The organism is Sphingorhabdus rigui (assembly GCF_014196595.1).
In the GTDB taxonomy this organism is placed as follows: Bacteria; Pseudomonadota; Alphaproteobacteria; order Sphingomonadales; family Sphingomonadaceae; genus Sphingorhabdus_B; species Sphingorhabdus_B rigui.
Window position 1 is genome coordinate 154,085 of record NZ_JACIEA010000001.1, and the last position, 220,663, is coordinate 374,747.

Annotated in this window: 214 protein-coding genes, 5 tRNA genes, 2 rRNA genes and 2 pseudogenes (1 of these 223 only partly in view); 95 read left to right on the forward strand and 128 right to left on the reverse strand. The window is 57.2% G+C overall.

What is annotated here, in order from left to right; translation table 11 throughout:
• The 5 genes from GGR91_RS00755 to GGR91_RS00775 all read left to right on the forward strand — a co-directional run.
• A 23S ribosomal RNA gene (locus GGR91_RS00755) occupies positions 1–1,005 on the forward strand; it begins 1,787 nt to the left of the window's first position.
• A gap of 171 nt (positions 1,006–1,176) precedes the next feature.
• Positions 1,177–1,291: ribosomal RNA gene (rrf, locus tag GGR91_RS00760) — 5S ribosomal RNA — on the forward strand.
• 136 nt (positions 1,292–1,427) lie between these two features.
• Positions 1,428–1,504 (forward strand) — tRNA-Met (locus GGR91_RS00765).
• 280 nt (positions 1,505–1,784) lie between these two features.
• A complete protein-coding gene (locus GGR91_RS00770) occupies positions 1,785–3,521 on the forward strand; it encodes an amidohydrolase (RefSeq protein ID WP_183939117.1) in 1,737 nt (578 codons plus the stop codon).
• Positions 3,522–3,633: 112 nt separating this feature from the next.
• Positions 3,634–4,119, forward strand: coding sequence for a GNAT family N-acetyltransferase (locus GGR91_RS00775; RefSeq protein ID WP_183939119.1), 486 nt, complete (start codon positions 3,634–3,636; stop codon positions 4,117–4,119).
• Positions 4,120–4,157: 38 nt separating this feature from the next.
• Here GGR91_RS00775 and GGR91_RS00780 read toward each other — a convergent pair whose 3' ends face one another.
• On the reverse strand, positions 4,158–4,634 hold the full coding sequence (locus GGR91_RS00780; protein ID WP_183939121.1) for a YybH family protein: 477 nt from the start codon (positions 4,632–4,634) through the stop codon (positions 4,158–4,160).
• Between the two features lie 552 nt (positions 4,635–5,186).
• On the opposite strand from GGR91_RS00780, the gene GGR91_RS00785 reads away from it, so the two are divergent.
• The 5 genes from GGR91_RS00785 to GGR91_RS00805 all read left to right on the forward strand — a co-directional run bounded on the left by GGR91_RS00785 (position 5,187) and on the right by GGR91_RS00805 (position 15,445).
• On the forward strand, positions 5,187–6,077 hold the full coding sequence (locus GGR91_RS00785) for an OmpA family protein (protein ID WP_183939123.1): 891 nt from the start codon (positions 5,187–5,189) through the stop codon (positions 6,075–6,077).
• 303 nt (positions 6,078–6,380) lie between these two features.
• The gene (locus GGR91_RS00790; protein WP_183939125.1) at positions 6,381–9,638 is read left to right on the forward strand and encodes an amidohydrolase family protein; all 3,258 of its coding nucleotides are present in this window, start codon (positions 6,381–6,383) and stop codon (positions 9,636–9,638) included.
• Positions 9,639–9,817: 179 nt separating this feature from the next.
• Positions 9,818–10,618, forward strand: coding sequence for an ImuA family protein (locus GGR91_RS00795; RefSeq protein WP_221204190.1), 801 nt, complete (start codon positions 9,818–9,820; stop codon positions 10,616–10,618).
• Positions 10,521–12,053 (forward strand): Y-family DNA polymerase, encoded by a 1,533-nt coding sequence (locus GGR91_RS00800; protein ID WP_183939129.1) that lies wholly within the window; start codon positions 10,521–10,523, stop codon positions 12,051–12,053. Before GGR91_RS00795 ends, GGR91_RS00800 begins: the two co-directional genes overlap by 98 nt.
• A complete protein-coding gene (locus tag GGR91_RS00805) occupies positions 12,050–15,445 on the forward strand; it encodes an error-prone DNA polymerase (RefSeq protein WP_183939132.1) in 3,396 nt (1,131 codons plus the stop codon). The genes GGR91_RS00800 and GGR91_RS00805 overlap by 4 nt, the downstream gene beginning before the upstream one ends.
• A 3-nt stretch (positions 15,446–15,448) precedes the next feature.
• Here GGR91_RS00805 and gloB read toward each other — a convergent pair whose 3' ends face one another.
• The 19 genes from gloB to GGR91_RS00900 all read right to left on the reverse strand — a co-directional run bounded on the left by gloB (position 15,449) and on the right by GGR91_RS00900 (position 29,336).
• Positions 15,449–16,174: a hydroxyacylglutathione hydrolase gene (gloB, locus tag GGR91_RS00810; RefSeq protein WP_183939134.1), complete on the reverse strand. Its 726-nt coding sequence runs from the start codon at positions 16,172–16,174 to the stop codon at positions 15,449–15,451.
• On the reverse strand, positions 16,174–16,614 hold the full coding sequence (locus tag GGR91_RS00815) for a VOC family protein (protein WP_183939136.1): 441 nt from the start codon (positions 16,612–16,614) through the stop codon (positions 16,174–16,176). The genes gloB and GGR91_RS00815 overlap by 1 nt, the downstream gene beginning before the upstream one ends.
• A 100-nt stretch (positions 16,615–16,714) precedes the next feature.
• Positions 16,715–17,497, reverse strand: a complete 783-nt coding sequence (locus GGR91_RS00820; RefSeq protein ID WP_183939138.1) for a tetratricopeptide repeat protein — start codon at positions 17,495–17,497, stop codon at positions 16,715–16,717.
• A gap of 19 nt (positions 17,498–17,516) precedes the next feature.
• Entirely contained in the window at positions 17,517–18,227 is a 711-nt protein-coding gene (locus tag GGR91_RS00825) for an alpha/beta hydrolase (RefSeq protein WP_183939140.1), read from the reverse strand.
• Positions 18,228–18,271: 44 nt separating this feature from the next.
• On the reverse strand, positions 18,272–18,526 hold the full coding sequence (locus GGR91_RS00830; protein ID WP_183939142.1) for a DUF6356 family protein: 255 nt from the start codon (positions 18,524–18,526) through the stop codon (positions 18,272–18,274).
• Between the two features lie 97 nt (positions 18,527–18,623).
• Positions 18,624–19,712 (reverse strand): M48 family metallopeptidase, encoded by a 1,089-nt coding sequence (locus GGR91_RS00835; RefSeq protein ID WP_183939144.1) that lies wholly within the window; start codon positions 19,710–19,712, stop codon positions 18,624–18,626.
• Positions 19,713–19,715: 3 nt separating this feature from the next.
• Positions 19,716–20,804, reverse strand: a complete 1,089-nt coding sequence (locus tag GGR91_RS00840) for a YjgN family protein (RefSeq protein ID WP_183939146.1) — start codon at positions 20,802–20,804, stop codon at positions 19,716–19,718.
• A gap of 215 nt (positions 20,805–21,019) precedes the next feature.
• On the reverse strand, positions 21,020–21,535 hold the full coding sequence (gene pal, locus GGR91_RS00845) for a peptidoglycan-associated lipoprotein Pal (RefSeq protein WP_183941481.1): 516 nt from the start codon (positions 21,533–21,535) through the stop codon (positions 21,020–21,022).
• An 83-nt stretch (positions 21,536–21,618) separates the two neighbouring features.
• A complete protein-coding gene (tolB, locus tag GGR91_RS00850; protein ID WP_183939148.1) occupies positions 21,619–22,980 on the reverse strand; it encodes a Tol-Pal system beta propeller repeat protein TolB in 1,362 nt (453 codons plus the stop codon).
• Positions 22,981–22,993: 13 nt separating this feature from the next.
• Positions 22,994–23,830 carry a hypothetical protein gene (locus GGR91_RS00855; RefSeq protein WP_183939150.1) on the reverse strand — a complete coding sequence of 279 codons (837 nt, stop codon included), beginning with the start codon at positions 23,828–23,830 and terminating at the stop codon, positions 22,994–22,996.
• A 4-nt stretch (positions 23,831–23,834) separates the two neighbouring features.
• Positions 23,835–24,296, reverse strand: a complete 462-nt coding sequence (gene tolR / locus GGR91_RS00860) for a protein TolR (RefSeq protein WP_183939152.1) — start codon at positions 24,294–24,296, stop codon at positions 23,835–23,837.
• Between the two features lie 2 nt (positions 24,297–24,298).
• The gene (tolQ, locus tag GGR91_RS00865; RefSeq protein WP_183939154.1) at positions 24,299–24,991 is read right to left on the reverse strand and encodes a protein TolQ; all 693 of its coding nucleotides are present in this window, start codon (positions 24,989–24,991) and stop codon (positions 24,299–24,301) included.
• A 7-nt stretch (positions 24,992–24,998) separates the two neighbouring features.
• On the reverse strand, positions 24,999–25,451 hold the full coding sequence (locus GGR91_RS00870; protein WP_183939155.1) for a YbgC/FadM family acyl-CoA thioesterase: 453 nt from the start codon (positions 25,449–25,451) through the stop codon (positions 24,999–25,001).
• A gap of 90 nt (positions 25,452–25,541) precedes the next feature.
• Positions 25,542–26,567 (reverse strand): Holliday junction branch migration DNA helicase RuvB, encoded by a 1,026-nt coding sequence (ruvB, locus tag GGR91_RS00875; protein ID WP_183939157.1) that lies wholly within the window; start codon positions 26,565–26,567, stop codon positions 25,542–25,544.
• 27 nt (positions 26,568–26,594) lie between these two features.
• Positions 26,595–27,203 (reverse strand): Holliday junction branch migration protein RuvA, encoded by a 609-nt coding sequence (gene ruvA, locus GGR91_RS00880; protein WP_183939159.1) that lies wholly within the window; start codon positions 27,201–27,203, stop codon positions 26,595–26,597.
• A gap of 149 nt (positions 27,204–27,352) precedes the next feature.
• Positions 27,353–27,823: a crossover junction endodeoxyribonuclease RuvC gene (gene ruvC / locus GGR91_RS00885; RefSeq protein ID WP_183939161.1), complete on the reverse strand. Its 471-nt coding sequence runs from the start codon at positions 27,821–27,823 to the stop codon at positions 27,353–27,355.
• Positions 27,820–28,563 (reverse strand): YebC/PmpR family DNA-binding transcriptional regulator, encoded by a 744-nt coding sequence (locus GGR91_RS00890; protein WP_183939165.1) that lies wholly within the window; start codon positions 28,561–28,563, stop codon positions 27,820–27,822. Before GGR91_RS00890 ends, ruvC begins: the two co-directional genes overlap by 4 nt.
• A gap of 169 nt (positions 28,564–28,732) precedes the next feature.
• On the reverse strand, positions 28,733–28,975 hold the full coding sequence (locus GGR91_RS00895; RefSeq protein WP_125229489.1) for a DUF2312 domain-containing protein: 243 nt from the start codon (positions 28,973–28,975) through the stop codon (positions 28,733–28,735).
• Positions 28,976–29,033: 58 nt separating this feature from the next.
• Positions 29,034–29,336, reverse strand: a complete 303-nt coding sequence (locus GGR91_RS00900; protein ID WP_183939167.1) for a DUF1244 domain-containing protein — start codon at positions 29,334–29,336, stop codon at positions 29,034–29,036.
• A gap of 80 nt (positions 29,337–29,416) precedes the next feature.
• On the opposite strand from GGR91_RS00900, the gene pyk reads away from it, so the two are divergent.
• On the forward strand, positions 29,417–30,865 hold the full coding sequence (gene pyk, locus GGR91_RS00905) for a pyruvate kinase (RefSeq protein ID WP_183939169.1): 1,449 nt from the start codon (positions 29,417–29,419) through the stop codon (positions 30,863–30,865).
• A 15-nt stretch (positions 30,866–30,880) separates the two neighbouring features.
• On the opposite strand, the gene queA is transcribed toward pyk, so the two are convergent.
• Positions 30,881–31,909: a tRNA preQ1(34) S-adenosylmethionine ribosyltransferase-isomerase QueA gene (gene queA, locus GGR91_RS00910; protein ID WP_183939171.1), complete on the reverse strand. Its 1,029-nt coding sequence runs from the start codon at positions 31,907–31,909 to the stop codon at positions 30,881–30,883.
• A 16-nt stretch (positions 31,910–31,925) separates the two neighbouring features.
• On the reverse strand, positions 31,926–32,567 hold the full coding sequence (locus tag GGR91_RS00915) for a peptidylprolyl isomerase (protein ID WP_183941482.1): 642 nt from the start codon (positions 32,565–32,567) through the stop codon (positions 31,926–31,928).
• 314 nt (positions 32,568–32,881) lie between these two features.
• Between GGR91_RS00915 and GGR91_RS00920 the strand changes: the two genes are divergently transcribed.
• Positions 32,882–36,082, forward strand: a complete 3,201-nt coding sequence (locus GGR91_RS00920; protein WP_183939173.1) for a TonB-dependent receptor domain-containing protein — start codon at positions 32,882–32,884, stop codon at positions 36,080–36,082.
• 156 nt (positions 36,083–36,238) lie between these two features.
• On the opposite strand, the gene GGR91_RS00925 is transcribed toward GGR91_RS00920, so the two are convergent.
• Positions 36,239–37,294 (reverse strand): hypothetical protein, encoded by a 1,056-nt coding sequence (locus tag GGR91_RS00925; RefSeq protein WP_246336994.1) that lies wholly within the window; start codon positions 37,292–37,294, stop codon positions 36,239–36,241.
• Positions 37,295–37,305: 11 nt separating this feature from the next.
• On the opposite strand from GGR91_RS00925, the gene GGR91_RS00930 reads away from it, so the two are divergent.
• Together GGR91_RS00930 and GGR91_RS00935 are read left to right on the forward strand one after the other, a co-directional pair.
• The gene (locus GGR91_RS00930; protein ID WP_183939175.1) at positions 37,306–38,490 is read left to right on the forward strand and encodes an aspartyl/asparaginyl beta-hydroxylase domain-containing protein; all 1,185 of its coding nucleotides are present in this window, start codon (positions 37,306–37,308) and stop codon (positions 38,488–38,490) included.
• 82 nt (positions 38,491–38,572) lie between these two features.
• On the forward strand, positions 38,573–38,890 hold the full coding sequence (locus tag GGR91_RS00935; RefSeq protein WP_183939177.1) for a hypothetical protein: 318 nt from the start codon (positions 38,573–38,575) through the stop codon (positions 38,888–38,890).
• A gap of 129 nt (positions 38,891–39,019) precedes the next feature.
• Here the strand turns inward: GGR91_RS00935 and clpB are convergent, their stop codons facing one another.
• Entirely contained in the window at positions 39,020–41,596 is a 2,577-nt protein-coding gene (clpB, locus tag GGR91_RS00940; protein WP_183939179.1) for an ATP-dependent chaperone ClpB, read from the reverse strand.
• 217 nt (positions 41,597–41,813) lie between these two features.
• Here clpB and GGR91_RS00945 point away from each other — a divergent pair, with 217 nt between their 5' ends.
• The 6 genes from GGR91_RS00945 to GGR91_RS00970 all read left to right on the forward strand — a co-directional run bounded on the left by GGR91_RS00945 (position 41,814) and on the right by GGR91_RS00970 (position 48,814).
• Positions 41,814–43,925 (forward strand): penicillin acylase family protein, encoded by a 2,112-nt coding sequence (locus GGR91_RS00945; protein WP_246336995.1) that lies wholly within the window; start codon positions 41,814–41,816, stop codon positions 43,923–43,925.
• Between the two features lie 94 nt (positions 43,926–44,019).
• Positions 44,020–46,836: a M16 family metallopeptidase gene (locus tag GGR91_RS00950; protein ID WP_246336996.1), complete on the forward strand. Its 2,817-nt coding sequence runs from the start codon at positions 44,020–44,022 to the stop codon at positions 46,834–46,836.
• An 11-nt stretch (positions 46,837–46,847) separates the two neighbouring features.
• A complete protein-coding gene (locus GGR91_RS00955; protein ID WP_183939181.1) occupies positions 46,848–47,147 on the forward strand; it encodes a hypothetical protein in 300 nt (99 codons plus the stop codon).
• 149 nt (positions 47,148–47,296) lie between these two features.
• The gene (locus GGR91_RS00960) at positions 47,297–47,857 is read left to right on the forward strand and encodes a TspO/MBR family protein (protein WP_183939183.1); all 561 of its coding nucleotides are present in this window, start codon (positions 47,297–47,299) and stop codon (positions 47,855–47,857) included.
• A gap of 27 nt (positions 47,858–47,884) precedes the next feature.
• Positions 47,885–48,172 (forward strand): accessory factor UbiK family protein, encoded by a 288-nt coding sequence (locus GGR91_RS00965; protein ID WP_183939185.1) that lies wholly within the window; start codon positions 47,885–47,887, stop codon positions 48,170–48,172.
• Positions 48,173–48,301: 129 nt separating this feature from the next.
• A complete protein-coding gene (locus GGR91_RS00970; protein WP_183939187.1) occupies positions 48,302–48,814 on the forward strand; it encodes a type III secretion system chaperone family protein in 513 nt (170 codons plus the stop codon).
• Positions 48,815–48,816: 2 nt separating this feature from the next.
• On the opposite strand, the gene GGR91_RS00975 is transcribed toward GGR91_RS00970, so the two are convergent.
• Genes GGR91_RS00975 through argH form a run of 8 tightly spaced genes read right to left on the reverse strand, consistent with a single transcriptional unit; the run spans position 48,817 to position 54,590 of the window.
• Entirely contained in the window at positions 48,817–49,233 is a 417-nt protein-coding gene (locus GGR91_RS00975) for a PaaI family thioesterase (RefSeq protein ID WP_183939189.1), read from the reverse strand.
• Positions 49,230–49,703, reverse strand: coding sequence for a PaaI family thioesterase (locus GGR91_RS00980; RefSeq protein WP_183939191.1), 474 nt, complete (start codon positions 49,701–49,703; stop codon positions 49,230–49,232). The genes GGR91_RS00975 and GGR91_RS00980 overlap by 4 nt, the downstream gene beginning before the upstream one ends.
• Positions 49,704–50,009, reverse strand: a complete 306-nt coding sequence (locus GGR91_RS00985; RefSeq protein ID WP_322788788.1) for a hypothetical protein — start codon at positions 50,007–50,009, stop codon at positions 49,704–49,706.
• On the reverse strand, positions 50,006–50,815 hold the full coding sequence (proC, locus tag GGR91_RS00990) for a pyrroline-5-carboxylate reductase (protein ID WP_322788751.1): 810 nt from the start codon (positions 50,813–50,815) through the stop codon (positions 50,006–50,008). The genes GGR91_RS00985 and proC overlap by 4 nt, the downstream gene beginning before the upstream one ends.
• Before the next feature lie 38 nt (positions 50,816–50,853).
• The gene (locus GGR91_RS00995) at positions 50,854–51,633 is read right to left on the reverse strand and encodes a precorrin-2 dehydrogenase/sirohydrochlorin ferrochelatase family protein (RefSeq protein WP_183939195.1); all 780 of its coding nucleotides are present in this window, start codon (positions 51,631–51,633) and stop codon (positions 50,854–50,856) included.
• A gap of 10 nt (positions 51,634–51,643) precedes the next feature.
• The gene (gene lysA, locus GGR91_RS01000; RefSeq protein ID WP_183939197.1) at positions 51,644–52,906 is read right to left on the reverse strand and encodes a diaminopimelate decarboxylase; all 1,263 of its coding nucleotides are present in this window, start codon (positions 52,904–52,906) and stop codon (positions 51,644–51,646) included.
• Positions 52,907–52,917: 11 nt separating this feature from the next.
• Entirely contained in the window at positions 52,918–53,223 is a 306-nt protein-coding gene (locus tag GGR91_RS01005) for a hypothetical protein (protein ID WP_183939199.1), read from the reverse strand.
• Positions 53,220–54,590 carry an argininosuccinate lyase gene (argH, locus tag GGR91_RS01010; protein ID WP_183939201.1) on the reverse strand — a complete coding sequence of 457 codons (1,371 nt, stop codon included), beginning with the start codon at positions 54,588–54,590 and terminating at the stop codon, positions 53,220–53,222. Before argH ends, GGR91_RS01005 begins: the two co-directional genes overlap by 4 nt.
• Before the next feature lie 16 nt (positions 54,591–54,606).
• On the opposite strand from argH, the gene GGR91_RS01015 reads away from it, so the two are divergent.
• Positions 54,607–55,200, forward strand: a complete 594-nt coding sequence (locus GGR91_RS01015) for a TlpA family protein disulfide reductase (protein ID WP_246336998.1) — start codon at positions 54,607–54,609, stop codon at positions 55,198–55,200.
• A gap of 12 nt (positions 55,201–55,212) precedes the next feature.
• Here the strand turns inward: GGR91_RS01015 and GGR91_RS01020 are convergent, their stop codons facing one another.
• The 8 genes from GGR91_RS01020 to GGR91_RS01055 all read right to left on the reverse strand — a co-directional run bounded on the left by GGR91_RS01020 (position 55,213) and on the right by GGR91_RS01055 (position 63,141).
• Positions 55,213–55,482, reverse strand: a complete 270-nt coding sequence (locus GGR91_RS01020) for a hypothetical protein (RefSeq protein WP_183939206.1) — start codon at positions 55,480–55,482, stop codon at positions 55,213–55,215.
• 197 nt (positions 55,483–55,679) lie between these two features.
• On the reverse strand, positions 55,680–56,822 hold the full coding sequence (locus tag GGR91_RS01025) for a cobalamin-independent methionine synthase II family protein (protein ID WP_183939208.1): 1,143 nt from the start codon (positions 56,820–56,822) through the stop codon (positions 55,680–55,682).
• A 1-nt stretch (position 56,823) separates the two neighbouring features.
• Positions 56,824–57,654: an alpha/beta fold hydrolase gene (locus GGR91_RS01030; RefSeq protein WP_183939210.1), complete on the reverse strand. Its 831-nt coding sequence runs from the start codon at positions 57,652–57,654 to the stop codon at positions 56,824–56,826.
• A gap of 6 nt (positions 57,655–57,660) precedes the next feature.
• Complete coding sequence (locus tag GGR91_RS01035; protein WP_183939212.1) at positions 57,661–58,206, reverse strand: VOC family protein; 546 nt, start codon at positions 58,204–58,206, stop codon at positions 57,661–57,663.
• Positions 58,207–58,249: 43 nt separating this feature from the next.
• Entirely contained in the window at positions 58,250–58,852 is a 603-nt protein-coding gene (wrbA, locus tag GGR91_RS01040) for an NAD(P)H:quinone oxidoreductase (RefSeq protein ID WP_183939214.1), read from the reverse strand.
• A 9-nt stretch (positions 58,853–58,861) separates the two neighbouring features.
• Positions 58,862–61,075 carry a TonB-dependent receptor gene (locus GGR91_RS01045; protein WP_183939216.1) on the reverse strand — a complete coding sequence of 738 codons (2,214 nt, stop codon included), beginning with the start codon at positions 61,073–61,075 and terminating at the stop codon, positions 58,862–58,864.
• Between the two features lie 102 nt (positions 61,076–61,177).
• Positions 61,178–61,990, reverse strand: coding sequence for an IclR family transcriptional regulator domain-containing protein (locus GGR91_RS01050; protein WP_183939218.1), 813 nt, complete (start codon positions 61,988–61,990; stop codon positions 61,178–61,180).
• The gene (locus tag GGR91_RS01055) at positions 61,990–63,141 is read right to left on the reverse strand and encodes a CaiB/BaiF CoA transferase family protein (protein ID WP_183939220.1); all 1,152 of its coding nucleotides are present in this window, start codon (positions 63,139–63,141) and stop codon (positions 61,990–61,992) included. Before GGR91_RS01055 ends, GGR91_RS01050 begins: the two co-directional genes overlap by 1 nt.
• 79 nt (positions 63,142–63,220) lie before the next feature.
• Here GGR91_RS01055 and GGR91_RS01060 point away from each other — a divergent pair, with 79 nt between their 5' ends.
• Positions 63,221–64,003 carry a citryl-CoA lyase gene (locus GGR91_RS01060; RefSeq protein ID WP_183939222.1) on the forward strand — a complete coding sequence of 261 codons (783 nt, stop codon included), beginning with the start codon at positions 63,221–63,223 and terminating at the stop codon, positions 64,001–64,003.
• A 217-nt stretch (positions 64,004–64,220) separates the two neighbouring features.
• Here GGR91_RS01060 and mhpA read toward each other — a convergent pair whose 3' ends face one another.
• Genes mhpA through GGR91_RS11720 form a run of 4 tightly spaced genes read right to left on the reverse strand, consistent with a single transcriptional unit; the run spans position 64,221 to position 68,599 of the window.
• The gene (mhpA, locus tag GGR91_RS01065) at positions 64,221–65,672 is read right to left on the reverse strand and encodes a bifunctional 3-(3-hydroxy-phenyl)propionate/3-hydroxycinnamic acid hydroxylase MhpA (protein ID WP_183939224.1); all 1,452 of its coding nucleotides are present in this window, start codon (positions 65,670–65,672) and stop codon (positions 64,221–64,223) included.
• 34 nt (positions 65,673–65,706) lie between these two features.
• Entirely contained in the window at positions 65,707–66,738 is a 1,032-nt protein-coding gene (locus GGR91_RS01070; RefSeq protein WP_183939226.1) for an MBL fold metallo-hydrolase, read from the reverse strand.
• A 5-nt stretch (positions 66,739–66,743) separates the two neighbouring features.
• Positions 66,744–67,583, reverse strand: a complete 840-nt coding sequence (locus tag GGR91_RS01075) for a fumarylacetoacetate hydrolase family protein (protein WP_183939228.1) — start codon at positions 67,581–67,583, stop codon at positions 66,744–66,746.
• Positions 67,580–68,599 carry a VOC family protein gene (locus GGR91_RS11720; protein WP_183939230.1) on the reverse strand — a complete coding sequence of 340 codons (1,020 nt, stop codon included), beginning with the start codon at positions 68,597–68,599 and terminating at the stop codon, positions 67,580–67,582. Before GGR91_RS11720 ends, GGR91_RS01075 begins: the two co-directional genes overlap by 4 nt.
• Positions 68,600–68,676: 77 nt before the next feature.
• On the opposite strand from GGR91_RS11720, the gene GGR91_RS01085 reads away from it, so the two are divergent.
• On the forward strand, positions 68,677–69,312 hold the full coding sequence (locus GGR91_RS01085; RefSeq protein ID WP_183939232.1) for a TetR/AcrR family transcriptional regulator: 636 nt from the start codon (positions 68,677–68,679) through the stop codon (positions 69,310–69,312).
• A 201-nt stretch (positions 69,313–69,513) separates the two neighbouring features.
• Here the strand turns inward: GGR91_RS01085 and GGR91_RS01090 are convergent.
• Positions 69,514–69,589: transfer RNA gene (locus GGR91_RS01090), tRNA-Val, on the reverse strand.
• A gap of 51 nt (positions 69,590–69,640) precedes the next feature.
• A complete protein-coding gene (locus GGR91_RS01095) occupies positions 69,641–70,573 on the reverse strand; it encodes a helix-turn-helix domain-containing protein (protein ID WP_183939234.1) in 933 nt (310 codons plus the stop codon).
• Positions 70,574–70,830: 257 nt separating this feature from the next.
• Here GGR91_RS01095 and GGR91_RS01100 point away from each other — a divergent pair, with 257 nt between their 5' ends.
• The 5 genes from GGR91_RS01100 (at position 70,831) to GGR91_RS01120 (ending at position 74,751) form a co-directional block, all read left to right on the forward strand.
• Positions 70,831–72,909: a M3 family metallopeptidase gene (locus tag GGR91_RS01100; protein WP_246336999.1), complete on the forward strand. Its 2,079-nt coding sequence runs from the start codon at positions 70,831–70,833 to the stop codon at positions 72,907–72,909.
• Between the two features lie 231 nt (positions 72,910–73,140).
• Positions 73,141–73,923, forward strand: a complete 783-nt coding sequence (locus GGR91_RS01105) for an SPFH domain-containing protein (RefSeq protein WP_407698397.1) — start codon at positions 73,141–73,143, stop codon at positions 73,921–73,923.
• Between the two features lie 9 nt (positions 73,924–73,932).
• Positions 73,933–74,133 carry a toxin-antitoxin system HicB family antitoxin gene (locus GGR91_RS01110; RefSeq protein WP_183939235.1) on the forward strand — a complete coding sequence of 67 codons (201 nt, stop codon included), beginning with the start codon at positions 73,933–73,935 and terminating at the stop codon, positions 74,131–74,133.
• 1 nt (position 74,134) lies between these two features.
• Complete coding sequence (locus GGR91_RS01115; RefSeq protein WP_183939237.1) at positions 74,135–74,473, forward strand: hypothetical protein; 339 nt, start codon at positions 74,135–74,137, stop codon at positions 74,471–74,473.
• Positions 74,474–74,490: 17 nt separating this feature from the next.
• The gene (locus GGR91_RS01120; protein WP_183939240.1) at positions 74,491–74,751 is read left to right on the forward strand and encodes a hypothetical protein; all 261 of its coding nucleotides are present in this window, start codon (positions 74,491–74,493) and stop codon (positions 74,749–74,751) included.
• A 3-nt stretch (positions 74,752–74,754) separates the two neighbouring features.
• Here the strand turns inward: GGR91_RS01120 and GGR91_RS01125 are convergent, their stop codons facing one another.
• Positions 74,755–75,591 (reverse strand): S1/P1 nuclease, encoded by an 837-nt coding sequence (locus tag GGR91_RS01125; RefSeq protein WP_183939242.1) that lies wholly within the window; start codon positions 75,589–75,591, stop codon positions 74,755–74,757.
• 105 nt (positions 75,592–75,696) lie between these two features.
• Between GGR91_RS01125 and ispG the strand changes: the two genes are divergently transcribed.
• The 3 genes from ispG to GGR91_RS01140 are packed head-to-tail and all read left to right on the forward strand — an operon-like array spanning position 75,697 to position 78,223.
• The gene (ispG, locus tag GGR91_RS01130; RefSeq protein WP_183939244.1) at positions 75,697–76,836 is read left to right on the forward strand and encodes a flavodoxin-dependent (E)-4-hydroxy-3-methylbut-2-enyl-diphosphate synthase; all 1,140 of its coding nucleotides are present in this window, start codon (positions 75,697–75,699) and stop codon (positions 76,834–76,836) included.
• Positions 76,833–77,318 carry a GNAT family N-acetyltransferase gene (locus GGR91_RS01135; protein WP_183939246.1) on the forward strand — a complete coding sequence of 162 codons (486 nt, stop codon included), beginning with the start codon at positions 76,833–76,835 and terminating at the stop codon, positions 77,316–77,318. The genes ispG and GGR91_RS01135 overlap by 4 nt, the downstream gene beginning before the upstream one ends.
• A 2-nt stretch (positions 77,319–77,320) precedes the next feature.
• Entirely contained in the window at positions 77,321–78,223 is a 903-nt protein-coding gene (locus tag GGR91_RS01140; protein WP_183939248.1) for a DMT family transporter, read from the forward strand.
• Between the two features lie 157 nt (positions 78,224–78,380).
• On the opposite strand, the gene GGR91_RS01145 is transcribed toward GGR91_RS01140, so the two are convergent.
• From GGR91_RS01145 to GGR91_RS01175, 7 genes are read right to left on the reverse strand one after another with little or no spacing between them, the layout of a single operon-like run.
• Entirely contained in the window at positions 78,381–79,571 is a 1,191-nt protein-coding gene (locus tag GGR91_RS01145; protein ID WP_183939250.1) for a serine hydrolase domain-containing protein, read from the reverse strand.
• Entirely contained in the window at positions 79,568–80,365 is a 798-nt protein-coding gene (locus tag GGR91_RS01150) for an SDR family NAD(P)-dependent oxidoreductase (protein WP_183939252.1), read from the reverse strand. Before GGR91_RS01150 ends, GGR91_RS01145 begins: the two co-directional genes overlap by 4 nt.
• On the reverse strand, positions 80,362–81,123 hold the full coding sequence (locus GGR91_RS01155) for an SDR family NAD(P)-dependent oxidoreductase (RefSeq protein ID WP_183939254.1): 762 nt from the start codon (positions 81,121–81,123) through the stop codon (positions 80,362–80,364). The genes GGR91_RS01150 and GGR91_RS01155 overlap by 4 nt, the downstream gene beginning before the upstream one ends.
• A gap of 44 nt (positions 81,124–81,167) precedes the next feature.
• Positions 81,168–82,250, reverse strand: coding sequence for a phosphotransferase family protein (locus GGR91_RS01160; protein ID WP_183939256.1), 1,083 nt, complete (start codon positions 82,248–82,250; stop codon positions 81,168–81,170).
• A complete protein-coding gene (locus GGR91_RS01165; protein WP_183939258.1) occupies positions 82,247–83,335 on the reverse strand; it encodes a Zn-dependent alcohol dehydrogenase in 1,089 nt (362 codons plus the stop codon). Before GGR91_RS01165 ends, GGR91_RS01160 begins: the two co-directional genes overlap by 4 nt.
• Complete coding sequence (locus GGR91_RS01170; protein WP_183939260.1) at positions 83,332–84,615, reverse strand: acyl-CoA dehydrogenase family protein; 1,284 nt, start codon at positions 84,613–84,615, stop codon at positions 83,332–83,334. Before GGR91_RS01170 ends, GGR91_RS01165 begins: the two co-directional genes overlap by 4 nt.
• 45 nt (positions 84,616–84,660) lie before the next feature.
• Positions 84,661–86,064, reverse strand: coding sequence for an MFS transporter (locus tag GGR91_RS01175; protein WP_183939262.1), 1,404 nt, complete (start codon positions 86,062–86,064; stop codon positions 84,661–84,663).
• A 212-nt stretch (positions 86,065–86,276) separates the two neighbouring features.
• Here GGR91_RS01175 and GGR91_RS01180 point away from each other — a divergent pair, with 212 nt between their 5' ends.
• The 4 genes from GGR91_RS01180 (at position 86,277) to purL (ending at position 92,309) form a co-directional block, all read left to right on the forward strand.
• Positions 86,277–87,437 carry an acyl-CoA dehydrogenase family protein gene (locus GGR91_RS01180; RefSeq protein ID WP_183941489.1) on the forward strand — a complete coding sequence of 387 codons (1,161 nt, stop codon included), beginning with the start codon at positions 86,277–86,279 and terminating at the stop codon, positions 87,435–87,437.
• Between the two features lie 4 nt (positions 87,438–87,441).
• Positions 87,442–88,578, forward strand: coding sequence for an acyl-CoA dehydrogenase family protein (locus GGR91_RS01185; RefSeq protein WP_183939265.1), 1,137 nt, complete (start codon positions 87,442–87,444; stop codon positions 88,576–88,578).
• A 13-nt stretch (positions 88,579–88,591) separates the two neighbouring features.
• Complete coding sequence (locus GGR91_RS01190) at positions 88,592–89,386, forward strand: SDR family NAD(P)-dependent oxidoreductase (protein ID WP_183939267.1); 795 nt, start codon at positions 88,592–88,594, stop codon at positions 89,384–89,386.
• 724 nt (positions 89,387–90,110) lie between these two features.
• Positions 90,111–92,309: a phosphoribosylformylglycinamidine synthase subunit PurL gene (gene purL, locus GGR91_RS01195; protein ID WP_183939269.1), complete on the forward strand. Its 2,199-nt coding sequence runs from the start codon at positions 90,111–90,113 to the stop codon at positions 92,307–92,309.
• Between the two features lie 38 nt (positions 92,310–92,347).
• Here purL and GGR91_RS01200 read toward each other — a convergent pair whose 3' ends face one another.
• Positions 92,348–93,124, reverse strand: a complete 777-nt coding sequence (locus GGR91_RS01200; RefSeq protein WP_183939271.1) for a Coq4 family protein — start codon at positions 93,122–93,124, stop codon at positions 92,348–92,350.
• 125 nt (positions 93,125–93,249) lie between these two features.
• Here GGR91_RS01200 and GGR91_RS01205 point away from each other — a divergent pair, with 125 nt between their 5' ends.
• Complete coding sequence (locus GGR91_RS01205) at positions 93,250–94,479, forward strand: DUF418 domain-containing protein (RefSeq protein ID WP_183939273.1); 1,230 nt, start codon at positions 93,250–93,252, stop codon at positions 94,477–94,479.
• 10 nt (positions 94,480–94,489) lie between these two features.
• Here the strand turns inward: GGR91_RS01205 and GGR91_RS01210 are convergent, their stop codons facing one another.
• The 5 genes from GGR91_RS01210 to panB form a co-directional block, all read right to left on the reverse strand.
• A complete protein-coding gene (locus tag GGR91_RS01210; RefSeq protein WP_246337000.1) occupies positions 94,490–94,921 on the reverse strand; it encodes an Hpt domain-containing protein in 432 nt (143 codons plus the stop codon).
• Between the two features lie 106 nt (positions 94,922–95,027).
• On the reverse strand, positions 95,028–96,425 hold the full coding sequence (gene der / locus GGR91_RS01215; protein WP_183939275.1) for a ribosome biogenesis GTPase Der: 1,398 nt from the start codon (positions 96,423–96,425) through the stop codon (positions 95,028–95,030).
• Between the two features lie 23 nt (positions 96,426–96,448).
• On the reverse strand, positions 96,449–97,798 hold the full coding sequence (locus tag GGR91_RS01220; protein WP_183939277.1) for an outer membrane protein assembly factor BamB family protein: 1,350 nt from the start codon (positions 97,796–97,798) through the stop codon (positions 96,449–96,451).
• Positions 97,795–98,559 carry a tetratricopeptide repeat protein gene (locus GGR91_RS01225; protein ID WP_246337001.1) on the reverse strand — a complete coding sequence of 255 codons (765 nt, stop codon included), beginning with the start codon at positions 98,557–98,559 and terminating at the stop codon, positions 97,795–97,797. Before GGR91_RS01225 ends, GGR91_RS01220 begins: the two co-directional genes overlap by 4 nt.
• Positions 98,560–98,636: 77 nt before the next feature.
• Entirely contained in the window at positions 98,637–99,503 is an 867-nt protein-coding gene (gene panB / locus GGR91_RS01230) for a 3-methyl-2-oxobutanoate hydroxymethyltransferase (RefSeq protein ID WP_183939281.1), read from the reverse strand.
• A gap of 125 nt (positions 99,504–99,628) precedes the next feature.
• On the opposite strand from panB, the gene GGR91_RS01235 reads away from it, so the two are divergent.
• Positions 99,629–100,051 (forward strand): hypothetical protein, encoded by a 423-nt coding sequence (locus tag GGR91_RS01235; RefSeq protein WP_183939283.1) that lies wholly within the window; start codon positions 99,629–99,631, stop codon positions 100,049–100,051.
• On the forward strand, positions 100,041–100,271 hold the full coding sequence (locus GGR91_RS01240; protein WP_407698382.1) for a helix-turn-helix transcriptional regulator: 231 nt from the start codon (positions 100,041–100,043) through the stop codon (positions 100,269–100,271). The genes GGR91_RS01235 and GGR91_RS01240 overlap by 11 nt, the downstream gene beginning before the upstream one ends.
• 30 nt (positions 100,272–100,301) lie before the next feature.
• Here GGR91_RS01240 and GGR91_RS01245 read toward each other — a convergent pair whose 3' ends face one another.
• The 8 genes from GGR91_RS01245 to guaA form a co-directional block, all read right to left on the reverse strand.
• Positions 100,302–101,354 (reverse strand): glycerophosphodiester phosphodiesterase, encoded by a 1,053-nt coding sequence (locus tag GGR91_RS01245; RefSeq protein ID WP_407698398.1) that lies wholly within the window; start codon positions 101,352–101,354, stop codon positions 100,302–100,304.
• 25 nt (positions 101,355–101,379) lie between these two features.
• Positions 101,380–101,736, reverse strand: a complete 357-nt coding sequence (locus tag GGR91_RS01250) for an arsenate reductase (protein WP_183939287.1) — start codon at positions 101,734–101,736, stop codon at positions 101,380–101,382.
• A gap of 44 nt (positions 101,737–101,780) precedes the next feature.
• Entirely contained in the window at positions 101,781–102,596 is an 816-nt protein-coding gene (locus GGR91_RS01255) for a sterol desaturase family protein (RefSeq protein ID WP_183939289.1), read from the reverse strand.
• A 306-nt stretch (positions 102,597–102,902) separates the two neighbouring features.
• The gene (locus GGR91_RS01260) at positions 102,903–104,084 is read right to left on the reverse strand and encodes an MFS transporter (RefSeq protein WP_183939291.1); all 1,182 of its coding nucleotides are present in this window, start codon (positions 104,082–104,084) and stop codon (positions 102,903–102,905) included.
• Positions 104,084–105,598, reverse strand: coding sequence for a choline-sulfatase (gene betC, locus GGR91_RS01265; protein WP_183939293.1), 1,515 nt, complete (start codon positions 105,596–105,598; stop codon positions 104,084–104,086). Before betC ends, GGR91_RS01260 begins: the two co-directional genes overlap by 1 nt.
• Positions 105,599–105,798: 200 nt before the next feature.
• Positions 105,799–106,008 carry a DUF2805 domain-containing protein gene (locus GGR91_RS01270; RefSeq protein WP_183939295.1) on the reverse strand — a complete coding sequence of 70 codons (210 nt, stop codon included), beginning with the start codon at positions 106,006–106,008 and terminating at the stop codon, positions 105,799–105,801.
• A gap of 4 nt (positions 106,009–106,012) precedes the next feature.
• Entirely contained in the window at positions 106,013–106,285 is a 273-nt protein-coding gene (locus GGR91_RS01275; RefSeq protein ID WP_183939297.1) for a GNAT family N-acetyltransferase, read from the reverse strand.
• Between the two features lie 13 nt (positions 106,286–106,298).
• Positions 106,299–107,873 (reverse strand): glutamine-hydrolyzing GMP synthase, encoded by a 1,575-nt coding sequence (gene guaA, locus GGR91_RS01280; protein WP_183939299.1) that lies wholly within the window; start codon positions 107,871–107,873, stop codon positions 106,299–106,301.
• Positions 107,874–107,973: 100 nt separating this feature from the next.
• Here guaA and GGR91_RS01285 point away from each other — a divergent pair, with 100 nt between their 5' ends.
• Positions 107,974–108,498 carry a TetR/AcrR family transcriptional regulator gene (locus GGR91_RS01285; protein WP_183939301.1) on the forward strand — a complete coding sequence of 175 codons (525 nt, stop codon included), beginning with the start codon at positions 107,974–107,976 and terminating at the stop codon, positions 108,496–108,498.
• Here GGR91_RS01285 and GGR91_RS01290 read toward each other — a convergent pair.
• From GGR91_RS01290 to tgt, 8 genes are all read right to left on the reverse strand, one after another.
• Positions 108,495–108,845: a hypothetical protein gene (locus tag GGR91_RS01290; protein ID WP_183939303.1), complete on the reverse strand. Its 351-nt coding sequence runs from the start codon at positions 108,843–108,845 to the stop codon at positions 108,495–108,497. The two genes, GGR91_RS01285 and GGR91_RS01290, sit on opposite strands and share 4 nt — an antisense overlap.
• Positions 108,842–109,255 (reverse strand): hypothetical protein, encoded by a 414-nt coding sequence (locus GGR91_RS01295; RefSeq protein WP_183939305.1) that lies wholly within the window; start codon positions 109,253–109,255, stop codon positions 108,842–108,844. The genes GGR91_RS01290 and GGR91_RS01295 overlap by 4 nt, the downstream gene beginning before the upstream one ends.
• 63 nt (positions 109,256–109,318) lie before the next feature.
• A complete protein-coding gene (gene xth, locus GGR91_RS01300; protein WP_183939307.1) occupies positions 109,319–110,092 on the reverse strand; it encodes an exodeoxyribonuclease III in 774 nt (257 codons plus the stop codon).
• Between the two features lie 32 nt (positions 110,093–110,124).
• Positions 110,125–110,460, reverse strand: a complete 336-nt coding sequence (locus GGR91_RS01305; RefSeq protein ID WP_183939309.1) for a HesB/IscA family protein — start codon at positions 110,458–110,460, stop codon at positions 110,125–110,127.
• Between the two features lie 109 nt (positions 110,461–110,569).
• On the reverse strand, positions 110,570–111,301 hold the full coding sequence (locus GGR91_RS01310) for a M23 family metallopeptidase (RefSeq protein ID WP_183939311.1): 732 nt from the start codon (positions 111,299–111,301) through the stop codon (positions 110,570–110,572).
• A 521-nt stretch (positions 111,302–111,822) separates the two neighbouring features.
• Positions 111,823–112,284 (reverse strand): peroxiredoxin, encoded by a 462-nt coding sequence (locus tag GGR91_RS01315; RefSeq protein WP_183939313.1) that lies wholly within the window; start codon positions 112,282–112,284, stop codon positions 111,823–111,825.
• A 13-nt stretch (positions 112,285–112,297) separates the two neighbouring features.
• Entirely contained in the window at positions 112,298–114,982 is a 2,685-nt protein-coding gene (locus GGR91_RS01320; RefSeq protein ID WP_183939315.1) for a bifunctional [glutamine synthetase] adenylyltransferase/[glutamine synthetase]-adenylyl-L-tyrosine phosphorylase, read from the reverse strand.
• A gap of 4 nt (positions 114,983–114,986) precedes the next feature.
• The gene (gene tgt / locus GGR91_RS01325; RefSeq protein WP_183939317.1) at positions 114,987–116,126 is read right to left on the reverse strand and encodes a tRNA guanosine(34) transglycosylase Tgt; all 1,140 of its coding nucleotides are present in this window, start codon (positions 116,124–116,126) and stop codon (positions 114,987–114,989) included.
• 111 nt (positions 116,127–116,237) lie between these two features.
• Here tgt and tldD point away from each other — a divergent pair, with 111 nt between their 5' ends.
• The 4 genes from tldD (at position 116,238) to GGR91_RS01345 (ending at position 120,334) form a co-directional block, all read left to right on the forward strand.
• Positions 116,238–117,665: a metalloprotease TldD gene (gene tldD, locus GGR91_RS01330; RefSeq protein WP_183939319.1), complete on the forward strand. Its 1,428-nt coding sequence runs from the start codon at positions 116,238–116,240 to the stop codon at positions 117,663–117,665.
• A 57-nt stretch (positions 117,666–117,722) separates the two neighbouring features.
• On the forward strand, positions 117,723–118,427 hold the full coding sequence (locus GGR91_RS01335) for an endonuclease/exonuclease/phosphatase family protein (protein WP_183939321.1): 705 nt from the start codon (positions 117,723–117,725) through the stop codon (positions 118,425–118,427).
• Positions 118,428–118,599: 172 nt separating this feature from the next.
• A complete protein-coding gene (locus GGR91_RS01340; RefSeq protein WP_183939324.1) occupies positions 118,600–118,938 on the forward strand; it encodes a P-II family nitrogen regulator in 339 nt (112 codons plus the stop codon).
• A 31-nt stretch (positions 118,939–118,969) separates the two neighbouring features.
• Entirely contained in the window at positions 118,970–120,334 is a 1,365-nt protein-coding gene (locus GGR91_RS01345; RefSeq protein WP_183939326.1) for an ammonium transporter, read from the forward strand.
• A 635-nt stretch (positions 120,335–120,969) separates the two neighbouring features.
• Here GGR91_RS01345 and GGR91_RS01350 read toward each other — a convergent pair.
• On the reverse strand, positions 120,970–121,386 hold the full coding sequence (locus GGR91_RS01350; protein WP_322788752.1) for a bactofilin family protein: 417 nt from the start codon (positions 121,384–121,386) through the stop codon (positions 120,970–120,972).
• A 4-nt stretch (positions 121,387–121,390) separates the two neighbouring features.
• Positions 121,391–122,569, reverse strand: a complete 1,179-nt coding sequence (locus GGR91_RS01355) for a M23 family metallopeptidase (protein WP_322788753.1) — start codon at positions 122,567–122,569, stop codon at positions 121,391–121,393.
• A gap of 289 nt (positions 122,570–122,858) precedes the next feature.
• Here GGR91_RS01355 and GGR91_RS01360 point away from each other — a divergent pair, with 289 nt between their 5' ends.
• The 9 genes from GGR91_RS01360 (at position 122,859) to GGR91_RS01400 (ending at position 129,909) form a co-directional block, all read left to right on the forward strand.
• Positions 122,859–124,112: a glutamate-5-semialdehyde dehydrogenase gene (locus tag GGR91_RS01360; protein WP_183939330.1), complete on the forward strand. Its 1,254-nt coding sequence runs from the start codon at positions 122,859–122,861 to the stop codon at positions 124,110–124,112.
• Positions 124,109–124,738, forward strand: coding sequence for a nicotinate-nucleotide adenylyltransferase (locus tag GGR91_RS01365; RefSeq protein ID WP_183939332.1), 630 nt, complete (start codon positions 124,109–124,111; stop codon positions 124,736–124,738). Before GGR91_RS01360 ends, GGR91_RS01365 begins: the two co-directional genes overlap by 4 nt.
• Before the next feature lie 45 nt (positions 124,739–124,783).
• Entirely contained in the window at positions 124,784–125,155 is a 372-nt protein-coding gene (gene rsfS / locus GGR91_RS01370) for a ribosome silencing factor (protein ID WP_183941493.1), read from the forward strand.
• Between the two features lie 24 nt (positions 125,156–125,179).
• Positions 125,180–125,602 (forward strand): 23S rRNA (pseudouridine(1915)-N(3))-methyltransferase RlmH, encoded by a 423-nt coding sequence (locus tag GGR91_RS01375; protein WP_183941494.1) that lies wholly within the window; start codon positions 125,180–125,182, stop codon positions 125,600–125,602.
• A gap of 4 nt (positions 125,603–125,606) precedes the next feature.
• Positions 125,607–126,767, forward strand: a complete 1,161-nt coding sequence (locus GGR91_RS01380; protein WP_183939334.1) for a murein hydrolase activator EnvC family protein — start codon at positions 125,607–125,609, stop codon at positions 126,765–126,767.
• 107 nt (positions 126,768–126,874) lie between these two features.
• On the forward strand, positions 126,875–128,242 hold the full coding sequence (locus GGR91_RS01385; protein WP_183939336.1) for a S41 family peptidase: 1,368 nt from the start codon (positions 126,875–126,877) through the stop codon (positions 128,240–128,242).
• Positions 128,243–128,255: 13 nt separating this feature from the next.
• A complete protein-coding gene (locus tag GGR91_RS01390) occupies positions 128,256–128,735 on the forward strand; it encodes a disulfide bond formation protein B (protein ID WP_183939338.1) in 480 nt (159 codons plus the stop codon).
• Positions 128,714–129,262: a demethoxyubiquinone hydroxylase family protein gene (locus GGR91_RS01395; RefSeq protein ID WP_246337002.1), complete on the forward strand. Its 549-nt coding sequence runs from the start codon at positions 128,714–128,716 to the stop codon at positions 129,260–129,262. Before GGR91_RS01390 ends, GGR91_RS01395 begins: the two co-directional genes overlap by 22 nt.
• A 71-nt stretch (positions 129,263–129,333) precedes the next feature.
• Complete coding sequence (locus GGR91_RS01400; protein ID WP_183941496.1) at positions 129,334–129,909, forward strand: hypothetical protein; 576 nt, start codon at positions 129,334–129,336, stop codon at positions 129,907–129,909.
• Between the two features lie 6 nt (positions 129,910–129,915).
• Here GGR91_RS01400 and GGR91_RS01405 read toward each other — a convergent pair whose 3' ends face one another.
• From GGR91_RS01405 to GGR91_RS01425, 5 genes are all read right to left on the reverse strand, one after another.
• Positions 129,916–131,667 carry a DUF885 domain-containing protein gene (locus tag GGR91_RS01405; protein ID WP_183939340.1) on the reverse strand — a complete coding sequence of 584 codons (1,752 nt, stop codon included), beginning with the start codon at positions 131,665–131,667 and terminating at the stop codon, positions 129,916–129,918.
• Between the two features lie 156 nt (positions 131,668–131,823).
• The gene (gene gltB, locus GGR91_RS01410; RefSeq protein ID WP_183939341.1) at positions 131,824–136,350 is read right to left on the reverse strand and encodes a glutamate synthase large subunit; all 4,527 of its coding nucleotides are present in this window, start codon (positions 136,348–136,350) and stop codon (positions 131,824–131,826) included.
• Positions 136,347–137,789, reverse strand: coding sequence for an NAD(P)-dependent oxidoreductase (locus tag GGR91_RS01415; RefSeq protein ID WP_183939343.1), 1,443 nt, complete (start codon positions 137,787–137,789; stop codon positions 136,347–136,349). Before GGR91_RS01415 ends, gltB begins: the two co-directional genes overlap by 4 nt.
• A 163-nt stretch (positions 137,790–137,952) precedes the next feature.
• A complete protein-coding gene (locus GGR91_RS01420; protein ID WP_183939345.1) occupies positions 137,953–138,753 on the reverse strand; it encodes an undecaprenyl-diphosphate phosphatase in 801 nt (266 codons plus the stop codon).
• Positions 138,750–139,667: a complex I NDUFA9 subunit family protein gene (locus GGR91_RS01425; protein WP_183939347.1), complete on the reverse strand. Its 918-nt coding sequence runs from the start codon at positions 139,665–139,667 to the stop codon at positions 138,750–138,752. Before GGR91_RS01425 ends, GGR91_RS01420 begins: the two co-directional genes overlap by 4 nt.
• 206 nt (positions 139,668–139,873) lie before the next feature.
• Between GGR91_RS01425 and GGR91_RS01430 the strand changes: the two genes are divergently transcribed.
• From GGR91_RS01430 to GGR91_RS01445, 4 genes are read left to right on the forward strand one after another with little or no spacing between them, the layout of a single operon-like run.
• Entirely contained in the window at positions 139,874–142,114 is a 2,241-nt protein-coding gene (locus GGR91_RS01430) for a BamA/TamA family outer membrane protein (RefSeq protein ID WP_183939350.1), read from the forward strand.
• On the forward strand, positions 142,114–146,274 hold the full coding sequence (locus GGR91_RS01435; RefSeq protein WP_183939352.1) for a translocation/assembly module TamB domain-containing protein: 4,161 nt from the start codon (positions 142,114–142,116) through the stop codon (positions 146,272–146,274). Before GGR91_RS01430 ends, GGR91_RS01435 begins: the two co-directional genes overlap by 1 nt.
• Entirely contained in the window at positions 146,274–146,444 is a 171-nt protein-coding gene (locus GGR91_RS01440) for a hypothetical protein (protein ID WP_183939354.1), read from the forward strand. The genes GGR91_RS01435 and GGR91_RS01440 overlap by 1 nt, the downstream gene beginning before the upstream one ends.
• A gap of 60 nt (positions 146,445–146,504) precedes the next feature.
• Complete coding sequence (locus GGR91_RS01445) at positions 146,505–147,176, forward strand: glutathione S-transferase family protein (protein ID WP_183939356.1); 672 nt, start codon at positions 146,505–146,507, stop codon at positions 147,174–147,176.
• Between the two features lie 32 nt (positions 147,177–147,208).
• Here GGR91_RS01445 and GGR91_RS01450 read toward each other — a convergent pair whose 3' ends face one another.
• The 3 genes from GGR91_RS01450 to GGR91_RS01460 all read right to left on the reverse strand — a co-directional run bounded on the left by GGR91_RS01450 (position 147,209) and on the right by GGR91_RS01460 (position 148,226).
• Positions 147,209–147,592: a DUF1428 domain-containing protein gene (locus GGR91_RS01450; RefSeq protein ID WP_183939358.1), complete on the reverse strand. Its 384-nt coding sequence runs from the start codon at positions 147,590–147,592 to the stop codon at positions 147,209–147,211.
• Between the two features lie 110 nt (positions 147,593–147,702).
• On the reverse strand, positions 147,703–147,846 hold the full coding sequence (locus GGR91_RS11525) for a hypothetical protein (RefSeq protein ID WP_221204193.1): 144 nt from the start codon (positions 147,844–147,846) through the stop codon (positions 147,703–147,705).
• Complete coding sequence (locus tag GGR91_RS01460; RefSeq protein ID WP_183939360.1) at positions 147,801–148,226, reverse strand: LCP family protein; 426 nt, start codon at positions 148,224–148,226, stop codon at positions 147,801–147,803. Before GGR91_RS01460 ends, GGR91_RS11525 begins: the two co-directional genes overlap by 46 nt.
• 312 nt (positions 148,227–148,538) lie before the next feature.
• Here GGR91_RS01460 and GGR91_RS01465 point away from each other — a divergent pair, with 312 nt between their 5' ends.
• Positions 148,539–150,047: a YifB family Mg chelatase-like AAA ATPase gene (locus GGR91_RS01465; RefSeq protein ID WP_183941497.1), complete on the forward strand. Its 1,509-nt coding sequence runs from the start codon at positions 148,539–148,541 to the stop codon at positions 150,045–150,047.
• 59 nt (positions 150,048–150,106) lie between these two features.
• Here GGR91_RS01465 and GGR91_RS01470 read toward each other — a convergent pair.
• From GGR91_RS01470 to aroA, 6 genes are all read right to left on the reverse strand, one after another.
• Positions 150,107–150,192 (reverse strand) — tRNA-Leu (locus tag GGR91_RS01470).
• A gap of 57 nt (positions 150,193–150,249) precedes the next feature.
• Positions 150,250–150,528, reverse strand: coding sequence for an integration host factor subunit beta (locus tag GGR91_RS01475; protein ID WP_183939362.1), 279 nt, complete (start codon positions 150,526–150,528; stop codon positions 150,250–150,252).
• Between the two features lie 203 nt (positions 150,529–150,731).
• Positions 150,732–152,438, reverse strand: coding sequence for a 30S ribosomal protein S1 (gene rpsA / locus GGR91_RS01480; RefSeq protein ID WP_183939364.1), 1,707 nt, complete (start codon positions 152,436–152,438; stop codon positions 150,732–150,734).
• A 249-nt stretch (positions 152,439–152,687) separates the two neighbouring features.
• A complete protein-coding gene (locus GGR91_RS01485) occupies positions 152,688–153,314 on the reverse strand; it encodes a (d)CMP kinase (protein ID WP_183939366.1) in 627 nt (208 codons plus the stop codon).
• Entirely contained in the window at positions 153,311–153,589 is a 279-nt protein-coding gene (locus GGR91_RS01490) for a CBU_0592 family membrane protein (protein WP_221204194.1), read from the reverse strand. Before GGR91_RS01490 ends, GGR91_RS01485 begins: the two co-directional genes overlap by 4 nt.
• Complete coding sequence (aroA, locus tag GGR91_RS01495; RefSeq protein WP_183939368.1) at positions 153,586–154,920, reverse strand: 3-phosphoshikimate 1-carboxyvinyltransferase; 1,335 nt, start codon at positions 154,918–154,920, stop codon at positions 153,586–153,588. Before aroA ends, GGR91_RS01490 begins: the two co-directional genes overlap by 4 nt.
• A 156-nt stretch (positions 154,921–155,076) precedes the next feature.
• Here aroA and GGR91_RS01500 point away from each other — a divergent pair, with 156 nt between their 5' ends.
• The 8 genes from GGR91_RS01500 to GGR91_RS01535 all read left to right on the forward strand — a co-directional run bounded on the left by GGR91_RS01500 (position 155,077) and on the right by GGR91_RS01535 (position 161,034).
• Complete coding sequence (locus GGR91_RS01500; RefSeq protein ID WP_183939370.1) at positions 155,077–155,394, forward strand: FYDLN acid domain-containing protein; 318 nt, start codon at positions 155,077–155,079, stop codon at positions 155,392–155,394.
• Positions 155,395–155,468: 74 nt separating this feature from the next.
• Positions 155,469–155,544: transfer RNA gene (locus GGR91_RS01505), tRNA-Ala, on the forward strand.
• A gap of 186 nt (positions 155,545–155,730) precedes the next feature.
• Positions 155,731–156,783, forward strand: coding sequence for a GTPase ObgE (gene obgE, locus GGR91_RS01510; RefSeq protein ID WP_183939372.1), 1,053 nt, complete (start codon positions 155,731–155,733; stop codon positions 156,781–156,783).
• Positions 156,768–157,898, forward strand: a complete 1,131-nt coding sequence (gene proB, locus GGR91_RS01515) for a glutamate 5-kinase (RefSeq protein ID WP_183939374.1) — start codon at positions 156,768–156,770, stop codon at positions 157,896–157,898. The genes obgE and proB overlap by 16 nt, the downstream gene beginning before the upstream one ends.
• Complete coding sequence (locus GGR91_RS01520) at positions 157,895–158,803, forward strand: NAD-dependent epimerase/dehydratase family protein (protein WP_183939376.1); 909 nt, start codon at positions 157,895–157,897, stop codon at positions 158,801–158,803. The genes proB and GGR91_RS01520 overlap by 4 nt, the downstream gene beginning before the upstream one ends.
• 90 nt (positions 158,804–158,893) lie before the next feature.
• Entirely contained in the window at positions 158,894–159,139 is a 246-nt protein-coding gene (locus tag GGR91_RS01525) for an acyl carrier protein (RefSeq protein ID WP_183939378.1), read from the forward strand.
• 35 nt (positions 159,140–159,174) lie between these two features.
• Positions 159,175–160,374 (forward strand): serine palmitoyltransferase, encoded by a 1,200-nt coding sequence (gene spt, locus GGR91_RS01530; protein WP_183939380.1) that lies wholly within the window; start codon positions 159,175–159,177, stop codon positions 160,372–160,374.
• Positions 160,375–160,383: 9 nt separating this feature from the next.
• Positions 160,384–161,034: a YoaK family protein gene (locus tag GGR91_RS01535; protein WP_183939382.1), complete on the forward strand. Its 651-nt coding sequence runs from the start codon at positions 160,384–160,386 to the stop codon at positions 161,032–161,034.
• Here GGR91_RS01535 and GGR91_RS01540 read toward each other — a convergent pair.
• From GGR91_RS01540 to GGR91_RS01550, 3 genes are read right to left on the reverse strand one after another with little or no spacing between them, the layout of a single operon-like run.
• Complete coding sequence (locus GGR91_RS01540) at positions 161,031–161,954, reverse strand: hypothetical protein (protein ID WP_183939384.1); 924 nt, start codon at positions 161,952–161,954, stop codon at positions 161,031–161,033. The genes GGR91_RS01535 and GGR91_RS01540 overlap by 4 nt on opposite strands.
• Positions 161,955–161,986: 32 nt before the next feature.
• Positions 161,987–162,958: a diacylglycerol/lipid kinase family protein gene (locus GGR91_RS01545; RefSeq protein ID WP_183939386.1), complete on the reverse strand. Its 972-nt coding sequence runs from the start codon at positions 162,956–162,958 to the stop codon at positions 161,987–161,989.
• Between the two features lie 10 nt (positions 162,959–162,968).
• Positions 162,969–163,445 (reverse strand): DUF2141 domain-containing protein, encoded by a 477-nt coding sequence (locus GGR91_RS01550; RefSeq protein WP_183939388.1) that lies wholly within the window; start codon positions 163,443–163,445, stop codon positions 162,969–162,971.
• A gap of 127 nt (positions 163,446–163,572) precedes the next feature.
• Between GGR91_RS01550 and lptF the strand changes: the two genes are divergently transcribed.
• From lptF to GGR91_RS01565, 3 genes are read left to right on the forward strand one after another with little or no spacing between them, the layout of a single operon-like run.
• The gene (gene lptF / locus GGR91_RS01555; protein WP_183939390.1) at positions 163,573–164,811 is read left to right on the forward strand and encodes an LPS export ABC transporter permease LptF; all 1,239 of its coding nucleotides are present in this window, start codon (positions 163,573–163,575) and stop codon (positions 164,809–164,811) included.
• A 3-nt stretch (positions 164,812–164,814) separates the two neighbouring features.
• Positions 164,815–165,903: an LPS export ABC transporter permease LptG gene (lptG, locus tag GGR91_RS01560; protein WP_183939392.1), complete on the forward strand. Its 1,089-nt coding sequence runs from the start codon at positions 164,815–164,817 to the stop codon at positions 165,901–165,903.
• A 53-nt stretch (positions 165,904–165,956) separates the two neighbouring features.
• Positions 165,957–167,108: an N-acetyltransferase gene (locus GGR91_RS01565; RefSeq protein WP_183939394.1), complete on the forward strand. Its 1,152-nt coding sequence runs from the start codon at positions 165,957–165,959 to the stop codon at positions 167,106–167,108.
• 214 nt (positions 167,109–167,322) lie between these two features.
• Here GGR91_RS01565 and GGR91_RS01570 read toward each other — a convergent pair whose 3' ends face one another.
• On the reverse strand, positions 167,323–167,637 hold the full coding sequence (locus tag GGR91_RS01570) for a DUF952 domain-containing protein (protein ID WP_183939396.1): 315 nt from the start codon (positions 167,635–167,637) through the stop codon (positions 167,323–167,325).
• Between the two features lie 261 nt (positions 167,638–167,898).
• Between GGR91_RS01570 and GGR91_RS01575 the strand changes: the two genes are divergently transcribed.
• Positions 167,899–168,888: a hypothetical protein gene (locus GGR91_RS01575; RefSeq protein WP_183939398.1), complete on the forward strand. Its 990-nt coding sequence runs from the start codon at positions 167,899–167,901 to the stop codon at positions 168,886–168,888.
• A 1-nt stretch (position 168,889) separates the two neighbouring features.
• On the opposite strand, the gene GGR91_RS01580 is transcribed toward GGR91_RS01575, so the two are convergent.
• The 5 genes from GGR91_RS01580 to GGR91_RS01600 all read right to left on the reverse strand — a co-directional run bounded on the left by GGR91_RS01580 (position 168,890) and on the right by GGR91_RS01600 (position 175,152).
• Positions 168,890–169,189 carry a DUF1294 domain-containing protein gene (locus tag GGR91_RS01580; RefSeq protein WP_183939400.1) on the reverse strand — a complete coding sequence of 100 codons (300 nt, stop codon included), beginning with the start codon at positions 169,187–169,189 and terminating at the stop codon, positions 168,890–168,892.
• A 142-nt stretch (positions 169,190–169,331) separates the two neighbouring features.
• The gene (locus GGR91_RS01585) at positions 169,332–170,219 is read right to left on the reverse strand and encodes an AlbA family DNA-binding domain-containing protein (protein WP_183939402.1); all 888 of its coding nucleotides are present in this window, start codon (positions 170,217–170,219) and stop codon (positions 169,332–169,334) included.
• A gap of 195 nt (positions 170,220–170,414) precedes the next feature.
• A complete protein-coding gene (locus tag GGR91_RS01590; protein WP_183939404.1) occupies positions 170,415–171,836 on the reverse strand; it encodes an SEFIR domain-containing protein in 1,422 nt (473 codons plus the stop codon).
• A gap of 297 nt (positions 171,837–172,133) precedes the next feature.
• Positions 172,134–173,186 (reverse strand): ribonucleotide-diphosphate reductase subunit beta, encoded by a 1,053-nt coding sequence (locus GGR91_RS01595; RefSeq protein ID WP_183939406.1) that lies wholly within the window; start codon positions 173,184–173,186, stop codon positions 172,134–172,136.
• Positions 173,187–173,241: 55 nt separating this feature from the next.
• On the reverse strand, positions 173,242–175,152 hold the full coding sequence (locus GGR91_RS01600; RefSeq protein WP_407698383.1) for a ribonucleoside-diphosphate reductase subunit alpha: 1,911 nt from the start codon (positions 175,150–175,152) through the stop codon (positions 173,242–173,244).
• A 677-nt stretch (positions 175,153–175,829) separates the two neighbouring features.
• Between GGR91_RS01600 and GGR91_RS01605 the strand changes: the two genes are divergently transcribed.
• Both GGR91_RS01605 and GGR91_RS01610 read left to right on the forward strand, forming a co-directional pair.
• On the forward strand, positions 175,830–177,356 hold the full coding sequence (locus tag GGR91_RS01605) for a fumarate hydratase (RefSeq protein ID WP_183939410.1): 1,527 nt from the start codon (positions 175,830–175,832) through the stop codon (positions 177,354–177,356).
• Between the two features lie 77 nt (positions 177,357–177,433).
• Positions 177,434–178,696 carry an NRAMP family divalent metal transporter gene (locus GGR91_RS01610; protein ID WP_183939412.1) on the forward strand — a complete coding sequence of 421 codons (1,263 nt, stop codon included), beginning with the start codon at positions 177,434–177,436 and terminating at the stop codon, positions 178,694–178,696.
• 22 nt (positions 178,697–178,718) lie between these two features.
• Here GGR91_RS01610 and GGR91_RS01615 read toward each other — a convergent pair whose 3' ends face one another.
• The 3 genes from GGR91_RS01615 to rpsU form a co-directional block, all read right to left on the reverse strand.
• On the reverse strand, positions 178,719–179,612 hold the full coding sequence (locus tag GGR91_RS01615; RefSeq protein ID WP_183939413.1) for an MlaA family lipoprotein: 894 nt from the start codon (positions 179,610–179,612) through the stop codon (positions 178,719–178,721).
• A 241-nt stretch (positions 179,613–179,853) separates the two neighbouring features.
• Positions 179,854–180,477 carry an FKBP-type peptidyl-prolyl cis-trans isomerase gene (locus GGR91_RS01620; RefSeq protein ID WP_183939416.1) on the reverse strand — a complete coding sequence of 208 codons (624 nt, stop codon included), beginning with the start codon at positions 180,475–180,477 and terminating at the stop codon, positions 179,854–179,856.
• A 110-nt stretch (positions 180,478–180,587) separates the two neighbouring features.
• Positions 180,588–180,794, reverse strand: a complete 207-nt coding sequence (gene rpsU, locus GGR91_RS01625; RefSeq protein ID WP_125231027.1) for a 30S ribosomal protein S21 — start codon at positions 180,792–180,794, stop codon at positions 180,588–180,590.
• A gap of 257 nt (positions 180,795–181,051) precedes the next feature.
• Here rpsU and GGR91_RS01630 point away from each other — a divergent pair, with 257 nt between their 5' ends.
• A complete protein-coding gene (locus GGR91_RS01630) occupies positions 181,052–181,816 on the forward strand; it encodes a class II aldolase/adducin family protein (protein ID WP_183939418.1) in 765 nt (254 codons plus the stop codon).
• Between the two features lie 99 nt (positions 181,817–181,915).
• Positions 181,916–182,455, forward strand: coding sequence for a (2Fe-2S)-binding protein (locus GGR91_RS01635; protein WP_183939420.1), 540 nt, complete (start codon positions 181,916–181,918; stop codon positions 182,453–182,455).
• 2 nt (positions 182,456–182,457) lie between these two features.
• On the opposite strand, the gene GGR91_RS01640 is transcribed toward GGR91_RS01635, so the two are convergent.
• Positions 182,458–183,042, reverse strand: coding sequence for an HNH endonuclease (locus GGR91_RS01640; protein WP_183939422.1), 585 nt, complete (start codon positions 183,040–183,042; stop codon positions 182,458–182,460).
• A 205-nt stretch (positions 183,043–183,247) separates the two neighbouring features.
• Here GGR91_RS01640 and gluQRS point away from each other — a divergent pair, with 205 nt between their 5' ends.
• The 3 genes from gluQRS to GGR91_RS01655 are packed head-to-tail and all read left to right on the forward strand — an operon-like array spanning position 183,248 to position 184,959.
• The gene (gene gluQRS, locus GGR91_RS01645) at positions 183,248–184,090 is read left to right on the forward strand and encodes a tRNA glutamyl-Q(34) synthetase GluQRS (RefSeq protein ID WP_183941499.1); all 843 of its coding nucleotides are present in this window, start codon (positions 183,248–183,250) and stop codon (positions 184,088–184,090) included.
• A 43-nt stretch (positions 184,091–184,133) separates the two neighbouring features.
• Complete coding sequence (locus GGR91_RS01650) at positions 184,134–184,361, forward strand: HIG1 domain-containing protein (RefSeq protein ID WP_183939423.1); 228 nt, start codon at positions 184,134–184,136, stop codon at positions 184,359–184,361.
• Between the two features lie 16 nt (positions 184,362–184,377).
• Positions 184,378–184,959 carry a cob(I)yrinic acid a,c-diamide adenosyltransferase gene (locus GGR91_RS01655; protein ID WP_183939426.1) on the forward strand — a complete coding sequence of 194 codons (582 nt, stop codon included), beginning with the start codon at positions 184,378–184,380 and terminating at the stop codon, positions 184,957–184,959.
• A gap of 31 nt (positions 184,960–184,990) precedes the next feature.
• Here GGR91_RS01655 and GGR91_RS01660 read toward each other — a convergent pair whose 3' ends face one another.
• A complete protein-coding gene (locus GGR91_RS01660) occupies positions 184,991–185,845 on the reverse strand; it encodes a hypothetical protein (RefSeq protein WP_183939428.1) in 855 nt (284 codons plus the stop codon).
• Positions 185,846–186,099: 254 nt separating this feature from the next.
• Here GGR91_RS01660 and GGR91_RS01665 point away from each other — a divergent pair, with 254 nt between their 5' ends.
• The 4 genes from GGR91_RS01665 (at position 186,100) to GGR91_RS01680 (ending at position 188,697) form a co-directional block, all read left to right on the forward strand.
• Positions 186,100–186,747 carry an energy transducer TonB gene (locus GGR91_RS01665; protein WP_183939430.1) on the forward strand — a complete coding sequence of 216 codons (648 nt, stop codon included), beginning with the start codon at positions 186,100–186,102 and terminating at the stop codon, positions 186,745–186,747.
• Positions 186,748–186,826: 79 nt separating this feature from the next.
• Positions 186,827–187,585 (forward strand): MotA/TolQ/ExbB proton channel family protein, encoded by a 759-nt coding sequence (locus GGR91_RS01670; RefSeq protein WP_183939432.1) that lies wholly within the window; start codon positions 186,827–186,829, stop codon positions 187,583–187,585.
• Positions 187,586–187,677: 92 nt separating this feature from the next.
• On the forward strand, positions 187,678–188,220 hold the full coding sequence (locus GGR91_RS01675; protein WP_183939434.1) for an ExbD/TolR family protein: 543 nt from the start codon (positions 187,678–187,680) through the stop codon (positions 188,218–188,220).
• A gap of 21 nt (positions 188,221–188,241) precedes the next feature.
• Positions 188,242–188,697 carry an ExbD/TolR family protein gene (locus GGR91_RS01680; RefSeq protein ID WP_183939437.1) on the forward strand — a complete coding sequence of 152 codons (456 nt, stop codon included), beginning with the start codon at positions 188,242–188,244 and terminating at the stop codon, positions 188,695–188,697.
• A gap of 175 nt (positions 188,698–188,872) precedes the next feature.
• Here GGR91_RS01680 and GGR91_RS01685 read toward each other — a convergent pair whose 3' ends face one another.
• On the reverse strand, positions 188,873–190,189 hold the full coding sequence (locus tag GGR91_RS01685) for a M20/M25/M40 family metallo-hydrolase (RefSeq protein WP_183939439.1): 1,317 nt from the start codon (positions 190,187–190,189) through the stop codon (positions 188,873–188,875).
• A 215-nt stretch (positions 190,190–190,404) separates the two neighbouring features.
• On the opposite strand from GGR91_RS01685, the gene GGR91_RS01690 reads away from it, so the two are divergent.
• Entirely contained in the window at positions 190,405–190,566 is a 162-nt protein-coding gene (locus GGR91_RS01690) for a hypothetical protein (protein WP_183939441.1), read from the forward strand.
• Positions 190,567–190,632: 66 nt separating this feature from the next.
• Here GGR91_RS01690 and GGR91_RS11590 read toward each other — a convergent pair whose 3' ends face one another.
• The gene (locus tag GGR91_RS11590; protein WP_246337004.1) at positions 190,633–191,097 is read right to left on the reverse strand and encodes a hypothetical protein; all 465 of its coding nucleotides are present in this window, start codon (positions 191,095–191,097) and stop codon (positions 190,633–190,635) included.
• Positions 191,098–191,276: 179 nt separating this feature from the next.
• Here GGR91_RS11590 and GGR91_RS01700 point away from each other — a divergent pair, with 179 nt between their 5' ends.
• Positions 191,277–191,546, forward strand: a complete 270-nt coding sequence (locus GGR91_RS01700; protein ID WP_183939443.1) for a GlsB/YeaQ/YmgE family stress response membrane protein — start codon at positions 191,277–191,279, stop codon at positions 191,544–191,546.
• A 22-nt stretch (positions 191,547–191,568) separates the two neighbouring features.
• Positions 191,569–191,856: a hypothetical protein gene (locus tag GGR91_RS01705; protein ID WP_183939445.1), complete on the forward strand. Its 288-nt coding sequence runs from the start codon at positions 191,569–191,571 to the stop codon at positions 191,854–191,856.
• A gap of 151 nt (positions 191,857–192,007) precedes the next feature.
• On the opposite strand, the gene GGR91_RS01710 is transcribed toward GGR91_RS01705, so the two are convergent.
• Positions 192,008–192,628: a sigma-70 family RNA polymerase sigma factor gene (locus GGR91_RS01710; protein ID WP_322788754.1), complete on the reverse strand. Its 621-nt coding sequence runs from the start codon at positions 192,626–192,628 to the stop codon at positions 192,008–192,010.
• Positions 192,625–192,843 (reverse strand): NepR family anti-sigma factor, encoded by a 219-nt coding sequence (locus tag GGR91_RS11530; protein ID WP_221204196.1) that lies wholly within the window; start codon positions 192,841–192,843, stop codon positions 192,625–192,627. Before GGR91_RS11530 ends, GGR91_RS01710 begins: the two co-directional genes overlap by 4 nt.
• A 183-nt stretch (positions 192,844–193,026) precedes the next feature.
• On the opposite strand from GGR91_RS11530, the pseudogene GGR91_RS01720 reads away from it, so the two are divergent.
• A pseudogene (locus GGR91_RS01720) lies at positions 193,027–193,809 on the forward strand (response regulator).
• A 348-nt stretch (positions 193,810–194,157) separates the two neighbouring features.
• Here the strand turns inward: GGR91_RS01720 and GGR91_RS01725 are convergent.
• The 3 genes from GGR91_RS01725 to xseA form a co-directional block, all read right to left on the reverse strand.
• Positions 194,158–194,901: a M23 family metallopeptidase gene (locus GGR91_RS01725; RefSeq protein WP_246337005.1), complete on the reverse strand. Its 744-nt coding sequence runs from the start codon at positions 194,899–194,901 to the stop codon at positions 194,158–194,160.
• Positions 194,902–195,025: 124 nt separating this feature from the next.
• Positions 195,026–195,229: a DUF2093 domain-containing protein gene (locus tag GGR91_RS01730; RefSeq protein WP_183941503.1), complete on the reverse strand. Its 204-nt coding sequence runs from the start codon at positions 195,227–195,229 to the stop codon at positions 195,026–195,028.
• A 44-nt stretch (positions 195,230–195,273) separates the two neighbouring features.
• Positions 195,274–196,683 (reverse strand): exodeoxyribonuclease VII large subunit, encoded by a 1,410-nt coding sequence (gene xseA / locus GGR91_RS01735; RefSeq protein WP_183939449.1) that lies wholly within the window; start codon positions 196,681–196,683, stop codon positions 195,274–195,276.
• Here xseA and purD point away from each other — a divergent pair.
• Positions 196,682–197,953, forward strand: a complete 1,272-nt coding sequence (gene purD, locus GGR91_RS01740) for a phosphoribosylamine--glycine ligase (RefSeq protein ID WP_183939451.1) — start codon at positions 196,682–196,684, stop codon at positions 197,951–197,953. The genes xseA and purD overlap by 2 nt on opposite strands.
• A 101-nt stretch (positions 197,954–198,054) precedes the next feature.
• Entirely contained in the window at positions 198,055–198,852 is a 798-nt protein-coding gene (locus GGR91_RS01745) for a hypothetical protein (protein WP_183939453.1), read from the forward strand.
• A 5-nt stretch (positions 198,853–198,857) separates the two neighbouring features.
• Here the strand turns inward: GGR91_RS01745 and GGR91_RS01750 are convergent, their stop codons facing one another.
• From GGR91_RS01750 to GGR91_RS01765, 4 genes are read right to left on the reverse strand one after another with little or no spacing between them, the layout of a single operon-like run.
• On the reverse strand, positions 198,858–199,040 hold the full coding sequence (locus GGR91_RS01750; protein WP_183939455.1) for a DUF1272 domain-containing protein: 183 nt from the start codon (positions 199,038–199,040) through the stop codon (positions 198,858–198,860).
• Between the two features lie 10 nt (positions 199,041–199,050).
• A complete protein-coding gene (locus tag GGR91_RS01755) occupies positions 199,051–199,785 on the reverse strand; it encodes a M48 family metallopeptidase (protein WP_183939457.1) in 735 nt (244 codons plus the stop codon).
• A complete protein-coding gene (locus tag GGR91_RS01760; protein ID WP_246337006.1) occupies positions 199,742–200,176 on the reverse strand; it encodes a YcgN family cysteine cluster protein in 435 nt (144 codons plus the stop codon). Before GGR91_RS01760 ends, GGR91_RS01755 begins: the two co-directional genes overlap by 44 nt.
• A 1-nt stretch (position 200,177) precedes the next feature.
• Entirely contained in the window at positions 200,178–200,798 is a 621-nt protein-coding gene (locus tag GGR91_RS01765) for an SCO family protein (RefSeq protein WP_246337007.1), read from the reverse strand.
• A 56-nt stretch (positions 200,799–200,854) separates the two neighbouring features.
• Here GGR91_RS01765 and GGR91_RS01770 point away from each other — a divergent pair, with 56 nt between their 5' ends.
• On the forward strand, positions 200,855–201,508 hold the full coding sequence (locus GGR91_RS01770; RefSeq protein ID WP_183939463.1) for an ankyrin repeat domain-containing protein: 654 nt from the start codon (positions 200,855–200,857) through the stop codon (positions 201,506–201,508).
• Positions 201,509–201,538: 30 nt separating this feature from the next.
• On the opposite strand, the gene msrB is transcribed toward GGR91_RS01770, so the two are convergent.
• The 4 genes from msrB to GGR91_RS01790 form a co-directional block, all read right to left on the reverse strand.
• Positions 201,539–202,021: a peptide-methionine (R)-S-oxide reductase MsrB gene (msrB, locus tag GGR91_RS01775; protein WP_183939465.1), complete on the reverse strand. Its 483-nt coding sequence runs from the start codon at positions 202,019–202,021 to the stop codon at positions 201,539–201,541.
• A 60-nt stretch (positions 202,022–202,081) separates the two neighbouring features.
• The gene (locus tag GGR91_RS01780) at positions 202,082–203,362 is read right to left on the reverse strand and encodes a cytochrome P450 (RefSeq protein ID WP_183939467.1); all 1,281 of its coding nucleotides are present in this window, start codon (positions 203,360–203,362) and stop codon (positions 202,082–202,084) included.
• A gap of 92 nt (positions 203,363–203,454) precedes the next feature.
• Positions 203,455–204,681, reverse strand: a complete 1,227-nt coding sequence (locus GGR91_RS01785; RefSeq protein WP_183939469.1) for an ABC transporter permease — start codon at positions 204,679–204,681, stop codon at positions 203,455–203,457.
• On the reverse strand, positions 204,678–205,610 hold the full coding sequence (locus GGR91_RS01790; protein WP_183939472.1) for an ABC transporter ATP-binding protein: 933 nt from the start codon (positions 205,608–205,610) through the stop codon (positions 204,678–204,680). Before GGR91_RS01790 ends, GGR91_RS01785 begins: the two co-directional genes overlap by 4 nt.
• Before the next feature lie 46 nt (positions 205,611–205,656).
• Between GGR91_RS01790 and queG the strand changes: the two genes are divergently transcribed.
• Positions 205,657–206,781 carry a tRNA epoxyqueuosine(34) reductase QueG gene (gene queG, locus GGR91_RS01795; RefSeq protein WP_183939474.1) on the forward strand — a complete coding sequence of 375 codons (1,125 nt, stop codon included), beginning with the start codon at positions 205,657–205,659 and terminating at the stop codon, positions 206,779–206,781.
• A 13-nt stretch (positions 206,782–206,794) separates the two neighbouring features.
• Here queG and GGR91_RS01800 read toward each other — a convergent pair whose 3' ends face one another.
• Positions 206,795–207,187, reverse strand: coding sequence for a hypothetical protein (locus GGR91_RS01800; RefSeq protein ID WP_246337008.1), 393 nt, complete (start codon positions 207,185–207,187; stop codon positions 206,795–206,797).
• On the reverse strand, positions 207,184–207,849 hold the full coding sequence (locus GGR91_RS01805) for an EI24 domain-containing protein (protein ID WP_183939476.1): 666 nt from the start codon (positions 207,847–207,849) through the stop codon (positions 207,184–207,186). Before GGR91_RS01805 ends, GGR91_RS01800 begins: the two co-directional genes overlap by 4 nt.
• A 74-nt stretch (positions 207,850–207,923) precedes the next feature.
• On the opposite strand from GGR91_RS01805, the gene GGR91_RS01810 reads away from it, so the two are divergent.
• Complete coding sequence (locus GGR91_RS01810; RefSeq protein ID WP_183939478.1) at positions 207,924–208,919, forward strand: adenosine kinase; 996 nt, start codon at positions 207,924–207,926, stop codon at positions 208,917–208,919.
• On the opposite strand, the gene GGR91_RS01815 is transcribed toward GGR91_RS01810, so the two are convergent.
• Genes GGR91_RS01815 through tsaD form a run of 3 tightly spaced genes read right to left on the reverse strand, consistent with a single transcriptional unit; the run spans position 208,916 to position 212,480 of the window.
• Complete coding sequence (locus GGR91_RS01815) at positions 208,916–210,412, reverse strand: lipopolysaccharide biosynthesis protein (RefSeq protein ID WP_183939480.1); 1,497 nt, start codon at positions 210,410–210,412, stop codon at positions 208,916–208,918. The two genes, GGR91_RS01810 and GGR91_RS01815, sit on opposite strands and share 4 nt — an antisense overlap.
• A gap of 41 nt (positions 210,413–210,453) precedes the next feature.
• On the reverse strand, positions 210,454–211,449 hold the full coding sequence (locus tag GGR91_RS01820; RefSeq protein WP_183939482.1) for an NAD(P)H-dependent glycerol-3-phosphate dehydrogenase: 996 nt from the start codon (positions 211,447–211,449) through the stop codon (positions 210,454–210,456).
• Positions 211,446–212,480 (reverse strand): tRNA (adenosine(37)-N6)-threonylcarbamoyltransferase complex transferase subunit TsaD, encoded by a 1,035-nt coding sequence (tsaD, locus tag GGR91_RS01825; RefSeq protein ID WP_183939484.1) that lies wholly within the window; start codon positions 212,478–212,480, stop codon positions 211,446–211,448. Before tsaD ends, GGR91_RS01820 begins: the two co-directional genes overlap by 4 nt.
• 42 nt (positions 212,481–212,522) lie before the next feature.
• Here tsaD and hemC point away from each other — a divergent pair, with 42 nt between their 5' ends.
• The 3 genes from hemC to GGR91_RS01840 are packed head-to-tail and all read left to right on the forward strand — an operon-like array spanning position 212,523 to position 215,013.
• The gene (gene hemC / locus GGR91_RS01830) at positions 212,523–213,458 is read left to right on the forward strand and encodes a hydroxymethylbilane synthase (protein ID WP_407698384.1); all 936 of its coding nucleotides are present in this window, start codon (positions 212,523–212,525) and stop codon (positions 213,456–213,458) included.
• On the forward strand, positions 213,455–214,180 hold the full coding sequence (locus GGR91_RS01835; RefSeq protein ID WP_183939486.1) for a uroporphyrinogen-III synthase: 726 nt from the start codon (positions 213,455–213,457) through the stop codon (positions 214,178–214,180). The genes hemC and GGR91_RS01835 overlap by 4 nt, the downstream gene beginning before the upstream one ends.
• Positions 214,177–215,013: an MICOS complex subunit MIC60 gene (locus GGR91_RS01840; RefSeq protein ID WP_183939488.1), complete on the forward strand. Its 837-nt coding sequence runs from the start codon at positions 214,177–214,179 to the stop codon at positions 215,011–215,013. Before GGR91_RS01835 ends, GGR91_RS01840 begins: the two co-directional genes overlap by 4 nt.
• Before the next feature lie 57 nt (positions 215,014–215,070).
• Here the strand turns inward: GGR91_RS01840 and GGR91_RS01845 are convergent, their stop codons facing one another.
• Complete coding sequence (locus GGR91_RS01845) at positions 215,071–215,991, reverse strand: peptidylprolyl isomerase (RefSeq protein ID WP_183939490.1); 921 nt, start codon at positions 215,989–215,991, stop codon at positions 215,071–215,073.
• Positions 215,992–216,070: 79 nt separating this feature from the next.
• Between GGR91_RS01845 and GGR91_RS01850 the strand changes: the two genes are divergently transcribed.
• Positions 216,071–216,160, forward strand: a tRNA-Ser gene (locus tag GGR91_RS01850).
• Between the two features lie 160 nt (positions 216,161–216,320).
• On the opposite strand, the gene GGR91_RS01855 is transcribed toward GGR91_RS01850, so the two are convergent.
• Positions 216,321–216,965 (reverse strand): TetR/AcrR family transcriptional regulator, encoded by a 645-nt coding sequence (locus GGR91_RS01855; RefSeq protein ID WP_183939492.1) that lies wholly within the window; start codon positions 216,963–216,965, stop codon positions 216,321–216,323.
• 283 nt (positions 216,966–217,248) lie between these two features.
• On the opposite strand from GGR91_RS01855, the pseudogene GGR91_RS11760 reads away from it, so the two are divergent.
• Both GGR91_RS11760 and GGR91_RS01860 read left to right on the forward strand, forming a co-directional pair.
• Positions 217,249–217,536: pseudogene (locus GGR91_RS11760) on the forward strand (IPT/TIG domain-containing protein); the annotation flags it as partial.
• A gap of 234 nt (positions 217,537–217,770) precedes the next feature.
• A partial coding sequence (locus GGR91_RS01860; RefSeq protein WP_322788755.1) for a beta strand repeat-containing protein occupies positions 217,771–220,663 on the forward strand: 2,893 nt, incomplete at its 3' end.

The following is a 220,663-nucleotide window of genomic DNA, read 5'->3' on the forward strand; positions in this document are numbered from 1 at the left end:
TCCGAATTGAAGCCCCAGTAAACGGCGGCCGTAACTATAACGGTCCTAAGGTAGCGAAATTCCTTGTCGGGTAAGTTCCGACCTGCACGAATGGCGTAACGACTTCCCCACTGTCTCCAGGATATGCTCAGCGAAATTGAATTCTCCGTGAAGATGCGGAGTACCCGCGGTTAGACGGAAAGACCCCGTGCACCTTTACTGCAGCTTCAGAGTGGCATTAGGAAAGAACTGTGTAGAATAGGTGGGAGGCTTTGAAACTTGGGCGCCAGTCCGAGTGGAGCCGAAATGTGAAATACCACCCTGTTGTTTTCTGATGTCTAACCTCGCACCGTTATCCGGTGCAGGGACCCTCTGTGGCGGGTAGTTTGACTGGGGCGGTCGCCTCCTAAAGAGTAACGGAGGCGCGCGATGGTAGGCTCAGGACGGTTGGAAACCGTCTGTTAGAGTGCAATGGCATAAGCCTGCCTGACTGCGAGACTGACGAGTCGAGCAGAGACGAAAGTCGGTCATAGTGATCCGGTGGTCCCTCGTGGAAGGGCCATCGCTCAACGGATAAAAGGTACGCCGGGGATAACAGGCTGATGATTCCCAAGAGCTCATATCGACGGAATCGTTTGGCACCTCGATGTCGGCTCATCACATCCTGGGGCTGGAGCAGGTCCCAAGGGTTTGGCTGTTCGCCAATTAAAGTGGTACGTGAGCTGGGTTCAGAACGTCGCGAGACAGTTTGGTCCCTATCTGCCGTGGGCGTCGAAATTTGAGAGGAGTTGACCCTAGTACGAGAGGACCGGGTTGAACATACCTCTGGTGTACCTGTCGTGGCGCCAGCCGCGCAGCAGGGTAGCTATGTATGGACGGGATAACCGCTGAAAGCATCTAAGCGGGAAGCCTCCCTCGAGATTAGATTTCATCGAGTCGTAGTAGACCACTACGTTGATAGGTTGGGTGTGGAAGCGCAGTAATGCGTGAAGCTAACCAATCCTAATTACTCTTTTCGCGCTTGAAGTCCCATCATCAATGACAGTGCTGGCTTGTTCAGCAACGTCGATGGCGGATAATTAAGTCGCAACCGGATAAAATATTCCCTGCACGGGCATCGATTATAACCCAACTGACACTTATAAGGGTCGTATTGTCTTCGGATATTGCGACCTGTTATGAGCGCCTGCTTCATTGCTTGGTGACCATAGCGTTTGTGACCCACCCGATCCCATCCCGAACTCGGCCGTGAAACCAAACTGCGCCGATGGTACTACCGCTTAAGCGTTGGAAGAGTAGGGCGTCGCCAGGCATTGCAGCCGGCGCTCATTATATAAGTGCATTGGAAGAACCCATTCATAATTCAAAAGGCGGACCGCTGTCGTTTATTCGACGGATGTCCGCCTTTTTTCGTTTTTGCCCCGTTGAAATACAGGGCATTTTGGTGGCGCGGGATGGAGCAGCCCGGTAGCTCGTCAGGCTCATAACCTGAAGGTCGTAGGTTCAAATCCTACTCCCGCAACCAGTAAAACACCCCGCCTTGCGCGGGGTTTTTTATTGGCTGTGGCGAGGGGTGGGTCTTCCAACTATAGTTTTACTAAATGCCCCACACCCCAACCCGGACCATGCTCACCAACCAAGCTGAACGTCGCGGACGTCATGCTTGGTGCTGTTCACAACAGCCCGAGCCAATGGACGCAGGCCAAGCTGGGGTCAGGCCGACTGAGCTGTCTGATCCGCATGAAAGATTAGCACTTGGCTATTTGCCACCAGTATAGCATCGTAATGCGAACTGGAGGGCTAAAATGAAATTTGACAGACGCGGCATGCTTGCTGGAATTGGCGCGCTGCCTCTGGCGTCGGTCGCTGCCAAAGCGTTTGCGCGCGATCCGGTGACTGTTTTCGAGGCCAATTTTGTTACTATGGAACCATCGCTCCCCGAAGCGCGTTTCGTGGCAGTGTCGGGTGGCATAATTCTGGGCCTTGCGGATAGCGTAGCCGCGTTGACACCGTGGACTGCGAACCGTGAGGCGAAGCTTGATCGTAGTTTTGCCGGGAAAACAGTGTTTCCTGGGCTGATCGATCCGCATATTCATCCGATGCAATCGGCCGTGATGCTCAACGTGCCATTTATCGCGCCCGATGACTGGGTGTTGCCGCGCGTTAATTCCGCAGGGGTGCGAACGGCCGCGGGATACCGAGAACGACTGCGCGCTTTGCTGGCCAGTGATGCATCGCACCCTCTAATCACTTGGGGCTACCACGAGTTGTTCCACGGGGCACTCGACCGAAGCATGCTTGATGAATTGGCGCCTGATCGTCCGCTGGTCGTCTGGCAGCGCAGTTTTCACGAGGTTATCGTCAACAGTTCTATGCTCCGCGAATGGGGACTTGCCGATGAAGCCGCGTTCAACGCCGCGCTCGCTGCGACCAAGGCAGATCCGGCCCATTTCAGCTTTAGGCAAGGATTGTTTAGCGAAACGGCGCTTCCGCTGGCACTCGCCAAGATGCGTCCGGTGATCCTTGCCGCAGACAAGCTGAAGGCCGGCATGGCCGACCTGCGCACCTTGATGCTGCGCCACGGCGTCACTACGACCGCGGACATGGCAACTGGCATATTTGCCGGCTTTGATGTCGAGGCAGGGTTGATCCGCAGCGCCTTCGAAGCGTCCGACTGTGCCGCACGGATTGACCTTGTGCCGATGGCTAATGAACTTGATAAGGTCACAGATATTGACGCTTGGTACAAAACCGCGCGCGACCGACTGGAGGGCAATCATCTCCGCGTACCGCGCAGGGTAAAGCTGTTGGCAGACGGGGCGTATTTCGGGCAGAACATGCGCATGAACCCCCCTGGCTATACGGACGGGCACCTTGGTAAATGGATAACCGAACCCGCCGACTTCGCCCGACAGGTGCGGCGCTATTGGGAAGCAGGGTTGAGTCTGCATATTCACGTCAACGGTGATGAAGGCCTTGATGTCGTCCTGAACACGCTTGAGCCGGTCATCACCGGCCTACGCAGCGCGCGACAAACCGTTACCCTTGAACATCTCGGCTATTCGACCGAGGCGCAGAACCGCCGCATCTCCCGCCTGGGATTGTTTGTATCAGGTCAACCCAATTATGTACGTGTGCTAGGTGACGCCTATGCCGCGCACGGTCTTGGCCCCGACCGCGCCGCGACAATGGACCGCTTTGGTTCACTTGAACGTCTTGGGGTTCCACTGGGGCTCCACTCGGACTTCAATATGGCGCCAATCGATCCATTCTACCTTGCATGGATCGCAGCGAGCCGGATCACGCTGGATGGCAACACCCTCGCACCGCAAGAGCGATTGAGCGTTGGCAAGGCGCTCCGCGCAATCACCATTGAGGCAGCGCAAGTCATTGGACGTGACCATGAAATCGGCTCCATTGCAGCAGGCAAACGGGCTGACTTCGCAGTTCTTGACCGAGATCCCCGCAAAATAGGTGCGGCAATGCTACGTCAGACAAAAGTCGAAGCCACTGTGTACGAAGGACGTATCTTTAATGTCTGAGGGTAAACCGTGAGACCGGCGTCCCATTAGGCATTCGGTCGATCCGCGTTCAAGGTCGTCACATTATGCACAATATCGACGAGAGCATTTGTAGAGTAATTAACGCGGTCCGATGAACACCATGCCCCACCCCCTCACTTGGGCCACCCCCACCGACACCGCCGAACTCGCGGACGTTATGTTTGACGCTGTCCGCAACGGGCCGAGTAAATATACCGACGCGCAACGTGCCGCTTGGGTTCCGGAGCGCAGGCGCGGGGTGGAGTGGGAAGCGCGGTTGGCGGCCAAGGATATTGCCATTGGCCGCGATGGGGATCGCATCATCGGGTTTATGAGCATCGAAGGCGGGGGTTATATCGACTTTGCCTTTATCCGGCCCGAGGCACAGGGCAGCGGCCTGTTCCGGCGGTTGTTTGAGTTGGTTGAGGCGCGCGCCCGCGCCGCGAACGAAGCACGGCTTTGGGTGCATGCCAGCCTAATGGCGCAGCCTGCCTTTGCCGCGGTCGGCTTTTCGGTGGTCGAACATCAGATCGTCCAGATCGGTGATCAACAATTTCAACGCGCGATGATGGAAAAGCCGCTCGTTACCGCTGTTTAAGGTCGCCCCTCTGCGATCTCTGCGCCTCTGCGTGCCCGTTATGATGCGGGTTTGTCCGAGCTCCATCCGTCAATGGCCACGCGCCATTTGCCGTCGGTACCGCGCCGGAAAACGTTGATCCCTTTGCCAATGTCGGTTGTGACCGCGCCGGTTTTCTTGTCGGTGTCGGTGGCTTTGTAGGTGTAACGCTCAACGGCCAAATCGCCGGTGACGGTAAAGCCAAGCGACGTCTTTTCCCACTTCGTCTCATAAGCGCCGAAATATCCCCCGACCCATTCGCGCACCGCGGCCTTGCCGATGATTTCTGGCGCGCCGGGTGCCTGAAGAACGACATCGTCGGTCAGGCCCTCCATCAACGTGTCGACATTGTTGCTGTTAATCGCCGCAACATAGCCGCCATGCGCTGCCGCCTCGATCGCCTTGATATCTACGGGTGCAGCGGGCGTTTCACCGCCGGAACAACCGGAAACGAGAAGCAACAGGGCCGGGATCGTGTACAAAGCTTTCATCTTCATTCTCCTCCTTTGGCCGTCGACAGCGCCCATATTCCTGAAGGCGAAGATGTCGCGGCGTACTCCCATATGCGCAATTGTTACGGCACTTTGGCCGCGCACATGCGTCATAAAAACGATATTTATCAGTCGTCTAAATCGCTTATTCGGTAAAGTGAACAATTGTAACGATGGCCCCGAAGGCGCGCGTTGGCTCCGCGGTCGGCTTTTCGGTTGTCGAACATCAGATCGGTGATCAGAAATTCCAGCGCGCGTTGATGGAAAAGCAGCGGGCAGGCTGAAACGCCGACGCCAAAACCGGGCTTCGCAACCGTTTGTCTTGGAATTGGCTCGCGCCAGCGGCAACGGGGGCCTCAGCCTGTCGCCGTTCATCCGGCGGAAAGCTATTTCCGGTCATCTTCATCATATGTAGCGTTACGGCGTGGCTTGTGGGCTGCGCAACAGAATGGAGATTATTTGGGGGCGTCCGACCAACCAACATGCACATCTTTGGGGATGATCCAGACGGACCATATAGATGCGCGCGTTGGCTGATATTTGAAGATGGAGTGCCACATGCGTTTTATTACCCGTTATCCGAAAACCACGCTCGCACTGCTGGGGCTACTTGCAGCGCCAGCATATAGCGGCCTGTCCGCGCAGCAGATGGAAACACAGCAAGAGCCGGCGGAGGCAGGCACGGTCGTCACCGGATCGCCGCCGGCGGACATCACTGGCCTGGCCGCTGGTCCCGACATTAAGGGCATGATTTCCGCCCGCAAGGACGACCGGATTCTGGTCACCGGCCCAGACGGGGCCAAAACCCCTTTGTTCATTACTGAAGCAACCGAGGTGCGCTCAAGCTCGGGCCTTTTTGGCCTTGGCCAAAGCAAGCTGGCTTCTGAATCGCTGTTGAATGGCTTACCTGTGACCGCGAAGACGGTGCAATGGGGCGGCGGCCTGATCGCGACGCAGATCAAGGTGCAGAACAAGGACCTGAAAACCGCGAGCATGATCCGTACCGGCACCGAACAGGGCTTTTCCGAGCAGACCGCCGCGACCGAAGCCTTGCGCAGCCGCGTGGCCGACATTGACCAATATAATGTGAAGGGCACGACCAACGTCTATTTCGACACCGGCAAATGGAACCTGACACCCGCCGCGCAGGCCGATCTGTGTGCTGCCGCGGCGCAGGCGAATGCGACGGAAAACGCATTGATGCTCGTTGTCGGCTATACGGATTCGGTGGGCGATTATGATTATAATCAGGCACTGAGCGAGAAGCGTGCGGCCAAGGTGGTGAACCATTTGCAGCAAGCCTGTGGCTGGAAACCCTATCGCATGTTGACCCCAACCGGCATGGCGGAGGCTGATCCGACGGCGGACAACAACACCGAAGCAGGCAAGGCGCAGAACCGCCGCGTTGCGATCAACATCCTCGTCAGCAAGAGCGTCGACGGATTTTAACGCGCGCAAGCGGTGGGTGCGCGCCTCCCTGCCGCCGCCCCGCCGCGCGCATTGGCTTGCAATGTAGGATTTGGCCTGTCATTTTTGGCGTTCGTCAGCCGCAATCCCATGTGCGCTATGGCGACAAAGGAGACAGGCGTTTCGGCGTCTGTGGTATCTTTTGTCGCGTTAACGGCATGGTACGGCGGAAATCACCCCGTCGTTCGTAGAAAATAACCCGTTCCCCATCGAAGCTGCGGCTTCCCACTTGCCCTTGCCCGCTAGGCATGACAGCAAGGACAAAATGGCAGGGGAGCCCCGAAAATGACACATTATCTGAAGACCATCTTGCTGCTGGGTGCAGCGACCATTCCGGCATCGGCATTTGCGCAAGCTGCTGTTCCGGCCGCCGCTCCGGCCGCTGCGCCTGCTGCCGCGGAAGAAAAGGCACCCAAATGGGATGTCGCAGCGCCCCCCGGCCTGACCGTCCGCCAGATCGCGATTGATACCGACGAGGGTTCGTGGATGAACCTCGACGTCAGCCCCGATGGCCGGACCATTGCGTTCGATCTGCTGGGTGACATCTACACCATGCCCGTCACCGGCGGCACGCCGACCCGCATTGCCGAAGGCTTGCCCTTCGAAACCCAGCCGCGCTTTTCCCCCGATGGAACGCGCATCGCCTTTACCTCCGACCGGGGCGGCGGCGACAATATCTGGATCATGAACCGCGACGGTTCCGACAAACGGCAGATGAGCAAAGAGGATTTCCGCTTGCTCAATCAACCCAGCTGGAGCCCCGATGGCCGCTTCATCGCCGCCAAGAAGCATTTCACCACGGGTCGTTCGCTGGGCACCGGCGAAGTCTGGCTCTACCATGTGTCGGGCGGCGCAGGGGTTCAGCTGGTGAAGAAGCCCAATGAGCAGCATCAGAAGGAATTGGGCGAGCCCATCTTTGCCCCCGATGGCAAGCATATTTATTACACGCGCAACATCACGCCGGGACCCATTTTCCAATATGCGCAGGATTCCAACGGCCAGCTTTTCGACATTGAAAGCTATGAGATTGAGACCGGCAAAACCGAAACCGCCGTGTCCGGTGTCGGTGGTTCGGTGCGCCCAACGCCTTCACCTGATGGCAAGAAAATCGCCTTCGTCCGCCGCGAACGGACCAAGTCAAAACTCTATGTGAAAGATTTGGACACCGGCGAAGAGCGCAAGATTTATGATGCGCTCGACCAAGATGTGCAGGAAACATGGGCCGTCACCGGCGTCTATCCGAATATGGATTGGTCACCCGACAGCAAGACCATTTATTTCTGGGCGGGTGGTAAGATGCGCAAGGTCGATTGGCCGAGCGGTGCATCGAGCGAAATCCCGTTCCGCATTTCCGACACCCGCGATGTCATCGACCCGCCACGTCCGCCGATTGAAGTGGCGCCGGCTTCGTTCCAGACGCATATGCCGCGCGGCGTGGTTACCTCCCCCGATGGCCGGACCGTTTTGTTTGAAACCATGGGTAAGTTGTGGGTCAAGCCTGCGGCAGGCGGGGCGGCAAAGCGTTTAACCACGTCTGACACGGCGATGGAAGCATATCCCACATGGTCGCGCGACGGGAAGACCATCGCCTTTGTGAACTGGACCGATAAGGGTCTTGGCCATATTCAGGTCGTGGGCGCAACGGGCGGCAGGGCGAAAAACGTGACGGCGCAATCTGGCCATTATGCGCGTCCGCGCTTCTCACCAGACGGCAAGACGATCGTGTTTGAAAAGCAGGAAGGCGGCGGCCTAACCTCGCCCACACGTTCGGATCAGCCGGGCATTTACCGCATAGCCACGACAGGCGGCAATGCTGTCCGCGTTACCGAAAGCGGAACCACGCCGCATTTCGCCGCCAGCAATGACCGGATTTTCTATACCGAATCCGGTGCCAACAAACGCCTGCTCGTCAGCGTCGACCTGAATGGTGAAGCCAAGCGCAATCATGCCAGCGGCGAGCTGACGACCATTTATGAAGTATCGCCAGACGGGAACAATTTTGCCTTCCGTCAAAACTACGAAGCATTTGTGATGCCGCTGATGCCGGGCACGCAGGAAGTAACTGCGTCGTCGTCGGGCAGCGCGCTTCCCGTGGTGAAGGTCAGCAATGGCGGTGCCGATTATATGCATTGGAGCCGCAATGGCGATGCATTGCATTGGGCACTTGGGCCGACGCTGTACACCGCTCAAACCAGCACATTCTACCCCAATGGTCCGCTTGCGAAAGACGCCAAGTCCGTCAAGTTTGTGTCACCAAAAGACGGCATCTCGCTTTCGATGACGGTGAAGTCGGACCGTCCAACTGGCCTCGTCGCCTTCACCGGCGCACGGGTCGTGACCATGTCGGACAAGGATGGCGGGATCATCGACAATGCCGTCATCTTGGTGGAAAATGACCGGATCAAAGCCGTCGGCAAGGCGGGAGACTTCCCGATCCCTGTGGGCACAAAGACTGTGGATGTGACCGGAAAGACCATCATTCCGGGTCTTGTCGATGCCCACGCCCATGGTCCGCATGGTGTCGATGAAATGACACCGCAGCAAAACTGGGTAAATATGCTCAACCTCGCAATGGGTATCACCACGCGGCATGATCCATCCAGCAGTGCCGCGACGGTTTTCCCGGCGCTGGAAATGCAGCGCGCTGGCCTCATTGTTGGGCCGCGTTCCTTCTCTACGGGCGAGATTGTGTACGGCGCAAAATCCGCTGATGTGTATGCCGAAATCAATGGCCTTGATGATGCCCTCGCGCATGTCCGGCGGTTGAAGGCGCAAGGTGCGCACAGCGTCAAAAACTATAACCAGCCGCGCCGTGAACAGCGTCAGCAAGTGGTTGCCGCTGCGCTTCAGGAAAATATGCGTTCGGTGGCGGAAGGCGGTTCGCTGTTCGGCATGGACATGAACCTGATTGCCGATGGCAACACCACCGTTGAGCACAATGTGCCGCTCGATATTTTCTACGGCGACGTGCTTCAGTTCTTCTCCAAATCGAAGGTGGGGTACACCCCGACCCTTGTCGTGACCTATGGCGGCCCAGCCGGTGATCCTTATTGGCGCGCACATACCGATGTGTTCCGCCATCCGTTGATGGCCAAGCATTATCCGCCGACCGAGCTTGCGGCGAACAATGCACGCCGCGAGATCGCGCCTGAGGAAGACTATGTCGACGATAACAGCGCGCGTGAGGCACATAAGCTTGCCAAGCTTGGCGTGCCTGTCTCCATCGGTGCGCATGGTCAGGAAGCGGGTATCGCGGCGCATTGGGAACTCTGGTCATTCGTGCGCGGTGGCATGTCGCCAATCGAGGCATTGGCCGCAGGCACAATCGAGTCCGCCCGCTCGCTGGGCTATGACAAGGATGTTGGCTCCATCGCCGCAGGCAAGCTTGCCGACCTCGTCGTTCTCGACGCCGACCCAAGCGCGGATATCCGCAATTCGGACAAGGTCGCCAAGGTTATGATCGGTGGCCGTTTATATGATGCGGCCACGCTGAACGAAGAAGTCACCGGCACACGCAAACGCATGCCTTATTATTGGGAATGAGTTCAGCCGGGTGAACGCAATTTTCTGGCCCGGGCAAATAGTCCCGGGCTGGAAAATGGCTCAAACATCTTGTCCGCGCTTTCGGGATCCAGCGCGGCTGCCGACCTATATTATTCCAAATCACTTCAGGACAAAAAAGCTGACTCCACATCCATGAAAAATGGAGTATGGAACAAAGCATGAACAAAAAGCCGAATCACATACAGCCGACTCTATCGGCTGGTGCGTTTCCATCTGTGCAAGGAATGTGGAAGCAATACCAGTCGGATGCTGCGCAATCATTGCTGCCCATAGGTGCACCTTATGTCGACGAACGGTTGCGCGGTGGCATAGCGCAGGCAGGGCTGCATGAATTTTTTGGTGGCGCAAAAGCCGACTCACATGCCGCCGCTGCCTTTGCGCTTTTGCTGGCATGGCGGCTGCCGGAAAGTGATGCTGGTATCTTCTGGATATCAGGGGACAAGGAACGCCAGACATCGGGTCGTCTCTACCCTTATGGATTGTCGGCAATGGGCGGCGACCCCGCGCGCATGCTGCTGGTCCAGACAGCCGATTTGCGCGATGCCTTGCGGGCTGCAGCGGATGCCATCCGGTCGAAAGCCGCCAGCGCGGTCATATTGGAAACGCACGGCAATGCCCGGTTGGTGGATTTGACCTCGACCCGGCGGCTTGCCTTGGCTGCGGCGGAGACTGGGGTGCTCGCCCTGCTGGTGCGCGGCGATGCGGTGCCGATGCCCAGCGCGGCGCGTACACGCTGGCGGATATGTTCTGCGCCCTCTGCGCCATTGCCGGGAAATGCCCCGGGCCTTCCGACTTTTGACATCAGCCTGCTGCGCCATCGCGGCGGCACGGCTCCTTTTGCGGCAAGAGTGACTTGGGATCATGCAACACGAAGCTTTTTTGACGCGCCGCTATCTGGCGGTCTTTCTGCCATTGTTACCGACACAAAGACTGGTCCGGCATCGCGGCAGCGCGCCTGATGCGCCTTTTGCCATGGTCGAAAAACAACGCGGGGCCATGCGGTTGGCGGCATGTGATCCGGCGGCGCATGCGCTTGGCCTGACCGCAGGAATGGCGCTGGCCGATGCCCGCGCCCGCGTGCCTGATCTGGCGGTCTTTGACCATGACCCTGCGGCGGACCTCAACTTGCTCGGCTGGCTCGCCGATGGGTGTGAGCGTTATACGCCTGCTTGCATGTTAGACCCGCCGCAAGGGTTGTTGCTCGATATTACGGGGTGCGAACATGTGTTTGGGGATGCGGCGCGGCTGGCGAAGGATCTGCACGCGCGGTTCAGCCGTCATGGCCTCAGTTGCCGGATTGCCTTGGGCGGCACCCCCGACAGCGCGCAGGCCAAGGCGAGATATGCGGCGCGCGCCATTTCCGGCGTGCCCGTGGAGGCGCTGGATGGCGGTGACAAGGTGCATAAGGCGCTTCGCCGGGCTGGCTTAAGAAGCATTGGCGATCTGGCTGTCCGCCCGCGTAAGCCGCTGGCGGCGCGTTTTGGCAAGGCGGTTGTGGTGCGGCTGGCCCGCCTGTTGGAAGAGGAAGACCCGCGCATCACCCCGCGCCGTAGCCTGCCCATCATCCATGTTGCGCAGAATTTTGCCGAACCGATTTCGCGCACCAATGATGTGTTGGCGACCATCGAAATGTTGGCAGGCGGCGCGGCGGTTCAGTTGCAAGAACGTGGGCAGGGCGGGCGACGGTTCGAGATATGTCTATTCCGCAGCGATGGCCATGTCGCGCGGCTGGCGGTGGATACTGGCACACCAACGCGCGACGCTGCCCTGCTCATGCGCTTGATACGGGAGCGTATCGACGCGCTGTCCGACCCGCTTGACCCCGGCTTTGGCTACGACCTCATCCGGTTGGAAGTCTCGCTTGCTGAGGTGCTGGCCAATGTTCAAGTTGGGCTGGAGACAAAGATCGACACAGATGCGGCTGCGGCCGCGCTCATCGACCGGCTCAGCGTTCGGTTGGGGGCAGAACGCATACGGCAATTCCACGCGCGGCAAAGCCACATCCCCGAACGCGCAGCGCTTGAGCGTGTCGCGCAATCTGGCGCTTCAAAAGCGGACTGGCCAAAGCCTGTGCCGGGCGAACCGGCGATGCGGCCTTTTCGATTGTTTGAAACGCCGCAGCCGATTGAGGTCACCGCCGGATTTCCAGAAGGCGAACCGCGCAGCTTTCGCTGGCGGCGGCACGTGCACCGCGTCACGCGGGTGGAGGGCCCTGAACGCATCAGCCCGGAATGGTGGCGACATGCGCGCGGCTACGCGCCGGGCAATGGCAGTCTGACGCGCGATTATTACCGTGTTGAGGACAATGAGGGGCGTCGTTTTTGGCTGTTCCGGCGCGGGCTCTATGATGAAATTGAACGACCACTTTGGTATCTCCACGGCATTTTTGCATGAGCTATGCCGAGCTTGCCTGCACCAGCAGCTATTCTTTCTTGCGCGGCGCATCGCCGCCATCGGATTATGTGGCGGAGGGTATCCGGCGCGGGCTGACCGCCATCGGCATTGCTGATCGCAACACCGTCTCTGGCGTCGTGCGCGCGTGGAAGGCTTTGGGCGATGCGCCCGATGAAGCGCGTAGTGCATTGCTGGCGGCCAAGCGCGATGCTGGCGAGCCGGAACAACTGACCGAAGCCGAAAAGGCCGCCTGTGAACCGAATATCCGCTTTTTGGCGGGATCACGGCTGGTGTTTTCGGACGGTACGCCGGACATCATTGCCTATCCCGCCACGCGGCAGGGGTGGGGTAATCTCACCCGGTTGCTGACCGTCGGGAATATGCGCGCGACCAAAGGCAGCTGCATATTGAAGTTCGACGATTTGCGCGACCATCTGGGTGATTTGCTGCTCATCGTCATGCCATATGCGACCGCGGACGCGGAGGAGGCACATAAGAACCCGCCTTTATATGCGTTCAAGGAAAGCGCGAAGCCCATAGCAGCGCCATCGCATCTCAAGCTGGTGTCGACCGCGCCGCAGGATTGGGAAAGCGTGCTGCGCCGCCTTGCGCCTGTGCATGCGGGCAAGCTTTGGCTTGGCGTATCAACGCATCACCGGGGAAAGGATAAACGGCAGCTGGCACGTTATCGGAAGGTGGCGAGTGCTTTTGACGTGCCTTTGCTCGCGACGAACGATCCGCTTTACGCGACCCGCGATCAGCGGCCGCTCCACGATATTGTCACGTGCATCCGCATGGGGACGACCATCCAGAAAGCAGGCTTTGCACTGGAGGCAAATGCCGAGCGGTACATCAAGTCCGCGGACGATATGGCGCAGTTATTCCATGCCTGCCCCGAAGCTGTGGCCGAAACCGAACGCTTTGCTGCACATATTCATTTCGACCTTGAACAGTTGAAATATGAATATCCGCACGAGCCGGTGCCGGGCGGCTGGACCCCCGACGATTGGCTGGCGCATCTGGTGTGGACGGCGGCGCACGAACGCTATGGGGCGGAGCTTCCGGAGAAAATCCGTAAGTCGATTGAAACCGAGCTTGCGTTTATCCGCACCGAAAAATTCGCATATTATTTCCTCACGGTCCATGATCTGGTCAAATTTGCGCGTGATCAAAAGCCGCCGATTTTATGCCAAGGGCGCGGCTCGGCGGCGAACTCTACGGTGTGTTTCCTGCTTGGCGTGACCTCGGTCGATCCGCTTACAAATACGCTTTTATTCTCACGCTTCATTTCGTCCGACCGAAAAGAACCGCCCGATATCGACGTTGATTTCGAACATGAGCGGCGTGAAGAAGTCATTCAATATGTCTATCGGCGCTATGGCCGCCACCGGGCAGCGATTGCAGCGACAATCATCCATTACCGCCCGCGCAGCGCGGTACGCGAAGTGGGGAAGGCTTTGGGCCTGACCGAGGATATCACAACGCGCATGGTCAGCACCGTCTGGGGCAGTTTTGGCAGTGGCCCAGATGAACGGCGGCTGGTTGAGGCAGGGTTTGATCCGGACAATCCCGAAATCGCGCGGCTGAAGGCGTTGTCAGAACAGTTGATAAAATTTCCGCGCCATTTGTCGCAGCATGTCGGCGGGTTTATCCTGACCGAAAACAGGCTCGATGAAACCGTGCCCATCCACAATGGCGCGATGAAAGACCGCAATTTCATTGAGTGGGACAAAGACGATATCGACGCATTGGGGCTGATGAAGGTCGATGTGCTGGCGCTGGGCATGCTGACCTGCATACGCAAGGCCTATGACATGATGCGCGAGCAGGGGATTGGCGATTATGATTTGAAGGTCGACATCGATTCCGATGATCCCAATGTCTATGACATGTTGTGCAGAGGTGAGAGCCTGGGCGTGTTTCAGGTCGAAAGCCGGGCACAAATGAACATGCTGCCGCGCATGAAACCGCGCAGCCTATATGACCTCACGATTCAAGTCGCGATTGTCCGCCCCGGGCCGATCCAAGGCGATATGGTGCATCCTTATTTGCGGCGACGTAATGGGGAGGAAAAGGTTGAATATCCCTCTCCTGCCCCGCCATATCCGCCAGACGAGCTGAAACATGTGCTTGGCAAAACATTAGGTGTGCCATTGTTTCAGGAGCAGGCGATGAACCTGGCCATCACCGCTGCCGAATTCAGCGAGGCCGACGCCAACCGCTTACGCAAGGCGATGGCGACGTTTCGCAATGTCGGCGGGATGGAGCATTTCGAAACGATGATGGTCGAAGGCATGGTGCGGCGCGGCTATGAACGTGACTTTGCCCAGCGCTGTTTCGGCCAAATTAAGGGCTTCGGATCATATGGCTTCCCCGAAAGCCATGCGCTGTCTTTTGCGCGGCTGGTCTATGTGTCGTCGTGGATCAAACATTATCATCCGGCCATTTTTGCCGCCGCCTTACTCAATTCGCAGCCCATGGGCTTTTACGCACCGGCGCAGATTGTCCGCGATGCGCAGGAAAATGGGGTGGAGGTCAGGCCGATAGACGTCAATGCGAGCCATTGGGATAATGCAATCGAGCAAGGCGCGCTGCGATTGGGGATGCGGCAGATCGACGGATTTCGGGCGGTGTGGGCGCACGCCATTGCCCGGTATCGGCCATTTGCATCTATCGAAGATTTGGCGCGCCGTGCCGCGCTGCCACCGGCTGCTATGCACTTGCTTGCCGATGCCGATGCCGTGCGATCATTGGGTTTTGACCGGCGCGAGGGCGCGTGGGAAGCGCGGCGGACGCCTTCGGACGAACTGCCATTGTTCGCTGCGGCCAATGTGCGCGAGCTTGGCGCGGAGGCCGATGCCATGTTGCCAGCGATGCCGGCCAGCGAACATGTCGCGGCGGATTATCAGATGACCCGGCTGTCGCTAAAGGGACACCCGATGCAGTTCCTGCGCGGGATGTTCGCAAGCGAGGGCGTGCTGAGCTGCGCTGAGGCGAATGTCGTCAAGAACGGTAAGCGCGTGCGCGTGGCCGGCGTCGTGCTGGTCCGGCAGCGCCCCGGCAAGGGCAATGCGATTTTCATCACGATTGAGGATGAAAGTGGCGTGACCAACATCTTATTATGGGCGCGGTTGTTCGACCGGCAACGCCGCGCCGTCATGGCGTCACGGTTGATTATTGCCGAGGGCGAAATTCAGCGCAGCAAAGAAGGTGTGGTGCACCTGATGGCGACCAATATTATCGACCGGACCGACGATCTGGCGCGATTGTCCGAGACGCATCAGGCCAATGTCGGGAAACCCAAAATCGACGAATTTGCGCGGCCACATCCCCCGCGCGGCAGCCATCCGCGTGATGTGCGGATCTTGCCCAAGTCCCGCGACTTCCACTGATTGTCAGGCGGCGTCCTTCGCCGCCCGGCGTGCCGCCAGTTCCTCAACGGAGCTTGCGCGCATGAACGGGTTGGTTGCGCGCTCCAGTGCAATCGTCGTCGGCACCGTTGCCTCGCCGCGTTCGCGCGCGGCGACAACATCAGACACGCGCTGCTGAAGCGCGGGATTGTCGGGCTCCACGGTCACGGCAAAGCGCGCGTTGCTCAACGTATATTCGTGCGCGCAATAGATGGCCGTATCATCGCCCAACGCTTCAAGCGTACGCATATTGTCGAACATCTGCGCTGCGGTCCCTTCGAACAAGCGGCCACAGCCCATTGCGAACAAGGTGTCGCCGACAAAAGCGACCTGCTCGGTTTCGAAATGATACGCGATGTGCCCGGCTGTATGCGCGGGAACGTCGAGGACCATCGCCCGTACGTCACCCAGTTGCACGACGTCGCCACCGCGGACCTGCACATCCAGCGTCGAAATCCGCTCCGCCTCTGCCGCGGGGCCCGTGATGATACAGCCCGTAGCCGCCTTAATCTGCGCATTGCCGCCGACATGGTCGGGGTGCCAATGGGTGTTCCAGATGTGCGTAATCTTCCATCCGCGCGCCTCGGCAGCAGCGAGCACCGGTTCTGCCACGGCAGGGTCAATCACCAGGGTCTCGCCGCTTGTTGCTTCATGGACGAGCCAAACATAATTGTCGGACAGGACCGGAACGCGGACAATTTCAATCGGCATTACCAGGTGCCCACATTTGGCATGCTGATCCACGGTTCTGCCGGTGGAAGATTGCCCTCTTGCAACAGTTCAATCGAAATGCCGTCGGGGGTACGCACAAACGCCATATGGCCATCACGCGGCGGCCGGTTGATCGTGACGCCTGCGTCCATCAGCGTTTGGCACGTCGCGTAAATATCATCGACCCGGTACGCCAAATGACCAAAGTTGCGCCCGCCATCATAAGCTTCGGGTGCGCTGCCATCGGCGGGCGGCCAATTATGCGTCAATTCCACTTCCGCCACACCATCTTGTCCGGGCGCCGCGAGGAAAATGAGCGTGAAGCGGCCAGCCTCGCTGTCAAACCGGCGGACTTCTTCCAGCCCGATCAATTTGAAGAACGCGACCGTTGCGTCAGGGTCAGTCACGCGGATCATCGTGTGGAGATATTTCGTCGGCATATTCGCTCCGTTCATGGCGCTGTCTGTATTCGCCCCCAGTGGGTTCGCATAGACAATGGACCGTGACAGCTACAGGCGCAAGGGGCGTGCAGGCGGAATATTATCGCGATTGCGGTTCGGCAGACGGCGGTGCGCTGGCGGCCAATGCGGCCAGCTGCGCCTTTGCGGTCGCCGCCTGACGGCTGTTGGGCGCGATTGCGATGCTTTGTTCCCATTGCGTGCGCGCAGTCACTTCATCACCGGCGGCGATGGCAATATTGCCCGCCTCCAATGCGACGGCGGCATCACGCGGCAGAAGCGCGGCTGTTGTCTGGATATAGCTTAGCGCGTCGGGCAGCTTGTTCATCCGCCGCGCCAATGTCGCCGACAACAACCATGCCGTGCCATTTTCGGGCGACAGCGTCCGCGCGGTCGTCAACGCCGCTTCGGCATCGGCCGGTCTGCGCAACGCAACCAAAGCGCGCGCGCGATCGATTTCGCTATCGGCGCGTTCGGCGCGTTCTAGGGTTTGGGCGGCAAGCGCTTTGTCTAATGCCGCCAATGCCGCATCGGGCGTATCGGCCGCAAGCGCAGCATTGCCCGCCTGTGCCCAGAAACGCGCCGCGCGGGCATCTCCCTTTTCCTCGGCCAATTTAGCCGCCTCGGTCAGTATCGGTATCGCGAGGTCGAATTTAAAATCGGTCGCAAGCGCATAGCCATGGCACGCGCGCGCAAGATAACCGCCGCCTTTCTGCGTCCATGCGCTTGCCTCTGTGACCGCAGATGCAGGGTCAGTGCCTGCGAGTTTAATGCACTCAGCGAACTGGACTTCGTTCAGCGTGGACAAGGGTTGCGCGGAAGCGGGCGCCGCGATGAACAGCAAACTTGATAACAGCTTTAGCACGGGCGCTCCGTCAATAAGGTCAGACCAGCTTCGCCACGCTGTCGATCAACACCGCAATATCTTCCTCGCGCGAAAGCCGGTGGTCGCCGTCCTTTACCAAGATGGTCTGCACGTCGGATGAACGAAGCCGGGCAGCTAGGCTTAATGATGTTTGCCAAGGCACGTCAGGGTCGCACTGCCCGTGGATTAGCCGCACCGGGCAGTCGATGCCGATTTCGCCAGTCAGCCGCAGATTATCTTGCCCGGATTGCCAAAAGGCGCGGGTGATGACCATGGGGTCATAGCCATAATCGCTTGGGCGCGCGATGCGTCCGGCGGCGGCCATCGTCGCGCGGTCGGCGTCGTTGAAATCCCAGTCGGTGAAATCGGGGGCTGCGGCGATGCCCACCATCGCCATGACCTGCGCGCCAAGCGCTTCGGCCACAAGGAGCATGAGCCATCCACCCATGGACGAGCCAACCAAGATTAAGGGCCCGACTTGCGCGTCGGCAATGACCGCGAGAACGTCATCACGCCAGATATCCAGCGTGCCGTCTTCAAATGCACCTTCGCTCTCGCCGCAACCCGAATAATCGAGCCGCAACATGCCGATGCCTTGCGCCTCTGCCCAAGCACACAGCGCGGTTGCCTTGCCACCTTGCATATCGGACATATAGCCCGGCAGGAAAACAAGCGTTGGCCCGCGGCCTTCGGTCAGACGATAGGCGAGCTTGACGCCATCATGGCGCATAGCAAAATGTGGGGCTGTTTCTGTCAAAACGGGGTCTGGCAGGGTCAAATCACCCAATCGACGGTCAGCATTTGGGCCACATCCTGACCCTTGGCGCGGCGCTGCTCGACCATGATGTGGTTCAACCGCTTCACGGTATCGCTGCCGGATGTAATGCACAGACCGGGAACGAACGCATGCACCAGCGCCTTCATACCACCCCAGATCATCGCAAAACCAAATCGGCTGGCGACGCCAAAATGTTCGGCATAATTTTCATCGACGCTTTTGGGATGTTCGACAAAGAGGCGGTTGAACATGGGAGCCTTTCCTTCAAAATATACCGAGGTGCCTAGCCAGCAAGCGCCCTTCGACAGGCTCAGGGCTACGGTTGATTAAGGGAGCTTAACCAATCGCTCAGTTAAAATCAAAGCCGAAGCCCGATTTTGCGTTGCGATCCTGTGTGCACATTGTTTTTAACTCGGTCCACTCGGCAGGCGTTAATGCGGGCTTGTAGTTTTTGCCTTTAACGATGCTCTTCTCAAACGCGTCTTTGCGGGACCGCGACAGCGGGTGGCTCGACATATATCCGGCTATGCCGTTTTCGGATGTGCTGGAACTTGCGCTGCCGTCCATTTTGGACAGCCGGTCAAAAAATGACGCGGTGCCGATGGGTGAGATATTGGCACCGCCAAGCGCTTTCATCGAATGGGCATCGGCTTCGGCTTCGGACTCGCGGCTGTAGCTCATGGACAGCAGGTTATTGACCAGCGCACCACTATTGCCATCAATACCACCCAGAACGACCGCAAGGCCCATTTGCCGAAGCAAAGCCTGCATGACGTGCTTTTCGCGGACATGGCCGATTTCATGCGCCAATACACCAGCAACCTCATCGGGCGAGCGCGCCTGTTTGACGAGGCCATCGAACAAAATGACCTTACCGCCGGGCAGCGCCACGGCATTTACCATGTCAATTTTGGCGACCTCGACCTGCAAATCGCTGGGATTGGCATCCAGCGACGCGACCAGCTTTTTCAACGCTGCGTCTCCGGCAGGCGTGCTGCAGAACCGACCGCCAAAATCGCCCACAAGCGCATCGCCCAGCTTTTCGTCGACGCTGGAGGGTATGAGCGGTGCCAGCCATTGCGGGCTCAAAAGAACGACGGCGACCGCCGCCGCGCTGGCCAAGGTGAAGGCGACCGCCGCTTTCCCAAAGCCAAGCCTGTCAACCCAGCCACCATAATTGCGCCGCGCGGGCAGCATGGCCGATAGGTCGGATGGCACCGGACCGGAAAGCATTAACCGCCATCCGTCCGCCTCCTTTAATCCATAGACGTCGGCATCATCCTTGTGCGTGACATATTCGATATCGGAAAATGCGAACGGGCCATGTCGCCGTTCGGTTTCCAACAAAAAGAATTGCCGACCAATGATCTGCACCTCGACCTTGCGGCGGACGGCGCTTTTGCCGTCATAATGCCCCGCGTCGAAAAAGGCAGACATGGGCTAAATCGCCCCAACATCAAAGGCGTCGAGCAAGCCTTCGCCATGCTTGGCAACCACGGTTTCCGACTGGGTCAGATCGTCGATGTTAATCTCGCCATAGGCTTCCATATGGTCGATGAAGAATTTCCAGTTGCGGTACGGCATGAAGATATAACCAATGCCCAAGGTGCAGATGACAATCGCCATGTTGGAGAGGAAGAACAGGATCCAGTCCGGTGCCCGTGCGCGGAAGTCAAATTCCAGATTGTGTAAACGCAGGCCACCCACCGCAAGGCGGAAATATTTGCTGTAATAGGCAAGCGCCGCGAGCGGGAGGAAGAGGTAAAACGACAGCACGCCGACGATCGCAAATATCGCACCAATCGCAATGCCCGTGCTTCCAAGAGTGCCGGGTGTGCCGCCCGATGCGGCCATGCTGATGCCAAACACCACCGCGCCGATGAACAGCAGAAACGGCACGAGGTAGAATAACAAATAACGCTTCATCAGCGGCTTCCACTCGGCTGTTGCTGAAAAGCGATGCGGGCCGAAGCTCATGGCGTTCCAGCGGTCATTCCAAAGCGAAATCATCGACCATGGCACGCCCAAGAAAATGGGGAGCCAACCGACGACGCTTTTCCACATATAGGCGAGGCCATATTGAAAACCAGGGTCGTCGCTGCCCCCTCTGATACCGCGCCAATAGGTCCGGCTCAGCCGATACCGCAGCGCACGGAAATATGCGACGCCCGTCAGGTAAAACAGCAGCAGGAACATCATCAGGGTCATGACGACCGCAAGGATTGACTCGCCCCGGAAAATCAGCCCCTGCGATATCAATTGAATGACGATAAGGGGTAAGCCGATCAGAAGGAAAGCCATGACGAAGCCGACAAAAAGCTCGATGCCCTTGCCGGTCCATTCCAGACGTTCATCAATGAACTCCGTCTTGCTCCACAGATATTCGCGTTCGCGGGTGGTTGCCCAAAACCGATATATGCCAAGCGTGACAATGGTCAGCAAAAGGTTAGGAAAGGCGATGCGGGCAAATTCCAGCCAACTGCCATGGAAACGGAATGCGCTATGCCGATGCGATAGATCGTCGTTCATGAAATTGCGGCCCCCCAAATTTCACACAAGATGTGCGAAAGTGAAAAGCCTTGTCAAGAAACGCGATGAAAAAAGGCTATGCGTTTCGATGAAAGCGACCCGTCAGTCAGACGTCACCCTGAACTCGTTTCAGGGTCTTACTTTCAGAGACCTGAAGTAAGATGCTGAAACAAGTTCAGCATGACGACGGCTGACTGGCATGTACGCTCTACATTTTACTGAACGGTAACCGTCACTGCACGGCGGTTTTGCGCCCAGGCTTGTTCATCCGAACCCAAAGCCGATGGGCGTTCTTTGCCATAGCTGACGGTTTCGATGCGGCTTGCGTCGACACCGATTGAGGTCAGATAATTTTTTGCAGAATTGGCGCGGCGTTCGCCAAGCGCGAGGTTGTAGTCGCGTGTTCCGCGTTCGTCGGCATGACCTTCCACGATGATGCGGGTATTGGGATAGCGCGCAAGCCATTGCGCCTGACGCTGCAACGTCGCCTGATCTTCGGCATCCACATTGAAGCGATCGGTTTCAAACAAGATGCGGTCGCCAAATTGGCCCACTTGCTGAAGGAAATCTTCCTGACTGCCCGGAACGATCTGACCCGCACCGGCATTCGGGTCTGTCTGGGTCTGGCCATAATCGGTGCCTTCGGCCGCAGGTGGCAGTTGCTCGACCTTTTTCTTGCCGCAGCCTGCAACGAGCGCGGTCGATGCCAGCAATATGGCGGCCATCTTGATAGTGTTGGTCTTCATGGTCTTCTCCTTCGGCTTGCCCCGCTTGTGTAAGCGGAAATTATATCAGAAATATGATCGAAACGCACTCACGGCAATACCGGTCCCCATGCGGGGTCCGATCCGTCAACCGGCGTCGGCAATTGGCGCTCGTTCGATCCTGTAAGATCGACTTGCCAGATACTGGTTTTGCCGCTGCCCTTCGCCGTGCGGAAAAACTGGATGACGCGGCCATTTGGCGCCCATGTCGGGGCCTCGTCCTGCCAGCTGTCGGTCAGCAGCCGCTCGCCCGAACCATCGGGGCGCATGGTGCCAACGCGGAAGTCGCCCGCAATGCGGGTATAAGCAATAAGGTCCGCGCGCGGGCTCCATTCGGGGGTCGCGTACCGCCCCGAACCAAAGCTGATCCGCCGTTGGTTGGATCCATCTGCGTTCATGACATAGATTTGCTGGCTGCCCGATCGGTCGCTTTCAAATACAATCTGGCGACCATCGGGGGAGAAGCTTCCGCCGACGTCGATGCTGGGCGATGTTGTCAGCTTGACGGGCGTGCCGTTGCCGTTTGCCGAAATCTTGTAGATGTCGGTGTTCCCCGCAACCGCCATCGAATATAATATGGTCTGCCCATCGGGCGACCAGCGCGGCGCAAAGGTCGGGTTGCGCGATTGCGTAATCAACCGCTGCCGACCGGCATCAATATCATAGACATAGATGCGTGGATTGCCGTCGACATAAGACAGATACAGGATCGATTTATAGTTGGGCGAGAAACGGGGTGTCAGCGCGGTGGACTGGCCATTGGTAATGAAGCGGTGGTTTGCGCCATCTGAATCCATGATCGCCAGGCGTTTGACGCGTTTGCCCTTGGGACCGGTTTCGGCAATATAGGCAATGCGGCTGTCAAAGAACGGCAGTTCGCCAGTCAGCTTCGCATAGATCGCATCGGCACATTTGTGCGCGGCCCTGCGCCATTCGCGCGGCGGTACGTTGAAGCCAAGGCGCGTGGTTTCATTGCCAAAGCCGACGTCATATAAATAACAGCCCACGGTCAGATTGCCGTCGCCGCCCACGCGGACGAAACCCTGCACCAATTGTTCGACCGTGCGGCCTTTCCAATAATCAAATTGCGGTGCCGTTACCTCGGGCAACGCGATCGCACGCAGGCCATTGGGGCCTTGCGTTTCAAACACCCCCGATGCGCGCAAGTCGGATGAAATGACTTCAGCGATTTGACGGCCAAGTGCGGCGCTGTTCCCGGCGGGCGTATCGGCAGGGGCTGGGGCCACCAATGCGGGTACGGCAATGGAGCGTGTCTTCGATGTGTCGAACTCGACCAGCTCGGGCTCATCTGTATCAGGCGCAGGCGGCGGGGTTTGCGCCATGACGCTGTGACTGCCGACAATTAGAAGCAGGAAAGACGCGAGCTTCCGGTAAAATGAGAAGGAGGTCATATAGTTCATTCCTTTATCCCGTGGCGCGCAAACGAAGTGCGTGGGTTTTCCAGACGTCATGATATTCGGGGTCAAGCCCGTCATAGGGGGATGCTGCGCGTACCGCTTGCAAGATGCAGTCTTTTAATGGCCCAGCCTGCGGTTGGTTGCTGTCGGTCACGCCGACCTGCTTGTCGAAGCGCACCGAGGTAAGCTTTCCCGATGGTTCAAGGCTGAGCGTGACGAATGTCTCGATTTTGTTGATGTCGATACCCGACGGCGCGCATGCCCGAACGCGGCTGCGAATTTGGCCAGCGATGCTGATGCCGACTGATCGGCGCACTTCGGTCGCGGTCTTTGCTGCAGGCGTGCCCACCGCTTTGCCAGCGCCAGGGGCCTTGCCGATATTGTTGATGCTGTCTTCGAAATTGCGGCTGAGCCCGCCGGGTTTGGCTGGCGTTGACCCTTTGCCGCTTGGTGCGGCTGCTTTCACCGTTTTCGGCGGCGTGGCAGCGGTCTTCACCGGCTCTTTCTTGGCAGCAACCTTCGCAAGGGGCGGCGCAGTGTCGGGCTTTGCAGGCTTTTGCACCGGCTTGGCCACCGGCTTTTCGATTTTCATCACCGGGGTTGGGGCAGGTGGCGGTTCGCTCGGCGCGGTGTCACCAGCGGCTGGCGGTGCGGATTCTTCCTGAATGGCGTCGGGCGCAGTCGAGACATCGGCAATTTCACCCACCAGCGAAACCGAAATCGATTCCTGCTTTTTGATGGTGTCTGCGGATGCCAAAAGACCCAGGCCAAATGCGCCCAGTAATATGACATGGCCGCCAATCGCAGCGCCAAGTCCGACTTTCTCGACCCGATCCATTGCCATATCGTTAGTTTTCGCCAGATGAACCTGTGGTGACCAAGCTCACGCTATTCAGGCCTGCACGGTTCAGTTCGCCCATCACGCGCATCATTTGGCCATAGCTGATCGACGTATCCCCGCGCAGCATGATCTGGCGTGGCTTTGCTGCGTCTTGCGCGCCGGCAATTTCTTCAAGCCGCGGGGGCAGCTCGCTCGGTGCCACCAGTGTGCCATCGATAAAGGTTGTGCCGGATTGATCGATGGTGATTTCGATGGGCTCCTGCGGCTGCTCAAGCGCGTTGGCGCGGCTTTCGGGAAGCTCAACCGGAACGCCCGTGACGAGCAAGGGCGCGGTGACCATGAAGATGATCAACAGAACGAGCATGACATCGACAAAGGGCGTGACGTTGATGTCCGCCATGGGCGCACGCTGGCCGCCGCGACGTCTACCGCGGCCACCGCTTCGACCTGAAGACGTGTTCATGGCCATCGTTAAACCTCATGCTCCAACTCACGCGACAGCGTGCCGTGGAAACCGTCGGCAAAGCGGCCCATGCGCGCTTCATATTGGTTCAACCGGTGCGAAAAGCGGTTATAGGCGATGACAGCCGGAATGGCCGCGAACAGGCCAATGGCGGTCGCGAAAAGCGCCTCGGCAATGCCAGGCGCGACGACGGCGAGGCTTGAATTCTGTTCGGCGGCAATCGCGGCAAAGCTGCGCATAATGCCCCAAACGGTTCCGAACAGGCCGACGAAGGGTGCGACCGATCCTGTGGTCGCTAGAAAGTTCAAACGGTTGGCCAAACGGTCGGTCTCTGCCGCAATCATTGCGTCCATCGCGGTCGACAGCCGCTCGCGCGTTCCGGCACGGTCAATTGTTTTGCCGTTGGTCGAACGCCGCCATTCCGTCATGCCTGCGGCAAATACCTTAGCGACGGGCAACGTGCTTTGGCCATGTGTTTTGGCGAAAGCCGCGATATCGTTGCTTTCCCAAAATTCGGTTTCAAATTTCTCGCTCTGGCGGCGGATGCCCGACATTTTGATCGTGAAGCTGACGATGATTGTCCACGCCCAAATGCTGGACAGCGCGAGGCCGATGATGACGGCTTTGACCACAAGGTCAGCGTCGAGAAACAGTTTAATCGGTGAGAAACCCACATTTTGGGTCGCGATGAGCAGGTCCATTATCTTCCTATTCTGCGTGTCGGTTTATGATGGGCTGAAACGCCGCAACCCAATGCGCGGGTTGTCGGCGGGGCTTGCCGTCGGGTGAAACAAAGGCGGCGGTCACCCGCGCCTCGGTCAATATCTCGTCACCGCGCATGACTGTTTGATGAATATCACAACTTGCCGCGCGCACCGCCTCAACGGTGCTGATAACAACCAAGGCATCGTCAAAATGGGCAGGGCGTCGATATTTGATGTTCATTTCGGTGACTGCATAGGCGCCTTGGCCGTCCGCATGCACACTTCGCTGGTCAATACCGACACAGGCCAGCATGTCCGAACGTGCACGCTCCATGAAATGCAGATAGCGCGCATGATAGACCACACCCGAAAAATCGGTGTCCTCAAAATAGACCCGCACTGCAAACAGGTGCTGTGGGCCGTCGAAATGGCCTTGATAGGGGGTGGGCATGGGCATTGAGAAATTTGTTAACCGCTTTGGAGTCCGGCGGGAAGGCTTTTTAAAGGACGTATCCGCAATTGGCCGCCTTAGGGACTCGGCATATCGCTATGTATCAAACAATCCGTCCTGTGATCCTGCTGGTGGGTTGAGGCCCAGATGCTTCCAACCCGGCCCATTGAGGCAACGGCCACGCGCTGTGCGCGCGATGAGGCCGAGTTGCAGCAAATAAGGTTCAACGACATCCTCGATCGTGTCGCGCGGTTCGGACAGGCCAGCGGCCAGTGCTTCGACGCCGACGGGGCCGCCGCGATAAATGTCGGCGATCATGTGCAAATAGCGCCGGTCCATCGCATCCAGACCAAGTGCGTCGACCTCCAACCGGTTGAGCGCGCTATCGGCGATTTTTGCGGTGACGACGGGTTCGCCTGCGACATTGGCGAAGTCACGGACGCGGCGCAGCAAGCGACCTGCGATCCGCGGCGTGCCGCGTGCGCGTTTGGCAATCTCGTTCGCGCCATCGGGCGCAATGCCAAGGTCCAGCAAGCGCGCGGCGCGGGTTACCACCAGCTCAAGCTCGCTATGCGTGTAGAAATTGAGCCGCACCGGTATGCCAAAGCGGTCACGCAAGGGCGTGGTCAGCAAACCCTGCCGCGTGGTTGCACCGACCAGCGTGAACGCCGGCAAATCAATCCGCACGGACCGCGCCGATGGCCCTTCGCCAATCATGATATCCAGCGCACGGTCTTCCATCGCGGGGTAGAGGATTTCCTCAACCACGGGGCTGAGCCGGTGAATTTCGTCAATGAACAGGACGTCGCCATCCTCCAAATTGGTGAGCAACGCTGCCAGATCGCCCGATTTGGCGATGACCGGACCCGATGTGGCACGGAAACCGACGCCCATTTCCTTGGCCACAATTTGCGCCAGCGTTGTTTTGCCAAGCCCCGGCGGGCCAAAGAACAACACATGGTCCAACGGCTGCCCGCGACCCTTCGCCGCCTCAATAAACACGCGCAAATTGTCGCGCGCGGCCGCTTGCCCGATGAACTCTGCGAGCGTTTTGGGCCGCAGCGCGGCGTCAATATCTTCCGGTCGTTTGTCCGGCGTGGTGAGGCGGTCGTCGTCAGTCATAATGTTTGATACCGTCGCCCTTGATGATCACCGCGATGCCCGCTTCAGCGCCAGCCGGACCAGTGCATCGAGCGTCGCATCGGGGCCGAGTTCTTCGAGCGCCTGCGCCACGGCATTTCCGGCCTCTCCGGGCTTGAAGCCCAGATTGGCAAGTGCGGACATCGCGTCTTGAGCATGGTTGCCGGCCGCTGCGCCCGTGGCCATCAGTTTCGCTCCGCCGCCGATGCCGGCGAGCGCGCCGACCTTGTCTTTCAATTCATTGACGATGCGGCTCGCCAACTTTGGTCCGACGCCGTTTGCCCGCGCCACCATAGCCGCGTCGCCGCTGCCAATGGCGAGCGCGAGGTCGGCGGGTTCGATGGCCGAGAGGATGGCCAAGCCAACCTTGCCGCCAACGCCTTGCACGCCCGTCAGCAACCGGAACCAGTCGCGTTCTTCGCGCGTGGCAAAGCCGATGAGGCGCATGTCGTTTTCCGACACCTGCATTTCTGTGAATACGGTGGCGAAATCATCCGTCTTGCCCAAAGCCGATAGCGTCCGCGCGCTTGCCTGCACCAGATAGCCGACGCCGTTGACGTCGATCACCAGATGGTCGACGCCCGTTTCATCAATGCGGCCATATAGCTTTGCGATCATTATCGCGGGTTAGCTGTTCGTTACAAAATCGGCAAGCAAAAGAGAACATCGCGGGAACAGAAAGTTTGTTTCACGCAAGTGTGCAGAGGACGCAGAGGTCGTGGCGCAAAATTATTTCTCGGCGATCTCTGCACCTCTGCGGTAACCTATTAACCCCTAAAGTGATGCGCGTGGGTGATCGCAACCGCGAGCGCATCAGCTGCATCTGGTCCGGCGAGCTTTAAGCCTGGCAACAGGATGCGGAGCATCGCTTGTACTTGCTCTTTTTCGGCTTTGCCGGTGCCCACAACGGATTTTTTTACGAGCCGCGTGGCATATTCAGTCACGGGCGTACGGTTGCGCGCCGCACCCAGCAGCACGACGCCGCGTGCTTGCCCAAGCTTCAGCGTCGATTGCGGGTTTTTGTTAACGAACACTTCTTCGACCGCCGCATAATCGGGCCGGAAGTGATCGAGTACGGCGCTCAGTTTCTCGTCCAAAATTACGAGACGGTTCGCCAAGGGCAGCTTGGCATCGGTTGTGATTTCGCCATTGTCGATATGCGAAAGGCGGTTGCCTTCCTTCCGGATGACGCCCCAGCCGGTCGTGCCCAAGCCGGGGTCGAGACCGAGAATGATCATCCCAGTTTCGCCATCACCTCGTCGGAAACGTCATAATTGCCCCAGACGGTCTGCACGTCGTCATCATCTTCCAAGGCATCGATCATCTTGAGCAAGGTCGCTGCATTGGCTTCGTCGACTTCGACCAAAACCTGTGGCTTCCACGCGAGCTTTGCACTTTCCGCTTCACCAAGTGTCGCCTCGAGCGCCTTGGCGACTTCATGCAGGCTGTCCATTGCGGTCCAGATGCTGTGTTCGTCTTCGCTCGACTCCACATCTTCTGCGCCTGCTTCCAATGCCGCTTCAAAGACGCTGTCAGCGTCTCCTGCGCTGATGGGGTAAGTGATCAGGCCCATACGGTCGAACCCGTGGCTCACCGCGCCGGATGCGCCAAGGTTGCCGCCATTTTTGCTGAATGCCGTGCGCACATTGGTCGCGGTGCGGTTGCGGTTGTCGGTCAATGCCTCAACGATGATCGCAACGCCGCCGGGGCCATAGCCTTCATAGCGCATTTCATCATAGCTTTCCGCGTCGCCGCCGGCTGCCTTGTCGATTGCGCGCTGGATATTATCCTTGGGCATCGATTGCGCCTTGGCCGCGTTCACCGCAAGGCGAAGGCGCGGGTTCATGTCGGGATCGGGCATGCCCATTTTCGCCGCCACGGTAATTTCGCGCGACAGCTTCGAAAATTGCGCCGAACGCTTCTTGTCCTGCGCGCCCTTACGATGTTGGATATTCTTGAATTTGCTATGGCCTGCCATGGCTCTGCTCTTCTCTGGCTAAAGGATATGAAGCCGCGCCCTTACATCAGGCACGCGCCATTGGGCAAGACATCTGCTTCAGCTCAACTGAACCGCTGTCCTTGACACAATGTCATCCTGAAACATGTTCAGGATGACGGGTCTGTTCGGCAATGAAGCCAAGCGGAAATTATGCGAGGCCAAGCGCCGATTTGTACGTATCCAAAATGGCTTCCATTTCTTGGCGATCGTCCTGGCTCATTTTGCGCAAGCGTACGATCTGACGCATGATTTTTGCGTCATAGCCTTGGCTCTTGGCTTCGCTGTAAACGTCGCGAATGTCGTCGGCGATGCCCTTTTTCTCTTCTTCCAGACGCTCAATACGTTCAATGAAAAGACGCAGTTGATCGGCGGCGATATTGCCTTCGGCCATGATATTCTCCCTGTGGTGTTGGTCGGTGCCTGCGCACCCGAATCAAGATGACAGCGCCTTAATGCGAAGGGGCGTTCTTCGCCACGCTTTCCTGCATGCGTTGCAATTGTTCGGGCGTGGCTTCGGTCTGATGCTTCGCTTTCCACTCCGCCGCGGGCATGCCGTGGATGAGCGTGCGTGCCTCATCTTTGGTCAGCGCGCCATCCGCCTCCATCACCCAATCGGCGAGGCAATTGCGGCAAAAGCCGGCAAGGCCCATCAGGTCGATATTCTGCGCATCGTGCCGGTGCTGCAAATGGGTGACAAGGCGGCGAAATGCGGCTGCGGCCGCCGCGTCTGATATTTGGATGTCCTGTTGCATAGCTATGCGCCCTTTCCGTTGGTGATATGCCGCGTTATGGGGGGTGCGAACGTCAAAATCCATATCGCGGAGCCATTTCTATGCAATATCACAAGCCACGTATGCGTAAGGTCCGCATATTGGCGACATTGGGTCCCGCCAGCGACACGCCCGAAATGATCGAAAAGCTGTTCCGCGCTGGTGCCGATGCCTTCCGCGTGAACATGAGCCATGGCGAGCAAGCCGACAAGGCGCAGCTGATCGCCAATATCCGCGCGCTCGAAAAAGCCTATAACCGGCCAACGACAATCTTGGTCGATTTGCAAGGGCCCAAGCTGCGCGTCGGCACCTTTGCCGAGGGCAAGGTTGAATTGCACACGGGCGATACTTTCCGGCTGGATACCGACCACACACCGGGGGACGCGCATCGCGTCTATTTGCCGCATCCCGAAATCTTTGCCGCATTGGAAGTCGGCGCGCGGCTGTTGCTCGACGATGGTAAGCTTGTTCTGCGGGTCACCGAAATCGGGCTGGAATATATCAATACAATGGTGGAAGTTGGCGGCGCATTGTCGAACCGCAAGGGGCTGAATGTCCCTGACGTCGTCATTCCCATCGCCGCGCTGACCGAAAAGGACCGTTCGGACCTTGCCTTTGCGCTGGAGCAAGGTGTGGACTGGATCGCGATGTCCTTTGTCCAGCGGCCAGAGGATGTTGCCGAGGGCAAGAAGCTGATCGGTAATAAGGCAGCGTTGCTGGCGAAAATTGAAAAGCCTGCCGCCATCGGACGGTTGGAAGAAATTCTGGAACTTGCCGACGGCGTGATGGTCGCGCGCGGTGATTTGGGTGTTGAAATGCTGCCCGAACAAGTGCCGCCTTTGCAGAAGAAGATTGTGTCGACTGCACGGCGCATGGGCAAGCCCGTCGTCGTTGCGACGCAAATGCTGGAATCGATGATCGTATCGCCGTCGCCCACCCGCGCCGAGGTGTCGGACGTTGCAACTGCGATTTATGATGGTGCCGACGCGGTCATGCTGTCTGCCGAAACGGCGGCGGGCGCCTGGCCGATTGAAGCGGTGTCGATCATGGACCGCATTGCGCAACAGGTCGAAAGTGATCCCGATTTCTACAAGCGCATCCACTTTACCGAGACCCCGGCTGATTCCACCACGGCCGATGCGCTGGCCGAGGCGAGCGGACGGATTGTCGACACCATAGAGACCAGCGCCATTGTCTGCTTCACATCATCGGGCTCGACCGCGCGGCGAATTTCGCGCGAGCGGCCATCCGTGCCGCTCTTGGTGCTGACCGCCAGCCAATCGACCGCGCGCCGCCTTGGGCTCCTTTGGGGCGCATTTGCTGTGCGGACCAAGGATATTGGATCGTTCGAGGAAATGGTCGCCAAGGGCAAGCGCATGGCGCTGCGCTATCATTTGGGTCAGGCTGGTGGGCGCATTGTCATCATGGCTGGCGTGCCATTTGGCACACCGGGTTCAACAAATGTGCTGCACATCGTCCGGCTGACCGGCGACGAGCTGAAGGGCCATTAACGGCAGGTTGCGCGATTAGGGCAGCAAAAGACTGCTGTCGCCATAGCTGTAAAACCGGTACTCTTTGGCGATTGCATGGGCATAGGCCGCTTGCATTGCCTCGCGGCCCATCAACGCGCTCACCAGCATGAACAGTGTCGATTTTGGCAAATGGAAGTTGGTCATGAGGCCGTTGATGGCCTTAAACCGATAGCCCGGTGTGATGAAGATATCGGTGTCGCCTTCAAACGGGTGCACCAAACCATTTTGGTCGGCGGCACTCTCGACAAGGCGCAGCGAGGTGGTGCCGACCGCGATCAAGCGACCGCCGTTTTCGCGAATGCTGTTGAGCCGATTTGCTGTCTCGGCATCAATGCTGCCCCACTCGCTGTGCATGCGGTGGCTTGTCGTGTCGTCGACCTTTACTGGAAGGAACGTGCCCGCACCCACGTGCAGGGTCAGCGTCGCGGTTTCTATGCCGGCATCGCGCACCGCCTGCATCAATCCGGGGGTGAAATGCAGTGACGCGGTGGGCGCGGCGACGGCGCCATCCTTTTGCGCGAACATCGTCTGATAATCTTTGGCATCGCGCGCATCGGTTGGCCGCTTGCCGGCGATATAGGGCGGCAATGGCATCGTGCCCGCGCGATGTAGCAAGACTTCGACCGGTTCATCGCCTTCAAAGAACAATGTAAAGCTGCCGTCGTCATGGCGTTCTTCGGCCTTGGCCAAGACGCCTTGGCCAAAATCAATGCAGTCACCAATATGCAGGCGCTTTGCATTGCGGATAAAGGCCTGCCAGCGGCGCAGATCGATGCGTTTATGCAATGTCGCGCCAATCGTCGCGTCGCCTCTGCGGCCCGTAAGCTGCGCAGGTATGACGCGGGTGTCGTTGAAGATCAGGCAATCGCCCTTGCGCAGCTTTTGCGGGAGGTCGCTGACTGAAGCATCGACCATGTTGCCTTCGCCACCGACGCATAGCATCCGCGCCGAATCCCGCGGGCTAACAGGCCGTAGCGCGATCCGCTCGGGCGGAAGCTCGAAGTCAAACAGGTCTACGCGCATGATGATGCCGAAGCGGTCAGCTACCGCTTGGTTGGTCTAGGGCAATGGGTTTTTCAGCAACGGGCTGCGCGGGAAATGCGGGCGGCGGGACATTGTCTGCCGCAATCGATGCCTGAAGCACTTTGCTTGGGGTCGCTGGTGGCTCGCCGCGTTCAATGGCGTCGACAAACTGCATGCCGGATGTCACGCGGCCAAACACCGTATATTTGTTGTCGAGGTTGAAGCGCGGTTGAAAGCAGATGAAGAACTGGCTGTTGGCCGTGTCTGGCTCATTCGTGCGTGCCATCGACACTGTCCCGCGCAAATGCGGCATTTTGTTAAATTCGGCTTTCAGATCGGGAAGCTCCGACCCACCTTGGCCAGTGCCCGTGGGGTCCCCAGTTTGCGCCATGAAGCCTTCAATCACGCGATGGAAAACAACGCCATTGTAAAAGCCCTGACGCGTGAGCGTTTTGATCCGCTCAACATGAGATGGAGCAACAGCAGGCAGCATCTGAATGGTAACGCGGCCGCCCGTCGATAAATCGAGCACCAGCATATTTTCTAGGTCAGGCGCAACGGGCGCAGGCGGCGTTTGCGCGAGTGCGGGAGCGCCCGCAAGGAACAGCCCGCCTAAAATGAGTGCAGTCAGCTTCGACAAAAATATGCGTGATAACATCAAAAACGACCGCCTTTATAACTGAAGTGCCGCTCTCTTAACGAACGACGCTGTCGCTGTCATGAACGATTTTCTGCCTGCGCAGGATTCGCCCCGCAGAGGCGAAGTCTGTGGATAAGTCACTGTTGCATAAAGGTGACAGCCCCGAAATATTATTGTCATACAGCCCCAATTTGTTGCGCAAACCTAGGAAATCCGTCACAGCGCCCATAACCCGGGGAGTGTTCATTACATCTCGTGCGTGCATTGCATGTGCGATTTGAGTGAAAAAGCCGGGGAGTTTAACAGCCACCAGGACGCGGTAATCCGTTGGAATGGGGCGCTATTATAGGGGCTATATCGTGAAAAACACACGTATCAGCAATTTGAAATATGCAGCGGCACCGCTCGCACTGGGTCTGGCGTTGATCTCAACGCCGTCATTCGCTCAGGATGCGGCAGCCGAAGAAGAAACCGTCGAAGCAATCGTCGTAACAGGTTCGCTCATTACCAATCCGAACCTTGAGCGTTCGGCTCCGGTGAACGTAACTTCTGCCGAGGAAATGGAACTGCTTCAGTCCAACCTGGCCGAAGAAGTTCTTCGTGAAATCCCAGGCGTTGTCGCTTCGATCGGTTCTGCGGTCAATAACGGTAACGGTGGTGCATCGTACGTTAACTTGCGCGGCATTGGTTCAAACCGTAACGTCGTATTGCTTGACGGTGATCGTATCGTACCTGCCGGTTTTGGTGGTCAGGTCGATTTGAACAACATTCCGCTCGCTTTGGTTGAGCGCGTTGACGTTCTTACCGGTGGTGCTTCGACCACTTACGGCGCTGACGCCGTTGGTGGTGTTGTTAACTTCATTCTGAAGAATGATTTCTCCGGCATGGAAGCCCAAGCTTCGCAGCAGCTCACCGAAAAAGGTGACGGAAACGTTTTCCGCGCTGACGTCACAATCGGTGCAAACTTCGACGATGGTCGCGGTAACGCAGTATTCGGCGTTGGTTACCAGCAAGCTGACCCAGTATACCAAGGTGCGCGCGATGTTTCGCTAACCACACTTGAAACCTACAGCGGTACGGCGCTTGGTTCAGGCACAGCATACCCGTCGCGCTTCTCGGGCAGTCGTCTGGTTAGCGGTACGGCAAATGGCGGTACAAACCAGATCAACGACGCGGGTCAACTCGTTCCGACCTTCTCGACATTTAACTTTAACCCATATAACGTCTTCCAGACACCGTTCGAACGTTTCAACATGTTCGGTCAAGCGCGTTACGAAGTCAGCGATGCGGTAGAAGTATACTCGCGTGGTCTGTTCTCCAAGAACACTGTAAACACGATCATCGCACCATCGGGCGCGTTCAGCATCGGCGTGAACATTCCATTGAACAACCCGTTCTTGCCTGCCGCTGCGCGTAACCAGTTCTGCGCATTCGACGTTAACCCAAGCGCGACGGTTTATACCCCACGCTTTACACAAGCTCAGTGCGATGCCGCGGCTAACCCAAGCTTGCGTCCTGGACAGGCTGGTTATCTTGAAATCGGTACAGGTGGCGCGTCTGCAACTGCTACGACGTCGGGCAACGGTCTTGCTGTATTGCAAGCATGGCAGCCATTTGACGTTAACGGCAATGGCGTGGTCGAAGCTGGTGAAGGTTACAACCCTAACCCGCAGTCGCTCTTTGCCCGTCGCGCAATCGAAGCTGGTCCACGTATTTCGGAATATGTCACGACCGTATTCGATTACCGTTTGGGTGCCCGCGGTTCGATCACCGACTCAATCGACTGGGATATCTCCGGTGCCTATGGCCAAAGCGAGAACATTCAGACGATTAAGGGTTATACCTTGAACTCGCGTTTCCGTCAGTCGCTTCGTGCAGGCGGAACTGCTGCAGCACCAGTTTGCTTCGACACATCAAATGGATGCGTTGCCGCAAATGTGTTCGGAACCATTCAGCCATCAGCAATTCCATTCTTGGTTCAGGAAAGCACCAGCTTTACGAAAACCTCGCTTGCACAAGTCAAGGGAACCATCAACGGTGATGCAGGCATTACCAGCCCATTTGCTGAAGATTCTGTGGCATTCGCAGTCGGCGGTGAGTATCGTAAATATACTGCCCGTCAGGGCGCTGACGCGCTTGCCAAAGGCGGCGATCTTGGTGGTGCCGGCGGTGCAACGCCAGATATTTCTGGTGGATTCGACGTGTATGAAGGCTTTGGCGAACTTGTTGTGCCACTGGTTAGCGACAAGCCATTCGTTAACAGCCTGACTGTTGAAGGCGGCCTTCGCTATTCGTCGTACACAGTCGACGCACCAGGTAACCCATCGTACAACACCACAACCTTTAAGGCTGGTGGTACTTGGGAGCCAACCGAAGGTCTCGCTATTCGTGGTAACTTTGCCCGTGCCGTTCGCGCACCGAACATTGGCGAACTGTTCTCGCCAGTGAACACTGGATTGACCAACCTTGGTACCGATCCATGTGCGACGTTGACGACGGCTGGCGCTGTGTTGCCAGGACGTCCGTCAACTGGTCCAACCGGCGAGCTTCGTGCCGTCTGTTTGGCGCAGGGTGCCAACTTGGGCAACATCAACTCGATTCCCCAGCCTAACGCAGGTCAGGTGAACTCGACTGGTGGTGGTAACGTCAACATTAAGCCTGAAAAGTCGGACAGCTTCACCATTGGTGCGATCTTCCAGCCAGCGGCTATCCCGGGCTTCACTGCATCGATCGATTATTACAACATCAAGGTAACGGGCGCGATTTCGGCTCCAACCCCTGGTGACGTAATTGCGGCTTGCTTTGGAACGAGCGTATTCACCCCGCCAGCAGGCGCATCGACATCTGCTGCTTGTACCAGCATTCGTCGTAGCCCGGCCGATGGTAGTTTGAGCGGCGATCCGAGCACTTTCACTGGTCTGCCTTCGGTTCTGTCGAACGCGGGTGCCATTGAAACTGACGGCATCGACTTGATCATGAACTACAAGACTGATCTGACCGACAAAATCGCTTTGGCTTTGTCGTTCAACGGTAACTACACGTTCAAATCGGCGTTCAATGCGTTCGTGCTCAACCCTGAATCGGTCAATCGTGATTGCACCGGCTACTTCAGCTCGAACTGTGGTTCACTGCAGCCAGACTTCTCATGGTCGCAGCGTACAACATTGTCGTACGACAAGATCGATGTGTCGTTGTTGTGGCGTCACCTGTCGGCGATGGAGCAAGAGCCACTTGACGTGATTGACGGTGGTGCGTTCTTCAACGGAACGATCGGTTCGTCGGTCTTGGGCGTTGGTGGCCAGACTGTTAACATGGGCAAGATCAAGGCATATGATTACTTTGATCTGTCGACGCGTCTTAATGCCAGCGAAAATCTGACTATCACCGTTTCGGTGCAGAACTTGCTGGACAAGGATCCGCCACTGACCGGCAACAATGCTGGTTCGACAACGTACAACAGCGGTAACACCTTCCCGTCGACATATGACGCGCTGGGTCGTCGCTATGCTGTAACGGCAAAGCTGCGCTTCTAATTTGAAGAGCATATAATGAAACAAGGGGGCGGGCAGCAATGTCCGCCCCTTTTGTATTGTGAGGGCACGCCAGGCCATGCGGCCGGACCATGACCTGCAAGACTGCGTTATGTTGGTTTGGGTAATGTCCGACCCTAATAGGTTAGGCCGATCGCTTTAATAGCGAAGCGCATGCTCCAACGTCAGCGGGATGTTGGCAGATTGGGCAACGGCTTCGGCCCAAATCAGGACCTTTTCAATTTCGTCGCCATGCGCCGTTTGCGCCAATGCATATTCCGCGCGCCGGTCCTCCGTCCGGAAGCTGCCACCGAACTTGCTATGCGTGCCGAACGCAGGATGCGCATCATTCGCAGCGGCATGTTCGCCCAGCCCAAGGTAGGACGTTCCAGCGAAAAGGGCCTTGCCGGGATTGGCAGTCAGGCGTTCACTGTCCAGTGTTGCGATGCGTTCAGGTCCGAACTTTTGCGTCATGTCATGAAACAGCTTTTGCTGTGCCAGCCAACCCACCGCGGCGACTTGTAAATCCGTCTGCCTGAAAAAATCACCCGGCTCAAAACCAAGATTAACGATGCCGTCGGCAATTTGCCCTTCCAATAATTCGCGGCACCACAGTCGGCACCAAAGCCCCTTGCGGGCCACCGACAAAAGGAACACCGAAAGTGGCGCATACAGAATGATGGCTTTGCTTGTCGGCCGCATGGCAAGCGATGCCGGGGCAAGGGCATTAAACACATTGGACGGCTTCACAACAACCGCCAAATCGTCGCCAAATGGACGTGCGAGCATATCCAGTGCATCGCGCAACCGTTCGCCGACCGCAGTGGGTGGCGCGCCGCGACGGCGAAAGCCTACAATGTCGTTCAACAAAACGGGTTCCTTCAGACCCATAGATAGGCCCGGAAGATCAAACCCGTTGGCGAACATGGTCGATGCACAAAAGGCGGAATGCAAAATAAAATGCAGGCTGGCGTCGTCCGTGCGGCCCGTTGTGGCTTCGCTGCGCGATAGGACCATTGGGCATGGTTCCACGCCAAGATATTCGTCGGTAAGGAAAGTGGCGGCATTGTGCGCTGAACGGCTGACATGCCGCATATGAAATGCGTCGGCAGACGCATCATACCGGTGCGCAAGCCATGCGCCGTCGTTCCATATTTCGCTATTATTATGCGTCATAACCTCATCGACCTTGCCGTTTCTAACGGTAAATGGCAAGCATTCGCCATATGAACGAGACCGCACCACCGGCCGAAGCGGCCAGACTGAACAGCGAAGGCATGCTTGCACTGCGGGCCGGAAGCTATGCTGAGGCCGAGCGCCTGTTCGTGGCTGCAACGACGCATGACACGATGTCGAGCGCGCTGTGGCGAAATGTTGCCACTGCACGGCGCGCGCAGGGCGATGACCAAGGGGAAATGCAGGCGCTGGATGCGGCAATCAGCATCGACCGCCGGGACTTCATGGGTTGGCTCCGCAAGGCCGAATTGCATGAACGTACGGGTGAAAAGGCCGAAGCGCTGGTCGCTTGGAGCGGCGTGCTCCAAATGGCGGCGCATGCATCAGACCTATCTCCGGATATTGCCGCCGCACTGCACAGGGGCCAGGCGTTTGTTTCGCAAGCGACACTCCAGATCGCGGACGCGGTCAGCACGGAACTGGCGCCATTATCTGCTGCCATGGATGAAACAGAGCTGCGCCGTAGCAAGGCATTCGTCGATGTGGCGCTGGGCCGCCGACGGACTTATGTGAACACATGCGACGGCCTATATTATCCATTCCTTCCGGCGGACGAATTTTTCGACAGACATCATTTTCCATGGATGCCTGCCATTGAAGCGGCGACAGACGAAATACGGCGGGAATTGGAGGCGCTGCTTGCCGATCCCGGCGACGCGTTGCGGCCTTATGTCCGGATGGATTCGGGCGTTCCTGAAAATAAATGGTCAGCGCTTGACCAGTCGCTTGCTTGGGGCGCATGCTTTTTGTGGGAATATGGGCAGCCCAACAAGGCCGTTTTAGACCGCTGCCCGCGCACAGCCGCCGCCTTGGCCAGCTTACCGACCACAACGCTTCCCGATCGTGCACCCAGTGCATTTTTCTCAATATTAAAGCCACATACCCGAATTCCGCCACATACTGGGGTGACCAATACCCGTGCGATTGTGCATTTGCCGCTGATCGTGCCAGAGAAATGCGGCTTCCGCGTTGGGGGCGAATCCCGTGAATGGAAAGTGGGAACGGCTTTTGCTTTTGATGATACCATCGAACATGAAGCGTGGAACGACAGCGATCAAAATCGTGCGGTTCTTATCTTTGACGTATGGAATCCCCATTTAACCGTTGCTGAACAAAATGTTATCGCCCGTTATTATGCTGCGGCTGACGCAACAGGCTTTAAAATCACGCATTAAGTTAATTGATTCTTTCCTCTTTACTTGCACTGAAAAGCGACTGTGTTACTTGCACCGCGCCTCTCAACGGAGAAACATTCACATGCGACCAATTCTATTCACAGCCTTAACCATTGGCATCATGACCTCTGCTTTGGCGGAGGCGCCGGTGTCTGCGCCTGTAGCGGCTCCAGCATCTGCATCGACACCGCAAGGCAGCACTTCGACTGTGGCATCCGACGCAACCTCAGCCAAATCCGATAACGCCATGCGGTGCCGCACAGTTCGTGTGACCGGTTCGCTGGTGAAAAAAGGGAAGGTATGCAAAACGCTTGCGCAGTGGCGCCAGATGACCGAGTCTGGCAATGAACTCGCCCGCCGCTTGGTGGAGGATGGAACCTCACGCCCAAGCGGTCAGTGATCCTGCTTTGCAGATGAAACGGCCGATTTGAATCGGGGAAGCTCAACAGCTATCGCGCGACTATATTATAACATTCTGGTTGTGGGCGCATGCCCCGGCAACCAGAATGTTCTCGCGACAACGTGACTCCTATACCGCCAACTTCAACGCCCCATCCCCTTCTTCGACCTTGACCGTCGCGCCGTCGGGGACTTCGCCGCGCAGCAGCAAATCCGCCAGTGGATCCTGCAAATATCGCTGGATAGCGCGCTTGAGCGGACGTGCGCCATATACGGGGTCGTACCCCACGCGGCCAAGCCACGCCTTTGCCTCTTCGGATAAAGCGAGCGTGATCTTGCGATCCTTCAACAGCTTTTGCACGCGTTGCACCTGAATATCGACAATCGGTGCCATGTGATTGGCGCCAAGGCGGTGGAACAGGATGACCTCATCGAGGCGGTTCAAGAATTCGGGCCGGAAATGGCCCCGCACGATTTCCATCACTTGCGGTTCGACCTCTTTCACATCCTGACCATCTTCCAGCGCGGCGAGATGCTGGCTGCCCAGATTGGAGGTGAGGATGATGAGCGTGTTCGAAAAATCCACCGTGCGGCCCTGACCATCGGTCAGGCGGCCATCATCGAGTACCTGCAGCAGGATGTTGAAGACGTCGGAATGCGCTTTTTCGACTTCGTCGAACAACACCACTTGATAGGGCCGACGCCGAACAGCCTCGGTCAGGACACCGCCTTCTTCATATCCGACATATCCCGGAGGCGCACCGACCAGCCGCGATACGCTGTGCTTTTCCATAAATTCGGACATGTCGATGCGGACCATCGCATTGTCGTCGTCGAACAGAAATGAAGCGAGCGCCTTGGTCAGTTCGGTTTTACCAACGCCCGTGGGGCCGAGGAACAGGAAGGATCCAAGCGGCCTGTTGGGGTCCTGAAGCCCTGCGCGGCTGCGACGCACGGCCTTGGATACAGCGGCCACGGCATCTTGCTGCCCGATCACGCGCGCGCCAATCAGTTGCTCCATATTGAGCAACTTGTCGCGCTCGCCCTCAAGCATCTTGTCGACAGGAATGCCTGTCCAGCGGCTGACGACGCTGGCGATATCCTGCGCGGTCACTTCTTCACGCAGCATGGCGTTACCTGCCGCGGATTCTGCTTCGGACAATTGCCGCTCAAGGCCCGGGATTGTGCCATATTGCAGTTCGCCCGCCTTGGCGAGATCGCCCGAACGTTGCGCCTGCTCAAGCTCGATACGCGCGGTGTCGAGCTGCTCCTTGATCTTCGCCTCTGCCGAAATCTTGTCTTTTTCCGCCTGCCAGCGCTGGGTCAGTTCGGATGATTGCTGCTCCAGATTGGCAAGTTCATTCTCCAGCGTGGCCAGCCGGTCTTTCGACGCGGCATCGCTTTCCTTACCAAGCGCCTCACGCTCGATTTTCAGCTGAATGATACGCCGGTCAAGCGTCTCGATTTCTTCGGGCTTGGATTCGACTTCCATGCGGAGCCGCGACGCGGCTTCGTCCATCAGGTCGATGGCTTTATCGGGCAGGAACCGGTCGGCAATATAGCGGTGCGATAATGTCGCCGCGCTCACCAACGCGCCATCGGTAATCCGCACGCCATGGTGCAGTTCATATTTCTCTTTCAACCCGCGCAGGATTGAAATCGTATCTTCGACCGTTGGCTCACCGACGAAAACGGGCTGAAACCGGCGTTGCAGTGCGGGGTCTTTTTCGACATGCTTTTGATATTCATCGAGCGTCGTCGCGCCGATGCAATGCAATTCACCGCGCGACAAAGCCGGTTTGATGAGGTTCGCCGCATCCATCGCGCCTTCGCCTTTGCCCGCGCCAACGAGCGTGTGCATTTCGTCAATGAACAGGATGATGTCACCTTCGGCTTGCTTCACCTCATCAAGCACACCCTTCAGCCGCTCTTCAAACTCGCCGCGATATTTCGCGCCGGCAATCAAGGCGCCCATGTCGAGCGACAAGAGCTTCCGGTCCTTCAGGCTGTCTGGCACGTCACCATTGGCAATGCGCAGCGCCAGTCCTTCGGCAATGGCCGTTTTGCCGACGCCGGGTTCACCGATCAGGACAGGGTTGTTCTTCGTGCGTCGCGCAAGGATTTGGATGGTGCGGCGGATTTCTTCATCACGGCCGATGACGGGATCAAGCTTGCCGGCGCGGGCCACTTCCGTCAGGTCACGCGCGAATTTCTTCAGCGCATCATAACGGTCCTCCGCGCCAGCGGTGTCTGCGGTTCGTCCGCCCCGCAGTGCATTAATCGCGGCGTTCAACCCCTCGGCGGTGACAGCGGCGGTGGCCAAGGCTTTGCCTGCGGTAGTCGTTGAGGCCAGCGCAAGCGCGAGCAACAGCCGTTCAACGGTCACATAGCTGTCGCCAGCCTTTTGCGCGACCTGTTCGGCGGAATCGAGAACACGCACGGCGTCATTATCAAGCCCGGGCGTCTGCTGCGCACCGCCGCCGGACACGGCAGGAACCTTCGCGAGCGCTGCGTCGGTTTCGCGCAAGGCGGTCGCGGCGTCGCCACCAGCCGCCTTGATCAGGCCAGACGCCATGCCTTGCTCGTCTTCCAGCAAGGCTTTGAGGAGATGCTCGGGCCCGATCCGCTGATGGCTCATACGAATGGCCACGGTCTGCGCGCTTTGCAGAAAACCCTTGGCCCGGTCGGTGAATTTCTCGAGGTTCATGCGCTATTTCCTAGATTGTCGTTGCTGCCCCGGTGCGAGGCAAACGCAACTTATAATAGGAATGTAGTGCGGCACTTTCTCAACACAAGACGCGCTGATGCTGGGGCCGCATGTTCCTTGCTGCGCATGGAAGGACTTTCCTTTCGCAAAGACTTGGTTATGCCCTTCTTCTGAAGGAACGGGCCGAAATGACAGGGTCTCGTCGTTGGGGGAGAGAATGATGCGTAAATTTTTGTGGGCGTCTTTGGCGCTTGCCGGCGTGGTAGCTGGCGCAGGTGCGTTGTGGGAACCACTGGCAGCGACTGAATATGAAACCGCCAAGCGGACCTATGATGCCGAGATTGTGCGCGACGAATATGGTGTGCCGCATATCAATGGCGCGACGGATGCGGACACGGCTTATGGCCTTGCCTACGCGCATGCCGAAGATGATTTTTCGACGATAGAAGATGTCATCGCAATGACCCGCGGCCGCTACGGCGCGTTGGCTGGCTCTGACGGGGCGAAGGTCGATTATGTCATGCACTTATTGGGCGTGCGGGAAACGGCCGAAAAGCATTATATGGAATTGTCGCCTGAGGTACGCGCGGTGTGCGAGGCTTATGCCGCCGGACTCAATTATTATGCGTCGAAACATCCCGGTGAAGTCAGGCTGTCGAAGCTGTTTCCGGTAACCGGACAGGACATCGTCACTGGCTTTGTGCTGCGTGCGCCCTTCTTTTACGGGCTCGACAGCACCATAGCCGCGCTGACCGAAGGCAAGCCTTTGCCTAAGGACAGTGCTGCGCCAATGACCCCCATTGGCCGGGATCCTGAAATGAATGGCTCCAACGCCTTTGCAGTTTCACCCAAGCGTATGGCGGATGGCAAGACATGGCTGATCTCCAATTCGCACCAGCCCTATGAAGGGCAAGTCGCTTGGTATGAGGCCGTGACCCATTCGGGTGAGGGGCTGGATATGGCTGGCGCCTTGTTCCCGGGGTCGCCCTTCGTGCTGCTTGGGCACAATCGCAATTTGGGCTGGACCAACACCGTCAACCGTCCCGATCTGACCGATGTCTATAAATTGGTGATGAACGATGCGGGTGACAAATATCGTTATGACGGCAAATGGCTGCCACTGACGGCGACGCGCGTGTGGCTGCCTGTAAAAATGGGGCCGTTCAACTTGCCTGTGCCGCAGACGATCTATCGCTCGATCCACGGACCAGTGATCAAGAATGATAAGGGCTATTTCGCTATCCGTTATGCGGGCATCGACAGCGTGAAGGCCGTTGAGCAATATTATCGGAACACCAAAGCAACCAATTGGGCCGAGTGGACCAAGTCCATGTCGATTGGCGGGATTCCTGCCACCAACTTCATCTATGCCGACAAAACCGGCCGTGTTGCTTATATCTACAATGCGCGCTTTCCCGACCGTAAGCCTGGTTATGATTACACCAAGCAGCTTCCGGGCGACACGTCCGCTGCGATGTGGGCTGGCCCTGTTGGCTTTGATCGCTATCCCAAGATCGTCGATCCAGCATCGGGCTTTGTGCAGAACGCGAATAATACGCCGTTTCTGGCGGCTGGTCCGGGGTCGGAAATGAACCCGGCGGATTATTCGCCATATTTGGGTATCGAGCTTGGCATGACCAACCGGGGCCTGCGCGCCACCGAGCTGTTGGCGGCGGATAGGTCGATCACGCCGGAAGAGCTGCTCGCGATCAAGATGGACATGACCTACAGCAAACAGAGCTGGGTCGGGTCATGGATGGCGTCCTTTGCCGCGTTGGACCTGAAAGACGCGCCGGAGCTCGCCAAGGCCCAAAAGCTGTTGGCCAGTTGGGATTGGTCAAGTGATGGCAAGGGCGATGCCGACGCATTGGCTGAAAGGATCATTCGTTTTGGTGCGCGCCGGAACTGGCGCGGTGACGCAATGCCCGATCCCCGTAAAACGCTGCAGGAAGCGGTTGATGAATTTAAGACGCGCTTTGGCAGAATTGACCCGCAGCTTGGCGATATCCAGCGGCTGCGGCGCGGCAATGTTGACTTGCCAATGTTCGGCGGAAGCGATGCCCTGCGCGCGACGACGATGTGGGATGCCGACCAAGCCGATGGCAAGGTTCGCGTTCGGCATGGTGACAGCTACATCATGCTCGTGCGTTGGGACAAGGCTGGAAATGTGTTGTCCGAATCTATTCAGCCATATGGTGCGGCAACGACACGGCCCGACTCGCCGCATTACACCGACCAGATGAAGCTGTTTGTCGCGGGCAAATATAAGCCCGTCCATTTCGAATGGGCCGACGCGGTAAAGCACGCAAAGCGCCGTTATCGGCCCTGAACGGCGTTTGTCGAAAATGTGCAGCCGCCAGATTGTGTTTGTCCGTTTCGGCACTATTTCTGGCGGCAGTAAACATTAGCTTTGGGAGCATATCATGATGCGTAAATTGACCCTCGCGCTGCTCGGCGCAACGATGCTGGTCTCGCCAGCGCTTGCAGCTGACCCCGCGCCAGTTCCGGCATCGGCACTGGTTAAGGAAATCAACATTCCGCATGCGCAATTTACGCTGAAAAACGGATTGCGTGTGATTGTCCATACAGACCGTAAGGCGCCGGTCGTTGCCGTGTCGATCTGGTATGACATCGGCTCAAAGCATGAACCCAAAGGCAAAACAGGCTTTGCGCATCTGTTTGAGCATCTGATGTTCAACGGTTCGGAAAATGCACCGGGCGATTTCTTCCAGCCACTGCAGAATATGGGTGCGACCGATTATAACGGCACCACATGGTTCGACCGCACCAATTATTTCCAGACGGTGCCGACAAGCGCGCTTGACCGCATGTTGTACCTTGAGGCGGACCGGATGGGCTATTTGCTCGGCGCGGTGACGCAAGAAAATCTGACCAACCAGATCGGCGTGGTCCAGAACGAAAAGCGACAGGGCGATACGCAACCATATGGTCTGGTCGAATATGCCCAGATCAAGGGCATGCTTCCTGAAGATCATCCCTATGGCCACTCGACAATCGGATCGATGGCCGATCTCGATAGCGCGAGCATGGAAGATGTCCGCGCCTGGTTCCGTCAGCATTATGGCCCGAACAACGCGGTGCTGGTGCTGGCAGGCGATATCGATGTGCCGACCGCAAAGCAGCTGGTCGAGAAAAATTTTGGCGCAATCAAGCCCGGTCCAAAGCAAAAGCCGCTGAAGATTGAAGTGCCAACACTGGCCGCAGCCAAGTCCGAAGTGATGAAGGACAAGGTCGCGACCACACGAATTTACCGCAATTGGACTGTGCCCGGTATCGACAGTGCAGACTCGGTGCCGCTTGAGGTTGGTGCAGCCGTTTTGGGCGGCCTTGCCAGTTCGCGGCTGGATAATATTCTGGTGCGCCAAGAAAAGCTCGCGGTCAATGTGTCTGCTGGATATCAGGGCTTTGCGCAGCTGGGCGGCATTGAAATTACCGCGGATGTGAAGCCTGGCGTTGATCCGGCAACCGTTGCCAAGCGGCTCGACGAAATCATTGCGGACTTTGTCAAAACCGGCCCGACGGCTGATGAGGTGCAGCGCGTCCAAATGCGCACGGTTTCGAGCCGTCTTGCCGGGTTGGAACAGGTTGGCGGTTTTGGTGGCAAGGCAGTCGCTTTGGCCGAAGGCGCACTGTACCGGGGCGACAGCAATTTCTATAAGACGCAGCTTAATGAACTCGCGACGGTAACACCCGCGCGCGTAACATCCGCCATGGGCCGTTGGTTGAACCGTCCTGTCTATGCGCTAACGGTCGAACCCGGCGAGCGCGCAGCGTATGAAGAAGCCAAAGCACCTGCGGCGCCAAAAGTCGCTGCGCCGATTGCAACGGTAAAGCGTTCGCCAGCGCCAGAACTCGGCACGATATCCGATCTCGCCTTTCCAAAGGTGGAGCGGACCAAGCTGTCGAACGGTATCGAGATTGTCTACGCACAGCGCAACGCGGTGCCGATGACGCAGGTTGCGCTGAGCTTCAATGCGGGCAACACTGCCGATCCGCGCGACAAATCGGGGACCCAATCCCTGATGCTCGCATTGCTTGATGAAGGTGCAGCGGGGATGAACTCCACGCAAATCGCCGAAGCGCAAGAGCGGCTTGGTGCAAGCATTGGCACCGGTGCAAGCATGGACCGGACAAATGTCAGTGTCACATCGCTGTCCGCCAATCTGGCGCCTTCATTGAAGCTGTTTTCCGACATTGTACTGCGGCCTGATTTCGCACCGGCTGAAGTCGAGCGGCTGCGCGGCCAGCAACTGGCGCGTATCCAGTCCGAACTCAACAACCCGCAAGGCATCGCCTTCCGCACGTTGCCGCCCATCTTGTTCGGCAAGGATCATCCATATGGCATTTCCTTCACCGGAACCGGCGATGTTGCAACCGTCAGCACAGTATCGCGCGGCGAGATTGTCGATTTCCACCACAAATGGTTCCGTCCGGAAAAGGCGACTTTCTTTGTCGTCAGCGACAAGCCACTCGCGGAAATTAAGGGCGCACTGGAAGGCAGCTTCGGCAGTTGGACCGCAACTGGCCCCGCCGGCGTTAAGGACATGTCCGCCGCGCCTGCTGCTGCCAATCCGCGGATCATCTTGATCAACCGTCCCGGTTCGCCGCAATCGCTCATTCTGGGCGGACAGGTGCTGGCGACCAAGGGCACTGCCGATCTCGAAACCGCGATTACCGCCAATGAAGCGTTGGGTGCCGGCTTCCTGTCACGCATCAACATGGATCTGCGGGAAACCAAGGGTTGGTCCTATGGCGTACGCGGCAGCATCAACCGTGTCGAAGGCGATGTTCCCTACATCATCTCCGCCCCCGTTCAGGCGGACAAGACGGGGGAATCGATCGCTGCGTTGATGAGCAACTATAAGGCGTTTCTAAGCGACAAGGGCATCACCACCGAAGAACGTGACCGGATTATCGGCGGCAATATCCGCGAGCTTCCCGGCAGCTTCGAAACTTCGGGTGACGTACTTGGCGCTATGCAACGCAATGCCTTGTTTAAGCGGCCTGATGATTATTACGCTACCGTGGCCACCGCATATCGCGGCATGACTCAGGAAAAGCTCGACGCTTCCGTGCGTGCGTTGGTCAATCCGGACAAGTTTACCTGGGTCGTCGTGGGCGATGCCGCCAAGGTGAAGCCACAGCTTGATGCACTTGGATTGCCAATTGAAATGGTAACCGAAGCTGCTAACACCACTGCAAGTAAAACAACCAAGTAAGGAGCAAGAATATGGCAGCAGTTGATGGTCAATGGGATGTAACAATCAAAAGCCCAATGGGTGACCAAAAAGCCGTTTTGACCGTCAACAGCGACGGTGGCAGCTTTTCGGGCAACATGTCGGGTGGCCTTGGTGCAATGGACATTGCCAATGGCACCGTCGATGGCGACACGTTGAGCTGGGGCATGGACATCACTGTTCCAATGCCGATGCATCTTGATGCAACCGCAACCGTTTCGGGCGATGCTATCACCGGTGAAGTAAAGGCCGGTGCCTTTGGTTCGATGGGCCTGTCGGGTACACGTAAGTAAATTACAATCGGGGCCGGCCTCCGCGCCCTGCATTGAGACACAAGGCCGTCTGCCCTTTGGGGTGGGCGGCCTTGTTCTATTATGGCTGAGTGCTACTGTGTTGATTGATGGCGTTTCTTCCGACTCGCTGAACAGGCAGGAGCCTTGGCATGAACCAGATCGCATCCGCATCGCAGCGTCGTACGTCGTTATTGCGCTGGGCGTTATTGGTTATTCCGCTCACCATGTTTCTTGGTTTTCTCTCTGGCACCATGTCCGGGTCAACCGCCGACAACGCGTGGTATCAAGCCTTGATTAAGCCCGCCATTCAGCCACCGGGCTGGGTGTTCGGTGTGGTTTGGCCGACATTATATGTGATGATGGGGCTCGCCTTCGCGATGGTGCTCGCCGCGCGCGGCGCGCGGGTCCGCAATGTGGCGATTGGCCTGTTCCTGTTGCAATTTGTGATTAACCTCAGTTGGTCGCCCCTGTTTTTTGGACAGCATGAAGTGACGGCTGCGTTTTTCGTCATCCTTGTGATGCTGGGTGTCGCTATTGCTACAACCTTCGCATTTGCGCGCGTTCGCAAGGCTGCGGCATGGTTGATGGTGCCCTATTTGGTGTGGATTAGCTTTGCAGCGATACTGAATTTTCAGATCGATCAGTTGAATCCTGATGCAGAAAGCCTTTACGTTCCGGCTGCGAGTTCCCAGATAGGCAAAAGCGGTTAATCTCCCGACCGCAATGGAGTGAATGACATGCAAAGCGAAAAGCGCATTTTTGATGATTTGGCCAAGGTACTGAATGGCGTTGCCGGAACAGTTGCTGGCATGGGCCGCGAAGCCGAAGCGAGCATGCGTGAACGCGCCCGCGAATGGGCTGGCGGTCTGGACCTCGTGTCGCGTGAAGAATTTGATGCGGTGAAAACACTCGCGGCAAATGCCCGCGCCGAAGCCGATGCGCTTGGCAAAAGGGTGGCTGCGTTGGAAACCGCGCTTCAAGCAAAAGGCGGCGTTGCGCCTGCAAAGGCCAAGCCTTCCAAATAAGCCCCTAATACGTCCGGTTTGAACTTTTCCACAGTCGGCCCACAAGCTTGTGTTGCGCAGCGTCGCAAGTCCCTTGCGCGCGAGTCAGTCAAGGGGCAGACTCGCCGGTATCATAGCAGGCGCAATTTTATGCACGACGCAGACGAACAATATGAGCAATTTGAACGGGACGAATCCGCGCCCGTAGACATGCTCGCCGCTTTGTTCGAAGCGCGCGGCTGGTCGTTCGAGCTTGAGGGCGAGGACGAGATTACCGCCGAGTATAAGGGCAGTTGGGCAAGCTATCAGATCCGCGCGATCTGGCGTGAAGATGACAATGCGCTGCAGCTTATCATCCTGCCGGATATCACCGTGCCCGTGGACAAGCGCGCGAGCGTGTACACGGCGCTTGGCCTCATCAACGAACAATTGTGGCTTGGCCATTTCGACATGTGGTCCGCGAACGGCATATTGTTGTTCCGCCATGGCAGTTTGATGGCACCCAATGGGTTGTTGGGTGTGGATCAGGCACAGACCATCATCGACGTCGCAATTGACGAATGCGAACGTTTCTACCCGGTGTTCCAGTTCATCATCTGGGGCGACAAATCACCCGAAGAAGCCATCGCCAGCGCGCTCATAGAAACGCACGGCGAAGCATAATATCAGGCCGCGTCTTCGCGTTTGGCTTTAATCAGATAGTGCATATGGCCCATGGCAATGGGCTTATCCCGATCATCCTGCCACGCGCGGGCTTCCACATTGGCCATCGTGCGGCCAAGCCGCGTCACTTCGCCCACGGCATAGGTCATCTGGCTGAGCCCGCCGCGCATGAAATCGACCGTGACATTGACTTGTTTGATGGCAGAATCGCTCCCCTTGGCCTGTAAGGCGCGGTGCACGGCGGCAATGGCCGCGATTTCGAGCAAGCCGGATATCGCGCCACCATGCAGATACCCTGGGCGACCCTGTACGCGGTCGGTAAAGGGCATGCCGATCACAGGCACGCCGTCGATTTCGTCAACGATCGTCATGTCCAACGCTTGGGCATAAGGCGGAAGAGAATATGGGGTATCGGTCATGATACGCGGTCTCCGATACGGATGAATGTGCCGCTTGCATGCGCCAAAGGCTCGTCCGGATTGCCATTATGGGCAAAGCCGCGAACAAAGCCGATGCTGTTGGTCAAATGATAACATATGCCCCGGCCATATACCCGTTCGCCCGAAGGCGAGGGGCGCAGATAGTCGATCCGCAGGTCCATCGTCACTTGCGGCCGGAACTCACCCAGCTTCGTCCAAATCGACATGCTGGTGGCATTGTCCATCAGGCTGATGATCACGGCCGACGCGAGGATACCGGTATCGGGGTCGGCAACAAGGTCTTCACGCCAATCGATGGCGAGTTCCACCCAGTCAGCGCCATGGCCAACATATTCCATGTCGAGAAATCCGCCATGGCCAAATTTGCCCATCATCTTGTTGACGAGGGCGGGGTCAAATTCAGTGCCTTTTGGCACGATGCTGCCCAAGTCGGGTTTGCCAAACGCCATTTACTTACTTTCTAAGGTTGGCCGCAATTGCGGCGTCACACGTGCTTTTGAAAGCTGCTCATAGGCGTATCCCGCCTTTAATACAGCATGGTCATGCCATTTTGGCCCGATGAAGCTTAGTCCGACGGGTAAGCCAGCAGACAGACCCATGGGCACGGTCAAATGCGACAGGTCGAAACTTTCAATAGGGCCAGCCTTGGCAAGATTGGCGGCGGCCCGTTCGGTCGATGGCGGCGTTGGGGCCATTGCGGACACCGACGACGCAAAAGCGACGCAGCTTAAGATGAGGGCAATTTTAACCTTCACGTTGCGTCTCCCTTGGCCAGTTCCGCACCCCGGTCACGTGCGGCGCGCAATGTATCGGTCATCAATATGTTCAACGCCGCATCCGCATCTAGCACCGCGAGCCCTGCGGCGGTGGTGCCACCCGGACTGGTCACGCGCCGCGCCAGATCCGTTGGCGTTTCCGATGCGGTCGCGGCCAATATCGCAGCGCCCTCGGTCATCGCCAGCGCCAGTTGTGCGGCAATAGTACGCGGCAATCCGGCGGCTTCACCACCTTGGGTCAATGCATCAATGAAACGATAGACGAACGCTGGCCCGGACCCGGCAAGCGCCGTGACGGCGTCCATATGCGCTTCTTCGTCGATCCAGATAACCGCACCCAGCGGCGCCAATAAGGATGCCATCTCTGCCCGTTGCTGCGCATCGTCATGTGGCGCAAAAACACCCAGCGGGGACTTACCAATCGCGGCAGCCAAATTGGGCATCAGCCGGATGACGCGCGCATCGGGAAAGTACGCAGAAAGCGTATTGGTCGTGGTTCCGGCGAGTATCGATATCAATGTCGCGCCGGGGGCGAGAGTCCGCCCTATTTCGGGTGCAAGTTCAGCCAAAAGCTGCGGCTTGATCCCCAATATGACGATATCAAAGCGCGCGTCCAATGCCGCAGACGACCGATGGACATGGACGCCCTCTGGCAGGTTGTCCGCAACCGGATCGATGATGTGGAAGGTGGCGGGCGGGACATCGGCAGCAAGCCAACCGCGCAGCATGGCACCCCCCATATTACCACAGCCGTAAAAGCAAATTTTAGAGGGGAAAGCGGACACAATGAAGACCTTGCGACTATTTACGCTGTCGTCATGCCCTATCCTTGCGCCGACGGCAACCGCAGGAACAGTGACAGGCCTTCGGGCGGTGGTGCCGGTGGTGCACTTGCGTGCCGAACGGCATCGGCACGCGCGCGATTGAGAATGGCCGCTGGCACGCCGGGATCATGAAACACATTGTCCGCTTCACCAAGTAGCCGCGCGGTGAGCAACGTAAGGTCGTCGGGATTGGCGGAGAGCAACGCAATTTCGATCAACCGGTCGCCCTTGGGATTTTCGGCCTGCATGATCCAATTGTCGACCGTCGCGTCGTCATGCGTGCCGAACGGATCAAGCATACCACCGGCGGCGAAACCCTGATCCAATGCACGTCGGCGCTCCGCCCCTTCGGACCAACGCGCGCGGATTTTGCTGCGGCCGCGGGAAATAGCCTCGGCCAGCGGACCCAATGTTTCCGGCAGCAATGTTTCGATACGCTGGCGAATGGCCTTGGCCATGCCCGCCGACGCGCCGCCGGTACCGACTGCAATCAACACAGGGGTCCGGTCGACAATTGCGGGTGTCGTAAAATCGCAAATTTCGGGGCGATCGACGACGTTCACCAGCAAGCCACGGGCTTTCAATTCGTCCGCAGCGGTGCGGGCGTCTTCTTCTTCGGCAATTGCGACAAAGGCAATCCGTGCCGCGCGATCGGCAGCATCGACGCAGATGCCGCCTGCGCGTTCAATCAGCCGCCGTTTCGCATCCGCCATTTCGCCTTCACCGACCAAAATGACATTTCGGCCCCTCAGATTTACGAAAATGGGGAGCTGGTCCAAATCTGTATCCTTATTTCAGCCAGTCGGGCACATGCTCGGCCGCAAGAATGGTCTCGGGCGAAATACGTTCCGCCACCACCGCAAATTTATCGCCGTCGACGAGCACTTCTGGAACGAGACCGCGGCTGTTATAAGTGCTTGCCATCGTCGCGCCATAAGCGCCAGCGGTGCGGAATATCGCGAGGTCATTGGCCTCTACGACATCGATTTCGCGGCCCATGGCAAAGGTATCACCAGTTTCACAGACGGGGCCGACAATGTTGGCGGTCATTTTGCGGCCATTTGGTTCGACTGCGTCAAAATCATGCCATGCGTCGTACAGCGCGGGCCGCGCCAAGTCATTCATCGCGGCATCGACAATGGCAAAGGGGGCATTGCCCGATCCGGGCTTCACGCGAATGACGCGTGTCAGCAGAACGCCCGCGTTTCCGGCGATGACACGGCCGGGTTCGAACATCAAACGCACGCCCCAGTCCTTGGTCACGCGCGCAACCATCGCGCCATATTCGGCAGGCTCAGGCGGATTGTCACCGTCGCGATAACGCACGCCAAGGCCGCCGCCCAAGTCAACATGGGTGACTTTATGGCCCTGATCGCGCAAATCCTGCACCAGCGCACCGACCTTGGTAAACGCGGTCTCCAGCGGCTCGAGGCTGGTCAACTGGCTGCCGATATGCACCGCAACGCCGCGCATATTCAGTCCAGGCAACGCATTTAAGCGGCCATAAATTTCCGGGGCGCGGTGAATGCCCACGCCAAATTTATTGTCGGCTTTCCCCGTTGAAATCTTGCCATGTGTTCCAGCGTCGACATCCGGATTGATGCGCAGCACGGCGTTCGCTTGATAGTTCAACGCGTCCGCAAGCGTCGCAAGCTCGCGGCCTTCTTCTTCGGACTCGATATTGAATTGCCCGATACCTGCCTTCAATGCGCGGACGATTTCTTCGGCTGTCTTACCAACGCCCGAAAACACGATGTCGTGTGCCGCGATGCCCGCAGCAAGGGCGCGGTCCATTTCGCCGCCGGACACAACATCTGCGCCATAGCCTTGACGCGCGAGCACCTTGAGAACGGCCAAATTCGGGTTGGATTTTACGGCAAAGGCCAAATGCGGGTTATCAAGGCTCGACAATGCGTCGCGGAACACCTGGGCGTGCCGCTCCAGCGTTGCGCGTGAGTAGATATAGACAGGTGTGCCAACCGCCGCCGCAATATCGGGCAGGGCCACATCTTCGGCGTGCAACACGCCATTTATGAGGTCAAAATGGTTCATAGGATGGGTACTTATTTGGGAGGCGTTTTTTCGGACGAATCGGTCTGTTCGGGATCAAACGGTTTGGGTTCTTGCCCCGGCGGAATGTCGAACGGATCATCTTCGCGCCGTTCGGACCGTTTCAGCAGCTCGTCGGTGCGGCCGGGCCGCGCCTGAACCGATGGGGTCGTGAGAATCTTCGCCGTTTGGTCGGTGGTCTGGCCATAAGCTTGCGGTGGCATGCTATTGCCTGTGCGGGGTTCCAGATCGCCCACTTTGCCGCAGCCCGCAACGCACATGGCGACGCCAATGATGAAGCTAATGCGCGCCGGTTTCATGCCTCAAGTTCCTTTTTGGCGGTCCTGATGGCTTCTTTTACACGCATAGGTGCCGTGCCGCCAGCACTTGTCCGGCTGTTTACCGATCCTTCGATCGACAGATCGGGCAAATTGCAGCCAGCGAGCGCAGGATTAATGGCAGAAAGATCGTCGACGGTGATGTCAGACAGGCTTATGCCACGCGCCTCGCAGGATTTGACGACGCTGCCGGTGACATGATGTGCCTCGCGGAAGGGCATGCCACATTCGCGCACCAGCCAGTCGGCCAGATCGGTAGCGGTGGAAAAACCGCTGCCCGCCACCTCGCGCATGCGCGGCGTATTAAACGTCACATTGGCCACCATGCCCGTCATCGCGGCGATGGACAAAGCCAGCAGGTCATACGCCTCAAACACCGGCGGTTTATCGTCCTGCATGTCCTTGGAATATGCGAGCGGCAGACCCTTCATCGTGATCATCAGGCTGTTCATGCAGCCAATGATCCGCCCGGCATGGCCGCGCACCAGTTCAGCCGCGTCGGGATTGCGCTTTTGCGGCATGATGGAGCTGCCCGTCGACCATGCGTCGGGCAGGCTGATGAAACCATAAGGCTGCGACGCCCATATGATCATTTCCTCCGCCAACCGCGACAGATGCAGCGCCGTTTGCGCGGCGGCGGTAAGGAACTCAAGCGCGAAGTCGCGGTCGGACACAGAGTCCAGGCTGTTCGCCATGGGGCCGTCAAAACCAAGCGCCAATGCCGTCGCGGTGCGGTCAATGGGGAAGGATGTTCCCGCAAGTGCGGCCGCACCCAACGGCGACTGGTTCAACCGGCTGCGGCAATCGGCAAAGCGGCTGCGGTCGCGCTTGGTCATTTCATAATAAGCCATCAGATGATGGCCAAGCGTAACGGGCTGGGCGACTTGCAAATGCGTAAATCCGGGCATGATGCTGTCGGCATGTTCTTCGGCACGTGTTACCAGCGCCGACTGGAATGCGCGCAGGCCCGCATCGATTTCATGGGTCGCATTGCGCACCCAAAGGCGGAAGTCGGTGGCGACTTGGTCATTGCGCGACCGTGCGGTGTGCAAGCGTGCCGCAGGCTCACCCACCAACGCACGTAACCGCGTTTCGGTGACCATATGAATGTCTTCAAGCGTGAGGTCTTCGGGCACGCCGTTGGCTGCATATTCGGCGTAAATGCTATCGAGTCCGCTTTGGATCGCGGCATTGTCTGACGCCGTTATAATCCCGTTTACGGCCAGCATATCGGCATGCGCTTTGCTGCCTGCAATGTCTTCCTGCCAAAGACGCTTGTCGAATGGGATTGAGGCATTTATCTCGCGCATGATAACGCCAGGGCCTTCGCCAAACCGGCCGCCCCACATGCTATTGGAATCAGAGATGCGCTTTGTAATTGCCTTAATCCTTTTAGTGCTGGCTGGGTGCGATAAAGAAAGCGAACCCAAGGGGCAAGCGCAACCCGCATCCACGGCCAAGGCAGGCGCATCTGACAAGGCCGAAATCACGCTTGAAAGCGCCAATGGCATGCGCGCCTCGCTAAGCTACACATTTGCAGGCCAAAAAGCGCCATCGGCACCTTTTGCCGATGCGCAGGGTCAGGATGTCAGCCTTGCCGATTTTGAAGGCAAGCCGTTGTTGCTCAACATCTGGGCAACATGGTGCGCACCCTGCAAAGCGGAAATGCCGACGCTGGATGCGCTGGCAAAGCTGGAGAAAGGCCGGATGCACGTGATCGCCGTGTCGCAAGACCTTGAAGGACGCGCACCTGTTGCCGCGTTTTTCACGGAAACAGAGGTCAAAAATTTGGAGCCCTATACCGATACGGACAATGCACTGCTGACGGCTTTTAACAACGCGATCGCGCTGCCCACCACCATATTATATGACAGTGATGGCAAAGAAGTGTGGCGCGTCGCCGGCGGTGTGGAATGGGATGATGCCGAAATGGCAAAGCTGCTGCGCGCAGCGGACTAGTAGGTCCTGACCCTACATCAATATGCGGCGGACGCGCTGCTTTTCGGTTTTTCGCACAGGCAGTGATTCGGTCAGTGGCCGCACGACCACATGCCTGTGCCGGGGATCATTGCAATTGGTGATTTCCGATTGCTCGGTTTCCCGGGCAGCGGCTGCGTCAGGCGCATATCCTGCCGACAATATGACGATGCCTGTGCCCAAAGTTGCAAAAAGTCCCCGCATTTTGGCAAAATGCCAGCAGAGACCTTTCTGAAAGATGAATGACACAGGGGCTTTCTGCATTTTTGGCGCCTCTATCGGCCGTCATCCAAAAGCGGGCCAAGTGTTCAAGCAACAACGCCACGTCCACTTGCATTGAATATAATATTTGATGCTATAATCCGGCCCTCATGACGCCCAAACTCTGTTAACAAAAAACGCGGAGCCACTACGCACGCGGAACGATGCGGCGGATGTGTAGCTCCACATTAGTGGGTTAATTATGGCCAGAACTGTGCCGAAGCGATTTTTGCGCCTTCGGCCAAAGCCGCCATCTTCGCCCAAACAACACTGCGGTCGACGCTGCCTGAACCGACATGGATGCTGAAGCCGCAATCTGCGCCGGCCATGACATTGTCGCGACCGACCAAATGGGCGTAGCGGGCGATGCGCTGGGCGATCAGTTCGGGATGTTCGATATAGTTTGACTGGCATTCAATAACGCCCGGGATCAGCACTTTGCCCTCGGGCAGTTTGATCTCTTCAAACATCGTAAATTCATGGGCGTGGCGCGGGTTTGCGGCTTCAAACTGGATGGCATGCGGACGGGCCCGCCACACAAGATCAATGATGTCGCGGAACGGTACGTCACAATGATGTGGCCCTGGATAGTTGCCCCAGCACATATGCATACGCAGCTGCTCTGGCGGGATATTCGCAGTCGCGCGGTTCAGCGCTTCGATATTAAGCGCCATCTTGTCGCGGAAGCCGCTGAGATCGAGTTCGCGGAACTGCGTGTGACGACCCATCGCTAAGTCCGGGCAGTCAACTTGCAGGATGATGCCTTGTGCGGCAATGGCCTCATATTCGTGGCGCAGACCTTCGGCGAGCGCGAAAACATAGTCTTCATCGCTGTCATAATAATCATTGCGGAAGAAAAGTGCAGTCACGCCGGGTGATGCCGCGCTCATAAAGGCTTGCTTGCCTGTGTGCTTCGCCAGCGCAGCATTCAGCGACGCCGCGTCGCGATCCACGGCCGTCATGTCTTTGACCGTTATGGGGGCGTTACATGCGGGCGTTTTACGATGCTTGCGGCCGGGATCGGAGAAGACACGGTCCTTGGTCGACGGATAATCTTCGATATCCTGAAACGCAAAGCTGTTGCCCGTGCCGCCAAAGCCGTCGAGCCGGTCCTTGATATAGGTCGCATAGCTTGGCTTTGACTGTTCGCCATCATTGATGATGTCGAGCCCGGCTTCTGCCTGGCGGTCGACCACGAATTGAACGGCCTCTGCGATGCGTGCGTCGACAGCGGCCAGATCCAGAGGCAAGCCGTCTTCTTTCGCGAACATGATTTCAATCAGGTCGTCTTCGCGCGGCAAGCTGCCGACATGCGTGGTCAAAAAACGTCCGGCATTGGCCATTTCAAAGTTCCTTCAAATGATATGTGTTCAAAAAACCCTGGAGCAAGCCATTAACGGCAGCGGCAGCGTCGACATTTGCCAGATGTCCAGCATTTGGAATGATTTCGCAATGACCATCTGGCGCGTTCGTACCAACATAGGCCGCAACCTGTCGCCGCCACATGCTATCCTGCGCACCCGCGATCGCCAAAATGGGCACCGCGAGCGCGGCAATGTCTTGGGCGGCAAAGTGCAGCGGTTCTTGGCCCACACGTTGATCACGGCCGTCATAGGCATTGAGTATGTCATCAACCATTATTTGCGCGTCGGGTGTGACCTGCGTGAGCGGATGATGCCGCCACAGTGCCATCATATCGTCCAAGCGTCCATTGCGCACCAGGGCTGCATATGCCGACCGGTCAATCTCTGGCGTCTCGCCCGGTTCAGGAACCACGGCATGCAGTGGTGCACCGATGAGGCTCATAGCGGTTAGTCGGTCTGGTCCGGTACGCGCGTAATCCAGCGCGACCGCCGCGCCTTGGGACAGGCCAATCAGCGCGAAGTGTCGTTCGCCAAAAAAATTGGCAATGCGGTCAATATCGTCGCGCTCGGCCGACAACATCGGCGGGGCAGTTGATCGCCCGAAGCCGCGGCGGTCTGGCATTACCAGACGGACATTCGAAAGCGCCAGCTGGGGCAACCAAATGCGCCAGTCCAGCGTCCAGCCATGCAGCAAAATGACAAGCGGCCCATTGCCAGCCGCACGGACATGCAGCTGCCCGCCGTCGACGTCTACCCAGTGCGATTCAGCGATTTCGCCGCCTGACCCTTCGTGTTGACGACTGGCCAGCACAGCAAATTAGGCGTGCATCGCGCGGAACGGGTTGTTGTTGCTGTGGTTGCCCGCAAGCCAGCGGCTCAGTTCCGAACGCGCTTCTGCACGGCGCTGTTCATCAAGTGGCGCGGCTTCCGGCGCGTCATAAGTGAACTCAAGCGTCATGTTGTTCGGGTCTTTGACATATACCGAACGGCAATAGCCATGCTCAAGCGTATATGTCTGCGGCTCGGTTATACCCGCAGCTGCGATACGCTGCTCAAGTTCTGCCTGACCGTCTTTCTCCACTTGCAAAGCGATGTGAATGAATGGCGATTCCGGCATTTCAGGGCCAAATTCGGCTTGATCCTCTGGGTCCGCAAATTGGAAAAAGGCGAGCGCGCTGCCGTCGGCCAGTTCAAAGAAGCAATGGCAATAGGTACGTTCTTTGCCGAAAAGCTCGTCTTTCTCGCAATATGTTGCCATCAACGGGAAACCCAGCACGTCTTCGTAAAAGGCGCGCGTCGCCTCGAGATCCTTCGTTACATAGGCTGTGTGATGCAGTCTTTTTGCAAGAATTTTCGTGCTCATGCTGTGTGTCCTCGTCCGCTTATTAAATGAATATAATCGCGCATTAGGCGATCAGTTTGCCCGCGATCTGTGCGACATGGTTGCCCTGGAAACGGGCCCCTGCCAATTCGTTTTCGCTTGGCATCCGGCTGCCATCATTTCCGGCAAGCGTCGTTGCGCCATAAGGCGTCCCGCCGCTGATTTCGCCCATCTCGCTGTTGCCCTTAAAGGTATAAGGCAGACCAACAATGACCATGCCATGATGCAGCAAGGTTGTGTGGAATGATGTAATCGTTGTTTCCTGTCCGCCATGCTGACTGGCCGTTGAGCAGAACACGCTCCCGACCTTGCCCACCAATGCATTTGCGAACCACAAACCGCCGGTTTGATCGAGGAAGTTGCGCATTTGCGCCGCCATATTTCCGAAACGTGTAGGCGTTCCGAAAATGATGGCGTCGTAATTTGCAAGCTCATCAGGCGTTGCGATGGGCGCAGCCTGATCAACCTTGATATGCGCAGCAGCCGCAACTTCGTCGGGCACCAGTTCAGGGACCCGCTTAACGTCGACGATCGTACCCTCGACCGACCGTGCGCCTTCTGCAACGGCCTCTGCCATGGCCTCAATGTGGCCGTAGCTGGAATAATATAGGACGAGGACTTTGGTCATAAACGCTCCTTAGAATTTGTAGCTGGCTTCCAAACCGTAAATACGCGGACGTGCCTTGAAAACAAAGCCGCCGGGTGAGAATTCAGCGTTATATTTTTCGTTGAACAGGTTGCTGGCAAAAGCAGCCATGGTCCAGCTGTCGCTGCTGACACCAAGGCGCGCATCCACCAAATCGACTGGCGCACGAACCGTGGTGTTGAATGGCTCCCACCATGTCTTGCCCGTGCGGCGATAATCCACGCGGAAAAGACCATCAAGCGTGTCGGTCAACTGTGGCGTATATTGTGCGCCAAGGTTGAACGTGTAACGCGAAATCAACGGCGCTTCGTTGCCAATCGCTGAAGCGTCGGGGAATTCCTTGATTTCGCTGAATGTGTAACCTGCCGCAGCATTCAACTGAAGGTCCGATGTTGGACGGAAATTGGCTTCAACCTCAAACCCTTGGATGCGGGTCTTTGGCACGTTGCCAAGGTTCTGCGTCGAGTTGGCGGCAAGGAAGACGAAGAAGTAGCTGTTCTTCGACATTGTCGAATACACCGCTGCGTTCAAAGTCAGCTTGCGATCCAGCAAACGGGTTTTCACCCCTGCTTCAAACGTTGTTGCCGTTTCGTCTTTAAAGATATCCGAAACACCAACAATGCCGTTGCTGCTGGCAACGCCGCCAACGCCGGTCTGGTTAAAGCCGCCCGAACGGAACCCGCGGCTGTATCCGCCGTACAAAGTTACGTCATCGGTTGGCTGATAGGTCAACGTTACCTTCGGCTGAAGATCGTCAAATGTCACACGACGCTTTTCGCCCGTTGCACCCTGCGGGAAACCGGGAACGTTCGGCAAAAATCCACTTGGCGTGAGCGTTGTGTTTACGCGCTTGTCACGGTCATAGCGCAGTGATGCATCAACGCGGAACTGGTCGGAGAATTCGTAACCCAAATTCCCGAATACCGCCCATGCGAAGTTATTCTGGCTATCGGCAAGAAACGTCTGCTGCGGGCTTGCAGGGTTGGTTGAAGGCGTGCGGTAAACCGGGAACACACCTTGGCCAAAATCGACGAGATTTCCGGTCGAAATGAAACGTTGTGTATCGATGAAATAGCCGCCGAACATCCAGAACAATTTGTCGTTCTTTGGCGATTCAATACGGATTTCTTGGCTCACGGCCTTGACGTTAAGATATTGGCTCTGCGCGATATCGATACCGTAGCCGAGACCAAAGCCGAAAGGTGAATTGGCTGGACGGAACAAGAAGGATTCATTGACTGGCCGGAAGTCAAAGGCATCGCCAGTCAGGATTTCTTTGACGGTGTCGTACGAGGTAATCGACGTTGCTGTGAAGCCGTCACCCTCATAAGCGAATTTCGCCGCAACGTTCAGAATATCGCGGTTATTGATGCCGCGGTTGTTAACGCGGATCGGCAGGCTGACATCATTCACGTCATTGACGATGTTGAAATAGAGCGCCTGTGTTTCCAGCTTCGCATAAGATGCACGCAAGTCTGCGGTCCAGCCATTGCCTGGTTCGAACAGCAGGTTGCCGCGCAAGGACAGGTCCTTAACAGGGTCGGCATCTTCATTCAGGAATGTGTTGGGCAGATAGCCCTTTGTATCGCGGTAGGAACCCGACACGCGATACTTTACGGTATCGGACAGTGGGCCGCTGATGCCGGCACGGACGTTCCAGCCAAAGCCATTGTCGATGCCAGCCTTGATGCTGCCGGAGAATTCGTCGGTTGGTTTCTGGCTGGTGATGATGATTGCGCCGCCGATTGCGTTGCGACCATAAAGACCACCCTGCGGCCCCTTGAGGACTTCGATTTGCGCAATATCAACCAGCTCTTGGTTGAATGCAGCAGGGTTAACCTGCTGAACGCCGTCGATCACGACTGCAACCGATGGTTCGCTGTTACGTGCCTGCGTGATGCCGCGGATAATGATGAACGCGTTGCCGGAATTCTGTGTTTCCACCAGGTTGACGTTTGACGTCAGGTTGATGAAGTCGAGCGGCTTTTCAATGCCTGCGTTCTCGATGGCTTCTGCGTTGAAGGCGGTGACCGCCGCTGGCACGTCCTGCAAATTTTGGTCGCGACGAAGTGCGCTGACCACGATTTCCTTTGGCGCCTCTTCAGCAGCCGTATCTTGTGCGTATGCGATGCTTGGTACCGTCGCAGTCGACGCCATCAAAGTTACTAAGGCCGCTGAAGCCCATTTTGCAGACTGAAATGCCATTGTTCATCCTCCCCGGATTATGTCGAACGCCTTCTATCACCGAAGCGTATCACATAGTTCTAATTCGTTCGAAAATCGAAGTCAAGTTCGATATGCGAATATTTATGTCGTCGAATCCGCCTGTAAAGCGGTGGCCAACGACGGAAATCTGCGAAGCGAGGATTCAATTTCTGCCGCGGCTTCGCGAAGCAGCGGGAGCCGAGACGCAATCAGTTCTTCTTGGGATATGCGAGTCGTTGACGTCGAACAGTTCACCGCGGCAATCGCGCGTCGCGATGAATCAAACACCGGCACAGCCACCGACACGATACCAAAATCCAGCTCGTCAAACGCAGAGTCATATCCGCGTTGCCGGATGAGCTGCAGCCGGTCGCGCATGGCATCCGCTGTCGTCACCGTATGCTCTGTAAATTTGTCAAATGGTGCGGCCTCTAAGAATGCCGCAATCTCGCTGTCCGACAAGAACGCCAATATGGCCTTGCCCATCGACGTGGCATGCGCCGGAAAGCGCGTGCCGACATTTACCCCCAACCGGATACGCCGGTTGGTCGATACGTGCGCGAGGTATAAAATGTCCTTGCCCGCCAGCGAGACTATCGACGCGCTGTCGCCCGTATTATCGCGCAGCGATTGCAAGGCGGGAACAACAACCTGTTCCAGATGCATCGACGAATGAAAGGCGGAACCGAATGCCAGAACTTCAGGCTTCAGCAGGAAGCTGCGATCATGCTGGGCCACATATCCCAAGGCAACAAGGGTATTGAGACAGCGCCGGGCGACGGCGGGGCTAAGGCCGGTCACCGCAGCGACCTCACTTAACCGCATTTCGGGATGTTGGTCGTCAAAAGCCCGCAAAACGGAAAGACCACGTTCGAGCGTCGAGAGATACTCGGGGTCTTTCTCGATTTTAGCCATTAATCCGACCTTTCCAATGTCTTTCGCAGCGGCGCCACCAGCTCTTCATCATGCGCACCAAGCACTGGCGGAGCGGTCACTTCAAGAGCACGTTCACCGTCAAAAGTCACGGGCGATCTAATCGTCCGGAACACACCATGCGGACCGTTAGGATCCTCCACGCAAAGCTGCAGCGCTTTGGCCTGTTCAGATTCAATTGCTTCTTGTGACGTGTTGACGGGCGCGTGCGGCACTTCCAATTCACGCAGCATATTGCACCATGTCTGGCGATCTCGTGTCTTGAAGATCGGCGCCAAGAAGCCAATCACATTTTCGTAATTGGCGATGCGTGCCTCGCGGCTTTCAAACATGGGAAGCGACAGCATGTCGGGCTGCCCAACCGCCGTCGCAAGGTTTTCCCAGAATTTGGGCGGCGACGACATGTGCAACGCGATCCAGGCCCCGTCCGCACATTCAAACACATAAGACTGCGACACGTTGGGACGGCTATATGGTCCCATGATTTGGTTGTCAGAAAAATAATGCGTGAAGTCATCAAGATTGAAGTGCGCCATCGATTCAAACATCGACGTTTCCACCAGACGTCCCTTGCCCGTCCGCTCACGTTCGTACAACGCTGCCAGCACACCATAAGCGGCGTAGAAACCGGTCAGCGAGTCCGCAAGCGCCGGGCCTACGACACGGCGATGCACGGGGTTTACGAGCAACCGCAAAAACCCGCTAACCGCTTGCGCCACGGTGTCGAAAGCGGGTCGATCACGGTCGGGACCTTCATTGCCGAAACCCGAAATAGACGCATAGATCAACCGCGGGTTTAGCGTCTGTAATCGCGATGGCGAAACACCAATTTTGTCGGCAACGCCGGGACGAAAATTCTGAATGAAGACATCTGCGTCCGCCAACAACGCATCGAAAACCGCCAGGTCTTCGGGCAGCCGTGTATCCAGCGTGATGCTCTTCTTATTCCGGTTGTACGTTTGGAAATGCGGACTGTATAATGCGCCGCGAAAGGCACGGAACGGGTCGCCGACCTTGGGCTGCTCAATCTTGATAACAGTCGCGCCCAAGTCAGCCAGCAACATTCCGGCCGCAGGCCCAGTGATAAATGTTCCCATTTCGAGAACAGTGATATTGTTCAGCGGCTTCGCCATTTTGTGTCTCCAGACTTGACTTCATCGTAGAAAATTCGAATAACGAAATCAACTTCGAAATTCGAAATATGGAGCAGCTATGCGTATCGGCAAACAAGACGCACCTTTCACCTCTATCTGCACATCGGATGCGCACAGCATCAACGTGCGCGGCATGGATTTGTGCGAAGAGGTAATCGGCAAAGTCGATTTCACCAGCTACTTCTGGATGCTGGTAACAGGCACGCTGCCCACACCGACTCAGCTGTTCTTTTGCAATGCGGTGCTCGCTGCGATTGCGGAGCATGGCCTGGTGCCAAGCGTCGTTGCGTCGCGGATGACCTATGCCGCAGCGCCAGAAGCATTTCATGGTGCAGTAGCCGCAGGCCTGCTGGGTTGTGGCAGCGTCGTCTTGGGCAGCGCAGAAGTCGCCGGACGTTTTTATGCGGAATGCGTTGAGGCGACGGAAGCCACGGGCGCCAACGCATCAGACATTGCCAAAGAAAAAATCATCGCGCTGCGCGCTGAGAAAAAGGCAATCCCCGGATTTGGGCATCCACAGCATTCGGATGGCGACCCGCGCGCCAACCTTCTGCTTCGCCTTGCCGAAGAACATGGGATTGTCGGCAAACATATCGGGATGCTCTACGCCATCCGCGATGTTTTACCGGATGCGATTGGCCGCGCACTGCCCATCAATGTCAATGGCGCGATCCCTGCGGTCATGCTTGATGTGGGCTTCCCGCTGGCGGCGCTGAAAGGCATTTCGCTGCTCGCCCGCACGGCCAGCATTATCGCCCATCTGCAGGAAGAAACCGAACGGCCAATCGGCTTCATCATGTCCGGCGCGGCTGCGGGCCAGATTGAATTCGTTCCAAGTTAAGTCGCTTGTGTGTCTGCCTGCCATATGGTGGGGAGCGTTGGCATACCTTGTGCCCGCGCACAGGTCGTAGGAGCACCGCGCTGGTGCTGCCGCCGGGTCGCGTCCAGGTCGCCTCCATGGGCGGCTGGAAGATAACCTACGGCTCGCAGCGAGAGCGTCCGATACATCGGGCCACCGCGCCATCGATAGGGCCCAGACGCGGCTGCGCGGGCTTTGGTCAGGTTGACCGCAGTCCTGTTGCAACGTGCCAAGCGTCACGTAGCTGGTCAACATCTCCAGTGCCGAAGACGTAGCGGTCAGGACGGATCAGTACCGCCTCTGCGGCATGGCGATCCAACCATGCACGCAGAGGCTCGGCAAAGGGTGCAAGCTCAGCATTGGCCATATCATCACGAGAGACAATGCAGTGGTCACTGCCGATTTGATCGTCCATGCGGCGTCCGTCGTCTGCAACGACCTGTGGGAAATAGCGGCCCGCCCCTGCGCTCCCAGCGAGGATCACGCCTGTTGACAGCGTGGGATATTCAGGCGGGCCATCGGGTAATTTGCCCAATGCCCGTGCCAGCTTGAATTTTATGTCACGTAGGAACGCGCCCCATTTGCTGGTGGTGCAGACCATTTTGCCCATCATGATCGCCATGTCGATCGTCGCGCGCAGATGCGGTGCGCGCTCGGGTTGATAGCTGTCGAGTAAAGCATCGTTGGTTTCGCCGTTAACAACAGCTGCCAGTTTCCAAGCAAGGTTGGCCGAGTCTCTTAACCCCGAACACATGCCCTGACCGGCAAAAGGCGGGGTCTGGTGCGCCGCATCGCCAGCGAGAAGTACCCGTCCCTTGCGCCATTGGCTCGCGATCCGCGCGCGGAAGGTGTATACTGCCTTCCTCTCCATGCGCACGGCGCCTTTCACATTCCACGGCTCGAGCAGTTTTTCGATGAATACATCGTCGCTGACCTGCTCAGCCGTTTCGCCGGGTTTGATCATGAATTCCCAGCGATGTCGCCCTTCGCCCATCAGCACGCAGGTGGTGGGGCGCTCAGGATCGCAGATCTGAAGATTCTCGCTCGGCAATCGCGCGTAATCGTCGACCAATACATCCACCACCAACCAAGGCTCTTCGAAATTGAGGTCCTCGAACGCAATCCCAGAAGCCTCGCGTACCGGCGAGCGAGCGCCATCTGCGCCGACTAGGTAGCGTGCACGGATCGTCCGTTTGCCTTCTGGGGTGTCAATTTGGGCAGCTACGCCGTCACCTTCATCCACAAAGGATAGCAGTTCGCACCGACTCTGCAGTTTGGCATTGGCACAGGCCGCAAGCGAGCGGCGTAGTGCGGCCTCAACCGAAGGCTGGTGGATCATGTTCGCCGCCGGCCAGCCGCCTGCCGCGATCTGCTCCGCGCCTTCGAAGCGCAACAGGACTTCGCCTTTGGCATTTCGAAAGTCATAGCGTGATGCCCGCCGACTGCCAGCCATCACTTCATCGGCAGCGCCGGCTTCCTGCAGGATGCGCATGCATTCATGGTCGATATGCGCCGCGCGGGGCAGTGGATAGATGTCCGCTTCTTTCTCGGCGACGATAACCTTCACGCCGCGTCGCGCGAGCAGCACAGCGAGCGTCACCCCCGTCGGCCCACCGCCCGCGATTAGGACATCGCAATCAAAGTCTTCCATCCCACACTCCCCCGGATTTGGCGGTGCTATTGTTTCAAAGCACCAATATCATCCCATCCTGCGCAACCGTCAGCTTGCCATTATAGTGTTGCGCCATCCCCTCGGTGTACATCTGCCGAATGACGAAGCTGTCCGGATAGGGAATGAGGTGGGTGAGCAGCAGGTGCTTCACCCCAGCCTGCTGCGCTTGTTTTGCGAGCGCAATATTGTCGGCATGATAGGGGATGGTTCGCTCGGCCACTTCGGCTTCGAAATCCATGCCCAGTTTTTTCATCTGTGGGATCGCACGCCGCACCATATGCGCGGCGTAGGATTCGTGAACTGCCAGATCGGCATTGCGCATCGCGTCCATGTTCACCGGGCTTACCTCGGTGTCGCCGCTGATAAAAACCTTCTTATTTTTATATTTAAGTACATAGCCCAGCGCGGGCTTAACGGGATCATGCGCGACGAGCGTAGCGTCGATCGTTACCCCGTCCTTGTCATACACCCGCACCGCACGCTGCCCTGCGGCAAAGGCAATCTCCATCGGAACGCCAAAGGCGACGGCGCGGCTTTTGGCCAGATGCGGCATATTGGCGCTTCGATAACCCTCATCAAGCGCATAGGCTTGGGCGAAACCGTCGAGCACCTGCTTAATCCCGACCGGCCCTTGCACCTCCAAAGGCGCCTTGCGGCCCCAAATCCACCCAGCATTGATCAATGTTGCGAGATCGTTGAAATGGTCTGAATGGAAATGGGTGATAAACACCCGCTCGAGCTGGTTCACAGGAATTTTGGAATATGCGAGTGAGCGTACTGCGCCATCGCCAACGTCGAAGAGAAACATCTTGCCGCCCGCTGAAACCAATGTGCACGCTTGCGCTTTGGCCGAGCTGACCTCTGGCGAACCGGTGCCGCAGACCAGCACGCGCACATGCTCCGCGTCCTCGATAAAGCTATGGTCCAGTGTTTGCTGCAACCTGCCTTGAATGGCTCGATCAACCAAGGCATCCCTATTCAACCACGCCAGCACGAGTATGCCGACGAGCAGGATCAGGATTGCGCAAATGATTTTGCGAACCATCTACCTCAGCCTTCCGCGACCATAGTGCCTTCAATATGGCCCAGTCCGTCGATTTCGCAGCGGACGATATCGCCGATCTGTAGGAATTGGCGGGGATCCATTGCCGCACCGACGCCCCCCGGTGTGCCGGTGAACAGGCAATCGCCGGGTTCCAGCGTCATACCGATCGAAAGATGCTCAATCTGGCTCCAGATGTTGAAAACAAGATGTTCGGTATTCGACTTCTGACGTTGCTGGCCATTGACGTAACAACGAAGACCAAGACTATGGGGATCCCCGACCTCGTCTGCTGTAACGATCCATGGCCCCATGGGCGCATGGGTATCAAAGCTTTTGCCCAGCGACCATTGGGGGCCACCATGCTGCCACATCCGCTCGGTTACATCGTTGCCGACGCAGTAACCAAAAATTGCTCCCGCGGCATCGTCCGCGCTGACATGTTTGCCGCCTTTTCCGATGATGGCTACCAGTTCGACCTCATAGTCATTGGTCATGGTTCCTTTGGCGATTTGTATATCGTCATAAGGTCCGTTGACGCTGGTTTGTGCCTTGGTAAACCAGACCTGTCGCTGCGGCGTTTCCATCTTGGATTCAGCGATATGGTCTGCATAGTTGAGCCCGATCGCGAAAATTTTGCCGGGACGTTGCACCGGTGCTTCGAGCCGAACCGACGTCAGCGGGACACCTCCGCCTGCCGCAGCTCTCTTTTCAAGATCGGGTTTGAGTTGATCCCAATCCCGGATGAGGTCGATCATCGTTCCCGCGACACCGCTGTCGATAATTTCGTCGCCAACGACGATGCCGGTGCTGGTCCGGCCATGCAGGGTATAAGTTGCGAGCTTCATGCGGTGGTTCCTTTGGGGTTGCGGTTGAAAAGCCGTTTAATTCTGAGTTGTAGTGCGATCACGAACGAAACGAGGCTTGCAGGGGGCGGCATACGGCCTGCGAACATCGGATGGGGACTGCCCCATTGCACCGCGAGCAGTGCGCTCATTGGCTGCTTTTGGGGCGGATCGGCTGCGGTAAAGAGGTCGCCGTCGGTCCAGTGCTCCAATTCGTTGCCGAACGGGTCTTTCCAATAATCGAAAATCTGGCTGCCCATGATGTGTCGGCCAACGCCCCATGCCTGATCGCGCTTTTTCGCTTTGAGATGTTGATGGCCAAGCATGAGATCATCAAGATCCACCACTTCGAATGCCGCGTGCAGTAGGCCCAATGGGCCGGGCAACTGCGCGAGGAACAGGGTGTGATGGTCAGCTGGCTTGTCCCCCCGGTCGCAGCGCATGAACGCACCAAGCGGCAGGCCTTCCGCTGCCTCAACCTCGTCCGAGGTCAGGAACCCGAAGCGCGCTTTGTACCAGTCTTCGGAGCGCAGAAAATCGCGCACTTTGAGCACCGCGTGGCCGATGCGCCGGACCCGCGCAGGCGCTGGTTCCAGACGTACGGTTGTGCCAAGGCGGCGTTTTGTCATGGCAGTATTTGTTTGCAGATCAGCGGGTAACGATGCCGCCGGCAAACTGGCTTGCCCCGCCACCACTTCGATACGGTAACCATCGGGATCGACGAGACGGACCACCTTGCCGCCACCAGGCTCGTCGAAGTCCTCGACCAAAACGCCCTCGTGCGCCGCCAGCAGAGCAAGATCTTCCACCGTCTCAGCGCGCAAACCCAAGGCCAGGAATTTTGCTTCTCCGGGTTCAGTCACATGCACAAAGGGGCGCCCGTCGCTGCCCTTGCCATAAAGGCGGCCACCTTGCTCGAAAGGGTTCAGCCCAAAATCTTCAAGAAAAGCGCGCATGGTGGCGAGATCGGGCGCTGCGAAGCGCACATGCGCGATGTCCTCAACCTTGATAACCGGCACAGTCGATTCTCCCGATTCTTACTTGACTATTTGGTCAAATAAATTGCATTTGACTATATAGTCAAGTAAAACGCGTTATGGCATCTCACCCGGAACTCTCCCCCCGCGCAGCACGCACCCGAGCAGCTTTGATTTCGGCTGGCTTCGATCTGCTCTCCGCCAAACCCATCGATGGCATCCCGATTGACGAGGTTGTAGCGCGCGCCGGCGTCGCAAAGGGAAGCTTCTTCAATCACTTCACGGACAAGCAGGCCTTTGCCGAAGCCATTGCCGCAGAAGTGCGGCTGCAGGTCGAGGAGCAGGTCACGCGCGCCAATGCTGGGGTTATCGATCCGATTGAACGCATTGCCACAGGTATGCGCGTCTGCGCGGCCTTTGCGCTGAGTGATCCTAAACGTACCTTAGTATTGCTGCGGAGCCATGGCAGCTTTACCGCGCGCACGCACCCCCTCAACAAGGGCCTCGTTGAGGACATTAATGCTGCTTGCGCCGCCGGCCTCTTGCGCTCCGAAGCGCGGGACGGCGGCGTGCTCTTCTGGCTTGGCTTGTGCCAGATCCTTATGCTCAACCTCGTCGAGCGGAGGCCAGACCCGGAGAGTGCCCAGCGCCGTATCGGTGACATGATCGTGCTTGGCATCACGGGTTTGGGGATCGATGCAGCGCGTGCCGCTGCTCTGGCGGCCCCTAAACCGCCCGCCCGTGTTCCCGGCTAACGGCGACGCAAAGGACCCCACTCGACCGCAAGCGCTTTATAACGAGACGTACGCGTTCTTGGTCGCGTGCCGCACTCCCGAGATCAAATAGGGTTGGTCTAATGCGCAACCCAGCGTTGCCCGGTGATTGCTATGTGGTTGCTGGAAATCAAAAGATACCGCGCTTTGCACGAGCAACGGCATGTAAGCCATTGAAAACCATGGTGGGCGCTAACGGGCTCGAACCGCTGACCCTCTCGGTGTAAACGAGATGCTCTACCAACTGAGCTAAGCGCCCCACTACGGGAAGCGCGCCTTTGCCAAAGCGTTTTGCGTTTTGCAAGCCTAATCAGATGATCGGAGCGGAACGGATGCCGATTGCGACGAAATAATCATCAAGCTTGGCGGATGTTTCGTCCGACAGTGCAATGAAAACCCGCCGCGCATCGGCAGGATCCTGACGCCGGACGAGCATACCGCTTTCGGTCATTGCTGTGGTCCACCGCAAGGCAGTCGTCGGCGGAACCGCAGCGGCGATACACAGGCTAGAAACCGACACATGCTGGCCTTCTTGCCCGGCAGCCTTTAGGTCTAGCAAGATATCCCAGGCCGGGTCAGCAAAAAGATCAGGTGGAAAAAAACGGTCCCGCATACGGCGCAGTTTGATGATCTCGCGCAGGGTTTGAGCGTCTATCGCGTCCGCGCGTTCGGGATCGGTGGATGGAAACTCCTGAAACCCACCCAATGGCGCCTGCCGAAAGGGAATAGGTTTGTCGGACACCCCGTCTTTGCGTTCCGAATCGGCCATGCGGGCAAGGGTTCGGGCAAATTCTGCCAGCTCGTCGCTGATTCGGTGCAGCGATTCGAATGAGACGTCACGGTTCCTGTCATGCAGTCGGTCCATATCGCCCCGTCCAAACGCCCCCGCTAAAATCGGCATCGCCTCGATGTCGTCGGCGTCGACTAGGAAATGGCACTGGCCTTGCGGAAGCGCTGCATAAGCGTCCTCGAGCCCTCCCATTTTGGTCCACACCAACGCAGTGCTCCGATGAGTCTGGAGATACTGGGATATGCGTAACAGGAAATCCGTGGGTATGTCCGTTTCGGAGGAAAAGTCGACCAAAAGGAAATCCGCGCGTTGTGCATCATCCATGGCAAGCGCGGTGTAGCCGGTTACGGACAATAGTCGATTGAGATCAGCGATGCGCTGAGCCGTGCCGCCTACAATCATGGCCGTGCGGCCATTGATGCTGGAACCAAAAGGGGACGGGCATTCTTTCATATTCATTCTCCCTGCACCCAGAATAGGCGTTTCATGTGGCGAACACACGATAATTACGGCCCCTGCGATGTAAAATTTCTCTCCGTTTCGGAGGAATCAGTTTTGGCCTACTGGTTGTTTGCAAGGCGTGCCCGATGCGCTAGTCCCCTGTTCATGGAGCCTGGGCATACGGGCCACAAAATGCAGAGGAGCATATTTAGGTGAAAACGCGAAAGATCATGGTGAGCGCAGCGGCGCTTTTAATGTCAGGAGTTGCGATGACGGCGGTTGCAGAAGCGAAAGAAATGAAGTCCAGCCACATGGCCAGCGAACCCGCGTTGCTTCAAGAATGGACCGGGCCATATGAAGGCGTGCCGCCATGGGACAAGGTTAAAGTCGCGGAATTCCCGGCCGCGTTTCAAGCCGCGATGCAGGCATCAAAAGCTGAATTTGAAGCGATGCTCGCAAAGCCCGAAGCCATCACGTTCGACAACACCATTACCGCCAGCGAACTGTCCGGCGAAAAAATCGGCCGGTTGTTTTCGATCTGGGGTGTGCATTCATCGAACCTGTCGAACCCTGAAGTCCGCAAAATTCAGGCGGAATGGGAACCAAAGGTTAGCGCGTTCTTCTCCGAACTCGCGCTTGATGCCCGTTATTTTCAGCGCGTCAAATATCTGTACGATCAGCGCGCGAATCTTGGCCTAGATGCCAAACAGACGCGGTTGTTGGAACGGACCTATGATGGCCTTGTCCGCAATGGCGCGATGCTTGACGCGGGCAAGAAGGCGCAGGTCATCAGCATAGAGACCGATCTTTCCAAGAAATTCTCGGCTTTCTCTGAAAAGGTTCTGGCGGATGAAGAAACCTTCATCCTCATAACCGACGCGGCGGACCTTGCCGGATTGCCCGAAAGCTATGTCGCGGCGATTCAGGCTGCGGCCAAGGCAAAGGGCCAAACTGGCTGGGCCGTCGTGAACACCCGTTCTGCCGTTCAACCGTTCCTTGAAAATTCAACGCGGCGCGATTTGCGTGAAAAGGTCTGGCGCGCGTTCACGATGCGCGGTGATAACCAGAATGCGAACGACACCAACGCGACCATCGCGGAAATATTGAAACTGCGTCAGCAGCGTGCCGAAATCCTGGGCTTCCCGACCCATGCCCATTACCGCATGGCCGACACGATGGCGAAGGATCCGAACAAGGCGATGGACCTGATGATGAAGGTCTGGCCCGCTGCAGTTGCCCGCGTCAAAGAAGAAGTGGCCGACATGCAGGCCATCGCCAATGCCGACAACATCATAATCGAACCATGGGATTATCGCTTCTACGCCGAAAAGGTGCGCAAGGCGAAATGTGACCTCGATCAAGAAGCCATTAAACCCTATTTCCAGTTGGATAATATGGTCGCCGCCATGTTCGATGCTGCGGGCAAGTTATATGGTCTGACGTTCACCGAAAACACGGGCACAGTCCCTGTGTTCGAACCCAAGGTGCGGACATTTGAGGTTAAGCGCGATGGCAAGGTCGTTGGGCTGTTCTACCTCGACAACTTCGCGCGCGCCGGCAAGCGTTCGGGCGCGTGGATGACCACCTATCGCAGCCAGCATAAATTGGGCGGCAAGAATGACATCGTGCTTGCGTCGAACAATAACAACTTCGTGCCCGGCGCCGATGGCGTGCCAACGCTGATCAGCATCGATGACGCGTCGACATTGTTCCACGAATTCGGTCACGCCATTCATTATCTGAACTACGACATCACATGGCCGGGCCTTGGCGGCACGCCGCGCGACTTTGTGGAATATCCAAGCCAAGTGAACGAAAACTGGTTGCTCACGCCTTATGTGCTCAACACCTATGCCAAGCATTATAAAACAGGTGAGCCGATCCCGGCAGCCTTGGTCGAAAAGATCCGCGCGAGTGATACGTTCAACCAAGGCTTTTCGACCGTAGAATATCTGTCGAGCGCCATTTTGGATATGAAACTGCATAACCGCAGCGAACCCGTAACCGACCCGCGCGCATTTGAACGCGATACGCTGGCCGAAATCGGCATGCCCAAGGAAATGGCGATGCGCCATCGCCTGCCGCAGTTTAACCACCTGTTTGCCGATGATGGCTATTCGGCGGGTTATTACAGCTATCTTTGGTCCGAAACGATGGACGCCGACACATGGGCGGCCTTCACGGAAAAAGGCGATGTGTGGGACAAGGAAACCGCGGAGCGGTTCCGGTCGATGTTGCTGGCAACGGGCAATGAAACCGACCGGATCGAAGCCTATCGCGCATTTCGTGGTCGCGATCCTGATGTGAAATATATCATGAAAAAGCGCGGTTTCCCGACCGGCGAATAACGCTTTTTATCAAACCAAAACGGGGCTGCGCAGGCGAAAATCTGCGCAGCCCTTTTTTGTTGTAGTTTTCCAAAAACGATATAAATATGATATCATGATTCTGAGGAGATTATGATGACCAATGATTCTGCAAACAATCTGACTGCGAGCCGCGAAGTCGGCGCACGCAGCTTCAATGGCTATGTGATGCTGCTTGTTCTTCTAGGGAGCGTGCTTTGGTTTGGTTGGGCGATGTCGAGTGTGATACCCGGCGCGCCGGATGCGGATTTCCTTGGCATGGGGCTAAGCATCGCCGTTTTCCTTTTCGTGTCTAGCGGCTTTTACATGCTTCAGCCCAATCAGGGTGTCGCGTTGACATTGTTCGGCGCGTATAAGGGCACGGACCGGAGCGAAGGCTTGCGCTGGACTTGGCCTTGGATAGGCAAGGCCAAGATATCGCTGCGTGCGAACAACCTGATTTCGGAAAAGATTAAAGTAAACGACTTGCGCGGTAACCCCATTGAGATGGCGGCGCAGGTTGTGTGGCGCGTGACGGACACTGCGCAAGCGTTGTTCGATGTGGATGATTATAAGGCGTTCGTGCTCGCCCAGATTGAGGCAGCGGTCCGCACCATTGGCGCACGCTACCCATATGATGACTTCACGCATCAGGAAGTGACGCTGCGCGGTAATCATGATCAAGTCGGCGGCGAATTGCGTCTGGAGTTGATGGAGCGCTTGCGCGTTGCAGGCATCACCGTTGACGAATGTGGCTTCACCCATTTGGCCTATGCACAGGAAATCGCTGGCGCCATGCTGCGTCGTCAACAAGCCGAGGCAGTGGTCGCCGCGCGCAAGACCTTGGTTGAGGGCGCGGTCGGCATGGTCGAAATGGCGCTTGAGATGCTATCGGCGAAAAATGTCGTTGAGTTGGACGACGAACGCCGCGCCGCCATGGTGTCAAACCTCATGGTCGTTCTATGTGGTGAGCGCGATACGCAACCTGTGGTCAACACCGGCACATTGTACAGCTAGGCCAGCTGCGTGTCCGCTCCGTCCAAAAAGGCTTTCCCGCTCCGTCTCGATCCAGCACTTTTTGTTGCGGTCGAGCGGTGCGCAGCCGCGGATTTCCGGAGCGCGAATGCCGAAATTGAGGTATTGCTGCGTGAGGCACTGGCCAAGCGTGGGGTGAAGGTTGGCGTGAGCGAAACGCCAAAACGCGGACGACCGCCAAAGGAGATTTGAAATGCGTGATGAAGAAAAACCCTTTGTATATTATAAGTCGGGATCAGGCGTTAAAATATCTCCGCGTAACGCTGCGGGCTGGCGGGCCTTTGCCGTTTGGATGCTCGCATTATTCTGCGCGACGGGCGTTTTTGTCTGGGCGACGATAGTTGCGGATGAAGCGGGATGGGACGACCGCAGCATTCTGCTGTTTCTGACATTGCCGTTTCTGCTTGTAACTGGCGTCTGGGCGCTGGCTATGTTTCGCTACATGAGAGCACGTAGCGAGATTGTCGACGTAGATAGTCTATTGCAAATAAAGCGTGATATTGACCGCTCCGATAAGCGGAAGCGGCGTTGAATACGGAGGAGCGTAATATGCTACATCTGTTTCTGGAAAAGGGCCCTTGGTTCCGTGCGAAACGTTTCGGTTATGGCGCTGGCCTGCCGTTCAAGTGGCAGGGATGGGCCGTGCTCGGCTTTTATATTTTGGCGATGACTGGCTTGGGGCTGCTCGCGGACAATGATCAAGCGATACCCACATTTGTCACGGTCGCGCTCATGTTGATCATTACCGGCATTTTCACCATCATCGTCCGCAACCACACCGAAGGCGGCTGGAAATGGCGCGGGCTTTAACGCTTAACGCAAGGCTTGGTCCAACAAGCGCGCGAGCCTGATCCCGCCGCGTTCGACCTGTTGGCGTAATGCGGCGCGTGACGCAGCGATGTCGGCTTCATCAATCACCACAGGCGCGGTTGGCTTTGCGCCACATGGATCGCCATCGACCGCGCGGGGATAGGCAATCTCTTTCGATATTGCCCAATTTTCTTCGCTCCACAGGCGCGCATTGCCCTGTTTGACAGCGGCTTTCTCCGCGGGCGAAAACGCGCGCACAATCGCCGGTGCGGCAGAAAGCGCGCGGTCGGCGAGCAAGCCATCCCACACCATATGCAAATTATATCCCCGCATATTGCCATATATGACCTTTAGGTCATTGCCGCCGCGGTCCGCACGGTCACCGGCGTGCAATGGCTGGTGAATGTCACCCACAAAATGCACGAGAAAAGCCAGCGCCTGCAAACGGAGATGCGCAGGCAGCGCCTTGTTCGACAGTAACGCAAAGTTACGGTCGATTTGCGCAGACACGCAGTTTCCGTCGGCGCACGCGCTGTTCAGATCGAACGGCTTGCAAATATCGACATTCTGATAATGCCAGCTGTTGGTGTAGCCCCAGCGCGCACGATCGCCCTTGATGCAATCGGCCCAGACGCTGACATCGCCGATATTGCGCATTGTGCATTTGGGCGTGCCGAGCATCGGCGCTGCACGCAACAGACGTTGCATATTGGCGCGCGCATTGGATGACATATTGGCCTGCGCAATGTGCGCCACGGTCTCATGTCCATATTCCCAATAGGCCTGAACAGGGGCAAGCGGTGCGAAAAGGACGAGAAGAGAGATAAGCAAGCGTTTCATGCGCGCGCCATAGTTTGTAACGGCGTGTAAATCAAAGCGGCAATCGCGTGTCGTACGCATAGGATGATGATTGCGGGAATATTCCAAGCCGCCTATATCCCCCAAATGTCTTCCATTCGCCCTTGGCGCGATATCGCGCGTCGTCAGTCCCGCCAAATCATGGTGGGTAATGTCCCTGTTGGTGGAAATGCCCCGATTGCGGTGCAAACGATGACCAACACGCTGACCAGCGATGCCGCCGCGACCATCGCCCAAATCCGCCGCTGCGAAGATGCAGGGGTCGATATCATTCGCGTGTCCTGCCCTGATGTCGAAAGCACCGCAGCGCTGAAACAGATCGTGCGCGCCGCCAATGTGCCCATCGTGGCCGACATTCATTTCCATTATAAACGCGCGCTTGAGGCGGCGGACGCTGGTGCCGCTTGCCTGCGCATTAACCCGGGCAATATCGGCTCGTCCGAGCGCGTGAAAGAGGTCGTCAACGCCGCCAAGGCCAATGGCTGCGCCATCCGTATTGGTGTGAACGCTGGGTCTCTGGAAAAAGACTTGCTCGAAAAATATGGCGAGCCTTGCCCGGAAGCGCTGATCGAAAGCGCGCTGGACCATATCAAGCTGCTGCAGGACCATGATTTCCACGAATATAAGGTCGCGGTCAAAGCGTCCGACGTGTTCCTTGCGGTTGCGGCCTATATGGGACTGGCCGAGGCGGTTGATTGCCCGCTGCATCTGGGGATTACCGAAGCGGGCGGGTTGATTGGCGGCACCGTCAAATCATCCATCGGCATGGGCAATATGCTCTGGGCCGGAATTGGCGATACCATCCGCGTCAGCCTGTCTGCGGAACCCGAAGAGGAAGTTCGTGTCGGCTATGAAATCCTCAAAGCATTGGGCCTGCGCACCCGCGGTGTCCGCGTGGTCAGCTGCCCCAGCTGTGCCCGCCAAGGTTTCGACGTTATCCGCACCGTACAAAAGCTGGAAGACGCGCTGAGCCATATCAAGACGCCCATGTCACTCTCCGTGCTTGGCTGCGTCGTCAACGGCCCCGGCGAAGCGCGCGAAACCGATATTGGCATCACCGGCGGCGGCAATGGCAAGCATATGGTCTATCTGTCGGGCGTGACCGATCACCATGTCGAAAATGACGACATGGTCAGCCACATCGTCAAATTGGTCGAAGCCAAAGCCGCCGAAATCGACGCCGGCACCAGCGTCAGCATGGATACGCTGCACGGGAAAGCGGCTTGAGCCTCTCCATCCGTCCCGCCACCCCCGCCGACATTTCACTGATCGGCCAGTTCATCCGCGACCTCGCGGAATATGAAAAGCTTGCCCATGAAGTGCGTTTTGATGAAGCGGTGATGGCGCAAAAGCTGTTTGGGCCGCGCCCTTATGCCGAGGTGTTGATTGGCGAGATTGACGGAACGCCGCAGGGTTTTGCCTTGTTCTTCCACAATTTTTCTACCTTTGAAGGGCGTCCGGGGATTTATCTGGAGGATCTGTTCGTCCGGCCCGACGCGCGTGGGTCTGGCCTTGGCAAGGCATTGCTGGGTAAGCTTGCGGCGCTGGCGGTGGAGCGCGATTGTGCGCGGCTCGAATGGTCCGTGCTCGATTGGAATACGCCCGCGATTGATTTTTACAAGGCGCTTGGCGCACGTCCGATGGACGAATGGACGGTGTACCGGGTCGATGGCGATGCCCTGACTGGCCTTGCGGCGCATAGCATTTAGCCATGTCTGAATTGCACCCGCGCCCCTTTATCCCATTCATGGTGGCCGCGGCTGGTGTCGGTACATTTTCGCTGATGGACGCGGCGATGAAGGATCTGGCGCTCTCCATCGGCGCGTATAATGCGGTGATGTGGCGCAACTGCGTTGGCGCATTGTTGATGGGCGTTTTGTTCGTTGGCACGCGGCAGAAATGGCCGCCGCTACATCTGCTGAAAATCCATTTGTGGCGCAGCATCGTTGTCGCGGTGATGGCGGTCAGCTTTTTCTGGTCGCTCACGAAATTGCCCTTGGCCGAAGCCATTGGCCTGAGCTTCATCGCGCCCGTCATTGCGCTGTATCTTGCCGCCGTGATGTTGAAAGAAACCATTGGTAAAGAGGCGATTTGGGCGTCGCTGGCGGGCTTGGGCGGCGTTGCCATCATCATGGCGGGCCGGTTGAGCGGACAGTATACGATGGACCATATCTGGGGCGCTGCTGCGGTTTTGTTTTCGGCGGTGGTGTTTGCCTATAACCTCATCCTCGCGCGGCAGCAGGCGCAGGTCGCTGGCCCAATCGAAATCGCCTTTTTCCAGAATCTGTTTGTGGCGTTAACGCTTGGCCTTGCTGCGCCATGGTTTTTGCAGCCCATCGGCATGTTTGATGCCCCAATGGTCGGCGCATCTGCTGCGCTGGCGGTTATCTCGCTGCTCCTATTAAGCTGGGCTTATGCACGTGCGGAGGCGCAGATTTTGATTCCGGTCGAATATACCGCCTTTGTCTGGGCAGCGTTTTTCGGCTGGCTGTTTTTCGCCGAACCCGTCACTTTGCCTGTGCTTTTGGGCACGGCCTTGATCGTGGGCGGAAGCCTGATTGCGGCGCGGGCCAAACCCGTTCCGGTTAATCAGGTGGAGGTTGCGACGGTTTAGGGGGTCGGTTCGCTCCGAACGTTTCTTTTGCCCACCCACAACGTCGTCACCCTGAACTTGTTTCAGGGTCTATTTGGCCTCTAGACCCTTCGGCCCGCGTGGCACGATGGATGCTGAACCAAGTTCAGCATGACGTGGATTTGACGAACGGCGCTGCTTACGCCGTCAGCGCCGAATAGATCATCGTTTTGATTTCGCGGCGCACCGGATAGGTGGTCGATGGCAGCAATTGCGTCATGAAAATCATGATGATGTCTTCCACCGGATCGATGAAAAAGGCGGTGGAATACATGCCGCCCCAATAAAAATCGCCGTTGGAACATGGCGCAAGTGTCGCGGCGCTGTCGATGGTCGTGGCAAAGCCAAGGCCAAAGCCAATGCCAGCCATATCGGCCTCGCTAAACAAAGACTTCGACATTTGCGTCAGGTCTTGGCCGCCCGGAATATGGTTGGCGGTCATCAATTCTATCGTTTTGGGGCTCAAGATTTGTGCCCCATCAAGCGCGCCGCCATTCAGCAGCATCCGGCAAAAACGGTGATAGTCGGATATGCTCGACGCAAGGCCGCCGCCGCCGGAATTGAAAGTCCAACCCTTGGCCCAGGCACTTTCGGATCCCGCCTTGTCGAGCAGCTTCATTTTGGTGTCGGGGTCAAAGCCAAAGCCGTCGGGGATGCGCGATGCCTTATCAGCGGGCACTTGGAAAAATGTATCGGCCATGCCCAGCGGCGCAAAGATATGCGTCTGGAAATATTCCGGCAGTGATAACCCGCTGATCCGTTCGACCAATATGCCGACAATGTCGGTGGCGACGGAATAATTCCACTGCGTACCGGGGTCGAATTCCAGCGGGATTTGCGCGAGCGTGTCGATCATGCTTTGCGATGTATTTTTGGTCCAGCTTTCCACATCGGTCTTGCGATAGGCCGCGTCGACATTGCCCTGTTCCTGAAAGCTATAGGTAAAACCAGCCGTGTGGCGCAGCAGATCGACGATGCGCATCTGGGTCGTTGGCGGGCGCGTCATAAACGGCACGTTGCCGCCGCCGCCCATAAATACGCCCAATTTCGCAAATTCCGGAATATATTTGGAAACCGGATCGGTCAGCGCAACCTTGCCCTGTTCGACCAGCTGCATGAACGCGACCGAGGTGATGGGCTTGGTCATCGATGCAATGCGGAAGATCGCGTCGTCGGCAACGCCTGAATTCCACTGAAGCGCAATATCATCACCGCGTCCGACCAGCAGCGCCGCAAACGGCAATTTGCCGCTGTCGAGATATTCGGTCTGAATGAATGCAGGTATCCGGGCAAGCCGGTCTGGACGGAAACCTAATTCTTCGGCGTTCATACGGCTGTTTGTCCTGTTAATTGGCGGGTTACGGGGTGCGAGCTGGAAAGGCCGCCGTCGACGGCAATCGCTTGACCATTGACGTAGCTGGCCTGATCACTCGCAAGGAACAAGGCGACATTGGCGAGCTCCTCTGGCTGCGCGCCGCGGCGCAGCGGGTTGAGGCGGCCGATCTTGTCGGTCACGCCCTTTTCCTTTGCATAATCGAATGTCGGCTTGGTCATGCCGGTTTCGGTCAGGCCGGGGCAAATGGCGTTGCAGCGGACATTGGTGCCCGACAATTGTTGCGCGCTGACTTGCGCCAGATTGATGACGCCGGCTTTTGACGCCGAATAAGGCGGGCCGCCCGCACCCGAACGAATGCCCGCGACACTTGCGGTCAGGATGATCGAACCGCCATTGCCTGCATCGGCCATGACCTTGCCCGCATGCTTGACCATCAGCCAAGGGCCGATGAGGTTGACGCGCAGGACGCTGGTGAAATTTTCGACTGTGTTGTCGAAGATACCTTCCATGCCGCCGGAAATGCCCGCATTGGCAAACGCGATATCCAGATGCCCGTGCAGTTCGATCGCCTTTGCGACAATCGCGGCGACATCCGCCTCATCGCCTGCGTCCATCTGGACGGCGGTGGCGGCGTCGCCAATCATCGCTGCAGTGTCATGCACCGATGCGGCCATATCGCCCAAAACGACCTTTGCACCTTCGGCGGCAAAGCGAATGGCCGATGCGCGGCCAATGCCGGAACCTGCGCCCGTGATGATGGCTACTTTGCCTGCTAATGCGCCGGTCATACCACTACACCCCCATCAACAACGATTGTCTGCCCAGTCATAAAGGTTGAGGCATCGGAGGCGAGATAAACGGCGGCGCCTGCAATCTCACGCGGCTCGCCAATCCGGCCCAATGCTGCGCCAGAGGTTGACGCCTTCAAATTTTCGGGATTTTCCCACAATGCCTTGGCAAAGTCGGTCTTCACCAGACCCGGAGCGATGGAGTTAATGCGCACATTATGTGGGCCAAACTCGCGGGCGAGATTTTTGGTCATCTGGATATCCGCCGCCTTGGTAATCGCATAAGCGCCCAATATCGGCGATCCGCGCAGGCCGCCGATCGACGACACAATGACGATGGACCCGGCCTTGCGTTCGATCATTTCGGGCGCAACCATTTGGATCAACCAATGCTGCGACACGATATTGTGGTCGAGTGTCTTGCGCAGCTGTTCATCGGTGATCGTGGCCATTGGGCCGTAATGCGGGTTCGATGCCGCGTTGCAGACCAGAACGTCGACTTTGCCAAATGCCTTGCGGGTTTCATCGACAAGGTTTTGCAACGACTCTTTGGACGAAAGGCTTGAGGCCACGGCAATCGCGGCGCCCGGATGCTTGGCATTGATGCCCGCGGCGACCGCTTCGCAATCATCGATATTCCGGCTGGAAATCGCCACTTTTGCGCCGTGATCGGCCATTTCCTCGGCAATCGCCTGACCAATGCCACGCGATGAACCTGTGATGATTGCGACCTTACCGGTCATATCAAATAGTGACATTGATCTCTCTCCTGTTCCTCCCGCTCATGGGGAGGATCTTATTTTTACGCCCCGGCTTGTTCCGCAAATTTCCATGCGGATTGCGCGAGCGGGTACACACGTTCGGCCATCGCTTGTGCATGGGACGAACTTGCGGTGCCATCGATAACGCGTTTTTTGATGCCCTGAATAATCCCCGCCAAGCGGAAGAAGTTATAGGCAAAATACCAGTTCATATCGGGCACGCCGTCGCGGTTGGTTGCCGCGCAATAACGTTCGACCATCGCGTCCAATTCAGGGATGCCGAGTGCCGCGCGGTCCAAATCCATGACGCCGGAGCGCCCTTCATTATGCGTGACCCATGCCATTGCGACATACGTGAAATCCGCCAACGGATCGCCAAGCGTCGACAGTTCCCAGTCGAGCACGGCGACAACATGTGGATCCTTGGCATCGAAAATCATGTTGTCGATGCGGTAGTCACCATGAACGACGCTGGTGCGTGTTTGTTCGGGCAGCGTTTTGGGCAGCCATTCGATCAACCGCTCCATTTCGGGCATGACTTCGGTTTCTGCCAGTCGATATTGCTTTGTCCAGCGGTCGACCTGACGTCCGAAATAATTGCCGGGTTTGCCAAAATCGGACAGTCCGGCTGCGTCGACGTCAACATTGTGCAACGCGGCCAGCGTGTCGATCATCGCTTCATAGGTTGCTGTGCGCTCGGCCGGGTTAGACCCCGGCATCGCGCCGTCCCAAATGGTGCGGCCCTCGACCATGTCCATGATGTAGAACCAGCTGCCGATGACGCTGTCGTCGGTGCACAGGCCATAGGGCTTGGCGACGGGAAAGCCTGTGGGATGAAGCCCGGCGATGACTTTATATTCGCGGTCCACGGCATGCGCGCTGGGCAACAATATACCCAATGGCTTGCGGCGAAGCACATATGAGCCACTTTTGGCGTTAAGCCGGTATGTCGGGTTGGATTGCCCGCCGGCGAACTTCAGCGCCTGCACGGGGCCTTCAAAACCGGCGACATTGGCGGTCATCCATTCGGCGAGCTTGGCTTCGTCCAATATGTCCGTGCCGGTTGGTGCAACGGTACCGGTAAAGGCCGTCTGTGCATCAATGGGTGTCGGCGCTGCGGTCATTGGTCAAATACGATAACCGAACGGGCCGCATCACCGCGCTTCATTTGGTCAAAGCCTTCATTGATACGTTCCAGCGGAATGGTTTCCGAAACGATGCTGTCGAGATCGAGCATGCCGCGCATGTAGAAATCGACGAGGCGCGGAATATCAACAGGGAAGCGGTTGCCGCCCATGATCGCACCTTGCAGTTTTTTGCCCGACAGCAAATCCATTGCCGACAGACCGACCGAATGCTGCAGCGGCATCATGCCCAGTATCGTTGCAGTCCCGCCGCGCTTGAGCGATTTGACGGCAAGTTCACCCGACGCGGGGCGACCAACAGCTTCAATCGCATGATCGACGCCGCCCTTGGTCAATTCCTGAATTTGCTTGGCTGCATCAGCATCCATTGGGTCAATGACATCGGTTGCACCCAGCTTCATCGCCAGTGCCCGCTTTTCGGGCATAGGGTCAGCCGCAATGATGCGGCCCGCACCGGCAATTTTCGCCGCGTTAATCGTCGCAAGACCAACGCCGCCACAGCCGATAACTGCAATGGTTTCACCGGGCGTCACTTTGCATGCGTTGAAAATGGTGCCTGCGCCTGTGGTGACAGCGCAGCCAATGACCGATGCCTTATCAAGCGGCATTTCGGGGTTAATCGCAACGCACGCATGTTCATGCACCAGCATCATTTCGGCATAAGCCGACAGGTTCAGCATCTGGTTGACGATGCTGCCGTCGGGGCGTGTCAGGCGTGGGGCTTCGCCGGGCTTGCGCCGCGTGTCGCCGCCAAGGCACAAGGACATCCGGCCAGAGACGCAATATTCGCAATGGCCGCAGAATGCGCTCAGGCAGGTGACAACGGCGTCGCCCACCTTAACGGTGCGCACTTCGCTGCCCACGGCCTCAACAATACCCGCCGCCTCATGACCCGGAATCGCGGGCAGGGGGTGCGGATATGTGCCTTCAATGAAATGCAGATCGCTATGGCAAAGCCCGCAGGCCGCAGTGCGGATAAGCACCTCATGCGGCCCGGGGTTCGAAATATTGATCTGTTCAATCTGAAGCGGTTTGCCCGCTTCGATCAGGACGGCAGCCTTCACCGTGCTGCTCCCATGTCACCGCTCGACATGCCTTCTTTGCCGCGGCCGCCATGCTTGCCCAATTCCATACGGGCAATCGCACGTGCGTGCACTTCGTCCGGACCATCGGCGAGGCGCAAGGTGCGCTGATGCGCCCATGCAGACGCCAGACCGAAATCGTCGGACACGCCGCCGCCGCCATGGGCTTGAATGGCGTTGTCGATGATGCTGAGCGCCATGTTCGGTGCCTGCACCTTGATCATCGCGATTTCCGCCGCCGCTGCCTTGTTGCCGACCTTGTCCATCATGTCCGCAGCCTTGAGGCAAAGCAGACGCGTCATTTCAATGTCGATACGCGCACGGGCGATGCGTTCTTCCCACACGCTATGTTCGGCAACGGTCTTGCCGAAAGCAACGCGCGACTGAAGCCGCTTGCACATTTTCTCCAGCGCTTCTTCAGCGGTGCCGATGGTGCGCATGCAGTGGTGAATACGGCCAGGCCCAAGGCGCCCTTGCGCGATCTCGAAGCCGCGGCCTTCGCCCAGCAGCATGTTCGATGCCGGAATGCGGACATCCTTGAGTTCGATTTCCATATGGCCATGCGGCGCATCGTCATATCCGAACACGGGAAGGTGACGCAGGATTTTAACGCCCGGCGCGTCGAGTTCCATCAGCACCATTGATTGCTGCGCATGACGCTTCGCTTCGAAATCGGTCTTGCCCATGACAATCGCGATTTTGCAGCGCGGATCGCCTGCACCTGATGACCACCATTTGACGCCATTCAGGACATATTCGTCGCCTTCACGGCGAATCGATGTTTCGATGTTGGTCGCATCTGACGACGCCACGGCTGGCTCGGTCATCAAAAAGGCCGAACGGATTTCGCCGTTCATCAGCGGGATCATCCACTTTTCTTTTTGCTCTGCCGTGCTGTACCGCAGGAACACTTCCATATTGCCGGTGTCCGGCGCGGAACAGTTGTACACTTCGGATGCAAAACCGATGCGGCCCATTTCTTCGGCGCATAGGGCATATTCCATGTTGGTCAGGCCGGGGCCGTCGAAATGGACGCTGTCATCGACATGCACGCGGCCCGACGTTGGCGGCATGAACAGGTTCCAAAGACCAGCGGCTTTCGCCCGTGCCTTTTCCTCTTCAACGACCTGAAGCACTTTCCAACGGTCACCCACGGCCTGTTCAGCATAATAATCGGCAACGCGCGGACGCAGGAAGCGTTCGTTATGGTCGCGAATGCGGTCCCGCCAGTAAGTTTGTTTGTCGGTGAGATCGAAATTCATGACTCAATTCCTCTTCCATATGTAATTGCATATTTAACTGGCAGACTATGCCGATGTGTTCAAGGCGCGCAAACGTTCATTATGACTTTCGCGTGAAATTGGGAAATGCCGCAGGATAAGAACGCCTATAATTCCAAGGACGGCCACTACGCCCATATAATATAGAGCAAGCCCATCAAGGACAGCGGGGCCAACATTGCCCGGCACGGCGTTTTGGGGAAAATCGGCAAAGCTCAATATCATGCCAGCGGCAAAGGTGCCGATACCAACGGCGCATTTCTGCATAAAGAAATAGCCTGCAAAAAACAGACCTTCGGATCGGCGTCCCGTTTCTTCCTGCGATGCCTCCACAACATCGGCCATCATCGACGATGTCAGCATCATCATGCCGATAGCCGTGCTGTTGGAAAATATAAGGAAGGAAAACATGAATGCGACCGACGGGTCCGATGGCCCACCGGGCACAAGGTCAAGCAGCCAACTGGCGTACAAAGCGGTGTTGAAGCTGAGCGATAGCAGCGCCAGCAGGATAGCGGCGTTTTTCTTGCCAAGGCGCGCAGAAAGTGGCGGAACAATGAAAAATGCGACGATGACCGTGCCGAACAGCAGAAGTGCGTAATAGAGCATTTCCATCTGCTGCAACTGCCACAGAAAGGCGAGCTGATAGTTGCTGAGCGCAAAGGTGAGGCCCTGATTGATAAGGGCAAACAAAGCGGCCGACACCAGCCAGAGGAAGGCTTTGTTGGACAGGGTTGCCTTAACTTCGGCAAGCGCATGGCCAAGGCCTGCGCCGCGCGGGGCAGGCGGGGATTGCTTCGCCACATGGCGGTGCTGGCCCAATGCTGAAATCAGCACCGCGCCGGTCATCATCAACGCGCCCCATAAGGACAGCGAGTCATAGCCATCGGGGTCGCTCACACCCTTTTCGCCGGTGAAAAATATGCCATAGGCGAAAATCAGCATCAGCAAGCCGCCCGCCCAACCGAACAGAAAACGGTAGCGCATCAATCGCGTGCGTTCGTCATAATCGCCGGTCAGTTCCGGCACCAAAGCGATCGACGGCACTTCGCACATCGCAACCAATGTGCGCGCCAATACCGCGGTGCAGAACAGCCAGATGATCGTTCCGGTCTGCCCCATTTCGGGCGGGTGCCACAGCAGCATCCAGATAATGCCGAGCGGAATCGCCGCGCTGTATAACCATGGAAGGCGGCGGCCCCATTTGCTTTGCGTGCGGTCGGACAGCTCGCCAATGATCGGGTCGGCAAAGGCATCGAAAATCAGCGCCGCCATAATGACAGTGCCGACCAGCCCTGCGTCAATGCCCAGCACCTGATTATAAAAAATCAGCAGAAAAACCGAAAAGCCATTGTCCTTCACGCCATAGGCTACCGAGCCTAGACCATGGATGACCTTCAACGATCGGGGAAGTGGGACTGCTTGGGCCATGGAAAGTTAAATGACGCTGCGCGAAAGGGTAGTGTTTCCGTCGAATCGCACGTTGTTTCTCTCCTGTTTCCTGCCTTCATGCTAGGCTTGCTTCTTGGCCTGTCAATCGCGATGCAAATGACGTTACGGCATGCTTCGCTCACCGATAAGCGCTTGCGTTTCTGCGCGTGACCGCCCAAAAATTCATCACGCAATTAAAACAGGAGAGCATGATGTCCGAGCTTGAAACTTTCCGCGCCGAAGCGCGCGCCTGGCTGGAGGAAAACTGCCCAGCTGAAATGCGCACGCCTGCAAAGGGTGACGAAGATGTCTGCTGGGGCGGCCGCAATTTTGTGTTCCAATCCGACGCGCAAAAGCTTTGGCTCGAACGCTGCGTGGCGAAGGGGTACACCGTGCCCGATTGGCCCAAAGCTTATGGTGGTGCAGGCCTTAGCCCGCAGGAAACCAAAGTCTTGCGTCAGGAAATGGCAAAGCTTGGCTGCCGATCGCCGCTGAACAGCTTTGGCATATGGATGCTTGGCCCCGCACTGTTAAAGTTCGGCACCGAAGAGCAAAAAGTGCATTATATGGGCCAGATCGCGCGCGGCGAAATCCGCTGGTGTCAGGGCTATTCCGAACCCGGCTCGGGCAGCGACCTTGTATCCATGCAGACCTTTGGCGAAGACAAGGGCGATCATTGGGTCGTCAATGGCCAGAAAATCTGGACGTCCTATGCGGACAAGGCGGACTGGATTTTCTGCCTCGTGCGCACCGACAAGACCAACAAATATCAGGGCATCAGCTTCCTGTTGTTCGACATGCAAACGCCCGGCGTTACCACCAAGCCCATCAAGTTGATTTCGGGCAATTCGCCTTTCTGCGAAACCTTCTTCGACAATGTCGTGGTCCCCAAGCATCAGATCGTTGGCGAATTGAACCGCGGATGGGATGTTGCGAAATATCTGCTCGGGCATGAGCGCGAGATGATTTCGGGCATGGGCGGCGATGGCGGCGTGACCTCCATCGGTGCGGCGATGAAGGCTGTATTGTCCGAAGAACCCGTGCTGCGCGCGCAAATGGCATTGTTTGACGTCGAAAATCTGACATTCCGTGCGCATGGCGAACGGTTCATGGACGAATGGAAAACCGGCAAGGCGCATCCCGCTTATTCCAACCTGATGAAATATGTCGGGACCGAGCTGAATAAAAAGCGCAACGAACTGGTGATGTCGATTGGCGGAACGCAGGCGCTGGAATGGGAAAGCGAACGTTCCAACGGCGGGTCAAAGGCACGCAATTGGTTGCGGACCAAGGCGAACTCGATTGAAGGCGGCACCAGCGAAGTCATGCTGAACGTCGTATCCAAACGTATCCTCGAAATGCCGGGAGCTTAAGAATATGGCGATGACATTGAACGACGACCAGAATATGCTGCGCGAAAGCGCGCGCGATTTCATGGCGAGTGAAGCCCCCGTCACCCATTTCCGCAAATTTCGCGACATGGGGTGCAAGGATGGTTTCAGCCATGGCCTGTGGAAGCAGTTTGCCGAAATGGGTTTCACCGGCATCCTCATTCCCGAGGCGGAAGGCGGCATGGGCATGGGCCAGATTGAGGCTGGTATCGTGCTGGAAGAAATTGGCCGCAACCTGTCACCTTCGCCATTTCTGACGACATCGGTTGCCGCTGTCGAGGCGTTGAAGCTAGCCGACAAGGCGATGCGTGACCGCTGGTTCCCCGGAATTTTGGCGGGCGAAACGGTTATCGGCATTGCGATTGAAGAAGGCGTAAAGCACCGGCCCGAAAAAATTGCTTGCGTCGCCGAACGCAGTGGCAATGGCTTCAAACTGACCGGGCACAAGCAATTTGTTGTGCAAGGCACGTCGTCGGATATGCTGATCGTCGCCGCACGGACCGCAGGCGCGGTGGGAGAGACCGATGGCCTGACATTGTTCGCGGTCGACAAGGATGCGGCGGGCCTGTCGATGGAGGCGGCACGTTTGGTCGATTCCGCCATGGCGGCGCATGTGAAACTGGAGGGCGTTCAGGTGAATGCCGACGCTGTCATTGGTGACGTTGACGGCGGCTGGGCGGTGCTTTCCAAGATGCTGGACGCGGGCCGCGTTGGGGCGGCCGCCGAAATGGTCGGCGTTGGCACCGGCGCCATGGACATGACGTTCGATTATCTGAAAACGCGCAAGCAGTTCGACCGCGTCATCGGCGAGTTCCAAGCGCTTCAGCACCGCGCCGCGCATCTTTATGGTGAAATGGAAGGCGCGCGTTCGATTGTGCTGAAGGCGCAATCGTTAATGGACGAAGGCCATGCCAAGGCAGAGCTATATGTTGCGGCGGCCAAGGCGAAAGCAGGCCTCGCATGCAATCTTGCGGTACGCGAAGGCGTGCAGATGCATGGCGGCATTGGCATGACCGATGAATATGACATCGGCCTTTATATGAAGCGCGACCGCGGGCTGAATGAATTTTTCGGCGATGCATATTATCACGCAGACCGCGTGGCGACGATGAACGGTTATTAAAAGGACACCGAAAATGGACATTCAAACTTTATTCAACCTCAATGGCCGCGTTGCCCTGGTCACCGGCGGATCGCGCGGAATCGGCAAGATGATTGTCGAGGGCTATTTGAAAGCAGGCGCGGCACGCGTGTACATAAGCGCGCGCAAGGTCGACCAAATTGAAGAAACCGTTGCCGAGTTTGGCAATCAGGTCATTGGCCTGCCTTGCGATCTGTCGACCGTTGACGGTTGCCTTTCGCTGGCTGCACAAATTGCCGAGCGTGAGGAAAAGGTCGACATTTTGGTGAACAATGCAGGTGCGGCATGGGGTGCCGACTTTGGTCAATTCCCCGAAGCCGGCTGGGACCGCGTGATGGACCTGAACGTCAAATCCTTGTTCTTCCTGACGCAAGCTTTGCATCCGCAGTTGAAAGCGGCCGCGACATTTGATCGGCCCGGCAAGGTCATCAACATCGCGTCGATTGACGGCCTGCGCATCAACCCATGGCAAACCTACAGCTATCAGGCATCAAAGGCTGCGGTCATTCACCTGACCCGCCGTTTGGCCGCCGAGCTGGTCAAGGACAACATCCTCGTGTCGGGTATTGCGCCCGGTGCGTTCCAGTCGGACATGAACAAAGCGGCGCGTGACCATGCCGATGCGGTCGGCAAAAATATCCCGTTCCCGCGCATCGGAACACCCGAAGATATGGCGGGACTCGCGATTTTCTTGGCGGCGCGCGCTGGCGATTATATCGTTGGGGAGACAATTGCGTGCGACGGTGGCATCGTCAACGCATCGCTTCCCGGTAATGGAATTGCGCCTTAACGGCTTTTTTGCCCGTAAATACGAATGCATTTGACGCATTTCTGCGCAAAATAGGGTGAGTTGCAAAACGTGCAACTCACCCTATTCTTTTCGCAATTGCAGCATAAACACTCGGCCCCTATTTGGGCGTCAACGGCAAGCGATTGCCGAAACACAGATTGACCGGGCGGCACCCTCCTCCTCTCTCCCTCGCCCCCGGACAATATTACGGCCTCCATGCACAGCGTGGAGGCCGTTTCTGTTTTGCCCAAAAAGTTGTTCTCCATATTGTCCACCGCGAAGTGGCCCGCCTGTGGATAACTCCGCGTTTACAGCTTTGTGCGACTCGAAAAGCATGAGACCTTCAAGTCATCAGGCAGACAGGCTGAGACGCAAAGTGGAACCGGAAACGGGAAAGCAGAGCGGACCGGAGTGGATGCAGGATCACCAAATCAGCAGGCAATCGGTCGCAAGACCGGGAATGTGGCAGAGGCGGTGGGTACGAAGAAAACGAATATCATGTGCGGCTGATCGCAAGAAAAGCAACGCCAGATAGGATACCCAAGGTACCAAGGTGAACTGAAATGACTTTCGGGTCAGATTGGGGAACCGGACGTCAGAAAGCGGAAAGAATGGCCCTGGTGGCCAAGGACTTCCAAAATCAGACGCAGTGGGCGCTGGTAGCAATACCAGCGCCCATTTATTTTATGTGGCACAAAAATCGCCGCATCGCTAAGGCCGTTTCATGTCTGAAATCACGCCCCAAATCGTCGCCGACCATGGTCTCAATGAAGAAGAATATGCGCGCATTTTGCACGCCATGGGCCGTGTGCCCAACATGGTTGAACTCGGCATATTTTCGGTGATGTGGTCGGAACATTGTTCCTACAAATCCTCACGCATCCATTTGAAGAAACTGCCGACCGAGGCGCCTTGGGTCATTTGCGGCCCCGGCGAGAATGCCGGCGTTATCGACATTGGCGAAGGCCCGAACGGCAGCAAGCTTGCTGCGATCTTCAAAATGGAATCGCACAACCACCCATCGTATATCGAACCCTATCAGGGTGCAGCGACCGGCGTTGGCGGTATCTTGCGCGACGTGTTCACAATGGGCGCGCGCCCTGTGGCGAATATGAACGCCCTGCGCTTCGGACGTCCCGACCATCCCAAGATGAAGCATCTTGTGCAGGGCGTGGTTGCGGGCATTGGCGGCTATGGCAATTGCGTTGGCGTTCCCACCGTGGGCGGCGAAACCAATTTTCATCCGGCTTATGATGGCAATATCCTTGTCAACGCAATGACCGTTGGCGTCGCGGATCAGGACAAGATTTTCTATTCGGCGGCAACCGGCGTTGGTAACCCGATTGTCTATGTTGGGTCCAAGACAGGCCGCGACGGTATTCATGGCGCGACCATGGCATCGGCGGATTTTGGCGCAGACATTGAAGAAAAGCGCCCGACGGTTCAGGTCGGCGATCCATTCACCGAAAAGCTGCTGATTGAGGCATGCCTTGAACTCATGGCGTCGGATGCGATTGTCGCGATTCAGGATATGGGCGCGGCTGGCCTGACCAGCTCAAGCGTCGAAATGGCGACCAATGGCAAGGCGGGCATCATCCTCGACATGGACAAGGTGCCATGCCGCGAAGAGGGCATGACCCCCTATGAAATGATGCTGTCGGAAAGCCAGGAGCGCATGCTCATGGTGCTCAAGCCCGGTCGTGAGGAATTTGCGAAGGCCATTTTCGACAAATGGGAACTGGATTTCGCGGTCATCGGCGAAGTCACCGACACGGGCCATATGGTGCTGACGTGGAAGGGCGAGGTCGTCTGCGACATTCCGCTTGGACCATTGGCCGAAGACGCACCTTTGTATGACCGCCCCGCGGCGTCGAAGGAAGAATATACGGCTTGGGCCAATGTCAAACCGCTTGGTGATGTTCCCGCCAGCAAAGACCTAGGCGCGGATTTGCTCACGCTGATGGCAAGCCCCGATATCGCTTCGCGTGCGTGGATTTGGCAGCAATATGATAGTCAGGTCGGCGGCGACACGGCGCAGCTTTCGGGCGGTGATGCAGCCGTCGTGCGTATCCACGGCACCAACCGCGCGCTCGCGATGAGCACCGATTGCACCCCGCGTTATTGCTATGCTGACCCGTATGAAGGCGGCAAGCAAGCGGTTGCCGAAACCTATCGCAACATCAGCGCGGTCGGCGCAACGCCGCTTGCGATCACCAACTGCCTGAACTTCGCCAACCCGCAGCGGCCAGAAATCATGGCGCAGATTGTCGGCTGCCTCGAAGGGATGGGCGATGCGTGCCGCGCGCTCGATTACCCAATCGTGTCGGGCAATGTGTCGCTCTACAATGAAAGTAAGGCCACCGGCGGCGGCAGCGCGATTTTGCCGACCCCAGCCATTGGCGGCGTGGGTGTGCTTGAAGACGTCGGCAAGATGGCGACGATTGGGTTTAAAACCGACGGCGACGGCATTTTCGTCATTGGCCACAATAATGGGCATCTGGGCCAGTCATTATGGCTGCGCGAACTGCATGGCCGTGAAGACGGCGCCGCGCCATCGGTCGACCTCGGCCAAGAACGCGCGCACGCAGAATTTGTCCGCCAGCTCATTCAAGATGGCAAGGTCAATGCGGTGCATGACGTTGCCGACGGTGGATTGTTGGTGGCCTTGACCGAAATGGCGTTGGCCAGCGGCAAGGGATGTGCGCTCGAAGAAATCGGCGACGCCTTCACCGCATTTGGTGAAGATCAGGCGCGCTATGTTGTGACCAGCGCCGCTGCCGACCAAATACAGGCCGCAGGCATTCCTATGACGCGGATTGGGACGGTTGGCGGAACGTCAGTCGCAGGGCCGGGCTTTGACGTGCCCATTGCAACATTGCGCAATGCCCATGACAGCTTCTTCAAAAACTGGATGGAAAGCTAAGGCTTCCCGCTATCCTTCGGCTTCTGTCGAAGCAGGCGTTAAACGGCAGGCGCCAGCAGATTATACGGATCAATACCGCCGGAACGCATCGCGGCATGCGCGGCTTTATAGGTCACTGGCTCTGCGATGCCCAAACGCTTGCGTGCGTCGGCCAAAGGCTCGCGTAACAAGGCTGCGATATCTTCCTGAACGATGTTCTTCGCTGCTTTGCCGATGCGATAGCCTTCGTGGACGGCTTTCATAATCGGCGCGGATTTTGCGACGCGATATTTCAGTTCCAGTCCGCCGGCATAAGCAATGAAGCCAACGCCCAGATTGTGATTTTGCGCATAGGTAAAGCCAAGCACGCATTGTTCACCCAGCGCGTCACGGCCATATCCGGTGAGGATGTGCAGCATGTCATGGGTATCGCGCAAGCGGTCGCCATAACGTTCAACCACATCGCCAAAAACGGGATAGGATGACTGGAATTGGGCGTATTCCGCCTCAAGCCCCGCCGCGCTCAAGCCTTCGCGCTCCATGAATTCGACATAGGCACGGCCAACGGTACCCGCTGGCAGCTTCTTGATGCTGTCATGGTCATCGAGCATGTCGATGAGGCGTTCATTGCTTTCAAGCAATGCCTTACCCTTGGGTGTTTCCCAAAACTTCCGCGCCATTTCGCCGAACTTGCGGCCGCTGAGCGCCGCGATGATGTGAAACACCTGCTCGGTGTCTTCTTTGTTGGCAATCAGCTTGCGAAAATGACGCCACGCTTTCAGCGGCTGAATCTTCGCAGGTGGGCGATCAGGATGGGAAAAATACAGTTCGGTCATGGCGAATCCAAAGCTAATAATGCGATAGGGATATTTACTACCTACATTCGTGTCAATAACAAAAGCTTAACGCGCTGGACGGGTTTCGCGGACTTCTGTATTAATCGAATAACACAGGGGACGTTATGCAGACATCGGAAAGCAGATACATCACGCTGGACGCCATGCGCGGCTTTGCGGTGATGGGCATATTGGCGATGAACATCATCGGCTTTGCGATGCCCGAATGGGCTTACATTACCCCTGCGGCCTATGGCGGTGAAACCTTTGCCGATCGGATGGCGTGGCTGTTTTCCTTTGTGTTCATCGATGGCAAAATGCGCGGGCTGTTCTCGCTTTTGTTCGGCGCGAGCCTGATTTTGATAACGGAGCGTGCGTCGTCCAACGGCGAAAGCGCGGCGCATGTGCACTATCGCCGCATGGCGTGGCTCGCTGTCTTCGGCCTCGTGCACTATTTCTTCATTTGGTACGGTGACATATTGTTCCTGTACGCCATGGCCGGGATGGTCGCCTTTCAGTTCCGCGACTGGGCGCCCGCGCGCTTGGTCAAATGGGCGTTGATTATCTTCGGCCTGGGGCTTGTCTTTTGGGGGCTGCAATTTGGCGGACTGCAAATCCTGCAATATATGGCGACCCAGCCCGACGCGTCGGCGGATTTGGTGCGGCAGTATAATGACGTGAAGGCGAGCCCTGGGTTCAACTTTGATATCCCGGCGCAGGTCGATCTGCACCGCGGGCCATATGCACAGACTGTCGCGGACAAGCTGACCGATTGGCCAGCTTTGTTTGGTTTGACCGTCATGTCGATTGCCGAAACGCTGCCGCTGATGATGGTCGGCATGGCGATGAACAAAAGCGGGTTTATTTTGGGCCTTTGGTCGCCCGCGGATTACCGCCGCTGGGCATGGCGGTTGGTGCCGGCGGGGCTGATCGCGACTGGCCTGCTCGCGCTGTGGATGATCGTCAGCCAATATGACGCGATTACGGCGCTCGCGATTTTCTTCTTTTGGGGGGCGATACCGCGTCTCATGCTGACCATCGGATATGCGGCGGTGCTGATTTTACTCACCGCGCGTTTTGGCGGCAGTCCGCTGATGTCGCGTGTCGCCGCCGCCGGACGCGCGGCTTTTACCAATTATCTTGGTACCAGCATCATCATGACGACCCTTTTCTATGGCTATGGCTTTGGCCTGTTCGGCGAAATCAGTCGTCTTGGGCTGTGGGCATATGTGCTGATGATGTGGGGGGTCATGCTCTCATGGTCGCAACCATGGCTGCAACACTATCGTTACGGCCCGTTGGAGTGGCTGTGGCGCAGTCTGGCCCGCGGGCAGATGCAGCCGATGCGCCGCTGAACCGAAGGCTTCAGCCGTAACGCATGCCGCCAAGGACATTGCGTTGGACCGCCGCCACCGGACGGCGCTCGACCAAGGGACTGGTTTCGGATTCCAGCGCCAACAATGTCGCTTCGAACAACGGACGCAGGCGAACGACCTTTTCAACAAGTTCAGACGGGTCGATCCGGATTTCCACATAATGCCGCGCGGCGACTTCAATTTCTTCGGCCAACAATGCCAAACGATGCCCGCCAAATTGCCACGCCTCGCCTTTTAACGTGTGCGCAGGGATCACCAGCTTCGCCGAATCTTTCAGGCGGATGGCTTCTTCGATTGCGGCCACGGATTTCGTGCCGTCTTCACGGAAATAGCCCAAAACGCGCATGAAGCCTGTACCCAATAGGGTGCGGGTTTCGCCAAAGGCTGCCCAGTCAATCAGTCCATCCGTTTCGTTCGTCAACTATTCGCTCCCGGGACGCGGAAATACGGTCCAGCACGATAGTACACCGACAGAGGTAAACAGAGCGTTGACGTGGCCCGCCCGGCAGACCGGGCTGCGTGCGTGCTTAATCCGCGAACGGGTTCTTTGATGAACGGAAATTGATGCGCACGGGTACGGCACCGAAATCCAAATCGCGGCGAATACCGTTGAGCAAATAGCGCGCATAGCTGGCGGGCAATTCGTCGGTCCGGTTGCCGAAAATGACAAACGTCGGCGGGCGGTTGCGCGCCTGCGTCATATAACGCAATTTGATCCGCTTGCCGCCGGGGGCAGGTGGCGGGTTTGCAGAAATCGCGGCTTCGAACCAGCGGTTGAGTATGCCGGTGGGCACGCGCTTGTTCCACGCCTCGCGCGCGTCAAACGCGGCAGAAATCATCTGGTCCAGCCCCTTGCCGGTCAGCGCAGACACGGCGATCATCGGAACGCCCTTCAACTGCGACAGGCCTTCTTCCAGCGCGGCACGAATGCCCTTGAACAGGCCGCTACCGTCGACCGCAACGTCCCATTTGTTGATCGCGATAATCAGCGCGCGGCCTTCTTGAATGACATGGTCGGCAATTTTCAGATCTTGGACTTCCAACCCTTTGGTCGCGTCCAAAAGCAGCACGACGACTTCCGCAAAGTCGATGGCGTGGCGGGCGTCGGCCACCGACAGCTTTTCAAGCTTGTCCTGCACTTTGGCGCGCTTGCGCATCCCCGCCGTATCGATCAGGCGCACGCGCCGTTCGGTTAGCATCGGGGGGATATTACCTTCTTCATCGGGCTCGCGCTCTTTCGGGCTTGGGTCGTTCCAGATCCAGTCCACCGAAATACTGTCGCGGGTAATCCCGGCCTCAGGGCCGGTAATCAAGCGGTTCTCGCCCAAAATCTTGTTAATGAGCGTTGATTTGCCTGCGTTCGGGCGGCCAACAATGGCCAGTTTCAATATCGCGTCAGGGGCTTCGGGGTCGGGCACTTCAAATGCACCGCCGTCAATATGCGGCAACAGCGATTGGAACAGGTCGGCCATGCCCTCGCCATGTTCACCGCTGATCGCAATCGGGTCGCCAAAGCCAAGCGCGTAGCTTTCCAATATGCCGTTATCGCCCTGCTTGCCTTCGGCCTTGTTCACGGCAAGAACAACCGGGGTTGCACTGCTGCGCAGCCAACGGGCGATTTCTTCATCGAGCGGGGTGACGCCAACACGGCCATCGATCAGGAACAATGCAACCTGCGCGCCTGCAATTGCGGCCTCGGTTTGCATGCGCATCCGGCCGGGCAGGGTATCGGGATCTTCATCCTCATAGCCTGCGGTATCGACAATGGTGAATTCAAGATCGAACAAGCGACCTTGGCCCTCACGCCGGTCGCGCGTGACGCCGGGTGTATCGTCGACAAGCGCCAGCTTCTTGCCAACCAGACGGTTGAACAAAGTTGACTTGCCGACATTGGGCCGACCGATAATGGCTACCGTCGGCAACATGCCGGCATTACTCCTTTAAAGACTTAACCCCGGAACGCGGAAATGCGGCCGGAGTCGTCCAAGATATACAATGTGTTGTTCGCCACGATCGGGGCGAGCGACACGTCACTCTTTACATCGAATACTTCGGTGGCGGCGCCTTCGTCGGGGGAAATCGACCAGACAGCTCCATGCGAATTGGCAACGATCAGACGCCCACCGGCGAGGATTGGACCATACCAGCTGATCGGGCCCTTTTTCTTCTTTTCATTTTTGAAACGCTGAAGCTTTGAAATCCACCGGACCTTGCCGGTCGACCGCGCAACGCACAGAAGCTTTGCCTCATCCGTCATGACGAATACCCATTCGCCAACCGCAACAGGTGTCGAAATGCCGGCAATGTTGATTTCCCAAATGCGCTGGCCGCTGACCAGTTCATAGGACGCCATGCGGCCGCCCTTGCCAAGCGCAAAGACGCGGCCACGGTCAATGACAGGGTCGGCGTCAATATCGGTCAATGTCGATACCGATGTCGACATCGCCGTGCGCGACAATGTGTCGCTCCACAGGCTGCGGCCATTTTCATAACGATAGGCCGCAAGCTCGCCGCTGGAATAGCCAGCGATGACCGTGCCTTGCGCCGCCGCAGGTGCGCCAACGCCAAAGATACCCGATGCGGCCACCGGGCCAGCTTCGTTCCATTGGGGTTCACCGTCGCTTTGACGCAAAGCGTAAATCTGATTGTCCTGGGTCATGACATATAAATTGCCATTGGACAGTGTCGGCGCACCGCGCAGCGGCCCTGCAGGACGCTTTTTCCATACAAGCGCGCCGGTATCGGCGGCGAGCGAAGCAACATCGCCAACGCCGTTGGTCGCAAATACGTTGGTGGCGGTTGCGCTTACGCCGCCGCCATAGCGTGATGACTTGCCGTCATCTTTGACTTCAAGCGCATTGGTCCAGATTTGCGCGCCGCTATTGGCGTCAAAGGCTGTGACCCGCGCCGTGGTGTCGACAACATATAACCGGCCGTCGCTCATCACCGGGCTCGCGGCGAGGCGCGCACGCGGGTTGGCGCCAGCGACGCGTGCGGTCCAAATGCGGGACAGACCTTGACCCAGTTCAACATGGCCAGGTGATTTTGATGCGTTGCCGCCGGGCTGCGCCCATGCTTCGTTGATGGTTGCTGGTGGCAAGGTCACCGCAACACTGGCCAGCGCGGCGTCAATGTCGGTATCGCGCTCGGTGCCCAATATGGCGACGCGACTGCCGACGGTCGGGGTGTTGTTTTTCTTTCCGGCATCGCCGCGCACGCCGTCCAAAACGGCACAGCCGCCAAGGGTCGTGGATGCAGCGAGGACCAATAAAAGCTTAGTGACAGTCTTCAATTTCACTCTCCCTTGGAGGCGGTTTCATCCGCCTTCGATGCCGCATTGCGCTTTGCGTCAACCTGAACAGTATCTACGCCAAGCGCGCCAGCCATTTGTTGCGAACGGCTGCGCAGCGACTCCGGCAGGTCCTCCTGCTTGGCAATTTGGGCAAAAATCGGGCCAGCCAAATTGTCCTTACCCATCTTCAGATAGGCCAATGCCGTCAGTTCACCCGCGCTGCCGAACCATGCATTGCCGGGGGTCGCAAGTGGCTTCAACCGGTCAATAACCTGTTGCGGCGGGATCGAATCAAATTCAGCGCTGACTTGGCGAATGAGCGCGAGATCGCGGAATGTCTGCGGCAGGCTGCTGTCTGCCGCGACCTTTGCATATAATGCGACGGCTTTCTTAGTCTCGCCGTCTTCGCCGAGCAAATTGGCTTCGACCAGCTGCGCCATCGCGCGATATCCGGGCTGGTCCGCCTTGGCGAGTGTTGCCAGCTGCGCGCGGGCTTCTTTTTCCTGACCGGCGCGCAATTTGTCCATCGCGTCCACGAACAGTTCGCTTTGCAAATCAGCCGCCGCCTGCTTTTGATTGTGATAGACAATCCAGCCGCCAAAGGCGAGCAAGCCCGCGGCAATTGCGGCCAATAACCAGCGTCCGTAACGTGTCCAGAAATGGGTCAGATCGCTTGCGCGGACGGCATCATCCACTTCGCGCAAAAACGCTTCGTCGCTTCCGCTCCGGTCTTTTTCAGGGCGCTGTTCTGTCGGTGTCAAAGCCAAGAGGGCCTCCGATTGTAAATAGTCTTGATCAGTTGGAGCCGTCCTTAGCCCGACTTGGCCGGATAGGCCAGCCTGCTTTACGCAGGTTGATACAGCTGTTCGGGTCCGGGGAAGCTGCGGTCACGCACGCCCGCGGCATATTCGCGCACAGCATCTTCAACGCTGACGCCCATATTGCCGAATTTTTTGACGAACTTTGGCACGCGGTCGAACAGGCCCAGCATGTCTTCGGCGACCAACACTTGCCCGTCACATTGCGCGGACGCACCAATGCCAATTGTCGGGCAGGCAACTTTCTGCGTAATTTCAATGGCGATAGGTTCCAGCACGCCTTCGATCACCATCGCAAAGGCACCGGCATCGGACATGGCGATGGCGTCTTCGACAATCGATTTGGCTTCTTCGGGGCTCTTGCCGCGCACGCCATAGCCGCCAAGGATGTTCACGGCTTGCGGGGTCAGGCCGACATGCGCCATCACCGGAATGCCGCGTGACGTCAGGAATTCGACCGTAGGGGCCAAAACCTTGCCGCCTTCCAATTTGACCGCAGCCGCGCCGGTTTCCTTCAACAGCCGCGATGCGTTCACAAATGCCTGCTCGGCCGAGGCTTCGTAAGACCCAAAGGGCATGTCGACGATGACGGCGGCGTGATAGCTGCCGCGTACGACCGCTGCGCCATGCGCGGCCATCATTTCCATCGTCACCGCCACCGTGTGCGGCAGGCCGTAAATCACCTGACCCAGCGAGTCGCCGACGAGCAGCATGTCGCAATGCGGATCCATCAATTGCGCCATGCGCACGGTGTACGCGGTCAGCATGACGAGCGGTTCCTTGCCCTTTTGCTGACGGATGCGCGGCACGGTCAGCCGCTTCATCGGCGACGGCGTCGGGTTCGCACGGCTGGTTGATGTGTCGAACGTGAGCGTTTTTGAATTTGTAGACATGGGCCGAGGACTTAGCCGCTAAACGCACCGCACGAAAGGAAGAACGGGCGGTGTGTATGTTATATTTGACTCTATGTTAAAAATAACTAACATTAAGTGCGAATCACCTAACATGGAGTGCGGATATGTCGTTTCGTGAGAAGATTTTGTGGGCCACTTTGATATCGGGCACCGCGCCGTATTTGTGGTATTTCGGATCTGCGGGTCTCGCTTTAGCCGCAGGGAACGGCGACACATCGCTGTCGATAGGCGGGTTGGTGAACGCGCTCTTCGTTGGCCTGATCGTCATGATTGTTGCGGTCGTTGTGGTTGCGGTCGCCAACCGAGGGCGTGGAAGCATGATTCCTGACGAGCGCGAACATCGCATCGAAAGCCGCGGTATTTCAATCTCCTACCATATGCTCTGTACTGGCGTTGTTTTAACAATCGGCGCGGCGTGGATGGGCTGGAGCATTGTCATCATTGTTCATATGATTACCTTCACGTTCATTTTGGCCGAACTGACACGCCTGATTGTCGAAATTTATGGCCTTCGCCGTGGCTACTGACCCGATGGCGCAAACACCCTTCACCAACGACATCAGGACGCTGCGCTTCCTCGCTGGCGAAATGACGCAGGGCGATTTGGGCGACAAGGTGGGCGTCACGCGCCAGACCATCGCCGCCATTGAGCAGGGCAAATATTCACCCTCGCTTGAGGTCGCGTTTCGCATCGCGCATGTCTTTGGAAAGCCGCTGGAGGCGGTTTTCCAGTGGCAGCAGGACTGACGCGGCTGGCCTTCGTTATTGGCCTGATCGTTACTGGCCCCGTGCCGAAACGGCCTCTGCAACATTATCGCTGAAAATGCCGTCAATGCCGGTGGCCAAAAACGCCTTCATCTCGGCCTCTACGTCGCCAATGCCGCGCGGGTCGATGCCGGATTTTTGCGCCAGCGGCAGGAAGTAATTTTCGCGGCGGAATGTCCATGGGTGGACGGCAAGGCCGACCTTATGCGCATCTGCCACAAGCGTCGTGGGCGTGCCCAGATTGCCGATCATCGTGCGCGGGATGACCATCGCCTTGTTCGGGCCAACGCCATCGGCATAGGTCGCGACAATTTTCAGGCCCTCGGCAGTCGCCATTTGCGAATAGGTTAAATCGCTGCGGTCGGCGGGGCTGCCGGTGTCATCCATCAGCTGGATCAGCCGCAATTTCGTCTTGGGCCGCAATGCTTTTAGATTTTCGACCTCGAACGATTGGATGAAAATCGGCGCGTCTTTTGTGACATGGCCAAAACGGGTCAGCAGCGCCAGCAACGGCGCCTCATGCGGCAAGCCAATCGACGCGAAATAGCTTGGGTGCTTGGTTTCGGGATAGACACCGACATTGTGCGCCTTGGCGAGCGTCAGTATCTCTTCAAAGGTCGGGATTTCAAACTGCCGGTCAAACGCCATATTGTCCTTGCGCAATTGCGGTAGGCGTTCCTTGGCACGTAGGGTCTTGAGTTCGTCCAGCGTGAAATCTTCGGTGAACCATCCGGTCATTTTCTCACCATCGATGGTCTTGCTTGTCTTGCGGTCGGCAAATTCGCGTTTCTCGGCAATATTGGTGGTTTCCGAAATCTCATTCTCATGCCGCGCGACCAGCACGCCGTCTTTCGTCAGCACCAGATCGGGTTCGATATAATCCGCGCCCTGTTCAATCGCGAGCGTGTAGCTCGCGATGGTATGTTCGGGCCGCTCACCCGATGCGCCGCGGTGGGCGATGATGATGGCTTGGCCGTTTAAGGGTTTTTCCATGGCGTGACTCTCCGGTGTCGTGCAGGCGGGCAATAAGAATAAGGCGATCAAGAGGGCGCGCAGGTTTTCCATGCCGCCGTCATGGCCGCGCAGCATTTCATTTCGGCGACAAGACCGCTTCCCATTCGGATTCCTTGAAACCCACCAGCAAAGCCGTGCCGCCTTCGACGACGGGCCGTTTGATCATCGACGGGTTGGCGACCATCAAGGCAATGGCTTTGGCCTCATCAATGTCGGCCTTGTCGGCATCGGGCAATTTCTTGAACGTCGTGCCCGCCTTGTTCAGCAGCTTTTCCCAGCCAACTTGGCCAGCCCAGCGCGCCAGATGTGCTTCGGTCACGCCTGCCTTTTTATAATCATGAAAGACAAAGCTAACGCCGCGCGCATCAAGATAATTCCGCGCCTTTTTGACGGTGTCGCAATTGGGAATGCCGTAGAGGGTGATGTGTGACATGGTTTTCTTTCTGGTGCGCCTTCGTTGGGCTGGTGACGCGCCCTTTAGTTTTTCTGTGGGGCTTTCGCCTCGGGAAACAATGGCCACGCCAATTGTTGGCCCAAAGTCGCGTCTGGCAGATTTTCCACCCCATAGCTTTGCGGATAGGTGCGGGTGATTTTCGCGGTGCCGAACAGGATGTCCCAAAAGAACAGCAGATTTCCGAAATTGCCTTTATAGTTCACGGCAGGGTCGCTGTAATGACGCCCATGATGGGCATGGTGGGTAGCAGGCGTTGATATCGTGCGTTCAACCACCCACATGATGGGCGAAAGCCATTTGATTTTGAGCAGCTTCGCATCCCAGGCCACATCGCTATGCGCCCCGATGATCACAAGTTGTTTGACCACAACATAGCCAGCATACACCCAGCCCAAGCCCATGTAGACCAACACGGCCGAGAACCAGATGCTTGGCATCAGCGCATAATAAAAAATGTTGTTCCGGTAGACCAACCGGATGCTCATATAGCGGGCGTTGTGGTGCGCACGGTGCATATTGTAGAGCCACGCGAAGCTATGCGATGCGCGGTGCTGCCAATATTGCATCATGTCATCCAGGATCAGGAACAACCCGATCGCCAGGAATATATTGATACCCGACAACATCCCACGCCATTCGGGACGCACCGCGCCGAGCGCATAGTCGACAAATATCAAAATGGCGGGCTGGGTGAAAACCAACAACAAAATTGTGCTGACAATTTCGACAATGCCGTCGTCGCGGGTTTGCTCATTTTTCGAAAAAAGGCGGGTGCGAAATAATTCAAGCAGGCCAAAGCCTATATAAATGGCCAGAATGGCGTAGGTTGAAGTTGGCATCTTAGTCGTGCTTTCTTGGAATGATTACGGTCTAGGCCCAGTACCCATGCACGGACGCCGAAGGCAATAACAACAGCGATGCGAATGACGAACAAAAAGGCATCATACGAGCTAACATAGGTTTTGGACCACCCACAAGGGTGCAGATCAATTTGGTCGCCGCAAGACGAGAAGCTAGCGGTCGTGATGTCCGCACTGCCTGAGAATTACTTATGATGCTCCCGCCGGTCGCCGAAATCGCGCGCGCGTTTGCGCCATGCGTGATTAATCTGCGAGGATCTGGTTTGCCGCCGAGACGGACTGCCTTCAATGTTGCGCACCGCGCGCAGTTGAGGCCTTGGCCGCGTCGAAGCGGCGGGCGAGAGGCCATACCACCGCGATGGCGGCTATGCAGGTCAGCGCCCCCAGTGGGCCGATTGCGGCATAGCCGCCAAAACGCTGCGCGATTGCGCCTGCAGCCAGTGACCCCATCGACTGGGCGAGAAGCCAGGTTCCGGTGGTCATCACGGCCAAACGTCCGCTTTCGTCGCAATCATAAGCGAGACCCAGCAACATGGGATAGGTCAGGAACCAACTGACATAATAGCCCATGAAGGCCGCAGCGAAGGCCATTGGCGTGCCCACGGTGGTCAACAGGGCACAGGTCACCCCGCACGCGCCCAAAACCAAGGCCAACGGCCGGGCGCGTGTCAGCCGTGTGCTGATCGCGGCAAGCCCCGCATTGCCAAGTGCGCTCGCCAGGGTGGCAAGCGACTGATAGCGACCAAATTCGGTCGCCGGAATGCCGATCGCGTGGGCGGTGCGTTCAATGAAGGGCCAGAGTGCCAGAGTACCAAATGCGAACAATGCCATGGCGGTGAGAACGCGCAGGCCATCCGCGCCTATCGGTGATTTGGGTTCGCGGGTATCACCGTTTGAAAGATCCGTCCCGCCAGGAAGCAGCAAAGACATCATCCCAAGGCCAGCAGAGATCGCCGCGAGGGCAAGAAACATGCCCTCCACCCCGTAACGTGCGCCAACCTGCGGCAGGCCAAGCGCAATCGCTGCAAAGAGAACCGTCTGGAACGCAATGCCGAGCGAAATCCAGCGCGCGGGATGGCTTGTTCGCCCTGCCGCAAGATTGACCGCGGAATTGAGGATGCCAAAGCCGAGCCCGGTGCCGATCCGTCCGATAAGAAGAAGGCCGAAACTGCCGGTCAGCGCGGACCCTGCCTGAGAGAGGATCACCAGCAGACTTGCCACCAGCGCCAGCAGTCGCGGATCAAGCCGCCGCGCGCGTGGCGCGATGATGAACATCGCCGCGGCATAGCTCAGCGTTTCGGCCATGTTCCAAGCGCCCATCGCAAAGGGCGAGAAGCTGAACCGATCGATGAGGCCGCCGACCAGATAGGTCGTGAAATTGTTTCCGAGATGCGCTGCGGTCGACGCCGCGCCTATGCCGATGAACGTGAAGGCAAAGGGGCGTTCCCCCAGCGCGCGCTTAGTCATCAGCCCCTGACCCGCGGGAATCGGGCCATGGCCTCGAGTTCCTCGAGGTCCATATGCGCGCGCACATATTCCTCACCCGCGTTGCGCGGCGGTTGGTAATCCCAAGCCGTGGCCTTGCCGACCGCATTGGCCGCACCCACCACACGGCGAGAGCGCTGGCTCTCGATGACGGCCTTGGTGATGGCGTCGAAATCCCACCGCTGGGCAACCTCCGCCCTCAGCTCGGCGATCATCTGCGCCAATTCCGGGTCGCCCGCACGGTTGGTCAATTCTTGCGGGTCTTCCGCCAGATTGAAAAGCAAATCAGGGTCGACGCGCGAATGAATGAACTTCCAAGGTCCGCGGCGGATCATCACGAGCGGGGCGATTGTGCCCTCGCCCATATATTCACCGATCACCTCGTCATGCCCGCCCGTCCCGTTGAGGTGCGGCACCAAACTGCGCCCATCGAACGACAATGCTGGATCGACATCCAGCCCGGCGATGTCGAGCAATGTCGGTGCCAAGTCGACCAGCGAGACACTGGCGTCGACTGCGGCGGCACGATAGCGCCCGGGCGCGTGAATGATCAACGGGATGCGCGCTGCACCTTCGAAATAGTGCATTTTGTACCAAAGGCCGCGCTCCCCCAGCATGTCGCCATGATCGCCACAGACGATGACGACAGTGTTGTCCGCCATGCCCGTTTCTCGAAGAGTCTCGAGGATCGCTGCGAACTGGTCGTCGACAAAGCTAATCGATCCAAAATAGGCACGACGCGCCGTAATGATCATTTCGTCGGTCACTTCAGACGCATCAAGGTCGCAGACGTGACGCAGGCGTTCCGAATGCGGATCCTGCTCAACGTCCGTGCGCCTGACGGTCGGCAGCGGTATGTCCACACCTTCGTACCGGTTCCAATAGTCTTCATGGATCGCATAAGGATCATGTGGGTGGGTTAGAGACACCGTCATGAAGAAGGGCCGCTCGTCCTTGTCGCGCGCGATGTCGTAAAGCTTGCGACGGGCTGTAAAGACCACTTCCTCGTCAAAATCGATCTGATTGGTGCGGATCGTCGGTCCGGCCCCCAAAACGGAATCGAGCGAGTGGTACCAGGTCGGCCGTGTGGGAAAATCGGTCCAATCCGGTGTCCAGCCGAAGTCTGCGGGATAAATGTCGGTCGTCAGCCGTTCTTCATAGCCATGCATCTGGTCAGGCCCGGCGAAATGCATTTTGCCGGTCAAGATCGTGCGATACCCGCCAAGCCGCAGGTAATGGGCCATGGTCGGGGTTGAGGCGGGAAATTCACTGGCATTGTCAAAAGCGCCGATCCGCGACGGCAGCACACCGGATTGCAGGGTAAAGCGTGCCGGCGCGCAAAGTGGGCTGTTGCTATAGGCGGAGCGGAACAGCACGCCTTCCTCGGCCAAGCGCGACAAGGTTGGGGCCTTGACCGGTGAAGGGCCATAAAAAGGAAGGAAAGGCGCGGCCATCTGATCGGCCATAAGAATGAGGATGTTTGGCGGTTGGGTCATGGATTGAGGCTATCGAGCCGATTTCGCACTGTCCAAGCAATCCTTCAGAAAAAGCTGAACCAATAGCGATCATAAGCGCCGCTAATCCTGTACGCCAGTTTTGCAACCATTTCGGGTAACATCCAATTCGCATGGCACATTTCGGAAAAATACTGGTGGCCGGGAATGACCTATTTTCGGTGGCGCGGACTGCCCGAGAATTACTTATAATGTTCGCGCCGGTCGCCGAAATCGCGCACGCGTTTGCGCCATGCGCGATAGCTGCCGGGTTTCAGCTGCGTGCGCATGATTGCTTTTATCTGGTCCGGCGTAACGCCATGCTGCGCCGAAATCTGTGTGAAACTGATATGGTCGGACAGCGCCATTTCGACGATTTCGCTGAGCTGCGCGGGTGATAATTCTGCCGCCATGCGTTCAGAGCCCAAACAGATCCTGCCAACGCGGGTCCGACTTTGCGACCTTTACCAAAAACGGACAGGTCGGCCGCGCTTTGATGCCCATGGCTTCGATTTGTTCGAACACGCCCGTGGCGAGCCGCGCCCCCGCGCCCGTCCCGCGCAAGGCGGATGGCACTTCGGCGTGCGGCAATATCATGACATCTCCGTCCCAGCGGATGGTGACATAGGCATCGCCCGCGTCCGTCGGCATGTTGAACCGGTTGCGTTCGGGGTCGTAGGCGATGGTCATGGCTGTGTAAGCCTTATTCCCACTCAATGGTTCCCGGTGGCTTTGATGTATAATCATAAACCACGCGGTTGATGCCTTTGACTTCGTTGATGATGCGCGTCGACACGCGGCTGAGGAAGGCGCTGTCGAAGGGGTAGATGTCGGCGGTCATGCCGTCGGTCGACGTCACCGCGCGCAAGGCGCAGACATTGTCATAGGTGCGGCCATCGCCCATCACGCCGACGGTGCGGACGGGCAGCAGCACGGCAAAGGCCTGCCAAATCGCGTCATATAGCCCTGCGTTACGGATTTCTTCGAGATAGACTGCGTCCGCCTTGCGCAACACGTCGCACCGTTCCTTGGTCACTTCGCCCGGAATGCGGATGGCAAGGCCGGGGCCGGGGAAGGGGTGGCGGCCGACAAATTGGTCATTCAGGCCCAGTTCGCGGCCCAAGGCGCGTACTTCATCCTTGAACAGTTCGCGCAAGGGTTCGACCAATTGCATGTTCATCCGTGCGGGCAGGCCGCCGACATTATGGTGGCTTTTGATCGTGACCGAAGGCCCGCCGGTGAAGCTGACGCTTTCGATCACGTCGGGGTAAAGCGTGCCTTGTGCCAAGAAATCAGCGCCGCCGATTTTCTTGGCTTCTTCTTCAAACACGTTGATGAATTCGCCGCCGATGAATTTGCGTTTCTTTTCGGGGTCGGTGACGCCCGCGAGGCCAGCCATGAAGCGTTCTTCGGCGTCCACCACGACGAGCGGGATATTATAATGGTCGCGGAACAAGGTTTCGACCTGTTCGCGTTCATTCATACGCAGCAGGCCGTGGTCGACAAAGACGCAGGTAAGCTGCGCGCCAATCGCTTCGTGAATGAGGATGGCCGCAACCGAGCTGTCGACGCCGCCCGAAAGGCCGCAAATGACGCGGCCTGACCCTACTTGCGCACGGATTTCGGCAATCTTGGTCGCGCGGAATTCCGCCATCGTCCAATCGCCCGCAAGGCCGCAGATTTTATGCACGAAGTTGGAGATTAATTTCGCGCCATCGGGGGTGTGCACGACTTCGGGGTGGAATTGGATGCCATAATATTGCCGTGCTTCATCGGCGATAAAGGCAAAAGGCGCGCCGTCGCTGGTGGCGACGACTTCAAAGCCGGGGGCAAGGCTGGTGACCTTGTCGCCATGGCTCATCCACACCTGATGCTTGTCGCCGGTCGCCCACAATCCGTCAAACAAAGCGCAGGGTTTTTCGACCTCAATAAAGGCACGGCCAAATTCGCCGCCGTCGCCTTCGCTGACATGGCCGCCCAGCTGCATCATCATGGTTTGTTGGCCATAGCAGATGCCAAGGATAGGCAGGCCGCTATCGAAAACACATTGCGGTGCGCGCGGCGAATCGGCTTTGGTCGTCGATGCGGGGCCGCCCGACAAGATGATGCCCTTTGGCTTCATACGTGCAAATGCGGCTTCGGCGGAATTGAATGGCGCGATTTCCGAATAGACCCCGGCCTCGCGCACGCGGCGCGCAATCAATTGAGTCACTTGTGACCCGAAATCGATGATCAGGATGGAATCGGAAGGGTGGGCGTGTGTTTTGGATTCAGGCATGGTCAGCCGATAGTGATTGCCGCCGCCGCTGTCCAGTTACCGCGGTGACTTTGGACTTTGCCCTTTGCCCTGACCTGTTTCGGTGCGCTATAGCGTCGGCGTGATAAAACCCGACACCAAACGCGCCGATATCATCGAGCGATTGACCGCCTACGTCCTTGCGCAAGGGCTTTCGGCGTCGAGCCTGCGTCCGTTGGCCAAGGCCGCGGGCACCAGCGACCGGATGCTGCTTTATTATTTCAAGGACAAATCCGAGATTATCACCGCGGTGTTGGAACAGATTTCCGCGCAGCTGGTGGAGATGATCAGTGCGCACACCGCCGCCGAGCCGCTGCCCGTGGATGCGCTGCGCCGCAAATTGGCGGGCATTGTCTTTGAAGACGCATTGTGGCCCTATATGCGGATCTGGCTTGATGTCGCGGCACGCGCGGCGATGGGCGACCCGTTTTACCGCGCGGTGGGGGAACAAATTGGTCGCGGATTTCTGGAATGGGGCAAGGCGCAGCTGCAGTCCGACAGCGAAGCGCAGCGCGACATTGATGCCGCGCGGCTTCTGGTCAGCATCGAAGGGATGCTGTTCCTGAAAAGCGTCGGCCTTGACGATATAAACGCCAAGGCGCTTTAGCGCGCGCGTTCTGCCCGCGTTGGTCCGAGCAACATGGCAGCAACGTCACCCTTGGTGCGATAGCTTTGCACGAGCAGATAGGTGGCCAAAAATGGCGCGCCAAGGTTAAAGGCCGCAAATCCGAGAACGAGCCCGGCCACCGAAAATTCGTGACGCCATGCGACCCAGAATCCGGAAAAGATCAGAAAGCATAAAAAGTCGAGATTGAACTGCCCGGGCCATGCCATGTCCGCAATGTCACCGAAAAATATTGGGAAAAGCCCCATGCCATGATTGGCGATGGTAACGCTGGTATAGGCGCCGACAATGGCAATGACGGCAACGAGGAAAAGGCGAAAGGCGTTCATTTTTCTGCTCCACGGTTGAAGATTGATGCCAACAACATGCCGACACCAGCGCCCCACAAGATGATGGCGGCGCAATTGGTTATGTGTGGCAATGTGCTGCCGTACACGGACGGAAAATAGGCGATGACGATGCCGTCTGTGATTAAAGCTGTTGTGGTTGCAATGCCAATGCCGGTGAACAACTGATCCGGCCGAAGCTTTGCGAGTTTACGCACAAGGAAGATAAATGGCACGGTACCCGGGATAACAAGGGCATAGGTCACCGCACGCATACTGCCTTCGAGGGCGCCCATCGGCGCAATGACGCTCAGGATGATGGCGGCGCAAAACCAGAGCGCAGCTCCTAGCCCAATGAGCAGAAAAGTCTGCCCATATGTGAGGCCAATACGGTTTATCTGCACGCTGGACATAGACACATCCTTCCATCGATTGGATAAGCCTAACAAAATGTAGCGACTGCTACAATATCTATTTTAGTCGGTCAGTTCGACCCAAGTCGGCGCGTGATCGCTGGCTTTTTCACGGCCGCGATATTCCTTGTCCACGCCGCAGGATGACAAGCGGTCGGCAACAACGGGGCTCAGCAACAGATGGTCGATGCGAAAGCCATGGTCGCGTTGCCATGCACCGGCCTGAAAATCCCAAAATGTCCAAATGCCGCCTTGCGGATAATGCGTCGCCAGCGCGTCAGTCCAGCCTTGGCCCAATAAAGCGCGATAGGCGGCAATGCTTTCGGGTTGGCGCAAGGCATCGTCCAACATCGCGGCTGGCGCCCAGATATCATGCGTGTGCGGAATGACATTATAGTCGCCCGCCAGCACGGCGGGGATTTCCGCCGCCAACAATTCGGCGGCGCGGTCGTACAAGCGTTTCATCCACGCAAGCTTATAGTCAAATTTCGGTCCGGGTTGGGGATTGCCATTGGGCAGATAGATAGTGGCAACGCGCATGCCGAAAACATCGGCCTCCAGATAACGGGCATGTTCGTCTTCGGGGTCGCCGGGCAAGGTGCGCTGTGCTTCGACAGGCTGCGTGCCCTTGGCGAGGATGGCAACGCCGTTGAACGATTTTTGCCCGTGCCAGATCGCGCCATAGCCCGCGCGTTCAAATTCTTCGACGGGAAAGCCCTCGTCCTGCGACTTGACCTCTTGCAGACAGGCAATGTCGGGTTGGGTTTCTTCCAGCCACTCGAGCAGGCGGGGAAGGCGCGCTTTGACGCCGTTGATGTTGTAAGTCGCGATACGCATGCCCGCGACCCTAGCCGCGCATGGCTATTGCATCAAACCGAAAAGCTGGAGCCGCAGCCACAACCGGCCTGCGCTTGCGGATTGGTCACCTTGAAGCTCTTGCCGCCAAGCGATTCGACGAAATCCACCGCAGAGCCACGCACCAGATCAAGGCTGACGGGATCGACAACCAAAGACGCGCCTTCGCTGTGCGCGGTGATGTCATCTGCCTCAACGCTGTCGGCGAGGCCGAAACGATATTGAAAGCCCGAACAGCCGCCACCTTCAACCGACAACCGCAGCACAGGATCTTTTCCAAGCTTGGTTGCGATTTCGGCCACGCGGCGCGCGGCATTGGCGGTCATGGAGATGACTTCGGTTTCGCTCATATCGGATATGTAGGCCATGCAGCAGTTAAAGAAAAGGGGCGGCGCAGTATCCCGCGCCAGCCCCCAAGATTACACCCTCTCCCAAAGGTGATATGTTTGGCCTGTCTGCTTACTCGCCTTCAGCAGGGCCGCCGATGGCAGTGCTATCAACAGTTTTTGCAGCGAGCAAGATCTTTGCGCTGTTTGCGTCAAATTTCACTGGCGACAGGAATGCGGTTGGGTTGATCGCTTCACCGGCAATGCGGACTTCATAATGCAGGTGGCTTCCGGTGGAACGGCCAGTTGAGCCCATATAGCCCAGAATGTCGCCCTTGCGGATGCGCTGGCCTGGTGCAACATTCATCGCCGACAAATGGCCGTAGCGTGTCTGTACAGCGCTGCCATGGTTGATTTCTACGAATTTGCCGTAACCGCCAACCCATTCAGCGCGGCCAATGATGCCATCTGCTGTTGCGTAAATGGGCGTGCCAATGGCGCCGGGAATATCGATACCTTGGTGATTGCGGCTGGCGCCACGCGTCGGTGCGTTGCGATAACCATAGCCGCTGGAGAATTTCATGATTTCAACTGGGTTGATCGATGGAACAGCAACTTCAACCTTGGCAGGGGTGCCATTGATGCGGCCCCAGCTGTCATTCAACGCGCGAAATTCAGGGTCCGACACGCCAAGCGCGCTCTGGTTCGCCTTCAAATCTTCTGGGGAAATGCGGAATGTGTCTGATGAGGCGGCGGCTGAGTTGGCGAATGATGGTGTTGCTGCTGTGAAAGCGGCGACCATTACCAAAGCAGATACAGCTTTAAGGATCAGTGATTGGCAATGTGCCAAAGCGCTGGATACCATAATGTGTCTTTACCTTATGATGCGACCCGCGCTTTTACGCAGTTCCGAAGTTTGACCGTGACAGTTGATCTGCCCACCCCTTGTGAACAGGGTGGTGTCCGATGGTTCAAACGAATGCAACATCCCTGTAATAATCGCGGGACAAACCGCCGCTCAAACGCGTTGAGTCGTTAAATGGACGGTTAAACGGCGCACCAAAGTGGCGGTTTCCCGACAATTTCCAAACTGGCGGAGGTGCTATTCGGCGCTCGGACCAACCCGTCATACACCCGTTTGTTCCCGCCAAGACCCGCAAAATTTCGTTATTATTGGAGCGATAAAACGTCCGAACGGTCACCGAATCGGTTGCCGTTTCGATTCGTCCGTTGGTCGCAAGCTGCGCGGCTCAACGCACCGCAGCCCTGAGCAGCAGACGCGCAGCGTCTGCGACCGTCGAAGGGCGGCAAGGGCGGGAGGCGCGAGAACGGTAACCGCCCTTCGACAGGCTCAGGGCTTCGGTTTTAAAGAATGACTCGCGCGGTTTAGCCGAGCGCTTTGGCCGCGGCCAAAACCTCTGCGGCGTGGTCCTTGACCTTTACCTTGCGCCACACGTGCGCAACCTTGCCGTCTTTGCCGACCAGATAGGTTGACCGGTCAATGCCCATATAGCTTTTGCCGTACATCGATTTTTCGACCCACGCGCCCATTTGCTCGGTGGCATCGCTGGCTTCGTCGGACAGCAAAGTGACATTGAGGTCATATTTCGCCGCAAATTTCGCAAGCTTGGCGGGCTTGTCCTTGGACATGCCATAGACGGGGCAATTGATCGCGGCGAAATCCGCCGACAATGCGGTGAAATCCTTGGCTTCGTTCGTGCAACCCGGCGTGTCCGCCTTGGGGTAGAAATAGAGCACCAGCGGGCCTTTGAGCGCCGCCAGATTGACCGCATTGCCAGCGCTATCCGCCACATTGACGTCGGGCAGGGTGTCGTTGATATCGGTCATGTTGGGTTCCTTTTCAAAAATCGCGTTGGCCAAATAGCCGTTGCCATTCGTGCATGACAACCCCGCGATAATCCCTAATCGCAGCCATCAGGCCATCCCAATCGGCAAAGCCAAGGCTGTCTGCAATCAACGCCTGCGCGGCCAATGGCGGGGTGACGCAATCGGGCGCGACGAGGCGTACCATGACCAACAGCCGCGCGAACAATGCATAAGCCGTGGCAAAGTCTGCAGGCAGATGTCTGGCTGTCACCAGCGCATCAATTGCGGGGTCAAGCTGCGGCACCAGCCCGTCATGTGTTTCCAACTGAAGCCGGTGGATGATGAACTCCATGTCCACCAAGCCGCCGGGCAAAAGCTTCACATCCAGATCGCCCTTTGGCGGTTTATGCGCCGCCATATCCTTGCGCATGCTGGCGATATCAAAGCGCAGTTTTTCGGGGTCGCGTTGGCCATGCAGCACATCCGCGACAATAATATCCACCTGCGCACGGGCATCGGCCGAGCCAAACAGCACGCGCGCCCGCGTCAACGCCATATGCTCCCACGTCCACGCATTTTCGTGCTGATATTGGTCAAAGCTTTTCACCGACGCGCAGAGCAATCCATCGGCGCCCGATGGCCGAAGCCGTGTGTCGACCTCATATAAAGCGCCCGATGCGGTGGGCACCGACATTGCGGCAATCACGCGCTGCGCCAGCCGGTTGAAATATTGCGTCGCACCCAAGGCACGCGGCCCATTGGATTCGGCGAGATTGCTGCCGGTGAACAATAAGATCAGGTCAAGGTCCGACGCATGCGTCAATGCCTCTCCGCCCAATCGGCCCAATGCCAAAATGACCAGCTCGCCGCCGTCAATGCGGCCATGCGCTTTTTCAAATTCGGCGACCGTCGCGGCGGTCAGCGTCTGCAACGCGGCCTCTGCCAAATGGGCGTAGCTGCGCGCGATGTCGCTTGCGTCGCTGCGGCCCTCAATCAACTGCACGCCCAGCGCAAAGCGTTTTTCGCCGACATAATCGCGGACAATGTCGAGCATGGATTGATAATCGGCATCGCCAATCCGGCGCGCCATCGCGTCGTGCAGCGCCGCCATATCGCCGGGCAATTGCATCGCGCTCGTGTCAATCAACGCGTCCAGATAGCGGCTCTGCCGGCCAAGATCGTCGGCCAGCGTCGGCGCATAGCTCAATATGTTGGCGACCAAATGCAACAGCCCGGGCCGCGCCTCCAGCAAGCGGAAGACGTTGATGGCACTGGGTATCGCCTCGATCATATTTTCGAACCGCGCGATGGCACGGTCCGAATCGGGGGCCAGCGCCAATGCTTTCATGATCGCGGGCAAGACGGCTTCAAATGCGTCACGCGCCGATGCGCTGCGGATCGCGCGAATCTTGCCGCTGCGCCACCGGGCCATGCGCTGCATGATTGCGGCGGGGTCAGTATAGCCCAAATCGGTCAATTGTTCTTCAAGCGGCAGGCCTTCATCGGCCATGCGCGGCCCTTCGCTGCCGCCTGCGTCCACCATCCGGTCATAAATCGCCGCGACGTGTTCCGTGACTGGGCGGATCGCGTCGAGTAACGCGTCGGCGTCCGCCAGCCCATGCAAGCGCGCGACGGCATCGGCGGTTTCGCGGTTCTGCGGTATCTCGTGCGTTTGCCGGTCACTGTGCATTTGCAGACGATGTTCAAATGTCCGCAACTGTTCATAGGCCGATGATAATGTCTCCGCCTCTTGCGGGCTAATCGGGCCAGCCGCCGCCAACCGCGTCAGCGCCTCACGGGTGTCGGGCACGCGCAGCACCGGATCGCGTCCGCCATGGATCAGCTGATGCGCCTGCGCGAAAAATTCACATTCGCGGATCCCGCCATGACCACGTTTCAGGTCGAACCCAAGGCCCATTTTCTGACCTTTGGCATAATGGTCACGGATTTGCGCGGTCATGGCGGTGATGTTCTTCAACTGCCCGAAATCGAGCGACTTGCGCCAGATGAAGGGCTGAATAGCGTTCAGGAAATATGCGCCCAGCGCGCGGTCGCCTGCGCAGACCCGCGACCGGATGAAGGCCGCTTGCTCCCACGCCAGCGCGCTTGATTCATAATAGCCAATGGCCGCTTCAACGGGCAGGGCGATCGGGCTGACCTCCGGCGATGGCCGCAGCCGCATGTCGACGCGAAAGACATATCCGTCGCCATCCAATGCGGACAAGAGTTCGATGACGCGGCGGCCATAGCGCACGGCAGCCTCTGCCACATCGTCGCGTTCGCGGTGGGGCAGGGTCTTTGGATCGAACAGGAAAATCGGGTCAATGTCCGACGAATAATTCAACTCGCGTCCGCCATGTTTGCCCAGCGCAATGACGGCAAAGCCTTGGTTGGGCGCGCCGGGCACGCGTTCTTCAATGGCGGCAGATATGGCTTGGTCGAGCGCATGGTCGGCAAAGTCGGAAAGTATGCCTGTGACGCGGCTGAGGTCCCAAACGCCGGCGAGGTCCGCAATCGCGGTGACCAGCGCGACCCCCTGACGCTGTTGGCGCAAGGCGGTGCCGACATTGTCCGCCGTTCGGGCAAGGGATTGCGCCAGCGCCGCGTCAAATTCGCCCGCCGCGACCATCGCCATCAATTCGGGGTTGCGGTCCATCAGTCCGGCAAGAAACGGACTGTTGGCCTGTGCGCGTGCGATGGCTTGTGCGACGCGCGTCATAGCTTCAACCCTGATCTTTTCCGCGGACATAATCCCGCCGGAAATCGGCGGCGAATGCCGCGAACCGCCCTTGCGATATCGCCGCGCGCATTCCGGCCATCAGCATTTGGTAATAATGCAAATTATGCTGCGTCATCAGCATCGCGCCCAGAATCTCGCCCGACCGGATCAGGTGATGGACATAAGCGCGGGTCCATGTTGCGCACACGGGGCAGGTGCATTGGTCGTCAATCGGGCCTTCGTCTTCGGCAAACTTCGCATTGCGGATGTTGATGGGGCCATGATGGGTAAAGGCTTGGCCATTGCGGCCAGAGCGGGTGGGCAGGACGCAATCGAACATGTCGATGCCGCGTTCAACCGCGCCCACCAAATCGTCGGGCTTGCCCACACCCATCAGATAGCGTGGCCGGTCGGCGGGCAATTGGTCCGGCGCATAATCAAGGCAACCAAACATCGCCTCTTGCCCTTCACCCACCGCAAGGCCGCCCACGGCATAGCCATCAAAGCCAATGTCGATCAACGCATCGGCGGACCGCTTGCGCAATTCTTCGTCCAATGACCCTTGTTGAATGCCAAATAAGGCCGCGCGCGCGGCATGTTCGCCGCCGCTGTCGAACCCGTCGCGTGAACGCTTGGCCCAGCGCATCGACAGTTCCATCGACTTGATCGCTTCGTCGCGGCTCACGCCATTGGCGGGGCATTCGTCAAACGCCATGACAATATCGGAGCCCAAAAGCCGCTGGATTTCCATCGATCGTTCGGGCGACAGCATATGCTTCGACCCGTCGAGATGGCTTTGGAACGCCACGCCCTCTTCGGTGATTTTGCGCAACGCCGACAGGCTCATCACCTGATACCCGCCGCTGTCGGTCAATATCGGCCGGTCCCAGCCCGAAAACTGGTGCAACCCACCCAGCCGCGCGACACGTTCCGCGCCGGGCCGCAGCATCAGATGGTAGGTGTTGCCCAAGATAATATCCGCGCCCGTTGCGCGCACTTCGGCAGGGCGCATTGCCTTTACCGTGGCGGCGGTGCCGACGGGCATGAAGGCAGGCGTGCGAATTTCGCCGCGCATCATCTGAATGCTGCCGGTGCGCGCCTTGCCATCCGTGGCGGAAATCGAAAACTGGAATCGCGTGGTCATCGGGCGGCTTTAGAGGTTGGCGACCAGTTTGTCATTCCGGGCTGCGCGCGAATGACAAGAATGTTTGAATTATTCCTTTTCGCGGCCGCTTCGCTACCCCATATACGCAAAATGACTTACACCGATCCCCGCTCATATCTTTACCAACCCGGCCTTCTCGACCCTGACGCAGCGCAGCGTATTACGCGTGATGCGTTGAAGGCGTGCGATGATGGCGAGCTTTATTTGCAATATAGCGCGACCGAGAGCTTTGGTTTTGACGATGGCCGTTTGAAAATGGCGGATTATTCGACGGGTTCGGGCTTTGGCCTGCGCGGTGTGTCGGGTGAGATGACCGGGTTCAGCCACGCCAATGACATGAGCGAAGCCGCGATTCGCCGGGCAGGGGAAACGTTGAAGCTGCTCGATCCTGCAAAGGAACAGCCCGCCCCGCCGCCGCGCCAGAACAACCGGCATTTATATACCGACGGCAATCCGCTCGAACTTGTGCCATTCGCGAAAAAGGTTGCTTTGTGCCAACAAATCGACGCCGCCGCCCGTGCCCGTGACCCACGCGTCGCGCAAGTGAGCGTCAGCCTTTCGGGCAGCTGGAGCGTCGTCGAAATCGTGCGTGCTGATGGCTTTGTCGCCACCGACGTGCGGCCGTTGGTCCGTCTGAATGTCTCCATCGTTGCGCAAGACGGTGACCGCCGCGAAACCGGCACTTATGGCTTTGGCGGGCGTTATCTCTACGACAAATTGTTTGAAGATCATGAATGGGAACATGCCATTGATGAAGCATTGGCGCAGGCGCTGACCAACTTGCGCTCGGTCGCCGCGCCCGCGGGCGAAATGACCGTGTTGCTTGGCCCCGGCTGGCCCGGCGTATTGCTGCACGAGGCTGTCGGCCATGGTCTTGAAGGCGATTTCAACCGCAAGGGCAGCAGTGCCTTTTCCGGCAAAATTGGCCAGCGCGTTGCTGCGCCCGGCGTGACCGTTGTCGATGATGGCACGATGATGAACCGCCGTGGTTCGCTGTCGATTGATGATGAAGGCACGCCGACGCAGGAAAATGTCCTGATCGAAGACGGCATTTTGCGCGCCTACATGCAGGACCGCATGAACGCCCGCCTGATGGGTGTTGCCCCCACCGGCAATGGTCGCCGCGAAAGCTACGCCCATGCACCCATGCCGCGCATGACCAATACATTTATGCGCAGCGGCAATGACGACCCCGCCGAACTGTTGAGCCGCGTCAAAAACGGCATCTTCGCCAAAAGCTTCGGCGGCGGGCAAGTGGACATCGTGTCGGGCAAATTCGTGTTCAGCTGTACCGAGGCTTATTTGGTCAAGGACGGCAAGCTTGGCGATCCCATCAAAGGTGCGACGCTGATCGGCGACGGCCCAACCGCGCTGAACAAGGTCATCGGCCTTGGCAACGACATGGCATTGGATGATGGCATCGGCGTGTGCGGCAAAGGCGGCCAAAGCGTTCCGGCGGGCGTCGGGCAACCCACAACCTTGGTCAGCGCGCTTACGGTAGGCGGCACGGCGGGTTGATCGGTGCATATTTCGGTCCAAATTGCGATATGGCCGAATTAACTGCATGACCCCGATATGAGCCACGCACTCAAGGTTGCGACCTATAATATCCGCAAGGCGGTTGGCCTTGACCAAAGGCGCAACCCCGAACGCATATTGGCGGTGCTGAAAGAAATCGACGCCGATATCATCGCGCTTCAGGAGGTAGATCGCCGGTTCGGCGCGCGTGTCAGTGCATTGCCGCTGGCGATGCTGGAGGCGGAGACATCGTGGATGCCCGTGCCCTTGCATTTCCGCCCCGCCGCCATTGGCTGGCACGGCAATGCGATTTTGGTGCGCAAGGGCATGGAGGTGCGGCATTGCCAGCCGATTGATATGCCAACGTGGGAACCACGTGGCGCGGTGATGGCGGAACTGTCGGTTGCTGGCCATGCATTGCGCGTCATTGGCGTGCATCTCGATTTGTCCGGGCTGTGGCGGCGCAGGCAAATCCGCGCATTGCTGGCGGCGATTGATGCCAGCCCGCGCCATATGCCCACGATTCTGATGAGTGATTTTAACCAATGGTCGGACAGCGGCGCATTGAACGAACTTGCGTTCCACCATCACCGGCTGGTGCAAACCCCCAAAAGCTTTCACACATCGCGTCCAGTCGCCCGATTGGACCGGATCATTGTCAGCCACGAGGTGAAAGTGACCGCGGCGGACAGCCATATTTCAACATTGTCCAAACAGGCATCGGACCATCTGCCCTTATGGGCGTCGATCCGCATTGGGTGATTGCCTAATATTTAGGCAGTGATACTTTGCTGATTAAATTTTAGGCATATCAAAGAGTGGTGGCGCTTATATGCGCTGCCCATATCGCCTATAATCGGGGCATTTACGTGCATTTCCCGTTTCTGGCACGGTGTTTGCTTATTGCACTGCACAACCACTATTGGGGGCGTGCATGAAATATATTATTGCCATTATTAAGCCGCACAAGCTGGACCCGGTGCGCGAAGCGCTCACCGCGCTCGGCGTGTCGGGTATGACTGTGACCGAGGTCAAAGGCTTTGGCCGACAAAAAGGGCAGACCGAAATCTATCGCGGTGCCGAATATGCAACCAACATGGTGCCCAAGGTGAAAATCGAGATCGCGTGCGCGTCCGATCAAGCCCCTGCCGTGGTCGAGGCCATTCAGCAGGCCGCGGAAACAGGCGCCATTGGTGACGGAAAGATATTTGAATTCGAACTTGCCGGTGCCCTGCGCATCCGCACGGGCGACACCAACGAAACCGCGCTTTGACGCGATCATATCAAGCTAGGGGAACCAGATAATGTCAAAGACACTAAAATTTTTGGGCGCGGTGGGGGCGACAATGTTCGCCGCCTTGCCCGCCTTCGCGCAGGAGGTGGCGGTGGAAGCCGTCGCTGTTGCGACAGAATCGGCCGCTCCGGTTGCCGATAAGGGCGATACTGCATGGATGATGATATCGACCGTGTTGGTCATGCTAATGATCATCCCTGGACTTGCGTTATTCTATGGCGGCTTAGTGCGCGGGAAGAATATGCTTTCAGTGCTTACTCATGTGTTGGGCGCAGCATCGCTCGCCATGATCATTTGGGTGATGTACGGCTATGGCCTCGCTTTCGGTGGTGACGCTAACCAATTCATCTCGAATGGTAAATTTATGCTGGCTGGGGTCACGGCAGATTCGACTGTTGCGACGTTCACTGACGGCGTTGTTATTCCGGAATATGTGTTCATTGCTTTTCAGATGACCTTTGCCGCTATTACGCTGGCACTTGTTGTTGGCGGTCTGGTTGAACGCATGAAATTCTCGTCGATGATGGCCTTTGGCGTTATTTGGCTTACCATCGTTTATTTCCCCATCGCCCACATGGTCTGGTATTTGGGGGCTGACGACGCATCGACTGGACTGCTGTTTGGTTGGGGCGCGCTTGATTTTGCTGGCGGTACCGTTGTGCACATAAACGCCGGTGTTTCCGCTCTTGTTGGATCCATTATCTTAGGCAAGCGCCTTGGCTATCAAAAAGAAATCATGACCCCGCATTCCTTGCCCATGACACTCATCGGCACGGGCCTTTTGTGGGTGGGCTGGTTCGGTTTCAATGCTGGCTCGGCGCTTGAGGCCAATGGCGCTGCCGGACTTGCGATGATCAACACATTTGTTGCGACCGCCGCCGGTGTTCTCTTCTGGATGCTCACCGAGCTCGCTTTGGGGCACAAAGGTTCGATGCTCGGCGCCTGTTCGGGTGCCATTGCAGGATTGGTTGCCGTGACCCCTGCCGCAGGTAACGCGGGGCCTTTTGGTGCGATTTTGCTTGGTGCTATTGCGGCCACTCTCTGCTGCGTCTTCGTGATGAAGTTGAAAGCCAAACTCGGCGTCGATGACTCGTTGGACGCTTTTGGCATTCACGGTGTGGGCGGGATTATTGGTTCGGTTGGTACGGCCTTCACAATGCTTCCCATTTTGGGTGGTCCTGGTGCCGAAGATTACGCCCTGGGGGTCCAATTGTGGATCCAAATTAAGGCAGTGCTGGTCGCTATCGCATGGGCAGCTATCGGTTCGGCTATTGCTTTCTACCTCGTCAAGTTCACGATCGGACTTCGGGTGACAGAAGAAGTCGAGCGCGAAGGCCTCGACCTTGGTGAACATGGCGAGCGTGCCTATAACTAAACTGGAGTGCGGCAGAAAAAGTGGGAACCGGTTTTTCGCTTCGTCCGCACGACCCAACTAAAATTTCACGACTTGGCGGCGGGGCGTTCTCTCCTTTCCTAATACGCTCCGCCTCCTCCCGATGTTCCTCCCGCGAACATCCAACTCATGGCCCGGACCCGCGATGGTTCGGGCCTTTTTTGTGCGCGGGTAAAAACAACTTTCCTACAAATAACCATATGGGTTATTCGAGTCGCGTCATGCAGGCGGCGGTCTAGAACGCTGATCGGGATGACGGGAACGCTGGCGGGGCAACCCGTCGGCACGGTCGGCGCGATAGGGTGCGTGCTTCAGCCTGAAAAAAGGGCCTGTTGCATCAAGCTCTGAACAGCGCAAACATGGCTGGATGTGGCGGGAAACCGTCCTGTCCGTGCGGACAGCCTTTGGGGGTTTACGAACCTTACCCCGGATGGACAGCATGCCAGCCAATAAAGGCGGCCCGGGGGCAATAGCCTGATGGAACAAGCGGGCCTTAATCAACCAACACCATCAGCCGGAAGCACGCACCAGCGCTTCCGCGCCGGCCGTCCCCCTTTTGCACGCCGCATGGCCGCGTTCATTTTCTGTAGGAAATAATCTTGCCGATGTTGGAAAGATTAGATGACTTTGGATTCGGCCCCAAGGATCAACGGATCGGCTTGCTTGGCAACATTGGCGGTCGGGCGCGCGGTGGTTGGCGCTCCCTTCGATGATTTGTGCCGGAACTTGCCGTCAATCTGTCCGCCCGGGGCGATTGTCAGATTGCTGTAAACCACATCGCCCACGATACGCGCAGTGGATTCGATCACCAGATCATTGGCCTCGATTGAACCTTCGACATGGCCGGACAGTTTCGCCGATTCGGCAATAACCTTGCCTGCAATAATGCTGCCTTCGCCCTGCACCAGATTGCCGCATGTCACGTCGCCCTGCACCTTGCCATCGACGTGCAGATCCACGCGGGCGGTGAGGTTGCCGACGATTTCGACATCGGAAGCTATGACGGAAAATGTATGACCCGAACTATTGCGCACGTTGTTATAATTCCTTTGCGGCGTTGCCGGCGCGGTTTCCGGCGACTGTTTGGACTTTGAGAACATCAGGGTTGGCCTCCAAAAACTTTCTCGGGTTGATCGCCCGACCATTCAGGCGCACCTCGAAATGCAAATGGCTGCCCGTCGATCGCCCTGTGCTTCCCATTCTTCCGATTTGCAAGCCACGATGCACCATTTGGCCCTGTGTGACATGCACACCGGAAAGATGGGCATAACGCGTTAATAGTCCGTTGGCATGTGTAATTTCAACTGTCTTGCCATATCCGCCGTGGAAGCCCGCAAATGTCACACGGCCTTCGGCTGCAGACAGGATGGGCGTGCCAACAGGACCTTTGAAATCCAAACCGGCATGCATTGCGCCCCCACCGGTGAAAGGATCGCTGCGGAAACCAAATCCGCTCGACATCATCATGACGGCGGCGGGCATCGAAGTCGGGATCGCGGCCAATGCGCGCTCCATGGCATCCATCCGGCTCAGCGATGCGGCCAGTTTCAAAAAGCGCGGGTCGCGAACATCTTTTTTGGCGCTGCCGAAAAAGGGTTCAAACACGCCGCCCTGTGCGCTCCGCGCCTGCCGTGCGAGCACATCCGGGTTCAGCCCGAACTGGCGGATCGCAGCCTCTGCCTTTGACGTGCGGGTCAAGGCAACTTTGGTCATTTTTTCGGCGAACTGGATTTGGCGGACTTCGACACGCGCGAGGCCAGCGGCCTCTGGTACCACGGCACTGATGGTTTTTACGGTCTGGTCTTCATCGGTTGGCTTGGCAGTGGCCGGCGTTTGGGCCTTGGCCTCAGGAACATCGCCCAGATATTGATCGCTCAGGCTTTCCAGCATTTTCTGCCGCCGTTCGAGATCTTTGGCCACTTCATCGATGGAGCCGCGATAATTGGCGACGCGTTCTTCGGCCGATTCGACCTTCGCCTCTTGCTGGCTCAGCGCCATGCGCTGCGCGGTAACGCTGACTTGATTGATGGCCATGCCCAGCGTGACGACCAGCCAAAGGCCTACAACGCACGCGACGGTACCCACAACGCGGCGTTGCAATTGCGCACTCAGTTTCAAGAACCGGACTTGGCCATTGGCCCGCATGAAAAATTCGCGGTCAATAAACCATCCAGCTATCCGGTTTTTCCACCCGGACATTCTGGTCTTAAGCGACACGTCCCACCCCGTTTTTGTTCTGTTGCGCGGCCGTAGCAGAGCAAAATGGCAGGCGCGAATCGGCGAGGCCGGACTCGTGACGAGTCGAATGAGTCACACGATGAGCTGTGGAAAACTGTATTGAAATGTCACAAATCGTGAACTGCCTGTGCCTACACATGCCGCGCGCGCGGCGTAAAAAGCCGCAGAATCAACGTTTTTCCGGCGATTCGCTATATCGGCGCACCTGACGCCCTTGAATTGAACGGCACCTTTCCCTTTTGCGGGCACTTCTCTACGGGTTGATATTATGACCGATTATCAGCCCCTGATGGCATCGATAGCCAGCAAAGCGCGCGCCGCATCGCGGCTGTTGGCGGCGGCGGACGACGCGGCGAAGGCGCGCGCCTTAACCTATGCTGCGCAGGCTCTGCGCGACCAATCCGCCGATATCCTCGCGGCCAATGCCATCGACCTTGCCGCAGGGACCAAGGCTGGCCTGTCCCCCGCCATGCTGGATCGCTTGAAACTGGACGCGGCGCGCGTTGCCGCCATGGCCGCGGCGGTGGAGCAGGTTGCTGTGCTGGCCGACCCCGTCGGTCACATCATCGACAGCAGCACGCGGCCCAATGGTTTGCAGATGGCGCGTATCCGCGTGCCCATCGGCGTGCTTGGTATCATTTATGAAAGCCGGCCCAATGTCACGGCGGATGCCGCGGCCTTGGGGCTGCGTTCGGGCAACGCCGTCATCCTGCGCGGCGGTAGTGAGGCGGTGCACAGCAACCGCGCGATATATGCCGCGATGCTGGCTGGCATTATAGAGGCCGGATTACCGGCCGACGCGGTGCAGCTTATGCCCACGCAGGATCGCGAGATGGTCGGCCTGATGCTGCGCGCGCAAGGTGCGATTGACATGATCATTCCGCGTGGCGGCAAATCGCTGGTCGCGCGGGTGCAGGATGAAGCCCGCGTTCCGGTGCTCGCGCATCTCGACGGCATCAACCACAGCTATGTCCATAAGGACGCCGACCCGGCGATGGCGCAGGCGATTGTCGTCAATGCCAAGATGCGGCGCACCGGCGTTTGCGGGGCAACCGAAACGGTGTTGATTGATCAGGATTATCCAGCCGCTGCCGAACTGATTGGCGCGCTGATTGATGCCGGATGCGAAGTGCGCGCGGATGATGTGCTGATGGAACTCGATGCCCGCACGGTGTCTGCCGACGCGGATGATTGGGACACCGAATATCTCGATTCCGTCATTTCGGCGCGCGTCGTGTCGGGACTGGACGAAGCGATGGAACATATTGCCCGCCACGGATCGCACCATACCGACGCGATCATCACCGATAATGCCGATGCCGCAGCGTGCTTTTTGGCGGAGGTCGACAGCGCGATTGTGATGCACAACAGCTCGACCCAATTTGCCGATGGCGGGGAATTTGGCTTGGGCGCGGAAATTGGCATTGCGACGGGGCGGTTGCACGCCCGCGGCCCGGTCGCGCTTGAGGGCCTCACGACCTATAAATGGGTTGTGCGCGGAAACGGGCAAATCCGGCCTTGAAAACCATTGGCCTCATGGGGGGATCGTTCAACCCCGCGCATGGTGGCCACCGGGCGATTAGCCTGTTCGCGATGGATTCGCTGTGCCTCGACGAATTTTGGTGGCTGGTGTCACCGGGCAATCCACTAAAACCCACAAAAGGCATGGCGCCTTTGCCTGCGCGCTTGGCATCGGCGAAGGACCAGACGCGGCGCACACCGATTAAGGCCACCGCCATTGAACGCGAGTTTGGCACCGTGTACACCGCAGAAACCCTGAAAAATCTGGTCGCGCGATATCCCAAAGTCCGCTTTGTCTGGATCATGGGCGCGGACAATTTGTTGCAATTTCACCACTGGAAACGGTGGCGCGACATTGCGCGATTGATGCCGATTGCAGTTATCGCCAGACCCGGCTATGATGCACGTGCTGTTGCGGGTCCCGCAATGGCCTGGTTCAGACGGTTTGTCCGGCGTCCGGACCAGCTTCATCACTGGACAAAATGGAGTACGCCAGCGCTTGTCTTTTTGCGCTTTCGTCCAGATCCGCGTTCAGCAACCGCAATTCGGCGTGCTGACCCATATTGGTTTCACCGATATAAGGAACATGGAACGCGTGACGGCGTTACCCGAAATATTGTGCTTTAAGGAGCAATCTTGATCGATACCGCATCCGTTCCGACTGCCGGCAATCTGGCCGCCAAGTCCAAGGAACCCACTTTGACCCCGGACGCCCTCCACGCGCTTATCCTGCAATCGCTCGACGATGATCAGGCGCAGGAAGTGGTGACCATTCCGCTTGAAGGCAAAAGCAACATTGCCGACCATATGGTCGTCGCATCCGGCCGTTCATCGCGGCAGGTGGCGTCGATGGCGCAAAAGCTTGCCGAGCGTATCAAGAAAGCCGGACGTCATGCCCGCATCGAAGGTTTGCCATCGGCTGACTGGGTGTTGATCGACGCCGAAGATGTCATCGTGCATTTGTTCCGTCCCGAAGTCCGCAGCTTCTACAATCTGGAACGCATGTGGGCCTTTGGCGACGCGCCCGAAGTTCCGGCCCAATAAGCCCGAACGTCCGCGCCGATGGCGATGCGCCTGCACATCATCGCGCGCGGCAAAATCGGCCGCTCTGCTGAAGCGGAGCTGGTCGACCGATATCTGAAACGGATCAGCTGGCCAACGCGGCACAGCGAAATGCCCGATAAGGGCGGCGATCTGCCCAGTTCGGACAGCCCCTGCAAAACCATCATCTTGGATGAAAAAGGCGAACAGCTTGGCTCGGTCGAACTCGCGCGCTTGCTGGAACGCTGGCGCGATGATGGCGTGCGCGAAGTGCGTTTCCTCATTGGTGCTGCCGACGGCTTTGATGACGAAGCCCGCGCTGGCGCGGATAAGCTAATCGCATTTGGCAAAGCGACATGGCCGCATTTGATGGCCCGCGCGATGCTGGCCGAACAATTGTTCCGCGCAACATCGATCATTGCCAACCACCCTTATCATCGGGAAGGATAGGGGCATGCGGTTCTGGTCCGTCCTTTTGCTCTTGGCGCTCACGCCCTTTGCCATTGCGAGCAGCCTGCTGGCGCAAAGCGCGGGCAGCAGCGCGCAACAGGACGCCCTGCGCGCTGCACAGGAAAAAGCGCTGCGTGCCGAACGGCGCAGCGAATTGTTGCGGCAGGAGGCCAGCAACGCTGCAAGCACGGCGGACCGGCTGGTCGCGCAACGGGCGGTGCTGTCCGCTGAAATCGACGCCGCCGAAGCGCAGATAGCAGCGGCGACCGCGCGTATTGCCATCATTAGCCGCCAACAAGAACTTCAGCGCGCACAGCTTGGTGTTGAAAGCGAACCGGTGCTGCGCCTGAACGCCGCGCTTCAGCACATGACGGGCCGCCCCACGGTGCTGATGATGCAGCCCGGGCAACGCGAAGATTATGTGCATGTGCGCGCGGTCATGGCGACCGTGCAGCCACAGATCATCCGCCGCACCAGCGCCTTGCGCCAACACATTGCGGTACAAAGCGAATTGCGGGCGCAGGAATTACGTGCGCTGAAATCGCTGGGCGATGCGCGCAGCCAGTTGAAAAGCCGCCAGACAGCTTTAGCCAGACTGCAAAGCGCCGCCGGTGGCAAGGCCGGCGCACTGTCCGCCGATGCCGCCATCGCCTTTGAACAAGCCATCGCGCAGGGTGAGCGGGCACGCGATATTGTCGGGCGCATGGATATCCAGCGGCTGAGCGCTGAAAAAGCATCTGAACTTGCGGCGCTGGACGGGCCGATGCTCCGCCCCGGGCGCGCGACCAAGGCTGCGGCTGCGGGGACGGCCTATATCCTGCCGGCGCGCGGCAAGCTGTTGTCCGGCTTCAACGAACTGAACGCCACCGGCTATCGCGAGCGCGGCGTCCGCATTGCGCTTGCCAATGACCTGCGCGTGGTCGCGCCAGCGGCAGGAACGGTTTCCTTTGCGGGCCGTTATCGCAGCTATGGGCGGATTGTGATCATTGAACATGGCAATGGTTGGAACAGCCTGATTACACATCTGGGCAGTACGCAGGTCAAAAAGGGGCAGGCGGTGAAGCAAGGCGCTGTTCTGGGATCAGCCACATCCGACGCGCCGGAAATCGGCGTTGAACTGCGCAAAAATGGCCGCGTGATGGATATTGCCACGATATTGGGATGAACTATTGGCGTTCTTGTCGATGCCCGCATGCTGTTCGTGTTAAACATGCTTTCACCCGCGGTTAAGGCGGGATATAGCATCGCCGAAATGATGAAATGGATTGGTCTATGAAGAACCGTTTGCTGCCTGTGACTTGCGCCATTGTTTTGGCGCTGTCGATCCCTGCGACTGTGCTGGTCGCACAAAGCGTTCAGCAGCAACAGGCGCAAGCCGACCGTTTCAAAGAGCTGGAGGAATTCCTTGCGGTCTATCGCAAGGTCAAATCAAGCTATGTCGACAAGGTCGATGACAAGCAATTGATGGAAGGCGCGATTCAGGGGATGCTCGCCAGCCTCGACCCGCACAGCGGTTTCCTCGACAAAACCGACTTCAGCTCGCTGCAAACGCAGATTGATGGCGAATATGGCGGCCTTGGCCTGACGGTTACGCTTGAGGATGAAGCGGTGAAGGTCATCGCGCCCACCAAGGATACGCCCGCTGACAAGGCTGGCATCAAGTCGGGCGACTTTATCACGCATTTGGACGGCAAGTTGATCCTTGGCGGAACGCTCGACGAAGCTGTCGAAGCGATGCGCGGCGCGCCGGGCACATCGATCAAGCTCACCATATACCGCCCGGGCCGCGATGCACCGTTCGACGTGACGGTAACGCGCGCGGTCATCGATTTGAAACCTGTTCGGTGGGAAGTGAAAGGCCGCATTGGCGTTATTTCAATCACCGGTTTCTCCGAACAAACCGGCGCTGACGTTGTCGCTGCGGTATCCGGCATTAAAAAATCGCTTGGCGGAAATCCGCTGGGTTACATCATCGACCTGCGGTCCAACCCCGGTGGCATATTGGACGAAGCCGTTTCGGTTTCTGATGCTTTCCTGTCGAGTGGTGAGATTGTTTCCGAACGCGGCCGTGACAAGAGCGACATCCAACGCTGGTGGGCCGAACGCGCCGTTCCGGGCGATGTCACCGGCGGCGCGCCGATCATCGTTCTGGTCGACGCAGGCTCGGCATCGGCATCCGAAATTGTCGCCGGTGCATTGCAAGATCATCATCGCGGCTTGGTCATGGGTGAACGCAGTTTCGGCAAGGGATCGGTGCAGAACGTCCTACCGTTGACGCGGGATACGGGCCTGCGCCTCACTGTTGCGCGTTACCATCTGCCATCGGGTCGTTCGGTGCAGGAAGGCGGCATAAAGCCCGACATCCGCGTGCCGCAATTGTCCGATCCCGATTATAAAAAGCGGGTGTCCGTGCGCGAATCCGATTTGCGTCGTCACTTGGTCAATGAATTAAAAGACAACAGCAAAGACCTTGAAGAAGACCGCATCGACGATCCGCGTTTTGCCATGACGGCGGAGCAGTTGAAGGCCAAGGGCATTGACGATTTCCAATTATATTACGCGATGGAAACCTTGCAGCGGCTTGGATCCAAAACGATGAAACTTGCCGCAAAGCCCGTAAAGGGCCGGGCGCAGAATTGAGCATATGCCGCAAATGACGTCGAAATTTGACAAGGCCCATTGGCTCGCATTTCTGTTACCGGCGGCGCTTCTCGCGGGGGCATATGGCTCGCAATATATTGGCGGGCTGTTCCCATGCGAAATGTGCTGGTGGCAGCGTTATCCGCATTTCGCCGCGGTCGCGATTGCGGTCATTGCCTTTGGCGTTGGCAACCTTGCCTTTCGCAAAACATTGGTGGCGCTCGCCGCATTGGCCATTGCAACCAGCGGCGGCATCGCGGGCTTTCATGCTGGCGTTGAATATGGCTGGTGGGAAGGGTTAACCGCCTGCACCGCGACGATTTCGGGCAGCGGGGATGATTTGATCAAGTCGATCATGAACGCGCCATTGGTCCGCTGCGACGTGGCACCATGGTCTTTGTTCGGCATTTCGCTTGCGGGCTATAATTTCCTCTTGTCGTTGGGCGGTGCAGTGGCCATCTTGGGTATGACATGGCGCAACAAGAAACCCTGAAAACCGCACCGCAGCGTAAAGCGGCAATCGACCGGATGATTCGCGTGAATCAAGCGGGCGAATTTGGCGCGAAACGCATTTACGCAGGGCAGCTTGCGGTGATGGGTGACCGGACGCCGGCCGCGCGCAGCATTGCGCATATGGCCGAGCAAGAGGAACGCCACCTTAGCGCCTTTGACAAGATGATGGCCGAACGCGGCGTGCGTCCAACCGCTTTATACCCGATTTGGAACGCCGCCGGTTTTGCGCTTGGCGCGGTATCTGCCGCCATCAGCCCGGAGGCGGCAATGGCCTGCACCGTGGCGATCGAAACCGAAATTGACCGCCATTATAGCGAGCAGCTCGCAGAAATCGGTGACAGCGATCCCGAATTGTCGGCGATGATTGCCGATTTTCAGGCGGATGAGCTGGAACATAAAGCCACGGCGCTGGCCGAAGGCGCAGAGCGCGCGCTGGCCTATCCGGTCATGAGCGCGCTTGTCCGCTTGGGTTGCCGTACCGCGATTGCGGTGTCGAAACATATTTGAGCTTCATCGCGCATTCAGCCTGCGACGTTCAAGCCAGAGCATAGATTTTTGGAGAATATCCCGTGAACGCAATGGCCAATATTTCCGTCGCCGCTTTGGCTCTCATGCTGTCGGCGCAAGCCCCGGCACAAAATGCCCCCGCCACGCAGCCGGGTGACGAGAAAATCAACCAGTTGATCATTTATGGCGATGACAAATGCCCCGAAAGCCAAGGCGATGAAATCGTCGTCTGCGCGCGGATGGGGGAGGCGGACCGGTACCGCATTCCGTCGTCCTTGCGCGGCGACCCCAATGACCCGCGCAATCAGGCGATGTCCGAACGGATCAAATCCTACGAATATGTGGGTGCCAGCGGCACGATGAGCTGTTCGGCATCGGGTGCAGGCGGCTTTACCGGATGTGGGCTGAAAGAAATTGACCGCGCCTATGCCGAAAAAGCGCAAGACCCCGGCATTGTCTTTGGCCGCCTGATCGCCGCCGAACGCGCCAAGCGCATGGCGGGCATCGATGCAGAGGCTGCCGAAGTCGAAGCACGCGTGACCGAATTTGAAAAGGGCCGCGCCGAACGCGAGGCGAAGTTGCAGGCGGAACTGGATGCCAAGGAAGCGGCATCTGCCGAAGCAGAGCCGCTCCCTGAGCCCAAATAAACGGGCTTAGCCCTTCGCTTTTTCTGCGGCGACCCAATCCTTAATCTGCTGCTCCAACACATCGAGCGGGACGGAGCCCTGACCCAGCACCGCGTCATGGAACGCCGCAAGGTTGAATTTCGGCCCAAGCTCTTTCGTTGCCATGGTCCGCAATTCACGGATCTTCAGCTCGCCCAATTTATACGCCAGTGCCTGACCGGGCCAGCTGATGTAGCGGTTGACCTCGGCTTCGATGTTGGCGGCTGACAGCGCGCTGTTCTCGGTCATGAAATCGATCGCCTGCTGCTTGCTCCAACCCTTGGCATGAATGCCGGTGTCGACGACCAAGCGGCATGCACGCCACATTTCATAGGACAGGCGTCCCATGTCTTTGGCCGGCGTATCATATAGGCCCATTTCGATGCCCAACCGTTCGGAGTACAGGCCCCAGCCTTCGGTAAAGGCGGTGAAGAATGCGCCATATTTGCGGAAATCGGACAAAGGCAATTCTTGCTGCAACGCGATTTGGTTGTGATGACCGGGGACCGCCTCATGCACAGACAAAGCCGGAATTTCCCAGAACGGGCGCTGGTTCAGTTTCGACGTGTTGACGAAATAGGTTCCGGAGATGCCGATTTCGGGCGAACCTTGGTTATAATAAGCCGTCGTGGTGCCTTCGGCCGTTTCCGCCGGAATTTCCTTTATGCCATAGGGCAGGCGGGGCAGGCGGCCGAACAGGGTGGGCATTTTGCCATCAATGATCTTGGTCACGCGCGCGACCTTCTCCATCAGCTCTTCGGGCGTCTTGGCGTAATATTGCGGGTCGGTCCGCAAATGTTGGATAAACGCTTCGCGGCTTGGATATCCCGCTTTTGTTGCGACCTCGATCATCTCGGCGCGAATACGCGCCACTTCGTTCAGGCCAATTTGGTGGATTTGCTCTGCGGTCAGGGACGTCGTTGTTTCTTCACGAACCCGGAACGCATAATATTTGTCACCGCCCGGTTGCGCCGACACGCCGGGTGCTGTGGCGCACGCTGGCTTATAGCTTGCGGTATACCATGCGAGTTGTTTGTTCAGCGCAGGGTGAATGACCGTGCGGATTGTGGTTTCCGCCGCCTTGGCAAGGCTTGCAAAGTCCGCTTCGGAAATGCCCGCGGGCCGCTTTGCTGCATAAGGTTCGTAGAAACGCGATGTATTCACATCGGTCGTAATCAGCCCGCTGATCGTTCCTTCAAAGCCCTTCAGCGTGACGCAGGGCTGGGTATATTTGCCCTTGATCGCGACATTGGCCACCGCGATATTTTCATCATTCACGCGCGCATATTGGGCGAGCCGCGCATTGTAGCTTTCAAAATCCGCCTTGGTGCGGAACGGCAGATTTTGCGCCATGCCGGCCAGTTGCTGGTGCCAGCTGGAATAGGTCGTGAAATTGATCACGCGTTGTCCGAAACTGTTGCCCTCAATGGTCGAGTTGAGCGCGCGCCGCAATATACCCGCCTCAACCTTTGATGCGGCATTCAGCGAATCGGAAGGGATGGCATTGAGCCGCGTGAGAAACTTCGCAGCATCGGCGGCGCGGCGGTCCTGTGCGGCCAACGTGTAGTCGCCCAGTTCCGATGCATAATCATTCACGCCCAGCGCGCTGGCATAGACCGGCTGTTCTTTCAACGAAGCCGCCCAGACATCATTCACCAGCGTGACAAGGTCACCATTGGCGTCGGCATGCGCCGGAACGGCAAAGGCCAAAATCGATCCAGCGAGTAACAATTTGCGCATAGGGCTTCTCCTCAAAATACTATTGAGCAGACTAAAGCAGGGCCGAGCGCAATTGACCAGACCCTTCCGCAATGTCAGGCGCTGCCTATCCTGCGCGCGGCGGGCATCTTGCCGAACCGCGCGCATCCATCTGTTCAAATCGCGCAAGCGCTGGGTCTACTCAGCGGCTTCCAGCACCTCATGGTCGGACAGCGGCTGGCTTAAGCGGGTCAGCATTTCCTTCGGGCATATCTGCCAGAATTCACCGCGCCTGCGGTCCCAATCTTCCAGCAATGATTGCGACCATGCGCTGTCGGTGGCTTGGGCATGCGCGGTGATCAGCGACTTCAGCTGGTCTTCCCAATAGGCGCTGTCGAGCCGTTGCCAGACAATGCTGTCCGGATTGGCCATCTGTGCAAAATCACCTTCGGTGTCGAGCACAAAGGCCATGCCGCCGGTCATACCTGCACCAAAGTTGCTGCCAACCTTGCCCAGGATGACCGCCATGCCGCCGGTCATATATTCCAGACCGTTTGATCCGCAGCCTTCGACGACGACATGCGCGCCGGAGTTGCGGACGGCAAAGCGCTCGCCGGCCTGTCCTGCCGCCAACAACCGTCCCGACGTCGCGCCATAAAGCACCGTGTTGCCGATGATGCTGTTTTGCTGACTGGTGAGCGGGCTGCTGACCGTTGGCCGCACGATGATGGTGCCGCCCGAAAGCCCCTTGCCGACATAGTCATTGGCGTCGCCAAACACTTCCAAGGTAATGCCCTGACACAGGAATGCGCCAAGCGATTGTCCCGCCGACCCACGCAAACGCACATGGACATGTCCTTCGGAAAGGCCCTTCATCCCGTACAAACGCGTGATTTCGGAACTCAACCGCGTGCCAACCGCGCGGTGGGTGTTGCGGACATTATATGTCAGCTGCATTTTTTCGCGCCGTTCGAACACCGGCTTTGCATCATGGATCATCTGCGCATCAAGGCTGTCTGGCACTTCATTGCGGAATGTCGGAATGCTGAAGCGGCGCGCGCTGTCGGGCGCATCGACCTTGGCAAGGATGGGGTTGAGATCGAGATCGTCCAAATGCTCCGCGCCGCGGCTAACCTGACGCAGAAGTTCCGTACGGCCAATGACTTCATCCAGGCTGCGATAGCCAAGCTTGGCCAAAATCTCGCGCACTTCCTCGGCAATGAAGGTCATCAGGTTGATCACCTTTTCCGGGGTGCCCGTGAATTTCTTGCGCAAGGCTTCGTCCTGAACACAGACCCCGACGGGGCAGGTGTTGGAATGGCACTGGCGCACCATGATGCAGCCCATGGCGACAAGGCTGAGCGTGCCGATGCCAAATTCTTCCGCGCCCAAGATCGCGGCAATCACAATGTCGCGTCCGGTTTTCAGTCCGCCATCGGTCCGCAGCTTGATACGATGCCGAAGGCCGTTGAGCGTCAGCACCTGATTGGCTTCGGACAGCCCCATTTCCCATGGTGTCCCTGCATATTTGATGCTGGTTTGCGGGCTTGCGCCCGTGCCGCCAACATTGCCCGAAACGAGGATGACGTCGGCATGCGCTTTCGCCACACCAGCGGCGATGGTGCCGATGCCTGCTGCGCTCACCAGCTTGACGCACACCCGTGCGCGCGGGTTGATTTGCTTCAGGTCGTAGATCAGCTGGGCAAGGTCTTCGATCGAGTAAATGTCATGGTGCGGTGGCGGTGAAATGAGCGTGACGCCCGGCGTCGAATGCCGCAGACGCGCAATCATTTCGGTCACCTTGAAACCGGGCAATTGGCCGCCTTCACCGGGCTTTGCGCCCTGCGCGACCTTGATTTCAATTTCCTCGCACGCGCCGAGATATTCGGCGGTTACGCCAAAACGGCCACTCGCGATTTGCTTGATGACGCTGTTGGCATTGTCGCCATTTTCATAGGGCTTGAACCGCTTGCTGTCTTCGCCGCCTTCGCCGGACACAGCCTTTGCGCCAATCCGGTTCATGGCGATGGCCAATGTCTCATGCGCCTCCGGCGACAAGGCGCCAAGCGACATGCCCGGCGTGACAAAGCGTTTGCGAATTTCGGTGATCGCTTCGACTTCATCAATCGCAACAGGTTCCTTTGCGAAATTGAATTCCAACAAATCGCGCAAGTAAATCGGCGGCAGTTCGCGCACGCCTTGGGCAAATTGTGTGTAGGTCGAATAGCTGTCATTCGCGACAGAGCTTTGCAAAAGATGCATCAGCCCCGCCGAATAGGCATGCTCTTCGCCGCCATTGCGTTGCTTGTAAAAGCCGCCAACGGGCAAGCGTGCAACCGCCGTGTCAAACGCCTCTTCATGGCGATCCCGCGCGTTCACATAAAGCGAATGATAGCCTTCGCCCGAAATCTTGTTCGGCATTCCGGGGAAGAAGTCGTTGACCAAGGCACGCGACAGGCCAACCGCTTCGAAATTATAGCCGCCACGATAGCTGGAGATGACCGCGATGCCCATTTTGGACATGATCTTCAACAGCCCTTCGTTGATGGCGGTGCGGTAATTTTCGACCGCTTGGGTTAGCGCAAGTCCACCCAACAGTCCGCGCGCATGGCGGTCGCCAATTGCGGCTTCGGCCAGATATGCGTTTACCGTGGTTGCGCCAACGCCAATGAGCACCGCGAAATAATGCGTGTCGAGACATTCGGCGGAGCGGACGTTGATCGACGAATAGCTGCGCAAACCATTGCGTACCAAATGCGTGTGCACAGCGGCAGCGGCAAGGATCATGGCAATACCAACGCGGTCGGCGCTGATATTTTCGTCGGTCAGGAACAATTCGGATTTGCCCATGCGCACAGCGGCCACGGCTTCTTCGCGGATCCGCGTGATGGCGGCGCGAAGACCTTCTTGTCCTTCGGAAATGTCGTAGGTGCAGTCAATTTCTGCGCCCGCTGCGCCAAAGGCAGACTTTAACCGGCGCCAGTCATGCGAGGTGAGCACGGGGCTGGCGAGGACAAGCACGTCGGCATTCTGGCTCTTTTCGTCCAAAATGTTGGCAAGGTTGGAGAAACGCGTTTTGAGACTCATCACATGCCGCTCGCGCAGACTGTCGATCGGCGGGTTTGTCACTTGGCTAAAATTCTGGCGGAAGAATTGGCTGATGAGGCGCGGCTTGTCGCTGATGACGGCGAGCGGCGTGTCATCGCCCATCGACCCAATGGCTTCCTTGCCATCTTCGATCATCGGCGCGAGGATCATTTCGACATCTTCAAGCGTCATGCCGGCGGCGACCTGACGCTTGGTCAGTTCTGCGCGCGACCACGCCGGGGCATCATCCTGCGCTACATCGGGCAAGTCGGTGATAGCCCGGAAACCTCGCACGAGCGCGCCATAGTCTTGCTCTGCCGAGATGCGGTCTTTCAACTCGCCATCGCGGTACAATTTGCCTTCGTCGAGGTTGACCGCAATCATTTGGCCGGGGCCAAGGCGGCCCTTTTCCAATATCGTTGTTTCGGGAAGAACGACCATGCCGGTTTCGGAACCGATGACGAGCAGATTGTCCGACGTGCGGCTGTAGCGCAGTGGACGAAGGGCGTTGCGGTCGACGCCTGCAACGGCCCAATGGCCATCGGTCATGGCCAGCGCAGCGGGGCCATCCCATGGCTCCATGACGCTGGACATATATTCATACATTGCCCGGTGCGTGGCGGGCAGATTGGGGTTTGACTGCCATGCTTCGGGGATCAGCATCAGCTTCGCCGTTGGTGCTTCCTTGCCCGAACGGACCAATGTTTCGAACACGGCATCGAGCGCGGCAGTGTCCGATGAACCCGCCGGAATGACGGGCTTAATGTCATCCGACTGCGCGCCAAAGGCGATGCTGGCCATTTTGATTTCGTGGCTCTTCATCCAATTCTGGTTGCCACGGATGGTGTTGATTTCGCCATTATGGGCAAGGCCGCGGAACGGCTGCGCCAACCACCATTGGGGGAAGGTGTTGGTCGAATAACGCTGGTGGAAAATCGCGACGCGGCTTTCAAAACGGTCGTCCTGAAGATCGGGGTAAAAGACCGAAAGGCTTTCTGCGAGGAACAGGCCCTTGTAGACAATCGACCGGCACGACAGCGAGCAGATGTAGAAATCGCGAATTTGCGCAGCGATGATTTTCTTCTCAATCCGGCGGCGGACGAGGTAGAGATTCTTTTCAAACTCGGTCGCGTCAACCGCATCGGGCATTGGGCCCGCAATCATGATCTGTTCGATTTCGGGCCGTGTCGCCTGCGCCTTGGTGCCGATAACCGACACGTCGACCGGCACCTGACGCCAGCCATAAATGGTGTAGCCGGCGTCGATGATTTCAGCCTCGACAATCGTGCGGCAGTTTTCTTGTGCGCTCAGGTCGGTGCGCGGCAGGAACACCATGCCGACTGCCAAACGGTTTGGCATCGGGCGGTGCCCGCTGTCCGATATGGCATCGTCAAAGAAGCGGACGGGCAAGTCGATATGCAGTCCAGCGCCATCACCCGTCTTGCCGTCGGCATCAACGGCACCACGGTGCCACACGGCTTTCAGCGCCTCAATCCCGGCGGCCACCACGCGGCGCGATGGCTTTCCATCGGTCGCGGCAATCAAGCCAACGCCGCAGGCATCGCCTTCGGATTCCGGATAATACATGCCCTCATTGGCGAGGCGTTCATGTTCGGGGGTGGGGTAGAATATGGTCATGCTGCAACCTTTTCACGGCTTGCTTTTGATTTCAGATAATTGTGCATATGCTGCGTCACATCGCGGCCATCGCGGATCGCCCAGACGACAAGGCTCGCGCCGCGCACGATGTCGCCAATGGCAAACACGCCGTCGAGGTTGGTCATCTGCGTATTATGGTCCACGCGAATGGTGCCCCATCGGGTGACGTTCAGGTCCGCCGCGCCGAACAACACCGGAAGGTCTTCGGCTTCAAAACCAAGCGCGGTAATCACAAGGTCGGCATCCAGTGTGAAGTCACCTTGCGGATCATTTTCCGGCGCGCGGCGACCCGATGCGTCGGGTGCACCCAGCCGCATTTTGGAAACCTGAACCCGCTCGACTTGGCCATTGCCTTCGAAGCCCTTGGGGCCTGAAAGCCACACAAACTCGACGCCTTCTTCTTCGGCATTGGCCACTTCCCGCTGCGAACCGGGCATATTTTCGCGGTCGCGGCGATAGAGGCATTTGACCGACTTTGCGCCTTGGCGGATCGCGGTGCGAACGCAATCCATCGCGGTGTCGCCGCCGCCAATGACGACGACATTCTTGCCCGCGGCATTCAGCGCGCCGCTTTCAAATGCGGGCACGGCATCGCCAAAGCCCTTGCGGTTCGACGCGGTCAAATAATCCAATGCCGCCACCACGCCATTAAGATCGCCGCCCGGTAACGACACCGCGCGCGCCTTGTACACGCCGGTCGCAATCAACACGGCGTCATGCTTGGCGCGCAATGCGTCGAGCGTGGCGTCACGGCCAACTTCGAAATTGGTGTGGAAATGGATGCCCGCATCCTCAAGCCGCTTCACGCGGCGCATGACGACGTCTTTCTCCAGCTTAAATCCGGGAATGCCATATGTCAGCAGGCCGCCCATGCGGTCATAGCGGTCGTACACATGCACGTCATATCCAGCGACGCGCAGATATTCTGCGGTGGTCAGGCCACCCGGGCCGCCGCCAATGATGCCGACCGATTGCCCGCGCGATGGTCCGACCGCAACGGGTTCGACCCAGCCCTGTTCCCACGCGGTGTCGGTGATATATTTCTCGACAGAGCCAATGGTCACGGCGTCGTGGCCCGAAAATTCAATGACGCAATTGCCTTCGCACAAGCGATCTTGCGGGCAGATGCGGCCGCAAATTTCGGGCATGGTGCTGGTCAGGTTGGACAGCTCATACGCCTCACGCAAACGCCCTTCGGCGGTCAAGCGCAGCCAATCGGGGATATGGTTGTGCAACGGGCAATGCACCGAACAATATGGCACGCCGCATTGCGAGCAACGCGATGCCTGATCCGCAGCGTCGTCGGATGCATAACGCTCGGCGATTTCGGCAAAATCTTCTGCACGAAGCTGCGCAGCCCGCTTTTCAGGGTAGGCCTGCGGTTTCGAGATAAATTTCAGCATCGGGTCTTTGGCCACAGCGCACACTCCTTGAATATGCGCCGCGCGTACCGCGGAAAACGGTGAATGTCACCTAGAAAACCCAATAATAGGACAGTCTAGCTGCCATATGCCATAAATTTTGTGGCTTAATAATGGTGTTACGCAATATTATTTCACATATTTATGACCGTTTCGGACCTTACCGCATGGCCAGCCACAGCAAAGCCGCTGAACCAACAATGATTCGGTAATAGGCAAATGGTGCGAAGCCAAATCTGCCCACCAGCGCCACGAACGCTTTCACCACGATCACGGCAACGACAAATGCGGCGGTGAACCCAATGGCAATCATGTCGAGGTCATCGGCGCTCAGAAGTGCGCGATCTTTCCATAGCGCGTAGACGGTCGCGGCCATCATCGTTGGGACGGCGAGGAAAAACGAAAATTCGGCCGCGGTTTTGCGTTCGACACCCATCATCAGCCCGCCCATGATCGTTGCACCTGACCGGCTCACCCCGGGCAGCATGGCGGTGCACTGAATAAGGCCGATGGATAAAGCCGTGCCGAACGGTATGTCCTCCACCGAATGGAAGCGCACATTTTTCACGATCCGCTCAAGAACCAATATGATGATGCCGCCGACGATCAGCGCGATGGCGACAATTTCGGGCGTTTGCATCGCGGCGCGGATGGCGTCGTACGCGACAACGCCGATGAGCAACGCTGGCACAAAGCCGAGCAGGATGTTGCGCGTGAACGCGATTGGACCGGGCTGCGCTTTTAATAAGCCGGTGCCGACGGCCCAAAAACGCTGCCAATATACCAGCAACACCGCCAATATTGCACCCAGCTGGATGGCAATTTTGAACGCGATCGAACTATTGTCGGTAAATCCAACCAGTTCACCGGCAAGTATGAGATGTCCGGTGGACGATACGGGCAGAAACTCCGTAAGCCCCTCGATAATACCAAGGAGCACGGCGATCAGCCAATCGCTCACTGACCGCCACCAAAGCGACCATGCCGGCGATAGATGTTCAGCCAGTCAGCGGCGATCGTATCGAGCGGTGTCGGCACGATGCCGTAGGCCGCCAGCCCGTCTGTGCCGGTTACGACATTGTCCTTGCCCAACATCTTATATTGATCTTGGGTGATAGGCGCGCCCGGCAACCAACCCGTGCCCTTGGCGAGCAGCTTTGCCGCGATGTCGGGCACTTCCACAAATATGCGATCACGGCCGATGGCTTTGGCGATCCAGCGGTTCAGCTCCATCATCGAAAATATTTCGGGGCCACCCAGCTCAAGCGTGCTTCCGTCCTGATGCGCCACCGCCTTAGCGACAGCCTTGGCGACATCGCCCACAAATACCGGCTGGAACTTGGTGTCTGCCCCAATGACGGGAACGACAGGAAGCGCGCGGATCATTCCGGCAAAGCGGTTGATGAACTGGTCTTCGCGGCCAAAGACGATGGATGGGCGAAGGATAACCGCCGACGGAAATGCTGCGCGCACGGCGGCTTCGCCACCTGCCTTGCTCTGCCCATATTCCGCTTCGCTGTGCGCATCGGCGCCAATGGCCGATACATGGACGAGCGCTTTGACACCGGCGGCGGCTGCAGCCTGCGCCACGATGCCTGCGCCAACATTTTGCACAGCGTCCATATTATCGAAGCTGCCGACAAGATTGATGACCGCATCCGCATCTTTCACGGCGCGTGCCACGCTATCTGGCTTGCGCACATCCGCCGCCATCAATTGAACTTGGCCGACATTGCCGAGCGGTTTGATATGATTGGCGCCGCCGACGTTGCGGCAGGCCACACGAATACGTGCGCCTTCGTTCAACAGCGCCTGCGCCACATAGCGGCCCAGAAAACCGCTGCCGCCAAAAATCGTTACCAACTTGCCTTGCATAAATGCTCCATCATGCAGCGTGTGAATTGGTTGGCGCTTTGCACCACCACCCGAAAGCTTTCAAGGCCGACCTGCGCCCGCTTGCAGATAATTGGTTCGCCCTGTGCCTTATCATTGGCATCCTATTCTCTTCACGGTAACGGATATTGATGTGTCTAGATGGAACCTTGTGCATAAGGGGGTGCTGGGCGCGAAGGGATGTCTGTTTGATCCGATTAACTGCCTTTTTGTATCTTGGTTGTGCTGCCGCACCTTTGCTCGCGCAAAATCCGGCTGGCGGTGCCGTTGTGCCCGTGCAGGCGCCACCCACCGTGCCGTTGAAAGTTGTGAGCCCCGCACCTGCTGATCCGCAAACCCCAATCATTGGCGACGCGGAATTCGACGCCGCCATCCCGTCACTGGACGACGCGCCGTTGGAGAGCATCGACGCATGGCAGGCCGAACAAGAAACAAAGGAAGAAGGCGGCACGGTCCAACAACAGACAGCTCAAACCGCTGCCGATCCCGCTATCGCAGCCGTGCAGGACGGCGATGCCGTGGAAATCCTGCCCGATCCGCCCGTCACGGACCCGTTGCTGGACGATCCGCTTCCGCCAATAGATAGCTTTGATGCTGAACCACCGCCGGAACCAACGCAGGCTGCCGAACGTGAGGCGCGGGCGTTGCGTTATGTACTGCGCATCGATGGGCTGGATGCCACAAAGACAACCGATATTGCCAAAGACGCCGACGGAGTCGCTGTGGAAGCCGCTATTTGGCGTGATGTGCGCGCAAGATTTGATAGCCTGTCGGTGCTCAACGATGGTGACGGTACGGCGGAAAACCGCGCAGAAATTAGCCAACGTGCACGCGCCGACCGTCAGTTGCTGTTGGATGTCCTAAATGGTCAGGGCTTTTTTGACGCTGATGTGCGTGTCGCGGTTCAGCCTTCTGTCGTCGAAGGCCAGCCCTTGAACGTCATCCTGACGGTTGTGCCCGGACGGCGTTATTATCTCGGGCAAATCGCCTTTTCTGCCCCCGCTGTTCAACCGGCGGATCTTATCAGCCGCAGCTTTGTTCCCAAAGGCGGCGACCCGATTGTCGCGGACATCATTTTGGCGGCCGAAGCAAATATTTCGGTCGAGTTGCCCCAAAATGGCTATCCTTTTGCAAAGGTTGGCGAGCGGGACATATTTCTGGATAGCGACAGGGGCGTTGGCGACTACAGCTTGCCTGTGGAAACGGGCGCACGCAGCTATTTCGGGCAATTGCGGACCGAAGGCACCACCGCTTTTGACGCCGACCATGTCTCGATATTGCGGCGGTTTAAGACCGGCGACCTGTATGACAGCCGGAAAGTTGACGATTTGCGCGCCGCGCTCATCGCCACGGGCTTGCTGTCGACAGTATCTGTTGAACCTGTCCCGGGTGAGGGCAGCGCGCCAGATGGAACGCCTTATGCCGACTTGCTTGTGCGGCAGGAAGCGGCACCGCCGCGCACCATTGCGGGCAGCGCAGGCTATGGCACAGGGCAGGGCTTGCGTGCCGACGCAAGCTGGACACATCGCAATCTGTTCCCTCCGGAAGGATCGCTGACCGCAACGGGCGTGGTGGGCACAAAAGAACAAGCTGCGAGCATATCCGTCGCGCGGGCGAATGCCGGACGGCGCGACCGCAATATCGACATATCGTTGACCGCTTTGCACAGCAATTACGACGCTTTTGAAGCCTATACCGGGCGTCTGGCGGGAACGATGTCATTCGTATCGACGCCCATCTGGCAAAAGAAATTCACATGGTCGATTGGCGCGGAAATATTGGCGACATCAGAAGACCAGTTTGATTTCGCGCGCGGGCTTCGCGACCGGCAGATCTTTTATGTCGCGGCGCTTCCCGGGCAAGTCGGCTTTGACCGGTCCGACAATCTATTGGACCCGACCAAAGGATATCGCGTCAATGTGCGCGTGTCGCCAGAGACATCGCTTGGGACCGGAAAGCAGATTTATGCGCGGGCCATTCTTGACGCGTCTTATTATTATCCGGTGAAAGACAATATCGTTGTGGCCGCCCGCGCGCGGGTGGGGACGATATCGGGCATCGCACGCGATAACCTTGCCCCTTCGCGGCGCTTTTATGGCGGCGGTGGTGGATCGGTGCGTGGCTTTGGCTATCAACAGCTTGGCCCGAAAGATCCAAATAACGATCCGGTGGGCGGCCGGAGCATGAATGAATTCGCATTGGAGGGTCGCTATCGTTTTGGCAATTATGGCGTGGTCGGCTTTGTCGATGCGGGCCAAGCATATGAATCGAGCATTCCAAAGTTCAACGACTGGCGCATGGGCGTCGGGGTTGGCGGGCGCTTTTACACTAATTTTGGCCCAATCCGTCTGGATTTCGCAACGCCTGTGAACCGGCGACTGGGTGAATCGCGCTTCAGCGTTTATGTGTCGATTGGACAGGCGTTTTGATGATGTGGCGGCGCATAGCCATCGGGGCCGGGGCGGTCATGGCATTGCTGTTGCTGGTGATCGCCGGTGGCTATGTGTGGCTGGATACCCAATCCGGACGAAATTTTGTCGCGCGGCAGATTGCTGCGTTCGAAATGGAAAATGGCCTCAACATCCGCATCGGGAAAATTGAGGGTTCGATTTACAGCGATACCATCCTGCGCGATGTCCAGTTCCGCGATCCCAAGGGCGGCTTTGCCCGTGCGCCCGAAATCCGGCTTGATTGGAACCCGCTGTCTTATTTCTCCAGCGGCGTAAACATCACCTCGCTGCGCGCGCCCACGCTCAACGTCGCGCGGATGCCGGCATTGCGCATATTGCCCGACCGGGGCGACCCTTTGTTGCCCGATTTGGATATCAACATTGGCCAGCTGCACATTGACCGCATTGTGTTTGCCAAAGGCATTACGGGCGAGGAACAGGTCGCCTCACTGTCGGGCAAGGTCCAGATTGCCGATCGCCGCGCAATCGTCACCGCGACAGCGGGCAGCCTGCGCGGTGATCGCATCGTCCTGAAACTCGATGCCGTGCCCGATGACAATCGTTTCGATGTCGACCTGAACCTCGACGCACCGGCCAAGGGCCTTGTTGCCGGGCTGATGGGGCGTGGCGTGCCCATGCAGATGACCCTCGCTGGCCGGGGCAGCTGGCGCAAATGGGACGGCGCTTTGTCCGCGCAAATGGGTGCGGAAGACGTTGCGGACATTGCCCTGACGGCGCGCGAAGGCACATTCACCGCAAAGGGGACCGCCGCGCCTGCCAAGTTCATGGCGAACAGCCTGTTGGTGCGCGCATTATCGCCCGTGGCGAACATCGACATGGCGGCAAGCTTTGCCGAACGGACCGCGAAAATCAGCGGGACATTGCGCTCGGCCGCGATGGAGATGCGCGCAGATGGCATCGCGGACTTGGGCGAAGCGCGTTTCCGCGACCTTGCCTTGGACATAAGGTTGCTTCGGCTCGGCATCATCGGATCGAACGTCAGCGGCACAAATGTGCGCGGAAAGGCATTATTGAACGGGGCATTTGCCCAGCCCACTGTCGCCTATTCCGCGACCGCCACGCGTTTGGCATTCGGCCTTACGACCTTTGAGGATGTGACGCTGAGCGGTGAGGCGCAAGGCGCGGCCGATCGCTTCCTTATTCCGGTAGCCGCCCGTGCGCGGCGCGTCAGCGGTATCAACCAGATCGCCGGTGGCTTGCTGACCAACGTCCGCCTGAACGGTGATTTGGCGATCGCAAAAGGGCGTTTGCTTTCGGATAATCTGAAGATCAGGTCAGACCGCATCAACGCCACGGCCTTGCTGGTCGGCGATATTAATAAGGGTTTTTACACAACCGCGTTGGACGGGAAAGTCGACGGCTTCCAAGTGAACTCGGTCGGGCTGTTTAACGTGGTCGCCGACGTTGATATCGAAACCACCCTTGGCACAGGCTATGCGCTGGTCGGCACATTGAAGGCACGTTCGACGCGATTGTTCAGTGCGGGCGCGCAAAGGTTTCTGGGCGGGCAGATGTTTGTCGATGCCGGCATTCGTTACGGCACCAACGGCATATTGCAGATTACCCGTGCGACCGTCGTTTCGCCGTTGTTCCGGCTGAACAGCGGCACGGGAACTTATGTAGCCCAAGATGGCCGTGTACTTTTTAACGGGCTTGGCTACTCCAACCAATATGGGCCGGTGGCTGTCGCGATGACCGGGACTTTTGACGATCCGGTGTATCGCATCACTGCGACCAATCCGGGCTTTGGCGTTGGTCTATCGAATGTGGTCGGTGTCGTCACGCAAAGCCAGCGGGGATATGCGGTCGCACTGACGGGGTTGACCGATTATGGTCCGATCAGCGGTGATGCCGATGTGCTTTCGGGCGATGGCCCCCTCACGATTGATATCCTACGGGGCAATTTTGCGGGCATCGGCATTACCGGTCGTATCCAGCAAGCCGCCGCGGGTCCCTTTGTCGGCACGCTCACCGGCGCAGGCGCAGGGTTTGACGGAAAAATTGACCTTTCGGCGCAAGGCAGTTTCCAACGCGCCGTCGTTGATGCGGTTGCGTTGAATGCGGAACTCGCCGGTGCGCAAAAACTGGCCATTGGTCGCGGCATCATTAAAGCCGACGTCATTTTGTATGACAGTCCACAGATTGTTGCGGACGTTCAGATGGAAAATGCCATTTTGAACGACATCGCGATTGCCGCCGCCCGGGCAAAGATCAACTATCGCGATGGGACAGGGACGGGGCAGATATTGGCGGAGGGCCGAAGCGAAGTGCCCTTCCGCGTTGCCGCCAATGCAGATTTCACCCCGCGGCTTTGGCGCATCTCTGCCAAGGGCCGGGCGAACAGTGTCGATTTCGCAACCGCTGGTCCCATCCGCATCATTCCGCGCCGCGGCAGCTATGACATTTTGCCGAGCACGATCAAACTGGCGCAAGGTTCGGTCCGGTTGGCCGGAAGCTATGGCGATACGATGTCATTCCAATCACGGTTGGACAAGGTCGACATCGCCGCATTGAATCCGCTCTTTCCCGTTCCCGGCCTGAGTGGAACCGTCACCGGAAGCCTCGATTGGGCGCAAGCATCCTTGGCGGCGTTTCCGCGCGCCGATGCACGGTTGGAAATCAGCAGCTTCGTCCGCGCAAATCTGGGGTCGCGTTCGCAACCTGTCGACATCAGTCTGGTCGGGCGATTGTTGCCCGATGGCGGCAATGCGCGCGCGATTATCCGGCGGCGTGGTGCCGCTGTGGGGCGTGTCCAGATTGACCTGACGCCGCTGCCGCCCGGTACGGCCAGTTGGACCGAACGATTGCTTGCCGCGCCCTTGTCGGGTGGCGTGCGCTATAATGGTCCAGCAGATACGCTGTTTTCGCTGGCGGCTTTGGCGGATCAGAGCCTGTCCGGAAATATTGGCGTCGCGGCGGATTTTTCGGGCCGTGTTCAAACACCGCAACTGACCGGCGTTGTCCGCGCCAATGACCTGATTTACGAAAATGATGTCTATGGCACGCGGTTGACCAATTTGCGCATCCGCGGTCTGTTTACCAACGACCAGTTGGACGTGACCGAGTTGAGCGCAAAGGCGGGCGACGGGACGATCAGCGGCAAGGGCATTGTCAATCTGAGTTCCGCAAAAGGCTTCCCGGTTCAGCTGAACCTTGATCTCGACCGCGCACGTGTTGCCCGAAGCGAGCTGATCTCGACAACGGCAACCGGGCAAATCACCGTATCAAATGCGCCGGACGGTGCTGCACTGATCCGCGGTAAGCTGCGTCTGCCCGAAACGCGTTTCAAAATCATCCGCCAGGGCGCAGCGAAGGTTGCAACACTCACTGGTATCCGCCGCAAACAGTCAATTCGCCGTCCACGGGTGTCGGGTGATGCCGATGCGATCGCAAGCCTGCCCAGTAACTGGAAACTCGACATCGCGCTTGAAGCGCCCGGCAACTTATATGTCACCGGCATGGGTCTTGAATCCGAATGGGGCGCCAAATTGCGGATAACAGGCACCAGCGCTGCGCCGTTGATTTCTGGCGATATGGAATTGGTACGCGGCACATTGGGCTTTGCCGGTCGGTCGTTCGAACTGGAAAGCGGCCGGATATCCTTCAACGGCGGCCCCGCAGCCAACCCGTCGATCCGCGTCGCCGCCGCCAGTGACGTTGACGGCACGACGGTGCGCGTGAACATCAGGGGCACGGGCCAAAATCCCGACATCAGCTTCAGCTCGACCCCGGCATTGCCGCAGGATGAGATTATGGCGCGGATATTGTTTGGCAATTCGATTGGCGAACTGTCCGCGATTCAGGCGGTGCAGCTGGCCGGTTCGCTGAACAATTTGCGTGGCGGACCGGGCGGACTTAATCCGCTTGGCGTGCTGCAGTCGGCAACGGGATTGGACCGGCTGCGCATATTGGGCGCGGATGACATCACGGGACGCGGTATGGCGGTGGCTTTTGGCCAATATATTACCAATGATGTCTATGTCGAAATCGTCACCGACGCGCGGGGCTATACGGCAACGCAGCTGGAAATCAGCCTGACGCCAGCGCTTTCGATCCTAAGCCAGATCGGCAGCGGCGGAACATCCAACGTCAATGTGCGGTATAAAAAGGATTATTGATGCGTCTTGTTGCGTGCATTCTGTTGCTCATACTGGCTGGCTGTCAGAAGGATTTTGACAGCCAATATGCCGAAACCGAACGCAAGGTGAAGGCGGCCGAGGCCAAGATTGACGCGGAAATGGCGAAAGAAGCCAAAAGGGAGCCCGGCGAAGTTTCTAAATCCAACTAATCTATGCGCTTTTGTGGCGCACCCCTTCACATTTTGGTTAACCGGTCCTAACAGATACGCATGTGGCATCTCCATCAATATCCGCTGTGTCCGTTTTCGCGTAAGGTTCGACTGCTTTTGGGCGAAAAGGGTGTGCCGTACAGCCTCGTGCGCGAAAATCCGTGGGAACAGCGCGACGAGTTTCTGCACATGAACCCCGCCGGACGCACGCCGGTGATGCGCGACCCTGAACGCAATATCACCTTGGTCGATTCGGTCGCGATTTCAGAATATATTGATGAAACCGTCGCCACGAATCCGATGATCACGGGCACGGCGCAATATCGCGCCGAAACACGCCGGCTGGTCGCGTGGTTTGACGAACAATTTTATGGCGATGTAACGCAGCCGCTTCTGCATGAACGGATGAAAAAGCGCCTGATCGACCGGCAGCCGCCCGAGTCCAAAATATTGCGTGAAGCCATGAAGCTGGCCAACGGGCATCTCGATTATATCGATTACCTTATTGACCACCGTGCATGGCTGTCCGGCGCAGTGATGAGCATGGCGGATCTTGCCGCGGCCGCGCAAATTTCGGTGGCCGATTATCTCGGCGGAATTGATTGGACGGGGCATGAGCAGACCAAGGCTTGGTATGCGATGTTCAAGTCGCGCCCAAGCTTTCGGCCATTATTGTCCGAACGGATGGAAGTCATCACCCCGCCCAAACATTATGAGCAGGTGGATTTTTAACATACCGCGGTCAAAATACCGGTTGGCAGGTCTTATTCCGAAAGATCAACAACCGGGGTAAATCCGCCAAATATCAGGCGCTTGCCGTCGAATGGCATGGGGTTCTTTGCCGGATCCATTCTGGGATCGCATTTTGATGGATCATTCATCATTTCGGTCATCTTCGCCATTGCCGCGTCGCGCGTATCCTTGTCAGGCCATTCGATCCAACTGAACAACACAGCCTCATCGGGCTCCGCCTTCACTGCCATACGGAAGTCTGTCGTTGTGCCCTCGGGAATATCGTCACCCCAACATTCGACCACCCGCAATGCGCCCATTTCGATAAACACGCTATCTGCTGTGCGCGCATGGTCGATGAACTTCTGTTTGTTCGCCTGCGGACAGGCGATTACAAAACCGTCAATATATGCCATCGTTCTTCTCCTTTGCTGTGCCCCAAATTTCCTCTGTTGACGTGCAATCCTCATTGTACGGGTGGCAACGCTGCCGGCTCGATCCCGATTGGATAGGCCAAGCGGCTGGCTCACCCGCGCATTGCGGCTTCGATGACGGCGACGTCGATCTTGACCATTTGCGCCATGGCATCGAACGCGCGTTTGGCGGCCTCTCCTTCGGAAAAATTCAGGCGAGCCAGCCTTTGCGTTGCCAGTGCCGGGACAGTTGCCACTGCACCACCGCCATCACGATGATGAACATCGGGAAGGCGAGCATGGCGATGTCGGTTTGTGCGCCACTGGCGATCAAGAAGGGATAGCTGAACTGAATGATGATCGCGATCAGGCTGAATGAAAAGGCAAGCGGTGCCCAATATTTGCGCAGGATCAGGCCGATGGCGCCAAGCGTTCCGACGGCAACGCCAATGGCATAAGCCGCCCAAGCCCAGCCTGGCATCGATACCCATAAATCACGCTCAATCTGCGGCAGCGCGGCGATGTCGGTGGCTGACATCGTCCACTGGCTGACAAAGGCACCGACGCCCATAAGGTTCCAGAGCAGGAAGAGGATGCTGACCCAAGTCAGCCAGCGAGGTGTTGTTATGGCGTTCATGTACGTGCTCCAGTTGCGCTGATGCGCAGTGCAAAGAAGGGGGGACGACTCGGGGTCATATGAAAACATAGCAATTGGTCGTTATGTATCAATCCAGCCATGACCTTCGCGTGGTGTAACCGCACTGGGTTAACATGGTTTCGGGTCGGAAATGATATGCCAACGCTTCGTATACGAGCCGCTAGCGGTTGCCCTGATCCGGATTTTTCCCGCATCGGATGTTTGTCGACCACTGGACCGGTCGACCGGACCTCCGCTGCAGTTTCATCCCAGTGTGGCGGGGGTCCATAGGGCGTCATGCGGGGTAACAATATGGTGTCGATAGTCTCGACGGTTGCTTATCTCGGGCTCGAAGCACGCAGTGTCGAGGTACAATGTCAGGTCGCACCCGGCGTGGTGAGCTTCGCGGTCGTGGGACTGCCGGACAAGGCCGTTGCCGAAAGCCGTGAACGCGTGCGTGCCGCGATTTCCGCGTTGGGACTTGCGCTGCCCCCCAAACGGATCACCATCAACCTGTCGCCTGCGGACTTGCCCAAGGAAGGGTCGCATTATGACTTGCCCATTGCGTTGGCCTTATTGGGTGCAATGGGGTTGGTCGATGCAGAGACGCTGGCCCAATATGTCGTGGTGGGGGAACTTGGGCTGGATGGCCGCGTTGCGGCGTCACCTGGCGTGCTCCTCGCGGCGCTGCACGCATCGTCACGCGGCATGGGGTTGATATGTCCGGCGGTGCAGGGGTCCGAAGCCGCGTGGGCGGGCGAGATTGAAGTGATCGCTGCGCCGGATTTGTTGGCGCTGCTGAATCATTTGAAGGGGCAATCGCTGCTGCGGAGCCCCGAACCCGGAATCGCCGAACCGCGCAAAGCTGGCCCTGACATGAAAATGGTGAAGGGGCAGGAAACGGCCAAGCGTGCGCTTGAGATCGCGGCTGCGGGTGGCCACAATCTCTGCATGGTGGGTCCGCCGGGTGCGGGCAAGTCGCTTTTGGCGTCGTGCATGCCGGGTATATTGCCCGAACTGACGCCCGCCGAAGCGTTAGAAGTGTCGATGATTGCATCGGTGGCGGGAACGTTGGAGGGCGGGCGGTTGATGCGCACACGGCCATTCCGCGCGCCGCACCACAGCGCCTCTATGCCGGCGTTGGTCGGTGGCGGCCTGCGTATTCGGCCGGGCGAAGTGAGCCTTGCGCATCTCGGCGTGCTGTTTCTGGATGAGCTGCCCGAATTTCAACGTGCTGTGCTCGATAGCTTGCGGCAACCGCTCGAAACCCGGGAGGTCAGCATTGCGCGCGCGAACAGCCATGTGACATTCCCCGCCAATGTGCAGCTGGTTGCGGCCATGAACCCGTGCCGTTGCGGGCATTTGGGCGATGCCGCTTTGGCCTGCAGCCGCGCTCCGCGTTGCGCCGCCGATTATCAGGCAAAGATATCGGGACCGTTGCTGGATCGCATTGACTTGCATGTGGAGGTGCAGGCGGTGAGCGCCGCGGACCTTGTCCTGCCACCGCCCAGCGAAGGGTCGGCGGAGGTTGCGGCGCGCGTCGATGCCGCGCGCCAAGTGCAAAGCGCGCGTCTGGCGGGGACTGGCCTGCGCACCAATGCGGATTTAGACGGTGACGCGCTGACCGCCTTTGCCAGCCCCGACGCGGCTGGGCAGAAATTGCTGGCGCAAGCGGCAGAAGCAATGCGGTTATCCGCGCGCGGTTATACGCGTATCTTGCGGGTCGCCCGAACGATTGCCGACCTTGCAGGTTCGAACGATGTTGGCCGCATCCATATCGCAGAGGCGCTGAGTTATCGCAGGCAAGCGCCGCGTAACTGAGGTCAGGCTATGCAGGGTGGCAGATATCTGGCGCGCGCGCCGCGCGTTAAGAAAAAAGGTGGTGCGGATGGCGGGACTCGAACCCGCACGCCCAAAAGGACAACAGATTTTAAGTCTGTAGCGTCTACCATTCCGCCACATCCGCATGACATTGCGCAGACAGCATTACGTCCGCACGGTCAAGGGGCTTTGCAGCCCAAGCTTATTTGTTAAGCCGTTCCCGCACTTCCTTGCCGGGTTTGAAATAAGGTACGCGCTTGGAAGGAACGTCAACCGCGGCGCCGGTGCGCGGGTTGCGGCCCTTACGTGGGCTGCGGTCGCGCGTTGAAAATGCGCCAAAGCCGCGCAGTTCGACACGTCCACCGTCGGCAAGACGTTGGATGATTTGGTCGAAAAACAGATCCAAAATCTTTTCGACTTCTTCTGTTGTTAGCTCGGGGTTTTCAGCTTCCAGCTTTTTGATCAATTCTGAACGGATCATTTCATGTCCTTCACATCGGGCCCGCTGAAGTTGCAAGGCAGCTTCTCAAGCGTCTGACGTTGGTAATGGTTCCAAAGTGCCAGAAATTTACCGATATTACAACGGCGTTACCGATGTTGTTTGTCGAAACATCAAAAAACCCGCCCTTCGTGAAAAGGGCGGGTTATTGTTCCGATCAATCGGAGATGTGGATTAGCCGAAGCTTATTTCTTCACGCCCTTGAGCGCTTCACCCAAGATGTCGCCAAGCGATGCGCCGGAATCTGACGAACCATATTGCTCAACAGCTTGCTTCTCTTCAGCGAGTTGAAGCGCCTTGACGGAGAAGTTTGGCTTCTTCGAACGGTCGAAGCCAGTGATCATTGCGTCGAACTTTTGACCAACCTGGAAACGGTCTGGACGTTGCTCGTCACGGTCACGGCCAAGGTCGGCACGCTTGATGAAGCCAGTTGCGCCATCTTCACCGGCCTGCACTTCAAGTCCGCCATCGCGTACTTCAAGAACAGTAACCGTGGTGGTCGCACCCTTCTTCAGGCCGCTTGCCGAAGCAGCGCCGGCTGCCGATGGGGCACCCTTTTCAAGCTGCTTGATGCCAAGCGAAATGCGCTCTTTCTCGGCGTCGATGTCGAGGACGATTGCCTTGACGGTTTCGCCCTTGCGGTGAAGATGCAATGCTTCTTCGCCGGTGATGCCCCATGCGATGTCGGACATGTGGACCATGCCGTCAACGTCGCCGTCGAGGCCGATGAACAGACCGAATTCGGTCGCGTTCTTAACTTCGCCTTCAACGGTCGAACCAACTGGGAACTTGTCAGCAAACGATGCCCATGGATTGTCGTGCGCTTGCTTGAGACCAAGCGAAATGCGGCGCTTTTCCATGTCGATGTCGAGAACGACAACGTCGACTTCTTGGCTTGTCGAAACGATCTTGCCAGGGTGAACGTTCTTCTTTGTCCATGACATTTCCGAAACGTGGACCAAACCTTCGATACCGGCTTCGAGTTCGATGAACGCACCGTACTCGGTGATGTTCGTGACTGCACCCTTGAGCTTTGTGCCCACTGGATATTTGGCAACCGCTGCATCCCAAGGATCGCTTTCCAGCTGCTTCATGCCAAGGCTGATGCGCTGTGTGTCCTTGTTGATACGAACGATCTGAACCTTAACGGTGTCACCAATGTTGATGATTTCGCTTGGGTGGTTGATACGCTTGTAGCTGATGTCGGTGACGTGCAGCAGGCCATCGATGCCGCCCAAGTCAACGAACGCACCGTAATCGGTGATGTTCTTGACAACGCCGTCGATGATCTGACCTTCAGCGAGGTTCTGGATGAGGCCAGTGCGTTGTTCTGCGCGTGTCTCTTCCAAAATGGCGCGGCGCGAAACAACGATGTTGCCACGCTTGCGGTCCATTTTCAGGATGACGAATGGCTGCGCGATGTCCATCAAAGGAGCTACGTCGCGCACAGGGCGAACGTCGACTTGGCTGCCGGGCAAGAATGCCACTGCGCCGCCGAGGTCAACGGTGAAACCACCCTTTACACGGCCGAAGATAACGCCATCGACGCGGTTGCCAGCATCGAATTCGCCTTCAAGAACGTCCCACGCAGCTTCGCGGCGGGCACGGTCACGGCTGAGCATGGCTTCGCCGTTCATATTTTCTACGCGGTCAACGAAGACTTCAACTTCGTCGCCAACCTTCAGGTCGGCTTTTTGGCCGGGCATAGCGAATTCACGCAGCGCCACACGGCCTTCGGATTTGAGACCCACATCGATGACAGCATGGTCATTGTCGATTGCGGTTACGGTGCCTTTTACGACGCGGCCTTCAAAGCCACCGTCTGCGCCACCAAGTGATTCGTCGAGAAGTGCCGCGAAATCGTCGCGGGTCGGGTTTGGCGAAGTTGCCATAGGTTAGAGTTTCCTTACGTACTTTTTGTCCGGCCAGTCGGTTGGTTCCGACGGTCTTTGACCAGAAATGCCCTATTGCCCGAATAGCAATAAAGCGTTCAAATACAGTGCATATCAAACCAAATTACCACGTCATACTGAACTTGTTTCAGCATCCATCCATCAACTTAGACCAAGGGTCAGCGCGGCGAAATGGACCCTGAAACACGTTCAGGGTGACGGTGTGTTCTATCGATACACTCCGGCTACTTAGCTCTTGCGAAGTCGAGACTCCACCAGCGCAATCGCAGCTTGAACGGCGCCGCCTATAGTCAAATCGCCGGTATCTAGCAATAGCGCGTCTTGCGCGGGTTTTAACGGGGCATCGGCACGCCCCATGTCGCGTGCGTCGCGGGCATGAATATCGGCAAGAATATCGGCAAAGCGCACGTTGATCCCGTGCCGCTGCATTTCGTCATAACGCCGCTGCGCCCGCACCTCGGCAGGGGCGGTGACAAACAGCTTCACATCGGCGTGCGGCGCGATCACTGTCCCGATGTCCCGCCCGTCCAACAACGCACCACCGGGCTGGTTGGCAAAATCCACCTGCCGCTTGTTGAGCGCCGCGCGTACTACGGGGTGGAGCGATACACGACTGGCCAAACCGCCGACCGCTTCGGTCCGCAGAGCGGCGTCATCGAGAATGCTGTCGGGAAAATCACATCCAGCCAAGGCGTCCGCCGGATTGTCGGGGTTGCCATTGTTGATTTGCACCTGCCGACCCACCGCGCGGTACAGCAAGCCCGTGTCCAGAAACGGCAGGCCAAAATGCGCGGCCAATGCCTTTGCCAACGTACCCTTGCCTGAGGCAGTCGGCCCGTCGACGGCGATTATCATTGCGCAGCGTCCTTGTCAGCGCCCCGCGCCATCAACGCCTTGGCTATGCCAAATAGCGCAATCGCCATCCACACTACTTCAAGCACCATCGTCGGCAGGTTGAAATTCACCGTCAACGACACCGTCAGCAAGGCCGCACCAATGAAGTTTGCAGCGTTGAACCACAAGGCGTTCATCTGCGTCGTAAGATTGCTGTACGCAAAGGCAACGACGATGAAGAAGCTACCTGCAAAACCGATAAGATCGGCGGCGAAAGGGGAGATATATGCGGTCAATGTGTTTCCTGAAGATTGTGCATCATCGCCTCGAACGTCGGGAAGCTCGTGGCGATGGGGGATACATCATCGACCGTCACGGGGTGATAGCAATGCTGCCCCGCCACGGCGAAGCTCATGGCAATGCGGTGATCAAGCGCACTGTTGATGGTCGCGCCGCCCTCCAGCGGTTCGCCGCCTGTGCCTTGAATGACAAGGCCATCTTCGCGTTCTTCGACCTGCGCGCCAATGGCTTTCAGGCCGGTCGCCATCAACGCCAACCGGTCGGACTCTTTCACGCGCAGCTCGTCGAGGCCGCTGGTAATGGTCTGTCCTTGCGCCGTGGAGGCGGCGACGAAGAATACCGGAAATTCGTCGATCATGCTTGGTGCGATGTCGGGTGGCACTTCGATGCCGCGCAAAAGCGAATGGCGCGCGGTGATATCCGCCACAGGCTCGCCGCCGACTTCGCGCTCGTTGGCGTAAGTCAGGTCAGCGCCCATCGCTTCCAGCATCTTGAAAATGCCCGTGCGCGTCGGGTTCATGCCGACATGGGTCACGGTCACTTCGCTGCCGGGGGTAATGAGCGCCGCGACAATCGGGAACGCTGCTGATGAAGGGTCGCCGGGTACGTCAATCGTCTGCGGCTTCAGCTCTGCTTCGCCGACAAGCCGAATATGGCGCACGCCATCGGCATCGATTTCAACCGTCAAATCCGCACCAAAGCCGCGTAGCATCCGTTCGCTGTGGTCACGCGTGGGGACGGGTTCAATCACCTCGGTAATGCCCGGTGTATTAAGGCCGGCAAGTAACACGGCGCTTTTTACTTGGGCGGAGGCAACCGGCAGATGATAGCGGATCGGTACGGCAGGTACCAAGCCGCGGACCATCAGCGGCAACGTGCCACCGGGGCTTGCAGTGAATTCAGCGCCCATTTGGCTGAGCGGATTGATAACGCGGCCCATCGGGCGTTTCGACAGGCTGGCGTCGCCAATGAATGTCGCGGTGAGCGCGTGGCTGGCCACGAGACCCATCAACAAGCGTGTCGACGTGCCGCTATTGCCCATGTCGAGCGCGCTTGCGGGTTGCATCAGGCCGCCAACACCAACGCCGTGGACGGTCCAGCATCCTTCGCCCGTGCGTTCGATGTGTGCGCCCATGGCGCGCATCGCGGCGGCGGTCGCCAGCACGTCTTCGCCCTCGAGCAGACCGGAAATCCGGCTTTCGCCAACGGCCAATGCGCTGAGCATCAGCGACCGGTGTGAGATGGATTTGTCTCCGGGTACCTTCACTGTGCCGCGAAGCGGCCCTTGCGAACGGAAACTGGCGGGGCGGGGTTGAACGCTATGCATGACGTTTTGCGCTTTGCGGATGATGCGTGGCCAAGTCAACGACCACAGTAATTTTTGACAGCGGCGCGTCGCTGTGGCAAAGGCCGCGCCAATTGACGGTGATTCACAGATGTGCATCGCCCTTCCAAGCCAGTTTAAAAAGGATTTGAGCCCGCCATGATCAAGGCTGAATGGGGAACCAAGCGCACTTGCCCGAAATGTGGTGTTCGTTTTTACGATCTGACCAAGGACGAGCCGGTTGAATGCATTGAATGCGGCAACCAGTGGACACCTGAGCCAGTTCTGAAGTCGAAGCAGCCGCTGCCGTTTGAAGAAGCCGAAAAGAAGAAAGACGATTCGGATCTGGCTGACGATGATCTCGACATTGACGTCGATGCCGTTGACGGTGACGTATCGCCGGACAATGATGTTGACCTTGGCGGTGACGAAGATCTCGGCGTTGCTGGCACCGAAGGCGAACCAGACGACATCTAATCTTCGGACTTGAAATATATAGGAGCGCCCGCTAGTGGCGCTCCTCACCAAGGCTGCCCAACGGGCGGCCAGATGGGGCCTTAGCTCAGCTGGTAGAGCGCTACACTGGCAGTGTAGAGGTCAGGGGTTCGACTCCCCTAGGCTCCACCATTATTCGCTAAAGCTTCGGCTGGCAGGCAAGCGCGGCACGTGCGCTGATTTTTCGTAACGTAGTTTCGTCATGCTGAACCTGTTTCAGCATAACACGCGGCGTTAGCCAGTTATCCTCGAATGCAGTCACCATCGGTGAATCGAGTTCAGGATGACGAAATCGTTTTGATAGTCTAAGGTCAACATATGCATTTTCTCGACCAAGCAAAAATCTTTATCCGTTCCGGCGCCGGTGGCCCGGGAGCGGTCAGCTTTCGTCGTGAGAAATATGTCCAATATGGCGGCCCAGACGGCGGCAATGGCGGCAAGGGTGGCGATGTCATCTTTGAAGCGGTCGCTGGACTGAACACGCTTATCGATTTTCGCTATGCGCAGCATTTCAAAGCCATGCGCGGTATTCAGGGCATGGGCCGTGATCGCCACGGTGCCTATGGCGATGATTTGGTCATTCAGGTGCCTGTGGGCACACAGGTGCTGGCCGATGACGAAGAACGTTCGCTTTTGCTCGATCTGACCGAGGTGGGCCAACGCGTTGTGTTCCTGCGCGGCGGCGATGGCGGTCGCGGAAACGCATCGTATAAAAGCTCAACCAACCGTGCACCGCGGCAGCATGGCCCTGGTTGGCCGGGCGAAGAAAAATATGTCTGGCTGCGCCTGAAGCTGCTGGCCGACGCCGGACTTGTCGGCATGCCCAACGCGGGCAAATCGACCTTCATCAATCAGGTGTCCAATACCAAGGCCAAGGTTGGCGATTATCCGTTCACGACGACACGCCCGCAATTGGGTGTGGTCGACCATAAATCGCGCGAATTCGTTCTGGCGGATATTCCAGGGCTTATCGCGGGTGCAGCCGAAGGCGTTGGCATTGGCGATCGCTTTTTGGGCCACATCGAACGTTGCCGCATCCTCATTCATTTGATCGACGCGACGCAGGATGACCCCATCGCCGCTTGGCATATCGTCTGTGACGAACTGAGCGAATATGGCGCAGCGTTGGACGAAAAGCCGCAGATTGTGGCGCTCAACAAGGGCGATTTGCTTGATCCCGAATTGATGGCCGACATTGCCGAGCAATTGCAGGCAGCCGGCGCGTTGGATGTGATATCCATTTCCGGTGCGACGGGGCAGGGCGTTGATCTTGTGCTCGACCGGATCTTGGAAGCGCTGCCCGCCAAAAGCGGGATTGAAGGCGCAAAGGCCGATGGCATCACCGAGGACGGGACATGGTCGCCGATCTAAACGCCGCATTTCTGCCGACATCTTGCCCGCTGTTGGTGGTCAAGGTCGGATCGTCGCTGCTGGTGCAGCCCGACGGGAATGTGCGGCGGCAATGGTTGGAAACGCTCGTTGCGGATATCAGCGCGCGGCACAAGGCCGGGCAGCGGATCGTTATCGTCACCTCCGGCGCGATTGCATTGGGTGCGCGCCGTCTGGGTTTTGAAAAAGGCGGCCGCAGCAGCCTCGCCGATGCGCAGGCTGCGGCATCCGTTGGGCAAATTGTGCTGTCGGGCATCTGGGCCGAGTTATTGGACGCGCAGTCGCTTGCTGCGGCGCAAATGCTCGTGACGCTGGATGATCTGGAGGATCGCCGCCGCTATTTGAACATTGCCGCCACGCTGGATCGCCTTTTGGGTGCAGGGGCCGTTCCCGTCATCAATGAAAATGACAGCGTTGCGACCGAAGAAATCCGCTTTGGCGACAATGACCGGCTCGCCGCACGCGTGGCGCAGGCGGCTGGCGCGAGTGGGGTGATTTTACTGTCGGATGTCGATGGCCTGTTCGACCGCGCGCCACATTTACCGGGTGCGACGTTGTTGCCGACAATCGAAAAAATTGACGGCCATGTGCGCATCATGGTGGCGGAGGGTTCATCCTCTGGCATGGGGTCGGGCGGTATGGCGTCCAAATTGGATGCCGCCGATATTGCGACACGCGCTGGCATCGGTTTGGTCATCGCCTCCGGACTTCGCGATCACCCGCTTGCCGCGCTTGAAGCGGGTGGGCCTTCCACCTTTTTTGCACCGCGTGACGGTGGTTCTGCACGCAAAAGCTGGTTGGGCGGGCGCCTGACCGTCAAGGGGCGCATCCGCGTCGATGCTGGCGCAATTCAGGCGCTCATGTCGGGCAGCAGCTTGTTGCCTGCAGGCGCCTTGTCGGTGGAGGGTGAGTTTAAACGCGGCGACGTTATCGACATCAGCGATGACGATGGCATTGCAGTCGCGCGCGGCCTTTCCGAATATGATGCCGTCGATGCCGCCCGCATTTGCGGCCATCGCTCGAGCGAATTGGCCGATATCTTGGGCACCGTGCCCCGCTCCGTCCTTGTGCACCGCGATCAGCTGGTCCTTTTGTGAAAACAGTCGCGCTAACCGGAGCGACGGGTTTTGTCGGACGGATCACGCTGGATCGGTTGATTGCCGCTGGTTGGCATGTCCGCGCGCTGACGCGGCGGGATCAGCACAAAAAAGCCGGCGTGAGTTGGGTTCATGGCAGCCTAAATGATACGGCAAGCCTCAGCGAATTGTGCACCGGCGCCGATGCTGTCTTGCATGTCGCAGGCGTCGTCAACGCGCCTGATGCTGCGGGTTTCGAAAGCGGCAATGTTACCGGCACAGCCCATATCCTCGCCGCTGCCCAATTGGCTGGTATCAGCCGTTTTGTATGCGTCTCCTCGCTTGCTGCGCGCCATCCGGAGCTTTCGATGTACGGCGCGAGCAAGGCCACAGCCGAAGCGCTTGTGCGCACATCATCGCTCGACTGGACCGTCATTCGTCCGCCCGGTGTGTACGGCCCCGGCGACACCGAAATGTTCGATATGTTCCGTATCGCCGCCAAAGGATGGGCCTTGCTACCGCCGCGGGGAAAGGTGTCGGTCATTCATGTCGATGATCTGGCCCGCTTGCTGGTGATTTTGCTGTCGGCGGATAATGTGTCGAAATGCGTGTTTGAGGCAGATGACGGAACCGCAGGCGGGTGGAGCCACGCCGGTTTTGCCAAGGCCATCGGTGCGGCGGTTGGGCGCGATGTCATAACGGTGCATGCGCCTGCATTCCTGCTGAAAATGGCCGGATGGGCCGACCGTGCGGTGCGCGGTGCAAAGGCGAAACTGACGCCCGATCGCGCCAATTATCTGGCGCATCCCGACTGGACAATCAATCGCGATGCTGCGCCAGAACCCCAGCTTTGGCAGCCGGAAATAGCAACACCCAAGGGATTGAAAGACACCGCAAGCTGGTATCGCGCACAAGGGTGGATGTAGGCGCATGGCTTTGCCCTCATACCGCCTTATTCGCTTGCCATAGCGCGCCCATATGGCGCATTGCCCGTCCCATAATTTGAGGATTTACGTATGACTGACCGCAGTGAAATGTTTGATCGCCTAAAGGGCCTGATTGAGCCTTTTAACAAAAAAGGTGTCGAGGTTGGTGAGACCACCACTTTTGCAGGTGATTTGGAATGGGACAGCCTGACCGTCATGGATTTTGTCGCTGAAGTCGAAGACAGCTTTGACATCATCATCAGCATGAATTTACAGGCTGAAATCGAAAATGTCGGCCAACTGGTCGATGCGGTTACCAAGCTGACCGCAGCCTAATTCAAACGGACGCCTGATTTTAACGGAAGACGTGCATGACTGACTTATTCTCCAAATTTGATGCCCTGATTGCGCAACGTGAAGGCTTGCTCGCCACGGGCGTAAAAGACCCGTTCAGCCTTGTGATGGAAGAGGTGAAATCGCCGACCGTTGCCGTCGTGAATGGCAAGGAAACCATCTTGCTTGGCACCTATAATTATATGGGCATGACCTTTGACGATGATGTCATCGCCGCGGGCAAGCAGGCGTTGGACGAATTTGGCGCAGGCACGACCGGCAGCCGCGTTTTGAACGGCACATTTCAGGGCCACAAGGAATGCGAAGACGCGTTGAAAGAATTCTACGGAATGGACCATGCGATGGTCTTTTCCACGGGCTATCAGGCGAACCTGGGCATCATCAGCACGATTGCGGGCAAGGGCGATTATATCATTCTGGATATCGATAGCCATGCGTCGATCTATGACGGCTGCAAAATGGGCGATGCCGAAATCGTCGCCTTCCGCCATAATGACGTCGAAGCGCTAGAAAAACGGTTGAAGCGCCTGCCCGCCGATGCGGGCAAGCTTGTCGTGCTTGAAGGTGTCTATTCGATGCTGGGCGATGTTGCGCCGCTCAAGGAAATGATCCGCGTTTCGAAAGAAGCAGGCGCGATGATCCTTGTCGACGAAGCGCATTCGATGGGCTTTATCGGCGAGAATGGCCGCGGCGTGGCCGAAGAGCAGGGCGTGTTGGACGATGTCGATTTCGTCATCGGCACCTTCTCCAAATCGGTCGGCACAGTCGGCGGCTTCTGCGTGTCCAACCATCCCAAATTTGAAATCATGCGGCTTGTCTGCCGCCCTTATGTGTTCACGGCGTCATTGCCGCCAGCGGTCGTCGCATGTTCGGCGGCGAGCATTCGCAAGTTGATGCACAATGGCAACAAGCGTGCGCATTTGTGGGAAAACTCCAGAAATCTGCACCAGGGCCTACGCGATCTGGGTTTCAAACTCGGCACGCCTGATGCGCAAAGCGCCATCATCGCGGTGATCATGCCCGATTTGGAAAAAGGCGCGATGATGTGGGCTGCGCTTCTTGAGAATGGCCTATATGTAAACCTCGCCCGTCCGCCTGCGACACCCGCCGGGATGACATTGCTGCGCTGTTCCCTGTGTGCCGAACATAGCAGCGAACAGGTTGCCGATATCCTCAGCCGCTTCGAACGCGCGGGCAAGGCCGTCGGGATCATTTGACGCCACCCCATGAACAGGCTTGACCGCAACGCACGCTTATTGGCGACTGGCTTTGCGGCAATGGCCGGCATGGTGGATGCCATCGGATTTATGGCGAGCGGCGGGTTTTTCCTGTCGTTCATGAGCGGTAACTCGACGCGCCTTAGCGTCGGGATCGTTGAAAGCGCGCCTTATATCGGCTTGGTTGCAGCGCTGCTGGCTAGCTTTGTCGGCGGCGTTGTCGCCGGGTCGCTGGTTGGCCGCCAAACGACATTTGGCCCGCATCATCGGCAGGCGATTATCCTGACCGGCATTTCACTTTTGCTGTTCGCCGCGCCTTTTGTGGCTGACGCCGGATTTTTGCCACTCGCTTTGTGCTTTGCGGCCTTTTGCATGGGGATGGAAAATACGCTGTTTGAACGCGAAGGATCGGTGTCGTTCGGCTTGACCTATATGACCGGTGCGCTCGTCAAGATCGGGCAAGGCCTTGCGACGTTGATCAGCGGTGGCGCGCGTCTGGAGTGGGTGCCCTATTTGCTGCTTTGGCTGGGTTTGGCCAGCGGCGCGATGATTGGTGCGCTGATGTTTGGCGCGTTCGGGCTTAAAAGCCTGTGGCTGCCCGCCGCATATGCAGGGGTTTTTGCTCTGGCGCTTTTCGTTCCGCGCAAAAATACGTTCTAACGCACGGCGCCTTTTGCCAAAAGCTTGGGCACCAGAAACAATGCCGCGATTAACGGCCATTTGCGCTGCCACGGACGCACTATGATGTGCGTGCCGGCGTGGCGGTTTATTTTCCACGCCAGATAATCAATGCCACCCGCATAAGTGAACGCCGCCTTTGCCAGCCGCGCAACGGTCAGCAATTTTCCGCGTCGACGTAAGGCGGGCCAGCGGCGTTTTTCTTGAACGATATGGCCATCGGGGTCAGGCATGATCACTATTTTGTCGCCGCGCACTTCATGTGCGATCGTTATGTGCTGCAATGCCGCCCGGCCAAAGCGGACATAGCGATCGGGGTCGAATGAAATCACCGAAGATGGCCGGTCCTTGCGTTCCGCACGCAGCTCCGCGCCATAGGTCATCTGGAATCCCGACTGCCAAAGGTCGAGCACATTGGCTTCGCGCTCGGCAAATGCCAGTGCTGCATTCAGCAAGGTCGGGGCGGCACCGGATATCGCGAGAACCGCAGACTGCCGTGCATCTTCATCAGCGCACCAGACAAGCCGCGATGGCTGGGCAAAGCGCGCCCAGACCGACACCGCAGACGCCGCCGGGCGGTTGAGGTGGTGAAAATCCGCTTCGCTTAAAATAGCCACCTTGGCGACCAGATCGCCATGTTGAAACGGAAATACATTGGGTGGCAGGCGGCGGTTCCATGTGGCAAGCCAACCGCGTCCATAAGCGGATTGGTAATCGGACACGATGAGGTAGAAATCCAACATCTCGCCCTCAAGCTGTTCCGACCGCAGGCACGATCCGTAGAACAGAACGGCGCGCGCTGCCGTGCCGTATTGTGCGGCGATATGCGCAGCGAAGTCGCTTGCGCCCTGTTGCGCGGGTACGGCCAATTCCTCGGCCACAAGCTGGGTCAGCGAAAGCATATATGCGCCTTAGCCGTTTCCGTTGCCGCTTGTTAAGCAGCGAGTTTCAGGAAAGGGACGGGCGGGGTTGACCGAAGCACGATCGGACTACCGCGATACGCCTCGAACACTTCGCCATCCAAGACGACGCTGCTGCGTTCGCTATCGATGCGGATGACATCGCCTTGCTGGAAATGGACGCCGCTTGTGGGCGTATGGCCCAATTTGCCGCGCAGTGATGCCGCGATCATTTTCAGCATCGCCCATGGCGTTTGGTCGACGGCCATAAACTTCATCAAACCACGCTGTTTGGTTTTTCCGGCCTGTCCGCCAAGCAACAGCTTTTCCAGCGTGGTGACGATCAGAATCGAAAATGTGCCCTGCAATTCGCCGTTGCGGATAAACGATATGCTGACGGGCTTTGATCGTTCCGGCAGGAAACTTGCCTTCACGCGGACAAAGGCTGAAAACATAACGGCGATGAACGTCAGGAAATGGCTTAAGCCATTGGGCAATCCCAACGGATAGATTTTGTGGCGGCAATATAGGATCGTTTCGGCAAGGCCTGCGCCGCCCAAGAACATGCCAAGAACCGGACGCGCGCCTTCGCTGCCATCGCTTAACGCAATCAGTTCGCGGACAACAATATGTTCGGAAAGATCGCCCTTTGCGACGTCGATAATACGCGCCAGCGCCTCCAACGGGTCACCTTCAGCACCCAAATCGAGCGCAATCAGGTTGGTCTTGCCATTGGGCAGCACCGCGACGGGCGGCGGCGACCCTTCAAAATGTCCACCATGGTATAGTTCGGTCAAAGCGGACTGCACGGTGCCATCGCCGCCATTGATGACGAGCACCTTTGGCTTCACGCGGGCAATCATTTCCAGCGCTTTGGCGATCTGCCCAATTTCTTCGACTTCGTAATGGAATATATCAGGATTTTTCGCGCAATAGTTTCGAACCGCCGGCAACAACGACCTGTTGCCGGTTGAATTGGGGTTCGAAAGGAGCGCGACTAAAGCCAAATCATTACCTTCACATATATTTCAGGTTGATGGTGATCCGCGTGACGCCGGGGCCCGCGTCGAATGCGACTTTGCTGACCGACGGCTTGCCCAAATTCAATATGCTCACGCTGGGGTTGTTGGAAAAACCGCCGCCATCCTGCGTGAAGTCTGTTTTGCCATTTCCGTTTCGGTCATGGCGCACAGCGATGCCATATTTCCCTTCGGAAGGGACAGGCATGCAAAAGCTCATATTTCCTGCGCTCGCCCGGCTTTCGATGCGGTGCAGCCAGCGGCCTTTGGCCAGCCAAGATCCAGGCGTTGCTGCATAAGACTGCACGCGCACATTGCCTCTCGCTTCTTTCACGCCCTGCACGTTCACCAGCACAGCGGGGCCTTTGCCTGCGGCGCAGCGCGACAAATCATTGCTTATTTCCTGGCCTGCAGCAGCGGTGCCCGATACGAGCGCCAATGCTGTGACAGATATAAGAACCAAATATGTATGCATCTCAAAACTCCTGGAACAGCAAATCCAGTATCACTTCACAAGGATACCATCGATATATTGCCCCTGAACCTGTAAGCGTCTATCGGGTCAGTTTGCGGCCAAATTAGGGTGACAGGGCGACCATAAGTTGAAATTTCTTACTGCCACCGACCGATATATCTTCCGGCTTGTGATGTTGCCGTTGCTGGCGACGCTCGCAATCGCGGCATCATTGTTGCTGCTGGACAAGATGTTGACCTTGTTTGACTTCGTCGCCGCAGAGGGCGGACCAGTCAGCGTGGTTTGGCGCATGCTCGCCAATTTGATGCCGGAATATCTGTCGCTCGGAATCCCTATCGGGCTATTGCTCGGCATATTGCTGGCGTTCCGCAAGCTCGCGACATCGTCCGAACTCGACATTTTTCGGGCGGTGGGGATGAGTTACTTCCGGCTGCTGCGCGTACCATTCTTGCTGGCAATCGCGCTTGCCGCCGTCAACTTTGCCATTGTCGGATTTGTTCAGCCCAGCGCACGCTATCTATATGAAGAACTCCGGTTCGAGCTGCGTTCGGGCGCCTTTGGGGCAAAGGTCCGGGTCGGCGAATTCAATAATGTCGGCAAGAATTTGACCGTGCGCATCGATGAAAGCCGGAACAATGGCAACGCCCTGTCTGGCATGTTTGTGTACGCGCAGGGCAATAAAGGACAGTCGATTGCCGTTACGGCGGAAAAGGGGCAGTTTTTGCGCACCGATGATCCGGACACAATATTGCTGCGATTGGAAAAGGGCACGCTGGTGCACGACGCGCCCAATTATAAATCACCCCGCGTACTTAGCTTTACCAGCCATGATGTCCCCATCCCGCTGCCGCAGATCGAAAGTTTTCGGTCGCGTGGCGGCAAAGACCGCGAATATCTGATTACCGAATTGGTACAGATCGGAAATGATACGCAAAGGCCGCAGCTGGACCGCGACAGTGCATGGGCTAATTTCCATTTCCGCCTTGTTGAAGTGGCGATGATGCTCCTACTGCCATTGCTTGCATTGGCGCTGGCGATACCGCCGAAACGGTCGACATCCGCGCTTGGCGTCTTTTTATCGATCGTGATGGTCGTGACCTATCATAAGATAAACGAATATGCCGAAAGCGTCGGCGCAATGGGTATAGTTGACCCGGTTATCGCATTGTGGGCGCCATTTGTGCTGTTCGCCGCGTTGATCATCTGGATGTATCATGTGATCGCGCATGTGCCCGGCGGTCAGCCCATCGGCGCACTTGAAGTCTTCGCGACGAAGGCCGGTAAATGGTTCAAGAAACTGTTCCGCTGGGGCCGGAAATCGCGGCTGGCCACCATTGGCATGTCTGTGCCGCAAGAGGGGTCATAACCCATGCATTTCTTCCCCTCGCGCAACATTACAATGTACATGGCCCGGCTCTTTGTCGTGCGCAGCTTTGCTGTGTTGATGATGCTTGTGCTGGTGTTGATGACGCTCGATCTGCTGGGAGAAAGTGGCAAGATATTGGCGGTCCCCGGAAATGATCAGGGTGATGTGTTGCGCTATGTGACGATGCGCGCACCGCAAATTATTGCCAGATTTCTGCCCTTCTCGGTGCTGTTGGGGACATTAATCACCTTCGCGACCCTCAGCCAGAACAGCGAAGTGGTGGCGATGAAGGCGGCGGGATTGTCGGCGCACCAAATTCTTGCGCCCATGTTTGTCGCCAGCTTGGGCGTCGCGCTTATTTCGTTCGCCTTTAACGACGTTGTCGTCGCCCCGAATACCCAAAAGCTTAAGGTTTGGAAGGACGCCGAATATGGCGCGATAGCCCCCGATGGTGACCCGCGCAACAATGTGTGGGTCCGCGAAGGCGGCGACCTTATCAATGCAAGCAGGGTGCTAGGATCGGGCGACAATATCGTCCTCGATAATGTCCGCATCTATTTGCGCGCCAATGGCGGTTTGCGTCAGGTCATTACGGCACCGAATGCCCGTTATGTTGACAATGCATGGCTGCTTGAAAATGCCGAAACATTTGATGTCGCGACCACCGAACAGAAGAAGATCAGCAATCTCGTCATCGGCAAAGGCATTACGCCCGATCGGTTCAACGTCGTTAAGGTTGACGGGGACAGCCTTGGCTTCTTGCCGTTGATGCGCGCCATTGACGATCTGCGTGCCGCCGGTCGCCGCACCGATAATCTTGAAGGCATATTGTGGCACAAGCTGGCAGGGCCTTTGTCGACCTTGTTAATGCCCTTGCTGGCTGCGGTCGCGGCCTTTGGGCTTGCCCGCTCGGGCGCTTTGTTCGTGCGCGCGGTGCTGGGCATGGCGCTTGGCTTTACCTATTTCGTTGCGGATAACTTTGCCTTGGCGATGGGCAATCTGGGCGCCTATCCGCCCTGGATTGCCGCATGGGGGCCGTTTTTGCTCTTTTTACTCATCGGCGAAACGGTGCTCATCCGCACCGAAGAATGAGCCTGCGGATCAGGCGGCTTTGGGCACATAAAAATGCGTTTCGGGAATTCACTATGACAGACATCATCATTCGGCCGGTTGTAACCAAGGCAGACAAACGCGCCTTTATTGACCTGCCGTTCCGGCTTTATGCCAATGATCCCAACTGGGTTCCGCCATTGAAAAGCGATGTGATGGCGACGATTACACCGGGCAAGAACCCATGGTTCGAACATGGAGAGGCGCAGCTTTTCCTCGCGGAAAAGGACGGGAAAGTTGTTGGCCGGATCTCCGCACATTTGGATTTTCTCGCGCTGAAACAGCCGCCAGAGCAAGGCATGGGCCCCGGCGTCGGCAATTGGGGATTTTTTGAGGCGGAAGATGAAGCCACCGGAAAGCTGCTGATTGCGACGGCTGAAGATTGGCTGCGCAGCAAAAACATGGTGCGCTCGCTCGGGCCGTTAAGCCTGTCCATCTGGGAAGAGCCCGGCGTGTTGATTGATGGCCATGACCATCCATCCACCGTGCTGATGGGCTATCATAACGCGGCCTATGGCGGGTGGATTGAGGCTGCGGGCTACGCCGGTGTCAAAGATCTCTACACCTATCAAATCCCGATTGATGTGCCGTTTCCGCCGCTGGTGGAACGCATTGTCGCGTCGGGCGAGCGCAACGAACGCATCGTCATTCGTAAAGTGAACAAGGATAATTTTGACGCGGAAGCGGCGTTAATCCTGTCCATATTGAACGACGCGTGGAGCGGGAATTGGGGTTTCGTGCCCATCACCGATGCCGAGGTCGCGCACACCGGAAAGCAGTTAAAGCCGATCGTCTTTAACGACCTGATCCGGATTGCGGAGGTCGATGGCGAACCCGTCGCCTTCATGATGACATGGCCCGACATCAACGAAAAAATCGGTCAATTTGGGGGCAGCCTGTTCCCGTTCAACTGGGCAAAGCTTTTGTGGTGGCTGCGCGCGCCAAAGGTCAGCACGATGCGCGTGCCGTTGATGGGCGTGATGAAAAAACTGCAGTCGACCCGCATGGCAAGCCAATTGGCGTTCATGATGGTCTCGCTCATTCGCGACGCATCCACCAGCCAATATGGCGCAAGCCGCGGTGAATTTGGCTGGGTCCTTGATGACAATGGCCCGATGCGTTCGGTGGGTGAGGCGATTAACGGCAAAATCAACAAGGTGTACCGCATTTACGAAAAGCAGCTTTGACCGCGAAGGCCATGTCGCGCCCGCCCGCCGTTTCACATTTGATTGGCCAATTTAACGCGTGATGGCTTCGCCGATAGAGGCGTAGATCATCACCACGGCAAAGGATGCGATCATGCCGGTGAACAAGGCGACGACGGGAATTTGCAAAACGTCCATATCAGGCTCCTATATTGAGGAGGCCACTATGCACCGCGCAATCAGGTCATGCTTTGATCTAAGTCAAATGGCCGACAATCGCGCCCATCGGCAACGGCCCATAAATATGCGGGAACAGCGCACCGCCGCGGGATTCCTCCCAGACGATGGTCTCACCCAGATAGGCCAAGTTCACTTCGGCGATCACAAGGCCGTCTTGCCCCGCAAAATGCTTGTCGAGCGTGCCCTGCAGCTGATCCTTGGCCGACAAATGAATATAGCCATCGGCCAGATCGACCGGCGCGCCGTGAAAGACGCCGTCGGCTTCAAACTGCGCCCATTGCGCGGCGGTGAATATTTTGAAGGCGGTTTTGGGATGGCGGTTTTCGGACATAGGCCGCCCATGCCGAAAAGCAGGGGTGGACGCAAGCCGCGTGCCTACGTCGTCTCCCCCTACTTCGTCATGCTCCCCTACCGTCACCCTGAACTTGTTTGTGCTTTGCACGCCTCCGGCTCCAGGGTCTTAATTATCGACGTTGAAAAGTAAGATGCTGAAACAAGTTCAGCATGACGAAGTGGGGGGGCAAAAAAACCATTTTCCTACACGAACCTATATGGTTCATAATCGCCTCCGTTTTTTCAAATGGAGCCTATTATGCGTAACAAAGTCCCCGTCCCCCGCGAAAACCGTCCGCCTTTGCCTGATTTCACCCCCGTGCCACTGCGATACCGCCATGATGGTTGGACGCCGGAGCGGCAGCGCGGCTTTATTGAGGCGTTGGCCGACACCGGCTGCGTCACGCGTGCGACGGCCATCGTCAACATGTCGTTGGAGGGCGCCTATTATCTGCGCCGGCAAAAGGGCGCGGAGGAGTTTCGCGCCGCGTGGAATGCCGCGCTCGATTTCGGGGTGCAGAAGTTAAAGGACATCGCCTTTGAACGGGCGATTGAGGGGGAGATGATCCCCGTCTTTGAAAAGGGCAAGTTGATGGGGTACCGGCGCAAACGCAACGACCGGCTGCTGATGTTCTGCCTGCGCCATTATGGGCAGGATGCGAACGGCAAACGCACCACGATCAACTATTTCAGCAGCCGGGCCCAAGCGGGGTCAGCCAACGGAGAGGCAAGCGGAGGCGCAGGCGGCAGCATCGCGGCGGCAGAGGCCAGCACCACCACCGTGCGCACCGTGATCAACGGCAATGGCACCGCCGCCGACATCAACGACGCGGCCCGCGCGCTGGAAAATTTTGAAGGCATCGCGCTGGACGCAGAGGCACAGGCCGCGATCACCGCCGCGTTGGAGGCATGCGCCGCCCGCTACCGCGCCGCGGGGGAGATTATTGACGAAGGCGGCGATGATGCAATCGCAATGATGGTCGATGATCCCGACCAAATTTATGTCCCGACGGGCAAAAACACCTCCCCCTATCACGGCGAATTGGTTCTGCCCGACATGGTGACCGAATTTGTGCCGTTTCAGGAAGGGGAATCGCACTGGACCAATGCCGGGGCAGAGCTACCCTATTGGGCGCAACCAGACGCGCTAAAGAAGCTGGAGGCGCCAACGGACGAGGTGCCAAAACGCAAGCGCAAGTCGAATTGGAAACGCAAGGCGAAGGCGACGGAGACGGAGACGGAGACCTAAACTACCCCGCCAGCATCCAACCCCCCACCAGCGCGAGGGCCAAGCCGTGCAGTATCGCGGTCTGGTGCAGGTGGCTGGAAAAGGGTTGCTTGCGCGTTTTATGCCGGAACAATGCACGGCCGGCATAAGCGCCGATGGTACCCCCCAAAAACGCCCAAGCCAGCAACGTCCCTTCGGACACCCGCCAAGTCCCTTGCGCCGCACGGATCTTGTCAAAACCGAACAGCATGAACGTCCACAGATTGACCAGCGCAAACAGGCCAAGGGCATTGGGGAGGGTGAGGAGGGTAGGGAGGGTCATGTGTGGTGTGTTGGCGGGTTAGTGGGTTTTGGTAGCCGGTATATGGTTCACACGCCCACGAAGGTCGGCAAGACCACGGGTGTGGCGGGTTTGTCGAAATAAACATTGAATCCGACACTGATCGACTTGGTCGTTACGATGATCAAGAGACAATTGTTGCAAGTTTTGCCTTCAATTGAGCAATCTCATTAATTGCTTTTTGGGCGACAGTTTGAGCGGATGCGGCTGACGCGATGGCTGAGCTCGCATTAGTTTGCGAACTACTGAGCGCCATCACAAATTGTGGATCTTTCATTAGTTGATCAATAAGGTCGGCATAATTCATAGTTGCTAGATCACCTTGCCCTTGGATCCTGGGCGCTGGAGAGCTCCTTTGAGCAGACGCCATCGCATTTGCGACTGCGATGCTCGATTGAAGCGCCATGATCACTGGAGAAGATCCAATTTCAGCAAAAATTTTCTGCCGAACCTGATTATACTGCATCGTCGCTAGCTCACCTTGCCCAAATATTCCAGGCGCGATTGCGACTTGCGCTGAGATGGCTATCGCTTGAGTGCTCGCGATCATTGATCGGGTCACTGCCAGCGTCGACTCAAATGATTTTATCATTTCCTCAATCGGCCTCCCCCTCACTAAATCAATAATCTGTTCCGGCTGGAGCGGTTGAGAGGACGTCCCTATCCGAATATATGGAATATCATGAGCCATGTAGAACGGAGCAGTGCCATTAGCCGTTTCGACTGCGACTAGCTGTCTTTCATCGAGACTTATGACACGAATATCTATAGCGGGTGCGGGCACTATATGCTCGTAAATCCATCTTTCGACCTTGTCTCGAACGACTTTCGCATCCGTCAGACCAAAGATCGTCCGATCATCGGCTACTCCAATTAACAGCATGCCTCCTTCGCCGGTGGCGAAGGCAGCAATTTCTTTGCAGATTGCTTTTGGTTCTTTGGCCATTTTCTTGAACTCAACAGTTGAGCACTCGCCCTGCTCAATCGCAGATCGCACGGTAATTTCGTCCACAAAAAGCTCCGATACTATTGTTGAGAATTTTATTAAGATTTGTGGCAGCTAAAGAGCGTCGGCAATTCGGAGGCCTATTTAATGAGCTAAATGACCAACCTTAGTTAGCCTCCGATCTTCGTTGGAAGCGCAGGTTTTGAATTAGTTGAGCCAATGATGTGAAGCGTTTAAGTGAATTTAGCTGGTACGGCGTTCCTAAGCAGCGGTACCTAGCTTCTCTACGTTTAATAAATCTCTGATAGGAATTTCTCTAAAGGCACTTCGTGGCACTGACATATTTGTGATTTGCTGACGCAATTCGTCAGGCGACTTGTTAAAGAGAATAACCTTAAGCTTGTCATAAACGCGGGTCGAAGTTGCTCGGGCAAAGGTCGGCAGCGCCCCGTATGCGTCGCTAAGATAGATCGATGAATCGGGATACCAAGAGTCTTTCGGTGATAAGCTAGCTCTGACAAACAAAGTTAGGTCTGCTTCCATAAAATAATTAAATGCCACGGATGAATGCTCGTGATGCTCCGCCAGAAGGTCGGCATGCAAAGACAGCCGATTCAACTTCATGTTAGAGTTTCTGGCTTCTAAGCTCTGCAAGTATGGCTTGAACTTGGAATATGAAACCGCATCGCCAGTATTTTGGTTGTCTCTGGGTTTGAAAAAAGGCGTTGAAAGTACATCTGCCGCCATAGCAAACGACCGCTCTCTCATCGCGATCGCCACAAAGCTGACAAAGGCGTTGTGGCCGAAAAACTGATAAGCATCGTTATCCCAACGCGTGAATTGCGAGTTCATGGGACGATAATCCCACAGGCTGAATATTTTTTCGAAAAAACTATGAACTGTATCAATAGATCTTTGATCGCCAGATCTAACCAAGTCGGACAACGCGAGATTAAGATTTTCTAAAACCGGAAATGTCGCTTTGATCCCCTCATATGCGGCATTTTCTGGGTGCTCTTCCTCAATTAGGTTGCGGATAAAAGAGGGAGCATCATCAGCGATAAATGTGAGTAGTTCCGATGCTTTGGCTGTAAGTTGATCTGACGGAAGATTTGTTTGGCTAGGGCGACGTGTTGCGCGAACTATCGAAGAGCCTGCCGCATAAGTCGTTTCTAAAAATTTAGGAGGCTCGCCGATTGGCGGAAGTGCGTGGAACGGTTTTCCATGAATCCATCGTAATAGCTTATCGTAATTTACGGCTTCAGCGTCATCTGATGACATGTTAAAATAAAGTCGAGTAGCCATATAGTGAGGAAGAAAAGGTTTCCCCTCGGAATTTAGCTCCTTCACGACAGCCGCGAATTTATTTTGGTCAGTTTTATTGTAGACCGAAGCGGACACAATTTGTGCTTCCGTACCTACCCCACCCGTTCTAGAATTGGCGCGTTCTACATAGGCTTCATCGCAGATCAAGAGTACCTTGATCACTGCAGGGTCGCTTACCATTTGCTCCATAAAGACGAGTGTATCTTGCCCTTCTTCGAGATGCCACTTGTCTAGAATTACATCAACCCCATCGCTACGTAACGATGTGGCAAACTGCAGCACCCACTCCTCATGGTCAGGTGAAGTCCATCTATATGAAATGAATATTTTGGGGTAGGCTGCTGCTCGGTTAGACACAATTTACTCCACAGAAACCCCTGCTTGTTCGAACATATCCGCGCCGTCATTTGGACTGCCGGCTATGCTTCAACCATATTGTCAACAAATGTGAAGTCAATCGGAGGGGATAAGATTTTACAACCTTACCAGTGACATAAAACGTAACGCCTCACGCCGCTGCTGGACGCGCGCATGTGCGGCGATCGGCGTCGGGCGCCGTCGCTTCGTTTATGTCTATCTATGGAATATATGGGTCGCGGTCGTCAGGTGGAAACGGGGTGGTCTCCATCCTGACGACAGGCGACGGGGGGCGGATTATTCCGCGGCGACCCCGGCTTGTTCGAACATATCGACGCCGTCATTTTCGGCGACGGGCTCAATGCCGATGATCTTTTTCTTACGATTGTCGAAGCTGTCCCACACTTGGCCCCAATCGCCGCGTGTCGACGCCTTGCTGTACTCGGTCGCGCGGGTTTCGAAGAAGTTGGCGTGCTCGACGCCGTTCAACAATGGCGCGAGCCATGGCAGCGGGTGGTCTTCGACCATGTAGATCGCGGGCAGGCCCAGCTGGCCCAAACGCCAATCGGCGATGTAGCGGATGTAGCGTTTGATTTCCTTGGCGGTCATGCCGGGGACGGGGCCCATTTCGAACGCAAGGTCGATGAACGCGTCTTCCAAACGGACAACCTTTTGGCAGCAATCGATAATGTCTTCCTTCACCGACTTGGTAAGGCAGCCGCGCTCTGCACAAAATGCGTGGAACAGCTTGGTAATGCCTTCGCAGTGCAGCGATTCGTCGCGGACCGACCAGGATACGATTTGCCCCATGCCCTTCATCTTGTTGAAGCGCGGGAAGTTCATCAGCATCGCGAAGGATGCGAACAGTTGCAGCCCTTCGGTAAAGCCGCCGAACATCGCCAATGTGCGGGCAATGTCTTCGTCGGTGTCGACGCCGAATTGGTGGATATAATCAACCTTCGCCGCCATTTCTTCATATTCGAGGAAGGCCGAATATTCGGACTCGGGCATGCCGATGGTGTCGAGCAAGTGGCTATATGCCGCGACGTGGACGGTTTCCATGTTGGAAAACGCGGTCAGCATCATCTTCACTTCGGTCGGTTTGAACACGCGGCCGTAATTTTCGTGGTAGCAATTCTGCACCTCGATATCGGCTTGGGTGAAGAAGCGGAAGATTTGCGTGAGCAGGTTGCGTTCGTGGTCCGAAAGCTTCTGCGCCCAATCGCGGCAATCTTCGCCCAAGGGCACTTCTTCGGGCAGCCAATGGATCTGCTGTTGGCGTTTCCAAAAGTCATAGGCCCAAGGATATTCAAAAGGCTTATAGCTATTGCGTGCTTGTAACAATGACATGTCGGTTTCCTTGGGTCTTTAACTGTTCAATACGGTCGGTCGTGTCCCTTTTGCCTTATTGGCAGGCGAGGCACTCTTCATAATCGGTTTGCGCGGCAAGCTCCATCACGGGCAGTTCGGCGGTGTTGTCCGCCTCCACCCCGCCGGCAAAGCCAGCGCGCTGGATGCTCTTCGAACGCAGATAATATAGCGACTTCACGCCCAATTCCCATGCGCGGAAGTGGAGCATGAGAAGGTCCCATTTTTCCACATCGGCGGGGATGTACAGGTTCAGCGATGTCGCCTGATCGATATAAGGTGTGCGGTCTGCGGCCAGTTCGATCAACCAACGCTGGTCGATTTCAAAGCTGGTCTTGAACGTGTCCTTCTCCTCAGCCGTCAAGAAGTCGAGATGTTGGACAGAGCCGCCCTTTTCAAGGATGCTGTTCCACACATTGGTCGAATCCTTCGCCTTTTCCTGCAGCAGCTTTTCCAGATACGGATTCTTCACGATGAAGCTGCCCGAAAGCGTCTTGTGCGTGTAAATATTCGCCGGAATCGGCTCAATACACGCGCTGGTGCCGCCGCAAATGATCGAAATCGACGCGGTCGGCGCAATCGCCATTTTGCAGGAAAAGCGCTCCATAACGCCCATTTCCTCAGCATCAGGGCAGGCCCCCCGCTCATTGGCCAGCATCATCGACGCCTCATCAACCTGCGCCCGGATATGTTTGAAGAACTTCATGTTCCAAGATTTGGCAAGCGCGCTTTCAAAGCCAACGCCGCGTGACTGCAGGAAGCTGTGATAGCCCATGACGCCCAAACCAACCGAACGTTCGCGACCTGCCGAATATTTGGCACGCGACATTTCGTCCGGCGCGCGGTCGATAAAGTCCTGAAGCACGTTGTCGAGCATACGCATGACGTCTTCGATGAAGAGCTTGTCGCCGTTCCACTCATCCCAAGTTTCGAGATTGAGCGACGACAGACAGCAGACCGCAGTCCGGTCATTACCCAAATGGTCGCGACCCGTGGGCAAAGTGATTTCGCTGCAAAGATTGGACGTCGACACTTTCAGCCCAAGATCGCGGTGATGCTTGGGCATCGTGTTGTTCACGGTGTCGCTGAAGATGATATACGGCTCGCCCGTGGCAAGGCGGGTTTCCACCAGCTTTTGGAACAGCGAACGCGCATCAACCGTGCTGCGCACTTCGCCGGTTTTGGGCGAACGCAGGTTGAATTCTTCACCAGCGCGGACGGCTTCCATGAATTCGTCCGACAGCAACACGCCATGGTGCAAGTTCAGTGCCTTGCGATTGAAGTCGCCCGATGGCTTGCGGATTTCAAGGAACTCTTCGATTTCAGGATGGCTGACATCGAGATAGCACGCGGCCGAACCACGACGCAGCGAACCTTGCGAGATGGCGAGGGTAAGGCTGTCCATAACGCGGACAAACGGGATGATGCCGCTGGTCTTGCCGTTGAGGCCCACAGGTTCGCCGATGCCGCGCACATTGCCCCAATAGGTACCAATGCCGCCGCCGCGTGATGCGAGCCAGACGTTTTCGTTCCATGTGTTGACGATGCCTTCCAAGCTGTCGTCGACGCTGTTCAGATAGCAGCTGATAGGCAGACCACGTCCCGTTCCGCCGTTTGACAGCACTGGCGTTGCCGGCATGAACCAAAGGCGCGAGATATAGTCATAGAGCCGCTGGGCATGATCCTGATCATCCGCATATGCCGACGCGACGCGGGCAAACAGGTCCTGATAGCTTTCGCCCGGCAACAAATAACGGTCCTGCAGCGTGTCCTTGCCAAATTCAGTCAGCAGGGCGTCGCGCGACGAATCCGTCACAACGTTGAAACGGCGCTCGTCAACGGATTTGCTCGACGCTGCTTTCTTATCATCAGCCGGCTTGGCCTCGGCCTCAACCTTCACAGCTTCGGTAGCAACTTTTTCAAGCATATCAGTCATCATTGCGGTCATATCGTCGGCCCCTTGGCCTGCATCCCTGAAATCCATTTAACCCGTTGCTCCATTCATTGCGGCGACCCGAAACTGGATGCCGGTTTCCCGGCGGCCAGCGACCAGTTCAAATATCTGTCGGGAACGCGTGTTCCCATATTGTTCGACTCAGGGCGCGAAACTCCCTGTTAGCATTTTTTGACCACGTCAGGGGTTATATTTTCACTTGTCCCCAGCTTATCGACGGGAAAAATCCCCCCAACAACAGAATCACTGTCTGAAGCTGCAAGCACAAATTGTGGTAATGCCCCCTATGGCCAACCGCTACCTATAGTGCCTTATTCATTTTAAGACGCAAGGGGGTAAATCGAAAATTAACCATTCAATTCGTCGCTATTCTGATTCCATTCATCGCAGTTGTCGGTGGGCAAAAGGTAGCGACGCGTGGACGTTCTAAGTGTTGTTGAAGGCGCAAGATGGAAAATGAGGAATTGAAAATATTTCTGTTGTCAAAATGAACCCAATCATTCGCGCTGCATTTTGTAGACAGAAACCGGGTCACCGCATCATCCAGACGGGACAAATGTGACCGGCGCATCGGTCGTTCGCTAATATTGATTCAGCCGGTCAGAATGATGCTTGTATCAGTCCCCCGGGACGTTAATGGCGTGGGGGTTCTATCCAGTCCGGGGCCTTATATGACTGTCACCATCCGCAATTCCGATTTGATCGATAGCGTCGCCGACGCGCTGCAATATATCAGCTATTTTCATCCGATGGATTATATCCGGGCATTGGGTGATGCGTATACGGCGGAACAGTCACCAGCGGCAAAGGATGCAATCGCGCAAATTCTGACCAACAGCCGGATGTGCGCAGAGGGACATCGACCCATTTGTCAGGACACGGGTATCGTCAATGTCTTCGTCAAATGGGGAATGGATTGTCGGCTTGAGGACACGTCTGCGTCGCTTCAGGAGGTCATCGACGAGGGCGTGCGCCGTGCCTATCTGCACCCTGACAACAAACTGCGCGCCTCGGTATTGGCCGATCCTGCTTTCACGCGGCGTAACACCAAAGATAACACGCCGTGCGTTCTGCATGTCGAAATGGTCGCCGGTTCAAAAGTTTCGGTGGATGTCGCGGCAAAGGGCGGCGGCAGCGAGAACAAGTCAAAGTTCAAGATGATGAACCCGTCAGACAATATCGTCGATTGGGTCGTTGAAATGTTGCCGCAAATGGGTGCTGGCTGGTGCCCGCCCGGAATGCTGGGCATTGGTATCGGCGGGACCGCGGAACATTGCGTCTTGCTGGCCAAGCAAGCGTTGATGGAGCCTATCGACATGGGGCCGCTAAAAGCACGCGGTCCACAAAATGATATTGAGGCGATGCGCATTGAGATTTTTGACAAGGTCAACGCGTTGGGTATCGGCGCGCAAGGACTTGGGGGGCTTTCGACGATCCTCGATGTGAAAATCATGGATGCGCCATGTCATGCTGCGGGCAAGCCAGTTGCGATGATTCCCAATTGCGCGGCGACGCGTCATGCGCATTTCACGCTGAACGGGTCGGGCCCTGCCTATCTGGAGGCGCCGAAGTTGGACGAATGGCCAAAGGTAGACTGGAAGCCTGACACTGCCGCGATCCGCGTGGATTTGGACGCGCTGACTCCCGAAACCGTTGCCAGCTGGAAACAGGGCGACCGTTTGTTGTTAAACGGCAAGATGCTGACCGGGCGAGACGCAGCACATAAGCGCATTGCCGACATGCTGGCGAAAGGCGAAGAACTGCCCGTCAGCTTTAAAGGGCGGATGATTTATTATGTCGGCCCAGTCGATCCGGTGGGTGAGGAGATTGTTGGGCCCGCTGGCCCGACGACGGCTACGCGCATGGACAAGTTCATGGACATGATGCTTGAGCAGGGCTTGCTGGCCTGCGTCGGCAAGGCGGAACGCGGTCCCGCGGCAACACAAGCCATCGCCAAGCATAAGAGCGCATATCTCATGGCCGTTGGCGGCGCAGCCTATCTCGTGGCGCGCGCCATCAAGGGCAGCAAGGTCGTCGGTTTCGAAGATCTGGGCATGGAAGCAATTTACGAATTTGAAGTGCAGGACTTCCCCGTCACCGTCGCAGTCGACAGCGACGGGAATAACGTGCATCAATTGGCCCCTGCCTATTGGCAAAAGCGGATCAAGGATGAAGGATTGTTGGAGAATGCGGGCTAGATTTTCAGCAGCCTTCAACTTTCGGTATCATATAGCGTTGTTGACATTGACGTCATGTGGGCCTGTTATCGTCAGCAATGCGAACCGATGAAAAACCGAGCACCAGCTTCCTCTCACGCCTCGGTCCCGGCCTGGTAACTGGCGCTGCGGATGACGATCCTTCGGGAATCGGCACGCACAGCCAAGTTGGCGCGCAATTTGGTTATGGGTTGAGCTGGACGTTTTTGTTCAGCTTCCCGTTAATGGTCGCCATTCAAGAAGTCGCCGCTGAAATCGGGCGCGTCACCGGTGCAGGTATCGCGCGCAATATGCGCCGACATTACCCCCGGCCCTTGCTGGTGATCATGGTCGGCCTGCTGCTGATTGCCAACATCATCAATCTCGGCGCTGATCTGGCCGCGATGGGTGCCGCCGTCGCGCTGCTCATCGGTGGGCCAATAGGGTTGTATACGTTATTGTTTGGGGTTTTCTGCATCATCGTTGAAGTGGCGCTATCCTATGAGCGCTATGCGTCGGTGCTCAAATGGGCGACGCTATCGCTCTTCGCTTATGTTGCCGTCGTCGTTGTGGCACAGGTGCCTTGGGGAGAGGCGCTGACCTCGTTGGTTGTTCCGCGCATTGAATGGACCGGCGCGTACGCCACTGCCGTCGTCGCGATATTGGGGACCACCATCAGCCCCTATTTGTTTTTCTGGCAGGCGGGACAAGAGATTGAGGAGCAGAAGCGGCATAAGGTAAAGCCGCTGTGCATCACGCCCAAGGAGGCGGGACCTGAATTAAAACGCATCCGGATCGACACGCTGACCGGTATGGCGTTCAGCTCGATCGTATCGCTGGCCATCGTATTTGCAACGGCGGCGACGCTGCATGCCAATGGCATTCGCGATATCGAAACGTCGGCGCAGGCGGCCGAAGCATTGCGACCCATTGCCGGAAATTTCGCCTTTGCGTTATTCGCACTGGGCATCATCGGAACGGGCTTGCTCGCGGTACCCGTGCTTGCAGGGTCGGCCGCTTATGCCGTGACGGAAATGTTCGGTATCTCGGGAAGCCTTGATGCCAAGCCAACCAAGGCGCGCCTGTTTTACGGGACGATATCCGTGACAACCATGCTTGGCGTGTCGTTGCAATATGTCGGCATTGACCCCGCGCGTGCGCTATATTGGGCCGCTGTCGTTAATGGTGTGCTTGCCGCACCGTTAATGGTCATGATGATGCTTATCGTGCGCAATCCGCGCGCGATGGGGCGGCTGACATTGGGACGCCGTGCGACCATTACCGGATGGATCGCGACGGGGGTTATGGCCGTTGCAACGATCGTGTTTTTCGCCACGCTTTAGAGTAGCGGTGCCGCGGCGCTTATTATTGGGGTTTGGCTGCGGGCGGCTGTTTGGCGGGCGCTGGTAGCGAATCCAGAAACTCCAGTTCGTTGAGGTCTATATTGGCATCGGATCTTTTGCCTTTAAGAACATCAATCTCTGCCTGGCGCTGCTTCAGATAATATTCGCGCATTGCCGCGTAGGGGTTCCCGCTTTCCTGCACCCGGGTCAGAATCACATCATTTTCGACACGGTCGTCAATCGAGGAAAGCGTGCCTTTGGCTGCCGAGACAATGGGATTGGTAAACGGCTTGCCAACTGCTGCTGGTAAAAGCGAAAGATCAACGAGCCGCCCAAGAAGATCGCGAACGGTGGTGGATCCGAATACAGGCAGAAATAAATAGGGGCCAGGACCGACGCCATAATATCCCAATGTGTCTGCGAGGCCATTTGGACGGCGTGGTAGGTTGATTGGAGACTTTTTAGCGACATCAAAAAGTCCGGCAACGCCAATGGTTGAGTTGATGGCAAATCGACCAACGGTTTCAGCCGCTTTGCCGATCTTGAGCTGCAGCAGAAAATTCAGAAAAACGACGGGTTCATCCAAGTTATTCAGAACATTATGCATGCCGTCGCGGATCGGGGCGGGTAATCCATCTCGATATCCGTACGCGACCGGTGCTATAATGGCTTTATCGACCGACTGTACCGCGCCGAACGACACTTCGTTCACGACCGCAATCGGGTCGCCTTTCGGGGGTCCCTGATTTGCGGTAACAACGATTATGTCCTTTTCGGCAGCAACCGGTGTAACGGGTCCGACGGGCGTTTGTGTGTCCAGAGATTGCGGCTGAACCTCTGCTCCATCTGTAGATGGTTGCACAGTAGCTTGGGTAGCCTGCTCAGGCGCTGGTGTGGGTGCGCCAGCAGTTTCCATCGCAACAACTGGTTCTACCACAGGCGGAAGCTGCGAGGGCCCCGATAACAGGGCGATTGCGATAATACTGGTGATGCTCAACGTTGGAACTTTCCGGTCATAACCGCTTGCAAGCGACATCCTAAGGGCTGGCTGCCACGCTGACAACTGCCTTTCAAGGAACTCAACTCACGCTTAATCGCGGGCTACATGAGACAATTTCCGATCGCATCCACAGCTATTGGATGCGTTCGGGGCGGCATTATTGCCCCTGTTGGGCCTGCATCTGTGCATCAATTTGTGCCTGGATTTCGGGAGGTAGGCCCTGCGGTGCGCCGCTGGCCTGTCCACCTTGCTGCTTCTGCATTTCCTGCATTTGCTTTTGCATGGCTTCGATTTCTGCGCGTGATTTGAACTCTAACAGTTCGACATCAAAGGTCAGCTCGCTACCGCCGGGGATGGCGACTTGGCCAGTTTGCGGATTACGCTGATCTTCGGGGCCATAGCCAAGCTCGGCCGGGATCCACAGGCGATATTTGCCGCCGCGCTGCATGATTTTAAGGCCTTCTGAAAAGCCGGGAACAACGCCAGTGACTGGGAAGCCGGCCTGAGGATTTTGGTCGAAAACCGTGCCGTCTTTCAACATGCCTGTGTAGCTGACGAGCACAACATCATTATCCGTCGGCGATTTGCCTTCGCCGGTTTGGATAATCTTGTAACGCAATCCTGACGGCGTGGTGACGATATCGCCATATTCCTGCCGCACGTCGCTTGTGCCCCAATATGCCAAGCCGCCACCGGCAGCGAGCACGAGCGCAATCGCGGCCCAATATTTGGTCATCGTGCCTTTTTTGAGCGGAAGAATCGGGACGGCAGTTACGGACATACACATTTCCTGTTGGCTAAGTTGCGCGGTGACTAGCAGAAACTAGCGGGGATTCCAGACACAAAAAAAGCGCCGTAAAAGGCGCCTTCCTTGTTGCGGGTCGCAGACGCCTATTTCGCGCCGTCACGTTCCTGCTGTTTACGCTCCATCTTGCGGGCACGGCGAACAGCAGCGGCCTTTTCACGCGCGCGCTTTTCAGACGGCTTTTCGAAGTGACGACGCAGCTTCATTTCGCGATACACGCCTTCACGCTGCAGCTTTTTCTTAAGCGCGCGTAGGGCTTGATCAACATTATTGTCGCGAACCATGATCTGCATAAAAAACTCAACTCCGCATCGAATCGGCAAAATGGCTTAAAACGGCCACTTTGAAAGGCTAAAAACGAAAATCGCCGCGTTCACAGGCGGCGTGTTGAGGTGGCCCCTAACTAGGTCGCCCTTAAATATCAAGCGAAAATGGCGCTTTTAAGCACGAAGATGGAGAAATCCGTCGGCCTTTTTGCTGCGCCCAACCCCTTGCCCTCGTGCAATGTTCGTTTCATAATGCAACGCAACGAATGAGCAGGAGAGCGCGCATGGCAACCCAATTGAAGTCGAACAGCAAATATAGCGAAGCCGAATGGACCGCGCGTCAGGAGCTTGCTGCCTGCTATCGGATTTTTTCAATGTTCGGCTGGGACGAGTTGATTTTCAACCACATCACCGTGAAAGTGCCGGACGAAGAAGGCGCGTTTCTGATCAATCCTTATGGCATGCACTTTGGTGAGATCACCGCGTCGAGCCTGATTAAGATCGACATTGATGGTAATAAGATCGATGCCGATAACCCATGGCACGTCAATAAGGCGGGCTTTGTCCAGCATAGCCTGTTCCATCGCACTTTGCCCGATGCCCATGCCATCATCCATACCCACACAACTGCCACGGTTGCCGTGTGCAGCCTTGAGGGCGGATTGCAGCCAGTCAATTTCTACGCCTGCAACTTCATGGGCCAGCTGGCTTACCATGATTTCGAAGGCGTGACCGTGCGTGAGGAAGAAGGCACGCGATTGGTCCAAAATCTGGGCGACAAGCGGATATTGATGCTTAAAAATCACGGTCCTGTCGTGATGGGCAAGACATTGCCGGATGCATTTGTGCGATATTGGGCGTTGCAGCGTGCGTGCGAGCAACAAATTGCGACAATGCAAATGGGCAAACCAATCACGGTGCCGCCTGAAGTCATCGCGGTGCACCAGCGCGACCTGTATATGGCATCGCCCCCCGGCGGTTCGGGCCGCGTTGAATTTGACGCAATGGTACGCAAGGTTGACCAGATCGATAAAAGCTGGCGGGATTAATCACTCCGTCCTCCCGAATGCGGTTATCCGTCGGTGACTGTGTTTCAGGGTCGCAAATAAGATGCTGAAACAGGTTCAGCTTGGCTATAATGGGGCTGCATGACCAAATTCACCGTCAATGATCGCCCGGTCCAGTATAAAATGGATCCGCAAACCCCGCTTTTGTGGGCTTTGCGTGATGCGTCGAACTTGACCGGAACCAAATATGGTTGCGGCAATGGCGATTGCGGCGCGTGCATTGTGGAAGTCGACGGGGAAGCGATACGGTCTTGCCTGGTTACGATTGCCGAAGCTGAAGGACGTTTCGTCACGACGATTGAGGGCCTCCGCCGTGATCGAAGCCATCCGCTGCAACAGGCGTTTGTCGCCAGCAATGTGCCGCAATGCGGCTTTTGCATTCCGGGTATCATTATGGCGGGCGCGGTGTTGCTGAAGAAAAGCAACAACCCAACCGATGAAGAAATCGACGCGGCCATCACGAATGTGTGCCGTTGCGGCGTATATCCACGGCTGCGCGACGCGATCAAACGGGCCGGACGCGTTATGCGCGGCGAAGAACGTATCGCTGCTGCACCACCGCCGGGCATTACACCTGAAGATGCAGCGCGGGCGGTGCCGGCGCTAACGGTTACCGACTAAGCTTAACTCTGCAGCTCAATATCCCAATACAACCAGTCGTGCCATGTTTCGTGCAGATGGTTTGGCGGGAAAGCACGGCCCCTGTCTTGCAATTGCCAGCTGGTGGGGCGGATCGCGGCCATGTTCAGCTGCATATGCGCTTGCTGTGGTGTGCGGCCACCTTTTTTCAGATTGCAGTGTAGGCACGCCGTTGTGACATTTTCCCAGCTGGTGATGCCGCCCAAACGGCGCGGAACGATATGGTCAAAAGTAAGATTGTCGCCCGATCCGCAATATTGGCATTCAAACTTGTCACGCAGGAATAGGTTGAAGCGGGTGAATGCAGGATATTCCGATGGCTTCACATATTGGCGCAGCGCAATGACCGACGGGATTTTCATGTCCAGCCTTGGGCTATGGACATGCCGGTCATAGTTGGAAACGATGTCGACCTTGTCGAGGAACACCGCCTTAATGGCGGTTTGCCACGGCCATAAGCTTAATGGATAATAGCTCAACGGCGTGTAATCGGCGTTGAGTACCAATGCCGGGCAGTTTTCCGGGTGCCTTGCGCGGCCCGCTGCTTCGAAAGTTCCGGTATGCAACATAAGTCGAACCCTACTCCCTTTATGTCATACATGCTTTAAGCGTATCAACGTTACAGCAATCTGACAGTCATCAACCTATTTGCACATATGGTGACGTCAAGAGGGCAAACACACCGGATATGGTATTTTATTGGGGATATGTTTTTTGCGTGCGGATGACTTTTTGAAGCAATATCTGCCTGCGCTGCCGCAATGTGATGGCGCAGTGGTGACGCGATTCGCGCCGAGCCCCAATGGACGATTGCACCTAGGGCATGCCTTTTCGGCATTATGCGCACATGATTTTGCGCGTTCTTTCGATGGTCAGTTCCACCTGCGGATTGAAGATATTGACGGAACACGTAGCCGTGCCGAGCATGTCGCGGCGATCATGTCGGATATGGACTGGCTTGGGCTTCATCATGACGGCCCTGTGCAATTTCAATCGCAAAACATTGCCAGATATGAAGCGGTGCGGGACCGGTTGATCGCGGACGGGCTGCTATACCGTTGCGTCTGCTCGCGAAGCGATATTGCCCATGCGCTGAAACATAAGCCGGTGCCGCATGGTCCGGATGGCCCGCATTATCCCGGAACGTGCCGGGACAGCCACATTGACCCTTCCGTGCCGCACAGCTGGCGGATTGATATGGCCAAAGCGGTGGCGCGGTCGCGGCTGTTGGGGTGGTTCGATTTGACGGCTGGACCGCAATTTGCGGACCCAATGGCATTTGGCGATGTTGTTCTATGGCGCAAAGACGCGCCGGCATCATACCATCTGGCCGCAACCATCGACGATGCCGCCGATGGCGTGTCGCATGTCGTGCGCGGCCAAGACCTTTTTGGATATACCGCCATTCACAGGCTACTGCAGAAACTGTTGGATTTGCCCGAACCCACATATTGGCACCATCCGCTGTTGGTGGACGTGAGCGGCGAAAAGCTGGCGAAGAGCAAATCGTCACCTGCGCTGTCGGACCGGCGGTTGGCGGGGGAATCCGGCGATGGACTTATTAATAATTTGCGTCACGGAACGCTACCGCTTGGAATCTCCTTATCCCACGCCTAAATAGACGCAGCGGGGTATTGGCCCCGGACAAGGATTTCTCCCGATGACTATTTTGTTGGTTCTCCTCACCATTGGCGCCGCTGGTGCCGTAGCATTTGCACTTATCCGTGGCCTTCATGCGTTCGCCAACTTGCGACCAGCAGATGTTGACGAAGCGGGCCTGCCGAAATCGCTCACCGTGCAGAATAAGATGATGTTCGCCCGCGTCAAATGGCAGGCCATTACGATCGTGTTGCTTGCTGTGCTCGTCTTGGTCGCCGGCTCGCAATAAGCGGGCGGCGTCAGATATGGTAAAGCTCAACAAGATTTACACACGCACCGGTGATGACGGGACCACTGGCCTCGTCGATGGCTCGCGCGTGTCCAAGACCAACGTGCGCTTACACGCCATTGGCGAAGTCGATGAAACCAACAGCGCGCTCGGCGTAGCGCTTCAGGCGCTGGCAGCGGATGAAGGTGAAACGCCTTTGGTCGTTGAATTGCGGCGTATCCAGAACGACCTGTTTGATCTGGGTGCCGATATCGCAACGCCCGGCGAAAGTTTTGAACCATCGCCGATGGAATTGCGGATTGTGGCATCTCAAGTCGAATGGCTTGAGGCAGCGATTGATAAAGCCAACGAACAGCTTCCGCCGTTGACCAGTTTCATTTTGCCCGGCGGCAGCTTGGCAGCAGCGCACATGCATATGGCGCGCGCCATTTCACGCCGTGCCGAACGGGCGCTGGTTGCGGCATCGCTGGACGTTTCGATAAACCCACAAGCGCTGAACTACATCAACCGCCTGTCCGACTATCTGTTCGTGCTGTGCCGCCTGATCAATTCGACGCGCGGTGGTGATATTATGTGGGTACCCGGCGCATCGCGGTGAGCGCGGAGGCGTCCCCCTGATTTGCAGCCCCCTAACGCTTACGGCCACATGGCCCAAGCGCATCGATGATAAATTTATAGTCAGCCTGCGCGCGCTCTGCGTCTTGATCGCGCGCTGCTTCAATTCGGTCGGTGGGAAGGCTGCGCGGTAGGCCACAGGCTAGGCGATACCATAGCAGCGTGAATCGTTCCGGCGCTGACGCAGATGAATCGATGACTTCAGCTGTGGATACCGCCCACTGCTTTTGCTCATTCGGCCGACTAAGAACCGTAAGGGACACTGGCTGGTCCCTCTCGGTCTTCAGGAAAATCTGTGTTTCCCCCTCACCGAGCACGGTTCCAGGGCTATGGAAAGCACTGGCGATACTTATAATGCGTTGCGGCGCATCAATTAGAACAGCCTCTTGGGTGATGCGGCGGACCAAAGCATCATTTGTCGGGCTGAAATTTGCGAGCGCGTTGGGTCGCGACAAACGGATATCGCCCGTTCGGCCCGCGACGGGGCTACCAAATAGGAACAACCGCTGTTTTTTCAATTTGGGCACTTTGCCCTTCGCATCCTTGGGCACATCCAGCACAAATCGGACGCGGTCGGTAATGCCACCTTCGCCGCGAATCAACGCCATGACATCCGCATCGATCAGCATACGCTGAAGGGAAATGGGTACGCCTATGGCTTGTTCAGGGGCAACTTTAGCAGCTTTTCGGACGGTGACATCGATGATCAGGGGCGATATGACGACCAAATCGGCAACATCCGAATAACTCGCAGTTTCAGCTTCAATAGAAAATGTAGAGGGTAGGGTGGGCATGGGTTGGGCAGATGCGGCATTGCCCAAACCCATCAAAACCAAGCATAAAATCACTTTCGCTTGCGAAATTCGCATTAAACAGCCCTTTCTGAAACCGACGTTCAACGCCGGTTTTGCGTATATCACAGTGTAGCATAATGTGAACCTGTCCATGAATTGCGTATGAATCGCAGAATCCGGATTGCTTGGCCTGTTAGGGTTGGCTAATGCGTCGATGAATCGAGCAAAAAAAAGATAGTTTTCGATATCGCGAGGGTACGTGGGAGGCATCGTAAAACGTGCGTCCGTAATGTATTATTTTGTTTTGAAGGTAGGAGAGTTGTTTCCGCATGGCATATGCTGATCAAGATGGGATGAGCACAAACCGTTTGGTTTCTGTCGTCATTGTACTCCTTCTTCACGCTTTCCTCGGTTATGCCTTGGTGACTGGCCTCGCATATGATGCGGTCGTCGCGATCAAGGAAAAGATGACCGTGGTCGACGTGAAAGAAGAAGAACCACCCGAAGAAGAAGAACCACCACCAGAGCCAGAGAAGCAAATCGAACCTCCGGTCGTTTCGCCTCCACCAATGGTTGTTACGGTGACACCACCGCCAACGGTTCGTACAGTTGATACGCCGCCACCTGCGGCTCCAGTTGTACCGACAGCCGCGCCACCAGCGCCCCCTCCACCGCCAGCAGGTCCCACTGCTGAAGCGAAGCCACGGGGTAACCCAGGCAACTGGGCAAACACGAATGACTATCCGTCGCGTGCTTTGCAGCAGGAACGTGAAGGTACGACTGGTTTCCGCGTGACGATCGGCGTTGATGGCCGCGTCGTTGATTGTCAGATTACGCAGTCAAGCGGCCATGCGGATCTTGATGCGGCAACCTGCACCAACGTGAAGCGTCGTGCGCGCTTTGAACCCGCCGTTCGCAACGGCGAAAAGGTTCAAGGTTCGTATTCAAACCGCGTCCGGTGGCAGATACCGAAATAATTTTCTGGCCCGGTAAAGGGGGAACCTTGGTTCCGGGCCTTTTTTGCTAGCAAGTAGTATTTTTTGAGAGGTAGTTAAAATGTCGATTTTGTTTCTGACTGCGGCCGGTGCCGCACCTGAGGCCGCCGCACAATTCGGTCTTATCCCCGCGCTTAAAGAAGGCGGACCAATCTCCATCGCGATTTTCTCGGTGATGGTTATCATGTCGGTTTTCTCATTCTACATCATGTTCACGAAGCTTTTTGAACAGCAGAAGGTTCTGAACCAGTACAAGGACGTTCGTGCGCAATTCTGGCGTGCAGCTACGCTTGAAGAAGGTGCAGCAAAGCTCGAAAAGAACAGCGCTTATCGTCAAGTCGTTGACGATGGCATCGAAGCAACAAAGCAGCATAGCCTTTTGACTGACCCAGTCGAAGCGCATGACTGGTTGCACGGTGCGATGGCCCGTTCGGAAGATTCCATCAACAACAAGCTTGCAAGCGGCCTTCCGTTCCTCGCAACGGTTGGTGCAACAGCTCCTTTCGTTGGTCTGCTCGGTACGGTTATCGGCATCTACTCGGCGCTGATCAAAATCGGTATCGCTGGCCAGGCTGACATCGGCAAGATCGCTGGTCCAGTTGGTGAAGCACTGATCATGACCGCAATTGGTCTGTTCGTTGCTGTTCCTGCTGTTCTTGCGTACAACTGGCTTCAGGCACGTAACAAGACAATCGCACGTAGCCTTTCGACCTTCTCGAACGATGTGCTTGGTTACATCTCTTCGGGTGGCCGCGTTAAGCCAGCCGTCACTGCCGCTGCACCAGCTGGTAAGCCAGCACCTGCTGCAGCTAAGAAGTAATATTGGGTTAGGGCCGCGTTTCGGCGCGGCCCATACGTCAGCATTCGCTGGCGCTCGATTTTTGACCCAATTTATTTAGAGAGGATTGGCCAATGGCAATCAGTTCAGGAGGCGGCGGCAATGATGCGCCAATGTCTGACATCAACACGACGCCGCTCGTCGACGTCATGCTGGTGCTCCTCATCGTATTCCTCATCGCAATTCCTGTCGCTATCCAGACAGTGAAGATGGACATTCCGGTCATCAAGTTTGAACCAACGAAGGCAAAGCGTGAAAACGTTCTTCTGTCGGTGACAACAACGGATGCTGGCGGTCGTGACCCCGGTGACCCCGCTTATGAAGGTGCAAACCCGAATGGCGAGTGCCGTATTTACTGGAACGTAACGCCAGTCGATTCAACCGAGTTGGTGGATCGTGCGGCGAAGCATTTGAAGGCAGAATTTGAAAAGCTTGGTGGCCCAGAAGCCGCTGCGGCTGGTCTGATCGAGCCTGACATGCTGCCAGAGGCGCACATCCGTGGTGATATCAACACACCTTATCGTTGCGTCGGTGGTGCAATTTACACCATGCAGATGGCCGGTTTTGCGCGTGTTGGCTTCATTTCATCGCCGTTCGAAAACGCGAACGTGCAGTAAGTAATTTAAGGAGCAATCATCATGGCAATGAGTGGCGGTAACGATGATGGCCAGCCGATGATGGAAATGAACACAACGCCGTTAATCGACGTTATGCTCGTTCTCCTCATCATGCTGATGATCACCATCCCCCCGGTTTCGCACGCCGTAAATATTGACCTTCCGGTCAATGATCCAAATGCACCACCCCCGGAAGTTCCGATCGATCCTGTGATTAACAAGATCATCATTCTTCCGAACAGCACAATCCAGTGGAACGGCACGCCGGTTTCGATTCAGCAGATGGAGCAGTATCTGGTCCGGACGACGTCAATGAATCCGGAACCCGAGCTTCAGTTCCAACCAGCCCCAACGGCGCCATATGACACCGTTGATAAGGCATTGGTTGCTGTAAAGCGCAGTGGCATCACGAAATTCGGTTTTGTCGGTAACGAACAATACCGCGTCTTCGGCAAGGCTGCGCGTGAGGGTCGGTAGTTACCGAACCTTCCGTTAATACGGTATTTAAAAAGGCGGTGCAGAAATGCGCCGCCTTTTTTGTGTCTTGCTGGAACCTCGAGTGGTGCGCGTATAACCTGAACTCCAAGCCGCTCATCATTCTGAAACAAGTTCAGGGTGGCAACGGCTCACTTATTCAACCTACCGATTCGAATTACCGCGCATTTTCGCGCGACAGCCGTGTCATCAGGATTGCTGCACGCTGTGCCTGACGCTTGATGCTAGCAAGGTCGACTGTCTCCCCTGGGGCGTGGTCGCCTTTGCTGTAGACGCCTAGGCCGACGAGACCGTCGACACCATTGGCGACGAAGCTGATGTCCCCAGCGCCACGTTTCAAAGGGTCGAGCGGCGGTTGGGCATCCAGTCCCAGATCCCGGTTTACAACATTCAGCTGAGCCAACAACGCCTTGTTGCCCTCCGTCGGTGCCATGGCGGGATAGCCGCCGGGGTCGAAACTAATCTTGGCGCTTGTCTTTGGTGCAGATGCTGAAACGATGGTCTTCATCTTCTGCCGGACCCGCGCGCTTTGTTCTTCGGATAGGGTCCGGAAGTCACCGCGCGCGATGGCTGTGCCGGGAATGATGTTGGTCTTCCCCTTGGCACTTGCCCGAACGCCATCACTGTCAAACGTTGCCTCTTGCCCCGCCGCAATCAAGCCGACGTTGAATGTCAGGTTTGGCTCGGGCAGCTCTGTGCGGAATTGATGGATGATGCGCGCCAGTTCAAACGCTGCGCCATCGCCATATGTGGAATCAAAGATCAGCGAGCTATGCCCTGTGACGCCTGAAACCTCCAACTTCCAACTGTTCGACGACCGGCGTGCAATCACGCCCATGTCCTTGCCACCCTCAATCGACAGTCCTTCGAAATCGAGTGCGACATCCGCGATCTTGCCCGCTGCAATCAATGGCGCGCGGGTAATTTCGATTGGGTCGCCCGCGTCCTCCTCATCACCTGTCATATGAATTTCGATATGTGCGTCCTTCAACGTACCTGCGGCCTGCATGGCACGCAAAGCGGACACGATAACGACCATGCCACCCTTGTCGTCGCCAGCGCCCGGGCCAACCGCTTCATCGCCGTTGCGAACGAATTTCTGGAAGGGGCTATCGGCTTCAAAGACGGTGTCGAGATGTGCAATCAGTAAAAGCTTCTTTGAGCCCTTCTTGCCCGCCTTTGTCGCGACTAGGTGCCCCGCGCGTCCAGCCTTAGCCATATCCAGCCATTCCACCTTGAACCCAAGCGGTTCCAGTTCAGCCCGCATCATATCACCGACGGTCTTCACGCCAGCGAAGTTCATTGTTCCAGAGTTCTGGTTTACCATCCGCTCAAGCAAGGCAATCGAGCGTTCATATTCCGTTTCAACGGTTGCGGCCATCTTGGCTTCCGGTTTTGAAAGCTGGGCAAAAGCGGGCGTCGAAAGCGCCAAGAGAGCAACGCTGCTCATCAAAGACAGGGCTTGGAATTTCATATCATACTCCTGAAAACAATAGCCATGATGTGCCGCGCTTTGTGCTTTCGGGCAAGGATATTGATTTTGGGCCTATGCGTGGGATTACTTTGACTACTTCTCGTTGAACAAAGCAGTGGGTTAGTGGTTATGTTTCAGCGATACAATCTGGCCGTCTCGCTGATCCTTGCGGTCGTTGCGATGATTAGCGCTTATTTGAGAGTTGTATAACCCATATGAAAAATCGAGCTGATCCCGATCCGAAGCCATATAGCCCACCGAATGAGGTTCCGGGAACCTCGCCCGATGAAGTAGCCCCGGATCAGGGCGATACCGATTTCCCCGGAAGCATTCCCAACGAAACGCCAATGGAATCGCCGGTAACTGATCCAAATTAGGACGGCAAAAACCAAGCAGGGCTGCGCGGATGAACCGAACAGCCCTGCTCGGACTTTTGGCTGGTTTCAGCCTGCCGTTCCCGGATTAAACGATGGCGGGTCGCTGGCGGGGAAAGATGCATCTGACATATTGTCAACTTCGCCCCAATCGTCGCCGGGATTATCACGCATGAATTCAGCCCCAGCGGAGCGCGTTTGATCGAAATTTTCTTGGCCGGTTTCGTCATTTGCGAACGCTGCAGAAAATTCATTCTTCCACCCTTCAGCCTTTGGTAACCACTGATTGCGGGTAGCGTATAGCCCCGCGCCAACGGCTACGACGGCACCCATAACAGAGGCGACCGTACCAAACCAAGATGGCAGCCGCGATGTTGGTTGACCTTTTGTACGACCCCCTCGACTTTTGGCGGATTTGTTTGTGGCCTTAAGGTGCGACGCTTGGTTCGGCTTGCTTCTATTGGTTGCCGTGCCTTGCGCGGATCCGTTGTTAATATTGTTCATCGATTTCTTCTGCGTATCTGAATTGGCCATGATGTTCGCTTTCCTGATGACTTGGGTTCGCTCAATGAATGTTAACAAGTCGGCAGAGGCATCGTTCCGCGCCACACCTTCCAATAAGGGCGATTGAACGATTTGAACGATTTGAACGTAAAGTTGGAACCAATCGGCACCAGCACTGTTTTCCCCGCACTCTGAAAGGGAGAACGAACATGAATATCATTATTCTTCTGGTTGTCGGTGGCATCTTGGGCTGGCTTGCCAGCATCGTGATGCGCACTGACGGTCAACAAGGCATTTTCCTGAACATCATCGTCGGCATTGTAGGTGCCTTCCTTGCAGGATTCATCATTACACCACTTATCGGCGGGGCGCCCATCACCAGCGGTGCCTTCGACATCCGGTCGTTGATCGCATCGTTCCTTGGCGCAGTAGTGCTATTGGCGATCCTTAATCTCATACGTCGCGGTAGCGTCCGTTAACTTTGAACAGAGAGAAATATCTATGAAAAAGTCCATCATGATTCTCGCCGCTACTTTGTCGCTTGCCACACTTGGTGCATGCGATGGAGCAAAGGAAAATGCACAAGAAGATCAGGCTGATGCCGTTCGTGAGAACGCTGAAGTCCAAGCAGACGCTATGGAAGAAAAAGCCGACGCGACTGACACTCAAGTCGACGGCTTGGATTCGACCACTGAAAACAAAATGGAAGCCGATGCACAAGCTGTCCGTGAAAAGGGCGAAGCAAAGGCTGACGCAATGGAAGATGCTGCCGACAGGCAAGACAAATAAAACTGTCTCTTAGTCGAACAAAAGGGCTCGCCGGGAAACTGGCGGCCCATTTTATTGCCGCAGCATACACATAATGCCGGTCACTGGGATTTGTCCCTGTCGCATTGTCAAAGGTCATGGAAATGCCAATAAAGCTCTCAGTAAACGCGATTTATGGTGATATGCTTGGCTTTGGGTACGGAATATCTTTTACAGTTTCCTTCGCGCGTTTGCGTGGCGGTGCTTTCAGGCGCCGTGGCTCATCAGGCCCATTGATGAGTGCAGCCAAGGCAACGCGGCCGCGCGCAAGCCGGCTTTTTACTGTTCCAATAGCGCAGCCCGTGATTTCAGCTGCCTCTTCGTAGCTCGCACCACCTGCACCGACGATCATCAAAATTTCGCGCTGTTCAGCGGGCAACTTTTGCAGGGCCTTTTCAACGTCTTTCATATGGATATGGTGCTGTTGCGGCGGTGCCTCGACCAGCAGCCGTTCTGCGGCCTCGGGATCCCAGCTCGTCATGCGCGCGTTTTTGCGCATCGTCGTGTAAAACTGGTTGCGTAATATCATGAACATCCAGGCGCGAAAGTTGGTGCCCGGTGTGAAGCTTCCATGCGCAGCCCAAGCCCGCATCATGGCCTCTTGCGCAAGATCGTCGGCAAGCTCCCGATTTCCGCACAGGCCACGTGCAAACGCACGCAACGACGGAATGATCGCGACCATGTGTGTGCGAAAATCAGCGGACGGATCCGATCTTTCGGACTTAGGGATCGGTTCCGTCGCGGCGCTGCTCACTGGAACTTCCTCGACGCTGACATTTTTGCATCGATCCTATCGAGTAAGTCTAAAAAGTCGTCAGGGATCGCTTCATTGGCAACGTTATCGTGCATTTGACGCAGTGCAGCAGTCAAATGGTCGAATTCAGAATCCATATCTTCACCAATCGCGTCAAGCGGTTGCTTGCCCTTACTGCTGCCCACTAATCGCCCCCCCCCAGGTACTTGTTGCATCGGGAAATCCGACCGCCTCCGAGTGACGATGACCGGAAGGAATTCCCATGGCTTAATACCATGGACTGGGCTGAAACTGATGCATTTTCATATGCTGTTAAGCCGCGACGCGGGATAATGTTCCATCGCAGGGAACAAAAAAGCGTTTCAAACGTATAGCATCGTACAGCAAGGGGAGTAATCATGTCATTTAGGCAACAATTGGCATCGCAATTGCCATACCTACGACGTTATGCACGTGCCCTGACGGGATCACAGACATCGGGAGATTCAGCAGTACGGGAAACGCTCTAAGCGTTGCTGGAAGCGCCAGAAGAGTGGGATGAGGCAGCACCAGTTAAGACGGAGTTGTTCAGGATATTTCACCGCATTTGGAATAGCGACATGATCGTGCCGCTCCAATCACGGGGCCGCAGCGGCGTCATCGCTGAATTTCCGATAAAGCGCCGCCAGAGCTTGCTTTTGTCGACGGTTGAAGGATTTAAAGAAGATGAAGTGGCCAAAATTTTGGGCATTTCTGAATCCGACGTAAACAGCCATGTTGCTGCTGCCCGAAGTGCCATCGAAGATGCGCTTTGTGCGCGCGTACTCATTATTGAAGATGAGTCGATCATCGCATTGCACATCAAACAAATCGTCGAAAATCTGGGTCATGAAACGATCGCAATCGTCCGGACACGTGCAGAAGCGGTTGCCAAAGCCCGCGAGGAACGGCCCGAACTTGTTTTGGCTGACATCAGCCTTGCCGACGGCTCAAGCGGTATAGACGCCGTAAAAGATATTCTGGCCGAACAGTCCGTGCCAGTGATCTTCATTACAGCGTTCCCGGAAAGGCTACTTACTGGCGAGCGTCCTGAACCCACATATCTGATTACCAAGCCGTTTGAACCCGAAACGGTCATTGCAACCATTGGCCAGGCGCTGCTGATGCATCGCGAAAGCGATATAAATTCCCAAGCCGCTTAATTGTTCGGGGTCGAAGTTTATTGACCCACGCTTGCCGGTTCTGAACGATATAACCGTGCGCGATGGCTTGCGAAAATGATTTACCCAACTGGTCAACTCCCCCCCCCTTGACCAGCACCGTAAACACCCCGGCCCAGTGCCGGGGTATTTTTTTGTGCGTCTTTGACACGCAAGTAAAAACGTGGCTGGAACGATGGCCTAGCAGCATTTTGGTTTTAATATTCCGAGGAAAAATCGTTCTTGCTGGCTTAGCTTGCGCGCATGCCTTTCTTCAACTGGCGCATCTGGTTTGGTTCAGCCGGCCAGCTTTTAGCGCGGTCAGTGATGGGGAGCCTTCTTAAAGGCAGCTTATGTCGCGGGTATTAACAGCTTGGGATCGATGCGTGCACTGTTCCATTTCATGCCCCAATGCAGATGCGGGCCGCTTGCCCGTCCGGTCGCGCCAACACGCCCGATGACTTGCCCCTGCTTCACATAATCGCCTTCTTTTACAAGAAGTTCGGAGCAGTGTAAAAATGCGCTGTTTAAGCCCATGCCATGATCAATCATCAGCAAATGCCCCTCCAGCGTGAAGGCATCTGTGGCCGCAAGCGTGACGACACCGTCCGCAGGCGCGACAAAATCTGTCCCATTTGGTGCGGCAATGTCCATGCCGCTATGATAGCTGCCGGGCGTCCCGTTATAGATACGCTGCGCGCCAAATAAGCCAGACGTCCGGCCAGCCACTGGGCGAATGAATTGTTGCCGCCAGCCATTACCAAGCGTAGTTTTGGCCCGCGCTGTATTTATGCGGGCGAGCTCGGCGCCGCGTCTTGCTTCAAACTCTGCGGTTGTTTTTGCGCCGCCCGTCGGGTTGGCAGCTACATTTTCAATGCGCCAGTTGCCCGCTGTTACCGCTAAAGTGCGCTCGAGCGATCGGCCATCGGCGAATGTCGCGGTCAGGATCGCGCTGTTTTCGCCATCGCGGTCAAACCCCATCAGGAAAAAGCCGTCGGCGGTCAGTGGCAACGCAACGCCGTTAAGCGTGACGGACGCTGCGCCGCGCGGTGCACGCGCGATGACCAAGCCGCCCTGTACCGCTGGTATAGACATCCAAAAGTCGGCGGGGGCAGATGGCTGTTGCGTGTTTGCCGTCGGTGCGGCCGCGACGCTCAATGGCTGCGCGGAGATTCCTGCGAGCGCGGCTAAGAAAATCCAGCCGGAATGCTGCAATCTATTAACCCTTTTTCATCGTCGCGCGAACGGATGCATCCGCGCTGACATAGGGTTCCTGTTTGACGACGCTCCAATAACGCAATTCTTCCAATGGAATGGCCTGCCCGGTTTCGGCGCACACGACATGGTCGCCTGCGGTGAGCATACGAAAACTATTTGCCATATAATGCAGGCGGGCGACTTTGTTCTTGGAAGACATCAACATTTGGACATTATGGCGCATCGATACTGAATGGGCAATGCACGGCTTTACCCGTCAAACAAATTGCCTTGATTGATAGCCGCTTTTGCTGGTTTCGCCGGGGATATTCGCGGCGCAGGTCCGCCACTTACGTGCCCGCCGACTTCGCCATCGACAAACCGTAAGGTCACGTCACCCGCCTTCACGGCGGCTTTCCGCGTCATGATGGTTTTGCCATTCGCATCGGTCACACGCGCAAAGCCGCGCTTAAGCGGCGCTTCGGGATGCAATGTGCTCACCAGCCGCGTCAACGCATCAAGGCGTTGCTGCCCTTGCTCGGCACGCCGGAGCAGGAGGCGCGGGTGCAGCATCATTGCGGGCGCTGAAAAAGCCACTTCAGCCTTGCCAATTCTGGTCCGAAGCGATTGACGAAGCCGTTCGGACAGGTCGTCTGTGCGTTGCTGATGCGGGGCGGCAAGGTCTGACAGACGCGGCATCAAACGCCGCTGCGCCTCAAGCCGTTCGGCCGCTAGGTCGACTTTTTTGCGTATCATGTTGGACATGCGCAGCCCGAATTGCCCCACGCGTTGCAGCAAATCGCTGCGCACAGGAACGGCAATCTCGGCCGCGGCCGTAGGCGTTGGCGCGCGCAAATCTGCGGCAAAGTCGCACAAAGTTGTATCGGTTTCATGTCCGACTGCCGATATGATGGGTATCGTGCAATCCGCGACGGCTCGGACCACGGCCTCGTCATTAAATGCCCATAGGTCCTCAATGGACCCACCGCCGCGCGCCACGATGACCAGATCAGGGCGGCGCGTGGGTCCGTCATGGGGCATTGCGGAAAATCCATGAACCGCACGCGCGATTTGGGCGGCGGCGCCTTCACCTTGCACCAATACGGGCCAGACGATCACATGGCTTGGAAAGCGATCGGCAAGACGGTGGAGGATATCACGGATGACTGCGCCGGTGGGCGAGGTTACGACGCCAATTGTACGCGGCAGTGACGGCAGCTTTTTCTTGCGTTCCGGTGCGAATAAACCTTCGGCGGCGAGCCGCGCCTTCAGCTTTTCAAACAAAAGCATCATTGCGCCTTCGCCTGCGACTTCCAGACTTTCGACGACGATTTGATAGTTCGAGCGGCCCGCATAGGTCGTCAATTTGCCCGTGGCGACAACCTCCAGCCCGTCTTCAGGGGCGAAGGGCAGGCGCGCCGCCCCACCTTTCCACATGACCGCGTCCAGCCGCGCATTTTCGTCTTTTAGCGAGAAATAAATATGCCCCGACGCCGCGCGTTTGAAACCAGAAATCTCGCCGCGCACGCGGACATGGCCGAAGCGGTCCTCAACCGTGCGCTTTAACGCCAGCGATAACTCCGACACGCTCATGGCCTGGGCATTGTCGCCGGGCCGCTCCTCCGCTAACAGGCGGGCAACTTGCGGGTCAGCATTTTCAAAGGGGTCATTTGCGGACATGAATATCTTGCTCATCGGATCGGGTGGACGCGAACATGCGCTGGCGTGGAAGCTCGCGCAATCGCCAAATTGCGATACACTCTTTGCCACGCCGGGCAATCCCGGGATTGCCGAAGAGGCTGATCTGGTTGCATTGAACATCTCCGACCATGCGGCGGTCATATCCTTTTGCGCGGGGCATGATGTCGGGTTGGTCGTGGTCGGTCCAGAAGCACCGCTTGTTGCCGGCCTGGGCGATAGCCTGCGCGATGCGGGCATTCCCGTTTTCGGCCCCAATCAAAAGGCGGCACAATTGGAAGGGTCCAAGGGCTTTACCAAAGATATATGTGCCGCAGCGGGTATCCCTACAGCGGGATATTATCGTCATGATAGTAAAGCATCGGCACTGGCGGGCCTCGACGCATTCCAAGCACCTTATGTCATTAAAGCAGACGGCCTTGCTGCGGGCAAAGGCGTGATTATCGCGGAAACCCGCATTGATGCGGAAGCCGCAATTGAAGATATGTTCGGTGGCGGCTTTGGTGACGCTGGCGCTTCCGTTGTCATTGAAGAATTTATGACCGGAGAAGAAGCCAGCTTTTTCGCACTGACCGATGGCCGCGATGTGGTCGCATTCGGGTCGGCGCAGGATCATAAGCGCGTTGGCGATGGTGATGTTGGCCCCAACACGGGCGGCATGGGCGCATATTCACCCGCAATTGTTCTGACACCTGCGTTGCAAGCCGAAGTCATGGACCGCATCATTAAGCCGACAGTCGACTATATGGCGGCGCATGACATGCCTTATTCCGGCGTGCTGTTCGCGGGCCTTATGCTGACTGATGAGGGGCCAAAGCTTATCGAATATAATGCGCGCTTTGGTGACCCTGAGTGCCAGGTGCTGATGACACGTTTTGACGGCGACCTGGCCGCGTTGATGTTGGCCGTTGCGACTGGAAAGCTGTCTGAAGCGGCGGCTCCAAGCTTTTCGCCCGACACGGCATTGACCGTCGTCATGGCGGCGAACGGCTATCCCGATGTACCCCAAAAGGGCGGCGCGATTGATCTGGCAGTTGTGTCCGGCGCGAAGGTATTTCATGCAGGCACCGCCGAAGTGGACGGGCAATTGGTGGCAGCGGGTGGACGTGTGTTAAACGTTACCGCAACCGGGGCAAATGTGACGGATGCGCAGGCGAAGGCATATGCAGCGGTGGATCAGGTGATTTTCCCCGATGGCTTTTGCCGCCGCGACATTGGCTGGCGTGAGGTTGCGCGCGAAGCAGTGAACTAACGAAATCGCGCACATGTGGCTGCGGCGGATTAACCCTTTTACGCCCTGCAAAAATTGCGTAACCCGTTGGCGACATTAAGGGCTTTTCTGGGAGGAATATTATGTCCAACAATCTACTGATAACCATAGGTGCGGTGGCCATTATTGCCATTTTATGTTTGTGGTTGCTCGCGCGTAACGACACGAAGAAGACGGCTGCCCCATCCAAGGATTTAGCGCCGCCTCCAGTGGCAGTTGTTCCGGCATCGCCTGCTGCACCCAAGGCGGCGGACGGTCCTGCGCCCGCGAAGAAAACCGCAAAAGCCAAGGTAAAAGCATCACCGAAAGCTGCAGCAACAAAGGCCGCGCCAGCAGCTGCCGCGAAGCCAGTTGCGGCAAAGGCCAAAACGGCGAAGGTGCCTGCACCGAAAGCCGCAGCGCCGAAGCCTGCTGCACCCAAGGCTGCTAAACCGAAGGCCGCAGTCGCCAAGGTCCCAGCAGCAAAGCCAGCGCCCAAGCCAGCAGCAAAGCCTGTAGCAGCAAAAGCAAAGGCTGCGCCTGCGCCCAAATCCGCGCCGAAAGCTGCAGCGGCGAAGGTGAAGGCAGAAGCCGCACCCAAGCCCAAGGTCGCTAAACCAGCGGCCAAGGCTAAGGTATCGGTCCCTGACAATCTCGAATTATTGAAGGGCCTTGGTCCAAAAGTGAACGCTATGCTCAAGGCATTGGGCGTAACCAGCTTTGCCCAAGTGGCGAGTTGGACGGCAGCTGATGTTGCCGAAATTGATGGCAAGCTTGGTGCATTTGCGGGCCGTATCAGCCGCGACAACTGGATTGGTCAGGCCAAGTATCTTGAGGCGGGCGATGTCGCCGGTTTTGAAAAGAAATATGGCGCGCTGGGTGGCGAAATCGCCAAAGGCTGACCTGATTATGTCTTAATGCGTTTTGGCCTTGGCTGAAGGTCGCCGCCACAATTGGGGCAGCGTCCATTCAGCGGGCCATGCACGCAGGGTGCGCAAAAGGTGCATTCGTAGCTGCAAATCATCGCGTCGCCGCTGTCCATCGGCAGTGGCGATGTGCATCGTTCGCATGTGTCCCGCATTTCCAGCATCTTGTGCTCCTTATCGCCCGACCCGTTGCAGCCCTGTACCATGCATTTTTAGCCACTGGTCTGCAGCCTTGCGGTTCCCTTCAAAGAGGAAATCGAGCCAAGCGTAGAAGTCGGGGCTGTGGTTCATATGCCGCATATGCGCGACCTCATGGGCGATGACCGAACGGCGCACAGATGCCGGCGCCATGATCAGCCGCCAGCTGAGCGAAATGGTCCCCCGGCTGGAACAACTGCCCCATCGGCTGCGCGGATCGCCTAGCGACAAGCGCGGGACTGGTTCACCGGCTTTGTCGCAATAATGCGCGATTTCTTTCGTGAAAATCCGCCGTGCTTCGCCCTTGAGCCATCGCAAGATGCGGGCTTCGACCGACTCCCTCGGACCACCCAAGCGCAGCATGCCTTCGCCGCAGCGAATGCTGCGCGGCCATTCTTCGCGCCATTCAATCAGGTGGCTTTCGCCTTCGACGGCGATTTCGCTGCCAGGGGCAATGGGGGCAATGTCAGGCGCGCTGTTTAACCGCGTGGCGATCCATTCGCGTTTCTTTTCGACAAAATCGAGCGCCACATTTGTCGGCGTATAATGCGGCATCGTTATGCGGATTTCGCGTTTCACGGCATCGGCGCGCATCGAAATGCGCTTTGCCCGCGGGTTGCGGCGAATGCGCACGGGTACGCTTTCCCCTTCTATGACCACTTCAGGATCAGAGAGGCTGTTCGACAATATGGTTTTCAAGCGGCCCAGCATGCAGTTCCGATATAGCCCGACCTTTGACCGACATGCCAGCGTCATGAATCGTCTGGCGGCTTCCGCTCACCAAATAATGCCATTCAGGAAGTGGTTTGCCCGCCGCGCGCAGGACATAGGCACAGGTGGAGGGTAGCCAGACATAATCGTCAATCTTGGCCGCGGTCAGCCGAAGACATTCGGGCACAATCGCGCGGCGTCCGCGATAATCGGCACATTGGCATGTCTGTAGATCCAGCAATTTGCAGGCGACATTGGTGGGGTAGATGCGGCCGGTATCTTCGTCTTCCACCTTGTTGAGACAGCATTTCCCACAACCATCGCACAATGCCTCCCATTGTGCGCGGTCGAGGCTCTCTATCGGAGCTTCCCAAAAAGGCGCTTCGTTCAAATCAGCGCACCCACTTTGCCAATTCCGCCTCAACCAAATTAGGCGCGCCTTCATTGATGTCGGTATTGGGAACGTCGGCGGGCATAAGCGCCAAAGGCTTGCCATCGGGCCCCATCAAATAGGGTGTCTGGCTATGGCTCATCAGATAGCTTTCGGGCGAGGACCCTTCCATGCGGCTGGCGTAAATCGCAAATTTCTTTGCCGCGTCTGCGATTTCGGCCTCCGTTCCGGTAAGCCCAATCGCGCGCGGATGAAATGCGCTGACAAATTGCTTCAGCACCTCTGGCGTGTCGCGCAGTGGGTCTACGGTGATGAAAATCGGCTGAATCTTTGCGCCAAGCTTGGGATGGCTTTTCTCATATGCCTTCAGCCCAGCCATCAGATTCTGCATGTCCGGCGTGCAGATATCGGGGCAGTTGGTGTAGCCAAAATAGACGATACGATATGCGCCGTCGAATTCCTTGAAGGTCCGTTTTTTGCCATTTTGATCGGTCAGCGTAAAATCACCACCAATTGTAGCGCCGGCCAGCGGGGCTTCGCTCAACGGCGGCTGGGCAGGGGGTGAATCACATGCCGACAGCAAAAGCGCGGTGGAGAGAGCGAAAATCAGATTTTTGTTCATAGCGGGGCCAGACATGGTCTGCTAAAGACCAGTTATCAAGTATGTTGGACATTTAAATGGGGCATCGTTTGTTGAAAAAGCCATTTTTTCTCGCCTTGGCCGCAGGGCTGATCTTGCCGATGGGCGCTGGCGTTGTTGCGCCTGCTGCACAAGCCCAGTTTTCGGACAGCTATAATTTCCTGAAAGCCGTGCGCGAACGTAAGGGCGAAGAAGCGGAAAAGTTTCTGGCACAACCCGGCACGGTGATTATCAACACGCGCGACAATTCAACCGGCGAAACCGCGCTGCACATCGTCATTCAACGCCGTGATGCGTCGTGGCTTGGCTATCTTTTACAAAAAGGCGCAAACCCCAATTTGGCAGATAAAAAAGGTACGACGCCTTTGATGCTCGCCACGCAATTGGGCTTCATCGATGGCATTGATTGGCTTTCGCGTAAAAAGGCACAGATTGACCAGACAAATCGCGCTGGAGAAACCGCGCTGATTCTGGCGGTGCAGCTGCGCAATGCAGAAGCGGTACGTGTGCTTTTGAAGGCCGGTGCAAATCCGGACAAGAAGGATAGCCGGGCGGGATATTCTGCACGCGATTATGCGCTTCAGGACGGACGGGCGAGCGCGATTGTTGCGATCATCGAAAATAACGGCAAAACCGATGCGGCAAAGAAACCCGCCGAGCTGGACTTTTCGGGCATATCTGAACCGAAATAATGTCCGTCGGCGCGCCGCGCGCTGGACGGATTATCCGGGGATAAACTTCATCGCGACGCCATTCATGCAATAGCGTTTGCCCGTTGGCTTTGGGCCATCGTTAAACACATGGCCAAGATGCCCGCCGCAGCGCGCACAATGCACTTCGGTGCGTGGCACGCCGATTTTATAGTCCGTCCGGGTACCTATGCCGCCAGCCAGTGGCGCATAGAAACTTGGCCAGCCCGTTCCGCTTTCAAACTTGGTAACAGAGGCAAACAGCCGCTGGTTACAGCCAGCGCAGACGAACGTGCCCTTGCGCTTTTCGCTGTTGAGCGGGCTGGTGTACGGCCGTTCGGTATCTTCGCGGCGTAACACGCGGTAGGCAGCAGGCGACAAGCGCTTTTTCCATTCAGCGTCGCTATATGTCACCGCGAAGCGCGTTTTGGCGGTCGCACTCTTGCCGCAGCCAAAGACCAGCACCGCAGCGCCTGCACTTGCGAGTGACAGAAATGTGCGTTTGCTTAACTGCATGACATGTTCCTTTGGACGCTCCGGTTATGCATATACCGAAAACGTCCAAAAGCTTTCATATCAATAGCGCGACAGTTCGACATCCATCTTGCGATAGCCATGGACGAAGCAGCCAGCCACGCGCTCTGGTTCTGCCACCACATTGGGTCGCAGGCGGCGCACTGCCATTTCTTCAAGCAAAATGCGGATCTGCAATTCGGCCAATCGCGCGCCGACGCAACGGTGGATGCCATATCCGAAGGCCAAATGGCGACGCGCGTTCTCACGATCGACAATCAACTTATCGGGATTATCGAACACCGTCTCATCCCGGTTGGCCGACAGGTACCACATGCCAATCTTGTCACCAGCCTTGATAGGCGCGCCGAACAGGTCATGGTCCTGCAGGGCGGTGCGCCGCATATGCGCCAAAGGCGTTTGCCAACGAATGATTTCGCTGACGGCGTTGGTGATGAATTGGGGATTTTTCTCCAGCTTTTCGCGCTCATCGGGGAAGCTGTTCAGTCCATAAGCGTAACCCGACATCGAATTGCGGGTCGTGTCGTTTCCGCCCACGATCAGCAGAATGAGGTTACCCATATATTCAAACTGGCTCATGTCCTTCATCGGCGAATGGATCATGCGGCTGATAAGGTCGGGCGCTTCGCCGCGATTTTTGCGTTCTTCCCACAGATTCTGGAAATAGGCGCCCATTTCAAACATTTTGGCAAGTCGCGCCTGACGTGTGTCTTCGGAACGGACGAGTTCGATGTCGCCCGCCCAATCGGACCATTCGGTCAACTTGCGGCGGTCTTCCCATGGGAAATCGAAAAGCAATGCCAACATCTGTGTGGTCAGTTCGATGGATACCAGGTCGACCCAGTCAAAGGTTTTGCCAACTGGAAGCGAGTCCAAAAGCTCGCCCGTGCGGCGCCGGATATCGCCCGACATGCGGTCCATTTCACCCGGTGTGAACGCCGGCGCAATGACGCGGCGTTCTTCGGTGTGCTTGGGCCGGTCCATCGCAATGAACATCGGCATGATGATTCTTTGGTCTTCGGGGATTGGCTCGGCGAGCGCATTGTCGTCGATTAAGGTTATGCCACCATGTTCGAATGACGATGAATAAATGTCGGGAAGCGCTTCGACATGTTGAATGGCTTTGAGTGTCGTGACATTCCAATAGCTGCCGAAATCGGAACCCTCAATCTTGTTGATAGGCGCTTTTTCGCGCATCTCTTTAAAGATGGGGTGCCAGCGATCCTCCGCATAGATTTCGGGCTTTGTTACGTCCCAATGATGTGGTGCCTTGTTAACTTCCCAAGGCAGTGAATCGCTTTCGATTAGGGGGGCAGTTGCCATTGTTCTCGACTCCTCTCAGCACCGAAACTGCCACTACTGACAGAAATGTCAATCCAGTTTCGAACCGCAACCTATTAAAGGTGATTGCACGTTCATCCGGGCATTTTGATGAAGCCGAACAACCGGCGTGCACCATCATCCTTGGCGCGGCCAGCGCTTCCTGATTTCATGACGTTTTTCTTGAAAAGATACACGCCCAGCCGCAGCAACAGTATCGCAAAGAAAATCTGGCCGATAATCGCGACGGCGTGATGCCACAAAACGGGTTCAAGTGCTGCGCGTCCAATCATCGCAAAGGGCGAACTGAATGGGAAAATAGCAGCAAATTTCTCGATCGGTTCGCCTGTTTTGGTCAGGGCATAAGATGCGAAGAAGAAATTGATCAGCTGCGCCATGGTGACGGGCATGGAAATGGTCTGCACCTCACGCACCGTGGCCGCCATCGCCCCAATGCCGAGGAAAAGCGCGCCGAGCATGAGATAGGCCATGATGAAATAGGTGAAACACAGCCCAATGAACATGGGCCAGCCAACCGCCGGCATGGGGTAAGTGGGCAAATCCGGCCCAATCGCGGCGAAGCCAATCAGCCCAACGGTTGTCCACACCAATAGGCCCAGCAAGGCCATGCTAAGCATCGCGAATAATTTGCCCAGGAACACCGATTCCATGGGAATCGAGGCGGCGAGAATTTCGATAATCTTGTTCGATTTCTCCTCCACCAGATTGGACAGGACCATCCCCGCAAGCAAAATTGTCAGGAAGAAAATGAGAAACTGCCCACCCTGCGCCGTAACAGTGCGCAGCTTCTTGTCGTTGTTAGCGGACTCGACAACAATATCGGGTGTCGAACGCGGGAGCGTCATCGTGCCGCCGCTTTGGGCATAGCCTGCCAACAGTTCAATGTCGGCTCGCTCGCGTTTTATGGCGTTGGCTGTGCCGGTTATCACGGGTTTCGCCAACGTGCCGGTGACGACAACGCTGAGATTATCGGTCTTTTTCGCAAGATAGCTTTGCGGCGTTTTCTGATCCGCAGCAGGATCGCCGACGACGATCATGCGGGCGAAATAGCTGTCCCCCAATGTCTTCGAAAGCGACTCGCGCGCTGACAGGATTTTCCCCGCCTCCTCTTTGGCCAACGCAATGCCAACAACGGGTTGCGACACATCTTTGGCGATTTGCCCACCCAAATTACCCGCCGCAAATCCGACCAACACAGGGAAGAGAGGGCCAAGCAGGAAGAAGATAAAGGCCTTGGAATAGATGATCGCCGTAAAATCCCTGCGGGCAATGACGAAGGCTGCGCGGATGATTTCCTTCATTTCGCTTCTCCCACATGAGCGTCATCCATTTCGGCTGCGACCGCTTCACCAGCGATGGCCACGAACGCATCGTGCAGTCCCGGCCTTTCGATCGACAGTGCTTTGACGCCAGCCTTGCCCTCGACCAGCGCCGTCAGCAGCGGCTCCACCCCCGTTTCGGGCAAAGTGAAATGCCACCAATGCCCTTCTGCTTTGGTTTCAGCGGGCAGCGCCGATCGCCATGGCCCGTCCAACGTTTCGGTTTCCAGATGCACCTGCGGCCGCAAGCGGTCACGTGCTTCGGATACCAACCCATCGAAACTGATTTTACCCTGTGCGATAATGGCGATGCGTTCGCACAACCGTTCGGCATGCGCGATGACATGGGTGGAGAAAATGACTGTCACACCCTTGGCGGCTTGCGCGCGGATCATCTTTTCAAGCTTGGCTTGATTGAGCGCATCCAGCCCCGAAAACGGTTCGTCGAGGACGATCAGCTTTGGGTCGTGGACGATTGTCCCCATCAGTTGCACCGTCTGGGCCATCCCCTTTGAAAGCTGCCTGATCTGGCGGTCGGCGGCATATCCAAGACCAGCTTCTTCCAGCAAGGCCCGCCCTTTTTTCGCACCCTCTTTCAACGATAGCCCGCGCAGCGCGCCCATGAACGCAATCGTATCGACCGCGCGCATTGATTGATACAGGCCGCGTTCTTCGGGCAAATATCCGACATTACGGGACTGTGTTATCGGGCGGTCCGAACCCAGCAGGCTGCGGGTTCCGGCATCCGGATCAATGATACCCAGCAAAGTGCGCAACATGGTCGTCTTGCCGGCGCCGTTCGGGCCCAAAATGCCAAAAATGCTGCCCTCCGGAATGTTGAGGTCGACCCCGTCGACGGCACGAAAGCCATCGAATTGCTTTACGAGTCCCTTTGCCTCTATTGCGTACATACTGAATTGCCCCGGAGAGATGGTCGGTGCTGAATAAGGTTGGCGCGTGAAAAGAAACAACACAAATATAGTTAACGAGTTGCAAGCTAAGGCGCAGAGTGAGGGCTTTGTCGCCTTTGGGATTGCGCCGGGGCACCTTGCGCCGCGCGCGGGGCTGCGGCTGCGCCAATGGATCGAGGAAGGCCGCCATGGCGACATGTTGTGGATGGAAAGCCGCGTCGATGAGCGCGCCAATCCCGACATTTTATGGCCCGAAGTAAAGTCCGTGATTATGCTGGGGATGAGCTATGCACCGCCGCATGACCCAATGGCGCTTGCGGGCGATGACTCAAAGGCGCGCATATCGGTCTATGCGCAAGGACGCGACTATCATGATGTCGTAAAAGGCGCGCTCAAGCGGCTCGCCAGCTGGCTGGCCCATTCCGCAGAGGTCGGCGTCAAAGTGTTCGTCGATACCGCGCCCGTTATGGAAAAGGCGCTGGCCGAAGTGGCGGGACTTGGGTGGCAAGGCAAGCACAGCAACATCGTCAGCAAGGAACATGGCAGCTGGCTGTTCCTTGGCGCCATTTATACGACTGCAGAGCTTGCTTTATCGGTTCCCGCGACCGACACATGCGGCTCGTGCCGGGCATGCCAAGACATCTGCCCAACCAATGCCTTTCCGGCGCCCTACCAAGTCGATGCCCGCCGATGCATTTCGTATCTCACGATTGAACATAAGGGACCCATAGACCGCGAACTACGTCCATTGATGGGCAATCACATTTATGGCTGCGATGATTGTCTGGCTGTGTGCCCGTGGAACAAATTTGCCGAGACCGCCGCGGCACATAAGGCATTTTTGCCGCGTGAAGCGTTGGTCGCGCCGCGCATTGCCGACCTTTTGACTTTGGATGATGCGCAGTTTCGTGCGCTTTTTTCCGGCTCGCCCGTCAAGCGCATTGGCCGCGACCGCTTTGTGCGCAATGTGTTGATCGCGGCTGGCAATGGCCGTGACCTTGGCGTGCTACCCGTGGTCGAGATGCTCATGGATGACACGTCTCCGGTCGTCCGTGGTGCCGCGATCTGGGCGATGTCGCGGCTGTCGCCCAAAATATTTGCGCGTGAAAAGCAGGTGCGCTTTGCGGACGAACGAGACCCGTCGGTTCGTGCCGAATGGACGCTGAGTTAGGTCGTGACCCTAGTCAGCGGCGTTGCAAGGCATCAATGCAGGATGCGCGGTCCACCGCAGCCCCATCGCTGCGTCGCGCGTCGACATAGGTAACGATTTCGGTCCGGCCCTTGCCGTCGGGATAGAGAAACACATCAAGGACGCAGGCTTTGCCAACAAATTGCAGCTTGCGGCCATGAACCTCAACCACATCAAGCCGCGGTTCGCCAAAAAGGCGTTTCAACGTGGCGACATCCTTGCCCATGACCGCCTCTAGGCCCCTTGGTCCCATAGCAGGGCGAACGGGAATGGGCGGCGCAGTGCGCTGTACGGGTGCTGGCTGGCGCGTTTGCGCACGCGCAGGCGGCGCAGATACATAGCCTGCCAAAATCAACGCGAGTGCGCATGCGTTTATGGCGTGTTTCATATGGCTCTGCTTCCTGAATGGACGACATGCACAGCCATTGCCGTAGCCAGCACGGGTACCAGCAAGTTGAAAAACGGGATCAGCATGCCAACGGTGCCAATGAAGCCAAGCAAGAGGCGTGGCAGTTTCTGGATGCTGCCTTGCGATGCGCCATGGCGGGCAATCAGCATATCTTCCAAATCCTTGCCCAAAAGGAGCGCGTTGAGGAGCATGAAGGCAATCGCCGTGCCAACGCCCGTCACCAGCAAAAGGATATACAGCGGCAATGCGAGGAGGTTGTACCCAACTACGCGCGCGATTGATCGCACCGCCATATGCACGCCAGCGCCGAAGCCTGGGCGCTTTCCAAACGCGGTTTGCCGGGGATAATATCGGTCTTCAACCGCATCGATAATATCGTCGGCGAAGATCCATGTGATTGCGACGGCGACCACCCGGAACAGCAGAAACGCCGAAATCGGGATGATGGCCAGCGACAAGAAGGTCGACAGATATTCGCCGTTTTGAATGTTGAGCCATTCAAAAAGCCAATCGAGCGCAAACCACATGGCGACGCCCAATAAAAGGAAGCTGGCAAAGCTACACAACACCACTTTGATGAGCAGCATTGCCACGCGCCTGTCCGAAAGGCTTTGGAACGAAAGCTGGAGCGCTTGTATCATGTCGCGCTTCTAAAGCGCTTGCCCGAAATGTCCAACCCCAGTAGGGCGCGGCGAACTTAAATATAGGAAAATTCATGACTGACAGCCGCTTCGACGTCCTCGCCATTGGCAATGCAATTGTTGATATCATTGCCAACACCGACGATGCTTTTATCGACAGCGAAGGCCTGACCAAAGGCAGCATGCAGCTCGTTGATGAGGAACGTGCGCAAGCTTTATATGCGCACATGGGTCCTGCCCGTGAAATCAGCGGTGGCTCTGCCGCAAATACCTTGGCCGGCCTTGCACAGCTTGGACATAAAACAGCATTTATCGGGCAAGTCGCAAATGATCAGCTTGGCCAAGTGTTCGCACATGACATTCGTGCGGGCGGTATCCATTTCGATATTCCTGCACGTGATGGCGCACCTTCGACCGCACGGTGCTACATTCTCGTCACACCCGATGCACAGCGGACGATGAACACCTTTTTGGGCGCGTCGCAATATCTGCCTGCCACGCTGATCGACAAGTCGCTCATTGAAAGCGCGGCGATATTGTATCTGGAAGGCTATTTGTGGGACCCTGAGGAGCCACGTGCCGCCATGCGCACCGCCATCGATGTCGCGCGTGCCGCTGGTCGCAAGGTTGCGCTGACATTGTCCGATGCATTTGTCATTTCGCGCCATGGACCAGACTTTTTGGCTGAAATGGAAGCCGGTCGCATCGACATATTGTTTGCGAACGAAGTCGAAATTTGTGCGCTCAACAACAGCGATGATTTCGAAGCATCGGTCGCGGCCATCGCGGCGAAGGTTCCATTGTTGGTCTGCACACGCGGCGAACATGGCGCAATCGCCATCGAAAACGGCGTGCGTACCGAAGTCGGCGCAGAACCTGTCGCCCAATTGGTCGACACAACGGGGGCAGGCGACTTGTTCGCATCAGGTGTGTTTGCCGGGATAGCGCAGGGCCGGCCGATGGCCGAATGCCTTGTCATGGGCGCAGTTTGCGCTGCCGAGATTATTTCGCATTATGGCGCGCGGCCAGAAGCGGACATCGCAGCGCTTGTTGCCAAGCGTCTGGCTTAATCCTTTTTCTTGCGGAACAGCACCCGGTCTTCCGGGCCAAAGCCCCAGCGCCAGATAATCCAGCCATAAAGGCCAAGGATTGCAGGCACGCCAATCGCCAGTTCCACCCATTCCAGACGGGCAGGGACGCTGACGATTGCCATGCCGAGCAATGCTGCCGCGGCGACAGCAACCAGCAACGCCCAACGCCACACACGGATGGGCTGACCGAGCAAATGAGACAGCAATCGCGATTTGATGAGCGAGCCAATACCCAGCGATATCATCAGCCCGCAGGCAACGGCTGCTGCCTGACACAGGCCGACATATTCGGGCTTAACGGGAATATCATCGACCAGCATGATAAGGCCGACGCTCACCAAGGTTTGCACGGCCAACATACCGATCGAAATCAGCAGGTTCCGGTGACGGGCCATATATACCAAAGCAGATTCGCTGACGACCGCCGTTGCCGCCGCAACTTCCGCCGCCAGCAAAAAGGCAAGCGCCGCTGCTCCGCCGACAAATTCGGGACCCATCAATCCCATGACCGCTTCACCGGGGATACCAAGCGCCAGTGCAATTCCGGCCTGTGCCGCGATAATCCAGAAACCGACCTGGCCAACCTGTTTGGCGATTTCGGCATAGTTGCGGGTCTGTAAATTGCGCGTGATGACGGGGCCCAATATCGGGTCAAAGCTGGTTTTAAGCTTCTGTGGCAGGCTCGCCACCTGTTGAGCGACATAATAGATACCCACCACTGCGGGCGATGCAAACAGGCCCAATATGGCAAGGTCCAGCCGCCTGCTGCCCCATTCTGCTGCGTCCGCTGCGGCCAATGGCAGGTTGCGCTGGGCAATCACCAAAGAACGCTTCACACTTGGCCGCCATCCCCACGCAAAGCCATAGCTGCGCCACAAAGGCCACAGCGCAAACAACAATGCAGCTGCCAGCGAAGCGACATAAGACAGGATCAGCCCATCACGCGCGGAATAGAAATAGAGCGCGCCTGCCGCGATGCTGATTGTCCATGGTTCAACGATGGCGCGCGCCCGCACGGTCGATACAATGTCGAATCTATAGGCCAAAGCGGACAAGGCGATGTCCGTCGCGACAATGGCAAAAATGGCGAGCGGCAGAAACCGGTCGAGCCCGTTAATACCGCTGTTGGGAAACATCAGCTCGGGCAACATGATCAAAAATGCAGCGCCGACCGCTGATGCCGCCATCGCCGCGAAAAAGGCATCCGCAATCATGTGGGCATGCGGGCGGTCATCCTTCGCAAGCAATTCCGCCAGTCCCCGGCGCAGGCCCAGCGAAGCAAGCTGCGCGGCAAATTCGATAATCAATATGGCATAGGCAAAGCGGCCAAGCGCTTCCGGACCATAAAGTCGGCCCGCGATAAACAAGAATGGGATACGGGCGGCCAACCGTAAAAGGAAGCCAAATACATTTGTCCGCCCGCCCTTTGCGAGTGCCTGAATATCTTCTTCGTCGGTTCTGGCTGCAGTCAATGGATGGCCTTTTTTGGAACGCTAGCGGATTAGGTCCGCCGTTACCAGCTTTCGGACTTGAGCGGGCGTGCCAGCAATTCGGCCACGACGGCATCGACGGTCGCTGATCCCGACAGTAATGCGCATACCGCGCTTACGATGGGCATTTCGACATCAAGCGCGGTTGCCGATTGTAACAGGACCGGCGCGGTATATGCGCCTTCGGCCACCGTCTTGCGGTCTGCCAGCAGGCTTTCGGATGATTGGCCTTGTCCAAGGCCGCGACCCAAGGAAAAATTCCGCGAATTTTCAGAGCTGCACGTCAGGACTAAGTCGCCCAATCCCGATAGCCCGGCTAGCGTTTCGGCTTTTGCACCGCGCGCAAGGCCGTATCGCTGCATCTCGGCAAAACCGCGCGCAATCAACGCCGCACGCGCGTTGAGACCAAGACCTGCGCCATCGACGACACCGCATGCGATTGCGAGCACGTTTTTAACAGCACCGCCAATTTCCGCGCCGACAACATCATCAGACCAATAGGGACGGAAAGACGGTGTGGCGATGCGGCGCATCAATTCGGAACCCAGCGTCTGATCGGCGGTAGCGAGCGTGACCGCTGTGGGCTTTCCGGCAGCAACCTCATGCGCAAATGTAGGCCCGGATAGCACTGCAATCGGATTGCCCGGGCGCGTTGTCACGGCGACATCGGACACCAGCATTTGGGTATCGGCCTCAATGCCTTTTGCGCACAGGATCAGCGGCGCCTGTGTATCCGGCAGCGCCGCCAGCGTGGCACGCACATGCTGGGCAGGGGTCACGATGAGCAAATTTTCACAGGCGATCATGCGCGCGAGGTCAGCTGTCGCCTCAATTTTTGACGACAATGATGTGCCCGGCAAAAACAGGCTGTTTTCGTGCAGGTTGTTTATGCTGTGCACGGCCGCTTCTTCGCGGGCCCAGATGAGAACGCGATCGTGGATTTGCGCCATGACCGCGGCCAGCGCGGTGCCCCATGCGCCGCCACCAATGATACCAACCGGATATTGCATCTGGCTCATGCCTTTACGCCCGCACCGCGTGCGGGTGCTGCATTGGGATCAAGCGGCCAGCGAGGCCGCGCCACAAAATCAAGGCCATCGGTCAGGCCCATCGCAAATCTCTCCGCGCCAGCCCATGCGATCATCACGCCATTGTCGGTGCACAGCCACAATGGCGGCGCGACAAAACGCATGCCGCGGCTTGCGGCAAGCCCCTCGAGCATATTGCGGATGGGCACATTTGCCGCGACGCCGCCCGCAACAACCAGCGCAGCCGGTGCATCAATACGATCCAGCGTATAGCGTATCCGGTCGTACAGGCAGTCGATAACGGCTTGCTGAAACGATGCGGCAATATCCTCGACTTTATACTGGCCCGTTTCATGCGCGCGCAGCACGGCGCTTTTCAGGCCAGCAAAGGAAAAATGCGGCTCATCAGCGCCTTTTAACGGTCGGGGTAGCGGCACGTTTTTCGCGTTGCCCAACGCGGCTGCGCGTTCGACGGCTGGCCCACCGGGAAAGCCGAGGCCCAAAATCTTCGCCGTTTTGTCGAACGCTTCGCCTACTGCATCGTCGATGGTCGTGGCCAACCGGTTATAGTCGCCGACACCGTTCACCCGCAGCAACTGACAATGGCCGCCAGACACCAGCAGAAGCAGATAGGGAAATGAAAGATCGGCATCGACCAAGCGCGGCGAAAGCGCATGGCCTTCAAGATGGTTGACGGCGATCAGCGGCTTTCCGGACGCCATGGCAAGCGCCTTTGCCGTCACAAGTCCAACCATGACACCGCCAATGAGGCCCGGGCCAGCGGTTGCGGCAATGGCATCAACATCATGTAACGTCATGCCTGCGTCCGCGAGCGCGGTTTCCACCAAGGGGGTCATCAACTCGGCATGCGCGCGGGCAGCGATTTCGGGAACGACGCCGCCGAATGCGCGGTGATGATCTTCCTGGCCAGCCAAGGCATGGCTCAAAATCGTCCGGTCGGAACGCACAATTGCCGCTGCGGTTTCGTCGCAGCTGGATTCAAGACCAAGGATGATTGCCATTGCGCTTTCCCATAGGTGGACGTGGCGCTATGAACAAGTCGCATGACAATGATATCGTTTTCCTCCGACCGTCCGTTACGTATCGGTACACGCCGGTCTCCGCTCGCTTTGGCGCAGGCGGAGATGACCATGGCCGCCATCAAAGCGGCGCATAATCTGCCCGACGATGCCGTTGTTCTGGTCCCGATGCTCGCCACAGGTGACAAGATTCAGGATCGGCCGCTTGCCGAAATCGGCGGCAAGGCGCTTTGGACCAAGGAACTGGAACGTGCGCTGATTGATGACCAGATCGATATCGCGGTGCATTCAATGAAAGATGTCGAAACGGTGCGCGCAGACATTTTTGACATCGCCGCCATGCTGCCGCGTGCGGATGTCCGCGACCGATTGATTGGCGCCGCGTCGCTGGACGATCTGAAGCATGGTGCGCGGGTCGGGACATCGAGCCCACGGCGTGCGGCGCAACTGCAACGTGCCCGTCCTGATTTGCGGATCGTTCCCTTGCGCGGCAATGTCGCAACCCGTTTGGCGCATATTGAAAATGGTAACGCGGATGCGACACTTTTGGCCGCGGCCGGGTTGGACCGGTTGGGCATGGCTAATGTCGGCGCGCCATTACCGCTGAACCAGTTTTTGCCGGCGGCATCGCAGGGTGCTGTGGGCATTGACCGGTTGACCAGCCGCAATGAGCTCGTCCCGTTTTTGGCGGCCATTAACGATGTGGATACCTTTGTCGCCGTGCATGCCGAGCGTGCCTTGCTTGAGGCATTGGGCGGGAATTGCCACTCACCCGTCGCCGCATTTGCGCAGGTCGAAGGTGCCCAGATACGCTTAAAAGGTGAAGTTTTCACTGCGGATGGCCGGGAAATGCACGCGGGCGAAATCGTCTATGACGCGTCGGGCGATGGTCCGGCACAATTGGCAGATCAATTGCAGGCAAACGCCAGTGATGAACTGCGGAGCATGTTCGCTTCGTGAAGGTGCTGATTATCCGGCCGCAACCAGGGGCAGATGCCACCGCCCGCCGGTTTAAGGGTGCAGGATATGCACCAGTGCTTATGCCCCTGTTCGCCATTGAACATCTGCCGCTGCAAACGGTGCCTGTTGACGGATATGATGCCATTTTGTTGACCAGCGGCAATGCTGCGCGCGCCGCAACTGGATTTTTGGAAAGCGCGCGCGACACCCCGATCTATGCGGTCGGTAGTGCGACCGCCAGCGCATTGGCCCATTTGTCGTTGCCGGTTGCCGCGACCGGATCCAATGGCGTGGAGGCACTTGTTGGTGTTGCTGCCGCAGACGGCCACAAAAAGCTCCTATGGCTTGCAGGCGAAGACCATAGTGCTGTTCCGCAGATTGCTGGCGTCCACATTGACATCGCTATCGTATACCGAAGCGCGGTGCTGGAAACACCGGCGGACTTCGCCGCGCAGGTTACGCAATGCGATGCGGTCATCCTGCACTCGTCACGCGCGGCGGCGCACTTTGCCGGTCTGAGCGATGCGGGCGGCCTATCGCGGAGCAAAATCACGCTCGCGACCTTTTCGAACGCAATTGCAGCAAGCGCTGGCGACGGCTGGGCACAGATAATTGTTGCCGCCGCACCAAATGACGCTGCGTTAATGAATGCAATAGAACAGCATTTTACAAGGATAGATTGCGCCCCGCTGCCGAATGCCGCTATTGAAGGAGCAACATGACTGATTTTCAAACAGCGACCGCCACGCGACGCGGTAGATTCACATTCAAGCACATCATGCTGCTTATTTTGTGTGCCTTCGTCGGCGGCGCGATTGTCGCTTATGTGATCGCCGACAAATATGGTTTTCTGACACCATCTGATGCCCCCGTGGCGGTTGAGTCATCGACTGGGCCAGTGGGCAATGTCGTCGCCACCGATGCTAATGCTGTCGCACAGCCGGTTACGGACCAAATGGTTCCAACTTTCCCATCACCCAATATGCTCTCGCCCGAAGTTGCGCGCGCGGATGGGCTGTTGCTCATTTATGCGGTGCGCCGCACGATTGATAAGGGGGTGCCGCTGGGCAATCTTGCCGAACAGTTGCGCCTGCGTTTTGGCGCGACCCAGCCGCAATCCGTTGCCGCGGTGCTATCGGCTGGGCAAGCGCCGGTCACGATTGATGCCCTGAAAACCGAATTGCGCGGACTTGCGCCAGTGCTTTTGACGGGCAATCGAGACGACAGCACCTGGGCGACCGTGAAGCGGGAATTGTCGGAGCTGTTTGTGCTGCGCAAAGAAAATGGGCCATCACTCGCGCCAAACGAACGGCTGATCCGCGCCGAAGCGCTGGTCGATGCAGGCAAGCTTGATCTTGCTGTGGAGGAAGTTGCGGTTTTGCCCGGCGCATCCATCGCACAATCATGGATGGCACGGGCCAAACGTTTCAGCGATTCGCGTAAAGCGCTCGACCGGCTTGAACAGGTCGCCATCCTGCAACCCGTAGCGGTTCCCCTCATCGTCGCGCCTTCGGTTGAGGCCGCACCGTCGAACGTTCCCGTTCCAACCCCCTGAGTTGCGGGTCGGCAGTTTTAAGAAAAACCGTTTTTAACGGATCGCGGATGACGCGGCCTAGTTGGCCTTTCGCCGTATCGGGACCGGAATGTTGCAAATATCTGCGCCGCCAGCAGGGATGTTGAAAAAGGCATCCCGCCGATTGGCGCGCGCGTCGGCATAGGCTGCAAAGCTGTCGCTATCGGTCGACAGATATTCGAACGCAGGCACGTCCTTTGCTTCGATCCCAAGCCGCACCGACAGGATCGGCACGCGCTCTTCTTCTCTCTCGTAAAAGCCAAGTGCACCCGTGCCGCGTGGCAGGCTGGACATATGTTCTATGCCTTCGATCACGCGTCCGACCAGCGCGATGTTGCGGTCCAAGTGCCGCGGCGCGTGACCGATCACCGTATAGAGTTCCGCGCCCGTGCCGGTGTCAGGTGACAGGTTCCGGCCAACGCCGACCATGCCGTAGCAATGGACTGGCCAAAGCCCCTCACGGCCTTGTGCCAGCGGCCAGCCTAGATAGAAGCCATGGGCACCCGCGTAGGCGTCTGGCCTTCCGTCTGCGCGGGCCAAAATCCAATCTTTGGTCGGCCAGTCAGGGGTTACATAATTCTTCGCGTCCACGACCGACAACCCTTGTGGCAACGCCTTCTTCTCGGTCGCATCACCCCATTGCACGACATAATTGTCCTGCACGCGGTTGATGCTGGTGCCGTCCCACCAATGCGCTGCCGCCAGTTTGCGGATATTGCTGACCCAACCCTGGCTGAACGGTGCAGGCATCAATTGAATGATGACGCGGCGTTGCTTGCCTTTCGAATCGGGGGCGAGCTCCATCACCAATATGTCCGATGGCGCAATGGCAACCCAGTCGTCCGCTTTGGCCGCTGCCACAATCTCCGACGGCGCGGGGTAGCTTTTGGCGTCCTGTGCCGAAACGGGAAGAGCGGCGCAGATCGCGGCGCTGGCGAACAGGGGCAGATATCTTTTCATCAATAAGGTTATGGCAAATCACTGTGCCTTGCGAAAGCGGAAAGGAGCGGCTAGGGGCGTGCGTCCCTTAGGGGAATGCGGAGACGTGGCCGAGTGGTCGAAGGCGCACGCCTGGAAAGTGTGTATAGGGGTGACTCTATCGTGGGTTCGAATCCCACCGTCTCCGCCACACATCATACAATTACAGATTTCATTTGGCGTATAAGGAAATACGCCACCCTTTATGCTGCCTCGAATTGCGCGATTTCAGCGCGCACCGCAGTTGTTCCAGTCGTCGAGTTGCTTCGCGCTGTAAGGCCAAAATACTGTCGACAGGGTATGTTTTCGTCTTAACAAAACACGAGTTTAATGACCCGCTTGATGAGGTCGTTCCAACTGTCTTGATCAATATGATCGATCGATATGTCGTCAATGACGCGGCCCAAGGTATATGCTTGGATAAATAGAGCGGCAGTATTCGGGTTGAAAGCCTTGTTCATCCAGCCCCTTTCTTGGGCCGCCGCGAATAATTCTGTCAGGGCGTCAGTCAGTCGCTTCTGTTCGGCACCCAGCCTTTCGAGCAGGCGATCATTTTCTTCGGCAAAGCCAATCAACCGTGCCCGGACAAACCTACTGCGCTTGTTTTCGGGCGCTTGCGTTATGTCCGTGATGGCGCACAGCCCGTCATACATCTGGTCCGCAGATTGGCTCGCCGACATCAAATTTGATAGTGACTCAATGTTTGCGTCAACTTGCGTCGAAAATTTACGAACCAGCGCCAGTTCCAAAAGATCGGAAACGTCGACGAAATGATGGTATAGCGATCCCCGCGAAACGCCCGAATGCTCGAGCAGCATTTCGCCCGTGATATCCTCGGGAAAATGCGTTTCCAGCAGATTGAGTGCGGTCTTCAGCAGCTTCTCTTTCGTCGGCTGTTCTGTGGGCGCTCGCCTTTGCACCGCGCCACGCATTTTCCTTTGTGTTGCGGAGATCACATGCGGTTCCTTGTGCGCAGAGTAGGATATTATGCATAGGGTCCGCGTAGAACCACGTCAACATTGCGCGCCGGGGTGTCCGCCCACAAAAGACACAATTGTTGTCAATTACTCAACTAGACTATCTGACTAGTTCTTTAATGTCCGCCCAAGATTAATAGAAAATAAAAGCATGCCGATTCGCAAATGCGGTCGTGTTTTACATGCTTCCTAAGTGATGGGAATTTCCGTGAATATTTTTGGTCGTGTGCATGCGGCAATGTTGGCTTGTCTGTTTGCGTGTATGGTAGCTTTGCTTCCGCTGTCAGCCGCGAATGCGCAGACCATTACGGGGATCTCCCCTTCATCCGGTCCGCAAGGGACAACCGTGACCGTCACGGGAACCGACTTTGTACTCTCTTTTGACGCAAGCACGATCCGTGCTGATTTCAAGCTGAGTGGAAGCGTGATCGCCACCACGCAGGCTACAGTGGTTAACGATTCAACGATCAGGTTTGTGGTTCCGGTCGGTTTGCAGTTCGGCACGACTTATAATGTCGACATTGACGATTCTGCCAATATTCCGGTGCCAGCCCAAACGTTCCGTGTCACGCCAACAATCACCCTCTCGCCATCCGCAAACTCAGGCCTCGCCACACCTATTATAGGCCGCTCTTATTCGCAGGTCGTTTCGGCAAGCGGCGGGACCGGGCCATATACTTTTGCCATAACATCGGGGGCGCTTCCGGCGGGGCTTACTTTAGCGTCCAATGGGACGATTTCCGGCACAGTCTCAAACTCTTTGAGCCCCGGTAGTAACGCGAACGTGACCATCACTGCGACCGACGCTACTGGTGCAACTGGCTCGGAAGCCTATTCTATTTTTATCGGTGCACCCAGTGCGCCGAGCCTGACCAGCATTTCTGTTCGTGAAGGTCCAGTTTCCGGTGGCACTGTCGTTGTGCTTACAGGAACCGATTTCCTTGGTGCGACGGGTGTTACTTTTGGCAGCTACGCAGCCACCAACTTCACAGTTAATAGCAATACCCAGATCACGGTGACCACGCCAGCCGCCGCCGCGTCAGGATTTGGCCAAGTGGTGGTGACCACCCCGTGGGGTAGCAGCGAATCAACCGGGCAATCTCGGATTTACGTCTATTTGGGACAGCCTACGGTCACCAGTGTAACGCCAGCGACTGGTTCAACCTTGGGGGGCACATCTGTTGTCCTGCGGGGTGACAATTTGTTTGGTACGTCGATATCGGTAACCGTTGGCGGCGTGGCGGCGACGAACGTTATTGCTGGAAGTGGTCCAACAGCAGGCGAGCTTAGAATAACGACGCCCGCCAACGTTCCGGGAACAGCAAATATTGTTGTCACAACACCCGGCGGTATTACCCCAACCAGCCCTGCAAACGAATTTGCATATGTTCCACCTCCGCCCCAAGTCAACTCACTTTCCGTATATTCGGGGCCTGTCGCGGGCGGCACGGTTGTAACGATTACGGGCAACTTTTTGACCGGGCCAACACAAGTGACCTTTGGTGGTGTTTCCGCAACATCTATCAATGTGGTCAACGACACGACGATCACTGCAACAACGCCTGCTGGCACTGCGGGCCAGGTAGATATGGTCGTGACAACGCTTGGTGGCTCAATAACTCAATCGGGCATTTTTGAATATATCGGGCCGCCGGCGATCACGAGCATCAGTCCGAATACGGGCGGTACGTCAGGAAACACATATGTTACAATAAACGGCACCGGATTTCAGAATGCTACATCGGTAACTTTTGGTGGCGTTCCGGCACTTAGTTACAACGTATTTATTTCGCGCATCGAAGCAGTTTCGCCACCAGGCGCTTCGGGTACCGTCGATGTTGTGGTGACAACGCCGGCTGGTTCCAGCGCGACGGGCAGCGCAACCCAGTTTACCTATGCGAATCCGCAGCCCCAAATATTTTCTGTCGGTCCGGGCACAGGCTCGACAGCTGGCGGCAATCGCGTGTCGATCAACGGTCAAAACTTAACCGGTGTTACATCAGTTACCTTCGGCGGGGTTCCTGCTCTATATTTCACTGTCAGTAACCCTTCCAATATTGTCGCTTATGCACCCGCCGGATCATTGGGTACGGTTAGCGTCGCTGTCACCTCGCCAAGCGGCACGGCGACAGCGTCTAACGCATATACATATGTTGACCCAGCGGCCGTGACGATTACGGGGCTTACCTCAGGCCAGGGGCCACTCGCCGGTGGCAATGAAGTAGGGATTGTGGGCACAAACTTTACGGGAGCAACGGCGGTGACCTTTGGGGGAACGGCGGTAACGTCGTTTACTGTGGTGAGCGCAACCCGTATTCTCGCGGTCGTCCCGGCGGCGAGCTCTACAGGGCCCGTATCCGTGGTCGTGACGGCACCTGGTGGTACCGCCACGCGGGCAGGGGCATACAACTATGTTGCATTATCTTCCGCGCCAACCATTTCCTCGGTCAGCCCGTCGAATATTTCAGTTGATGGCGGAAGCGTCACTGTTTTTGGCACCAACTTTATTGGTGTAACTTCCGTTACTTTTAATGGCGTGCCTGGTACCTCCATGATTGACCAGGGCGGCACTGTGCTCACTATTACTGCCCCCGCAGGAACGGTAGGGCCTGTTGACATTGCGGTAACGACCGCAGCGGGAACCGCCACGCGCGTCAACGCGGCGACGTATATCGCAGACCGGCTCCCCGCAATCTCGGCCGTGTCGCCTGCTTCGGGACCGAATAGCGGAGGTACCACTGTAACAATTACCGGGACAAACTTTAGCAGTGCGACTGCGGTGCGGTTTGGATCGGGGACAGGAACATCGTTTTCGGTCGTGAGCCCAACGCAAATTACTGTGGTTACGCCAGTACTCTCCGATATTGGTACCCAAGGCGTAACGATTGCTTCGCCCGCTGGATCATCGATATCGAATGTAAATAGCAGATTTGTTTTCACATCTTCTTCACTTGCCGCACCAACCATAAGTTCAGTTTCGCCAAATAATGGCGCAATTGCAGGTGGTACGAGCGTCACCATCACAGGTACCAATTTCAGTGGTACAGCGTCGGTACGTTTCGGCACGGAGGCAGCGACGTCATTTATCGTGAACAGCGCCACCCAAATTACGGCCGTCACTCCGGCAGGGTCTGCAGGTGCGGTTGATATCTCCGTGACGGCATTGGGCGGCACGGTCACGTCCAATGGTGCATTTACGTATAGCGCACCACAGCAGCAACCCGCGAGCCAAAGCATCTCATTCACATCTACAGCGCCAAGCGGTGCAGTCGTTGGTGGTGCCACTTATACACCGACGGCGACGGCAACATCTGGCCTATCTGTGGCACTTTCGGTTGACGCGTCCAGCTCCGCGACCTGTTCTATCGCAGGCGGTGTCGTCAGCTTCACTGGCGCAGGCACCTGCCGTATCAACGCCGATCAAGCGGGTGATTCAAGCTTTGCTGCCGCTTCGCAAGTGCAACAGAGCTTCTCTGTTTTGCCTGCTGCACCGACGATTACAGCGGTCACACCAAACAGCGGCACGACTGCTGGCGGTACGAGCGTTGTGATCACGGGAACAGACCTGACGGGTGCTACTGTGAACTTTGGTTCAACAGCAGCAACGTCGGTTGTCGTAAACAGCGCAACGCAAGTTACCGCGGTATCGCCAGCCGGTTCGGCGGGAGCCGCTGACA

What these genes read in the sequence shown, in the direction of transcription:
- GGR91_RS00895 (WP_125229489.1), bottom strand. Translation starts at nt 28,975, where the DNA reads ATGGCCGAAGGCAATATCGCCGCCGATCAACTGCGTCTTTTCATTGAA.
- GGR91_RS01070 (WP_183939226.1), bottom strand. Translation starts at nt 66,738, where the DNA reads ATGGTTCGCAAAATCATTTGCGCAATCCTGATCCTGCTCGTCGGCATA.
- GGR91_RS01750 (WP_183939455.1), bottom strand. Translation starts at nt 199,040, where the DNA reads ATGCTGGAAATGCGGGACACATGCGAACGATGCACATCGCCACTGCCG.
- lptG (WP_183939392.1), top strand. Translation starts at nt 164,815, where the DNA reads ATGCATTTCTTCCCCTCGCGCAACATTACAATGTACATGGCCCGGCTC.
- GGR91_RS00825 (WP_183939140.1), bottom strand. Translation starts at nt 18,227, where the DNA reads ATGCGCCATGATGGCGTCAAGCTCGCCTATCGTCTGACCGAAGGCCGC.
- GGR91_RS01120 (WP_183939240.1), top strand. Translation starts at nt 74,491, where the DNA reads ATGCTACATCTGTTTCTGGAAAAGGGCCCTTGGTTCCGTGCGAAACGT.
- GGR91_RS01050 (WP_183939218.1), bottom strand. Translation starts at nt 61,990, where the DNA reads ATGGCTAAAATCGAGAAAGACCCCGAGTATCTCTCGACGCTCGAACGT.
- hemC (WP_407698384.1), top strand. Translation starts at nt 212,523, where the DNA reads ATGACAATGATATCGTTTTCCTCCGACCGTCCGTTACGTATCGGTACA.
- argH (WP_183939201.1), bottom strand. Translation starts at nt 54,590, where the DNA reads ATGTGGGGCGGCCGGTTTGGCGAAGGCCCTGGCGTTATCATGCGCGAG.
- GGR91_RS01155 (WP_183939254.1), bottom strand. Translation starts at nt 81,123, where the DNA reads ATGTCACTATTTGATATGACCGGTAAGGTCGCAATCATCACAGGTTCA.
- GGR91_RS01005 (WP_183939199.1), bottom strand. Translation starts at nt 53,223, where the DNA reads ATGAAACCGGCGCGCATTAGCTTCATCATTGGCGTCGCCATGTGCGTT.
- wrbA (WP_183939214.1), bottom strand. Translation starts at nt 58,852, where the DNA reads ATGACCAAAGTCCTCGTCCTATATTATTCCAGCTACGGCCACATTGAG.
- rpsA (WP_183939364.1), bottom strand. Translation starts at nt 152,438, where the DNA reads ATGGCAACTTCGCCAAACCCGACCCGCGACGATTTCGCGGCACTTCTC.
- GGR91_RS00975 (WP_183939189.1), bottom strand. Translation starts at nt 49,233, where the DNA reads ATGACCGATACCCCATATTCTCTTCCGCCTTATGCCCAAGCGTTGGAC.
- lysA (WP_183939197.1), bottom strand. Translation starts at nt 52,906, where the DNA reads ATGAACCATTTTGACCTCATAAATGGCGTGTTGCACGCCGAAGATGTG.
- GGR91_RS01755 (WP_183939457.1), bottom strand. Translation starts at nt 199,785, where the DNA reads ATGCTGGGCCGCTTGAAAACCATATTGTCGAACAGCCTCTCTGATCCT.
- GGR91_RS00870 (WP_183939155.1), bottom strand. Translation starts at nt 25,451, where the DNA reads ATGCCCATGCCCACCCCCTATCAAGGCCATTTCGACGGCCCACAGCAC.
- ruvB (WP_183939157.1), bottom strand. Translation starts at nt 26,567, where the DNA reads ATGACTGACGACGACCGCCTCACCACGCCGGACAAACGACCGGAAGAT.
- GGR91_RS00830 (WP_183939142.1), bottom strand. Translation starts at nt 18,526, where the DNA reads ATGTTCAACCGCCTCTTTGTCGAACATCCCAAAAGCGTCGATGAAAAT.
- proB (WP_183939374.1), top strand. Translation starts at nt 156,768, where the DNA reads ATGGTCGCCGATCTAAACGCCGCATTTCTGCCGACATCTTGCCCGCTG.
- clpB (WP_183939179.1), bottom strand. Translation starts at nt 41,596, where the DNA reads ATGAACCTCGAGAAATTCACCGACCGGGCCAAGGGTTTTCTGCAAAGC.
- xseA (WP_183939449.1), bottom strand. Translation starts at nt 196,683, where the DNA reads ATGTCCGCAAATGACCCCTTTGAAAATGCTGACCCGCAAGTTGCCCGC.
- GGR91_RS00980 (WP_183939191.1), bottom strand. Translation starts at nt 49,703, where the DNA reads ATGGCGTTTGGCAAACCCGACTTGGGCAGCATCGTGCCAAAAGGCACT.
- GGR91_RS01800 (WP_246337008.1), bottom strand. Translation starts at nt 207,187, where the DNA reads ATGAAACACGCCATAAACGCATGCGCACTCGCGTTGATTTTGGCAGGC.
- GGR91_RS01335 (WP_183939321.1), top strand. Translation starts at nt 117,723, where the DNA reads ATGAGCCACGCACTCAAGGTTGCGACCTATAATATCCGCAAGGCGGTT.
- GGR91_RS00920 (WP_183939173.1), top strand. Translation starts at nt 32,882, where the DNA reads ATGGGGCGCTATTATAGGGGCTATATCGTGAAAAACACACGTATCAGC.
- GGR91_RS01725 (WP_246337005.1), bottom strand. Translation starts at nt 194,901, where the DNA reads ATGTCTATACCAGCGGTACAGGGCGGCTTGGTCATCGCGCGTGCACCG.
- GGR91_RS01620 (WP_183939416.1), bottom strand. Translation starts at nt 180,477, where the DNA reads ATGTCCGTAACTGCCGTCCCGATTCTTCCGCTCAAAAAAGGCACGATG.
- GGR91_RS01105 (WP_407698397.1), top strand. Translation starts at nt 73,141, where the DNA reads ATGTCGAGTGTGATACCCGGCGCGCCGGATGCGGATTTCCTTGGCATG.
- GGR91_RS01270 (WP_183939295.1), bottom strand. Translation starts at nt 106,008, where the DNA reads ATGGCGGCAGAATTATCACCCGCGCAGCTCAGCGAAATCGTCGAAATG.
- GGR91_RS01730 (WP_183941503.1), bottom strand. Translation starts at nt 195,229, where the DNA reads ATGTTGATGTCTTCCAAGAACAAAGTCGCCCGCCTGCATTATATGGCA.
- GGR91_RS01535 (WP_183939382.1), top strand. Translation starts at nt 160,384, where the DNA reads ATGAACAGGCTTGACCGCAACGCACGCTTATTGGCGACTGGCTTTGCG.
- GGR91_RS01700 (WP_183939443.1), top strand. Translation starts at nt 191,277, where the DNA reads ATGAATATCATTATTCTTCTGGTTGTCGGTGGCATCTTGGGCTGGCTT.
- GGR91_RS01020 (WP_183939206.1), bottom strand. Translation starts at nt 55,482, where the DNA reads ATGCAGAAAGCCCCTGTGTCATTCATCTTTCAGAAAGGTCTCTGCTGG.
- GGR91_RS00800 (WP_183939129.1), top strand. Translation starts at nt 10,521, where the DNA reads ATGCAACACGAAGCTTTTTTGACGCGCCGCTATCTGGCGGTCTTTCTG.
- GGR91_RS01650 (WP_183939423.1), top strand. Translation starts at nt 184,134, where the DNA reads ATGACTATTTTGTTGGTTCTCCTCACCATTGGCGCCGCTGGTGCCGTA.
- GGR91_RS01085 (WP_183939232.1), top strand. Translation starts at nt 68,677, where the DNA reads ATGGCATCTCACCCGGAACTCTCCCCCCGCGCAGCACGCACCCGAGCA.
- betC (WP_183939293.1), bottom strand. Translation starts at nt 105,598, where the DNA reads ATGACCCAACCGCCAAACATCCTCATTCTTATGGCCGATCAGATGGCC.
- ruvC (WP_183939161.1), bottom strand. Translation starts at nt 27,823, where the DNA reads ATGATCATTCTCGGTCTCGACCCCGGCTTGGGCACGACCGGCTGGGGC.
- GGR91_RS01780 (WP_183939467.1), bottom strand. Translation starts at nt 203,362, where the DNA reads ATGGCAACTGCCCCCCTAATCGAAAGCGATTCACTGCCTTGGGAAGTT.
- GGR91_RS00915 (WP_183941482.1), bottom strand. Translation starts at nt 32,567, where the DNA reads ATGTTATCACGCATATTTTTGTCGAAGCTGACTGCACTCATTTTAGGC.
- pyk (WP_183939169.1), top strand. Translation starts at nt 29,417, where the DNA reads ATGCAATATCACAAGCCACGTATGCGTAAGGTCCGCATATTGGCGACA.
- GGR91_RS01360 (WP_183939330.1), top strand. Translation starts at nt 122,859, where the DNA reads ATGACCGATTATCAGCCCCTGATGGCATCGATAGCCAGCAAAGCGCGC.
- GGR91_RS00840 (WP_183939146.1), bottom strand. Translation starts at nt 20,804, where the DNA reads ATGAACGACGATCTATCGCATCGGCATAGCGCATTCCGTTTCCATGGC.
- GGR91_RS00900 (WP_183939167.1), bottom strand. Translation starts at nt 29,336, where the DNA reads ATGCAACAGGACATCCAAATATCAGACGCGGCGGCCGCAGCCGCATTT.
- msrB (WP_183939465.1), bottom strand. Translation starts at nt 202,021, where the DNA reads ATGCAGTTAAGCAAACGCACATTTCTGTCACTCGCAAGTGCAGGCGCT.
- GGR91_RS01445 (WP_183939356.1), top strand. Translation starts at nt 146,505, where the DNA reads ATGTGGCATCTCCATCAATATCCGCTGTGTCCGTTTTCGCGTAAGGTT.
- GGR91_RS00950 (WP_246336996.1), top strand. Translation starts at nt 44,020, where the DNA reads ATGATGCGTAAATTGACCCTCGCGCTGCTCGGCGCAACGATGCTGGTC.
- GGR91_RS01175 (WP_183939262.1), bottom strand. Translation starts at nt 86,064, where the DNA reads ATGGCCCAAGCAGTCCCACTTCCCCGATCGTTGAAGGTCATCCATGGT.
- GGR91_RS11590 (WP_246337004.1), bottom strand. Translation starts at nt 191,097, where the DNA reads ATGGCCAATTCAGATACGCAGAAGAAATCGATGAACAATATTAACAAC.
- gltB (WP_183939341.1), bottom strand. Translation starts at nt 136,350, where the DNA reads ATGACCATATTCTACCCCACCCCCGAACATGAACGCCTCGCCAATGAG.
- GGR91_RS01475 (WP_183939362.1), bottom strand. Translation starts at nt 150,528, where the DNA reads ATGATCCGTTCAGAATTGATCAAAAAGCTGGAAGCTGAAAACCCCGAG.
- rpsU (WP_125231027.1), bottom strand. Translation starts at nt 180,794, where the DNA reads ATGCAGATCATGGTTCGCGACAATAATGTTGATCAAGCCCTACGCGCG.
- GGR91_RS00835 (WP_183939144.1), bottom strand. Translation starts at nt 19,712, where the DNA reads ATGTCTGCCTTTTTCGACGCGGGGCATTATGACGGCAAAAGCGCCGTC.
- GGR91_RS01440 (WP_183939354.1), top strand. Translation starts at nt 146,274, where the DNA reads ATGCGTCTTGTTGCGTGCATTCTGTTGCTCATACTGGCTGGCTGTCAG.
- GGR91_RS00795 (WP_221204190.1), top strand. Translation starts at nt 9,818, where the DNA reads ATGAACAAAAAGCCGAATCACATACAGCCGACTCTATCGGCTGGTGCG.
- GGR91_RS01045 (WP_183939216.1), bottom strand. Translation starts at nt 61,075, where the DNA reads ATGGCATTTCAGTCTGCAAAATGGGCTTCAGCGGCCTTAGTAACTTTG.
- GGR91_RS00965 (WP_183939185.1), top strand. Translation starts at nt 47,885, where the DNA reads ATGCAAAGCGAAAAGCGCATTTTTGATGATTTGGCCAAGGTACTGAAT.
- gloB (WP_183939134.1), bottom strand. Translation starts at nt 16,174, where the DNA reads ATGCCGATTGAAATTGTCCGCGTTCCGGTCCTGTCCGACAATTATGTT.
- GGR91_RS01385 (WP_183939336.1), top strand. Translation starts at nt 126,875, where the DNA reads ATGAAGAACCGTTTGCTGCCTGTGACTTGCGCCATTGTTTTGGCGCTG.
- GGR91_RS01035 (WP_183939212.1), bottom strand. Translation starts at nt 58,206, where the DNA reads ATGAGCACGAAAATTCTTGCAAAAAGACTGCATCACACAGCCTATGTA.
- guaA (WP_183939299.1), bottom strand. Translation starts at nt 107,873, where the DNA reads ATGCCTGAATCCAAAACACACGCCCACCCTTCCGATTCCATCCTGATC.
- GGR91_RS01665 (WP_183939430.1), top strand. Translation starts at nt 186,100, where the DNA reads ATGGCATATGCTGATCAAGATGGGATGAGCACAAACCGTTTGGTTTCT.
- GGR91_RS01660 (WP_183939428.1), bottom strand. Translation starts at nt 185,845, where the DNA reads ATGCGAATTTCGCAAGCGAAAGTGATTTTATGCTTGGTTTTGATGGGT.
- GGR91_RS01550 (WP_183939388.1), bottom strand. Translation starts at nt 163,445, where the DNA reads ATGCATACATATTTGGTTCTTATATCTGTCACAGCATTGGCGCTCGTA.
- GGR91_RS01565 (WP_183939394.1), top strand. Translation starts at nt 165,957, where the DNA reads ATGACAGACATCATCATTCGGCCGGTTGTAACCAAGGCAGACAAACGC.
- GGR91_RS01100 (WP_246336999.1), top strand. Translation starts at nt 70,831, where the DNA reads ATGACGGCGGTTGCAGAAGCGAAAGAAATGAAGTCCAGCCACATGGCC.
- GGR91_RS01375 (WP_183941494.1), top strand. Translation starts at nt 125,180, where the DNA reads ATGCGCCTGCACATCATCGCGCGCGGCAAAATCGGCCGCTCTGCTGAA.
- GGR91_RS01460 (WP_183939360.1), bottom strand. Translation starts at nt 148,226, where the DNA reads ATGAACGCCATAACAACACCTCGCTGGCTGACTTGGGTCAGCATCCTC.
- GGR91_RS00855 (WP_183939150.1), bottom strand. Translation starts at nt 23,830, where the DNA reads ATGGCAATGGATCGGGTCGAGAAAGTCGGACTTGGCGCTGCGATTGGC.
- GGR91_RS01180 (WP_183941489.1), top strand. Translation starts at nt 86,277, where the DNA reads ATGTCCGAGCTTGAAACTTTCCGCGCCGAAGCGCGCGCCTGGCTGGAG.
- GGR91_RS01685 (WP_183939439.1), bottom strand. Translation starts at nt 190,189, where the DNA reads ATGAAATTCCAAGCCCTGTCTTTGATGAGCAGCGTTGCTCTCTTGGCG.
- GGR91_RS01400 (WP_183941496.1), top strand. Translation starts at nt 129,334, where the DNA reads ATGGCCAATATTTCCGTCGCCGCTTTGGCTCTCATGCTGTCGGCGCAA.
- GGR91_RS01765 (WP_246337007.1), bottom strand. Translation starts at nt 200,798, where the DNA reads ATGAACAAAAATCTGATTTTCGCTCTCTCCACCGCGCTTTTGCTGTCG.
- GGR91_RS01595 (WP_183939406.1), bottom strand. Translation starts at nt 173,186, where the DNA reads ATGTCATTGTTACAAGCACGCAATAGCTATAAGCCTTTTGAATATCCT.
- tldD (WP_183939319.1), top strand. Translation starts at nt 116,238, where the DNA reads ATGACTTACACCGATCCCCGCTCATATCTTTACCAACCCGGCCTTCTC.
- GGR91_RS01055 (WP_183939220.1), bottom strand. Translation starts at nt 63,141, where the DNA reads ATGGCGAAGCCGCTGAACAATATCACTGTTCTCGAAATGGGAACATTT.
- GGR91_RS01610 (WP_183939412.1), top strand. Translation starts at nt 177,434, where the DNA reads ATGCGAACCGATGAAAAACCGAGCACCAGCTTCCTCTCACGCCTCGGT.
- GGR91_RS01405 (WP_183939340.1), bottom strand. Translation starts at nt 131,667, where the DNA reads ATGCGCAAATTGTTACTCGCTGGATCGATTTTGGCCTTTGCCGTTCCG.
- GGR91_RS01185 (WP_183939265.1), top strand. Translation starts at nt 87,442, where the DNA reads ATGGCGATGACATTGAACGACGACCAGAATATGCTGCGCGAAAGCGCG.
- GGR91_RS01170 (WP_183939260.1), bottom strand. Translation starts at nt 84,615, where the DNA reads ATGAATTTCGATCTCACCGACAAACAAACTTACTGGCGGGACCGCATT.
- GGR91_RS01305 (WP_183939309.1), bottom strand. Translation starts at nt 110,460, where the DNA reads ATGAGCGAAACCGAAGTCATCTCCATGACCGCCAATGCCGCGCGCCGC.
- GGR91_RS00775 (WP_183939119.1), top strand. Translation starts at nt 3,634, where the DNA reads ATGAACACCATGCCCCACCCCCTCACTTGGGCCACCCCCACCGACACC.
- GGR91_RS01605 (WP_183939410.1), top strand. Translation starts at nt 175,830, where the DNA reads ATGACTGTCACCATCCGCAATTCCGATTTGATCGATAGCGTCGCCGAC.
- GGR91_RS01435 (WP_183939352.1), top strand. Translation starts at nt 142,114, where the DNA reads ATGATGTGGCGGCGCATAGCCATCGGGGCCGGGGCGGTCATGGCATTG.
- GGR91_RS01310 (WP_183939311.1), bottom strand. Translation starts at nt 111,301, where the DNA reads ATGGTATCCAGCGCTTTGGCACATTGCCAATCACTGATCCTTAAAGCT.
- GGR91_RS01705 (WP_183939445.1), top strand. Translation starts at nt 191,569, where the DNA reads ATGAAAAAGTCCATCATGATTCTCGCCGCTACTTTGTCGCTTGCCACA.
- ispG (WP_183939244.1), top strand. Translation starts at nt 75,697, where the DNA reads ATGTCTTCCATTCGCCCTTGGCGCGATATCGCGCGTCGTCAGTCCCGC.
- GGR91_RS01570 (WP_183939396.1), bottom strand. Translation starts at nt 167,637, where the DNA reads ATGTCCGAAAACCGCCATCCCAAAACCGCCTTCAAAATATTCACCGCC.
- GGR91_RS01525 (WP_183939378.1), top strand. Translation starts at nt 158,894, where the DNA reads ATGACTGACCGCAGTGAAATGTTTGATCGCCTAAAGGGCCTGATTGAG.
- mhpA (WP_183939224.1), bottom strand. Translation starts at nt 65,672, where the DNA reads ATGGAAGACTTTGATTGCGATGTCCTAATCGCGGGCGGTGGGCCGACG.
- GGR91_RS01060 (WP_183939222.1), top strand. Translation starts at nt 63,221, where the DNA reads ATGCGTATCGGCAAACAAGACGCACCTTTCACCTCTATCTGCACATCG.
- GGR91_RS01600 (WP_407698383.1), bottom strand. Translation starts at nt 175,152, where the DNA reads ATGACCGCAATGATGACTGATATGCTTGAAAAAGTTGCTACCGAAGCT.
- GGR91_RS01275 (WP_183939297.1), bottom strand. Translation starts at nt 106,285, where the DNA reads ATGACCATCGCCTACGACCCCGAACGCAACCGGTTCAACATGCCGACG.
- GGR91_RS00815 (WP_183939136.1), bottom strand. Translation starts at nt 16,614, where the DNA reads ATGCCGACGAAATATCTCCACACGATGATCCGCGTGACTGACCCTGAC.
- GGR91_RS00780 (WP_183939121.1), bottom strand. Translation starts at nt 4,634, where the DNA reads ATGAAGATGAAAGCTTTGTACACGATCCCGGCCCTGTTGCTTCTCGTT.
- GGR91_RS01315 (WP_183939313.1), bottom strand. Translation starts at nt 112,284, where the DNA reads ATGACCGATATCAACGACACCCTGCCCGACGTCAATGTGGCGGATAGC.
- GGR91_RS01235 (WP_183939283.1), top strand. Translation starts at nt 99,629, where the DNA reads ATGTCGTTTCGTGAGAAGATTTTGTGGGCCACTTTGATATCGGGCACC.
- tgt (WP_183939317.1), bottom strand. Translation starts at nt 116,126, where the DNA reads ATGACCACGCGATTCCAGTTTTCGATTTCCGCCACGGATGGCAAGGCG.
- GGR91_RS01670 (WP_183939432.1), top strand. Translation starts at nt 186,827, where the DNA reads ATGTCGATTTTGTTTCTGACTGCGGCCGGTGCCGCACCTGAGGCCGCC.
- GGR91_RS01260 (WP_183939291.1), bottom strand. Translation starts at nt 104,084, where the DNA reads ATGACTAAGCGCGCGCTGGGGGAACGCCCCTTTGCCTTCACGTTCATC.
- GGR91_RS01115 (WP_183939237.1), top strand. Translation starts at nt 74,135, where the DNA reads ATGCGTGATGAAGAAAAACCCTTTGTATATTATAAGTCGGGATCAGGC.
- GGR91_RS01500 (WP_183939370.1), top strand. Translation starts at nt 155,077, where the DNA reads ATGATCAAGGCTGAATGGGGAACCAAGCGCACTTGCCCGAAATGTGGT.
- GGR91_RS01655 (WP_183939426.1), top strand. Translation starts at nt 184,378, where the DNA reads ATGGTAAAGCTCAACAAGATTTACACACGCACCGGTGATGACGGGACC.
- GGR91_RS01255 (WP_183939289.1), bottom strand. Translation starts at nt 102,596, where the DNA reads ATGCCAACTTCAACCTACGCCATTCTGGCCATTTATATAGGCTTTGGC.
- GGR91_RS01810 (WP_183939478.1), top strand. Translation starts at nt 207,924, where the DNA reads ATGACTGACAGCCGCTTCGACGTCCTCGCCATTGGCAATGCAATTGTT.
- GGR91_RS01840 (WP_183939488.1), top strand. Translation starts at nt 214,177, where the DNA reads ATGACTGATTTTCAAACAGCGACCGCCACGCGACGCGGTAGATTCACA.
- der (WP_183939275.1), bottom strand. Translation starts at nt 96,425, where the DNA reads ATGTTGCCGACGGTAGCCATTATCGGTCGGCCCAATGTCGGCAAGTCA.
- GGR91_RS01425 (WP_183939347.1), bottom strand. Translation starts at nt 139,667, where the DNA reads ATGCAAGGCAAGTTGGTAACGATTTTTGGCGGCAGCGGTTTTCTGGGC.
- GGR91_RS01145 (WP_183939250.1), bottom strand. Translation starts at nt 79,571, where the DNA reads ATGAACGCCGAAGAATTAGGTTTCCGTCCAGACCGGCTTGCCCGGATA.
- GGR91_RS01250 (WP_183939287.1), bottom strand. Translation starts at nt 101,736, where the DNA reads ATGTCACACATCACCCTCTACGGCATTCCCAATTGCGACACCGTCAAA.
- GGR91_RS00935 (WP_183939177.1), top strand. Translation starts at nt 38,573, where the DNA reads ATGCGACCAATTCTATTCACAGCCTTAACCATTGGCATCATGACCTCT.
- aroA (WP_183939368.1), bottom strand. Translation starts at nt 154,920, where the DNA reads ATGCATAGCGTTCAACCCCGCCCCGCCAGTTTCCGTTCGCAAGGGCCG.
- GGR91_RS01820 (WP_183939482.1), bottom strand. Translation starts at nt 211,449, where the DNA reads ATGAGCCAGATGCAATATCCGGTTGGTATCATTGGTGGCGGCGCATGG.
- GGR91_RS00785 (WP_183939123.1), top strand. Translation starts at nt 5,187, where the DNA reads ATGCGTTTTATTACCCGTTATCCGAAAACCACGCTCGCACTGCTGGGG.
- xth (WP_183939307.1), bottom strand. Translation starts at nt 110,092, where the DNA reads ATGCGTATCGCGACTTACAACATCAACGGCGTCAAAGCGCGCCTTCCC.
- GGR91_RS00945 (WP_246336995.1), top strand. Translation starts at nt 41,814, where the DNA reads ATGATGCGTAAATTTTTGTGGGCGTCTTTGGCGCTTGCCGGCGTGGTA.
- GGR91_RS01125 (WP_183939242.1), bottom strand. Translation starts at nt 75,591, where the DNA reads ATGAAACGCTTGCTTATCTCTCTTCTCGTCCTTTTCGCACCGCTTGCC.
- GGR91_RS01785 (WP_183939469.1), bottom strand. Translation starts at nt 204,681, where the DNA reads ATGAAGGAAATCATCCGCGCAGCCTTCGTCATTGCCCGCAGGGATTTT.
- queA (WP_183939171.1), bottom strand. Translation starts at nt 31,909, where the DNA reads ATGCGCGTAGACCTGTTTGACTTCGAGCTTCCGCCCGAGCGGATCGCG.
- GGR91_RS01790 (WP_183939472.1), bottom strand. Translation starts at nt 205,610, where the DNA reads ATGTACGCAATAGAGGCAAAGGGACTCGTAAAGCAATTCGATGGCTTT.
- GGR91_RS01745 (WP_183939453.1), top strand. Translation starts at nt 198,055, where the DNA reads ATGTCCAACAATCTACTGATAACCATAGGTGCGGTGGCCATTATTGCC.
- GGR91_RS01635 (WP_183939420.1), top strand. Translation starts at nt 181,916, where the DNA reads ATGACCAAATTCACCGTCAATGATCGCCCGGTCCAGTATAAAATGGAT.
- tolR (WP_183939152.1), bottom strand. Translation starts at nt 24,296, where the DNA reads ATGGCCATGAACACGTCTTCAGGTCGAAGCGGTGGCCGCGGTAGACGT.
- panB (WP_183939281.1), bottom strand. Translation starts at nt 99,503, where the DNA reads ATGTCTACAAATTCAAAAACGCTCACGTTCGACACATCAACCAGCCGT.
- GGR91_RS01395 (WP_246337002.1), top strand. Translation starts at nt 128,714, where the DNA reads ATGGCGCAACAAGAAACCCTGAAAACCGCACCGCAGCGTAAAGCGGCA.
- GGR91_RS01640 (WP_183939422.1), bottom strand. Translation starts at nt 183,042, where the DNA reads ATGTTGCATACCGGAACTTTCGAAGCAGCGGGCCGCGCAAGGCACCCG.
- GGR91_RS01580 (WP_183939400.1), bottom strand. Translation starts at nt 169,189, where the DNA reads ATGACCCTCCCTACCCTCCTCACCCTCCCCAATGCCCTTGGCCTGTTT.
- GGR91_RS00955 (WP_183939181.1), top strand. Translation starts at nt 46,848, where the DNA reads ATGGCAGCAGTTGATGGTCAATGGGATGTAACAATCAAAAGCCCAATG.
- obgE (WP_183939372.1), top strand. Translation starts at nt 155,731, where the DNA reads ATGCATTTTCTCGACCAAGCAAAAATCTTTATCCGTTCCGGCGCCGGT.
- GGR91_RS01380 (WP_183939334.1), top strand. Translation starts at nt 125,607, where the DNA reads ATGCGGTTCTGGTCCGTCCTTTTGCTCTTGGCGCTCACGCCCTTTGCC.
- GGR91_RS01805 (WP_183939476.1), bottom strand. Translation starts at nt 207,849, where the DNA reads ATGATACAAGCGCTCCAGCTTTCGTTCCAAAGCCTTTCGGACAGGCGC.
- GGR91_RS01770 (WP_183939463.1), top strand. Translation starts at nt 200,855, where the DNA reads ATGGGGCATCGTTTGTTGAAAAAGCCATTTTTTCTCGCCTTGGCCGCA.
- GGR91_RS01690 (WP_183939441.1), top strand. Translation starts at nt 190,405, where the DNA reads ATGAAAAATCGAGCTGATCCCGATCCGAAGCCATATAGCCCACCGAAT.
- GGR91_RS01630 (WP_183939418.1), top strand. Translation starts at nt 181,052, where the DNA reads ATGGCAACCCAATTGAAGTCGAACAGCAAATATAGCGAAGCCGAATGG.
- GGR91_RS01200 (WP_183939271.1), bottom strand. Translation starts at nt 93,124, where the DNA reads ATGACCGAACTGTATTTTTCCCATCCTGATCGCCCACCTGCGAAGATT.
- GGR91_RS01845 (WP_183939490.1), bottom strand. Translation starts at nt 215,991, where the DNA reads ATGAAAAGATATCTGCCCCTGTTCGCCAGCGCCGCGATCTGCGCCGCT.
- spt (WP_183939380.1), top strand. Translation starts at nt 159,175, where the DNA reads ATGACTGACTTATTCTCCAAATTTGATGCCCTGATTGCGCAACGTGAA.
- GGR91_RS01245 (WP_407698398.1), bottom strand. Translation starts at nt 101,354, where the DNA reads ATGGAAAACCTGCGCGCCCTCTTGATCGCCTTATTCTTATTGCCCGCC.
- GGR91_RS00970 (WP_183939187.1), top strand. Translation starts at nt 48,302, where the DNA reads ATGCACGACGCAGACGAACAATATGAGCAATTTGAACGGGACGAATCC.
- GGR91_RS01140 (WP_183939248.1), top strand. Translation starts at nt 77,321, where the DNA reads ATGTCTGAATTGCACCCGCGCCCCTTTATCCCATTCATGGTGGCCGCG.
- GGR91_RS01675 (WP_183939434.1), top strand. Translation starts at nt 187,678, where the DNA reads ATGGCAATCAGTTCAGGAGGCGGCGGCAATGATGCGCCAATGTCTGAC.
- tsaD (WP_183939484.1), bottom strand. Translation starts at nt 212,480, where the DNA reads ATGGCAATCATCCTTGGTCTTGAATCCAGCTGCGACGAAACCGCAGCG.
- GGR91_RS01615 (WP_183939413.1), bottom strand. Translation starts at nt 179,612, where the DNA reads ATGGAAACTGCTGGCGCACCCACACCAGCGCCTGAGCAGGCTACCCAA.
- GGR91_RS01295 (WP_183939305.1), bottom strand. Translation starts at nt 109,255, where the DNA reads ATGTCCAGCGTGCAGATAAACCGTATTGGCCTCACATATGGGCAGACT.
- GGR91_RS01095 (WP_183939234.1), bottom strand. Translation starts at nt 70,573, where the DNA reads ATGAAAGAATGCCCGTCCCCTTTTGGTTCCAGCATCAATGGCCGCACG.
- purL (WP_183939269.1), top strand. Translation starts at nt 90,111, where the DNA reads ATGTCTGAAATCACGCCCCAAATCGTCGCCGACCATGGTCTCAATGAA.
- GGR91_RS00930 (WP_183939175.1), top strand. Translation starts at nt 37,306, where the DNA reads ATGAACGAGACCGCACCACCGGCCGAAGCGGCCAGACTGAACAGCGAA.
- GGR91_RS01390 (WP_183939338.1), top strand. Translation starts at nt 128,256, where the DNA reads ATGACGTCGAAATTTGACAAGGCCCATTGGCTCGCATTTCTGTTACCG.
- GGR91_RS01680 (WP_183939437.1), top strand. Translation starts at nt 188,242, where the DNA reads ATGGCAATGAGTGGCGGTAACGATGATGGCCAGCCGATGATGGAAATG.
- GGR91_RS01540 (WP_183939384.1), bottom strand. Translation starts at nt 161,954, where the DNA reads ATGCTTTCGCTGACCCAGCTTGTGGCCGAGGAATTGGCCGTACCCGCG.
- GGR91_RS00805 (WP_183939132.1), top strand. Translation starts at nt 12,050, where the DNA reads ATGAGCTATGCCGAGCTTGCCTGCACCAGCAGCTATTCTTTCTTGCGC.
- GGR91_RS01340 (WP_183939324.1), top strand. Translation starts at nt 118,600, where the DNA reads ATGAAATATATTATTGCCATTATTAAGCCGCACAAGCTGGACCCGGTG.
- GGR91_RS01025 (WP_183939208.1), bottom strand. Translation starts at nt 56,822, where the DNA reads ATGGCCAATGCCGGACGTTTTTTGACCACGCATGTCGGCAGCTTGCCG.
- GGR91_RS01150 (WP_183939252.1), bottom strand. Translation starts at nt 80,365, where the DNA reads ATGACCGGCGCATTAGCAGGCAAAGTAGCCATCATCACGGGCGCAGGT.
- GGR91_RS01320 (WP_183939315.1), bottom strand. Translation starts at nt 114,982, where the DNA reads ATGACGCGCGTCGCACAAGCCATCGCACGCGCACAGGCCAACAGTCCG.
- GGR91_RS00790 (WP_183939125.1), top strand. Translation starts at nt 6,381, where the DNA reads ATGACACATTATCTGAAGACCATCTTGCTGCTGGGTGCAGCGACCATT.
- GGR91_RS01205 (WP_183939273.1), top strand. Translation starts at nt 93,250, where the DNA reads ATGCAGACATCGGAAAGCAGATACATCACGCTGGACGCCATGCGCGGC.
- GGR91_RS01160 (WP_183939256.1), bottom strand. Translation starts at nt 82,250, where the DNA reads ATGACCGCAGCGCCGACACCCATTGATGCACAGACGGCCTTTACCGGT.
- GGR91_RS01015 (WP_246336998.1), top strand. Translation starts at nt 54,607, where the DNA reads ATGCGCTTTGTAATTGCCTTAATCCTTTTAGTGCTGGCTGGGTGCGAT.
- GGR91_RS11530 (WP_221204196.1), bottom strand. Translation starts at nt 192,843, where the DNA reads ATGCAACAAGTACCTGGGGGGGGGCGATTAGTGGGCAGCAGTAAGGGC.
- GGR91_RS01075 (WP_183939228.1), bottom strand. Translation starts at nt 67,583, where the DNA reads ATGAAGCTCGCAACTTATACCCTGCATGGCCGGACCAGCACCGGCATC.
- ruvA (WP_183939159.1), bottom strand. Translation starts at nt 27,203, where the DNA reads ATGATCGCAAAGCTATATGGCCGCATTGATGAAACGGGCGTCGACCAT.
- GGR91_RS01450 (WP_183939358.1), bottom strand. Translation starts at nt 147,592, where the DNA reads ATGGCATATATTGACGGTTTTGTAATCGCCTGTCCGCAGGCGAACAAA.
- GGR91_RS01485 (WP_183939366.1), bottom strand. Translation starts at nt 153,314, where the DNA reads ATGATAATCGCCGTCGACGGGCCGACTGCCTCAGGCAAGGGTACGTTG.
- GGR91_RS01290 (WP_183939303.1), bottom strand. Translation starts at nt 108,845, where the DNA reads ATGAACGCCTTTCGCCTTTTCCTCGTTGCCGTCATTGCCATTGTCGGC.
- GGR91_RS01345 (WP_183939326.1), top strand. Translation starts at nt 118,970, where the DNA reads ATGTCAAAGACACTAAAATTTTTGGGCGCGGTGGGGGCGACAATGTTC.
- GGR91_RS01465 (WP_183941497.1), top strand. Translation starts at nt 148,539, where the DNA reads ATGGTGTCGATAGTCTCGACGGTTGCTTATCTCGGGCTCGAAGCACGC.
- GGR91_RS00960 (WP_183939183.1), top strand. Translation starts at nt 47,297, where the DNA reads ATGAACCAGATCGCATCCGCATCGCAGCGTCGTACGTCGTTATTGCGC.
- tolB (WP_183939148.1), bottom strand. Translation starts at nt 22,980, where the DNA reads ATGACCTCCTTCTCATTTTACCGGAAGCTCGCGTCTTTCCTGCTTCTA.
- GGR91_RS01190 (WP_183939267.1), top strand. Translation starts at nt 88,592, where the DNA reads ATGGACATTCAAACTTTATTCAACCTCAATGGCCGCGTTGCCCTGGTC.
- tolQ (WP_183939154.1), bottom strand. Translation starts at nt 24,991, where the DNA reads ATGGACCTGCTCATCGCGACCCAAAATGTGGGTTTCTCACCGATTAAA.
- purD (WP_183939451.1), top strand. Translation starts at nt 196,682, where the DNA reads ATGAATATCTTGCTCATCGGATCGGGTGGACGCGAACATGCGCTGGCG.
- GGR91_RS00770 (WP_183939117.1), top strand. Translation starts at nt 1,785, where the DNA reads ATGAAATTTGACAGACGCGGCATGCTTGCTGGAATTGGCGCGCTGCCT.
- GGR91_RS00890 (WP_183939165.1), bottom strand. Translation starts at nt 28,563, where the DNA reads ATGGCAGGCCATAGCAAATTCAAGAATATCCAACATCGTAAGGGCGCG.
- GGR91_RS01575 (WP_183939398.1), top strand. Translation starts at nt 167,899, where the DNA reads ATGCGTAACAAAGTCCCCGTCCCCCGCGAAAACCGTCCGCCTTTGCCT.